161 protein-coding genes, 5 tRNA genes and 3 pseudogenes (2 of these 169 running past the window's edge) are annotated in these 230686 nt (G+C 53.6%); 81 read left to right on the forward strand and 88 right to left on the reverse strand.

Annotated elements, in window-relative coordinates; genetic code table 11:
* A protein-coding gene (locus tag HMPREF1121_RS02025) for an Ig-like domain-containing domain (RefSeq protein WP_232223717.1) crosses the window boundary here: on the forward strand, positions 1-379 show its end. 1670 nt of this gene lie to the left of the window's left edge; 379 of the gene's 2049 nt are visible here — the last part of the coding sequence; its start codon lies off the left edge, out of view; it ends in the stop codon at positions 377-379.
* Between the two features lie 99 nt (positions 380-478).
* Here HMPREF1121_RS02025 and HMPREF1121_RS02030 read toward each other — a convergent pair whose 3' ends face one another.
* Positions 479-1501 carry an AbiH family protein gene (locus HMPREF1121_RS02030; protein ID WP_044114435.1) on the reverse strand — a complete coding sequence of 341 codons (1023 nt, stop codon included), beginning with the start codon at positions 1499-1501 and terminating at the stop codon, positions 479-481.
* Positions 1502-1874: 373 nt separating this feature from the next.
* On the opposite strand from HMPREF1121_RS02030, the gene msrB reads away from it, so the two are divergent.
* A complete protein-coding gene (gene msrB / locus HMPREF1121_RS02035) occupies positions 1875-2957 on the forward strand; it encodes a peptide-methionine (R)-S-oxide reductase MsrB (protein WP_044114436.1) in 1083 nt (360 codons plus the stop codon).
* Positions 2958-3214: 257 nt separating this feature from the next.
* Here the strand turns inward: msrB and HMPREF1121_RS02040 are convergent, their stop codons facing one another.
* From HMPREF1121_RS02040 to HMPREF1121_RS02085, 9 genes are all read right to left on the reverse strand, one after another.
* Positions 3215-3700, reverse strand: a complete 486-nt coding sequence (locus HMPREF1121_RS02040) for an HU family DNA-binding protein (RefSeq protein ID WP_044114437.1) — start codon at positions 3698-3700, stop codon at positions 3215-3217.
* Between the two features lie 324 nt (positions 3701-4024).
* Entirely contained in the window at positions 4025-4384 is a 360-nt protein-coding gene (locus tag HMPREF1121_RS02045; protein ID WP_044114438.1) for a hypothetical protein, read from the reverse strand.
* Between the two features lie 198 nt (positions 4385-4582).
* On the reverse strand, positions 4583-6019 hold the full coding sequence (gene mnmE, locus HMPREF1121_RS02050) for a tRNA uridine-5-carboxymethylaminomethyl(34) synthesis GTPase MnmE (protein ID WP_044114439.1): 1437 nt from the start codon (positions 6017-6019) through the stop codon (positions 4583-4585).
* A 39-nt stretch (positions 6020-6058) separates the two neighbouring features.
* A complete protein-coding gene (udk, locus tag HMPREF1121_RS02055; RefSeq protein WP_044114739.1) occupies positions 6059-6709 on the reverse strand; it encodes a uridine kinase in 651 nt (216 codons plus the stop codon).
* 29 nt (positions 6710-6738) lie between these two features.
* The gene (locus HMPREF1121_RS02060) at positions 6739-8142 is read right to left on the reverse strand and encodes a serine hydrolase domain-containing protein (RefSeq protein ID WP_044114440.1); all 1404 of its coding nucleotides are present in this window, start codon (positions 8140-8142) and stop codon (positions 6739-6741) included.
* 11 nt (positions 8143-8153) lie between these two features.
* Complete coding sequence (locus HMPREF1121_RS02065) at positions 8154-9485, reverse strand: glycoside hydrolase family 3 protein (RefSeq protein WP_052353550.1); 1332 nt, start codon at positions 9483-9485, stop codon at positions 8154-8156.
* Positions 9486-9506: 21 nt separating this feature from the next.
* Positions 9507-9926 (reverse strand): GtrA family protein, encoded by a 420-nt coding sequence (locus HMPREF1121_RS02070; protein WP_044114441.1) that lies wholly within the window; start codon positions 9924-9926, stop codon positions 9507-9509.
* A gap of 14 nt (positions 9927-9940) precedes the next feature.
* Positions 9941-10624, reverse strand: coding sequence for a CDP-alcohol phosphatidyltransferase family protein (locus HMPREF1121_RS02075; protein WP_044114442.1), 684 nt, complete (start codon positions 10622-10624; stop codon positions 9941-9943).
* A 392-nt stretch (positions 10625-11016) separates the two neighbouring features.
* A tRNA-Val gene (locus HMPREF1121_RS02085) sits at positions 11017-11091 on the reverse strand.
* A gap of 454 nt (positions 11092-11545) precedes the next feature.
* Here HMPREF1121_RS02085 and HMPREF1121_RS02090 point away from each other — a divergent pair.
* Positions 11546-11821, forward strand: a complete 276-nt coding sequence (locus HMPREF1121_RS02090) for a hypothetical protein (protein WP_044114443.1) — start codon at positions 11546-11548, stop codon at positions 11819-11821.
* Between the two features lie 103 nt (positions 11822-11924).
* On the opposite strand, the gene HMPREF1121_RS02095 is transcribed toward HMPREF1121_RS02090, so the two are convergent.
* A complete protein-coding gene (locus tag HMPREF1121_RS02095; protein WP_009432877.1) occupies positions 11925-13871 on the reverse strand; it encodes a DNA topoisomerase IV subunit B in 1947 nt (648 codons plus the stop codon).
* A gap of 907 nt (positions 13872-14778) precedes the next feature.
* Here HMPREF1121_RS02095 and HMPREF1121_RS02100 point away from each other — a divergent pair.
* Positions 14779-14851 (forward strand) — tRNA-Lys (locus HMPREF1121_RS02100).
* A 105-nt stretch (positions 14852-14956) separates the two neighbouring features.
* Here HMPREF1121_RS02100 and HMPREF1121_RS02105 read toward each other — a convergent pair.
* The 13 genes from HMPREF1121_RS02105 to pflB all read right to left on the reverse strand — a co-directional run bounded on the left by HMPREF1121_RS02105 (position 14957) and on the right by pflB (position 35070).
* Entirely contained in the window at positions 14957-15472 is a 516-nt protein-coding gene (locus HMPREF1121_RS02105) for a pyridoxamine 5'-phosphate oxidase family protein (RefSeq protein ID WP_044114742.1), read from the reverse strand.
* An 84-nt stretch (positions 15473-15556) separates the two neighbouring features.
* Positions 15557-21253: a DUF4011 domain-containing protein gene (locus tag HMPREF1121_RS02110; RefSeq protein ID WP_044114444.1), complete on the reverse strand. Its 5697-nt coding sequence runs from the start codon at positions 21251-21253 to the stop codon at positions 15557-15559.
* Positions 21254-21780: 527 nt separating this feature from the next.
* Positions 21781-23502, reverse strand: a complete 1722-nt coding sequence (gene lpdA / locus HMPREF1121_RS02115; protein ID WP_044114445.1) for a dihydrolipoyl dehydrogenase — start codon at positions 23500-23502, stop codon at positions 21781-21783.
* Positions 23503-23541: 39 nt separating this feature from the next.
* Positions 23542-24660 (reverse strand): dihydrolipoamide acetyltransferase, encoded by a 1119-nt coding sequence (locus HMPREF1121_RS02120; RefSeq protein WP_044114446.1) that lies wholly within the window; start codon positions 24658-24660, stop codon positions 23542-23544.
* Between the two features lie 84 nt (positions 24661-24744).
* Positions 24745-25749 (reverse strand): alpha-ketoacid dehydrogenase subunit beta, encoded by a 1005-nt coding sequence (locus HMPREF1121_RS02125; protein WP_044114447.1) that lies wholly within the window; start codon positions 25747-25749, stop codon positions 24745-24747.
* 42 nt (positions 25750-25791) lie between these two features.
* The gene (locus tag HMPREF1121_RS02130; protein ID WP_044114448.1) at positions 25792-26760 is read right to left on the reverse strand and encodes a thiamine pyrophosphate-dependent dehydrogenase E1 component subunit alpha; all 969 of its coding nucleotides are present in this window, start codon (positions 26758-26760) and stop codon (positions 25792-25794) included.
* A 1052-nt stretch (positions 26761-27812) separates the two neighbouring features.
* The gene (locus HMPREF1121_RS02135; RefSeq protein ID WP_044114449.1) at positions 27813-28217 is read right to left on the reverse strand and encodes a DUF5606 family protein; all 405 of its coding nucleotides are present in this window, start codon (positions 28215-28217) and stop codon (positions 27813-27815) included.
* An 87-nt stretch (positions 28218-28304) separates the two neighbouring features.
* On the reverse strand, positions 28305-28949 hold the full coding sequence (gene coaE, locus HMPREF1121_RS02140) for a dephospho-CoA kinase (RefSeq protein ID WP_052353551.1): 645 nt from the start codon (positions 28947-28949) through the stop codon (positions 28305-28307).
* Positions 28927-29949 carry a CdaR family protein gene (locus HMPREF1121_RS02145; protein ID WP_044114450.1) on the reverse strand — a complete coding sequence of 341 codons (1023 nt, stop codon included), beginning with the start codon at positions 29947-29949 and terminating at the stop codon, positions 28927-28929. Before HMPREF1121_RS02145 ends, coaE begins: the two co-directional genes overlap by 23 nt.
* A gap of 106 nt (positions 29950-30055) precedes the next feature.
* The gene (yajC, locus tag HMPREF1121_RS02150; protein ID WP_044114451.1) at positions 30056-30370 is read right to left on the reverse strand and encodes a preprotein translocase subunit YajC; all 315 of its coding nucleotides are present in this window, start codon (positions 30368-30370) and stop codon (positions 30056-30058) included.
* Positions 30371-30425: 55 nt separating this feature from the next.
* A complete protein-coding gene (gene nusB / locus HMPREF1121_RS02155) occupies positions 30426-31478 on the reverse strand; it encodes a transcription antitermination factor NusB (protein WP_044114452.1) in 1053 nt (350 codons plus the stop codon).
* 545 nt (positions 31479-32023) lie between these two features.
* Complete coding sequence (gene pflA, locus HMPREF1121_RS02160; protein WP_044114453.1) at positions 32024-32752, reverse strand: pyruvate formate-lyase-activating protein; 729 nt, start codon at positions 32750-32752, stop codon at positions 32024-32026.
* A gap of 83 nt (positions 32753-32835) precedes the next feature.
* Positions 32836-35070, reverse strand: a complete 2235-nt coding sequence (gene pflB, locus HMPREF1121_RS02165) for a formate C-acetyltransferase (RefSeq protein WP_044114454.1) — start codon at positions 35068-35070, stop codon at positions 32836-32838.
* Between the two features lie 996 nt (positions 35071-36066).
* On the opposite strand from pflB, the gene feoB reads away from it, so the two are divergent.
* Genes feoB through HMPREF1121_RS02185 form a run of 4 tightly spaced genes read left to right on the forward strand, consistent with a single transcriptional unit; the run spans position 36067 to position 42081 of the window.
* A complete protein-coding gene (feoB, locus tag HMPREF1121_RS02170) occupies positions 36067-38601 on the forward strand; it encodes a ferrous iron transport protein B (protein WP_044114455.1) in 2535 nt (844 codons plus the stop codon).
* 11 nt (positions 38602-38612) lie between these two features.
* The gene (locus HMPREF1121_RS02175) at positions 38613-38756 is read left to right on the forward strand and encodes a FeoB-associated Cys-rich membrane protein (protein WP_044114456.1); all 144 of its coding nucleotides are present in this window, start codon (positions 38613-38615) and stop codon (positions 38754-38756) included.
* A 41-nt stretch (positions 38757-38797) separates the two neighbouring features.
* Positions 38798-39772, forward strand: a complete 975-nt coding sequence (locus HMPREF1121_RS02180) for a calcium/sodium antiporter (RefSeq protein ID WP_009433114.1) — start codon at positions 38798-38800, stop codon at positions 39770-39772.
* Between the two features lie 29 nt (positions 39773-39801).
* Positions 39802-42081, forward strand: a complete 2280-nt coding sequence (locus tag HMPREF1121_RS02185; RefSeq protein WP_044114457.1) for a RelA/SpoT family protein — start codon at positions 39802-39804, stop codon at positions 42079-42081.
* A 110-nt stretch (positions 42082-42191) separates the two neighbouring features.
* Here the strand turns inward: HMPREF1121_RS02185 and HMPREF1121_RS02190 are convergent, their stop codons facing one another.
* Positions 42192-43115, reverse strand: coding sequence for a magnesium transporter CorA family protein (locus HMPREF1121_RS02190; RefSeq protein WP_009433227.1), 924 nt, complete (start codon positions 43113-43115; stop codon positions 42192-42194).
* A 1362-nt stretch (positions 43116-44477) separates the two neighbouring features.
* On the opposite strand from HMPREF1121_RS02190, the gene HMPREF1121_RS02195 reads away from it, so the two are divergent.
* From HMPREF1121_RS02195 to HMPREF1121_RS02290, 20 genes are all read left to right on the forward strand, one after another.
* Positions 44478-45377: a DUF4919 domain-containing protein gene (locus HMPREF1121_RS02195; RefSeq protein WP_044114458.1), complete on the forward strand. Its 900-nt coding sequence runs from the start codon at positions 44478-44480 to the stop codon at positions 45375-45377.
* A 24-nt stretch (positions 45378-45401) separates the two neighbouring features.
* A complete protein-coding gene (gene recJ / locus HMPREF1121_RS02200; protein WP_044114459.1) occupies positions 45402-47171 on the forward strand; it encodes a single-stranded-DNA-specific exonuclease RecJ in 1770 nt (589 codons plus the stop codon).
* Positions 47172-47189: 18 nt separating this feature from the next.
* Positions 47190-49274 carry a RecQ family ATP-dependent DNA helicase gene (locus HMPREF1121_RS02205; RefSeq protein ID WP_052353552.1) on the forward strand — a complete coding sequence of 695 codons (2085 nt, stop codon included), beginning with the start codon at positions 47190-47192 and terminating at the stop codon, positions 49272-49274.
* 47 nt (positions 49275-49321) lie between these two features.
* The gene (locus tag HMPREF1121_RS02210; RefSeq protein WP_044114460.1) at positions 49322-49975 is read left to right on the forward strand and encodes an MBL fold metallo-hydrolase; all 654 of its coding nucleotides are present in this window, start codon (positions 49322-49324) and stop codon (positions 49973-49975) included.
* Positions 49976-50144: 169 nt separating this feature from the next.
* Positions 50145-51359, forward strand: coding sequence for a C1 family peptidase (locus HMPREF1121_RS02215; protein ID WP_044114461.1), 1215 nt, complete (start codon positions 50145-50147; stop codon positions 51357-51359).
* Between the two features lie 420 nt (positions 51360-51779).
* Positions 51780-52673: a sirohydrochlorin cobaltochelatase gene (locus HMPREF1121_RS02220; protein ID WP_044114462.1), complete on the forward strand. Its 894-nt coding sequence runs from the start codon at positions 51780-51782 to the stop codon at positions 52671-52673.
* A 62-nt stretch (positions 52674-52735) separates the two neighbouring features.
* Positions 52736-53776 (forward strand): energy-coupling factor ABC transporter permease, encoded by a 1041-nt coding sequence (locus HMPREF1121_RS02225; RefSeq protein WP_084151907.1) that lies wholly within the window; start codon positions 52736-52738, stop codon positions 53774-53776.
* A complete protein-coding gene (locus tag HMPREF1121_RS08610; protein ID WP_052353553.1) occupies positions 53776-55851 on the forward strand; it encodes an ATP-binding cassette domain-containing protein in 2076 nt (691 codons plus the stop codon). The genes HMPREF1121_RS02225 and HMPREF1121_RS08610 overlap by 1 nt, the downstream gene beginning before the upstream one ends.
* Positions 55835-57106 carry a glutamyl-tRNA reductase gene (hemA, locus tag HMPREF1121_RS02235; RefSeq protein ID WP_044114463.1) on the forward strand — a complete coding sequence of 424 codons (1272 nt, stop codon included), beginning with the start codon at positions 55835-55837 and terminating at the stop codon, positions 57104-57106. Before HMPREF1121_RS08610 ends, hemA begins: the two co-directional genes overlap by 17 nt.
* On the forward strand, positions 57096-57992 hold the full coding sequence (hemC, locus tag HMPREF1121_RS02240; RefSeq protein ID WP_044114464.1) for a hydroxymethylbilane synthase: 897 nt from the start codon (positions 57096-57098) through the stop codon (positions 57990-57992). Before hemA ends, hemC begins: the two co-directional genes overlap by 11 nt.
* Positions 57989-59494, forward strand: a complete 1506-nt coding sequence (cobA, locus tag HMPREF1121_RS02245) for a uroporphyrinogen-III C-methyltransferase (RefSeq protein ID WP_044114465.1) — start codon at positions 57989-57991, stop codon at positions 59492-59494. Before hemC ends, cobA begins: the two co-directional genes overlap by 4 nt.
* Before the next feature lie 753 nt (positions 59495-60247).
* Entirely contained in the window at positions 60248-61540 is a 1293-nt protein-coding gene (locus tag HMPREF1121_RS02250; RefSeq protein WP_044114466.1) for an adenylosuccinate synthase, read from the forward strand.
* A gap of 10 nt (positions 61541-61550) precedes the next feature.
* On the forward strand, positions 61551-62858 hold the full coding sequence (locus HMPREF1121_RS02255) for a bifunctional folylpolyglutamate synthase/dihydrofolate synthase (protein ID WP_044114467.1): 1308 nt from the start codon (positions 61551-61553) through the stop codon (positions 62856-62858).
* A 17-nt stretch (positions 62859-62875) separates the two neighbouring features.
* Positions 62876-64285: an MFS transporter gene (locus HMPREF1121_RS02260; protein WP_044114468.1), complete on the forward strand. Its 1410-nt coding sequence runs from the start codon at positions 62876-62878 to the stop codon at positions 64283-64285.
* Positions 64286-64711: 426 nt separating this feature from the next.
* On the forward strand, positions 64712-65839 hold the full coding sequence (locus HMPREF1121_RS02265) for a GNAT family N-acetyltransferase (protein WP_009432990.1): 1128 nt from the start codon (positions 64712-64714) through the stop codon (positions 65837-65839).
* A gap of 5 nt (positions 65840-65844) precedes the next feature.
* A complete protein-coding gene (panD, locus tag HMPREF1121_RS02270; RefSeq protein WP_009432887.1) occupies positions 65845-66195 on the forward strand; it encodes an aspartate 1-decarboxylase in 351 nt (116 codons plus the stop codon).
* Between the two features lie 2 nt (positions 66196-66197).
* Positions 66198-67547, forward strand: coding sequence for a signal recognition particle protein (ffh, locus tag HMPREF1121_RS02275; protein WP_044114469.1), 1350 nt, complete (start codon positions 66198-66200; stop codon positions 67545-67547).
* Positions 67548-67696: 149 nt separating this feature from the next.
* Positions 67697-70006: a GH92 family glycosyl hydrolase gene (locus HMPREF1121_RS02280; RefSeq protein ID WP_084151909.1), complete on the forward strand. Its 2310-nt coding sequence runs from the start codon at positions 67697-67699 to the stop codon at positions 70004-70006.
* Between the two features lie 181 nt (positions 70007-70187).
* Positions 70188-70481: an HU family DNA-binding protein gene (locus tag HMPREF1121_RS02285; protein ID WP_009433000.1), complete on the forward strand. Its 294-nt coding sequence runs from the start codon at positions 70188-70190 to the stop codon at positions 70479-70481.
* A 97-nt stretch (positions 70482-70578) separates the two neighbouring features.
* Positions 70579-70872: a GNAT family N-acetyltransferase gene (locus HMPREF1121_RS02290; protein WP_044114470.1), complete on the forward strand. Its 294-nt coding sequence runs from the start codon at positions 70579-70581 to the stop codon at positions 70870-70872.
* Between the two features lie 314 nt (positions 70873-71186).
* Here HMPREF1121_RS02290 and HMPREF1121_RS02295 read toward each other — a convergent pair whose 3' ends face one another.
* From HMPREF1121_RS02295 to HMPREF1121_RS02350, 12 genes are all read right to left on the reverse strand, one after another.
* Positions 71187-71858 carry a YceI family protein gene (locus HMPREF1121_RS02295; protein ID WP_232223719.1) on the reverse strand — a complete coding sequence of 224 codons (672 nt, stop codon included), beginning with the start codon at positions 71856-71858 and terminating at the stop codon, positions 71187-71189.
* Positions 71859-72065: 207 nt separating this feature from the next.
* Complete coding sequence (locus HMPREF1121_RS02300; protein WP_044114472.1) at positions 72066-73220, reverse strand: sodium ion-translocating decarboxylase subunit beta; 1155 nt, start codon at positions 73218-73220, stop codon at positions 72066-72068.
* 4 nt (positions 73221-73224) lie between these two features.
* Positions 73225-73710: an acyl-CoA carboxylase biotin carboxyl carrier protein subunit gene (locus tag HMPREF1121_RS02305; protein ID WP_044114473.1), complete on the reverse strand. Its 486-nt coding sequence runs from the start codon at positions 73708-73710 to the stop codon at positions 73225-73227.
* A gap of 30 nt (positions 73711-73740) precedes the next feature.
* The gene (locus HMPREF1121_RS02310; protein WP_009433217.1) at positions 73741-73923 is read right to left on the reverse strand and encodes a hypothetical protein; all 183 of its coding nucleotides are present in this window, start codon (positions 73921-73923) and stop codon (positions 73741-73743) included.
* A 22-nt stretch (positions 73924-73945) separates the two neighbouring features.
* Positions 73946-74443, reverse strand: coding sequence for an OadG family protein (locus HMPREF1121_RS02315; protein ID WP_232223720.1), 498 nt, complete (start codon positions 74441-74443; stop codon positions 73946-73948).
* A gap of 43 nt (positions 74444-74486) precedes the next feature.
* Complete coding sequence (locus tag HMPREF1121_RS02320; protein WP_009433026.1) at positions 74487-76040, reverse strand: acyl-CoA carboxylase subunit beta; 1554 nt, start codon at positions 76038-76040, stop codon at positions 74487-74489.
* Positions 76041-76165: 125 nt separating this feature from the next.
* Positions 76166-76579, reverse strand: coding sequence for a methylmalonyl-CoA epimerase (mce, locus tag HMPREF1121_RS02325; RefSeq protein ID WP_009433153.1), 414 nt, complete (start codon positions 76577-76579; stop codon positions 76166-76168).
* A gap of 1013 nt (positions 76580-77592) precedes the next feature.
* Entirely contained in the window at positions 77593-79692 is a 2100-nt protein-coding gene (locus tag HMPREF1121_RS02330) for a S9 family peptidase (RefSeq protein ID WP_156946031.1), read from the reverse strand.
* A 45-nt stretch (positions 79693-79737) separates the two neighbouring features.
* Positions 79738-80400 carry a WbqC family protein gene (locus HMPREF1121_RS02335; RefSeq protein WP_009432974.1) on the reverse strand — a complete coding sequence of 221 codons (663 nt, stop codon included), beginning with the start codon at positions 80398-80400 and terminating at the stop codon, positions 79738-79740.
* Entirely contained in the window at positions 80397-81065 is a 669-nt protein-coding gene (gene lepB, locus HMPREF1121_RS02340) for a signal peptidase I (protein ID WP_044114475.1), read from the reverse strand. The genes HMPREF1121_RS02335 and lepB overlap by 4 nt, the downstream gene beginning before the upstream one ends.
* Complete coding sequence (locus tag HMPREF1121_RS02345; RefSeq protein WP_044114476.1) at positions 81055-82515, reverse strand: S26 family signal peptidase; 1461 nt, start codon at positions 82513-82515, stop codon at positions 81055-81057. The genes lepB and HMPREF1121_RS02345 overlap by 11 nt, the downstream gene beginning before the upstream one ends.
* 53 nt (positions 82516-82568) lie before the next feature.
* A complete protein-coding gene (locus HMPREF1121_RS02350) occupies positions 82569-83288 on the reverse strand; it encodes a 4-hydroxy-tetrahydrodipicolinate reductase (RefSeq protein WP_044114753.1) in 720 nt (239 codons plus the stop codon).
* A gap of 1083 nt (positions 83289-84371) precedes the next feature.
* On the opposite strand from HMPREF1121_RS02350, the gene leuS reads away from it, so the two are divergent.
* The 6 genes from leuS to HMPREF1121_RS02385 all read left to right on the forward strand — a co-directional run bounded on the left by leuS (position 84372) and on the right by HMPREF1121_RS02385 (position 92135).
* Positions 84372-87155, forward strand: a complete 2784-nt coding sequence (gene leuS, locus HMPREF1121_RS02360; protein ID WP_044114478.1) for a leucine--tRNA ligase — start codon at positions 84372-84374, stop codon at positions 87153-87155.
* A 45-nt stretch (positions 87156-87200) separates the two neighbouring features.
* On the forward strand, positions 87201-88199 hold the full coding sequence (locus HMPREF1121_RS02365; RefSeq protein ID WP_052353554.1) for a YitT family protein: 999 nt from the start codon (positions 87201-87203) through the stop codon (positions 88197-88199).
* A 159-nt stretch (positions 88200-88358) separates the two neighbouring features.
* Positions 88359-89546, forward strand: coding sequence for a nicotinate phosphoribosyltransferase (gene pncB / locus HMPREF1121_RS02370; RefSeq protein WP_044114479.1), 1188 nt, complete (start codon positions 88359-88361; stop codon positions 89544-89546).
* Between the two features lie 5 nt (positions 89547-89551).
* The gene (locus tag HMPREF1121_RS02375; protein WP_044114480.1) at positions 89552-90163 is read left to right on the forward strand and encodes a nicotinate-nicotinamide nucleotide adenylyltransferase; all 612 of its coding nucleotides are present in this window, start codon (positions 89552-89554) and stop codon (positions 90161-90163) included.
* A gap of 11 nt (positions 90164-90174) precedes the next feature.
* Positions 90175-91239, forward strand: coding sequence for an agmatine deiminase family protein (locus HMPREF1121_RS02380; protein WP_044114481.1), 1065 nt, complete (start codon positions 90175-90177; stop codon positions 91237-91239).
* A 5-nt stretch (positions 91240-91244) separates the two neighbouring features.
* Positions 91245-92135: a carbon-nitrogen hydrolase gene (locus HMPREF1121_RS02385; protein ID WP_044114482.1), complete on the forward strand. Its 891-nt coding sequence runs from the start codon at positions 91245-91247 to the stop codon at positions 92133-92135.
* 289 nt (positions 92136-92424) lie between these two features.
* Here HMPREF1121_RS02385 and HMPREF1121_RS02390 read toward each other — a convergent pair whose 3' ends face one another.
* The 8 genes from HMPREF1121_RS02390 to HMPREF1121_RS02425 form a co-directional block, all read right to left on the reverse strand.
* Positions 92425-94026 (reverse strand): sialidase family protein, encoded by a 1602-nt coding sequence (locus tag HMPREF1121_RS02390; protein ID WP_052353555.1) that lies wholly within the window; start codon positions 94024-94026, stop codon positions 92425-92427.
* Positions 94027-94032: 6 nt separating this feature from the next.
* A complete protein-coding gene (locus HMPREF1121_RS02395) occupies positions 94033-96765 on the reverse strand; it encodes a dipeptidyl-peptidase 3 family protein (protein ID WP_044114483.1) in 2733 nt (910 codons plus the stop codon).
* 326 nt (positions 96766-97091) lie between these two features.
* Complete coding sequence (locus HMPREF1121_RS02400) at positions 97092-97613, reverse strand: NAD(P)H-dependent oxidoreductase (RefSeq protein WP_044114484.1); 522 nt, start codon at positions 97611-97613, stop codon at positions 97092-97094.
* A 170-nt stretch (positions 97614-97783) separates the two neighbouring features.
* Positions 97784-99181 (reverse strand): asparagine--tRNA ligase, encoded by a 1398-nt coding sequence (asnS, locus tag HMPREF1121_RS02405; RefSeq protein WP_044114485.1) that lies wholly within the window; start codon positions 99179-99181, stop codon positions 97784-97786.
* A 50-nt stretch (positions 99182-99231) separates the two neighbouring features.
* A complete protein-coding gene (locus tag HMPREF1121_RS08715; protein WP_232223722.1) occupies positions 99232-100452 on the reverse strand; it encodes a pseudouridine synthase in 1221 nt (406 codons plus the stop codon).
* Positions 100453-100747: 295 nt separating this feature from the next.
* The gene (locus tag HMPREF1121_RS02415; RefSeq protein WP_009433021.1) at positions 100748-101746 is read right to left on the reverse strand and encodes a glycoside hydrolase family 130 protein; all 999 of its coding nucleotides are present in this window, start codon (positions 101744-101746) and stop codon (positions 100748-100750) included.
* Between the two features lie 35 nt (positions 101747-101781).
* Entirely contained in the window at positions 101782-103086 is a 1305-nt protein-coding gene (locus HMPREF1121_RS02420; protein WP_044114486.1) for an MFS transporter, read from the reverse strand.
* Between the two features lie 856 nt (positions 103087-103942).
* The gene (locus HMPREF1121_RS02425) at positions 103943-105382 is read right to left on the reverse strand and encodes an ATP-dependent DNA helicase (protein WP_044114487.1); all 1440 of its coding nucleotides are present in this window, start codon (positions 105380-105382) and stop codon (positions 103943-103945) included.
* A gap of 116 nt (positions 105383-105498) precedes the next feature.
* Here HMPREF1121_RS02425 and HMPREF1121_RS02430 point away from each other — a divergent pair, with 116 nt between their 5' ends.
* Genes HMPREF1121_RS02430 through HMPREF1121_RS02445 form a run of 4 tightly spaced genes read left to right on the forward strand, consistent with a single transcriptional unit; the run spans position 105499 to position 108462 of the window.
* Positions 105499-106137, forward strand: a complete 639-nt coding sequence (locus HMPREF1121_RS02430) for a hypothetical protein (protein ID WP_044114488.1) — start codon at positions 105499-105501, stop codon at positions 106135-106137.
* Positions 106137-107018, forward strand: a complete 882-nt coding sequence (locus HMPREF1121_RS02435; protein ID WP_044114489.1) for a DUF3822 family protein — start codon at positions 106137-106139, stop codon at positions 107016-107018. Before HMPREF1121_RS02430 ends, HMPREF1121_RS02435 begins: the two co-directional genes overlap by 1 nt.
* 6 nt (positions 107019-107024) lie before the next feature.
* Complete coding sequence (gene rsmD / locus HMPREF1121_RS02440) at positions 107025-107603, forward strand: 16S rRNA (guanine(966)-N(2))-methyltransferase RsmD (protein WP_044114490.1); 579 nt, start codon at positions 107025-107027, stop codon at positions 107601-107603.
* Between the two features lie 7 nt (positions 107604-107610).
* A complete protein-coding gene (locus HMPREF1121_RS02445; RefSeq protein WP_052353556.1) occupies positions 107611-108462 on the forward strand; it encodes a DNA-processing protein DprA in 852 nt (283 codons plus the stop codon).
* 339 nt (positions 108463-108801) lie between these two features.
* Here HMPREF1121_RS02445 and pgk read toward each other — a convergent pair whose 3' ends face one another.
* On the reverse strand, positions 108802-110058 hold the full coding sequence (pgk, locus tag HMPREF1121_RS02450; protein ID WP_044114491.1) for a phosphoglycerate kinase: 1257 nt from the start codon (positions 110056-110058) through the stop codon (positions 108802-108804).
* Positions 110059-110172: 114 nt separating this feature from the next.
* Between pgk and HMPREF1121_RS02455 the strand changes: the two genes are divergently transcribed.
* The 3 genes from HMPREF1121_RS02455 (at position 110173) to HMPREF1121_RS02465 (ending at position 113636) form a co-directional block, all read left to right on the forward strand.
* Positions 110173-111129, forward strand: coding sequence for an HU domain-containing protein (locus HMPREF1121_RS02455; protein ID WP_044114492.1), 957 nt, complete (start codon positions 110173-110175; stop codon positions 111127-111129).
* Between the two features lie 43 nt (positions 111130-111172).
* A complete protein-coding gene (queG, locus tag HMPREF1121_RS02460; protein WP_044114493.1) occupies positions 111173-112198 on the forward strand; it encodes a tRNA epoxyqueuosine(34) reductase QueG in 1026 nt (341 codons plus the stop codon).
* A gap of 670 nt (positions 112199-112868) precedes the next feature.
* Positions 112869-113636 carry a DUF5020 family protein gene (locus HMPREF1121_RS02465; RefSeq protein ID WP_044114494.1) on the forward strand — a complete coding sequence of 256 codons (768 nt, stop codon included), beginning with the start codon at positions 112869-112871 and terminating at the stop codon, positions 113634-113636.
* A gap of 71 nt (positions 113637-113707) precedes the next feature.
* On the opposite strand, the gene dprA is transcribed toward HMPREF1121_RS02465, so the two are convergent.
* From dprA to HMPREF1121_RS02490, 5 genes are all read right to left on the reverse strand, one after another.
* On the reverse strand, positions 113708-114862 hold the full coding sequence (dprA, locus tag HMPREF1121_RS02470) for a DNA-processing protein DprA (protein WP_044114495.1): 1155 nt from the start codon (positions 114860-114862) through the stop codon (positions 113708-113710).
* Between the two features lie 108 nt (positions 114863-114970).
* On the reverse strand, positions 114971-117379 hold the full coding sequence (locus tag HMPREF1121_RS02475) for a family 20 glycosylhydrolase (RefSeq protein WP_044114496.1): 2409 nt from the start codon (positions 117377-117379) through the stop codon (positions 114971-114973).
* A gap of 196 nt (positions 117380-117575) precedes the next feature.
* Complete coding sequence (gene glyA / locus HMPREF1121_RS02480) at positions 117576-118853, reverse strand: serine hydroxymethyltransferase (protein WP_044114497.1); 1278 nt, start codon at positions 118851-118853, stop codon at positions 117576-117578.
* A 513-nt stretch (positions 118854-119366) separates the two neighbouring features.
* Positions 119367-122252 (reverse strand): aminomethyl-transferring glycine dehydrogenase, encoded by a 2886-nt coding sequence (gene gcvP, locus HMPREF1121_RS02485; protein ID WP_044114498.1) that lies wholly within the window; start codon positions 122250-122252, stop codon positions 119367-119369.
* Between the two features lie 293 nt (positions 122253-122545).
* A tRNA-Asp gene (locus HMPREF1121_RS02490) sits at positions 122546-122619 on the reverse strand.
* Between the two features lie 936 nt (positions 122620-123555).
* On the opposite strand from HMPREF1121_RS02490, the gene HMPREF1121_RS02495 reads away from it, so the two are divergent.
* The 11 genes from HMPREF1121_RS02495 (at position 123556) to dnaG (ending at position 140950) form a co-directional block, all read left to right on the forward strand.
* Positions 123556-126237: a calcium-translocating P-type ATPase, PMCA-type gene (locus HMPREF1121_RS02495; RefSeq protein WP_044114499.1), complete on the forward strand. Its 2682-nt coding sequence runs from the start codon at positions 123556-123558 to the stop codon at positions 126235-126237.
* 26 nt (positions 126238-126263) lie between these two features.
* On the forward strand, positions 126264-127157 hold the full coding sequence (locus tag HMPREF1121_RS02500; RefSeq protein ID WP_052353557.1) for a metal ABC transporter solute-binding protein, Zn/Mn family: 894 nt from the start codon (positions 126264-126266) through the stop codon (positions 127155-127157).
* Between the two features lie 8 nt (positions 127158-127165).
* On the forward strand, positions 127166-127801 hold the full coding sequence (locus HMPREF1121_RS02505; RefSeq protein WP_044114759.1) for a metal ABC transporter ATP-binding protein: 636 nt from the start codon (positions 127166-127168) through the stop codon (positions 127799-127801).
* Positions 127802-127805: 4 nt separating this feature from the next.
* Complete coding sequence (locus tag HMPREF1121_RS08615) at positions 127806-129074, forward strand: phosphatase PAP2 family protein (protein WP_052353558.1); 1269 nt, start codon at positions 127806-127808, stop codon at positions 129072-129074.
* Between the two features lie 40 nt (positions 129075-129114).
* Positions 129115-130506 carry a sodium:proton antiporter NhaD gene (nhaD, locus tag HMPREF1121_RS02515; RefSeq protein WP_044114500.1) on the forward strand — a complete coding sequence of 464 codons (1392 nt, stop codon included), beginning with the start codon at positions 129115-129117 and terminating at the stop codon, positions 130504-130506.
* A 217-nt stretch (positions 130507-130723) separates the two neighbouring features.
* The gene (locus HMPREF1121_RS02520) at positions 130724-131056 is read left to right on the forward strand and encodes a hypothetical protein (RefSeq protein ID WP_009433017.1); all 333 of its coding nucleotides are present in this window, start codon (positions 130724-130726) and stop codon (positions 131054-131056) included.
* A 674-nt stretch (positions 131057-131730) separates the two neighbouring features.
* Positions 131731-133023, forward strand: a complete 1293-nt coding sequence (gene metK / locus HMPREF1121_RS02525) for a methionine adenosyltransferase (RefSeq protein WP_044114501.1) — start codon at positions 131731-131733, stop codon at positions 133021-133023.
* 282 nt (positions 133024-133305) lie between these two features.
* Complete coding sequence (gene carA / locus HMPREF1121_RS02530; protein WP_044114502.1) at positions 133306-134379, forward strand: glutamine-hydrolyzing carbamoyl-phosphate synthase small subunit; 1074 nt, start codon at positions 133306-133308, stop codon at positions 134377-134379.
* 25 nt (positions 134380-134404) lie between these two features.
* Positions 134405-137644 (forward strand): carbamoyl-phosphate synthase (glutamine-hydrolyzing) large subunit, encoded by a 3240-nt coding sequence (carB, locus tag HMPREF1121_RS02535; RefSeq protein WP_044114503.1) that lies wholly within the window; start codon positions 134405-134407, stop codon positions 137642-137644.
* A 427-nt stretch (positions 137645-138071) separates the two neighbouring features.
* Positions 138072-138806 carry a 3-deoxy-manno-octulosonate cytidylyltransferase gene (kdsB, locus tag HMPREF1121_RS02540; RefSeq protein ID WP_044114504.1) on the forward strand — a complete coding sequence of 245 codons (735 nt, stop codon included), beginning with the start codon at positions 138072-138074 and terminating at the stop codon, positions 138804-138806.
* Positions 138807-138832: 26 nt separating this feature from the next.
* Positions 138833-140950, forward strand: a complete 2118-nt coding sequence (gene dnaG / locus HMPREF1121_RS02545; RefSeq protein WP_044114505.1) for a DNA primase — start codon at positions 138833-138835, stop codon at positions 140948-140950.
* Between the two features lie 80 nt (positions 140951-141030).
* Here dnaG and priA read toward each other — a convergent pair whose 3' ends face one another.
* From priA to HMPREF1121_RS02585, 8 genes are all read right to left on the reverse strand, one after another.
* A complete protein-coding gene (priA, locus tag HMPREF1121_RS02550) occupies positions 141031-143532 on the reverse strand; it encodes a replication restart helicase PriA (protein ID WP_044114506.1) in 2502 nt (833 codons plus the stop codon).
* Positions 143529-144569 carry an aminotransferase class I/II-fold pyridoxal phosphate-dependent enzyme gene (locus HMPREF1121_RS02555; RefSeq protein WP_044114507.1) on the reverse strand — a complete coding sequence of 347 codons (1041 nt, stop codon included), beginning with the start codon at positions 144567-144569 and terminating at the stop codon, positions 143529-143531. The genes priA and HMPREF1121_RS02555 overlap by 4 nt, the downstream gene beginning before the upstream one ends.
* Positions 144566-146065: a cobyric acid synthase gene (locus HMPREF1121_RS02560; RefSeq protein WP_044114508.1), complete on the reverse strand. Its 1500-nt coding sequence runs from the start codon at positions 146063-146065 to the stop codon at positions 144566-144568. The genes HMPREF1121_RS02555 and HMPREF1121_RS02560 overlap by 4 nt, the downstream gene beginning before the upstream one ends.
* Entirely contained in the window at positions 146065-146655 is a 591-nt protein-coding gene (locus tag HMPREF1121_RS02565) for a cob(I)yrinic acid a,c-diamide adenosyltransferase (RefSeq protein ID WP_044114509.1), read from the reverse strand. Before HMPREF1121_RS02565 ends, HMPREF1121_RS02560 begins: the two co-directional genes overlap by 1 nt.
* A 625-nt stretch (positions 146656-147280) precedes the next feature.
* Positions 147281-148426: a BT_3987 domain-containing protein gene (locus HMPREF1121_RS02570; RefSeq protein WP_044114510.1), complete on the reverse strand. Its 1146-nt coding sequence runs from the start codon at positions 148424-148426 to the stop codon at positions 147281-147283.
* 26 nt (positions 148427-148452) lie between these two features.
* The gene (locus HMPREF1121_RS02575; RefSeq protein ID WP_044114511.1) at positions 148453-149586 is read right to left on the reverse strand and encodes a glycoside hydrolase family 18; all 1134 of its coding nucleotides are present in this window, start codon (positions 149584-149586) and stop codon (positions 148453-148455) included.
* An 18-nt stretch (positions 149587-149604) separates the two neighbouring features.
* Positions 149605-151257 carry a RagB/SusD family nutrient uptake outer membrane protein gene (locus HMPREF1121_RS02580; protein ID WP_044114512.1) on the reverse strand — a complete coding sequence of 551 codons (1653 nt, stop codon included), beginning with the start codon at positions 151255-151257 and terminating at the stop codon, positions 149605-149607.
* Positions 151258-151294: 37 nt separating this feature from the next.
* Entirely contained in the window at positions 151295-154324 is a 3030-nt protein-coding gene (locus tag HMPREF1121_RS02585) for a SusC/RagA family TonB-linked outer membrane protein (RefSeq protein WP_044114513.1), read from the reverse strand.
* 984 nt (positions 154325-155308) lie between these two features.
* Here HMPREF1121_RS02585 and HMPREF1121_RS02590 point away from each other — a divergent pair.
* The 3 genes from HMPREF1121_RS02590 to HMPREF1121_RS02600 are packed head-to-tail and all read left to right on the forward strand — an operon-like array spanning position 155309 to position 157310.
* Positions 155309-156163 carry an ABC transporter ATP-binding protein gene (locus HMPREF1121_RS02590; protein ID WP_044114514.1) on the forward strand — a complete coding sequence of 285 codons (855 nt, stop codon included), beginning with the start codon at positions 155309-155311 and terminating at the stop codon, positions 156161-156163.
* 8 nt (positions 156164-156171) lie between these two features.
* Positions 156172-156960 (forward strand): hypothetical protein, encoded by a 789-nt coding sequence (locus tag HMPREF1121_RS02595; protein ID WP_044114515.1) that lies wholly within the window; start codon positions 156172-156174, stop codon positions 156958-156960.
* A 5-nt stretch (positions 156961-156965) separates the two neighbouring features.
* Positions 156966-157310, forward strand: a complete 345-nt coding sequence (locus tag HMPREF1121_RS02600) for a GntR family transcriptional regulator (protein WP_009432973.1) — start codon at positions 156966-156968, stop codon at positions 157308-157310.
* Between the two features lie 230 nt (positions 157311-157540).
* Here the strand turns inward: HMPREF1121_RS02600 and HMPREF1121_RS02605 are convergent, their stop codons facing one another.
* The 6 genes from HMPREF1121_RS02605 to lysS all read right to left on the reverse strand — a co-directional run bounded on the left by HMPREF1121_RS02605 (position 157541) and on the right by lysS (position 164150).
* Positions 157541-158746, reverse strand: a complete 1206-nt coding sequence (locus HMPREF1121_RS02605) for a glycosyltransferase family 87 protein (RefSeq protein ID WP_044114516.1) — start codon at positions 158744-158746, stop codon at positions 157541-157543.
* On the reverse strand, positions 158739-159689 hold the full coding sequence (locus tag HMPREF1121_RS02610) for a glycosyltransferase family 2 protein (protein ID WP_198019156.1): 951 nt from the start codon (positions 159687-159689) through the stop codon (positions 158739-158741). Before HMPREF1121_RS02610 ends, HMPREF1121_RS02605 begins: the two co-directional genes overlap by 8 nt.
* Before the next feature lie 56 nt (positions 159690-159745).
* The gene (locus tag HMPREF1121_RS02615) at positions 159746-160492 is read right to left on the reverse strand and encodes an SIMPL domain-containing protein (protein WP_052353559.1); all 747 of its coding nucleotides are present in this window, start codon (positions 160490-160492) and stop codon (positions 159746-159748) included.
* Positions 160493-160504: 12 nt separating this feature from the next.
* Complete coding sequence (locus HMPREF1121_RS02620; protein WP_044114518.1) at positions 160505-161305, reverse strand: polysaccharide deacetylase family protein; 801 nt, start codon at positions 161303-161305, stop codon at positions 160505-160507.
* A gap of 17 nt (positions 161306-161322) precedes the next feature.
* The gene (locus HMPREF1121_RS02625; RefSeq protein WP_009433078.1) at positions 161323-162345 is read right to left on the reverse strand and encodes an NAD(P)H-dependent glycerol-3-phosphate dehydrogenase; all 1023 of its coding nucleotides are present in this window, start codon (positions 162343-162345) and stop codon (positions 161323-161325) included.
* Positions 162346-162413: 68 nt separating this feature from the next.
* Positions 162414-164150: a lysine--tRNA ligase gene (gene lysS / locus HMPREF1121_RS02630; RefSeq protein WP_044114519.1), complete on the reverse strand. Its 1737-nt coding sequence runs from the start codon at positions 164148-164150 to the stop codon at positions 162414-162416.
* A 267-nt stretch (positions 164151-164417) separates the two neighbouring features.
* On the opposite strand from lysS, the gene HMPREF1121_RS02640 reads away from it, so the two are divergent.
* The 3 genes from HMPREF1121_RS02640 to HMPREF1121_RS02650 all read left to right on the forward strand — a co-directional run bounded on the left by HMPREF1121_RS02640 (position 164418) and on the right by HMPREF1121_RS02650 (position 167144).
* Positions 164418-165005 (forward strand): NAD(P)H-dependent oxidoreductase, encoded by a 588-nt coding sequence (locus HMPREF1121_RS02640; protein WP_044114521.1) that lies wholly within the window; start codon positions 164418-164420, stop codon positions 165003-165005.
* A gap of 723 nt (positions 165006-165728) precedes the next feature.
* The gene (locus HMPREF1121_RS02645; protein ID WP_009432916.1) at positions 165729-165932 is read left to right on the forward strand and encodes a winged helix-turn-helix domain-containing protein; all 204 of its coding nucleotides are present in this window, start codon (positions 165729-165731) and stop codon (positions 165930-165932) included.
* A 99-nt stretch (positions 165933-166031) separates the two neighbouring features.
* Positions 166032-167144, forward strand: coding sequence for an acyltransferase (locus HMPREF1121_RS02650; RefSeq protein ID WP_044114522.1), 1113 nt, complete (start codon positions 166032-166034; stop codon positions 167142-167144).
* On the opposite strand, the gene xseA is transcribed toward HMPREF1121_RS02650, so the two are convergent.
* From xseA to ruvX, 10 genes are all read right to left on the reverse strand, one after another.
* Positions 167141-168532, reverse strand: a complete 1392-nt coding sequence (gene xseA, locus HMPREF1121_RS02655; RefSeq protein WP_044114523.1) for an exodeoxyribonuclease VII large subunit — start codon at positions 168530-168532, stop codon at positions 167141-167143. The genes HMPREF1121_RS02650 and xseA overlap by 4 nt on opposite strands.
* Positions 168533-168541: 9 nt before the next feature.
* Entirely contained in the window at positions 168542-169012 is a 471-nt protein-coding gene (locus HMPREF1121_RS02660; RefSeq protein WP_009433161.1) for an Lrp/AsnC family transcriptional regulator, read from the reverse strand.
* Between the two features lie 99 nt (positions 169013-169111).
* Positions 169112-169864: a DNA repair protein RecO gene (locus HMPREF1121_RS02665; protein WP_009433039.1), complete on the reverse strand. Its 753-nt coding sequence runs from the start codon at positions 169862-169864 to the stop codon at positions 169112-169114.
* 125 nt (positions 169865-169989) lie between these two features.
* Positions 169990-170844, reverse strand: coding sequence for a Cbp1 family collagen-binding glycoprotein adhesin (locus HMPREF1121_RS02670; RefSeq protein WP_009433110.1), 855 nt, complete (start codon positions 170842-170844; stop codon positions 169990-169992).
* A 13-nt stretch (positions 170845-170857) separates the two neighbouring features.
* Positions 170858-171625 carry a 16S rRNA (cytidine(1402)-2'-O)-methyltransferase gene (gene rsmI / locus HMPREF1121_RS02675; RefSeq protein ID WP_044114524.1) on the reverse strand — a complete coding sequence of 256 codons (768 nt, stop codon included), beginning with the start codon at positions 171623-171625 and terminating at the stop codon, positions 170858-170860.
* A gap of 8 nt (positions 171626-171633) precedes the next feature.
* Positions 171634-172755 carry a glycosyltransferase family 4 protein gene (locus HMPREF1121_RS02680; protein ID WP_044114525.1) on the reverse strand — a complete coding sequence of 374 codons (1122 nt, stop codon included), beginning with the start codon at positions 172753-172755 and terminating at the stop codon, positions 171634-171636.
* Positions 172756-172763: 8 nt separating this feature from the next.
* The gene (locus HMPREF1121_RS02685; protein WP_044114526.1) at positions 172764-173897 is read right to left on the reverse strand and encodes a glycosyltransferase family 4 protein; all 1134 of its coding nucleotides are present in this window, start codon (positions 173895-173897) and stop codon (positions 172764-172766) included.
* 55 nt (positions 173898-173952) lie between these two features.
* A complete protein-coding gene (locus tag HMPREF1121_RS02690) occupies positions 173953-176028 on the reverse strand; it encodes a tetratricopeptide repeat protein (RefSeq protein ID WP_044114527.1) in 2076 nt (691 codons plus the stop codon).
* Between the two features lie 62 nt (positions 176029-176090).
* Positions 176091-176657 (reverse strand): peptide deformylase, encoded by a 567-nt coding sequence (def, locus tag HMPREF1121_RS02695; protein WP_044114528.1) that lies wholly within the window; start codon positions 176655-176657, stop codon positions 176091-176093.
* 21 nt (positions 176658-176678) lie between these two features.
* The gene (gene ruvX, locus HMPREF1121_RS02700) at positions 176679-177125 is read right to left on the reverse strand and encodes a Holliday junction resolvase RuvX (protein ID WP_044114529.1); all 447 of its coding nucleotides are present in this window, start codon (positions 177123-177125) and stop codon (positions 176679-176681) included.
* 1082 nt (positions 177126-178207) lie between these two features.
* Here ruvX and HMPREF1121_RS02705 point away from each other — a divergent pair.
* The 13 genes and pseudogenes from HMPREF1121_RS02705 (at position 178208) to HMPREF1121_RS08785 (ending at position 187367) form a co-directional block, all read left to right on the forward strand.
* On the forward strand, positions 178208-178834 hold the full coding sequence (locus tag HMPREF1121_RS02705) for an SIS domain-containing protein (protein WP_044114530.1): 627 nt from the start codon (positions 178208-178210) through the stop codon (positions 178832-178834).
* A 190-nt stretch (positions 178835-179024) separates the two neighbouring features.
* On the forward strand, positions 179025-180845 hold the full coding sequence (locus tag HMPREF1121_RS02710) for a DEAD/DEAH box helicase (protein WP_044114531.1): 1821 nt from the start codon (positions 179025-179027) through the stop codon (positions 180843-180845).
* Between the two features lie 94 nt (positions 180846-180939).
* On the forward strand, positions 180940-181527 hold the full coding sequence (locus HMPREF1121_RS02715) for an outer membrane beta-barrel protein (protein WP_044114532.1): 588 nt from the start codon (positions 180940-180942) through the stop codon (positions 181525-181527).
* A gap of 140 nt (positions 181528-181667) precedes the next feature.
* The gene (locus tag HMPREF1121_RS02720; protein WP_009433099.1) at positions 181668-181889 is read left to right on the forward strand and encodes a hypothetical protein; all 222 of its coding nucleotides are present in this window, start codon (positions 181668-181670) and stop codon (positions 181887-181889) included.
* A gap of 45 nt (positions 181890-181934) precedes the next feature.
* Complete coding sequence (locus HMPREF1121_RS02725) at positions 181935-182633, forward strand: YjjG family noncanonical pyrimidine nucleotidase (RefSeq protein WP_052353560.1); 699 nt, start codon at positions 181935-181937, stop codon at positions 182631-182633.
* 266 nt (positions 182634-182899) lie between these two features.
* Positions 182900-182973: transfer RNA gene (locus tag HMPREF1121_RS02730), tRNA-Arg, on the forward strand.
* Positions 182974-183080: 107 nt separating this feature from the next.
* Positions 183081-183165 (forward strand) — tRNA-Ser (locus HMPREF1121_RS02735).
* Positions 183166-183458: 293 nt separating this feature from the next.
* Positions 183459-183770 carry a DUF3853 family protein gene (locus tag HMPREF1121_RS02740; protein ID WP_009432097.1) on the forward strand — a complete coding sequence of 104 codons (312 nt, stop codon included), beginning with the start codon at positions 183459-183461 and terminating at the stop codon, positions 183768-183770.
* Positions 183771-183805: 35 nt separating this feature from the next.
* A pseudogene (locus HMPREF1121_RS02745) lies at positions 183806-184482 on the forward strand (AAA family ATPase); the annotation flags it as partial.
* 73 nt (positions 184483-184555) lie between these two features.
* Positions 184556-184738 (forward strand): annotated as a pseudogene (locus tag HMPREF1121_RS08915) (transposase family protein); the annotation flags it as partial.
* Positions 184739-184797: 59 nt separating this feature from the next.
* Positions 184798-185697 (forward strand): annotated as a pseudogene (locus HMPREF1121_RS02750) (ISAs1 family transposase); the annotation flags it as partial.
* A 348-nt stretch (positions 185698-186045) separates the two neighbouring features.
* Entirely contained in the window at positions 186046-187200 is a 1155-nt protein-coding gene (locus tag HMPREF1121_RS02755) for a hypothetical protein (RefSeq protein WP_044114533.1), read from the forward strand.
* 20 nt (positions 187201-187220) lie between these two features.
* Positions 187221-187367 carry a hypothetical protein gene (locus HMPREF1121_RS08785; RefSeq protein WP_156946033.1) on the forward strand — a complete coding sequence of 49 codons (147 nt, stop codon included), beginning with the start codon at positions 187221-187223 and terminating at the stop codon, positions 187365-187367.
* Positions 187368-187875: 508 nt separating this feature from the next.
* Here HMPREF1121_RS08785 and HMPREF1121_RS08790 read toward each other — a convergent pair.
* The 12 genes from HMPREF1121_RS08790 to HMPREF1121_RS02820 all read right to left on the reverse strand — a co-directional run bounded on the left by HMPREF1121_RS08790 (position 187876) and on the right by HMPREF1121_RS02820 (position 210679).
* On the reverse strand, positions 187876-188037 hold the full coding sequence (locus tag HMPREF1121_RS08790) for a hypothetical protein (RefSeq protein WP_156946034.1): 162 nt from the start codon (positions 188035-188037) through the stop codon (positions 187876-187878).
* Between the two features lie 1610 nt (positions 188038-189647).
* The gene (locus tag HMPREF1121_RS02765) at positions 189648-190673 is read right to left on the reverse strand and encodes a PQQ-binding-like beta-propeller repeat protein (RefSeq protein ID WP_044114534.1); all 1026 of its coding nucleotides are present in this window, start codon (positions 190671-190673) and stop codon (positions 189648-189650) included.
* A gap of 57 nt (positions 190674-190730) precedes the next feature.
* On the reverse strand, positions 190731-191882 hold the full coding sequence (locus tag HMPREF1121_RS02770; protein ID WP_044114535.1) for a PQQ enzyme repeat protein: 1152 nt from the start codon (positions 191880-191882) through the stop codon (positions 190731-190733).
* A 548-nt stretch (positions 191883-192430) separates the two neighbouring features.
* Positions 192431-193510: a hypothetical protein gene (locus tag HMPREF1121_RS02780; RefSeq protein ID WP_044114537.1), complete on the reverse strand. Its 1080-nt coding sequence runs from the start codon at positions 193508-193510 to the stop codon at positions 192431-192433.
* A 392-nt stretch (positions 193511-193902) separates the two neighbouring features.
* Complete coding sequence (locus tag HMPREF1121_RS02785; protein ID WP_044114538.1) at positions 193903-195201, reverse strand: site-specific integrase; 1299 nt, start codon at positions 195199-195201, stop codon at positions 193903-193905.
* 302 nt (positions 195202-195503) lie between these two features.
* Complete coding sequence (locus HMPREF1121_RS02790) at positions 195504-197816, reverse strand: outer membrane beta-barrel protein (RefSeq protein WP_232223723.1); 2313 nt, start codon at positions 197814-197816, stop codon at positions 195504-195506.
* 12 nt (positions 197817-197828) lie between these two features.
* Positions 197829-198509 carry a hypothetical protein gene (locus HMPREF1121_RS02795; protein WP_044114539.1) on the reverse strand — a complete coding sequence of 227 codons (681 nt, stop codon included), beginning with the start codon at positions 198507-198509 and terminating at the stop codon, positions 197829-197831.
* Positions 198510-198702: 193 nt separating this feature from the next.
* A complete protein-coding gene (locus tag HMPREF1121_RS02800; protein ID WP_052353563.1) occupies positions 198703-200997 on the reverse strand; it encodes a TonB dependent receptor in 2295 nt (764 codons plus the stop codon).
* Positions 200998-201663: 666 nt separating this feature from the next.
* A complete protein-coding gene (locus tag HMPREF1121_RS02805; protein ID WP_052353564.1) occupies positions 201664-202257 on the reverse strand; it encodes a hypothetical protein in 594 nt (197 codons plus the stop codon).
* Positions 202258-202455: 198 nt separating this feature from the next.
* A complete protein-coding gene (locus HMPREF1121_RS02810) occupies positions 202456-205173 on the reverse strand; it encodes an AAA domain-containing protein (protein WP_044114540.1) in 2718 nt (905 codons plus the stop codon).
* A 446-nt stretch (positions 205174-205619) separates the two neighbouring features.
* Positions 205620-208028, reverse strand: a complete 2409-nt coding sequence (locus HMPREF1121_RS02815; protein ID WP_232223724.1) for a TonB-dependent receptor — start codon at positions 208026-208028, stop codon at positions 205620-205622.
* 245 nt (positions 208029-208273) lie between these two features.
* Positions 208274-210679: a TonB-dependent receptor gene (locus HMPREF1121_RS02820; RefSeq protein WP_044114542.1), complete on the reverse strand. Its 2406-nt coding sequence runs from the start codon at positions 210677-210679 to the stop codon at positions 208274-208276.
* A 775-nt stretch (positions 210680-211454) separates the two neighbouring features.
* Between HMPREF1121_RS02820 and HMPREF1121_RS02830 the strand changes: the two genes are divergently transcribed.
* From HMPREF1121_RS02830 to HMPREF1121_RS02875, 9 genes are all read left to right on the forward strand, one after another.
* Positions 211455-212762 carry a lipoprotein N-acyltransferase Lnb domain-containing protein gene (locus tag HMPREF1121_RS02830; RefSeq protein WP_044114544.1) on the forward strand — a complete coding sequence of 436 codons (1308 nt, stop codon included), beginning with the start codon at positions 211455-211457 and terminating at the stop codon, positions 212760-212762.
* Entirely contained in the window at positions 212734-214314 is a 1581-nt protein-coding gene (locus HMPREF1121_RS02835) for an alkaline phosphatase family protein (protein ID WP_044114545.1), read from the forward strand. The genes HMPREF1121_RS02830 and HMPREF1121_RS02835 overlap by 29 nt, the downstream gene beginning before the upstream one ends.
* A 137-nt stretch (positions 214315-214451) precedes the next feature.
* Positions 214452-217754, forward strand: coding sequence for a preprotein translocase subunit SecA (gene secA / locus HMPREF1121_RS02840; RefSeq protein ID WP_044114546.1), 3303 nt, complete (start codon positions 214452-214454; stop codon positions 217752-217754).
* 649 nt (positions 217755-218403) lie between these two features.
* Complete coding sequence (lpdA, locus tag HMPREF1121_RS02845; protein ID WP_044114547.1) at positions 218404-219762, forward strand: dihydrolipoyl dehydrogenase; 1359 nt, start codon at positions 218404-218406, stop codon at positions 219760-219762.
* 53 nt (positions 219763-219815) lie between these two features.
* Complete coding sequence (locus tag HMPREF1121_RS02850; RefSeq protein ID WP_044114548.1) at positions 219816-221117, forward strand: dihydrolipoamide acetyltransferase family protein; 1302 nt, start codon at positions 219816-219818, stop codon at positions 221115-221117.
* 2 nt (positions 221118-221119) lie between these two features.
* Positions 221120-223165, forward strand: coding sequence for an alpha-ketoacid dehydrogenase subunit alpha/beta (locus HMPREF1121_RS02855; protein WP_044114549.1), 2046 nt, complete (start codon positions 221120-221122; stop codon positions 223163-223165).
* Positions 223166-223184: 19 nt separating this feature from the next.
* On the forward strand, positions 223185-223694 hold the full coding sequence (locus HMPREF1121_RS02860; RefSeq protein WP_044114550.1) for a flavodoxin: 510 nt from the start codon (positions 223185-223187) through the stop codon (positions 223692-223694).
* Between the two features lie 756 nt (positions 223695-224450).
* Complete coding sequence (locus tag HMPREF1121_RS02870; protein WP_044114552.1) at positions 224451-227024, forward strand: glycosyltransferase family protein; 2574 nt, start codon at positions 224451-224453, stop codon at positions 227022-227024.
* A 28-nt stretch (positions 227025-227052) separates the two neighbouring features.
* Positions 227053-228756, forward strand: a complete 1704-nt coding sequence (locus tag HMPREF1121_RS02875; RefSeq protein WP_044114553.1) for a tetratricopeptide repeat protein — start codon at positions 227053-227055, stop codon at positions 228754-228756.
* 123 nt (positions 228757-228879) lie between these two features.
* On the opposite strand, the gene fmt is transcribed toward HMPREF1121_RS02875, so the two are convergent.
* Positions 228880-229836 (reverse strand): methionyl-tRNA formyltransferase, encoded by a 957-nt coding sequence (fmt, locus tag HMPREF1121_RS02880; protein WP_044114554.1) that lies wholly within the window; start codon positions 229834-229836, stop codon positions 228880-228882.
* A 438-nt stretch (positions 229837-230274) separates the two neighbouring features.
* Between fmt and HMPREF1121_RS02885 the strand changes: the two genes are divergently transcribed.
* Positions 230275-230686 carry the 5' portion of a 50S ribosomal protein L25/general stress protein Ctc gene (locus HMPREF1121_RS02885; protein ID WP_044114555.1) on the forward strand. It continues 164 nt past the right edge of the window, so only the first 412 of its 576 coding nucleotides appear in the window; the start codon lies at positions 230275-230277; its stop codon lies beyond the right edge, outside the window.

The following is a 230686-nucleotide window of genomic DNA, read 5'->3' on the forward strand; positions in this document are numbered from 1 at the left end:
ACTCTCTAAGCAAGCTCCTCAAGCCACTAAGGCCGATAGCCTCCCCGAAGCAAAGACTCCCACAGAGTCCTGTCAAGTCTCCTTCCATGACCTGAAGCCTGGGGAGTACTTCGTCCGACTCATCGTCGATACGGACGACAACGCCGCCTTCACACCTGGAGACTACCCTGATCGTGCCCCCGAGGAGGTCTATTACTACCCGCAGGCGATCTCCATCAAGAAAGGCTTCACCTCCGAAGAGCGCTGGGACATCCACACGCAGTCTCCTCTGGGTAGCAAGCCCGAAGCCCTGCGCAAGGTCAAGCCCGACGAGGCGAAGAAGAAGCGCGAGGATAAGAACATCGAGTACTACAAGCGCTGGGGACGCAAGCGTCGCTAACCCCTCGCCTCTCCACCCAAAGCAGAAGCGGTACAACTCCCATCGGGAGCTGTACCGCTTCTGCTATTATACCGTTATACCGTGGTAGGCTACTCGCGTCTATCGCTTAGGGAACATATCCGAGTTGATCGCCACGAAGATCCGATCATCATACTCCTTTTGATTGCCTTCCAGTCCGAGCGCATCGATAAGGTGCTGGCGAGCTCGTCTCTCCTTCCGCCGATCAAACTTCAATGTAGAATCGGTGGACGGATCGTAATGGAAGTAGAGCAAGATGACCTCTGAATTATCGAGGAAACGCTTCTTGATGGCCGTCCACCACATCTGATCCGTGGGACCGAGGGACAAGCCAAAGAGGCAAATCACATCAGCCCCCGCAATGAGACTAAGACACTCCTCATCCACAAGCGTTCCCCGACCTTCATTGGCTTGTGGCTTCAGCAGGAGGTCCATAACATCGTCACACTGCCTACACTGATCACACACGATTTGCTCGCCATGATCTACACCAAGCAGAATTCCACCCTCACCTAATAATCCGTGCACATGCTTCACCCCTTGGTATATCACGGGGTGACCTTCATGCCCTTCCGCATAGGTGTACTCTCCGACCAGCAAAGCATCCTGGCAGAGGCACTCAAATGATGAGGTATAGTTGAAGGAGATGACGTCAATATACCATGCCTGAGCAATAGTCAGAGCACGAAGCTCTTTCTCTTCTCTCAGCTTGAAGTAGCGATAGGGGTAGGTCAGGTCTTCACGGAACTTCTCGACCTCCTCGGGAGTAGGTTCAAAACTATTGCACTGTGCCAGATAGGCCTCTAAGGAGCGATTCATATCCTCGTAGAAGTCACAGAACCCATCAGCATCATCACCAAAGGCCGTAGTAAACTCACCAAGAGCTATCTCTAAATCCTTCCACTGCTCTTCGCCGCGCCCCTCTCGCTCCGCCATCTCAGCAAAGAAGCGCTCCTTATACTTTTGGATAGCCTCTTCTTGCTGGCTGCGACCGGAGCCAAGCTGTGGGGTTTGCCCCTTATAGTACTCTAAAAAGTCTGCATAGCGAGTAGGTAGCCCAAGTCTTAGGTCAAAGCCATTACCTATAAGGTAGAGGACATTCATAGCTATTCTATCTGTAGAGGGTCAGCGTGATGAAGTATACTGTGGTAGGCACCATCCTGAGTGGGATTGCGCGCATAAAGGTACGAAGATTGTGCGCACGCATAGCGAAACGAGAGTGAACCAATAGTGGTAGATGGTATGAACCTATATTGGTCACTGAGCGAACCTATATTGGTCGACGCGTGAACCTATATTGGTCGCTAACGGAAGCTATATTGGTCGGAGCACGAACCAATATAGGTTCGCACCCCTACCCGATATTGACTCAAACTATACCCCGATATTGGATGGCTTATAACTATCGTCAGGCCTACGCTGTTAGTAAGTCAGTAAACTACCATCAACCTCTACACAGTCTAAAAGAACAGGCATTATGAAACGGAACAGTCTCCGGACACTGACCCTTCTGCTACTACTGGCAGCTGGAGCCTTAGGACTTCGAGCTATGCGCATGCAGACACACCCTTCACCCAACACTCCATCCACTTCACCTATGAAAGAGATCTATTTGGCCGGCGGTTGCTTCTGGGGCACCGAGCACTTCTTCAAGCAAGTACGTGGCGTCATCTCCACAGAGGTCGGCTACGCCAATGGCCATACCTCCCGCCCCAGCTACGAGGAAGTGTGTAGCCACACGACAGGCTTTGCCGAAGCCGTACACATCACCTACGCTCCCGATCAGGTAAGTCTCAGCAAGCTCCTTGAGCTCTACTTCCTGACGATTGATCCGACGTCGCTCAATAAGCAAGGTGGCGACGTGGGCGATCAGTACCGCACGGGCATCTATTACACCGACACCGCAGACCTACCGACGATCAAGAAGGCGATCGAGATGCTACAGCGTGAGCATGCACAGCCCATCGTCATCGAGGTAGAGCCCCTCCGCAACTTCTACGATGCAGAGACTTACCATCAGGACTATTTGGACAAGAACCCTTCCGGCTACTGCCATATCCGCCCCGAACTCTTCCAGATCGCTCGCGAGGCCAATGCCTATGTCAAGCCTTCGGACGAAGAGCTGCGCCGTCGGCTCACCCCCACTCAGTACGCTGTCACACAGCATGCCGCCACGGAGCATCCCTTTGACAACGACTATTGGGACGAGAAGCGCGAAGGCATCTATGTCGATATCACGACGGGCGAACCGCTCTTCATCTCCACGGATAAGTTCGACTCGGGCTGCGGATGGCCCAGCTTCTCCCGCCCCATTGACTCCACCCTCGTCAGCGAGCATCAGGATGACTCCCACGGCATGAAGCGTATCGAGGTGCGCAGTAAGACGGGTAAGGCTCATCTCGGCCATGTCTTCGAAGACGGCCCGCAGGAGCTGGGTGGCCTACGCTACTGCATCAATAGCGCGGCCCTCCGCTTCATCCCCCGCGAAGAGATGAAGCAAGCCGGCTACGCCAAGTACCTCCCCCTCCTCGAGAAGAAGCAGAGCAAGAAGGGGAAGTAAGGTAAGCTACCACAACTCTACATACAACGATCCCATCGGAGAAGGCTCATTCATCTCCGATGGGATCGCTGTATCTACGGTTATTTATCTCTAAGCACAGCAAACACTACATATCCGATCGGGGAAAGGTGCTTGCACAGTGCCGCACAAAAAAATATCAAGTGAAGGAGAGCGCATGGCCTCCTTCACTTGATAGAGCACGGAGATGTGGGATCGGGTACTAAGGGGATAAGATGACTCCTATCACTTCGCAGGCATCAGATCCCTACATGCCCGTCTCCGGAATGATTGTCCGACGAGCCACCACCTGTTTTAGGAGTCGCTTTCTTCGCTTTCTTCACGCGGGGAGTGACCCGCTCGAAGCTAACATCATCCAGACGGAAGTACTCGGAATTGGGGCGCAGGAGTACGCGAGCTTCGGTGATGTGCTGGCTCGCATTGAATTCCTGCCCCTTGGGCACGACCTTACTCTTGAAGCTGGGCTTCAGCTTGCCCAGACGCCCGAACTCGACCATATCGCCGTTAGCGACGAGCTTTCTCGCCATATCGGCAGCCAGATTGAGCACGGAGGCAACCTCCATGTAGTTGAAAGTGGTTTGATCAGCGACCATTTCGCAGAAGTGGTCGAAGGAGACGCTACGTCGGTCTGTGGGCGACGCTACTTGTACGATCTGCCCTTTGAGCTTGCCGATGCTCATTTTTCTTTCGCGTAGCACATAGGCTAAAGGCTTGTTTTTTCCCATGGGATTCAAATAGTATTAAGCTGTTAGTAATAATGTGTTTATGTGTCTCACTTGGTACACATTGCGAAGTTAACCATTTCTCTTCAAAATATTCCTATATAGCACACGTTACAAAGCTATATAATCATCGAGCCAATACTATATAGTAATCACCCAAAAGCTATATAGTAATCAGATGAAAGCTATATAGTAATCGAGTCAATCCTATATAGTAATCAAGTGAAAGCTATATAGGAATACAACGAAAGCTATATAGCAATCGGGGTGATCCTATATAGGAATCAGCCCAAAGCTATATAGCTTTCGCTTGTTTGATAGATTCGATTAAGAGACAGTTAGCCCTATACTTCTAAATGCCTCCCATGCCTTGTCTATGCATTCATCAATCTTTTCCTTCGTCGGATTGCATAGAAGACAAATGCATTCTTCAATCTTTTCAATGAACTCTTGATTATGTAGGTGCTTTCCCTTGATGTACTCTAGAGCGTTATCTATATGTGCAGCCACTTCACCGACGCTTACACCTAGCTCGAACTGATCAACGCTCTCAGAGGGTTCACCCCATGAGACCCTTTCTAAACGGCGGTAAATATCGGCGTCTGCACCTGCTACACCAAAACGATCACATTTAAACACAGCTCTTATTAAGGACTCATAATATAGAGCCTTCATATTCTCAGACATACTTCTACGTATTAGAGTTAAACATGCAACAAATATAATGCGATTATATTATATATCCTATCTAATACCCCAAGTATTCACTACATGATTCTAAGTAGTGGAATTATGTGACAGAGAACAGCCAATATTCTCGTGTCCTCTAGATAGATAGCGAGAAGTGAGCCCCTGCGAATCTGGTGTAGTAAGATCCATCAAGAGTTACTTCCCGATGCAGAAATGGGCGAAGATATTGTGAAGGACGGAGTCACTTGTGATGTCGGCTCCGGTGACTTCGCCTATGGCCGTGATAGCACCACGCAGGTCGGGCGTCAGCAGGTCTGTGGGAAGGCCATCCGTCAGCCCCGTACGCACGGTACTTAGGCTATGGAGTGCCGTCGTGAGGAGTGCATGGTGGCGGGCATTACTCACCACAAGGTCGGTAGACTGGAGCTCGGGAAGCGCCAAGGCCTTGATCAGTGCCGCACGAAGTTCATCCAAGCCGTCCCCTCGTTGGGCCGATATGGGCAGGATCGAAGGCGCTTCACCCGAAGGCAAATACTCGGTAAGTAGCGACGAAAGATCCGTTAGTACGGCTTGCGTGGCCTGAGGATCGATGGCATCGATCTTGTTGAGCAAGACGAGGAAGGGCTTATCCTCCAGGCGAGGAAGGAGCTGGAGGAGTGCCGCACGATAGTCTGCATCAGCTATGCGCAAGGCATCTACGAGGAGCAGGACAAGGCTCGCCTTATCGATCTTATCGTAGCTGCGGTCAATACCCAGCGCCTCGATCGTGTCATCCGTCGAGCGCAAGCCTGCCGTATCGATGAAGCGGAAGAGGACACCATCGATATTCAGCACGTCCTCGATCGTATCACGGGTCGTACCATGAATATCACTGACGATAGCGCGCTCTTCGCCTAAAAGAGTATTGAGCAGGGTGCTCTTCCCTACGTTCGTCGCGCCAGCGATAGCCACTGGGATACCACGCTTGATCGCATTACCAAGACGGAAGCTCTCGGTCAGACGCTCGATCTTCGCCGTCAGTTCGTCGAGGAGCTGCAGAAGCTGCGTACGGTCAGCGAAGGTCACATCCTCCTCACTGAAGTCCAGCTCCAGCTCCATAAGGCTGGTCAGCTGTAGAAGTCGCTCACGTAGCTGGGCGAACTCTGCGCTATAGCCGCCACGCATCTGAGTGAGCGCCATGCGGTGCTGCGCCTCCGATTCGGACGCGATGAGGTCAGCGACGGCTTCAGCACGACTTAGATCCATCTTGCCATGGAGGTAAGCCCGACGCGTGAACTCGCCTGGGGCTGCCATACGGCAGCCTTGATCGGTAAGAGCTTCGAGAAGTGCCTGCTGGATAAATACCGAGCCGTGGCACGAGATCTCTACGACATCTTCACCCGTATAGGAGCGTGGGGCACGGAAGCAAGTGACCAGACCTTCGTCGATCGTCTTGCCCTCGTGAGAGAAGCGACCAAAGTAAGCCATTCGATCCTTTGCACGCTCAAGCGTACGGACTTCACGACAAGAGAAGATCTGATCAACGATGCCGACGGCTTCGGAGCCTGACACGCGGATAATAGCGACACCACCCATACCAGGCGCAGTAGCCACAGCACAGATCGTATCACTGCCGATAAGCGATGATATCATGAGATAGTAGGAAGGTAAAGGGTGTTCGGAGAGAAGTGCTTATTCCTCAAGCTGACCACGCTTCAGGATCGAATGGATATTCTCTACGAGCAGCGAGAGAGCGACGGAGTTCATCCCCCCTTCGGGAATGATGATATCGGCATAGCGCTTAGAGGGCTCGACGAAGTCACGATGCATGGGCTTCACCGTAGAGAAGTACTGCTTGAGCACCGAGTTCATATCACGCCCACGCTCCTGGACATCACGCACGAGGCGGCGAGCCAATCGCACGTCATCATCCGTATCAACGAAGACCTTGACGTCCATCAGTTCGCGCAGCTCCTTGTTCTCAAGGATCAAGATACCATCAAGGATCAAGACCTTCGCGGGCTGGACACATACCGTCTGAGGCAAGCGGTTGTGGTCGGTGAAGGAGTAGACGGGGCGCTGGATACTCTGCCCCTGCTTGAGCTGGCGGATATGCTCGATCATCATATCCGTGTCGAAGGAGTGCGGGTGGTCATAGTTGAGCTTGGAGCGCTCCTCGAGACTGAGATCATCGTGCGCCTTGTAGTAGAAGTCGTGGCAGAGCGTCGTGACGTGCTCATCGACAAAGGCCTCCTGGAGCTTGCGTACCAGGGTTGACTTACCTGAGGCAGAGCCACCAGCGACACCGATGATCGTGGTGGATGTAGTATTTACTTGGCTCATAGCTGTAGCGAGATGATAAGGGATCAAGTTTATCTGGGCGTGGTGGCTCCGACAGCCTCGTAGACCAAGTCCTGGAGACGCTGACGGAGACGCTCACGTATGAGGGTCGTATTCTGACGTGTTGGGTAGGTGCGGTTGGAGAGGAAGATAAAGATGAGGTCATACTTGGGGTCTACCCAGAAGCATGTCCCTGTAAAGCCCTGGTGTCCGTAGGTCGCTGATGAGGCATAGATCCCCGTAGGGCCACCCGAAGAGCGGGGCTTATCAAAGCCAAGAGCTCTGATGCCCGATGCACTCGTCGTCTCAGTGAAGAGACGAACGGTAGAGCTGGGAATGACCTGCTTCTTACCCCATGCTCCATGCTGGAGTAGGAGTTGGCAGACCTTAGCGAGTTCTTCAGCCGCCCCGAAGAGTCCTGCATTACCCGATACACCACCGAGACAGGCAGCAGCTTCATCATCGACCGTACCACGGAGGATCTCTCCACGCAGGAAGGTATCATGCTGGGCGGGTGCAATCTGTTGGATCTTTACGCCACGCTCCAAGGGATTGAAGTAGAGACGTGCTTGGATAGGGCGATAGATATGCTTCGTGACGAACTCATCTAAGGGTTCACCAGAGACACGCTCGATGACTTGCTGGAGGAGGATGAAGTTCAGATCACTATAGCGGTAGCTCTTATCTGATGAGACCCGAGCCGAGAGGAGACGCTCCATCATCCGTGTCTTGAAGGATGGCGATAGATACTTCTTTGAGCCAAAGCGCAGGGTATGCTCTTCGGTTGCCTTATCAGAGATGTATTTATCGAGGAAGCGGAAGTTCGGATTACCCCAAGCCTTCCCTACGAGAGGCACACCACCAGCAAAGGACTTATAGCGGATGAGCGAGCCTTCATAGCTCGTATCATCAATAAGGTCGGTGTAGAAGTTGATCCCTGCTGGTAGCCCAGACTGATGGAGCAGGAGCTGGCGAATAGTGACCATCCCAAGCAGCGTCTCCTTAGTCTCGGGGAGGTAACTCAGCAGTGGCGAATTGAGATTGATCTTCTTCTCCCCGACGAGGATCATCAGAGCAGGTGTCGTAGCGGCAGCCTTCGTGATAGAAGCCAAGTCATAGATACTCTGTGGCGTAGCAGGCTCCCCCTGTCGCCCCTTGAGACTCGTAAGCGAACCATAGGCTTTGTTCACAAGCACCTCACCTTGGTAGAAGGCGAAGATCTGGCACCCTGGATAAGCTCCCATACGAAGGCCAGCCTCAGCTAAGCTATCGATACGAGCTAAGGCTTTGGAGGATACTGATTCGGGAGCAAGGATATGCTCCGTAGTGGCTGGTAGGCTATCTACCTGCAGACTATCGGGCAACTGAGGCGTCTGCCCATAGAGAGCACTCAGTGGAAGAAGCGAGAGGAGGGCAACGAGAGGACGAGAGCGCATAGACGTATGGTTTAGCGACGAGTCTTCGAGGTAGGCTGAATAGCCTTGGTCTTTGCCGTAGGATCTTCTCCTTCACCAGCAGATACATTAGCTTGCCAGAGGCGGCTACGAAGTGCAGCTTCTTCGGGAGTCCATATCTGCTTCTTGACCTCAGCCGCAGAAGCTTCTGGCGACTTCTTCTTGATGATCAGAGCATACTTGAAGGCCAAGATACGACGGCACTTCTCTTCTACTTCGGATTCGCTCACCTCGCCCGATCGGAGTGCTTGGATGATTGCATTACGAGCCTCCAAAGGCTGTGAAGGGCCAAGGAGGATATCATTACCGGCTTTCAGGGCTTCGACTGCTACTGAGTTCACGCCATTAGCCTGAGCACCGCGCATCTCCAGAGCATCCGTGATGACAAGTCCCTTGAAGCCCATATCGTGGCGTAGAAGATCTGTCGTGATCTTACGACTAAGCGAGGCAGCGCGTCCCGTGGCATCATAGGCCGGTACACGCAGGTGAGCTGTCATCACGCCCCCCAGTCCCGCATCACGATAGGCACGGAAGGGATAGAGCTCAACACGCTGCATACGCTCGCGTGAAGCTGATACGGTAGGAAGTGTCTTGTGGGAGTCTTCGGAGGTGTCACCATGCCCAGGGAAGTGCTTAGCGACAGAGAGGACACCACCCTCTTCGAGCCCCTGACCATAGGCGACAGCACAGCGAGCGACGAGCTCAGGGCTATCGCCAAAGCTACGCGTACCGATGACGGGATTCTTAGGATTGATATTCACATCCACTACAGGAGCGAAATTGATGTGGATCCCCATCAGCTGGCACTGACGAGCGACCTCAGCACCATAGGCTTTGATGAGCTCCATATCTCCCTTGATACCCAGCCCCTTACTACGAGGATAGCGTGGTGCGTCCTTGAGACGCATATAGAGTCCCCACTCACCATCGAGAGCGATAAGCATAGGCACAGCACTAGCCTCTTGCAGGCTCTGTGTCAAGTCTCGCTGATCAGCAAGGAAACCCTTTTGGAAGAGGATACCACCCCACTTCTCCTGCTTCATACGCTTCAGCAAAGCAGACTTGTCCTCTGGACGTGGGTAGATAATCGGCATAATCAACTGCCCCACACGTCCTTCTAAGTCGAGACTCTTATAGACGCTATCGACCCAGCGCTGCTGTGCTGTAGGATCGATACCACGGAAGACGAGGAGTCCTTCTTGTTGCAGCTCTGTCTTCTTGGGAGTCTTACTCTCCTGCGGTGCCGAGAAGGCATCAAAGCTAAGAGTACAGCACAGGGCAAGACCCAGTAAATATTTGGAAGATTGGAATGTGATTGCAGCCATTGAGGGATATAAATAAAGCGCTTAGGGCTTCTGCTTACGGAAGACCCAAAAGCGCTGTAGCGTATAATTGAAGAGTACGGAGACAAAGAGGTCACTGATGAGCTTCCCTATCTTATAGTCGATCCCAGCATAGTGCTCAAGAGCGTACGTGCCAAGATACTTTAGGAGGATACTACCTGCTACAATCGTAGCGAACTTGAGGATCTGACCACCAAGACCACTATCATAAGCTACGCCCTTATCTCGGAAGGTCCAGTAGCGATTAAGCGAGAAGTTAACGACCGCCCCTACTACCCCACCACAAGCGAGTGCCCAGAAGAGCTCCCATCCGAAGACCTCGACGCCAAGGATCATCAGACCATAGTCCACAACAGAGCCAGCTCCAGCGGATATCTGGGCTTGGGTAAAGTTCAGGACAAGACGTCGGAGGCGCTGGAGCAAGGGGAAGAATGACCTTAGTTGGAAGCCTGCTGCTGCTCGCGACGAAGGGCGATGTCGCGCTCATCTGCTGCAGCGAGGAGCTTACGAAAGTCTGAAATAAAGGAGAAGAGGAGGATAATCGAGATCATGAGACCGAACCACTGCATGCTCCCAGGGAAGAAGAATTCCGAACAGAAGAGCAAAGCTAAGATGATACGGACCTCCGTCGGACCGAGAATGCCCGAGTCAATCGAATACTTATCGGTGACCTTATAGCGGAGCTGTGAGATGATCATCTCTGCACCGTAGAGGACGACAAAGATGAACCCAACGACCTTCCATTCTGGCTGTACATAGGCATAATAGCCCAAGCCGATAGCTACGATACCGATCCAGTCAACTACGATATCCAAGCAGAAGCCAAACCACTTACGGGGCTTCTTACGGTAGTAAGCAAGACGGCCATCAAGTGAGTCGCCGAACCAGTTGACGAAGAAAGCGATGGGAGTGAATAGCAGGAGCCAAGAGCCCCAGACCGTGGCTAAGCACATGAGCAGTGCTACAAGTAGATTGCCGCAAAGTCCCAGCGAGGTAAGCATATTAGACGTCACCCAGCGAGGCATACGCTCTACGAGATAGGCGATGAGAGCAAGCTCCTGATCATGAAGGATATTCGTTCGCTTACGATCTTGGCTTATCGCCTTTTTAGTTTCAGACATAACTCTGTATTATTCTATTGACTGGGTCCTCTTGGCTCAGCCTATCTACCGTTGTCAAATGAGGGGTGGGACTTCCATCCTAAAGTTTGGAGGTCTACCACCCGAGTACCGACAGCAAGTCGGTGTCCCTACCACAAAGTTAACCTATATTTTCATATAGTACTCCGGCTTGGCATATGGTCTTGCTTATCATTTTACACACCAAGTCGAAAGCACAGCTCAAGCACATTCTGCCCACCTCTGAATCGAGGTGGAGAATAAGCTTATCCCCCAGGCATATACAAAAAAAGAGGAGCTATCGCTCCTCTCTCTGTTGTCTCATAAGGACTCGAACCTTAACAAACAGGACCAGAATCTGTTGTGCTACCATTACACCATGAGACAATACTCGGTGAACCTTGGCGGACTCGAACCGCCGACCCCTACCCTGTCAAGGTAGTGCTCTAAACCAACTGAGCTAAAGATTCATATCGTTTTTGACACTGCAAAGGTAGGCAAATATTCCGAACTACCAAACATTCGGCGAAAAAAATCTCTCCACACTCCTGTTTTTCATTGTGCGATTATATCAAGGTGCCATTTCCGTCGGGCAACATCATTCCCTTTTTGAGAGTCACTGAAAAGACTGTAGCTAAGGATGTAGGGAGAGTAAATCGTCTTAGCTAATCTCATCTATGAATCGCTATCAAATAAGAGTAGCGGGAGAGAAGCGACAAGGTACTTTGAAGAGGGGCCTTCTGAGCGAAGAATTAGCTTCGTGCTAATCGTTGCCGACTCAATATGCCCCTGAGATCTTGATAAAGACCACGACAAGCGCTGGCAGTAGAGTCCAATTACATTTTATTACCTTTGCTCACGAGGAGTCGGTCTCGAGACCACTCCAATAGTCTTTATTTACTATCTCTAAACTGTAAAGCGAATATGAAGAAGTTCATCCTCGCCGCAGCGTGCCTCTTAGCGCTCGGTGCAAATATCTCGGCTCAGAACCCCGAAAAGAAGGAACCCGTAAAAAAGGAATGTTCCAAGAACGATGCTAAGTCCTGCGATAAGAAGGACGCCAAGACTTGCGATAAGAAAGATGGCAAGGCTTGCGACCAGAAGGCAGACAAGTCCGCTCAGGAAGCAGGCAAGAAGGACTGCTGCAAGAAGGACGCCAAGGATAAGCAGCAGGATTGCTGCAAGAAGCAGAAGAAGTAATCCCTCCTCTAACCTATAGCAAAGGCCCCGCTACTCAATGATTGAGTAGCGGGGCCTTTCCTTTTTATACAGCCGTATTACTAACGGCATCTATAGTGCGTGATCATTCATCGACGACGAGATTATCGATGATGAAGTTCTGACGCTCGGGGGTATTCTTACCCATATAGAACATAAGGAGGTTGCTTAGATTGTCCTCCTTGCGGATACGGATAGGATCCAGCTTGATATTCTCCTCGCTGATCCAATCCTTGAACTGCTCTGGAGAGATCTCTCCAAGCCCCTTGAATCGCGTGACCAGTGCTCGCTTGCCCAGCTTCTTCAGTGCAGCCTGCTTCTGAGCCTCATTGTAGCAGTAGATGTTTGTCACAAGTTCTTCGGCAGGTGCCTCCTCTGCAGTCTTCTTGGTACGGCCCTTCTTCTTAGCAGGAGTGCTTGTCATAAAGTTGTCTGACTTCTTGTGCTCCTTGGGCAAGAAGACGCGGAAGAGCGGAGTCTCGAGGATGAAGACATGCCCACGACGCACCAGCTCGGGGAAGAACTGCAGGAAGAAAGTAATCAGCAGTAGACGGATATGCATCCCGTCGTCATCAGCATCGGTCGCGATGATGATACGATTGTAGCGTAGCCCGTCGAGACCATCCTCGATATTGAGAGCAGCCTGAAGGAGGTTGAACTCTTCATTCTCATACACCACCTTCTTACTCTGGCCATAGCAGTTGAGGGGCTTACCTCGGAGGCTGAAGACGGCTTGATACTTGGGGTCACGACACGTGGTGATGGAGCCACTCGCCGAGTTACCCTCCGTGATGAAGAGGCTGGTACGCTCAGGCTCCTTCGCCTTAGGGTCATTGAAGTGGATCGTACAGTCGCGAAGCTTCTTGTTGTGCAGGCTGGCCTTCTTAGCCCGCTCGCGTGCAAGCTTTGCTACACCACTGAGAGACTTACGCTCACGCTCACTTTCCTGGATCTTCTGCAGCATGATGGCAGCATCCTCGGGGTGGATATGGAGGTAGTTATCCAGCTCCTTACCAAGGAAGTCATTGAGGAACTTCTGAATACTTCGCCCATCAGGCTCCATATCCTTTGACCCAAGCTTGGTCTTAGTCTGGCTCTCGAAGACGGGCTCCTCGATCTTAATGCTGATGGCAGCTGCCATCCCATAGCGGATGTCGCGGTAGTCGAAGTTCTTCCCAAAGAAGTCCTTGATGACACGAGCTACGGCCTCCTTGAAGGCCGAGAGGTGCGTACCTCCCTGTGTAGTATTCTGTCCGTTGACAAAGCTATAGAAGTCCTCCCCTACCTGCGAGGTATGGGTCAGGACGATCTCGACGTCGTCCTCCTTGAGATGGATGATAGGATACAGAGGCTCCTCGGTGATGTTCTCCTCGAGGAGGTCTGCTAAGCCACGCTTCGAGAGATAGCGCTTGCCATTATAGATGAGAGCAAGACCTGCATTGAGGAAGGAGTAGTTCTTCACCATCGTCTCGACGAACTCATCCTTGTACTCGTAGTCGCGGAAGAGGTCAGCATCGGGACGGAAGACGACTCGCGTCCCCGACGGCTCATCGGAGGGAACGGCCTCGGTCTCCTCTAAAAGCTTGGCGTGGGAGTAGCGAACAGTCTTCGTCAGACCTTCACGCCAGACGGTGATCTCACAGTGAATGGAGAGAGCATTAACAGCTTTGATACCGACACCATTAAGCCCGACAGACTTCTTGAAGGCCTTAGAATCAATCTTCCCCCCAGTGTTCATCTTGCTCGTGGCATCGATGAGCTTACCGAGAGGGATACCACGCCCGTAGTCACGCACCGTCACCTGACCCTCACGGATAGTGATCTCAACCTTCTTACCAGCCCCCATGACATACTCGTCGATCGAGTTGTCAAGGACTTCCTTCAGCAGGACGTAGATACCATCATCGGAATGGGAGCCATCTCCAAGCTTCCCGATATACATCCCCGGGCGGCGACGAATATGCTCGTCCCACTCCAAGGTCTTGATATCACTGTCGTTGTAGTCTACTGTCGTCTGTTCTAAAAGAGTCATGTGGTTGTAACGTCCGTCGTTGTTTTGCAGGTCAAAGATAGCAAAAAGCCCGCAGGAAACCGCCTGTGAGCCTATATAATGCCCTCTAATATAGCTCTATGTCAATATACTCTCCACGGCCTACCCCATAGCTTACCCATTCAAGGTAACTGCGCTACGTATAGCCTTGGAAGGCTGGTGCTACTTCGCAGACCTACCGCACGCTCTATCCGATCCTGACGGACGATATCCAGGCGAATCCCGAGCAACTCAAGCAGAACACAGGTACTAATCCTGAGTAGGACGCACTTCGCACCATCCGGATCTATCACCCCACTAGGGCGATCCATATAGAAGGCTTCCCTTGAGCTCCCACTGTGGAGCTCGAGGGCAAGCGGTTCTATATCATCTTCTTGTATGCCGATGTGTGGTTGCCTATGGAAGGGAGTGGTATGAACCTATATTGGTCATCGGGCTGACCTATATAGGTTGCTCTTCCGACCAATATAGGTCACGACGCGAACCTATATAGGTTGACTCAGTGACCAATATAGGTCGGTAGCACCTCCCCTCTCTCGTATATGCCATACAGGGTAAGACTGCCCTCTCTTAGTGAAGCGAGATCCAAACGACTACTGGTCTGTATGCGAAACAACTATTCGTTTGGGGGTCAAACTATTATTGGTTCACTATCCAAACTACTATTGGTTCGAGCGCGGAGCACTACTGGTTTGAGCGCGAACGACTATTGCTCTACACTTCCCAGCTCTATTGCTTCGCTCCTTGGTCTTGAGAAAGTACGGCTTTCACCTTGATGCGGGAGCACCGTCTACCCACTGCATGAATATTGGAAGTATCGCCGATATTGCTTATCTTTGCAACGCTTTAGAGTGCCTCCTGCGATATGGACACACTAAAAGCTTAGGTAGAATCAGTAGCTCAGTCGGTAGAGCACATCCCTTTTAAGGATGGGGTCCTGGGTTCGAACCCCAGCTGATTCACAGTGGGGATGTCGCAAGGCATCCCCACACTCTTTTATAAAGCATGCGCCCCACAAGACCACTACTGAGGTCTTGCGGGGCGCATGCTTCATCGGGGAGGGAGTATCAGTCTCCGGCATGTAAGGTTCCATTCTGTGGGACGTACTTGCGCTTGCCACTATACTCCGTAATGTCGATACGAATGATCTCCGTCCGATGGAAGGACTTCTCCACATATACCTTTCCCAGCTCCATATCATTAGGCGATAGCTTCTTCAAGAGAAGATGAAGCGCAAGCCGGCGCTCCTCTTCGCTGAGATCAATATGTGCAGTCCCTCGGAGGATGACGCTCTCATACTCGGTAGTAAACTTACTCGGAAGGAGATTCACGCGCCCGACAATACAGAGGGAAACCTCAGGATGACCAGCACGTATAGCACGGAGCTTCTTTCCCTCGGGGGCGCAGTGGATATAGATGCAGTCTCCACCATCCCAGATATGATTGATGGGGAAGCCATAGGGCTTACCCTCTTCATCGATCATCGAGAGGACACAGTACTCGCTCTCACGGAGTAGCTCTAGAGCACGCTCTTCATTAAGCAGGCGATCACGACGCCGCACATCAGCATTATTATACTTCATCATCAGATATATCACTGGGCACAGATTGTAAAGACGACTGGAGAGTGGAGGTACCCTACTCTACCCTCTCAGATTTGCGAAAAACTATCTCGACAGTATCAGCTTTCCTTCATTCTCCAAGAGCAAACCACTCTGCTGTAATTGCTCAAGAGCGTAGGAGAAGGCAGCATCAACATTAGCTCCACGGCGAGAGAATCCCATGCGCTTTGCAGCAATAAGGGTCGCTGCATCAGGGGCGATCGACACATTCTGCTTCACCACTTCAAGGAGGACCTCCATCAGTTCGACCGAAGGGATCTCTTCTATCGAACGCTTTGCGATCGCAGTATTGGGGCGGTACCCCTTCCACTGCTCACCATCTTTCTGTGTAAGCCAAAGAGTCCGACCATCACGGTCAGAGACAGTGAAGAACATGGGCAGGAGGGCATCCACGATCCCCGTAATCGTCGAGCTAACTCGCGCAAAAGACTTGAAGGCCGCCACACGCTTCAAGAGGAGCAAATAGGTAATAGGCTGCTCTCGGGCTACGACCTCACGGACGAAGTACTCCAGCGAAGTGCTAGTATAGCTATCGGTAGCGGGGTACTCCAGCGCCTCAGAAGAGCTTATCGGCTCAGCGATCAGATCTGCCTCAGTGATAGCGAAGGGAGAAGATACTGCTGTAGACTGCTGCTTCAGAGGGCGCTCTGGGAGCGACTTCAGTCGGGCAAGGATGCGCTCTATGACGAGGTCAGGCTGGCGGAACCAGTCCGGACTCCATACACGCATCACCTCCCAGTCGAGGCTCCCGAGTACGCTCGGCTGCACGACCTCACGATCTCGAGTCGTCTGAGTACGTCGGTAGGCTTCTCCATCGATCAAGATCCCTAAGCGATAGCAATCTGGTGCACTGGGCAAGGCTACAGCAAGGTTGACCTTGAAGTTCGAGCGTCCCAGTTGAGTCATCGCAGGATAGCCAGCCTTCTGTAAGCGATTAGCTATCTGCTCGGCGATGATGCGGTCGGCAGAGTCCATATCAGGCTGAGGGCGACGTACGAGCGTCTGTCGCTCAGCATACTCGAGGAAGTGCTTCAAGCCCTCTACGCCCTTAGCCTTCGTGCGGCGCAGATCAATCTGATCACTGGTCATCGTCGAGAAGACCAGCATTTCACAGCGAGCGCGACTGACGGCTACATTGAGGCGACGCTCACCCCCTGCCTTATTCAACGGGCCAAAGTTCATACTGACCTGCCCCGTAGCATCTGCACCATAGCCGATAGAGAAGAGGATGACATCACGCTCATCACCCTGCACATTCTCAAGGTTCTTGATGAAGATAGGCTCATAGAGCTGGTCGGCAAACTCTTGTAGCGAGGTATCACGAGCCATACGCTCGGTCAGCGTATCTTCAATAAGATTCTGCTGTGCGGCACTGAAAGCCACTATACCCATACTCTCCCCTCTCAAGCTATCATCACGCAGACGACGGCATACCTCATGGACGATCGCCTCAGCTTCGGCCTTATTCTGTCGGGTCTTCCCCTTGTCATAGGTCCCCTTGATGTGAATGAATCGCACCTTCGTCGCTTGGTCATCTACTGAAGGGAAGGTAATGAGCTCCCCATCATAGTACTCATGGTTACTGAAGGCGATAAGGCTCTCGTGGCGAGAGCGGTAGTGCCAATTCAGCTGTAGCGAAGGTAGACTGAGAGCCTGGCAGTCCTGCAGGATGCTCTCCAAGTCATCGATACTCTCCTCTTCTTCCTCGACGGAGTTCGTACTGAAGAAGCTCGTTGGAGGCATCTGCTTGGGGTCTCCTACCACGATGAGGGCATTCCCTCGAGCTATAGCTCCTACAGCTTCACTGGTCGGCATCTGAGAGGCTTCATCAAAGACCACTAAGTCGAACTTCTCCGCCCCTAAGTCTATGTACTGTGCCACCGACATAGGGCTCATCAGCATACAAGGGCAGAGGCGCGGTAGAAGGTTAGGAATATCATCCAGCAGCTGGCGAATTGAAGTACCTCGCCCTCCATTGGCTATATTACGATTGAGGCGCCCGATCTCCGAGCTATTATCTATGTCCTCGTAGACATGGGGAAGCTGATTGGACAAGCGAGCATAGAGCATCTTCTTCGACAGCTCTTGGAACTCTGCAGTCAACTCCTTGTAGCGCTGCACCTGCTGATCAAAAAGCTCACCCTCAAACGTGCAGAGAAGCTCGCTCCGAGCTATCTTCTGCTCGGCTAAGGCACGATAGAGCCCCTTGAAGAAGGCTTGCATAAGCTGCGCTGCATCTACTCGCTTCGCCTCCACCTCGCGAATCACGATGTCAAGGCCCTGCGAGGAAAGTTCGCTACGCAGCTGTATCCAGCTATACCACTTCCCGACCAGCCCCTGATGAGTCTGCCAGCGAGAGAAGCACGAAGAAAGCGCCACAGAGAAGGAGCTATCGGAAGGGAACTTATACGATACCCAGGGCTCTGCCACCTTTATATACTGCGACCACTCACCGGAGAGAGCATCGAGCCCTCGGAGCTGATGCTTTAGCTCTTCAGTGAAAGCAGGCTTAATGGACTCTCGGATAGTGGAGACTGAGAGCTGTAGCCCCTCAGCAAAAGCCTCTACAGCCTTCACCAAACGAGGGAGGTAATCCAAGAGGCTTCCCAGCTCCGTAGTAGAAAGGCTACGTCCCAAAAGCTGGTGTATCCCTCCACTCTCTCCCGCACAGTGCTTAACTTCCTTCTGATACTCAAGCACACGCTCCAGATACCCTGCTACTGTCTGAGCTTGCAGCTTCTCACTGTAGAAGCGTATCTTCTTGAGGTAGCTACGGGAGGCAAAGAAGCGAGGTAAGAACCAAGAGTCTTCAATAGCCTTCCACTCTTGTAGGAGGCTCAGTGCATCTATCTCTAAGAACTCCTCACGGCAGTCAGCCGTGAGCATAGCACGGAGTTCATCACGATGCTTCAGATGCTCCCAGATCGAGCGCAGCTGGGCTCTCTGATGCTCATCAAAAGCAATAGCGGTGACAGATGAGTGCATCAGTGGAGAGGCTGAGATCTCTGAGAGGAGGTCTATACCAAGACGTAGACTTCGCTCACTATCCTCCAGATCTGCGCCAAAGATCTCCGTAAGGAGAATACGCGCACGCTGTATGCGTCCTGCGAGAGTCACACCTTCGTCAAGGAGACGTGCTAAGGTCTGCGGCTCTTGGATGCAGGCTAGTGTGGGCCATAATCCGACCAGAGGATGCTCCGAGGGCTGCCCTGCGACATTGAGTACTGCGGGGAGCTTGCTACCAAGCAGCTCTTCGCAGTGTGTGATAAATTCCCCATCAAGATGTGCCAGCTGCTCATTCAATGCGACCTCAAGAGGCTCTACCTCATACGACTCATAGCGCGATATACATTCGTAGAGGGAGAGCTTGGCTCCCTCGCGATCCTTATGAAGACTCTCCATATACTGGATCAGCAGCGTACGACGCTCGTAGAGCTTCTGAGCTATGGAGTCATATTCCTCTGGCTCTCGGATCTTCGCCGTATGCAGAGCTTTATCCAGCTGCTCCAAGACATGCTTCTTCGTCACCTTGTTGGAGTGAAGCTCGAGGCAGAAGGGATCAAGGCCGATCTTCTCAAGTCGGCTCTGCACCACGCTGAGAGCAGCCATCTTCTCTGCGACGAAGAGCACTCGCCGCCCCTGGTACAGCGCATTGGCGATGAGGTTCGTGATCGTCTGTGACTTCCCCGTACCCGGAGGACCATAGAGTATGAAAGAGGAGCCACGCCCTGCCTCCAAGACAGCAGATAGCTGTGACGAGTCTACGGGGACAGGTAGAGCAATGCTCCCAGGAGTCAGATGTTTATCCTCCTCTGCCAAGTTCGTCTGCAGAGACTGAGGTTGCCACTGGAGCGAACCACTGACGAGGCTGGCGACGACAGGATGCGAGAGAAGCTCCTCACGGTGATTATGAATATCGTGCCACATCAGGTACTTATTGAAGGAGAACGTCCCAAGGACACACTCCTCCTCGACATCCCACTTACTCTGCTCTCGGAGAGCGTCTCGGACTTGCGCAAAGATGAGGGGTACATCGACACCATGCTCATCACGAGGAAGGGGATCAATCCCCTTGATGCGTATGCCGTAGGTCTGGCGGATATATTCGATGAGGGTGATATTGAGTGAGATCTCCTCATCTCGCTTGCGGATATAGTAGCGCCCACGCTTATAGACAAGATCTACGGGTAGGAGAAGAAGCGGAGCATAGCGTGCTCGAGGGCTATTCTTCTTCTCATACCAGCGAAGGAGTCCAATAGCAAGATAGAGCGGATTAGCCCCCGTCTCTTCCCTCGTCGTACTAGCATGACGATAGATATTCTTGAGGATCAGCTGTGTCTCATCCTCAGCGTAGTAGGTATGTAAGAGCTTCTGCCTCGTGATATCATTTAGAATCAGTGGCTCCAGAGAGCTAATCATACTGGAGCGAAGTAAGCGCTCCTCTCTATCTACTCGTACGACTCCCTCAGGAATAGGATGGATGCAGTACTCCGTATTCTCCTGCAAGTAGTCCTCTATCGAAGCGACATCGAAGGAGATGAACTGTATGGCACGGCTACGAACAGAGAGATTGAGGAAATTGTTGCGCAGGGAGAAGTCCAAGAGCTTCCGCTCCCAGATATCAAGCTTATTGACCTCCGTCTTATCGTCATAGGCACGATCCAAATCATATCGAGTGCGATGGGTAGCCTCGATGGCACAAGCCGTATGCTTAGGAGCTTCCTCGGGAGCCAACTTCCACGTACCACCCTCACTGAGGCGAGTTGGTAGCGAGATAATACCCTCCAAACGGCAGCGAGCTATGTCAATGAACATCTGAAACTCATTATCCCTCTTGAGATGCTGCCGAGCGATCTCCTGTGCATGCTCAAAGGAAGCATAGTCCTTAGTAAGATCCGTACACTCAAGTACAAGCATCTCGGAGATCCCGTCAGAGCATGCCTTCTCCAAGAAAGATGCATCATCACAGATGCTCTGACGGTAGCACACTTCGCTGAGCCACACACCGAGGAAGGCATGCCCACGCATGATCACGACCCCACTATTGATCCCAACCGCCTCCAGTACAGAGGCCATCAAGAGGGTCAGCTCAATACAGTTCCCCTGATGACTCTCAAGAACCTGATCTGCTAGCGTGATGCGCTGCCCGATAGCCTCATAGCTGGCAGGCACTGCGCGGTAGATAATCCCTTCTTGATGGAGCGCAGCAAAGATGGCGCTAACTTGCTCAACGACCGTATTGGGATCTCCATCTTGATACTCGACAAAGGCACTTGCCCCTGTCATCTGCTTGAGGAGAGCTGATGCCTTGACGACCATCCGCCCTACAGCAGGCTGATTGGGCACCACAAAAGAGGCCAGACACTGTGGAAGGATCTGCGTCCCCAGCCATTGATCAAATGCCATCAACTCCAGGTCATACTCCCGCGAAAGCAAGACTTCTTCCCCGCTATAGATCTGTACAGTGAAGGAGGAGATGACACGCTCTGAGAGCTCAAGCAAAGCATCAGCCTTGGGGAGAACAGCGACATCAGAGATACGTACCGTGCTCCCACGATCAATACGACTATATATAGCAGAGCGCTGCTCTTGGACAAAGCGCCCCCCAATAGAGACACTGATATCCAGCAGGTCTTCCTCACCGACATTCGCGAGCTCTATACTGCTGCAGACTGGGATATGGTTGTGTAGGAGTGCGTAATTGACATTCTTGATATAGTCAATATGTAGCTCTATCATCATCGTAGGGGTCGTTAGTCAGGTAGATATGGGAAGGCAAAAGATAATGCCTCTCACCGCTATAGCACTCAAAGGTAACTATATTTCAGAAGGTAGCTACATAGAGAAATCTCCACCTTTCCTCCAAGAAGAAGCCTTCCCTCAGAAGTGCAGTAGCTGAGAGAAATACCTCAGCAGAAAGCACTCTTATGAAGTCGGGAAAGTAACCAGTACTGATCCGAGAGGTGACCAGTACTGCTCCACTCGCTGACCAGTACTGGTCGATATACCCAACCAGTACTGCTCACTTCAGCGACCAGTACTGGTCGCAAAAGAAACTAGCTGAGGGAGGGTCATCGCACGGTCTCACATCTCCTATTTATCCATCAGATAATCAGCCAGCTATCTCTATAGCTCACTTCATAGTATCGCCTGAGAAAGATGCTTTTCCCTACCCTCGATAAAAAAGAAGCCTCCCCACCGCTTCGTGCAAAAGCAGTGGGGAGGCTTATCTTATCAGAGCATAGAGCTACAAAGAGCTCTACGAGAAGTTACTTCTTCTTAGCGGGAAGGTGAATAGCAAGACCCAGGGCGTCAGCGATAGCTTCATAGAGAGCTTCGGAGTAGGTGGGGTGCCCGTAGATCGTAGCGATGACTTCCTCTGCGGTAGCTTCCATCTCCATGATCAGTGAAGCCTGGCTGATCATTTCAGCAGCCATAGCACCGATGATGTGGATACCGAGGATCTCACCGTACTTGTTGTCAAGGATAACCTTGACGAAGCCTTCCGTTTCACCAGAAGCAAGTGCACGGCCGTTAGCTGCGAAGGCAAACTTACCGATGCGGACATCACCGTACTTCTCACGTGCCTGGTCTTCGGTCAGACCGACCATAGCGACCTCGGGGCGCGTATAGACTACTGAGGGAGCGGAGAGCATCTTGAGTTCACGTTCGTTGCCCTGCAGAGCGTTCTCAGCAGCGACCTCACCCATGCGGAATGCCGTGTGAGCAAGCATCTTCAGACCGTTGACATCACCAGGAGCATAGATACCCTTGACGCTGGTCTCCATGAACTTGTCGACCTTGATGCGACCGCGCTCGATCTCGAATTCGATCTCACCAACACCTTCGAGGTCGGGTACACGACCGATAGAGAGCAGAGCCTTTTCAGCTTCGATAGCCGTACCATCCTTGAGGATAGCAGCGAGCTTGCCCGAGCGGTCTTCGATCTTTTCGATAGCAGCACCGGTCAGGATCTTGATACCGCGCTTTTCGAGTTCGCTACGGAGCGTCTTAGAGACTTCCTTATCAAGAGCAGGGATGATGTAGTCAGCCATCTCGATGATCGTCACCTTCGTACCGAGGGATACGAGGGCTTCAGCCATTTCGACACCGATGACACCACCGCCGATGACGACGAGGCTTTCGGGACGTTCTTCGAGGCTGAGGATATCGTCACTGGTCAGGACTGCAGGATGATCGAGACCTGGGATAGGAAGACGACCTACCTTAGAGCCACCAGCGAGGATGATCTTATCAGCCTTGATGATGTCCTTACCATCGACGACGACGTCCTTGTCACGGTTGATCTTACCGACACCACGGAAGACTTCGACACCGTTGCTCTTGAGGAGTGAGTAGACACCGCCCGTGAGCTTCTTCACTACGCTGTTCTTGTAAGAGACGAGCTTCTTCATATCGACAGAGAAGCTGGTGTCAGCGAAGTTGATACCACGAGCTGCAGCCTGTGCTACACCGTCGAGGATCTCAGCATTGCGGAGGAACGTCTTGGTAGGGATACAGCCCTTGTTGAGGCAGGTACCACCAAACTCAGCCTTCTCAACGATAGCGACCTTAGCACCGAGCTGTGCAGCACGGATAGCAGCTACGTAGCCAGCAGGGCCACCACCGATGACGCAGAGGTGGTAGGAGCCTTCGAGGTGTACCAGAGGAAGAGCAGCACCTTCGTGCTTAGGACCTTCCTGCTTTTCAGGTACGATCTCATCCTTCGTGCGGACGGTCTCAAGGCTTTCGCCAGCTTCACCGATGTAACCGATGACTTCGGCGATGGGTACCGTCTCACCAGCCTGGTGAGTGATCTTGAGGAGCACACCCGAAGCTTCAGCTTCGAGCTCCATGCTCGTCTTGTCGGTCATGATTTCGAGGAGGACTTCACCAGCCTGTACGGGGTCTCCCTCGTTCTTGCGCCAGCTGACGATCTCACCTTCGGTCATATCTAAGCCCGTCTTGGGCATGATGATCTCTGTTGCCATATCTATTTAGGATCTTCTTTTGTGGTTCGAGTGGTTGATTTAAACGAGGAGAGGGAGTGGAGACTCCAGGGTAGCCTTCAGCTCCTGCATGAACTTAGCTGCACCAAGACCGTTGATGACACGGTGGTCGCTGGTCAAGCTCATCTTCATGATGGGGCGGATGACGACCTCACCGTTGCGTACGACGGGCATTTCCTTCGTCCCTGCGATGGAGAGGATAGCGGAGTTAGGCTGGTTGATGATCGAGGTGAAGGACTCGACACCATACATACCCAGGTTGGAGATGGTGAAGGTGCTACCTTCCTGATCCTGCGGCGTAAGCTTCTTGCCAACAGCACGCTCGGTAATGTCCTTGAGACGGAGCATCAGGTCTACGAGGCCAAGCTTCTCTGCCCCATGAACGACAGGCACCAGAAGGCCTTCATCCATACCGACTGCCATAGCGAGGTTCACATAGTTGTGAAGCTCGATCTGTGAGCCATCAGCAGAGAGTGAAGCATTGATATAGGGGTGATTCATCAGCGTGCGCACGACAGCGATGGAGATGATATCCGTGACAGTGAGCTTCTTGCCCGTCTTCTCCTTGATAGGCTCGAGGAGCTGCTTGCGGAGCTTCGTAGCTTCGTACATATCGACCTCATAGTTCAGGACGAAGGTAGGAGCTGAGAAGTAGCTATCTGCCATACGCTTAGCGATGACGCGACGCATCATGTTCATCGGTACGATCTCGACTTCACCTGGAGCGGCGGCGATTGCAGAGGCAGCAGGTGCAGGAGCTTGAGCTGAAGCAGCGGGACTGGCTGCCGATGCTGCAGCTGGAGCGGCGGCAGGAGCAGCAGGCTTATCCTGCGTGAAGGGATCGATGATCCCCTCGAGGTTGGGGTAATAGCGATCTCCAAGGACAGCAGCTACATCAGATCGCGTGATCTTCCCACGGAAGCCCGTCCCCTTAATCGTAGAGGTATCGATGCCAAAGGCATCAGCGATCTTCTTAGCCAGAGGAGTGATACCACCTGCCTTCTCGTAGCTGAATTCAGCTACGTCCTCAGCGTGGATACGCCCCTTGTAGCCAGAGCCTGCGATCGCATTCAGGTCGACTCCCATGCGGTGAGCCAATGAGCGAGCTGCAGGTGTGGCTCTTAGTTTATCATTTCCCATATTCAGATTATTCTTATGACGTATAGCCCTCACCTATGATTGGGGTAGAGGGCTATACGCGGATAGTATCTTCGTGTGCGACGATTAGCGCTTGTCGTAGAGGCGCTCGATATACTTCAGGATGCGATCAACATCGGGGAGCATAGCGACCTCAAGAGAGTGGTTGTAAGGCGTAGGGATATCCTCAGCGGCCAGACGCAGGATGCGGCTATCGAGATAGTCGAAGGCGCCGCTCTCAGCGATAGAAGCTGCGATCTCACCGAGGAAACCACCCGTCTTGTGAGCATCGTTTACGAGGAGTACACGACCCGTCTTGCGGACGGACTCGATGATCGTCTCACGATCCAGCGGAGCCAGCGTCATGAGGTCAACCACTTCGACCTCGATACCCTTTTCAGCAGCCTTGTCAGCAGCCTTGAGGACGCGCTCCAGCATACGACCGTAGGTAACCACGGTGACATCCTTACCGACGCGCTTGATATCAGCCTTGCCAATAGGCAGGACAAAGTCAGGAGAGGTGGGTACCTCACCCTTCATATTGTACTGAGCCTTGTACTCAAGAAAGATCACAGGGTTGTTGTCACGGATAGCAGCCTTCAGCAGCCCCTTGACATCTGCAGGGGTACCTGGAGCTACGACCTTGAGACCTGGGATGTGGCAGAACCATGATTCGAGACTCTGAGAGTGCTGAGCAGCAGAGCCCAGACCCGAGCCAGCAGCGCAGCGGAAGACAACGGGCACAGAACCCTTACCACCGTACATATAGCGGGTCTTAGCAGCCTGGTTTACGATGTTGTCCATCATGTACACGATGAAGTCCATGAAGGTCACGTCGACGATAGGACGCATCCCCGTCAGAGCAGCACCGACAGCACAACCCGAGATAGCGTTCTCGGAGATAGGCGTGTCACGTACACGCTCACTGCCGAATTCCTCCAGCATACCTACTGAGGTACCGAAGTCACCACCATAGACGCCGACATCTTCACCCATAAGGAAGACGTTCTCATCGCGACGCATCTCTTCGCTCATCGCTTCGATGATGGCGTCACGCACGGACATCACCTTTGTTTCTTGTCCTTCTATCATAATAGTTTATTCTTTTTCTTAGGGTTAGTGAAGAGCAGTGGCCTATTCGGTGAAGATATCTTCGAAGGCCGACTCAGGAGAGGGCTCGGGACCCTTGCGACCGTACTCTACGGCAGCGTCAATGGCCTTGTGGCTTGCAGCTTCGATAGCATCGAGCTCCTCAGCCTTAGCAAGCTTCTTATCAAGCAGGTAGTTACGGAACTTGAGGATTGGATCCTTCTTCTTCCACTCGTCTACCTCTTCCTTCGTACGATACTTACCAGGGTCAGAGGTCGAGTGACCGTACCAGCGGTAGGAGATAGCTTCGACGAGGACAGGCCCCTTGCCAGCGCGTACATCCTTGATCACCTTGTCCATCGTCTCACGTACAGCTAAGAGGTCATTACCATCTTCGATGAAGACGCCAGGGACACCATAGGCAGCAGCACGCTCATAGACGTGCTTCGTACGCATCACAGAGCTAATAGGCGTAGAGATGCCATAGCCGTTATTGATGCAATAGAAGATTACAGGGAGATTCCAGATGGCAGCCATGTTCAGCGTTTCATGGAAAGATCCTTCGTTGGTAGCGCCGTCACCGAAGCAACATACGACGATCTTGCCCGTGTTCTTCATCTTCTGAGTGAGGGCTGCACCGATAGCGATACCCATACCGCCACCGACGATCCCATTGGCGCCGAGGTTACCAGCATCGACATCAGCGATGTGCATCGAGCCGCCCTTACCCTTACAGACACCGTTTGCCTTACCCATGATCTCAGCCATCATACCATTCAGGTCAATGCCCATAGCGATACTCTGACCGTGGCCACGGTGATTGGAGGTAATGAGGTCGCCCTTCTCCAGACCAGCGATAGCACCGACGTTAGCGGCTTCTTCGCCCACAGAGAAGTGCGTCATACCAGGGACTTCCCCACGACGCACCAGCTGGTTGACCTTGTTGTCGAAGTTGCGGATGTCCTCCATCTTGCGGTACATCTCCAGCAGTTCTTCTTTCTTGAGTTTAGCCATAACTGTATTCTATTTAGATACTTATTTGATCTTCTATTTTTGCAGCGCCTCGGCAGCACTTCCATCTTAGCATTCAGGAGGAGCACTACTACAGGCTTATGCGCCGTGATTCAGGAGCATCTCCATGCTCCAATAAGGGAAAATAATCCGCATTAACCCTCCGTATTGTCATATTGACTATACAAAGATATGCATTACGCACAAATCCCATCACACCGCAGCCCCTTCAGACGAGTTTTCACTGCTTCTCAGACCCAATTTCAAGAGAATTTGTATCTTATTTTGAGCCTAAAATGAGGCTTTTAGTAAGTCAACCAAGAATCCGAAAAGTGACTTCCAGTTAGAAAACAGCAAGAGAATCAGATGGTTCACTCATTAGACACTCATTTTAATAAGCTTGAGCTATTCCTTCATTTACCCTGTCAATAGCTGCTACTTTAAATAGAGACTGTTGCCGCGAGTCCTATCCTCTATTTAGAGTGCTAAGGCATCGCACACCCAGCTCCCCGATATGCCTCTCCGAAGTGATACACAAGCCCTTCGCCTTATCGCGAGTATTCCTCTTATCCAGCGGAGGAAAAAGTGTCCTTATCGTGAAGGAAAAAGCACCATCACGTAGTGGTTTTCCTCTGTCTATGCACGTAGTCTTAAAGACCAGGTACGTAAATCTAAATATCCATGTACGTAGATATTAGAGCCACGTACGTAGTCCAAACTTATCTGCCACTCGTCCATAACTTTTATCCCTATGCGGAGCAACAACCTGGTATAGGTCACTTCACAAAGCTATACGGAATCGATCCAAAGCTATATAGCTTTCTTCCCCATCCTATATAGCTCTACCCACGTACTCAAATAGGTGATTTAGCGAGAATCTCACTCCTCTGAGAGGCAAAATGAAGAGATTCCCCTAACCTATTTATCTATCTTATATCTATCTTAGATATATCAAGTAGAGCATGATGCCGCTAAGGCTGGATATAAAAAACCACCGCACACAGCTGGGATAGCTGCGTGCGGTGGCACAATGATTCTTTCAGATAGCCGAGAGCTTACTCTGCTTCGTCATGGTCTGCAAAGTCCGTGATACCAGCCTCGATGAGGATATTGTACCAAGTGTAAAGCTTCTTGATGTCCGAGGTGTAGACACGCTCGCGGTCAAAGTTAGTAATCACTTCACCGAACGAGTTGCGTAGCGCATCGCTATCCTTGAGGAGTTCTTCAGACACTGCTACACCAGCCTGCTTCTCATGGAGACGCGTGAGGACTTCCGAGAGAGCAATATCTTCGCCGTCAGTGAACATAGAGATATCACCAAGCGATACCACACGGTCCTTGGGCAGAACGGGGATACGCTTCTGAGTCTGGAGCGACTCAACGATGAGCGTATTCTTGCTGGAGGAGAGGAGACGATAGAGTCCAGGCTTGCCTGAGATAGAGAGAATAGTCTTCAACATATAGGATCTTATTTGAGCGGAAGGCTGGCTGCCTCCCTTGATGGGTGCAAAAATAGGGATATTTGAGTGAATAGCCACTGAGAAAGCTCAGTCGAGGAGCTTATCAAAGAGACTATCAAGTTGGGGGGTGAGAGGATGAGCCTCATCATTATATATCAGGAAGTCTGCACGCTGAGCTAATTTCTCCTGAGGCATCTGATGCTGCATGCGAGCACGAACGGCCTCCTCACTTGCGCCATCGCGCATCATAGCTCGCTGCAAACGAAGCGTATCATCAGCAAGGATAGCCAAGACACCATCGGTATAGGCATCGAGACCAGCATCCAGAAGCAAGGCGCTCTCTAAGGCACACAGGCGTTTCCCTTCTGCGCTGAGCCCTTTACGCCAAGCGACAAAATCGCGGCGCACAGCAGGATGCACGAGGGCATTGACTTGCTCCAGAAGAGAGCGATCTGCGAAGATCAGCGATGCCAGCGCCTTCCGATCCAGTAATCCCGAAGGAGTATAGATAGGTGCACCGAAAAGGGCAATCATCGCTTCTCGGAGCTCTCCATCAGTATCGTAGAGGGCCTTAGCACGGCTATCAGTATCATAGACGGGGATGCCACGCTCCTCGAGTAGACGAGCCACGTAGCTTTTTCCGCTACCTATCCCCCCTGTGATCCCCAGCGTGTAGATACCATGAGAGGTACGAGCTGAATGCAGAGGACTACTTGCGCTCTTCGATGACATACTGCACACGGTCAGGGGTCAAGCGATAGTGCTTGAGCCAATCAGGCTTCTGCACAAGGGTGATGGGGAGCTGACGAGGAGTCTCCCCAGAAGCATTGCCAGCCGTCACGAGATCGGGATAAGCTACAGCGATCTTCAGCTCCTCCGGCTTGATATCCTTATAGCGAGAGCGAGGCAGTGTGAGCTGGATCGTAGCTACTCGAGGTAAGGGTAGCAGGACAAATCCCTCTGGAGCACCCGTCACCTCGACGGGAAGTGTGAAGGTCTGCTCCGTAAGCTGCTCCACGGGGACATGGACCTGCACTACATTGGTCGAGGCATATACCCCATCGGGGAGGAGGAGGCGCACCTTCGTCGTCGTTGTCGCCTTCAGTACGTGCTCCTCAAAGGGAGCTGTAAGAATCGTAGTCAACGTATCTAAGGCCTTCCCCGAAGCAAATACGGTGATCTCCGTTGGAGTAAGCTCAATATCACCGATAGCATAGCCCGTAGCGACCTGCGGCAAACTTCCCAACGTGATCGGAAGCACCTTACGATGACGACGGTAAGCCGTCGCATTAACTGAAGCGGGCGAGATGGAGATGACACGAGCTGACGTAGCGAGTCGGCTCCGCACTTCTCCCGAGAGGGCAGAAGCCGAAAGCGAGAAGCCCGCGATAACCTGATGATCACGCTGCAGGCGAAGGCGGATAGGAGCCAGTCCACGAGTTGTATACTCCAAGAGATGCCCCCCTTCATCCTCTAAGCTGACCTCAATGTACTCAGGTAGCTTCGTCTGCATACCCACCTCAGGCGGGATGGAATCATACACCACGGGGATATGCAGCGTATAGGTAAAGCGACGCTGAAGGCTCTGCACGAACCAGAAGGTAGCAGAGAGCAAGACAAAGACGAGGAAGATAAAGAGCTCCCTACTCCTACGACGCTTGGGCGGGGAGGAGTTCAGCTTTCGGGCTGATAATGGGACTCTCGGAGGGGAGTTCTTCAGATCTAATCGCATAGCTCGTAGACATTGATCCGCACGATCACACGGCGGATATGAAGAGAGGCTGCCCGCACATTTGTAGCAGGCAGCCTCTTATATTTATGAGACCGTAGGCTGTAGGCTACTTGGCAGCTGCCTCAGGATCCCCTGCAGGGAAGACAGAGCCCTTATCGACACGGACACGTACTCCGTCAGCGATCTCGACGACGAACTCGGTCTGCTTGATATCCTTGATCACCCCATAGAGGCCACCAGAGGTCACGATACGATCGTTAGTGCCGAGTGCATCGCGCTTCTTCTGCAACTCCTTCTGACGCTTCTGCTGAGGACGAATCATGAAGAGCCAGAAGATCACGAAGATTGCGACCATCATGATGATAGTAGAGTAGCCACCGCCAGCATTCTGTCCTGCGGCCTGGAGGAGAATCATTTCCATTCGTTATGTGTATTAAGTATTGGGTGAATATTGTACGTTACTATGGAGGGCTATACTACTTGAGTATCTTCCCTTCCTCCTTCAACTTTCGTGCCAAGGCATCGAGGACACCATTGACGAAGGAAGCACTATGGTTCGTCGAGTAGTGCTTTGCCAGCTCGACATACTCATTGATCGTGATCTGAGTAGGGATAAGAGGGAAATAGAGGAACTCCGTCACGGCAAGATTCAGCAGAAGCGCATCAACATCAGCCAGACGCTCACTACTCCATCCTGCACTCAGCACGGGCTCAATGATCTTCATTTGATCATCGTACTTCAGCAGAGTCTGACGGAAGAGCAGACGAGCAAAGCGCTCATCATCCTCGTCCTTGAAGGCCGGACGGATATCATCGTCGATGGCCGTATCCTCTTCGCTCTTGCGCAGAGTCTTCTCGACAAAGTCCTTCACGACTTCTACTGGACCATTCTCCAAGCGTGCACTCTGATAAGCACCCGCCTCGCGAGCCTCATTGAGGGCAGCCTGTAGCGCTTCATCTTCTGTAGCGGGACGATCTTCGACCTCAGCCTTCTCGACTTCTCTCAAGTCATCCTGCCAGTAGATCGAATGCTGCTCCAGCCATTCGGCGAGCATCTCATCTGTCGTGATGATCTGTGTAAAGACATCGACCCAGAAAGCACGATCCTCTTCAAAGCCTACCTCAGTAGCCTTGAGATAATTTGTATAGATATCCGAAGCTTCGATGCGACGGAGGAGGTGGCGCAGGAGTGCTTCATCTTCCTCCCAGCGGAGGCTGAAACCCTCATACCACGTGCTCAGCTTCTCTGACGCCGCAAGCTTAGCAGCCAAGCGATTCTCCAGAAGGTGCAGATTGGGGCTACGCTCTGCCTTAGTCGCAAGATGCTTATTCTTACGGATCTCAAGCACCTCACGGTAGAACTCCGTGAAGGAAGGGATAAGCTGCAGGAGGAAGAGGTAAAGGTCGTACGTACGATGGAGACTGAGCAAGAGATCCTGCTCAGCAGCGGTCAGCTTCAGCTCGCCACGATGTAGGTGAGCATAAGCCACCTGAAGTACACGGGTGCGTATTAGTACTCTATTGATCATAATTTCAAGTCGCTTACTCCTCTTCTGTGGCCTTACTCATATGCCCAGAGGACTCAGGGAAGTAGGACAAAGAACGCACAGATACTCAAGAAGTAGTACACAAAGATACGAGGATTTCGCCAAATAGCCACTCCATACCTGCACAACGGCTCATACCCCCACCTCCAAAGGCAAAGCCTTACAGGAAGGAATATAGTGCAGCCTTTCCATGCTGTAGCCCTCATCTAAGGGATCACTTCCATTGCGTCTACTCCATGTGGGAAGCTACACTTACTACGGAAGCAATCCATACCCACAGACGAGGGTGGTACCAACCTATATTGGTCGCTTGGTGAACCTATATTGGTCACGGCGCTGACCTATATAGGTTGTCCTGACGACCTATATAGGTTCACCCAGCGACCAATATAGCTTGATAAAGTACCTCTAAGAGGTCGCCTTTGAGATGATCGTTTTCTCCCAATACCTAAACAGCAAATAGGGAGGATGAACCTCTATCGGCTCATCCTCCCTATCCTATACTAATAACAACACCTATGGGCCTACTACTGAGCCCAGACTACTGGGAAATACTGCTCAAGGATCTCCCGAGCAGCATCGACCTCCTCTGGTGTAGGCTCATGGATATGCTCTAATGGGTACTCCCGTCCCAGCGTCTCATACTTATGCTTACCATAGGTATGGTAGGGCAAAAGCTCCAGACGCTCGATGTTCTCATAGCTACCGAAGCGCTCTCCAAGAGCATGGAGCGCCTCGGGCTGATCGCTATAGCCTGGCACAAGCACATAGCGCATGCGCACGGGCTTCCCCATCTGTCGGAGCTGCTCTGCCGTAGCAAATGTATTCGCATTGGACTGAGTCGTCAGGCGACGATGCCCTTCGGGTAAGACGTGCTTGCAGTCAAGCAAGACCATATCGACGATCGAGAGGAGCTCATCCACATAAGCATTGCGGATGCTACCCTGAGTATCGAGGCAGATATGTATCCCCTCTTCCTTGAGTTGGCGACAGAGAGGGATGAGCGCCTGCGCCTGCACGGTGGGTTCTCCTCCGCTGAAGGTAATCCCTCCACGCTTCCCGAAGAAAGGGCGCTCACTAATAGCCCGTCGTAGGACCTCAGCCTCCTCAATGAGCTTCCCCCCCTTCCCAATAGGTATGGTATCGGGATTGGCACAATAGAGGCACTGGAAGTTGCATCCCTGGAGGAATACCACTAAGCGAAGTCCTGGACCATCGAAGGTCCCCATGGATTCAAAGGAGTGGATACGTAGCATAGCGAGCTATAAAAAGAGCGGGCGAAGGGTCGACACTGATCCTTCGCCCACTACACTAATAGGTATTCGGAGAACTCCCCGCCTTAGCGCATGCGCTTGTGGAAGGAGCGCGAGATGACCTCGAGCTGGTGCTCACGGCTGAGCTTGACGAAGTTCACGGCATAGCCAGAGACACGGATCGTCAGCTGAGGATAGTTCTCAGGGTGTACCATTGCATCCTCGAGCATCTCACGATTCAGGACATTCACATTGAGGTGGTGTGCACCCTTGGTGAAGTAGCCGTCCATCATCGAGATGAGATTCTCATTCTGCTCGCTCTTGCTGGAGCCGAGAGAGTGAGGGATGATGCTGAAGGTGTTACTAATACCGTCGGCAGCATCGGTGTAGTCGAGCTTAGCCACTGAGCTGAGCGAAGCGATAGCACCGTGGTTGTCACGACCGTGCATGGGATTAGCACCTGGAGCGAAGGCAACACCCTTACCACGACCGTCAGGCGTAGCACCCGTCTTCTTACCGTACATCACGTTAGAGGTGATCGTCAGGACAGAGAGCGTAGGCTCAGCGTTCTTGTACACGGGCAGTTCCTTGAGGAGACCAGAGAAGATGTGGGTGATATCGTAAGCGATCGTATCAGCGCGGTCGTCGTCGTTACCGTAGCAGGGGAACTCACCTTCGATCTTGAAGTCTTCGGTCAGGCCCTGTTCATTACGGATAGGCGTCACCTTAGCATAGCGGATAGCCGAGAGTGAGTCTGCTGCGATCGAGAGACCAGCGACACCATAAGCGAGGTTGATCTTAGGATCGGTATCGATGAATGCCATCTGTGCAGCCTCGTAGTAATACTTGTCGTGCATGTAGTGGATGATATTCATCGAGTCGTTGTAGACGCGAGCGATGACCTTGAGGACCTTGAGGTAGTTATCCCAAACCTGGTTGAAGTCGAGGACGTCACCCTTAAGCTCGGGGATCCCTTCGACCATGAGCGTACCAGAGATTTCGCAGCGACCACCATTGACAGCCAGGAGCAGAGCCTTAGCGAGGTTGGTACGTGCACCGAAGAACTGGATCTGCTTACCGATCTCCTGATAAGATACACAGCAAGCGATACCGTAGTCATCAGAGTGGCGGGTAGAGCGCATCAGGTCGTCATTCTCGTACTGGATAGAAGACGTATCGATAGATACCTGAGCAGCGAACTCCTTAAAGCCTTCGGGGAGCGAGGGACTCCAGAGGACCGTGAGGTTAGGCTCGGGGCTTGGACCGAGGTTGTAGAGAGTCTGGAGGAAGCGGAAGCTCGTCTTCGTGACCTTGTGACGGCCATCGAAGAGGCGACCACCGATAGACTCAGTTACCCACGTGGGGTCACCAGCGAAGATCTCGTTGTATGAGTCCATACGCAGGTGGCGAACCATACGGAGCTTGATGACAAACTGGTCAATCAGCTCCTGAGCGAGCTCTTCGGTCAGCGTGCCGTGGTCGAGGTCATACTGGAGGTAGATGTCGAGGAAGCTTGATACGTTTCCGAGAGACATCGCAGCACCATCCTGATCCTTGATCGCAGCGAGGTAAGCGAAGTAGACCCACTGTACAGCTTCAGCAGCTGTGTAGGCGGGACGACGGACGTCGAAGCCATAGCCAGCGGCCATCTCTACGATCTTCTTCAGAGCACGGATCTGCTCAGCGACTTCTTCGCGCAGACGGATCGTGTGCTCGGTCATAGGACCATGGATGCCAGCGAGGTCTTCCTTCTTCCAAGCGATGAGACGATCAGCCCCATAGAGAGCCAGACGACGATAGTCACCGATGATACGGCCACGAGCATAGTTGTCAGGCAGCCCCGTGAGGAAGCTGTTGCTACGGAAGGAGCGGATCTCGTCGGTATATACATCGAAGACACCATCATTGTGGGTCTTGCGGTAGTGGGTGAAGATATCGGTAACGCGAGGGTCAACTTCGAGACCATTCTCATGGACTGCCTTCTCGACGACCTTGTACCCACCGAAGGGCTTCATGGCACGACGAAGGACCTGGTCAGTCTGCAGACCGACGATAACTTCGTTATCCTTATCAATATAGCCTGGAGCATACGCCGTAATACCAGAAATCGTGCTGGTATCGATTGAGCGTACGCCATGTGGGTTTTCGCGCTCTTCCTTAAGAGCCTGGAGGCAGTGCTCCCAAACGCGCTTGGTCTTCTCCGTAGGACCAGAGAGGAAGGAGGAGTCACCATCATAAGGGGTGACATTCTGAGAAACGAAGTCGCGGACGTTGAGTTCGACTTCCCACACGCCAGACTTAAATTGGGGCTGTTCTTGCATAACGCTAAAGAGGTTAGTTAAATGTAGTCTATATTACTATGGTGCAGGCTAAAGAGAGTGATAGTGCATCGCCTTAGACCACTCATCTCATCGCTTTCGGCACAAAGATATAATAAACATTCGAATTGCAAACTACTAAGCGCAATATACACACTTAGCACACTCTCGGCGCACCTGTGCAACCTTTAGCATTCTCCACCAAGAGACACAAGCATCTCCTACATATATGATATAAGGTATAGGGAACTTCCCATCACTACATACCACTCCTGAAAGAAACAACTCCAAGGAATTCGCTCACCTTAGCCCAAGCACCAGGCTGATGATATCAAACCGATACATATAGTTTCAGAGATGCGGTATATACAGTGACTTTCAGAGGCCATGAAATGAACTACTACTGGCCGGACGAGCGAGCAGTACTGGTTCACATCACCCACCGATAGAGCAATCCCTGCAACCCCTATATTAGGTCGCTGCTCTGCGTATGGATAAAAGTTGTGGACGAGTGGCAGATAAGTTTGGGCTACGTACGTGGCTCTAATATCTACGTACATGGATATTTAGATTTACGTACCTGGTCTTTAAGACTACGTGCAGAGACAGAGGAAAACCACTATGTGAAGGCGCTTTTTTTCTTCACGGAAATGACACTTTCCCCTCCGCTGGATAAGAGGAATACGCGCGATAAGGAGAAAGGCTTGTGTATCACTTCGGAGGGCATATCGGGGAACTACGTACGATGCCTTAGCAGAATAAATAGATGGCAGGACTCGCGGCCACAGTCTCATATATATAGAATATCACTCACGCCCCAAGCCCCATCAGTCCCCCTCATGCTCTGCCCAACGAAGGTATAACGGCGAACACTCTCCGAAGAGAAAGAGCGATCTATGATCGAGGTGAAGCTGAGGGGGAACAGAGAGCAAAGCTAAGACCTTTTCTTCAGCAGGTCCTTCGCGAGGTGAGTACGGCTTTTTGCATAACTTTGTAGACATGAACTTAGCTCAACTACAGACCGGCCAGAAGGCCGTCATCGTGCGGGTCGGTGGATCTGGTGCTTTCCGCAAGCGCATCCTTGAGATGGGTTTCGTGCAAGGCAAGGAGATTATGGCCGTGCACAATGCGCCCCTCCGAGATCCTATATACTACAAGATCCTGGACTATAATGTCTCGCTCCGACACCGCGATGCTGAGCGCATCGAGGTACGGCTTCTTGAGCCCTTCGAGGAGCAGACAGATATCATCGAGGCTCCGCAAGAGCTACTTCCCGACCCTGAGCTACACAGCCTCCAACGCATGGAGCTGGGACATATCAAAACCCGCGAGCTCCCCACCCTTCGCATTGCCCTACTCGGCAACCCTAACTGTGGGAAGACTTCCCTCTTCAACCAAGCCAGTGGGGCCCACGAGCACGTAGGGAACTACAGTGGCGTAACCATTGAGGCCAAGAGTGGGTACATATATTATGGAGGCTACCGTATCGAGCTCATTGACCTACCAGGCTCCTACTCCCTCTCCCCTTATAGTCCCGAAGAGGTCTACATCCGTAACTATCTTACGGGTAAGGAGCGCCCCGATCTGGTGCTCAACGTCGTAGACACCTGCAATATCGAGCGCAACCTTTACCTGACGCTCCAGATCAAGGAGCTCGGGCTACCCGTCGTCGTCGCACTGAATATGTTCGACGAGTTCATGCAGCGCAAGGAGTACTTCGACTACCCTCGCCTCTCGCGCCTTCTCGGTATCCCGATGATCCCGACGATCTGTCGCACAGGGCTGGGGCTGGAAGCTCTATTTGATGAGATCATTAGCTTGGCAAAGGGACTGAAGGAAGGTGATGAGCAGCTGGTCGACATAGAGACTGGTAAGCTCCGACCTCTACGCATCCCCTATGGCTCACTCCTCGAGCCTCTCATCAGCGAGCAGGAGAAGAAGATCAGAGAGCATACCGATATCACTGATCCTATCGTCGCACGCTCCACTGCCGTCAAGCTCCTTGAGCGCGACAGCGAGGTCGAGAAGCAACTCCTCTCACGCTACCCTCGTGGGGGCTTCCTCCTATCCGCTCGAGACTTTGCCCTGCGTAAGCTCCATGAGCAGACAGAGGAAGAGGCTGAATCACTGATCACAGATGCCCGCTATGGCTTCATCTCGGGCGCACTCAAGGAGACCTACTTCCCTAAGCATACCGGCAAGCGAACACTCACCGACCACATTGATGACATCGTCACCAGCCGTCTGTGGGGCTTTCCACTCTTCCTTTTATTGATGGGGCTGATGTTCTTCTTCACCTTCACCCTCGGGCAGTACCCGATGGACCTGATTGATGCCGGGGTAAATGCCCTCGGTGAATGGGTCGGTGGAGTAATGAGTGAAGGTCCGCTGCGCGATCTCATCGTCGATGGTATCATCGCTGGGGTCGGGGGCGTAATCGTCTTCCTCCCACAGATCGTCATCCTCTACCTCTTCATTTCGCTCCTTGAGGATAGTGGGTACATGGCCCGTGCTGCCTTCATCATGGACAAGCTCATGCACCGTATGGGCCTACATGGCAAGTCCTTCATCCCGCTGATCATGGGCTTTGGCTGTAATGTACCAGCCGTGATGAGTACCCGTATGATCGAGAGTCGCAAGAGCAGACTGATCACGATGCTCGTCCTCCCATTCATGAGTTGCTCGGCACGCCTACCAGTCTATCTGCTCTTAGCTGGCGCCTTCTTCCCCATCCCTTGGCAGGCTACCTTGGTACTCTTCTCGCTCTACCTCATCGGTGTACTGATGGCAGTCATATCAGCCCGACTACTAAAGAGCGCTGTCTTCAAGGGAGAGGACATCCCCTTCGTCATGGAGCTTCCTCCCTACCGTCGCCCGACAGTGCGCTCGGTAGCCATCCACGTGTGGATGCGCTCCAAGCAGTACCTTCAGAAGATGGGTACGGTGATCTTGGCAGCCTCCATCATCGTGTGGTTCATGAGCTACTATCCTCGTCAGAATGAGCTACGCGAGCAGAAGGACCAGCAGGTCGAAGCACTCACCCAGTCTACCCTCCCCGAGGAGATCAAGCAGTCTCGCATTGATTCACTTGAGCATAGCTTCGCCACCTACCACCAGGAGCAGTCTATCATCGGGCGTATCGGGCACCTCAGTGAACCCGTGATCCGCCCCTTAGGCTTCGACTGGAAGATGGGTGTAAGCATCGTATCAGGTCTCATGGCTAAGGAGGTCGTCGTCAGCACAATGGGTGTCATCTATACGGGTAATGGAGCGGATGGCGACGAAGCTCTCTCTCAGCTCTCCACGCGCATGAAGCAGGAGGTCCGTGCTGATGGCTCGCCCTCCTTCACCCCCATTATTGCCTATACCTTCATGCTCTTTGTCCTACTTTACTTCCCTTGTGTCGCGACGCTCATCGCAATCGGCCGTGAGGCTGGTCACTGGAAGTGGGGAGTCTTCTCCGCGCTCTACTCCTGCGGGATAGCGTGGCTCATCTGCTTCATCGTCTACCAGACCGCTCACCTATTAGGCTAAGCAATATCCCTATGGCTCAAGAAATAGCTGTACTCATCATCCTTGCTATCGTAGTCTTCTTCATCGGACGCGCACTCTACCGTATGCTTCGCCCGAAGAAGGAAGACGACAAGAACAATGGTGGCTGCTCGGGTTGCTCGGGCTGCTGCCACTAACTCCCCTATCTTCACGTCCACACCACTCTATCTCTGTATATATGCTTGTAGATATCCTACTCTTCCTACTTGGGATTGTCCTGATTATAGTCGGGGCTAACTACCTCACCGAAGGAGCTTCGACCTTGGCACGTCGTATGGGGCTCTCGCCTCTGGTCGTGGGGCTCACGATCGTCGCCTTCGGCACCTCTGCACCTGAGCTCATCGTCAGCCTCATGTCCGCACTTAAGGGCAATGCCGATATCGCTATGGGGAACGTCGTTGGCTCCAACATCTTCAACCTCCTCGCTATCGGTGGGGTGACAGCAGTAGTAGCTCCGATCACCATCACCCAGAGTACCATCCGACGTGAGATACCTCTGATGCTCCTCTCCTTCTTGGTGCTCTTCTTCCTCTCCTACGATACGATCTTTGCGGGTACGGGAGCGACGGAGAACATCCTCTCACGAGGAGAAGGGCTTACCCTGCTGGGCTTCTTCCTCATCTTCCTTACCTACACCTTCGCCATCGCCAAGGATAGCCCCAATGACCCCCACGCAGACAACACGCCCCTCAAGCCTTACCCCATCTGGCTCCTCATCGTCTTCATCGTCGGTGGGCTCGCTGCACTGGTCTATGGTGGTGACCTCTTCGTCACCTCAGCCTCAAGCATTGCACGCACCTTCGGTATGAGTGAGAGCTTCATCGGCTTGACTATCGTAGCTGCTGGTACATCACTCCCAGAACTGGCTACGTCCGTAGCAGCTGCCCTCAAGAAGCAGCCCGAGATAGCCGTAGGAAATATCGTCGGGTCAAATATCTTCAACGTCTTCCTTATCCTCGGTGTCAGCTCCAGCATCACCCCGATCCGCATAGGTGGCGTCACACCTCTGGACTTCCTCGTCATGATAGCTGCAGGCATCATGCTCTACATCTTCGCAGTCCTCTTCGGTCAGCGGGTAGTCAAGCGTGGCGAAGGTGCGATCCTCGCCCTTGGCTTCATCGCCTACACTGTCTACTTGATCATGCAGCTCTAATCCCCTAATCTTCTGGTATACCTCTACCCATGGCACAGATTAGCCTCAGCTTTTCCCCCGAGGAAGAAGCCCTCATCGACCAAGAGTACCAAGCACTCATCGCGGACTATATAGCGTCGCCTCACCGACAGAAGACTGAGATCATCGACCAGGCCTTTCGCCTGGCTCGTCATGCACACGGATTGGTACGCCGACGTAGTGGTGAGCCCTACATCCTGCATCCCATCGCAGTGGCTCGTATCGTATGCAAGGAGATCGGCCTCGGGTCTACCTCGATCTGCTGCGCCCTCTTGCACGATGTCGTAGAGGATACCGAGTACACCGTAGAGGATATCCGCCGTGGCTTCGGTGATAAGATCGCACAGATCGTCGAAGGCCTTACGAAGATCTCCACCGAGCAGGTACCGCAGAACATCGACAGCCTGCAGGCGCAGAATATCCGAAAGCTCCTACTGACCATCGGTGATGATGCCCGTGTGATCCTCATCAAGATCGCCGACCGCCTACACAACATGCGCACGCTCGGCTCGATGAAGCCCGACAAGCAGCTTAAGATCGCAGGTGAGACCTCCTTCTTCTACGCACCGCTGGCCGACCGCCTCGGGCTCTTCTCCATCAAAACCGAACTGGAGGACCTCAGCTTCCGCTACGAGCACCCCGATGCCTATGCAGAGATCAAGCGCAAGGTGGAGGAGAGTGAAGCTGGTCGTGAGGATCTCTTCCATCGCTTCGCTGCACCACTGAAGGCACGCTTTGACTCTATGGGCCTCAGCTACGAGATGAAGACGCGTGTCAAGGGATGCTTCTCTATCTGGCGTAAGATGCAGATTAAGGGCATCCCCTTCGAGGAAGTCTATGACCTCTTTGCCGTGCGTATCATCTTTGATAGTCAAGATGGGTACCCAGAGAAGAACCGTTGCTGGGACATCTACACGGCTATTACAGAGATCTACCGCAATCGCCCTGACCGCCTGCGCGACTGGCTATCTACTCCTAAGGGGAACGGTTACCAAGCCCTGCACCTCACTGTGCTGGGGCCTGATGCTCAGTGGGTCGAAGTACAGATCCGTAGTCGTCGGATGGATGAGATCGCCGAGCAGGGGCTCGCTGCCCACTGGCGCTACAAGAGAGACGTAGTCGAAGAAGACCACGAGCTGGAGATCTGGCTGGATACCATCCGCGAAGTCCTCAATCACCCCGACTCGAAGGGAATGGAGTTCCTCGACACGGTACATCTCAGTCTCTACGCCCACGACATCACCGTCTTCACCCCCAAGGGGCGCCCCATCACCCTACCACGTGATGCCTCTGTCCTGGACTTCGCCTATGCTGTCCACACCGATCTTGGAGACACCTGTATCGGGGCGAAGGTCAATCATAAGGTGCTCCCTCTCTCCTACCGCCTCTCCAATGGAGATCAAGTCGAGATCTTGACGAGTAAGATGGTACAGCCCGAGCCTGGATGGCTCAACTTCGTGGCGACCGCTTATGCGAAGGTCAAGATCGAGACAGCACTTCGTAGACGCCAACGCGAAGCCATCGCACAGGGTGAAGCCCTCCTCACAGAGTGCCTCAAGAGCCAGGGAGAGCAGCTTACCTCCTCGCTCCTCAACCGCCTCACCCACCTCTACCGCTACGACAAGCCTGATACCTTCCTCCGACACATCGGTGATGGGACCTTCGAGTTCCCCGAAGACTTTGATCGAGTCGTCCAAGGGAAGACACCAAAGAGTGGCGGTAATCGTGTCACGCGTGTCTTCTCTTCGCTCTTCTCCAGCAAGGAACGCGAAGGTCAGACCCTTAGCGGTACGATCGTACAACGCCCTACAATTGATAAGTCTCATCCCTATGAGCTCATCGAGCAAGACGGCTTACTCAACTATAAGATAGCGCCCTGCTGCCATCCCATCCCTGGCGATGACGCCCTCGGTATCATCAGCGACGAGAGTGAAGTCATCGTACATAAATGCTCCTGCCCCGAGGCGACACGATACAAGACCGTACAGGGCGACCGCCTACTCTCGGTACACTGGAGCACACATCACACTCCACTCTTCGAGACGACACTCGTCATCCGTGGGATCGACTCCAAAGGACTGCTCAACGCTATATCGCAGATCTTCTTAGAAGACTTCAAGGTCAGCATCACAGCCATCGACTTGAAGGCACACGATGGAGTGTTCCAGGGGACGATCTCTGTGAAGGTATTAGACACGCGCCAGGTCGAAGCTATCTGCCAGATCCTACGCCGCAACCCTGCCATCCACGAGGTCTACCGCCTCTCAGAGCTGGATGCAGGGCGTAGCTAATCACCGCCTAGCACTCTCCCTCATACAAAGACAGCCGCCCCCTCGCACGATGAGATGCGGGGGGGCGGCTGTCTTTATTTTGAATTGTATCTACGTGTCTACGTGGACTCCTAGAACCACTTAATCTTACGGAAGAGATAGAAGGCTAAGCCTGAGATCGCCACTGACACGCCGAAGATCGCGAGGAATGCCCAGTACCATTCGCCAAGGTAGACGTTGACGTTCATCCCGAAGAAGCTCGAGATCATCGTCGGCACCGTCAGCACAATGGAGATACTCGTCATACGCTTCATGATCGTATTCACATTGTTGGAGATAATATTGGCCGAGGCATCCATCATACTCGTGACAATATCGGTGTAGATATTGATCGTATTGTAAGCCTGACGAAGCTCAATGCTCACGTCTTCGAAGAGATCTGGATCGACACTCGAAGCACGTGAGGTCGTACGCAGACGCCCAAGCATAGCTTCATTACCTCGTATAGAGGTACTGAAGTAAACGAGTGATCGCTGCAGACGCATGATGCGGAGGAGGTCCTCATTACGAATGCTAAGCTCCAGCTCTTTCTCTGCACGATTGATCTCGAGATACATCAGCTTCAGGTACTTCAGGAACCATACCGCTGACGAGTAAATCATACGTGTGACGAACTCGGTCTGGTTGGCAATACCGATATTCTTTCGTCGGATATGATTGATGAAGTCGGGTAAGAGCTGCGTACGTCTGTAGCAAACAGAGACTGTAGCACGATGCCCCGTGATGATCCCCAGAGGGACGGTCTGATAAGGCATACCCGGTCCGCCTCCATCCATCGGAATGCGGAGAATGGTCAGGAGCCAATCATCCTCGCGCTCTGCACGTGGACGCTCATCAATATCAGCGATGTCGGATAGGAATTCTCTTGGTATGCCCAGCTCCTTCGTCAGGAACATGAAGTCATCTTCATCGGGGCACTCGACGTGCACCCAGCAGTGGGGGGCGAACTCTTCCAGCTCGGGTACACCCGGCTCGAAGGTGAGGTAGCTCTTCATTATATCGCTTAGCTGTATGTGGTGGGACTATTGGGCTCCGAGCACTTCAGTACTTACGGAGTGGATCCTGTCGGCTCACCTCATACAGCTTCCACCTCAGAGGCGGGGAAGTCCGTAGGGCAAGACGACGGAGCGAGAGGCGCTTACACAGCGCTCATTCGGCGGGAGGGAATCGTCCATCTGTCTTATTTTCCTTAGCGGTTATATTAACTATAAAGCTCTCTATAGGGGCTATTCACAGCACCTTCACTAAAAAACTTCGTGCAAAGGTAAGAAAAAGCGCCCAGCTGAAGCGCCTGCCTAGCGAGAAAGTGAAGGAAATACACCAAAGGATAAGTAGCTGATGCTCAATATAGCTCCACAATCCATCCCCACACTTAAGTGCTATCAAAAAGATAATCGCTTAGTAATCAGGAGACCATTGCGCAAGGCCATCTCTTCACAGCTTGCACTTTCCTCCTTCAAACTTCTCAGCCTAAAGACTCCGATTTTCAAGGGGAGAAGGTATGAGTAATGAAGAGGCGACCTTGCACAATAGTCTCATATAGGTATATGGGTGTGTGGGTAGAGCTATATGGATAGCGAAGAAAGCTATATAGCTTTGGACTGATTCGTATATAGCTTTGTAAAGTAACCTCTATTAGGTTGTTGCTCTGGGTAGGAACATAAAGTTGTGGACGAGTGGCAGATAAGTTTAGACTACGTACGTGGCTCTAATATCTACGTACGTGGATATTTGGATTTACGTGCCTGGTCTTTAAGGCTACGTACATAGATGCGGAAAAAGCACTACGTGATGGCGCTTTTTCTTTGCGACAAAGACACTTTACCCTCCGCTGGATAAGAAGAATACTCGCAATAAAGCGAAGAGTTCTCTGATGTGAGCGGTACTGGTTCATTGATCCCTCCTTATACGGATCCCAATGAATAGCCATTACAGGACCGCACCTTGGCACCCACAATAATCTAATTTACAAACAGATAACAAGACCCCCCATACGATCATCATAGGACTTCTGACATTCCACTCTTGTTGTGCTCCCCATCAAGACTGTAGCAGGAGTACCCTATGCTTAAACCTCTGCACAAGGAAGTAGTCATTAAGTATGAGTTAGCCCCTGAAATGTGGCTTTTTGTATGCCTTTTCTTAGTAAAGAAGAGCGGATGGGCATAGGTAATCCGAGCCGTTTCCGCTATCTTTGTCTAAGTGACGGGGACCCCCTCCCCTATACTGAGGCACAGATTGACCTCGTTCCTTCTAAGCGACACTCAGTGATCACCCTCCGAGCTTGCCGTGGGGCAGTAGCGAAGAGCTTCTCTCCTACCTCAATGAGCATCGGAGACGACTAACAAGAAACAACTATGCGACCTATCCATTCGAAGATAACCCTCCTGCTGGCTGCCCTCAGCCTCTCCCTATCCGTCCCATCAATAGGGGAAGCACGTAGCCGCAAGAAGCCTACGACCTCTACGAGTAAGAAGCCCTCCTCCAAGTCATCCAAGAGTAAGAGCTCGGCGAAGAGCAGTCACAGCTCCTCACGTCGTGGCCGCCACTCCTATAATATACGTTCGCGCGCACGTGGCCGCTACTATGCAGCCCAAGCTCCCAGTGAGGAGCAACTTGAGAAGATGCGTCAGGACAGCATTCGCCTGCGTACGGGGGGGACAGCACCTGTACAGAAGGTAAGCGAAAAGGGCACACAGTCCAATGAGCTCTTGACGACACGCTTCCGTCGCGCAGACTCTACGCTCAGTCGCGCAGATATCAGAGAGCTGTACTTCTCAGTAGATGGACGTGAAGACACAGCTCCCTTCCTCAGCAAGATAGAGGCTGAGGCCGATCGCCTTATCGAGGGGAAGAACTTCACTGAGGCACTCAAGACCGTCCAACAAGGGCTGTGGCGTACCCCCACGCATATTGGGCTCATCAAGCGCGCCTGCGACCTCTCGCTTCACCTCAAGAGTTCACGATTCAATACCTACATGTACCAGCTCGTCGAGCTTCTCAGCATGATCGCCCACACGGGTGATGGCTCGAGCTTTGATAAGGCCATTCAGGTGCGCTCGCTCGACGATGCTCTTCTCTTTGAGCAGCATTGGAATGAGACACCTCGCGAGGAAATCCTCGCCAGCCGTGAGCAAACGAACAAAGGCAAGGACTATGTCGTTGTAGAGATACAAGGCTCTGGGAAGGGTAAGACACAGCAACATTACTATCTGATCCAGCCTACCCTGACGCCCAGCGCCACCACAAAGAAGTAGTAGCACTAGCAAGGAGATATAAGCATGTCCCAAAGCTGGGAGATAAGACAATATACCACGGATGAGGAGAACCAAGCTTGTGAATTAGCCACACGCTTGGGACTCTTCCCTGCTATGGGGCGCCTCCTTGTAGCAAGGGGTATACGCACTTATGAGGAGGCACAGAGCTTCTTCTCTCCACGTCTTGAGGAGCTACATGATCCCTTCGCTATGGAGGATATGCTGATCGCTGTCGAGCGGCTGAATAGAGCTATTGAGCAGCGGGAGCATATCTTGATCTACGGAGACTATGACGTCGATGGCACTACAGCCGTAGCACTACTCTATCGCTATCTGCGAGCACAATGCTTGCCCGAGGAATACCTCCACTACTATATCCCAGATCGCTATGACGATGGCTATGGCATCACCCTGCAGGGCATAGATTATGCACGGCAGTTAGGTGTCAGCCTCATCATATCGGTAGATACGGGGATCAAGGCGTTTGAGGAAATCACCTATGCTCGAGAGCATGGGATGGACTTCATCGTCTGCGACCACCACACGCCCGATGATAGCCTTCCCCCAGCTACTGCCATCCTCAACCCCAAGCGTCGTGACAACCACTACCCCTTCACCGAGCTCTCGGGCTGTGGGGTAGCTTTCAAGCTTGTACAAGGGCTTGCCTCTCATCGTAACATGCCTTTCGAAACGCTTCTCCCCCTGCTGGAGCTTCTCGTCCTAAGTATCGCTCAGGACCGAGTTTCCATACTTGGGGAGAACCGTATCTTCATATCTCACGGCCTGCAGCTGATCAATAGCCACCCCTCGGTAGCTATCACCTATCTCATGCGCTTAGGGAAGATCCAGCCTGGTCGCGTCGACATGGCGAGCATCTACTACGAGCTCGGACCACGTATCAATGCCGCAGGGCGTATGGCACACGGCGCTGAGTCTGTCAAGCTCCTCATTGCCGAGGATGCGGCTACAGCAGAGGTACAGAGCCAGATACTCGACGAATACAATCGCCAGCGTCAGGAGCTCGATCAGCAGGTCACACGTGAGGCCATTGCCCTCGTCGAGAGTGACCCACAGCTCCAGAAGCAGCGACTCATCATCCTCTACCGTCCAGAGTGGAACAAGGGAGTCATGGGCATCGTAGCAGCACGACTGGCTGACCGCTTCCACCGCCCTGTGCTCATCCTCTCCCATAGTACAGGCGACTTCCTCGCCGGATCAGGACGCTCTGCTAGAGGCTTCGACTTATACCAAGCCATCCAAGCTTGCAGTGACTGCTTGGAGAACTTCGGTGGACACATCTTTGCTGCAGGACTGACGATCCGTGAGGACCGCCTCCCTGAGTTTATGCGACGCATACAGGAGTATGCTGATGGTGTGGAGCAAACCACCTCGCAACCATTCACTCCTACCCTCCAAATCGATGCAGAACTCAAGCCCTCCGAGGTGTCACGCACGCTCCTCCGTCAGGTAGAGATGCTCTATCCCTTCGGCACGGACAACGAGCGTCCCATCTTCATGACTCGTAGTATGCGGGATGCCGGTGGCACACGTGCTGTAGGCAAGGCACTTCAGCATCTGAGCCTACGTATGACCGACAGCTATCAGCGCATCCGTCCCCTCCATGGCTTCGCTCTGGGGCTGGCTCGCTATGCTCCCGAGATCACACGGCACAACGCCTTTGCCCTGTGCTTTGAGCTCGAGGAAAACAACTTCTATCCGCAAAGCTTCCTACAGCTACGTGTCAAGGATCTCTGCCTCGAAAGCGAGCTATCAGAGCGACTCACCGACCGATAGATCACGCTGGACGCCACCATGAGACCGACCTCTACCGAAGACTTTGAGGAGCTCTTAGGTCCAGATCCAAGTGCTGATGATCCGATCATTGAGCATCATGAACTCTGGCCTGAAGACCTATTCGATGAAGATCCCCTCTCCATCCCCCTCGTCACACCTGGGCATGATCCTCGACCAGGAGTAGCCGACAACGACCTCTCCCCCGAAGAAGTGCTGGAGCGCTACTGGGGCTACTCTACCTTCCGACCTCTACAAAGAGAGATCGTACAAGCAGCACTGGACGGACGAGACACCTTAGGACTTATGCCGACTGGAGGAGGAAAGAGCATCACCTTCCAAGTACCAGGGCTCATGCTCCCAGGGCTGACACTTGTCATCACGCCCCTCATCTCTCTGATGAAGGATCAGGTAGACCACCTACGAGCTCGGGGGATACGTGCTACAGCGATCCACTCGGGCATGTCGCAAGAGAAGGTACAGACGGCTCTGGATAATTGCCTCTTCGGAAAGTACAAGTTCCTCTATGTCTCTCCTGAGCGTGTAGGTAGTGAGCGCTTCCAAGCATGGCTCCATGCCCTGACCGTCTCACTCATTGTCATCGACGAATGTCACTGCGTGTGTCAGTGGGGGTATGACTTCCGCCCCTCCTACCTTGAGCTACCGAAGCTCCGTGAGCAGCTTCCCGAGGTACCCATCTTGGCTCTTACAGCGACAGCAACGAGCGAGGTCGTCGAGGATATCAAGCGTGTCCTTCACTTCCGCCCAGGCTATGCCTTCTATCAGAAGAGCTTCCTTCGCCCCAACATCTCCTATTCGATACGTCGCAGCGATGACAAGCCCGCGATGATGCGCTTCATACTCTCCCGAGTAGAAGGAGCTGCCATCATCTACTGCCGCAATAAGCAGCTCTGTCAGACGGTCTCTGAAGCACTCCTCGCCGAAGGAATCAGTGCAACCTACTATCATGCAGGGCTAACCTATACCGAGCGTGAGATGCGCCAAGGGCGATGGATGCGGGGAGAGGTGCGTGTCATGGTCGCAACGAATGCCTTCGGTATGGGTATCGATAAGCCCGATGTACGCCTGGTCATCCATCTCACCATGCCCTCTTCCCTCGAGGAATACTATCAGGAGGCAGGGCGTGCAGGGCGCGATGGTGAGCACTCCTACGCAGTGGCTATCGTCGGTAGTCAGGACTCCAGGATGCTACATCGTCGCTTGCAGGATACCTTCCCCGAGAAGGAATACATCCGCGAGGTATATGATCAGATCTGCAACTTCCTCGCTATCGGAGAAGGAGAGGGGCTGGATCACACGTATGACTTTGACATCGAGCTCTTCATACGACGCTTCCATATGCGTCCCGTGCAGACCCGTCACGCTATCGAGATCATGCAGCTGTCGAAGTGGCTGGAGTACCACGATGATGACAGCCGCTCAATGCTCCGCTTCCTCATCCCGAGCAAGGAGCTTTACCAACCCCATATCGGTCCCGACCGCCTCATTCGCACGATACTACGTAGCTATACGGGACTCTTCTCTGACTACGTGTGCATCAATGAGCGCGACCTATCTACCCTCTCGGGCTACAGCGAAGATGAGGTCTACACCTTCCTTGTGGCACTATCTCGCCAAGGCGTCCTGCACTACATTCCGAAAAAGGATATCCCTCGCCTACACTTCCTCATCCGACGTGAAGACAGCCAATATCTCCGTATACCCTATGCAGCCTATCAGGAGCGTCACGACAAGATGAGTGACCGCATCGGGGCTGTACGTACCTATATAGAAGAGGAAGAGACCTGCCGCTCTCGTATGCTTCTCGCTTACTTTGGAGAGACTGAGAGTACCCCCTGTGGAGCATGTGATGTTTGTCTTCGCAAGCATCCTTCGGGACTACATCAATACATCATCGATGCCGTAGGCGAGGAGCTTGAGCGCTCCTTCCTCGGTACCACCGTAGAGAGCTATCCCATCGAGAAAATCATCGCAGCCCTCCCCTACCATCCTCTGGACACCATGGCTGCTATACGCTATTGGGCAGGAGAGCTCAGCGAAGGGCTGGAGATCGATGGCTCTCATCTACGACGCCAAATGCCTTAGAGGCTGATGGCACTATCCCCCACTAAGACTATCATCATTATCAACCTATGCTTAAGATTCACCAGTTTACCTTCGGGCCTGTACAAGAGAATACCTACGTCCTCTACGATGAAGAGAGCCGTGAGGCTGCCATCGTTGACCCAGGCTGCATGCGCCACTCTGAGGAAGAGAAGCTACGTGACTTTATCACGGAGCAAGGACTTATACCGGCCCTTATGCTCTGCACCCATCAGCACTTCGATCATGTATGGGGAGCCGCATACGTCCTCAAGGAGTGGCCTCATATCACAGCCTATGCCAACGCTATTGACTTCGAGAAGCTCCCCCTCCCCTCTGAGCAACTCAAGGGCTATGCTATTCCCCTACCACTGGAGGATGTTCCAGCAGAGCGCTATACGATGGTTGGGCAAGATGATCTCATTCGCCTCGGCAGTGAAGAGCTTCGAGTTCTCTTTGTCCCTGGACATGCCCCCGGTCACCTCGCTTACTATGCACCTGAGTCTGGTATTCTACTCTCTGGGGACACCCTACTCCAGGGGACAATTGGTCGCACGGACTTCTGGTATGGGAGCTATGATCAGCTTGTTGAGTCAATCCGTACCCAGTATCTTCCACTACCCGATGAAACAATTGTCTTCAGCGGGCACGGACCAGAGACCACTATTGGATACGAGCGTCGCAAGAATCCTTTCCTCCAGTAGTTTCGCCCTTACCCCTAAAGGCAATCTACTCCCGAGCCACATCTTTGCAGCTGTCTGACTACGAGCCGACGAAGCGAATTATTGTGTATCTTTGGATACCCTTGTGGCAAATACCCATAGGGAATAGGCACTTGATGTAACTCGTAACTATTACATATACCCATCAAAGATGAAGAAACTTATCGCTATCATGGCCATCGCAGGGATGACTTCTTCCCTGGCACTGGCACAAGCACCCACTCAGTCTAAGGACGCTGGACAGCCTAACGTCTTCACGACCGTCAAGGACGCACGCATCACCTCAATCAAGAATCAGGCAAACTCAGGTACTTGCTGGGCTTACTCAGGTCAGAGCTTCCTGGAAGATGAGCTGATCCGCATCGGTAAGGGTGAGTATGACCTCTCTGAGATGTTCGTAGTCAGCCACTCCTACCGCGACAAGGGACGTAAGTATGTCCGTCTACACGGCAAGCTGAACTTCGCACAGGGCGGTTCTTTCTACGATGTACTCTATGTACTCAAGGAGTATGGTGCTGTTCCCCAGTCAGTCCTCCCTGGTCTTAACTACGGGACGACTAAGAACCAGCACGGCGAAATGGAAGCTGCACTCAAGGGCTTCCTTGACGCTATCGTCAGCAATCCTAATGGTAAGCTCTCTCCAGCATGGTACCCCGCCTTTGAGTCTATCATCGACCAGTACCTCGGCAAGCTTCCCGAAAGCTTCACGTTCAATGGCAAGAAGTACACGCCTAAGAGCTACGCTCAGGAAATGGGCCTGAATGCTGACGACTACGTCTCACTGACCTCCTTCACCCATCACCCCTTCTACAGCAAGTTCGCCCTCGAAATCGAAGACAACTGGCGTTGGGCTGAGTCCTATAACCTCCCCATCGATGAATTCATGCGCACCATGGAGTATGCCATCGATAAGGGCTACACGATCGCTTGGGGCTCTGACGTGAGTGAAAAGGGCTTCACCCGTGACGGTATTGCTGTCCTCCCCGATGTGGAAGAAATCGAAACGAAGGGTTCTGACCAGGCTCGCTGGATCGGCCTTAACTCCTCAGATAAGCAGCGCCTGCTGAATCAGCTCATCCACACGGCTGATGTACCCGAAATCGAACCTACCCAGGAGTATCGTCAGAAGGGCTTCGACAACTACGAGCTCACCGACGACCATGGTATGGTGATCTACGGTATCGCAAAGAACCAGATTGGCCGCAAGTTCTTCATGGTAAAGAACTCATGGGGTGAAGCTGGTGCCTACAAGGGACACTGGTACGCTTCTTACAACTTCGTAAAGGGTAAGACGATGAACATCGTACTTCATCGCTCAGCTATCCCTGAAGACATCGCCAAGAAGCTAGGCATCAAGACTAAGTAAGAGTTTCTGATCTCAAATATTTAATAGGTCCTCAGGATATCCTGAGGGCCTATTTTTATCCATTTGTCAGCAGCAAACAGATATTCCTCCCTTGTATGAAAGTTCTCTCATCGTAGGAATACTCTATCCAAAAGCGACATACGAATATAAAGTAAATAAACATCAAGAAATATTTGGAGGACCCAAATTATTTAACGTATATCTGCAGTGTGTTTTTCATGGTATTAGATTTAAGGTTAACGAAGGGTGTTGGCTGTCGGGAGACAGTCAACACTCGTTTTATAGCCCCTGCTCATCTGATCGTATAGCAGACCGATCTCCTCCTTTTCGTCCTTTAGAATCTGTTAGATAAAGAGTAACTTTGTGCAATCCTCATTAGGTGAAGTATCGCCATGAGGCCAATGTACAGGAGTAATCACTATGCAACAGAGCAACCAAAACCCACTGATCGCCCGTGTCTGCGCAGAGAAGCGACATGAGCGAGCCCTGCTATTAGTCACTTTTGGGAGTACCTATGAAGGGCCACACAAAACCTTTGCAACATTGCGCAATGCCTTTGCTGAGAGTTTCCCCGATAGAGATATCTATATGGCCTTCACCTCCAAGTTCTGCATCCGCAAATGGCTTAAGAAGACAGGCGAAGAATACTATACCACAGATAAGTGGCTCGAAGCCATTGGTGAAGCTGGCTATAAGGCTGTAAGTATCCAGTCTCTACACGTCATTCCTGGTCTGGAGTACTCTTTCATTGATGACCGCTACATTCCACAGTTCCATCGTCTCTTTCCTCAGATACCGACTACAGTCGGTGTACCCCTACTTTGGAGTCAAGCTGATATTGAGCGTGTAGGAGATTGTATCTATTCACTCTTCCGCGAGTGCTTGGAGCGAGGGGAAGCTCTCATACTCATGGGACATGGCAACAATACAGATAAGCATCCCGAAGCCAATGGTCGCTATCGTCGACTACATGACTACCTACAGGGGCGCTGCTCGCGCATACTCATCGGGACGGTAGACTTTGAAGACATGCTCTTTGAGGACGTCGCTGAGCGATTAGCTGAGGTATGTCCAGTGGGCACGACGCTTAACCTCCTCCCCCTCATGTCTGTAGCGGGTGATCATGCTCTCAATGATATGGCGGGTGACGAAGAAGAGGATACCCCTTTGGAAGAGCAAAGCTGGAAGATCCGCTTCAAGGCGCTTGGCTACAAGATCGAAGAAGAAAATTGTCACCTTCACGGGCTGGCAGACTATGCCTCCCTCCGTCAGGTATGGCTTGATCATCTGATGGCAGCAGAGCGCGAGCAGTAATTGTGACCGGCCCTGCATATTCATATATACCTGCATATTCATATATATCGACAACCTCAACTATGAATAAGCGTATCTATCTACTGCTCCTCACGCTCGCTTTGGGACTAGAGCCACTTGGGGCTATGCACATCATGGAAGGATTCATTCCTCTGAAGTGGTGCATCCTTTGGTATCTCATAGCTCTCCCCTTTGTGGTCTTCAGCTATCGCTTTGTAGCCCGTCAGATCAAGGCTTCTCCTCGCATGAAGAGTTCTTTCGCCTTGGCAGCTGCTTATACTTTCATTCTCTCTGCTCTAAAGATGCCCTCCGTCGCGGGGAGTAGCTCCCACCTTACTGGGACCACATTGGGTACGCTTACGATTGGTCCTATGGCAATGCCTTTAGTCGGAGCTATCGTGCTTCTCTTCCAAGCTCTGCTATTGGCTCATGGGGGGATCAGTACACTGGGGGCAAATATTTTCTCGCTATCTATTGCAGGCCCTTTTGTTGCCTACGCACTCTTTCGCCTTCTAACCTCTGCTCGCTTACCAAAGAGTCTGGTCATCTTCATCGCAACCTTCTGCGGATCGATGGCAACCTATATCGTCACCTCTTTTCAGCTTGCTGTTGTCTATCCCGATACCGTCACAGGTATTATGGGAGCTGCATGGAAATTCCTCGGGATCTTCGCTATCACACAGGTGCCACTCTCTATTATTGAAGGTATCTTGACAGTCATTGTACTCCGCCTCCTTGAAAAGAGCCAAGCAAAAACGGCTACCAGCGTGAAAGCATCCAGCACGAAGTCCTCTACAGAGAGTAGCCTACGCCCACAATTCATTTGGCTCTCAATTCTCGCTGTAGTCAGCCTTGCATTACCCATCTTAGCAGGCCTTTTTGACATAGGAGCAGGTACGGATGACCAAGCCGGAGAAATGATTGGGCGACTAACCCCGGGCTTCAATCCAACTCCATTCCTTGAGAGCTTCGAGCCATCAGAGTTTGCAGAGCCTCTTCTCTTCGCACTGCAGGTAGCTATTGGTATTGCTCTATTCGCCTGGGGATACTACCAGCTCATTTATAAGAGACATCAATCCAAGCAGAAGGAACAAGAAGCCTAATGTCCCACACGAAGCACTGCTCTCGACGTCCTACGCTCCGTGAGGAGCAGGGGTACTTATTCTTGTGTCTACTTCTCCTTGGGGTAGCACTTGTGCTGCAGCATACAGCTTATCTCCTTATGCTTGCAGCAGCTATCATTGGCTTGACTTTTGCTCGAAGCACGGGAAAAAGATGGCTCTTGACACGCAGACTCCTCATCCTCTCATTCTTCATTCTCCTCTCAATTCTACCGATTGCCTTAGGCCGTGGAGAAGGGAGCTCTCTATGGATAGACTTCGGAGGCTGGGGCATAACGAAGGGGGGAAGTGTACAGGCTCTCAAAACGGGGCTTCACTGCTTAGCCTCCGCCTCCTCGATGATGCTCCTCCTTCAGCTTCTTCCTCTCCATCGACTCTACACAGTGCTACGCAGCCTTGGTACTCCCAAGCTCTTCATTGAGCTCATTGAGCTCACCTACCGCTATATCTTCGTCCTAGAGGAAACGGCAGGGCAGATTCGTCTGGCACAGATGAGCCGTCTGGGTTACCAAGGGAGCTTGAGCGAGAAGTTCCAGCACTTCGGCATGCTCCTCTCGCGTACTTTTATATTAAGCCAAGTCGAATCAGACAAACTTTACCTTGGGCTCCAATCTCGAGGATATGAAGATGAAGGTCTAAGAAGTAGCTCACACAACAGCACTGAGAGTATGAATCACTTTCCTCTACTGCAAGTCAAAGAGCTATCCTTCCACTATGAAGATGGATATGAGGCTCTCCAGGGTGTCACCTGCACCATACAGCGAGGAGAGCGCATAGCTCTCATCGGGCATAACGGCGCAGGGAAGTCTACCCTCTTCCTTCTACTCTCAGGACTCCAACCTTCATGGGATGGAGAAGTCTATCTACATGGCCAATTAATTCATCCACAAGAGCGAGTCGCGCTAAGGCAACAAGTAGCACTCGTACTCCAAAACTCCAATTATCAGCTCTTCACTCCCTCTGTCGAGGATGAGATCGCCTTCGGGCTTAAGAATATGGGTCTGCGTGAGGGAGCCCTCCATAAGCGACTTGAGGAACTCTTGACTCGCTACAACCTTGCCGAGCTCCGCCACAAGCCTCCCCATGAACTGAGCGAAGGTCAAAAGAAGTGGGTAGCTCTGGTAGCTGTCCTCGCTACCGATCCTGAAGTTCTAATCCTTGACGAACCTACGGCGGCACTTGACGCGTTGTACACGGAGCGTGTGTTGGACTTACTGGAGCAGCTACATCTTGCAGGGAAGACCATCATCATCTCCACCCACGATATGGAACTGGCCAGCCGCTTCGCCGATCGAGTATTACTGATGGAGGCAGGCAAACTGATTTGTGATCGTAAGGCTCCTGATCTTTGGTCCGATAGTATCCTGCTAAAGGATAAGCACCTTCCACAACCCTGGGCATGGCGAACTCGTACGCATCAGCAGGCGCCTCCCCGCCCAATCCGTACGGAGCTACCGCAGTATCACCTCCCGCTCTTCCTATCATCGGAGACTCTCCCCATACTCCTCGTGGGAGGAGGAAAGGGTATTTGGCGCAAAGCCCAAGGACTCATTGAGCGTCGCATCCCATTCAAAGTCATGGCACCAGCTCTCTGTGATGAGCTCACAGAAGCAGCACGACGAGGTGACTTTGAGTGGATTCCTCGTGCTTACACTGGAATCTCCGATGTAGGTGAGGCACGTATCGTCATCTTAGGAATAGGAGACGCTGGTGAAGAGCTTCGCTTTGCGAAAGAACTTGAGGCTACAGGCTACCTCTTCTCCCTGCTCAGCGATGCAACACGAGGGAACTTACAGTTTGGTGCTACCGCACACAAGGAAGGGATTACCCTATCAGTGCACAGCGACTACCGCCTCCCCGAGATCACACAGCAGCTCAAGACGGCATGGAGTGAAACACTTCCCGATGGCTTCGAAGGACGGTTACAAGCCCTCTCCCAATATCGTCAAGCACTGCAAGAGGCTACCGATGAGGCTGAGCGTGCTCGTCTACGCCAGGCCTACGACAAACTAAAAGAATCACTACTACAGGATACGATCCATGATCGGACTCATTAGTATCAACCATAAGACCGCCTCCCTATCGAGACGTGAGCAGTTCGCCCTCGGAGAGGAAGAAGCAGTCCAACTTATCTCACAGTGGCAAGGGGAGCAAGGTCTACTTGGTGGCTTTGTTCTCTCTACTTGCAACCGCCTGGAGATCTATTATGAAGCACCCAACCAAGTAACACAGGAGCTTGAGTCTACACTCATCCGCAGTCTCTATCGCTTCAAGCGCATACGCCACTCTGGGGACGAATCAATCTTCACAACTCTACATCACACAGAGGCCATACGCCACCTCTTTCGTTTGGCTTGTGGGCTGGAGTCGATGGTCCTTGGAGAAACCCAAATCCTCGGACAGCTGAAGGAAGCCTATCGTCGTGCTACGACTCACGAGCAGAGTACAGCCGTGATCTCTCGTCTCTGTCATCGAGCCTTTGAGACTGCTAAAAAAGTGCGCAGTGAGTACCTACTCTCGGCGACACCGATCTCTGCAGGGATAGCAGCCGTCGACTACCTCCGACAGCGCATCACGAACTTCTCTGAGCAGCCCGTACTCATCCTCGGAGCGGGACAGATGGCTGAAGTCATTGCCCACCGCCTACAGGAGCTCCAGCATCCTATGGTGAGCATCTACAATCGTACCCGTGAGCGAGCCATGGCCTTTGCAGAGAAGCATCAGATCTCCTCGGTGTACTCGGATGATTATCTTCCTCAGGCGCTCACAACCTCTCCTATCACCTTCGTGGCCACCTCTTCTCTTACTCCGATTATCACGGAGGAGCTCCTTGCACATATACCACAAGGGGAGCGCTACTTCTTTGACATGGCCGTACCACGCAATGTCGATCCTTCGCTGGACGAAGTACCCCACCTCCATCTCTATACGATCGATGATCTGAGAAGTCAGCAGTATCTCTCGGGCGAAGAGATTCACCAGCACGAGGAGATACGTAGCTACATCCAGTCGATGGTACAGGACTTCCTCCAGTGGTGCGATGCGGCAGAGGTGAGACAAACGATCGGTCTCATCCAGCAGGTATCCCATCAGCTTCTCGACAAGGAGCTCTCTGCCCTTCCCCACGACTTAAGCGAAGAGGAGCGTAAGCTCATCTCGCACTGGGACGAACATCTGCGCACCACTTACACGACTGCGATCGTCTCCGCACTGCGAGAGCTGAGCGAGACGACAGGGCTTAAGACCTACTCCAAGACACTCCTCCAGCTCTTCACCCATATACAAGGTAAGCTCCCATCACATGACTCCTAAGACCTTCATCCTCGGGACGCGAGGAAGCCAGCTCGCGCTGCGCCAGAGCGAGATGGTACGCGATGCCCTCCTCCAGCACTTTCCTACCCTTCAGATCGAGCTCAAGATCATCAAGACAAAGGGGGACAAGCTCCAGCATCTCTCCCTGGATGCCTCGGGAGACAAGGGGCTCTTCACGGGGGCGCTTGAGGAAGCACTGCGAGCTGGAGAGATAGACTTCGCCGTGCACAGCCTAAAGGATCTTCCCGTTGATCCCGCTCCTGGCACCCGCATAGCAGCTTATCTGCCCCGTGCCGTCACACACGACACGCTCATAGGTCCGATGCCTCTCGAGGCTTTGCCCGAAGGTGCTCTCATCGGGACATCAAGCCGGCGCCGTGCCTACCAGATAGCTCTCCACTATCCTCATCTGCGTACCGAGCCCATCCGAGGGAATGTAGAGACTCGCATAGGCAAGGTCGACGCTGGACTCTTCGATGCTACCCTCCTCGCAGAAGCTGGTCTCACTCGTCTGGATATGAAGGACGTCACCCGCTATCCTATCAGTGAAGAGATCATCGTACCTGCTCCTGGGCAGGCAGCTATTGCCGTCCAGACGCGAGACGAAGATGGTGAGCTACAGACCCTACTTCAGCAGATCCATGATGCGAAGACCGAGCGAGAGGTTACCATTGAGCGAAGCCTCCTCAAGCGCTTAGGTGGCGGCTGTGCCCTCCCCTTGGGCTGCGTCTGCCATATTGAGGGCGAGACGGCAGAGCTTCGTGTCTTCTACGCGAACGCTTCGGGGACAGAGCACTATCTGGCTACGCACCGCTCCCCACTCTCAGATATTGACACCCTTCTCTCGCAGCTCATCGAGCGCCTTCAGCATATCACCACAGCATGAGTACCGTATATCTTGTCGGAGCAGGTCCTGGTGACCCCAAGCTTCTTACCCGTCGTGCCTACGAACTGATCACCTCAGCGGAGATCGTCGTCTATGACGCTCTCGTCTCTCCCCGCATTATCGAGCTCATCCCCCCGACTACTCGCCTCTACAATGTAGGGAAGCGCTATGGCGCACACTCTATGAAGCAGGCCGAGATCAATGCGCTGCTCGTCGAGCTGGCCTCTGAAGGGGCGAGCAAGATCGTACGTCTCAAGGGCGGCGATCCCTTTGTCTTTGCCCACGGGGGTGAAGAGATGAACGTACTCCGCGAAGCTGGTATCCGCTATGAGATTGTGCCAGGGATCACGGCAGGGCTTGCAGCTCCTGCCTACTTCGATATTCCCGTGACGCACCGAGCAGTCAGTCGTTCGTTCACTTGCCTTACTGCCCACTCGGAGTCAGGAGAGCTCCCTACCTTCGATTGGCAAGCTCTTGCCAAGCTCGGCGGTACACTGATCTTCTACATGGGTGTTCGCCAAATCGCTTCGATTAGCCAAGCTCTCATCGAGGCGGGATGCTCTGCAGCGACCCCAGCAGCTTTGGTTAGCCGAGGGACGACCCCACAGCAGGCACTCTTAGCACGCACCCTCGGGGAGTTCACTGACCCCGAAGAAGACTTCACGGCCTATACGCCCGCCCTCTTCGTCATAGGGGAGGTGATTCGTCTGAGTGAAGGTCGCACGTCACGCCCCTTGGCTGGGAAGAAGGTCATCGTCACGCGAGCACGTCATCAAGCCTCCTCACTGCAGGAAGCCCTCGAAAGTGAAGGCGCCGAGGCACTCCTTCTCCCGACCATCGAACTATCATCCAACGAAGCCATCAACGCAGAAGTCGCCACGCACCTCGGTCAGCTGGCGCGCTACGGCTGGATCTTCTTCACCTCGCCCAATGCCGTGGAGTTCTTCTTCGCAGCACTGCACCGAGCTGGACTTGATACCCGTGCGCTCTCGCCCTGCCGTATTGCATCGCTGGGACCGATGACCACGGCAGCGCTCGAAGCTCAAGGTATCAAGCCCGACTTCATGCCCAGCGAGTACCACGCTAAGGCCTTCGCCCACGAATTTGTGGAGCAAGTCTCTGCCCCCCACGATAAGCCCCTCCTTCTACCAGCTTCGGCACTGGCGCATGACGACCTTGCTCATCTCCTGCAGGAAGCTGGCTACCGCTGTGAGCGCCTTCCGCTCTACACCAATAGCCCAATTCATTACGAAGCGGAGGAGCTTCGGGCGACGCTGGCATCAGCTGACTACCTGACGGCTTGCAGCTCATCGGCGATCCATCACCTTGTAGAGCTACTGGAGCAATATCAGCTGACCGACCTGCTACGTACGCTTCCCATCGCAGTCCTTGGAGAGCAAACGGCAGGCGCCGTACGAAGCTACGGCCTTGAGCCCCAGCTCATCGCACCGCAGGCGACCATCCCATCGCTCGTCGGAGCTCTCATAGAGCGCCTCGGCTAAGGCATTCTATTATCCATCACCAAGTAGTAGCGGGGTGTAGGGCATCAGGTCCTGCACCCCGCTTTCGTATGGTGTAGAGTACCTGTCTGCTGGAAGCTGGAGCAAACATATAGAGACTGTTCCCGAGAGTCCAGTCCTCTATTTAGAGTGCTAAGGCATCGTGCGCCCAGCTCCCCAATAATGCACCTCACCGAAGAGATACACAAGCCCTCCGCCTTATCGCAAGTATTCCTCTTATCCAGCAGAGGGAAAAGTGCCCTTCTCGCGAAGGAAAAAGCGCCTTCACGTAGTGGGATTTCTCTATCTATGTACGTAGTCTTAAAGACCACGCATGTAAGTCCAAATATCCACGTACGTAGATATTAGAGCCACGTACGTAGCCCAAACTTATCTGCCACTCGTCCACAACTTTTATCCCTACGCGGAGCAACAACCTAATATAGGGAGGAGAGAAGAAGGTATATACTACTTGCTCCAAGGGTATATACCTTTTCATTCCACCTCAATAAAGCCGAGGACGAGAGGTCGGGAAGCCACCGCAAGCCCCTCAGGAGATTTGCGCCGCCAGTAGCGGACAATATTGTCTTAAAACGGGGGGAAAAGAGTATATTTGTACGTGAGCAAGCCAAGGATTTCGCCCTCGATGACGCGACGAGCTACCACTGAGATGCCGATCCGTTAAGTACCGCTCATACGCTGGGCATAGAGCCACAGTGTAAGCTGACAACAAACAATACAGCAAATACACATACAATGGAACAAGTCGATGTGCTCCTCGGGCTGCAGTGGGGCGATGAAGGCAAAGGGAAGATCGTCGATGTACTGACGCCCTCCTATGATATTATTGCACGCTTCCAAGGCGGTCCCAACGCGGGGCATACGCTGGAATTCGAAGGAGAAAAGTACATCCTTCGCTCCATCCCCTCAGGTATATTCCAGGGCGACAAGATCAACGTCATCGGTAATGGTGTGGTCCTTGACCCCATCCTCTTTACTGAAGAAGCTCGCGCACTCTCCCGTAGCGGCCACGATCTGCGTAAGCGCCTCGTCATCTCTCGCAAGGCACACCTGATTCTCCCCACGCACCGCATGATCGATGCTGCACAAGAGGCAGCCAAGGGCGGTGCCAAGATCGGGACGACAGGGAAGGGCATTGGTCCTACCTATACCGACAAGGTCAGCCGCACTGGGCTGCGCGTCGGGGACATTCACTCCGACTTCCTCCGCAAGTACCAAGAAGCGAAGGAGCGTCACCTGACCCTTCTCCGCGCTTATCAGCACCCCACGGAGGGCCTCGAAGCTCTCGAAGCTCAGTGGATGGATGCGATTAAGTACCTCGAAGAGTTCACCTTCATCGATAGCGAAGAGTATATCAACGATGCACTTCGCTCCTCGCGTCGCATCTTAGCAGAGGGTGCACAGGGCTCGCTCTTAGATATCGACTTCGGCTCCTATCCCTTCGTCACCTCGAGCAACACAGTCTGTGCAGGCTGCTGCACGGGTCTCGGTGTCGCTCCACGACAGATCGGCGAGGTCTACGGGATCTTCAAGGCTTACTGCACCCGTGTCGGCTCGGGTCCCTTCCCCACGGAGCTCTTCGACGAAACGGGTGAGCAGCTCTGCTCGCTGGGTCATGAGTTCGGCTCCGTGACAGGTCGCCGCCGCCGCTGTGGTTGGCTCGACCTCGTAGCTCTGCGCTATACGGTGATGCTCAATGGTGTCAGCCGCCTGATCATGATGAAGAGCGACGTCCTCGATAGCTTCGCCACGATCCGCGTCTGCACGGACTACGAGATCGATGGTAAGAAGACGCGCAACTTCCCCTATGAGCTTACCGACGCAGTACGCCCTGTCTACACCGAGCTCAAAGGGTGGCAGTGCGACACGACTAAGCTCACCTCTGCAGCGGAGTTCCCTCAGGAGCTCAAGGACTACATTGCCTTCGTAGAGCGTGAGATCGGTGTACCCATCACGATCATCTCCGTTGGGCCAGATAGAGATCAGACGATTACCCTCCATCCTGAGCTCCTGCCCCAGACACACTGAATAGACTTCGATGACCTATCAAGAAGCTATTGAGTATCTCTATGCAGCTACGCCCGTCTTCCAGCAGGTAGGCACCACGGCATACAAGCCAGGCTTAGAGACGACACATACCCTGGACACACACTACGGCCATCCCCACCGCTGCTACCGCACGATACACGTCGGTGGCACGAATGGTAAGGGGTCGACCTCCCACACGATAGCAGCCGTCTTACAGGCCGCTGGCTATCGTGTGGGGCTCTTCACATCCCCCCACCTCTTAGACTTCCGTGAGCGCATCCGTGTGAATGGGGAGATGGTGAGCGAAGACTTCGTTTGTCGCTTCGTAGAGGACGCTAAGCCCCTCATCGAAGAGCGTTCGCCTTCCTTCTTCGAGATTACGACGCTCATGGCTTTCGACTACTTCCGTCAGGCACAGGTAGACTTCGCTGTCATCGAGGTTGGGCTGGGAGGACGACTTGACTGCACCAACATCATCTCGCCCATCGCCTCAGTCATCACCAGCATCAGCAAGGATCATACCCAGCTACTCGGAGATACGCTCGAGGCTATAGCTCGGGAGAAGGCGGGTATCATCAAGCCTCATACACCTGTCATCATCGGGCGAGGTGAATCCCCCAAGGTGCGCGAGGTCTTTGTGAAGAAGGCTGCCGAAGAGGAGGCTCCCATCATCTTCGCCGAAGAAGCCGTACACATCAAGGCACAGACGCCCGAGTTCCCAGGCCAGAGCTTTACACTCGAGGGTGAGGAAGCCCACCCCTACTACTTCGGCTTGGGTGGACTCGTACAGCGGGATAACTTCCGAGCGATCTATACGACGATACAAGAGCTACGTAGTCAGGGAATCGCCATCTCCGAAGAAGCATTCCGTGACGGGCTACGCCATGTCATTTCGCTCACTGGGCTGCGCGGACGCTGGGAAGTACTATCTCAGCACCCCACCCTCATCTGCGACACTGCACACAATGAAGATGGCGTCCGCTATATCGTAGAGCAACTCCGTAGCCTACAGCGTCCCCTACACATCATCTTCGGCATGGTCAATGACAAGGATATCCGCGGAGTACTACAACGTCTACCGAAAGAAGCGCGTTATTACTTCACCGCAGCCTCCGTGCCACGTGCTCTCGCACCAGAGGACTTACAAGCTCTAGCTGAGCAGTATGGACTACAAGGCAGCACTTATCCGAACGTCCACGAGGCACTCATCGCTGCTCGCAAGGCGGCAAACCCAGATACAGATGTCCTCTTCGTCGGGGGGAGCAACTTCCTCATCTCCGACCTCTTGGCGGACCTCTCTAACACAGATATCAACTAACTAATAATTCTATCAATATGGAACAAGCAAAGCTGTCACTGCGTGACAAGCCAGCCGCCCGCTGGGGTGCGCTGGCACTCCTCTCGCTGACGATGTTCTTCGCCTACATGTTCGTAGACGTACTCTCTCCAGTGAAAACACTCGTCGAGACCGAGCTCGGCTGGGACTCTACTGTCTTCGGACTCTATGGTGGGAGTGAATTCTTCCTCAACGTCTTCGTCGGCTTCCTCATCCTCGCAGGTATCATCCTCGACAAAATGGGGGTACGCTTCACGGCGCTACTATCGGGTAGTCTTATGGTCATTGGGGCCCTTATCAAGGTCTATGCCCTGAGTGCGACCTTCCGCAATGGTGGTCCTGGCTACGATGCTATCAATAGCTTCAGCAGCTTCATCCATGGTATCACGGGATGGAATCTCCCTCCCACAGCTCTCTGTGCCTGCCTCGGATTCATGCTCTTCGGCTGTGGTACCGAGATGGCTGGCGTGACGGTATCACGAGCTATCGTCAAGTGGTTCAAGGGTAAGGAAATGGCACTGGCTATGGGCATTGAGATGGCACTGGCTCGCTTCGGTGTCTTCGCTATCTTCCGCCTCTCTCCTTGGCTCGCTAAGGAGTTTGAGTCAGTACAAGCACCTGTCATATTCTGTGCTCTACTTCTTTGTATCGGGCTAATGCTGTATGTCGTCTACTACTTCATGGACAAGGCACTGGATAAGGACCTTGAAGGCGAAGAAGAAGAGGCAGAAGAGCCCTTCAAGTTCTCCGACCTCGGCAAGGTCTTCGGAAGTGGTGTCTTCTGGGTCGTCGCTATCCTCTGTGTACTCTACTATTCAGCGATCTTCCCCTTCCAGAAGTTTGCGACCGAGATGCTTCACTACAAGGTCGGCTTTGAAACGACAGAGGCTGCTGCTTACTTCAGCTACTTCCCCATTGGTGCGATGATCGTCACGCCTATCCTTGGCTTCTACCTTGACCGCAAGGGTAAGGGGGCTACGATGCTTATCCTCGGATCAATTCTCATGATCATCTGCCACCTGATCTTTGCTCTCTATCCCTTCGTGCCTGGTAGCACCAATAGCACCATCGTTGCAATGAGTGCGATTGTCCTCCTTGGGATCTCCTTCTCACTCGTACCTGCTACGCTGTGGCCCTCTGTACCCAAACTCATTGACAATAAGGTATTGGGCTCTGCCTATTCGGCTATCTTCTGGATCCAGAACGTTGGTCTGATGTCTGTGCCTATCATCATCGGTAGCATCCTTGACTCAGTCAATAAAGGTGTGCCCGAAGGTCAGCCGAAGGACTATACGCTTGCTATGCTTGTCTTCGCCAGCTTCGGTGTCATCGCCCTGCTGATGAGCCTCTTCCTCAAGGCTGTTGACAGCAAGAAGCACTATGGTCTCGAGCTGCCCAACGTGAAGTAGTAATAGACTCCTTCATCTTAATGCATCGCGAGGTGCCGCTCCCTTGGCAGGGGCGGCACCTCGCTTCTTTTAAATCAGCTACTTAGCAAAGCAGCAGCACTGAGCAATATAGTATCGTAAGATAAATCTATATTGGTCGCTGGGTGAACCTATATTGGTCAGCGCTGTGACCTATATTGGTCCGATTCACAACCTATATAGGTCAACTCAGCGACCAATATAGGTCCACCCACCGACCTTCCCCTCCATCATAACAGTACCCCCTCCGTCTTGCTAGCATCATATCATCTTGCTTAGCCTTCCTGCTATAGCTCCTCAAAAGCTCCACTTTGACACAGGAGTACCTCCGTGGGCATCTTAGCTTTTTACCGTATCTTTGTGCACATTGTGTAAGCCTCACCGAGGCACAAGAGACAACGATAATATATGGCAGTCGAAATAAGACAGATCACGGAGAAAGCCGACCTGAGGAAGTTCGTCAAGTTCAACCTCAAGCTCTACAAGGGCAATCCGTATCACGTACCTGGGCTCATCGAGGACGAACTCCTCACGCTAGACCCAGCACGCAACCCCGCCTTTAAGTTCTGCGAAGCCGCATACTTCCTTGCCTATCGCGATGGGCGTATCGTCGGGCGTATCGCAGGGATCATCAATCACCGCGCCAACGAGACGTGGAACCAAAACAACGTACGCTTCGGCTTCGTCGACTTCATCAATGACAATGAAGTCGTCGATGCGCTCTTCAAGGCTGTTGCTGACTGGGGCAAGGCCCGTGGCAAGGATATGCTCCAGGGGCCCATGGGCTTCTCTGACCTTGACCACGAAGGGATGCTCATCGAGGGCTTCGACCAGCTCGGTACGATGGCTACGATCTACAACTATGCATACTACCCCAAGCACATGCAGCGCATGGGCTTTGTCAAGGATCAGGACTGGCAGGAGTATAAGATCATGATCCCCGAGGAGATCCCCGAGAAGCACAAGCGTATCGCCGAGATCGTCCGCAAGAAGTACGGGCTCAAGACTCTGAAGTTCAAGAATCAGCAGGAGATCCTCCCCTATGCACACCGCATCTTCGACACGCTGAACCAAGCCTACTCAGTCCTCTACGGGGTATCTGAGCTGTCACGTGAGCAGATCGACTACTATGTGCGTATGTACATCCCTATGCTACGCTACGACTTCGTGACCGTCATCGTCCGCGAGGAAGATGATAAGGTCATTGGCTTCGGCATCACGCTGCCCAACCTTAGCCGTGCGCTACAGAAAGCTAAGGGAAGCCTCTTCCCCTTCGGATGGGCACACCTACTACGTGCACTGAAGATGAAGAACCCCATCGTAGACCTCTACCTCATCGGGGTCATCCCAGAGTATCAGAACAAGGGCGTCAATGCACTTCTCTTCGACGACCTCATCCCTGTCTTCCAGAAGAACGGCGTACGCTATGCCGAGAGCAATCCAGAGCTCGAGACCAACGCTGCTGTACAGATGCAGTGGAACTACTTCGAGCGTAAGCACCACAAGACCCGTCGTGCCTGGATCAAAGAAATATAAGAGATATGCTTGTTGAATTACTGAAGTCCAAGATTCACCGCGTCACAGTCACCGAAGCGAACCTCTCCTACATCGGGAGTATCACTATCGATACCGACCTCATCGAGGCCGCTAATATCCTCCCAGGAGAGAAGGTACAGATCGTCAATAATAACAATGGGGCTCGCCTCGAGACCTACGTCATCGCTGGAGAGCGAGGATCAGGTGTCATCTGCCTCAACGGAGCTGCAGCCCGTCTGGTGCAGCCTGGCGATACCGTGATCATCATGGCCTATGCTTGGATGACCTACGAAGAAGCACAGGGCTTCAAGCCCGCAGTTATCTTCCCCGATACCGCAACTAATAGACTCGTATAGATATGTTCGAAAACCTGAGTGAGCGCCTCGAGCGGTCATTTAAGATCCTCAAGGGCGAAGGTAAGATCACCGAACTCAATGTAGCTGAGACGCTCAAGGATGTGCGCCGAGCACTCCTCGAAGCGGACGTCAACTATAACGTAGCTAAGAAATTCACCGAAGACGTCAAGGAGAAGGCCTTAGGTCAGGATGTCCTCACCGCTGTCCGCCCAGGCGAGCTGATGGTGAAGATCGTCCACGATGAGCTGGCTAACCTAATGGGAGGCAAGGCTGCAGAGCTGAACCTCACGGGCATGCCCGCCATCATCCTCATGTCGGGTCTTCAGGGCTCGGGGAAGACAACCTTCTCTGGGAAGCTGGCTAACCTCCTCAAGACCAAGCAAGGCAAGAAGCCCATGCTCGTAGCTGGTGACGTCTATCGTCCCGCTGCTATCGAGCAGCTTCGCGTGCTGGCAGGTCAGCTCGATGTCCCCGTATTCTTTGACCTCGAGAGCAAGGATCCCGTGAGCATCGCTCGCCGTGGTGTCGCTGAAGCTATGGGTCAGGGCTGCGATGTCGTGATCATCGACACCGCTGGTCGTCTGGCTGTCGATGAAGAGATGATGCGTGAGATCGAAGAGATCAAGCGTGCTATCCGCCCCTCGGAGACGCTCTTCGTCGTCGACTCGATGACAGGGCAGGACGCTGTGAATACAGCTAAGACCTTCAACGAGCGTCTCGACTTCGATGGCGTCGTCCTCACTAAGCTTGACGGGGATACCCGCGGTGGTGCTGCCCTCTCCATCCGTACCGTCGTTGATAAGCCGATCAAGTTCGTCGGGATGGGCGAGAAGATGGATGCACTGGATGTCTTCCACCCCGATCGTATGGCCGACCGTATCCTCGGCATGGGTGATATCGTCTCACTTGTCGAGCGTGCCCAGCAGCTCTACGACGAGCGCGAAGCTAAGCGCCTCGAGGAGCGTATCGCTAAGGATCAGTTTGACTTCAATGACTTCCTCGCCCAGATCCAGCAGATCAAGAAGATGGGTAACATCAAGGATCTTGCAGCGATGATCCCAGGTGTCGGGAAGGCACTGAAGGATATCGATATCAAGGACGATGCCTTCAAGAGCATCGAAGCTATCATCTACTCGATGACGCCCGAGGAGCGAGCTAAGCCTCATATCCTCGATGGTCATCGCCGTAAGCGCATCGCTCTTGGGAGTGGGACGAGCGTACAAGATGTCAATAAGCTCCTCACGCAGTTCACCCAGACCCGCAAGATGATGAAGACTCTACAGGGCTTCAAGGGCGGTAAGATGCCCAAGATGCCCAAGATGCCATTCATGGGTGGTGGCAAGCTCCGCTAATCCCTCCCCATACACTGCCTCATAAAGAAGAGGCCTATATGAGATCATCCCTTGGATAATCATCATCCTCGCTTCACTACGATAGCGTCCATGATCCTTATCCAAGGGATGAACTCTTTCTCCCCTACTCTACTTATTATACGTACGATATGAAGCTAACAAAGCTACCATTGGTCGCTGCTCTATCGCTCCTCATGCTCTCAAGCAATGCATGGGCGCAGAGCACCAAGCGACTCATCGATGAAATCAATCCCTTCATCGGGACCTCTAACTTCGGTACGACTAACCCTGGAGCCGTCGTACCCAATGGCTTGATGAGTATCACGCCATTCAATGTATCGGGCTCCCCCGAGCTGAATAAGTTCGATAAGGACAAGCGCTGGTGGAGTACACCCTACACCGCTGACAACAAGTTCTTCTCGGGCTTCAGCCATGTCAATCTGAGCGGTGTCGGCTGCCCTGAGCTGGGGAGTATCATCGTATCGGCTTCTGCCGGCGATCTCGATGTAGACTACACACACTACGGCTCGGCCATGAGCCAAGAGAAGGCACATCCTGGCTACTACAGCGTACAGCTCGATAAGCACAAGATCAAGGCTGAGGTGACGGCTACTCAGCGTACAGCCGTCTCTGCCTTCACCTTTGAGCGCGGTGGTAAGAGCAATATCCTCGTAAATCTCGGTCTGGGGCTGACGAATGAGAGTGGTGCGACCGTGCGCTTCCTCAATGACTCGACCATCGTAGGGAGCAAGCTCATGGGGACCTTCTGCTATGCTCCCCAAGCTGTCTTCAATCAGTACTTCGCTATCCGCATCAGCCGCCGTGCACCAGCCTCGGGCTACTGGAAGAAGCAGCCTCCTATGGAAGGCGTAGAAGCTGAATGGGACAAGGATCAAGGCAAGTACAAGATCTATCCTACCTACCGGAAGGAGATCAGTGGGAATGATATCGGGGTATGGTTCTCCTACGACACCAAGCCTGGTGAGACGATTTATGTCCAGACGGGCGTATCCTTCGTCAGCGAAGAGAATGCCCTGCTGAACCTCACTACCGAGCAACCTAAGCTGGACTTCGCTGCCGTTCGTCGCGCTGCAGAAGATAGCTGGGAGAAGGCACTACGTGTCGTCGAGGTAGAAGGTGGTACGACGGACCAGCGTAAGATCTTCTACACGGCACTCTATCATCTCTTGATCCACCCCAACATCCTGCAGGACGTCAACGGTCAGTATCCTATGATGGGATCACTCCAGACGGCTACGACGAAGCACGACAGATATACCGTCTATTCGCTGTGGGATACCTACCGCAATGTCCATCCGCTCCTCTCGATCCTCTATCCACGCAAGCAGCTGGCTATGGTAGAGACGATGCTGGATATGTATAAGGAAGGTGGCTGGCTCCCCAAGTGGGAACTCTACGGGCAGGAGACTTTCACCATGGAAGGAGACCCTTCGATCATCGTCATCAATGACACGTGGCAGCGTGGTATCCGTGACTTCGACACGAAGCTCGCTTACGAAGCTATGCTCAAGGGCGCTACGACGCCAGGTAAGGATAATAAGCTCCGCCCTGACTTCGATGACTACGCTTCACGAGGCTACGTCCCCTTGAGAGAGCAGTTCGACAACTCGGTCTCTCACGCGCTCGAGTACTACATCGCAGACTGGAATCTCAGCCAGTTTGCCTCTGCTATGGGTAAGAAGAAGGATGCACAGCTCTTTGCTCGCCGAGCTTCTGGCTACAAGCACTACTACGACAAGGAGACGGGGCTACTTCGTCCGATCCTCCCCGATGGGAAGTTCCTCACCCCCTTCCACCCCACCCTCGGCCGCGACTTCGAGCCTAACCCAGGCTTCCACGAAGGGAACTCTTGGAACTATAGCTTCTACGTCCCCCACGATATCCGTGGTCTTGCGAAGCTTATGGGAGGTGAACGCAAGTTCGTCGACAAGCTGCAGAGCGTCTTCGACAAGGAGAACTACGACCCAGCTAATGAGCCCGACATCGCTTATCCTTACCTCTTCACCTACTTCCCCAAGGAAGCATGGCGCACGCAGCGTATCACAAGCAAGCTCCTCGGGAAGTATTATCGCAACGAACCCAGCGGTATCCCAGGCAATGATGATACGGGTGCGATGAGCGCATGGGCTATCTTCACGATGCTTGGCTTCTATCCCGACTGCCCTGGATCGATGAGCTACGGACTTACTACGCCTACTTTTGACAAGGTCACCATACACCTTGACACGAAGTACTACAAGAATCCTACGCTGGTCATCGAGACGCGTCCTGTAGACGAACATACCAACCGTCAGCGCATCTATTTCGACGAGTTCCAGATAGGTAACAAGCTCTATAAGAATACCTACCGCATCAATCACGACGAGCTGATGAATGCTGGCAAGATCACCTTCTTCACGAAGCTTGTAGGTGGTATGCCAGAGATTACGGTGGATTAATCAGAGTGAGGGTATCAATTTTTTTTGCAGGAAAGGCCGTAGAGCCTTTGTATAAGCAAAAAAATCTGTACATTTGGAACAGAATCAAGAGGGAGTTACGGCACACAATCCCACCTGGATACCTCCAGAAGCTCCCCCTCCTCGCAGCAATTAACTTTGTACAACCCATACAACAGAACTTATGAACAAGACAGAATTTATCGCACGTGTGGCTGAAGTAGCTGAGCTGACTAAGGTAGATGCTCGCAAGGCCGTCGAAGCTTTCGCTTCTATTGTAGCTGCAGAACTCAAGAAGGGTGAGAAGATCACGCTCCTCGGCTTCGGTACCTTCTCTGTAAATGAAAAGCCTGCTCGTCAGGGTATCAATCCTCAGACGAAGAAGAAGATCCAGATCCCTGCTCGCAAGGCTGTGAAGTTCAAGGCTGGTGCAGCTCTCGACCTCAACGTAGCTCCTGCTAAGAAGGGTAAGAAGTAAGCAGCACGACACGTGTTTCATTAATGGCGCGGGGCCACTCCATCGACTTGGTGGGGTGGCCTTGCTCTTTTCATTCCCCCACCCTCACAGCTATCCGATGATCCAGCTTACTACAAGCGGCGAAGAGAGCCGCCTCACACTCCACGAAGGCAGCGAAGAGCTTGGCCACATTTCCTTTCGTGTGCTTCCCGAGACTTCCATTGCTGTGGCCGAACACACGCGTGTTTCGCCCGAGCATCAAGGCAAAGGCATCGCCGCAAAATTAGCCGAAAGCTTCTTCGAGCACTGCCAAAGCGAAGGCCTTCTTGTTCGTCCCGTCTGCTCCTATATAGTGGCTTATATGGAGCGTCACCCTGAGCTCGAGGTACTTCGTGCTCCAGAGGAAGCCTAGCCTCCAAGTACCTGCGATAAGAAGTATCTCTACTTCTTAGCAGGAGTTATATTACTTCTGACTGAATGTTATATTACTTTCAGCCGAATGTTATATTACTTTTCATCAGAAGTAATATAACATCTGAACAAAGGGTATATACCCTACGATCGAAAGGTATATTCCTTCTTACGACAAGCTATTGAGCTTCGTCTGTGCGCTACAGAAGGTCGCCTTCAACAGTAGCCGATGCGTTGCCCTAAAAACAGTCCCGGCCCTGCGGTAAATGCTACCGCAGGGCCGGGACTTATTCCGTCGAAGAGACGGGAAAATGCTTACTTCGTGCGAAGGAGGAAGCTCAGCTCGATATCATCGTTGATGAAGTTGTCGCCGAGACCCGTGAAGAAGCTCTTCGAGCCGTACTTGACATTCCAGTCTGCACGATTGATGTTGAAGGGCTTGCTCGCGATGGAGTAGGTACCGTGCTCCTGATCATAGACGACAGAGGCGACGGGGATGGTGATGTTCTTAGAGACATCCTTCAGCGTGAGATTCCCCTTGAGCTCCGTGAGGTCTGCGATGCGGACACCTTCGGCGGGGATACTCGTCAGCTCAAACTTTACTTCGGGGTACTTAGCAGCATCGAAGAAGTCTTCGCTCAGAAGGTGAGCCTTGAGCTTATCACCGCCTTCCTCGGGCTTGAGATCCTCTACAGTGAGGCTGTCAAGGCGAAGAGCGACGTAGCCACCACGAAGGATACCTTCGCGAAGATCAAGCTGCCCCGAGCTAACAGGGAGCTTGCCGTGGTGCGAACCCGTCAGCTTGAAGCCCTTCCACTGAACTTCAGAGGCGGCGAAATCAATCTGTACGCCCTGTGTGCTATCATAGCAGAGGAAGGCCACAGAGTCAGAAGCCGCTACACTGCTCTGCCCATTCGAGCCCGAGCAGGAGGCAATAAAGGAGCCCGCAGCAAGAAGTCCTGCCAGAGCCCAAGTCATTTTCTTCATATATAATCGGATCAATAATTATAGATTGTTATCAAGTAAACCACGAAGTAATAAAAATTGTTCACGCCGCCTATTTAGAAAGCTCTGCGAAGTCAAGGCAGATCCCAAGCAAAGAGCCTCCACATAAAAGAGCTTCGCGCCCCACATCCCCCGAAGGAGATCTGGAGCGCGAAGGCCTATAGCAGTGTGTAGTATGTCGGTGATCCCTTAGCCAAGGAAGCTCAGGAGGATACCAGCTGCGACAGCTGACCCGATAACCCCGGCGACGTTAGGCCCCATGGCGTGCATGAGGAGGTAGTTCGTGGGGTCGTATTCCAGACCAAGCGTCTGAGAGATACGTGCGGAGTCAGGCACAGCAGAGACACCAGCATTCCCGATGAGAGGATTGATCTTGTTCTCTGGCTTGAGGAAGACGTTGAAAAACTTGACGAAGAGGACACCGCTCACCGTAGCTACGACGAAGGAGAATGCCCCAAGTCCGAAGATCAATACCGAGCTACCCGTGAGGAATTCCGTGGCCTGGGTCGAAGCACCTACCGTGACACCGAGGAGGATCGTGATCGTATCGATCAGCGGTCCCTTAGCAGTGTCAGCAAGACGCTTCGTGACTCCACTCTCGCGAAGGAGATTACCAAAGAAGAGCATCCCTAAGAGGGGCAGTGCAGGCGGTACGAGCATCGTCGTCAAGAGAAGCCCAGCGATAGGAAAGATGATCTTCTCCGTCTGAGAGACCTGACGAGGGCGCTTCATACGCATTACACGCTCCTTCTTCGTCGTCAGAAGACGCATGAAGGGAGGCTGGATCACGGGCACCAGAGCCATGTAGGAGTAAGCCGACACAGCGATAGCACCGAGGAGATGAGGAGCCAAGCGGTTCGAGAGGAAGATAGCCGTCGGGCCATCTGCTCCACCGATGATACCAATAGCCCCTGCTTCAGTTGGCGTAAAGCCCAGCTGCAGAGCCGTCATGTAAGCTGCAAAGATACCGAACTGTGCAGCCGCTCCGACGAGCATGAGCTTGGGGTTAGAGATAAGAGCCGTGAAGTCTGTCATCGCACCGATCCCGAGGAAGATCAAGGGCGGATACCACCCCTGTAGCACCCCTTGGTGAAGGATGTTCAGTACAGAGCCTTTCTCGTAGATACCGACCTGCAGCCCATTGAGCATAGGTATGTTCCCGATGAGCATACCGAAGCCAATAGGGATGAGCAGCATTGGCTCAAACTCATATCTGATAGCTAAGAAGATGAAGAGCAGACCGACCAGGATCATGATCAGGTGCCCAGGAGTGGCATTAGCTACCCCAGTGAAGGAGTAGAAGGTCTCCAGATTCTCAGCTAAGAAGCCCCAGAAGGAGGACATAAGACTATCCGATGATTACGATATCAGAGCCTTCGAGGATGTTATCCCCCTTAGAGACCTTGATGGCAGTGATGACACCATCGCACTCAGCGTTGATGTTGTTCTCCATCTTCATTGCCTCGAGGATAGCCACCGTCTGACCAGCCTTTACCTGATCGCCTACAGCGACCTTGATGTCGAGGATGACACCGGGCAGAGGAGACTGGACAGCCGTACCCTTACCTGCGGGAGCTGCGGGTTCGGCAGCAGGAGCAGCGGGTGCGATAGGCTGAGGAGCGGGTGCAGGAGCGGCGGGTGCTGCGGCAGGAGCAGGTGCGGGAGTCGCAGCAGGCTTAGCTGCTGGACGTGGAGCAGGTGCGGTGTAGCCTTCGGTGAGGATATCTACCTGGTAGGAGACACCATTTACTTCTACGGCAGCCTTGTCGCCTTCGAGATCGATGATAGCGACACTGTACTCGTTGCCATTGATCTTATACTTGTACTCTTTCATTGTGGATAGGGAGTTGAATGTGATTGCTTATTATAGTTGCGTGAGGATAGGAAGCTGGCGCATCGTCAGAGCCTTGGAGGCCCAGGGAGATGGAGCCGTACGCTTATAGGTGAGCACCAGAGACTCTTGGTCGTGGAGGTGCTTACCCAGCTCTTCGTGCAGCGCATACGAGATAGCGACGAAGACTTCCTTGAGATTGGGTTCCTGCGACATATTTCTTGTGAGGATAGCTTGTTTATCGTTTGAGGGCCGGAGTCTGCTGGACATGCGCGTTCCACATCGTGGGACGGTGGCGTATCGTCAGGACGTAGCTTTCGTGATCGTGCTGCGTCTCGAGCTCAGAGCGAAGAGCCATCGCAATAACGGCGGCGACTTCATCAGGCTTCCCCGCGGCACTCTGGAGAGCCAGTGAGATGGCTACCAGAGCTTCTGCGGAGGGTTTACCTGTAGAGCTCGCTGCGGGCGCCTTCTGAGTATCGGGCTTCTCGACCTTCGGAGCATTTCTCCTCTGGAAGAATATCCCGATGCATCGGAAGATAAGCACCAGCATCAGCAGCGCGAGGAAGACGACGAGCACAGCCGTGAAGGTCATGATACCTCCAGCAGGGTCGCGCTCGGCGAGTCTTTGGACTTTCTCGGAGAGCTGAGGATGGTCTTGAGCCCATGCCACCATCGGTGCTGCCGCAAGCGACAGCCCGAGGGTTAGCTGGTATAGTTTGCGAGCGAGATTCATAGCGTGTAGCTTGATGGACTATGAATGGCCAAGACAAGCCTGCTTAGAGAGGCAGGTTGTCGTGCTTCTTCGCAGGATTGATCTGCTTCTTGGTGCGGAGCTGCTCAAGAGCGCGGATGATACGGAAGCGCGTGTTGCGAGGCTCGATGACGTCATCCATATAGCCGTAAGAAGCGGCATTGTATGGGTTGGCGAAGGCCTTGCGGTATTCTTCTTCCTTCTCAGCAGCAGCCTGTGCAGGATCTTCTGCAGCAGCTACCTCCTTAGCGAAGATTACTTCGACAGCACCCGTGGGACCCATAACAGCGATTTCTGCTGAAGGCCATGCAAGGTTGATGTCGGAGCGCAGGTGCTTAGAGCTCATCACGATGTAAGCACCACCATAAGCCTTACGCAGCGTGACGGTGATCTTGGGCACCGTAGCTTCACCATAAGCGTAGAGGAGCTTAGCACCATGGACGATAACCCCGTTGTATTCCTGACCCGTACCTGGGAGGAAGCCTGGGACGTCTACGAGGGTAACAAGAGGGATGTTGAAGGCGTCACAGAAGCGGACGAAGCGAGCAGCCTTACGAGAAGCATTGCTGTCAAGGGCACCTGCCATGACCATAGGCTGGTTAGCGACGATACCGACGCTCTGACCGTTGAAGCGAGCGAAGCCGATGATGATGTTCTTAGCCCAGTCACGGTGTACTTCGAGGAACTCACCATTGTCGACGATCGTACCGATGACATCGTACATGTTGTAGCCCTTGTTAGGCTGGTCGGGAATGATCGTGTTGAGGACATCGTCGACGCGGTCTACTACGTCCGTGGGCTCTACGCAAGGAGCATCCTCCATGTTGTTCTGGGGGATGAAGGAGAGCAGGTGACGGATCAGGCGGATACCTTCCTCTTCATTATCTACAGCGAAGTGAGCGACACCACTCTTGGAGGCATGTACGCTGGCACCACCGAGCTGCTCCTGGGTAACGTCTTCACCTGTGACAGTCTTAACGACCTTGGGACCAGTGAGGAACATGTAGCTCGTACCCTTGCTCATGATGTTGAAGTCAGTAAGAGCAGGCGAGTAAACCGCACCACCGGCGCAAGGACCGAAGATAGCAGAGATCTGGGGGATCACACCCGAAGCCAGGATGTTGTTCTGGAAGATGTCACCATAGCCACTGAGAGCGTTGATACCTTCCTGAATACGGGCACCACCCGAGTCGTTAAGGCCGATGACAGGAGCACCCATCTTCATAGCGAGCTCCATGACCTTACAGATCTTCGAAGCCAGCATTTCGGAGAGTGCACCACCAAAGACGGTGAAGTCCTGTGCGAAGACATAGACCAGACGACCGTCGATCGTACCGGAACCGGTGACGACACCGTCACCGAGGAACTTCGTCTTGTCGATACCGAAGTTCGTCGAGCGGTGCAGGACGAAGGTGTCGATTTCGTCGAAGCTACCTTCGTCAAGAAGGAGGGCGATACGCTCGCGAGCGGTGAACTTACCCTTCTGGTGCTGGCTGTCGATACGCTTCTGACCGCCACCGATGTGGGCCTTAGCGCGGAGCTCAATAAGCTCCTTGATTTTCTCTAATTGGACACTCATATTGATTGCTGTTAGTAGATACTGTCGTTATTATAGGAGAGAGATTAATTAGAATGGGATAATAGAGGAGATCACGTAAGCGGACTTCCGCTCTGGACTCTTCTATTATCCCATTCTTCGGTCAATTACTTGACGTCTCTGTGGTCACACAGCTCGGTGAGGACACCGATCGTGCTCTTGGGGTGGAGGAAGCCGATGTTCAGACCTTCAGCCCCCTTACGAGACTGCTTGTCGATCAGCTGGACACCCTTATCAGCGAGCTCTTGCAGCGCTTCGTCAGCGTTAGGCACAGCGAAAGCGATGTGGTGGATACCTTCCCCACGCTTCTCGATGAACTTTGCGATGGTGCTTTCGGGAGAGGTAGCTTCGAGCAGTTCGATCTTCGTCTGACCGACCTTGAAGAAGGCCGTCTTAACCTTCTGGTCTGCTACTTCTTCGATGTTGTAGCACTTCAGACCGAGGATGCCTTCATAATAAGGCAGAGATGCTTCGATACTCTTTACGGCGATGCCAAGATGCTCGATGTGTGAGAGGTTCATAGCTTTTCTATCTTGCTTTGAGTTGATATGATTAGGGCAGGAGGACGGTCCTCTACCCCGTAACTTCTGTACTGCAAATGTAACAATAATCGCCTTCATACCCTAACTCTACGGCAACCTCTTAAATATTCGCAGATTAGGCCCATTAAATAAGGCGGATCATCCACCTACAAGCCCCTCCTTTAGTCCCATATCAGCCTACCCGAATCTCACCAAACCACCGAGCATCAAGGTACTCTTGCGACGCTCTATCAATCAACTGATTAGTCACCCCATCAAACGAAGTAGTACTGGTTGATATTACCCCTTCAAGACCATTGCACAAGGCCATCTCTTCACAGCTTGCACTTTCCTCCTTCGAACTTCTCAGCCTAAAGCCTCCGATTTCCGAGGAAGAAGGTACGAGTAATGAAGATGTAGGCTTGAGCAATGGTCTCAATAGGTATATGGATGCGTGGGGTAGAGCTATATAGCTTTGTGAAGTGACCTCCATTAGGTTATTGCTCTGCGTAGGGATAAAAGTTGCGGACGAGTGGCAGATAAGTTTAGACTACGTACGTGGCTCTAATATCTACGTACGTGGATATTTGGACTGATGTACCTGGTCTTTAAGACTACGTGCAGAGATAGAGAAAAACCACTACGTGAAGGCACTTTTTCTTCGCAAGAACAGCTCTTTTTCCTCCGCTGGATAAGAGGAATACGCGCGATAATGCGAAGGGCTTGCGTACCACTTCGGAGAAGCATATCGGGGAGCTGGGCGTGCGATGCCTTAGCTGAATAAATAGAGGGCAGGACTCTATGCAATAGCCTCCCTTCGCGAAAATCTGGTACATAGGCCTCTTGGCAGGGGAGCTAAAAGCGCCCAGCAGTGAGTCGTAAGAGTATCCGATTAGGGAGGCACATTACGACCCACTGCTGGGAACATTGGGAGGGAGGGAGGCGAGGATAACTATATTGTACATCCCCCACCCTATATATATTACGGTATAGCTCTATCCGAAGATGAAGGATTACTTCATACCGAGCGTCAATAAGAGGAAGGCGTACTCAAAGGCGGTATCTCGGATACCATCATAGCGTCCCGTAGCTCCACCATGCCCCGAATCCATATTCATCTTCAAGAGAAGGAGGTGATCATCCGTCTTGAGACGACGGAGCTTCGCTACATACTTCGTGGGCTCATGAAAGAGTACCTGCGAGTCATTGAGCCCACCTGTGACCAAGAGATGCGGATAGCTCTGTGCCGAGATGTTGTCATAGGGCGAATAGCTGAGCATATAGTCGAAGTACTCAGGGTCATTGGGATTCCCCCACTCTTCGTACTCTCCTGTAGTGAGCGGGAGGGACTCATCAAGCATCGTCGTCGCTACATCAACGAATGGTACAGCTGCTATCATCGCATGGAAGAGGTCGGGGCGACTATTTGCCACAGCACCTATCAGCAGACCGCCGGCACTCCCTCCTTCAGCCATCAAGCGCTCAGGAGAGGTATAGCCCTCAGCGATGAGGGTCTCTGCACAAGCGATAAAGTCGGTGAAGGTATTCTTCTTCTTGAGGAACTTCCCGTCTTCATACCACTGCTCCCCAAGGTCACTTCCCCCACGCACCAGAGCTTGGGCATAGACGAATCCTCGGTCAACAAGGCTCAAGACCGAGACGCTGAAGTGTGCATCGAGCGTCACTCCATAGCTCCCATAGCCATAGAGCAAGGCGGGGGCTGAGCCGTCACGCTGGAGTCCCTTGCGATAGAGCAGCGTCATCGGCACACGCACACCATCGGGAGCTGTAGCCCAAAGGCGCTCTACGGTATAGTCCTCGGGGCTAAAGCCTCCACCGACCTCCTGCTGCTTGAGGAGACGACTCTCCCGCTGCTCCATATCATATTCGTAGAGTGAAGCGGGACGATTTGGGGATGAGTAGCTATAGCGTATCGTCGTAGCTTCGTAGGTGGAATTCCCCTTGAGGCTGATGGTATAGACAGGTTCGGGGAAGTGAATTGACCCACACGGCTCCCCTACGATAGAGAGGATACGAATCTGAGTGAGACCATCTTGACGCTCCTCAAGTGCCACATGGGAGGCATAGACACCGATACTATCGAGGCGTACCTCCGTACGGTGAGGGACGAAGAGCTTCCAAGCGCTACGGTCCTGCACCTTATCCTTATCGGTGACGTAGACCATCCCATTGAGAGAAGCCTTATCCTTATAGTAGATGAAGAACTTCTCACGGTGACTGAGTATGGAGTAGCGCACATCTTGCTCACGGGGAAGGAAGAGCTTTGGCTCACGATCCGATCCGTCCGAGGTGAGGTAGTATTCCTCGGTCGTCGTACTGCTCCCTGCCGTCAAGAAGATGTACTCGCGGGTCTTCGTCTCACTCACACTGCAGGAGAAGCGGACGTCCTGCTCTTCGTAGATGAGTGTAGGCTCAGCATCCGTAAGGCGCTGGGCGAAAGCCTTCGTCGAGCGAAGGGTCTCATCAATCAAGGTATAGTAGATCGTCTCGCTGTCCTCAGCCCAAGCCAGCGACGAAACTCCCGAGAGCATAAAGGCAAGGTCTTCGCCACGCTCGAGGTCGCGTATATGGAGGTCAAACTCCGCATACGATCCCGTCGTATTAGCAAAGTAGGCAGCAAGCTTATTATCGGGACTCACCGCATAGCCCGCGAAGATGTACGCATCATATCCTTCGGCAAGGGTATTGACATCGAAGAGCAGTTCCCCACCCTCGATCGCCGTAGGGCACTGCCCATAGCGCTCTACAAAGTCAGCCTCAGAGACGCGGTAATACGAAGGGTATTGCTTCCCCTTCTCAGTGCGAGCATAGTAATAGTAGCCACGGCGTAGCGTCGGATAACTCTGATCATCCTCCTTGATTCGCCCTACGATCTCCTTAAATATCTGCTCCTCTGTCTCATGCATTGAGGCCATGACCTCAGTGGTATAGGCATTCTCTGCACGGAGATACTCAAGCACACGCGGATCTTCTTTATCCCGCATGTAGTAGAAGGGGTCAATACGTTCGCGCCCCAAATGAGTCAAGCATTCGTCTTGAACTTCAGCACGTGGAGGGGTAAGTGTAGGCAAGGATGATTGAGTAAAATCCATCTGTTGGATAGCAATAAGTGATAGGAAATTGGGTAAATAAAAGAGCTAAGCCTGCAGGCTATCCCGCAGGACAAGTAGAGCTTCGGGACCCATCTCAAAGAGAAGATCCAAGATACTTAGGTCTTCTATAAAGCCCATGCGCTCCAGATGAAGCTGATAATATGGGCGTAGCTGAACTCCAGGCAATGGAGCAGCCTGCTTCGGACTCAGCGTATAGCGAAGATCGCAACACTCGGACGTAGCCTCAGGCGACTGAGGGGGCAGGAAGTCCATAGTCGTACTCCAGTCAAGGTCAAGCTGTAGCTGAGCGAGGAGCATCTGCAGTAGCTCCGCGTTGAAGTCCCACAGATAAGTATAGCGCCGCTCATAGAAGGGCATCAGCTCATCTGCATAGAACTCGAAGAACGGACTTGCCCCATAAGCCGTGCGCAGTGCCTGCGCATGCAGGTGCCGCCACTCCCCATGATCCGAGATACGCACCTCGCGTATCGGAGTCTTCGTCCCGGCGGGAAGCTCGACTGGTATCGTGAGGGACTGCACGCCATTCGGCCCCAGGATACGGCAACGATTACGATAGCTCTGCTTGATGTAGTGCTCGCACCCCTCGAGTGCAATAGTACCAGCTGCGTGCTCATAGAGCTTCACAAAATAGCTAACAGGTGGCGCGTAGGCCGTAGCGAGGAGTAGCGTGGGTAGGCTCTCCATCATAGGGCAAAGAGGATAACGCCCTCGATAGCATCCGCAGGGAGGATACCCAGATGGCGGGAGTCAGGCGCAACGCTCGTATCGTCGGTGAGTACCCAGTAGTAATCCCGACGGAAGGTGTGATAAGGGTTGGAGGCGAGTGCAGTGAGCCAATCCTTAGGAGCCAGTCCGTGCAGAGCGATCTCGCCACGCGCAGCAGCAAAGAGTCGCTGCTCCTCGACGAGGGCGGCACGATAGGCAACAAGATTGGTGGAGGTCAGGGGGTAGACGCCACCTTCACGGGGTAAGCGTAGTGCATACTGCTCCCGAGCATCTCGTGGATGACGGTAGTCAGACACCGCAACACCATTCACAAAGAGCTGACCAGAGCGCACCTCAAGGCTATCTCCTGGCAGGGCGACTACACGGGCCACCATCAGACTCTGAGCTGAGGTAGAGGTGTCCGCTCTCTCCGTATGAAAGAGGATGAGTGAGCCTCGATCGGGGCTCTGCGTGCAACGAGCCAATGCCCATGCTCCAAGGCGTAAGGCGGGCGCCTGGGCGGTCGTCATCACACGAAAGGGGGTAAAGAAGAATATACGGAGCACTACCACCAGGGCAATAAGCCCCAGCGGTAGTGCTCCGTAGCGTACGAAGGATGAGCTGACGATCTGATCCTTACTTATCATGAATCAGACGCATCATCCGTGACCAGCGGATACCTCCATTCGTCAGCGGACGCTCACTATTGAGCGAGAGCCAGAGGAAGGCGGGCTTACCTACGATATGGTCTTCGGGAACGAAGCCCCAGTAGCGGCTGTCGGCCGACATATCGCGGTTGTCTCCGAGCATAAAGTAGTAGTCCTGCTGGAAGGTATAGGTCGTACTGGGCTTCCCGTCAATGAGTACCGTCCCGTCGGGCTGCACCTCGAGGCGATGCCCTTCGTAGTTGCGGATACAGCGATGGTAGAGCGCTACAGCTGTGGGGTTAAGGACGATCTTCAGCCCACGACGAGGAATGAGGAGCGGGCCATAGTTATCCTTCGTCCAAGGCGTCTTGAAGTCCACAGGATATACACCCGTCGAGTTCTGAGGCTGGGCTACGTCAACAGCGATAGCGCGGACATAAGGTTCAGCCTTGAGACGAGTCTTCATCTCCTCCGTCAGGGGGAGGTAGTAGATAGCACCATAATGCCCCTCCGCATCGGTGGGCTGGAAGGAAAGTCCCGCATAGCGCAGGTAGCCGTCAATAGTCCCCGTCTCAGAGGAAGGCTGATAGGTACGCTGGTCGTAGATCAGCTGCACATCACGGTCGTTGATCTCGAGATCATCTAAGATCTCCTGAGGCAGAGCACTACCATCCGTCTGGAGGAAGTAGTTGTACTGCATCTTCTCGGGGTTGGCAATAGCCTTACCATCGATATAGACCTGCTTATTACGGATCTCGAAGCGCTCTCCAGGGAGACCGATACAGCGCTTGACATAGTGGTCACGACGATCCACGGGGCGGTAGACGATCTCACCGAACTGAGCTCGATCACTCCACACGGCATCGCGACCATAAGTAGCACACAGCGTGTAGTAATCAGGGTTAGGCATATTGAGCGCCACCGTATCCCCTGCGGGGAAGTTAAAGACGACGAGGTCATTACGCTCAACCTTCCCGAAGCCCTTGAGGCGACGATAAGGGAGCGAAGGCTCATCGAGATAGGACTTATGCCCGAGAATGGTATTGTGCGCTAAGGGGAAGGCCACGGGCGTCATCGGCACACGAGGGCCATAGCTCAGCTTATTGACGAAGAGATAATCACCGATGAGGAGCGTCTTCTCCAGTGAAGAGGAGGGGATGGCAAAGTTCTGGAAGAAGTAGGTGAAGATGATCGACACGGTGAAGACCACGAAGATGATATCCTCGACCAGACCGCCAAGGAGTCGCACAGTGGGATTGGGGTGCTCACGCAGATAACGCCAATTGATCCATCGCGTAAAGTAGAAGTCGATGAGGAGAGGCAGGAGAATCAGCCACCACCAGCTTGCCCAGCAGGCAAAGGCGATGAGAAAAAGGATCAGAATCCCGCCCTTGATATGGCGCCATATGCGCTGTCCTGGAGTCAGGCCAGCTATCGGATGCGATTTCATTCGGTGCTCTTATATATAATTATGGTGTATAAGTATCAGGTAAGAGTGGGTGCTTAGCGAAGCTGAAGGAGGTCATCCATCGTCAGCCAACCGCGATGCGTGTAGGCGTATTCAGCTGCCAACACCGCTCCAAGAGCAAAGCCCTGACGCCCAAATGCCTCATGAGTCAGGACGATGCGATCAACCTCTGAGGTATAGGTCACCGTATGTATCCCTGGGACTTCGCCCTCACGATGTGCGATGATAGGTAGGATACCTGGCTCGGGCTTATCCGTCAGCTCCCATCCATGGAGCTCGGGACGTCCTGCGAGGATGGTCTCAGCCAGCGTGATCGCCGTGCCACTGGGGGCATCAAGCTTATGGATATGGTGCGTCTCATCGAGACTTAGGCGATAGCCAGGAGCAGCCTGCATGAGCTCAGCTACACGGCGATTGATCTGAAGGAAGAGCTGGACGCCGATGCTGTAGTTGGAGGACCAAAAGAGCGTCCCCTCACCCGCCTCACAGCGCTCACGCAGCTCGGGCAGCTTATCCGCCCACCCCGTCGTACCAGAGACTACGGGTACTCCGCGGTCGATAGCTCGGCGACAGTTGTCATAAGCCATCGCAGGAGCTGTGAACTCGATAGCGACATCAGCCGCAGCGAAGCGGGGATCATCGAAGAGGTGCTCCTCGTCGCGGTCAATAGTCAGCACGATCTCATGCCCTCGTGCACGGGCTATTTCTTCTATGACGTGACCCATCTTGCCGTAGCCGATGAGTACGATCTTCAGTGCTTGCATTTGTTAGTCTCCTTGCTCGATCTTTTCTTTAGGGGTATTATTCATAACGGCACGTCGTGGAATATCCGAATCCTCTCTTTCGCGAATACAGGAAGAGGTTATCACTATCATGGCCAAAATCAGAACCACTGATCCAAAGCTTAGTCTTTCTCTCATTACTGTTTACTTATTAAGTTAGAACACTTCAATTAATAAAAGCGTGCAGTAACGACTTTCACTACGGCACAATTCTTCACGCAAAGTTACAGAAAAGGGGGCATTAGCTCGCCAGCTTGGACTTTCTCTTTAAGATCATAGAAGTTCCTTATGACTAATAGCACATTGATGGTGGTAGGTTGTCTTACCCTAATAGGAGGCTTATTTCACCGATTACGCGGGGGGACCGTATGAACCCATATGAGTTGCTGGGTGAACCTATATGAATACGTGGGTAGAGCTATATAGGATGGCGAAGAAAGCTATATAGCTTTGGACTGATTCCGTATAGCTTTGCGAAGTGACCTATCTGTAGGTTGTTGCTCTACGTAGGGAGAAAAGTTGCGGACGAGTGGCTGATAAGCTTGATCTACGTACGTGGATCTAATATCTACGTAGGTGGATATTTGGATTTACGTGCCTGGTCTTTAAGACTACGTGCGTAGACAGAGAAAAACCACTACGTGAAGGCGCATTTTTCTTTGCAAGAAGGACACTTTTCTCTCCGCTGGATAAGAGGAATACGCGCGATACAGAGAAGGGCTTGTGCAGCACTTCGTAGAGGCATATCGGGGAGTTGGGCGTGCGATACCATAGCACAACAAATAGCGGGCGGGACTCTCTGCAACAGGCTCACAGTCATTTCATCCCCTCTTCTATTCCAACGATCCGATGGAGCTTTGTGCCCCCGTATCACGATATGATAGGAGGCACCCCAACCATAGGTATATACCATTCGCAAGGCATCCTTCACTCGTGTGAGAAAACCTTCGGTAAGAAAAGGGTGTGCGGGCATTAAAAGCGGGAATGCAGTCGCAACATTTTGAAGCAAATAACGTACCTTTGCGTGTTCATTAAAGACAAGTCAACTACCTATAGATGGAATATAACTTTAGAGCTATCGAAGCACGCTGGCAAGCGTACTGGCGAGCAGAAGACGTATATCGTGTCACGGAAGATCCCAGCCGCCCCCCTTATTACGTCCTGGACATGTTCCCCTACCCCTCGGGAGCAGGCCTGCATGTCGGTCACCCATTAGGCTATATCGCCTCGGACATCTTCGCCCGCTACAAGCGACTTCGTGGCTTCAACGTACTCCATCCCATGGGTTACGATGCCTTCGGGCTTCCCGCTGAGCAGTACGCTATTCAGACGGGTCAGCACCCAGAGGTAACGACTACGGAGAATATCCGTCGCTACCGTGAGCAGCTGGATCAGATTGGCTTCAGCTTTGACTGGTCACGCGAAGTACGGACCTCCGATCCCGAGTACTATAAGTGGACGCAGTGGGTCTTCATCAAGCTCTTCCACTCCTATTATAATAATGCTACAGGCAAGGCTGCTCCTATCTCCGAGCTCATCGCCCACTTCGAGGTCGAAGGGACTAAGGGGATCAATGTAGCCGAAAGCGAAGCGCTCTCCTTCACCGCCGAAGAATGGCGTAGCTGGGATAAAAAGAAGCAGATGCAGACCCTGATGAACTATCGTCTGGCATATCTCGGTGAGACGATGGTCAACTGGTGTGCTGCTCTCGGCACCGTACTGGCCAACGACGAAGTCCACGATGGAGTGAGCGAACGCGGAGGCCACCCCGTAGAGCAGAAGAAGATGCAGCAGTGGTGTCTGCGCGTCTCGGCCTATGCGGGTCGCCTACTCGACAGCCTCAACGACCTCGAGTGGAGTGAATCCCTCAAGGAGTCACAACGCAACTGGATCGGCAAGAGTGAAGGTGCCGAAGTACGCTTCCCTCTCAAGGGTGGCGATGGAGCAGAGCTCACCGTCTTTACTACGCGTGTCGACACCATCTATGGGGTTACCTTCATGGTCTTAGCTCCCGAGAGTGACTATGTACCTATGGTCACCACTGCCGAGCAGCAGGCTGCCGTAGACGAATACCTCGCAGCTACCCGACGCCGCACCGAGCGTGACCGTCTCTCTGACCGTCGCGTCTCTGGGGTCTTCTCTGGCTCCTATGCGACTAATCCGCTGACAGGCGAAGCGATCCCCATCTGGATCAGTGACTACGTCTTAGCTGGCTATGGGACGGGAGCCGTCATGGCCGTACCCGCTCACGACAGCCGAGACTTTGCCTTCGCTCGTCACTTCGGCCTGCCTATCATTCAGGTTGTCGTCCCCGAAGGCGAAGAAGCTACCGATCCTGCGACTTGGGAGGAATCCAAGGATAGCAAGAGCGGTGTACTCATCAACTCAGGTATCATCTCTGGTCTCTCCGTCACGGATGCCATCGCCAAGATGAAGGCACACGTCAAGAGCGAAGGGCTGGGACAGGTCAAGACGAACTATCGTCTGCGTGATGCTATCTTCAGCCGCCAGCGCTACTGGGGCGAGCCCTTCCCCATCTATTATGATGCCGAGGGGACAGCCCATACCATCAGCGAAGATGAACTGCCCCTCTGCCTCCCCGAGGTAGATAAGTTCCTCCCCACCTCCGATGGTCAGCCCCCTCTTGGTCGTGCTAAGGGTTGGCACACCGCCGAAGGCTTCCCCTACGAGCTAAGCACAATGCCAGGCTTCGCTGGTAGCTCGGCCTATTACCTCCGCTACATGGATCCGCACAATGACAAGGCACTTGTCGGTCGTGACAAGAATGCCTACTGGCGCCATGTAGACCTCTACGTCGGAGGTGCAGAGCATGCTACCGGTCACCTCATCTATAGCCGCTTCTGGAATAAGTTCGTCTATGACCTCGGCCTCGTCGTCGAAGACGAGCCCTTCCGTAAGCTGGTCAATCAGGGGATGATCCAGGGGCGCTCCAACTTCGTCTACCGCGTCAAGGACACGAATACCTTCGTCTCCCTCGGCCTCAAGGATCAGTACGACACGACCCCCATCCACGTGGATGTGAATATCGTCTACAACGACCAGCTCGATCTCGAAGCCTTCCGTGCTTGGCGCCCCGAGTACGCTACGGCTGACTTCATCCTCGAGGATGGCAAGTACATCTGCGGATGGGCCGTCGAGAAGATGAGCAAGTCGATGTACAATGTCGTCAACCCCGATATGATCGTCGAGCGCTATGGTGCCGACACGCTCCGTCTGTACGAGATGTTCCTTGGTCCTCTTGAGCAGAGTAAACCCTGGGACACCAATGGTATCGACGGCGTACACCGCTTCCTCCGCAAGCTGTGGGGGCTGTACTACTCTGCCGACGGCCTACGTGTCACTGACACACCCGCTACCAAGGAAGAACTCAAAAGCCTGCACAAGCTGATCCGCAAGGTGACGCAGGACGTTGAGCAGTTCTCCTTCAACACCTCCGTAGCTGCCTTCATGATCTGTATCAACGAGCTGCAGGGTCTGAAGACCGCTTCTCGCGAAGTACTCCAGCCTCTCCTCATCCTCCTCGCCCCCTTCGCTCCTCACATCGCCGAAGAGCTCTGGCATGCCATCGGCGAAGAGACGACCATCGTCGCTGCCCAGTGGCCCGAGTACGATGAGAAGCTCCTCGTCGAGGATAGCTTCAAGTACCCCGTGAGCTTCAATGGGAAGACACGCTTCACCATCGAGCTGCCACGTGAAGCGTCTCAGGATGAGATCCGCGAGGCCGTACTTTCGGCTGACGAAGCACAGAAGTGGCTCGAGGGCAAGACTCCTAAGAAGGTCATCATCGTCCCCGGCCGCATCATCAACATCGTATTATAGTAATCGCAATAGCTTAACCTCTACCAACCTCACTAACAAGTAGCAATGGCACAGAATCTCAATCTGCTGACGTTCCTCGGCCAGAAGTTCAAGGATCTCGTCCATGAACTCTCCCATCAAGCGGTCTCCAAGTACTTCTGGAAAGACCTTCTGATCGTGCTGATGGGGGTAGTCCTCTACACCGTAGGCTTCAGCTTCCTCATCTACCCGCAGCGTGTCACCACGGGGGGGCTCATGGGGATCTGTAACATCATCACGATCATCACAGGGATCAAGGTCGACATCCCGTACAATATCATCAACATCAGCCTCCTTGTCGTCGCCTTCCTCTTCCTGGACAAGAACTTCTTCATCAAGACCCTCATCGGGATCGGTCTCCTTGCTGTACTCGTGCCCATAGCTACGCGTACCGCTATCCCAGACCCACGTGTCGAAGAGCTGTGGCATCTGATGGTCCTCAAGGATCAGCCTCTGCTGGCTCTCATCCTCGGGTCCATGATGTGTGGTCTCGGGCTGGGGCTCATCTTCTCTGTGAATGGTAGCTCTGGGGGAACGGATGTCATCGTCGCACTCATCAGCAAGTACCGCAATATGTCCTTCGGGCGCATCTTCGTCGCAGTGGACGGTACGGTGGTACTCTTCTCTTACTTTGCCAACGTCTATCTGGCAGACATCAAGATCGACCCGCTGGTGGCCTTTGATAAGCTCGTCATGTCCTTCATCGAGGTCGTACTCTTGGCGATGACGATGGACTGGTACACGAGCGGCAACCGCCAGTCGGTGCAGTTCATGATCTTCAGCTCGAAGTATCAAGAGATCAATGATGCGATCACCTCTCGTCTGCGTCGTGGCTGTACCCTGCTCGAAGCTACGGGGGGCTACACGGGCCAGCCACAGAAGGTCCTCCTCGTCGTAGTACGCAAGCAGCAGTCTGTAGCTATCTCGCGCATCATCGAAGAGATTGACCCCAAGGCCTTCGTCTCCAATGGAGCTGTAAAGGGCGTCTATGGCGAAGGCTTCGAAAGCCTCAAGAAGATCAAGTAAGCCCGATCTCCCTATACCTTATAATATAAGCCCCACCCCATCAAGGCACAGAGCCGTAGGGGTGGGGCTTCATGTATCTGCCTATATCAGATAAGGTAGTGACACTATATATCCTTATCTTTGCGGGCATAACATAGTCACAAATAATACTACCACATCATGGCTATCATCCAAAGCGTATTAGATACAGACCTCTATAAGTTCACCACGAGCTATGCCTACTCCAAGCTCTACCCTCGAGCCTATGGGCAGTTCCGCTTCATCGACCGTGGAAAGACGACCTATCCTCAGGGCTTTGCCGAAGAGCTAAAGAAGGAAATCAAAGAGATGTCCAAGCTTGCCCTGACTAAGGACGAGGCGAGCTTCCTATATCGCGAACTCCCCTACCTCCCCCCGACGTACATTGACTTTGTACGAGGCTTCCGCTTTGATCCTGAAGAGGTAAAGGTGGAGCAGGATGCCGAGGGGCACCTGTCTATCATCGCCGAAGGGTTGCTCTATCGCGTCACGCTTTGGGAGACGCCTATCCTTGCCCTCGTGAGCGAGCTCTACTATAAGATGCTCAGTGCTCAGCCCGACATGGAATACACCGAGCGCACGATCATCAGCAAGGCTCGCAAGCTCGCTGAGCACGGCATCACCTTCTCGATGTTCGGCATGCGTCGCCGCTTCAGTGCTGCTATCGAAGACCGCGTGACGGAGCTTCTCAAGGAGCACGCTGCTGGCTACCTCTTCGGCACGAGCAACGTCTACTATGCTTATAAGCATGGCCTGCGTGTATCGGGGACGCATCCCCACGAGTGGATTCAGTTCCATGGCGCTATGTTCGGCTACAAGATGGCTAACTACATGGCTATGGAAGACTGGATCAATGTCTACGACGGAGACCTCGGTACAGTACTTACAGATACCTATACGACGGATGTCTTCATGCGAAACTTCAGTAAGAAGCACGCCATGCTCTTCACCAGCCTGCGCCACGACAGCGGGGATCCCCTCCAGTTCACGGAGAAAGTCATCGCTCGCTACCGTGAGCTGCGCGTAGACCCCACCATCAAGTACATCATCTTCTCTGATGGTCTCGATCCTGAGCGCGCTATCGAGATCGCCAACTATTGTAAGGGGCGTATCGGTGCCAGCTTCGGTATCGGCACGAACTTCTCCAATGACGTCGGCAATGGTGTCCGTCCTATGAACATCGTCATGAAGCTCTGGAAGTGCAAGATGACTGAGAAGGAGCGCTGGAATCCCTGCGTCAAGCTCAGCGACGTCGATGGCAAGCACACGGGTGAGCCAGAGGAGATCGAGCTCGCTCAGCGTACTCTCGGGCTGCCCGTACAGATATAGTACCTGTGGTTAGCTCACGGAGACGCGTCTGCCTCTACTTTGGCTCGTTCAATCCACTGCATCGTGCCCACCTACATCTGGCACAGTTTGCGCTGGATAGCCTGCCGTGCGATGAAGTATGGCTCGTGCTAAGCCCGCTCAATCCACTCAAGGACCGTGCATCACAGCTCCCCTTCGCTTGGCGAGCAGACTATATACGCCGTGCCATACACGGTGAGCCACGCCTACGACTGATCACGCTGGAGGAGCTACTGCCGCTACCCCACTATACGGTGCGGAGCATAAGAGCGCTACGCCTCCTCTATCCCGAATATGACTTCTCGCTCCTTATCGGGAGTGACAATCTCCGCCTCATAGACCGCTGGTATGACTACCAGCGGCTCTTGAGGATTATCCCCCTGCACGTCTATCCTCGCCCAGGCTATCCGCTGGAGGACATTGACCCTGCAGCCCTTCTCGAAGCGATGCTACATCTCCACCCCGAAGCTCCACAAATGGACTTGGCTGCGACCGAGCTACGTGAAGCTGCACTGAGTGGAGAAGACCGCAGCGCTGAGACAGCTGTCCCCGAGCTCTGGGAAGAGCTCCGAGCACAGCTTCTTTCCCTACAATCCTAATAAGTATCCCTATGACCCCACGCCTAACTTTCCTCCCCGAGTGGGTGGAGCAAGACCTCGTCCTGATCTCTTGGCCCAATGAGACGATGGACTGGGCTTCGCGCTTGCCCCAGATAGAAGCTTGCTACAAGCAGATGGCTGAGAGCATCCTCGCCTACGAAGACCTCCTCATCCTCGCCAAGGATCCCGAGCATGTGCGCAGCCTCCTCTCTGACCGCGAGCACAAGCACGAGCTCTTCATCATGGAGATGGACTGCAATGATACCTGGTGCCGCGACTATGCTCCCCTCTCGCTCCTGCTTACGGACGAAGAGGGCAACGAGCGCCCCATGATCGTGGACTTCACCTTCAACGGCTGGGGAATGAAGTTCGCAGCCGACAAGGACAACTTGATTACGCGTGCCCTCTACCTCTCGCGTGCCTTCGTCCACGAGACGGCATATACCAATGCCCTTAGCCTTGTCTTCGAAGGCGGCGGTATCGAAAGTGATGGCGCTGGGACGCTACTCTCTACCGAGAGCGTAATCGTCGAGCCCAACCGCAATGCGGGCGTCGATGACGAAGCCCTCCGTCAGTACCTCATTGAGATCCTGGGGGGCGAGCGTCTCCTTACGCTCACCAACGGCCATATCGAGGGCGACGATACCGACGGGCATATCGACACGCTCGCTCGCTTCCTCACTCCGACGACCATTGCCTATGTCAGCTGCGAAGATCCTAAGGATAGCCACTACCACGAGCTGGAGCGCATGAAGAAGGAGCTCGAAGCACTGCGTACGAAGGACGGTGCTCCCTACGAGCTTATCCCTCTGCCCCTGCCTCCCGCACTGCATGATGAGGAAGGGGAGCGCATGCCCGCCACGTATGCCAACTTCCTCTTCGTCAATGGTGCGCTCCTCGTGCCCATCTATGACGTCGAGACCGATGCCGTAGCACTCGAGCGCCTGAAGGCTGCTGTACCCGACCGCGAGATCGTCGCCGTGCCCAGTCGTGCCCTCATCTACCAGCATGGTAGCCTACACTGCGCCACGATGCAGTTCCCCCGTGGCTTCATCAACAAGAATAAGTGGAGATAAGACCTATGTCCGAAAAGAGAATACTTCGCGTCGGCCTCATTCAGCAGGCCAACACTGCCGACCACTCCGACAACAAGCGCCGTCTGAAGGAAGCCATCCGCTCGGCAGCAGCCCAAGGCGCAGAGCTGGTCGTACTGCAAGAGCTTCACAACGGCCTTTACTTCTGCCAGACGGAGGACGTCAACGTCTTCGACCAAGCCGAGCCCATCCCTGGGCCAAGCACAGAGGAGTTCGGCGCGCTGGCTGCCGAGCTGGGGATCGTCTTAGTCCTCTCGCTCTTTGAGCGTCGTGCCGCAGGCCTGTACCACAATACCTCCGTGGTCTTGGAGCGCGACGGCTCCATCGCTGGGAAGTATCGCAAGATGCACATCCCCGATGATCCCGCCTACTACGAGAAGTTCTACTTCACCCCTGGGGATCTGGGTTTCGAGCCCATAGAGACCTCTGTCGGTACGCTCGGCGTACTCGTCTGCTGGGATCAGTGGTATCCCGAAGCTGCCCGCCTCATGGCACTCTCGGGGGCTGAGATGCTCATCTACCCCACGGCTATTGGCTACGAAAGTAGCGACGTCGTCGAAGAGCAGAGCCGTCAGAGCGATGCCTGGCAGCTCGTCCAGCGCGGTCACGCCGTAGCCAATGGCCTCCCCGTGATCACGGTGAACCGTGTAGGCCATGAAGAAGACCCATCGGGTCAGACCAAGGGTATCCGCTTCTGGGGTCGTAGCTTCGTCGCTGGCCCGCAGGGGGAATTGCTCTGCGAGCTGGGGCAGGAAGAAGCGATCCAGATCGTCGAAGTCAATCTCACCCGAAGCGAATCGGTACGCCGCTGGTGGCCCTTCCTGCGCGACCGACGCATCGATTACTTCGAAGACCTCACGAAGCGCTACCGCAAGTAGTCGCCCTATCCCCTAAAAGCCAAAGCGCCCCGCCCGCAGACAGACCTGCAGGCGGGGCGCTTTACTATGCAAATACCGAGGAAATATCACGCCATATATACGGGTATTCCACGGCGTATATACGAAAATTTCACTGCGCATATACGGAAGTTTTACGCCCCATATACGAGCGCTTCCTCGGGTACTTTGAGAGAAAGGGCTGACTTCGCCAGTGCGAAATCAGCCCTTTAATTCTAAGCCTACTTCCGAGAGCGGAAAGGCTTATGAGCGTGCCTCTGCTTGGGGAGTACTACTTCTTGCGAGGCGCATTACCCTTGCGGATCCAGTCAAGGCTCACACGCGTGAAGTAGATATCGAAGCCGGGGTTATCATCCTCTTCGCTGATGATCCCGATCGTCCCGTCGGGGAAGATCATCAGTTCGCTATAGACCGACTCGCCACGGCAGATCTCACGCGAATAAGGCCAGGTCTTACCCTCGTCTTCGCTAAGGAAGATCTTCAGGTGGTCACGCGTGGCGCTGGCGGGAAGGGTGTGCAGAAGGAGGTTCGCATTCTTCTTGCTACCGACGGGTGCGTAGCGGGCGAAGCCACCATTACAAGCATTACCCATCAGTTCATTCCATTGCTTGGGCTCAGACCACGTCTTGCCACCGTCGCCGGAGTGCACGTAGGTACGCGCATTCAGGCCACCAGCACGATTGCGGCAGGAGACCAGCAGCGAGCCGTCGGAGAGCTCGACGATCTTCGACTCGTCGCCATTGACACGAGCGGTCTCGGAGATCTGCCACGTCTTCCCCTGGTCGTCAGAGTAAGCCAAGACGTTATCAGCGCATCCCCCCCAAGCCTCCTCCGTACGGATAGCCGCGACGAAGATGATGCGTCCCGTGGAGGTAATGATCCCGTTGCCCGAAGCGAAGAAGCCACCGTACTCGAAGCGATCACGGTAGATAGACTTCGTGATATTGGTAACAGGTTCCCATGTGCGGCCACCATCTGTGCTCTTAGTGAAGTACATCTGGATAGGATGCGTGGCATGCGAAGGATAATGCCAAAGGCCAGCGCCACCGACCATCACCATATAGATCGTACGTCCGTCGGTAGCCATAGCTGCATCGCCGTAGCCATGCTCCGACGTACCACGAGCCACCGTAATAGGTGCGCTCCAGGTCTTACCATCATCTATCGAGCGCTTGATCTCCACGTCAATATCACCTGGCAGGTCATTGACATTCTTCTTGCGACGGTCAATGCTTGCCACGAGGGTACCATCCGAGAGACGGACGACACCGGGGATACGGTAGTGCAGTGAGCCTCCTTCGCCTGGCGCCCAGACCAAGCTACGCTGCAGGACGATACCATGGCGGTGCTCCTTAGCATCGGGGAGCATAGAGAGCTCATAGCTCGACGTCTTCAGCGCACTAAGGCGAGAGACGACTTCCCCACCCTCCTGTGCCGAAGGGGCTACATCACAAACGACCCAGAAGGCATCATCGCTCGAGATCGTCGTACGTGGAGAGAGGTCGAGCTTGACGCGAGAAGCACGCTTGACGGGCGCAGAGGCTACGAGCTGCCCGGGCGTGCGATGGTCAAAGCGATCCTTGTTCTTCGTGCGATAGAGCTTCAGCTGACGGACATCCTTAATACGGGAGGTACCGCTGAGATCAATCGTCACGGACTCCAGCGTAGAGCCGACAGCCACGGGGAGCGTAAAGGTGAAGAGCGCTTGGTCGAAGCCACGTCCGATGAGGCTGGCATTCGTCCCATGCTCTTGATAGCGCGCCGAGCTATCCGGACTGACACTCGCGAGGGCGACCGTGCTACTCGCTACTGCGGGAAGGGAAGTCCCCGAGGCAACGAGCAGGCAAGCCGAGGCTAAGAGGAAGGTCTTCATAAAGCGTTATGAGGGGTTAGTGATAAATTCTTCGAACTCAAACGTCAGGTCGTCAGCGAACTCGCGCTGCACGGGAGCTTCTCCCTCGGCCCAAGCCTTGAGGAGCGGCGAGGCAAGGACTTCGCTACGTAGCGCCTCATCCGAGCGTCCCCAGCGCTTGAGCATAAGCAGAGCCGTGCGCTGAAGAGGCGTGGGGAAAGGTACTTCGCTATCGGAGAGGATCTCTAAGACTTCCGAGAGCAAGCGCTTGCGGTGCGCTTCATGCTCGATGTGGAAGCCCTGCGAGAGCCAGCGTGCTAAGATCGTAAAGGCCACGGGGAGTAAATCTTCCCAGCGCTGTGAATGCTCTGTGAAGATCCAGTCAAGCGCCCAATAGGGAGCCTCGGGTATGCGGTCAAAGAAGTGCTTTGCCAGATAGTCACGCAGCTCAGGGTTAGAGAAAGACGAGAGAGCTAGCTGCGTAGCCACTTCGTACGTCACGGCCTCCTCGGGATAGATAAGCTGCCCGATGATCTTCAGCTCACGCACATCTCGGCTGAGGATATAGCGAGCCAGATCGGCAGACTTCGGCTGCTTCTCCGCCAAGCGAAGGATATAGTCCAGCGTAAGACCAAAGTTGATGCCGTAGTAAAGCCCCTTCGAGCGCATGGACGAAGCGACCTGCCCATCCATAGCATGGCGTAGACTTCCGCGCAGGACCTTAGCGGCCTCCAGTGTAGCATCGGAGGGCTCGGGGTGACGAACCTGCTCGGCTGTCGTTGGGTCTTCGGGGAGCGTAGCATACTCACGGCTGTAGCGAAGCATCTGCTCGGCGTAGCCTTCGGTATAGGTCGTACGAACATCGGTGATACCACCTTCGGCATCGTAGACCAGCTCAAGGCGGGGATTGACAAAGCCCTTGTAGGGTGCGATATTAAGCGTAGCATAGCGACGCAGCACCTCAGCGTGAAGCTCGGGATCTACATCGATAGCGTAGCGCTCTACTAAGGCGCGACCCGCAGGCTGATCTCCCTCACTCTTGATACGCTGTACCTCGGCCAAGAGTTCGGCGACGATGGGGCGAAGAGCGGCATAGTCGTGGATGACGAGCTCAAGGCCGCGAAGCTCAGCAGCGCCCGAAGCTGTGGCACGCTCCAGTACGTAGCGAGCGATGAGAGCACGATTGCGCATGTGGGCTTCCTCGAGGACGTGCGCTGGACGAATACGTACAAGCTGCGTGATAAGCCCATTGAGCAGGTAGCGATAGTAGCAAGCCTTGTACGCCTCTGTATCGGGAAGGAGTCCCAACTCTACGAGACGCTCATCTGCCATATAGTATAGGGCGAAGAGGTCGGCACGTGCCTCCTCCAGCGTCGAATGGTAAGCGCCGAGAGCATCGGGCGAGACGCCGTCCAGGAGCTTACCCGAGCCGTGGCCCAAGCATTCGTGCAGGTCGGTATGTAGATGCTCCGTCACCCCTTCATACTTCTCAAGAAGGGCACGGGTAGCAGGATCGGGGACGAAGGCAGCATCCATCCCACTGTGACGAGCTGCTAAGCGATAGGCTTCGTGGATATTGTCGATGGTGACGGACTTCGAGCCGTAGGTCGCACGTATCCAGTCAGCGTTAGGCAGGTTGATACCGATGGGCGTAGCGGGATAAGAGTCGCCGGCAAGCATAGCTACCGAGACGACCGTAGCGGATACACCACGGGGATTCTCCTTCTTGAAGCGGGCATCGATGGGAGCATGCGCTTCGAACCACGCTGCTTCACTGCAGATCTTCGCCGTGCGCTCGCTCGCCTTCTCGTCACGGATATGCACGAGCGATTCCCACATCCCCTTCATCCCGAGGGGGTCAGTATAGACTTCGGTGAAGCCATTGATGAAGTCCACGACAGGCTCCGTATCGCCGACCCAATGGATAGAATAGCGGTTGTACTCCTCCAGCTCACCCTTCTTGTAGTATTCGATGAGCGAAAGAATGGTCTTGCGCTGGGCTTCGCTCTCAGCATAAGCCACAGCGGCCTTGAGGTGGGCGATGATCTGGCTCAAGGCCTCGCCGTAGAGTCCGTCCTGCTTATAGACCTCTTCGTAGAGCTGGCCGTCTTCGGTCTTTGCTAAGCGGCTATTCAGTCCGAGAGAAGGAGGCTCTTGGCGCTCCTCTTCGGTGAGGTAGTCATAAGCTGCACGGTAGAAGGCTTCGGCCTCGGCTTGCGTGACGTCGGGAGCATAGAAGTTCGCCGAAGAAGCTTGCACCAGGTCGCCTTCGCCACTCTGTACCGTGCGGCGTGGCTCACGCTCGGGGTCGAAGACCACTGCGAGGAGCTCGTCAAGCTCTCTCCCACGGAAGCGGAGGAGCTGTCCTTTGCTTCGCTGTAGCTCTTCGATGCAGCTTCGGAGATAGGATTCGGAGAAATGCGGCTCGAACTTCTCCGAGCCATAGTGGTGATGGATGCCCGAGGAGAACCACAGGCGGAAGAGATATTCCTCCACGCCACGGAAGTCCACGCTCGTACGATCGCCTTCGTAGCCGAGGTAGATGCCCTCGAAGAGCGTACGCAAGCGCAGGCCATAGCGCCCATTTTGGTCGAAGGTAATATCGCGGCCAGCAAGGGCAGCTTCACTTAAATGGTAAACAAAAAGCTTGCGCTCCAGTGGCAAGGCTTCGAAGCCTGGGATCTCATAGCGGAGGATCTCCACGTCGGCAAAGCGAGTCACAGAGGCCCCATGGGCACTCGTATAAGTATCTGTTTGCATCAATTCTAAGCGGATAAAGGTGTCCCCACGTCTGGGGCTTGCCTAAGCAAAGATACCGAATAAGAGGCCATTTCCCGAATTTCCCCACGTAGGCAGGGGAAAAAGGCTTCGCTCCCCTTCCCTCATAAGGAGCTTTTAGACGAAAGGTATATACCTTACGACGGCGAGGTATATTCCTCACGACAGCGAGGTATATTCCTCGCAAAGCGCCCAGACTTTACTCACTCCGCAAGTGGCCTTACACAAAGCGCCGCTCCCCCACTGAGGGGCTTCGTCAGTGAGGGAGCGGCTGGAGGCTTTCCTCGAAGGGAAGGAAGGCTGAGACCTTAGAGCGAGCGAACGAATTCCACGACACGCTCAGCGTGCGCCTTCGCCTCGGCAGGCACGTTCGGATTCGTCAGAGCCAGCTGCCCATAAAGAGGGAAGGCACCCTGATAGTCCATACCGCAGAAGCCAGCCGAAGCCTTGAGCGCCGCAGGCAGGACTTCGCCCAACTCCCCTGCGAAGGTCGCTGCGCCAGAGCCGGTCGTATAGGAGTGAATGAACTTCTTCCCACGGAGCTTGTCGCCCGTGCTACCATAAGCGAAACCATACTGGAAGACTTCATCCATATAGTGCTTGAGGCCTGCCGGCATATTGAACCAGAAGATGGGATGGTGGAAGATGATGACGTCCGCCTCAGCCAGGCGCTGCTGCTCAAGGGCGATGTCGATCGGAGCACAGTTGGGGTAGATCTCTTCGAGATTACGAACCTCGAAGTCAGGCTGTACCTTGAAGACGTCAAGGATAACCTTCCCAGCGTGGCTGGTATCGTGATAAGAGTGCGAATAGATAACGAGGACTTTCATTGGGGTAAATATTTGGATGCGCTATGACGGCAGCGCATAGAGATAATACGTAGGGACGGACTTTAGTTCATAGCACGGCACCCGACCAAATAGCAGTCAGGCCGACTCCCAAGGGAATCGGCCCGACTTGATTCTGTATGTGACGCGAAGGAGCAGGTACTCCGTCGCGATTAGAACTCAGCGTTGCGTGGCGTACGAGGGAAGGGAATGACGTCGCGGATGTTAGCCATGCCCGTGACGAAGAGCAGCAGGCGCTCAAAGCCCAGGCCGAAGCCCGAGTGAGGAGCCGTACCGTAGCGACGCGAGTCAAGGTACCACCAGAGGTCCTTCTCGGGAACACCTACCTCCTGTGCACGCTGTACGAGCTTGTCGTAGTCAGCTTCACGCTCGGAGCCACCGATGATCTCCCCGATCTTGGGGAAGAGGACGTCCATACCGCGGACGGTCTTGCCGTCGTCGTTGAGTTTCATGTAGAAGCTCTTGATTTCCTTAGGATAGTCGGTGACGATGACGGGGCACTGGAAGTGCTCTTCTACGAGATAGCGCTCATGTTCGCTCGCCAGGTCGGCCCCCCAATAGACGGGGAACTCGAACTTACGACCAGCCTTGACCGCTGCCTCGAGGATCTCGATCCCCTCAGTATAGGTCATACGCTTGAAGGGCTTATCCAGTACGAAGCGCAGACGATCAATGAGCTCCTTGTCGAAGTGCTCAGCGAGGAACGTCAGGTCATCCATACAATGATCAAGCGCCCACTGCACGCAGTACTTGATGAACTCCTCTGCCAGATCCATATTCTCCTGGATCTCGAGGAAAGCTACTTCGGGCTCGATCATCCAGAACTCTGCGAGGTGACGAGGCGTATTGGAGTTCTCCGCACGGAACGTTGGCCCGAAGGTGTAGATACCACCAAGTGCCAGCGCAGCCATCTCACCCTCGAGCTGCCCCGATACAGTGAGCGACGTGTGACGAGCGAAGAAGTCTTCCTTATAGTCGATCTGACCGTCTTCGGTACGTGGGAGGTTGTCCAAGTCGAGTGTCGTGACCTGGAACATCTGCCCAGCACCTTCGGCATCACTCGCCGTGATCAGCGGCGTGTGCACATAGAAGAAGCCACGCTCGTGGAAGAACGTATGGATAGCGATCGACATGTGGTGACGCATGCGATAGATCGCCCCAAAGGTATTCGTACGAGGACGCAGGTGAGCGATCTCACGGAGGAACTCCAGCGAGTGCCCCTTCTTCTGCAGGGGATAGGTAGCAGGATCTGCCGTCCCGAGGACTTCGAGTTCGTTTGCTTGTATTTCTACGCTCTGCCCCTGACCTTGAGAGGCGACAAGTTCGCCGACCACGCTGAGGCTTGCCCCCGTGGTGATCTTAGCGAGAAGATCAGCGTCGAAGCGTGTGAGGTCGACGACGATCTGGATATTATGGATCGTCGAGCCGTCATTCAGTGCGATGAAGCTAATAGCCTTATTGCCACGGCGGGTGCGGACCCAGCCCTTGACGTTCACTTGCTGTCCAACGAGTGAGCCCTGAAGAAGCTCGATGATTCTGGTACGTTTCATAGATGTATGATTGAGTGGTGTGTGCGAGGTGAGATGTCAACAAGTAGCTATTACTCGAAGGAGCCCATACGCAGGTTGTTGACCTCCTGCTCGGTGAGGTAGCGCCAGCGACCTCGGGGCAGGTTCTTCTTTGTCAGGCCAGCGAAGTAGACGCGGTCCAGCTTGACGACGTGGTAGCCCAGGTGCTCGAAGATACGACGGACGATACGGTTACGACCCGAATGGATCTCAATACCTACCTGGCTCAAGTCCTCTTCGCTGACGTAGCTGAGTGCGTCAGCATGGATCTCACCATCCTCAAGCTCGATACCCTCAGCGATGCGCTGCATATCCTCCACAGAGACGGGCTTATCCAGCCATGCGTGATAGATCTTCTTCTTCATGAAGGAGGGGTGCGTGAGCTTACTGGAGAGATCACCGTCATTCGTGATGAGGATGACGCCCGTAGTATTGCGGTCAAGACGACCGACAGGATAGATACGCTCTTCGCAAGCGCCCTTGACGAGATCCATCACCGTACGACGGCATTCGGGGTCGTCGCTCGTGGTGACACAGTTCTTAGGCTTATTGAGGAGGATATAGACCTTACTCTGGGTCGAGACACGCATGCCCTTATACATGACTTCGTCGAGACGGGTAACACGTGAGCCCAGCTCTGTGACAACGACGCCATTTACCGTGATCTCACCTGCGGCGATGAGGGCATCCGCCTCACGGCGTGAGCAGACCCCAGCGTTAGCGAGGAACTTATTGAGACGCAGATCCTGTGATGGATCAACGATCTCCTCGTACTTTACGGGTACGGGGAGCTGTGGCTGCTTCTTTTTCTTCTTTGCCTTAGGTGCTGCAGATGGACCGCCCTTCTTGGGGCCCTTGCCTGCATACTTCCCCTTATGAGGCTGACCCTCACCGGGGTGACCTGGGGCTGCAGAGCGATGGGGGCGCTCGGAGCGGTTGTAGTTGTAGCTATAGCGGCCATCGGCACGCTCAGCCTGATAGCGCTCTTCGTAGCGAGAGCGCTCTACCGAGGAGGAGTAAGAGCCGTCGTAGTTGGAGTGCTCTGCACGCGAGGGGCGAGCAGCAGGACGTCCAGTGTGCATCTGCTGCTCCTCTTCGGAGACGATGAAGACGCGTCTGCGTCGTGTGGGGGTCCCTGAGTTAGGGGTGGATGAGATGTGCTGTCCATCGGTAGAGGCCGCAGGTACGCGTCGCGCGGGTAGCTGGGCGCTGGGTAGTCTCCTCGGAGCTACTGTGGTTTGGTCGAGGAGCAAGCTCCTTTTCGTCTGCCATGTGGGGTCTTGTTTTGTATACTTATACTTGTCTGAGGGTGTTGAGGACAGCCTCTCGGCTCTCCACTGGTCTGTCGTCCAGATAAGCCCATCAGCCACTCACCCTCTTGGTGCAGGGCCGTCATAGGGTCTGTGGGCTCCAAATATCTGTGGCAAAGATAATAAGATTATATGATATATAGAGCCCGTGAGAGCGCTATAAATAAAGGCGAAGAGGCGCATAGGAGTGATGTACCTATGCGCCTCATCTTATTGGATGAGTCTATGCTCGGAGAGCTTAGATGATCGAGTGCTTCTTCGTGAACTCGACGATCTCGTCGATATAGCCGAAGGCAAGACCCGTGACCGTATCTGCACAGCCGTAGTAGATGGCGATACGACCCGTCTCAGCATCGTGTAGAGCGGCACAGGGGAACGTCACGTTGGGGACATCACCCATGCACTCATACTGCTCACGAGGAGAGATGAGGTAAGGGCCAGAGCGGAACTTCACCTTCCAAGGCTCATCGAGATCAAGCAGCGCAGAGCCAAAGGCATAGACGAAGCCATTGCACGAGGCCAATACGCCGTGGTAGATCAAGAGCCAGCCTTCGCTCGTCTCGATGGGGATAGGACCTGCACCGATCTTCGTGCACTGCCATGCGCTATCCTCGAAGGGAGCAGGAGACATGACGTGGCGGTGACGGCCCCAGTACTCGAGGTCGGGAGATTCGCTGTAGAATATATCCCCGAAAGGCGTGTGACCATTGTCGCTGGGGCGGCTAAGCATAGCGAAGTTGCCATTCAGCTTACGGGGGAAGAGGACACCATTACGGTTGAAGGGCAGGAAGGCATTCTCCAACTGATGGAAGGTCTTGAAGTCGAAGGTATAGGCGACACCGATCGTAGGACCGTGGTAACCATTACACCAAGTGACATAGTAGCGGTCCTCGATGAAGACGACGCGAGGGTCGTAGCCATAGACCCACTCACCGATCTCCTTGTCTTCGCATTCGAAGGTCAGAGGCTCGGGATTGATATTCCAGTTGATCGCGTCATCGCTGAAGCCGACGTGCAGACGCATACGGCGGTTCGTATCGTCGCAGCGGAATACCCCTGCATAGCCTTCGCCGAAGCGAACAACAGCACTATTGAAGATGCTATTGGAGGTAGGCAGCAGGTCGCGTGGGATGATGGGGTTGGCACTGTAGCGCCAGACGACATCCTTACAGCCTTCGGGACGATCTTCCCAAGGCATGTTGGGTAGGGCTTGCCCTACGATCTTAAGTTCACTCATTGTACGTACTATATAATATTGGAGTAGTTGAGAATCTATTTTGAGTCGGACTTCTTAGCCTCTACTGCGTGAGCGAAGGGCAGGCGGATCGCCATGATGATAGCTGGCAGCGTGACTAAGAGGACGATGATGAAGAAGGTCTGGTAGCCGAAGGCCGTCGCAAGCTTACCGCTGAGCATCCCAGGCACCATGACACTGAGGTTCATCAAGCTATTAGCAAAAGCATAGTGGGCCATCTGGTACTTCCCTGGAGCGATCTGCTGCATCATGAAGAGCGTGATCCCGACGAACCCGAAGCCGTAGCTGAAGTATTCGAAGACGATACCCGTACCGATCCACCAGAGGTTGGAGGGCTGGAAGATAGCCAAGAGCAGGTAGACAGCGAAGGGGATATTGAAGATACAGACCAGCGAGAAGAGCGTCTTCTTCAGACCAAAGTGCGAGATATAGTAGCCCGAGAGGATCGAGCCGAGGATGAAGGCAATCGTACCTGCCGTGCCATAGATCAGACCATAGTTCTCATTGGAGAGCGCGATCCCGCCCTTAGCGATCTCATCCTTGAGGAAGATCGGAGCGATCTTCATCGCAAGCCCTTCGCCCAAGCGATAGAGGAAGATGAAGACCAGATAAAGATAGATATGCTTCTTCTCAAAGAATGAGATAAAGACCTGCACCAGCTCCTTCCAGCTCTCGTCTGCTGAGCGGCGTACGCGGGTAGCTTCGCGGGGAAGGCTACGCATATGATATAGCGCGAGGGCAAGCATCAGCACAGCACAGATCCCCATGATGACCATCCAAGCCTTCTCCAGCCCCATACTCTTAGAGAGGTAGCCAGCCAGATAGACAAGCCCGCCATTAGTCAAGATCTTAGCGAGGTTATAGAAGGCTCCCTGCCAACCAGCGAACTGTCCCTGCTCTGCTGGGCTCAACTCTTGCATATACACCCCGTCCCCAGCGATATCGTGCATGGAGCCACTGATAGCCAGCACCCCCATCAAGGCGATAGAGATAGAGAAGAAGCTCGGCAGGGGTAGCGAGAAGCAAACCAAGCCGAACATCAGGGCTGAGATCGCTTCGGTGATATAGATATACTGGCGCTTCGTCCCGAAGAGCTCCATGACGAGGGAGAAGAGGGGCTTCAGTGACCAAGGTAGGACTAAGAGCGAGGTCCAGAAAGTCACAGCCTCCTTGTCAATACCGAGGTCAGTGAACATGAGGACGGAGACAAGCGAGAGAGCAACGTATGGTAGCCCCATACCGAAGTAGACGCTGGGTACCCAAGCAATGGGGTTACGTCGCTTCGCGCGGGACACCTCTGCAGTAAGGGTTTGTTCTTCCATATAATAATGATGTGTAAGCGTGCTATTGTTCCAATTTCGAAGTGCCCAAAGATAGCAAAAAAGCGCCTACACCCAGTGGATCTCTGCAGGCTTTGAAGGCAAGCCAAAGAGATGCATTAGATAACCCTATCTGATGTGCAGGCAGTCGTACCTTTTTCCGTTGCGATGAAAGTAGTTTACCCACGAGCGAAGCACAAGGCCATCTCTTCACAGCTTGCACTCTCCTCCTTCGGACTTCTCAGTCTAAAGACTCGATTTCCGAGGGAAGAAGGTACGAGTAATGAAGAGGCGGGCTTGCACAATGGTCCCAATAGGTATATGGGTGCGTGGAGTAGAGCTATATAGCTTTGGACTGATTCCTATATAGCTTTGCTTGGATTCCTATATAGCTTTCGGTGCGAAGCTATATAGCTTTGTGACGTGACCTCTATTAGGTCGTTGCTCCGCGTAGGGATAAAAGTTGTGGACGAGTGGTAGAAAAGTTTGGCCTACGTACGTGGCTCTAATATCTACGTACGTGGATATTTGGACTTACGTGCCTGGTCTTTAAGACTACGTGTGTGGACAGAGGAAGACCACTACGTGAAGGCACTTTTCTCTTCCCGAGAAGGACACGTTTTCCTCCGCTGGATAACGAGGAATGCGCGCGATAAGGTGAAGGGCTTATGTATCTCTTCGGAGAGGCATATCGATGTGAGCTGGGCGTTCGATGCCTTAGCACCCGAAATAGAGGACTGTACTCGCAGCGACAGGCTCTACGGGCTCATTTTTCAGCCTTACACAGCTCCCGAAAGCGTACCATACTCAGGCAAGCTCCATCTTGGTATTAAGAATGAGAGAAGAGAAGAATGGGAATTTAGTCTACGAGACCTGCGGGATATTCCAAAAGGTAAACCCGCTTCGTAGCGCGTGTGATCGCCGTATAGATCCAGCGAACTAAATTGCGATCTTCGGGGAGGTAGCCGACGAAGCTTAGGTCAACAAAGACGCAAGCCCACTGCCCCCCTTGTGCCTTATGCGCCGTGACGGCATAGCCATACTTCACCTCCAGTGCCCCCCAGAAGGGATCACGACGTATAGCCTTGCGACGATCTGTGACCGAAGGAATATCAGCATAGTCTGCCGCGATCAGCTCGAAGAGTCGCTGACGCTCAGCCTGAGTGCGCTGAGGAGTGGGATCTTCGAGCGAAGTAAGCAGGAGGCGCACCTCCAGCGAGTCATCTCGATCAGGGAGGTAAATGGTAGCATCGGCGAAGTGCAGGCCATACTCGTAGTAGTGGCGACCGATACGCTGCACCTCGATGATCTCCCCGTTGGCAATGAAGTCAGATCGGTCGGGGCGCTTGGTGTAGTGGTAGTTGTTGCGAGCGACGATAAGCCGTTCACCTCGCACCACAGGCTCTTCCTCATAGAAGAGGACGGAGCTACGGATAGCATGGTTGCACTCCAAGGCGAGCTTATTTGATGGGCAGATCACCAAGCATTCTTCCTCCCCATACTTGCGGTAAGCCTCATCCAGCGTCTCAATGAACGTACCGCCTTCGACGGGGAAGATTCCTCGCCATCCCTCTGTCTCCAGATGAATCGGCAGGATCTCCTCAGGGTCTTCATCTGCATATTCGTCCAGAAGCTCACGGAGTTGGGTGGCATTATGTAGGATCCCCCCACGCTTCTGACGCACGACTTCACGCAGCTCCATCCCGTAGACATGGAGCCCATAGCGAGAGGTAAGGACCTCAGCATTGAGCGCATCGCTGAGAGGAGTACCCACAGGTGGAAGCTGAGCCGTATCACCGACAAAGATGAGCTTAGCCTCATCCGCAGACCAGACATAGGACAGGAGGTCATCAAGAAGATTGCCCGAGCCAAAGGGCGTCATCTCACCCGTATCCCCTGAGATCATCGATGCCTCATCGACGATGAAGAGGGTCGGAGTCGCCCCGCTTACTCGCCCCAGCTGGAAGCTACCTCCCTCCTCTTGCATCTGGGTAGAGGCACGATAGATCGTGCGGTGAATCGTCGAGGCAGGGCGACCCGTAGAGGCGGACAAGACCTTTGCAGCTCGGCCTGTCGAAGCCATGAGCTCCACACGCAAACCCGCTCGCTGAGCCAGATCAGCTATCGTACGCAGAAGGAACGTCTTCCCCGTACCGGCATAGCCCGTGAGGAGGAAGAGTGCATAGGGCGAGGACTCTTCTATATATTCGTAGAGGGTACCCAGTGCTTCCCGCTGGTCACTGGTATAGCCATCCAGCGGAAGAGAGCTGAGGGCACTAAGGAACGCTGTATACGGCATGTAATAATAATTTCTATCTTTGTCCGTGTGAAGTTACGAATTATAGGCATAGGAACGGCCTTAGTAGCTCCGCGCAATGAGACTCGTCTAACTCAAACTACTACATAGATCCAACAATGAAGAAAGTTATCCTCGCATTAGTAGCCTTGACCGTAGTGGCACTTGCCTACATCACGATCCAGAGCGTGCTGGCACCAGTAAACTTCGACAAGAAGCAGGCTAAGATTGAGGTAGAGCTCCAGAAGCAGCTCAAGAAGATCGCAAGCCTTGAAGAAGCCTACAAGAGCGTCTACGACAAGTACGCCAACAAGGAAGAGCTGATCGACTTCGTACAGAATGGTCGTGTATTCTACATCCGTGCAGAGGGCGACTACACCAGCGCCATGCGTGACCAGGGCCTCACCGAAGAAGATGCAGCTCGTCGCGGGCTCATCCGTCGTGACACCGTCTGGGTCGCAGCTAAGGATACCCTGCTCAATGACGGCACGGATCTGGCTAAGCTCTTCATCATCCCCAACAACCCCGACTCTTCTATCCAGGTCGTAGCCAGCTCTATCGAGCAGGAAGTTGGTGAAGCTAAGATCCAGATGCCCGTCTTCCAGGCATCGGCTTCTTATGAAAGCTACCTGAACCCTCTGAAGAACGAACGTCGCGTACGTGAGAAGGTCGAAGCTGCAAAGGCTAAGACGAACGCCTTCCCCGGTCTTCGTGTCGGCTCTCTGACCGAAGCTAAGACGAACGGTAACTGGGAGTAATGACTCCGATCCCACAGATCACAGCAGCTGAGGCTGCTCACTACAGCTTGTCCATCCGAACTACTTCGGGTGGACTTGCTTTTTGTATCACCTCCGAGGGGACGGAGGGTGCCGATGCTCCCCGCTGCATCCATAGCGGGAGACTCGAAGCTTCGGCTTCGGCACGCTCCGTCTACGAGGTACTGCAGGAGCTGTACTTCACGTATGAGTTCCTCAGCTATCCCTACCGCTGCATCAGGTTCTTCTACGAGCCTGAGCAGGCCGTACTTGTACCTACGTCTCTTCTCCAAAAGGGAAGGGATGAGCTTTGGCTCCCCCACTCCGAGGACTCTGTAGGGTCGCGTCAGGGAGAGGTCTTGAGCGCTCTCCGCTATACGCTCCCTGACGATGCGAAGACCTTCGTCCTCAGCTGGCAGCGCGAAGCCTATCAGTTCCTTCGCCGCACGCTCCTGCTTGTCAAGCCCGAGCCACACTTCGCTCCCATAGTAGAGGAAGAGCGGTCTAAGAGCAGAGCGGCCCAAGGACGTGAGCTCCTTCTCCTCCTTCGCCCCAATGCAATGGACCTCTTCATCATCGCAGGCGGAGAAGTAGAGGCATATAATAGCGCTCCCATCATCTCGGGGCACAGTCAGGAGATCGTAGCAGGTGAAGTCGTCTTCTATACCTTTGCCTTTTGGCGTCACTTCGCTCTCGAGGGGAATACTGACCGCCTCGCGATCGCCTTCAGTGAGGAGGAGAAAGCCCCTGCACTCGCACAGCTCCAAGGAGCAGCCCGCGAGGCGGGCGAACTGCTTCGTCCCTACATCTCACAGATCACCATCCAAGGCTACCGCAGCCTCCCTCACGCTGGGAGCGAGGTAGCCACATCCCCACAAGCTTAAGAGACCATGCGCATCATCGGAGGTAAGTACAAGCGCCGCCGCTTCGACGTACCCAAGAGCTTCAATGCTCGCCCCACGACAGACTTCGCCAAGGAGAACCTCTTCAACGTCCTTCAGTACTACATCGACTTTGAGGACGCCACGGCTCTTGACCTCTTCAGCGGGACGGGCAGCATATCGGCAGAGCTCATCTCCCGAGGCTGTAGCCGTGTGATCGCGCTTGAGCAGCGACGAGAGCACGCACTCTTCATTCGCTCCATCGCTCGCGAGCTAAAGGAGGAAGGGCGCCTGCAGGTCTTGCAGTCCGATGTCTTTCGCTATCTCCAGGCCTCGAAGGGCGGAAGGCCGCAGTTCGACTTCATCTTCGCCGACCCGCCTTACAAGCTGAAGGAGATCGCCACGCTGCCGCAGATGATCCTTAGCTCGGGACTCCTCAAGAGCGACGGTGTCGTCGTCGTGGAGCATCCTGGCACGTATGACTTCTCCGAGCTCCCCCACTTCGCAGAGCACCGCGAATATGGCTCGGTCAACTTCTCCATCTTCACCCTCGCCGAAGACGAGGAGGAAGGCGAAGCCGAAGAATAGCCCAGCTATGCTCAACGAGGGAGGAGCCTCCAGCGAAGCCCAGCTCTTGGAGCTCTTGGCGCTACGTGCAGCGGGCCTTCCGCCACGCAAGCTCCTTCGCCTCTTCCTCTCGGATGAAGCTAAGCCTACCGAACTTCCCTTAGATCTACCTAAAGACATCGATTGCTATCGCGAGATGATCGAGCGAGCCCTTCCTCAGGCCGAGGAGGAGCTCGCTCGCTGTCGTCAAGCGGGCATCACGCTACTCCCCTACTTCGCCAGCGACTACCCGACGGCACTTCACGCCTTGGGCGGAGCACGCCCCGTGCTGCTCTATGCCGAGGGTGATCTTTCTTTACTTCAAAGCCCCGCCTCCATCCTCGGCATCGTCGGTACACGCCAGCCAAGTCCCGAAGGGCTCGCCGCTGCCCACCGCATCGCCTACGAAGAGGCGGAGAAGGGGCGAATCATCCTAAGCGGGCTGGCCTATGGGTGCGACGCCGCAGCCCATCACGGGGCACTCGAGGCAACAGGGCGGACCATCGCCGTCATCGCCACGGGCCTTGACCGCACACACCCCGAGGCACATCAAGCACTCCAAGATAGGATCATCGCCTCGGGTGGACTTGTGCTCTCCGAATATCCGCTGGCTACGCCCGTCGATACGTACCGCCTCGTCGCTCGTGACCGACTGCAAGCCGCCCTCAGCGCCGAGCTTCTCGTCATCGAATGCGGTGTCCAAAGCGGTACAATGCACACCGTGCGCTTCTCCGAAAGGTATCACCGTCCGATCTTCGCGCTCCCTCCCCACACCGACCGCCTACCCTCGCTGGAGGGGAATCGGCAGCTCCTCCAATCAGGGCGCGCTAAGCCCTGGTAAGAGCGCCCTTTATACGGAGGGAAACTTCCGTATATGCGCAGAGAAATTTCCGTATATACGAAAATAAATTTCTGTATATGCGAAAATAAATTTCTATATATGCGAAAAAATATTTCTGCATATACGGAAATTTCCCTCCGCATATACCCAAGGAAATCGCCGTATATACGCGCATCCGTCTCCTTCCTTTCTGATCCACAATGAAGCCCCTTTGCCCTCGCTCCGATAGGCATAATCAGAGAGCTTGGACAGGTAAAACGAGCGCTCCCCGCATCCAGCTGAGACAGCCGAATGCGGGGAGCATCTTATGAAAAGAGGTAGCCGAAGCTACGTCTTCGCTTAGCCTTCGATAGCCGCGATACCGGGGAGCTTCTTGCCCTCGATAGCTTCGAGGAGAGCACCACCACCCGTGGAAACGTAGGAGACCTTGTCAGCGTAACCGAACTTGTTTACGCAAGCGACACTGTCACCACCACCGACGAGCGAGAAGGCACCGTTAGCCGTAGCTTCAGCGATAGCAGCAGCTACAGCACGTGAGCCATCAGCGAAGTTGTCCATTTCGAAGACACCCGTAGGACCGTTCCAAAGGATGGTCTTCGAGCCAAGGATGACTTCGCGATAAGCCTTGATGCTGTCGGGGCCGATGTCCATACCGATCCATCCAGCGGGGATATTGTCGTTCTGAGCGAAGGCCGTCTTAGCATCGTTGCTGAAGGCATCAGCGATCTTCGAGTCCGTAGAGAGGACGAGGTTCACACCGTTAGCCTTAGCCTTAGCGACGATCTCGCGAGCCAGATCCAGCTTATCATCTTCGCAGAGTGAAGCACCGATGTTGCCACCAGCAGCCTTAGCGAAGGTGTAGGTCATAGCACCCGTGAGGATGAGGTTGTCTACCTTGCCGAGGAGGTTCTCGATGATGTCGATCTTAGAAGAGACCTTAGAGCCACCCATGATAGCGGTGAAGGGACGCTGGATATCCTGCATGACCTTGTTCACAGCATCTACTTCCTTACCCATGAGGTAACCGAAGAGCTTGTGATCAGCATCGAAGTAAGCAGCGATGAGCGCCGTAGAAGCGTGAGCACGGTGAGCCGTACCGAAGGCGTCGTTGACATAGACATCAGCAAGAGCAGCGAGCTTCTTGGTGAATTCCTTCTGGCTTTCCTTGATCGCCTTCTTAGCAGCAGCCTTCTCTTCGTCAGAAGCATCTTCGGCCAGGCCGCGGGGCTTGCCTTCTTCTTCAGCGTAGAAGCGGAGGTTCTCGAGAAGGATAGCTTCGCCGGGCTTGAGGTTAGCAGCGAGCTCACGAGCTTCTTCGCCTACGCAGTCGGGAGCGAACTTGACATCGACGCCAAGGCACTCAGATACGTGAGCGAGGATGTGGCGGAGGGAGAACTTATCCTCGACCTTCTTAGGACGGCCAAGGTGAGAGCCGATGATGACCGAGCCACCGTCAGCGAGGATCTTCTTGAGGGTAGGGAGAGCAGCGCGGATACGCGTGTCGTCGGTGATGTTGAAGTCTGCGTCGAGGGGCACGTTGAAGTCCACACGGACGAAAGCCTTCTTACCAGCGAAGTTGAACTGATCAATCGTCATAGAGTAATTGAGCTAATAATACATTACTTGAATTGCCCACAAATGTACGTAATTATGAGCACTTACGGCTATTATCGTTATCTTTGTGACGCTATATTATAATGCACTAAGAGTATGAATAGTCGCCTCGCCGAGCAGATATCCTATCTCCTACTACGCCACGAGTACGTCGTCGTACCCCAGTTGGGTGGATTCATCAGAGAGAAGCTCCCCGCCAGCTATGACCGCAGTAAGCATCTGGCCTACCCTCCCTCTGCCGAGCTCCACTTCAACTCCGAGATGACCCACAGCGATGGGCTTCTCGAGGAGCGCTATGCCCTTCTCCTGGGGCTATCGCTTCGTCGTGCTCGCCTCGTACTCGAGGAGGAGGTAAGTCAGCTGCGTCACCAGCTTATCCAGCAGGGTACGTATCATCTCTCAGGCATCGGGGAGCTTCAGCTCTCCCGCGAAGGACACCTCAGCTTCACACCCGATAGCGCCGCCCTCGCTACAAGTGCCAGCGCTTACGGCTATGCGCCCCTGTCTCTTCCTGCACTGCCTCAGGCGACCAGCGGCAGACAAGCTCTCTCGGGCGAGCAGGACAGCCGCTATATCTCCCTACGCCTCCCTAAGCGTGCACTGGGCTATGCAGCTGCTGTCGTCATCGCCATCCTGGCACTCCTCCCCTGGGGGAACAAGGTCGAGACGGAGCAGCACTATCAAGCTGGCTTCACCCCTTCGGTCGAAGTAGCACGCCAGCTCTTCGGTGAAGAGAAGAAGGTCTCAGACGCTTCTTCTGAAGCTTCTGCAACGGGTGAACAGGGCAACCTCCGCTGGTCTACCGAGCAGGACGGCCGCTACTATATCATCATCGCTACCGAGCGCACCGAGGAGCGCATCCAGACCTACGTAGAGCAGGCTCGCACTACCCTCCCCGACGCCTCGCTCACAGCACTTCGCTCCCCCCGTGGCCGCACGATTCGTCTTGCTCTTACCTCCTTCGACACCTCCGCAGAGGCCTATGCTTACCTCAATGAGCTGGTGAAGGAGCATCCTGCCCACCGCTCAGCGTGGGTCTTCCACAACAACTAGGACTTAGCTGCTCCCAAGAAAACAGCAGCGTCTCCCTATACAAGTGGAGTCCACCTCCCCACACGACATCGTCACACAGATTAAAGCCGAGGCCCTTCGCCTCGGCTTCTCTGCATGTGGCATCGCCCAAGCTGGCGCTGTCCCCGAAGCTATTCTGCAGGAATACGACTCATGGATCGAGACGGGCTACCATGGCGACATGGATTACTTAGCTCGCAATCGCGAGCTAAGAAGTGACCCACGTGTGCTTCTCCCTGGGACGAAGACACTCATCATGGTAGCGATGAACTATTACCCTGAGACGAAGCAAGCCCCCGAAGCCCCACAGTTCGCCTACTATGCCTACGGGCGAGACTACCATAAGGTCGTCAAGAAAAGGCTTGATCAGCTCTTAGCCTTCATGCGCTCCGAGCTACAGCTCCCCGTCACGGGGCGCGCCTTCTCCGATTCCGCACCGATCATGGAGCGCTATTGGGCCGAGCAAGCTGGGCTTGGCTGGCGCGGGAAGAATAGTCTACTCATCATCCCACGTGCAGGAAGCTACTTCGTCTTGGGTGAGCTCCTCATTGACATAGAGCTACCGGCGGACAGCCCGATGCGCAATCTCTGCGGGCGCTGTGAGCGCTGCCAAACGTCTTGCCCGACAGAAGCTTTCCTCGAACCTGGGCGTATCGATGCACGCCGGTGCATCAGCTACCTCACCATCGAGCAGAAGGGTGAGATCCCCCCCGAGCTCCGCGAACGCATGGGGCGTCGGGTCTACGGATGTGATGCCTGCCAGCAGTGCTGCCCATGGAATCGCTATGCTCGACCCACGACCATCGCCGACTACACTCCACGCGAAGCCCTGCTCTCCCTCTCCTCCGAGGAACTCGAAGCCATGAGCGAAGAAGAGTACTTAGCTCTCTTTGCTGGCACAGCTGTCAAGCGAGCAGGTCTTGCGGGCCTACAACGAACGATGCGTGATCTGCGAGACAACTTCACCTTGCCCATAGACACCGCATCTACTTCAAGCGCAGTCCGTCGCTTCATTCGCCCTACCACAGACGACACTACCTCCGAGGGCTAAGCCACACTCGACCAGATAGGATCAGCTCTCTAACCAACGAAAGAAGGGCTACCCAGAGTAGTATAAGTATAAGAATAAGACTATACTGATCAATAAAGCGACCTATATTGGTCAGCGAGTCAACCTACTATTAGGTCGTTGCTCCGCGTAGGGATAAAAGTTGTGGACGAGTAGCAAATAAGTTTGGACTACGTACGTAGCTCTAATATCTACGTGCGTGGATATTTGGATTTACGTGCCTGGTCTTTAAGACTACATGCATAGATAGAAGAATACCACTACGGGAAGGCGCTTTTTTCTTCACGGGAATGACACTTTTTCCTCTGCGAAATCAGAGGAATACTCCCGATAAAGCGAAGGGCTTGTGTATCACTTCGGAGAGGCATTATCAGGGAGCTGAGCACACGATGCCTTAGCACAATTAGATGCCTTAGCACAATTATTAGTAGGGGGAAGGACTCTGAGGCAACAGTCTCATATTGGTTGAGCCAGTGACCAATATAGATTCACGGCCATCATCAATGAAAGGATGCCTAAAACTTTTCTTATAAGGGGATATATCCCTGGATGAATTATCACCCACCTTCTTCTAATCCATTCAGTTCTTGTACCTTTGCAGACGAATGCACGAGATGACCACCATCCTTAGCTTAACACACTTAATCCGTAGATGAAACAAAGCCTTCGCCTCGGCCTTCGGGCTCTCGTCCTCACGAGTCTTTCCCTCCTCTCTGTACCCGTCATGGGGCAGAATATCCAGCTGCACTATGACCTGGGTCGCTACCTCTACCCCAAGGTACAGGCTGACCGTCCGCGCATGACGATGACCGTAGAGCAGCAGAGCCTTGACCGCTTCGGCGATACGTTCTACTTCGTCGATATGTCCTTCCTCCAGCAGGGAGCAGTGAGTGCCAACTGGAAGTTCATGCGCAACCTACGCTTTTGGCAGGGTCCACTCTCTTGGCACGTGCGCTATGACGGCGGCCTGCGCTTCATCAATACCAATGCTCCCGAACCTGTGGGCTCACGTGCGATCTCGCTCAATGATGCCTTCATGACGGGGGTGACCTACACCTACCTCAGCCCCGAGCGTCGCACGATGCTCAGCCTCACCCCACTCTACAAGTATATACGTGGGATTGCCCAGCCACACAACTATGAGCTCTGCGGAGTATGGAAGTTCGCTCCTGGCAATGGCCTCATCACCGCCACGGGCTTCTTCAGCTGGTGGCATCAGAAGGATCCCCGCATCGGTTGGGGCACGGACTTCAAGTTTATGTCGCAGCCACAGGTGTGGTGCAACCTCAACAAGATCCCAGGTGTCGCACCAGACTTCAACCTCAGCATAGGTAGTGAAGTGCGCATATCGAAGAATGTCGATGCCCCTCAGTGGCTCGTAGCACCGACACTCGCCCTCAAATGGAGCTTCGGTAAATAGCCCCGAACGTATCAATAAGCGAAGCCCTTAGGACTGATCAGTCCTAAGGGCTTCTTCTTATTTCATCGCCTTCAGCACAAGCTGTAGCAACCTCCCGCTCGGGCTTGTACCCAACCATCCAGCTCGAGATCAAAGAGCTCACTTCGGACGGTCATCAAGTCCATACCCGATAGGCGGGATAGCTCATCGACAGAAAGCACACCCTGCTCTATCAAGATAGCGAGCAAAGGATGAGGTGGATACTCCCTCGCGGGAGAAGGGAGAGCTGGCTTTTCTACAAGAGGGGTAGAGAAGGGATGTGCTTCTGCTCCTTCATCCAAAGCCCCCCACCCCAGCTCCTTCATCATCGAGGACGCTCCAAGATAGAGATGGGCACGCTGCTCCTCGATGAGCTTATGACATCCAATACTCTCAGGATCGGTCAAGCGACCAGGACAGGCGAAGACTTCACGCCCCGATTCGAGAGCATAGTTTGCCGTCGAGAGCGACCCACTATGTTCGCCCGCCTCGATGACGATAGTTGCGGCACTTAGCCCGGCGATGATACGGTTACGCGCAACGAAAGCCTGACGATAGGGCTTTACCCCTGGCGGATATTCGCTTACCCAAGCACCTCCATCCCGCAAGATCTGCTCGGCGATCCGCCAGTGCGCGCTGGGATAGAGCGTATCCAACCCATGGGCGAGCACAGCCACCGTTGGAAGACTCAGATTTAGCGCAGCCTCATGAGCCTGTATATCGACTCCGTAGGCCAGCCCACTGACAATCGTAGATGCAGGGCAAGTAGCCGACAGCTCTCTCACCACCTGCTGGGTAAGTACACGGCCATAGTCGGAGATACTTCGCGTACCGACGACACTCACATGCTTACGCTCCGCCCAAGCTACATACTCCCCGCGCACATACAACACCATGGGTGGAACGGCAATCTCACGAAGAGGCGCTGGATAGTCCTCGCTAAGAAAGAAGATGGGGCGAATACCTTCCTTCTGGCAGCGCTCCTCAATACGCAGGGCTTCTTCAACCAAGGTGGGCGAAGCCAGCTGCTGCGCTATACGCTGAGGCAGGCGGGGAAGGATACGAGCACGAAGCTCCGCATCAGTGAAGAGAGCCGTAGCAGAACCAAGGGCTTCGATGAGCTCAATAGCAGAGCGAGGGCCGACGTACTTAGTGAGGGAGAGTGCAATGGTATAGGTCCGCTCGGTCGGAGTAAGGGTGGATGGCATGGATGATAAGGTAAGAGGTAGGAAAAAGGCTGAGCCCCCACCCTTCTCCAGCGGAAGGAGAGAGGCGAGGGCTCAGTCGAAAGTATTAGAAGAGGTGTGTGAAGCGGCTTAGTGCGCCAGCATATCTTCGGTGATGTTGGTGAACTTGTTGTCCTTGATATTGCGGTAGGCAACAGCAGCACCATCCCAATACGTGGGGAAGCCTCCACGGACAGCACCGATGAAGATCAGGCGGATCTTGTGCCAACCAGCCTTCAGAGCCACGCTCTTATCGCGACGGCTGGACTTAGCTACTTCACCGCTATTGTCGATGAGGAGCTTGCCATCGATGTACATCTGGTCGAGGTCCGTAGAGAAGACATAGACACCATCCTTGGGGATCTTCACGTAACCATCACCAATGACGGCCTTGGGCTTGATCTCTGCCATGTGGTTCTTGACGACATCGGGACGAAGGTCCTGAGGACGCTTGGCGATACCCTTCGTCCAGTTCGTCACACCGATAAGATCAGTAGCCTGGTAGTAGTCTCCAATAGAGGTCTTCGTAGCCAGACCTGGCTTGAGGTTAGCAACGGTAGCTGCAGGAGCAAGGGTCTGCTTCTCAAAGGTGATCTCACGTACGGGGCTTGTCTTACCAGAAGGAAGGATAGAAGCTACACGGATGACTTCGCTCTTGGTGACCTTGAGAGGCATGGTGTAGCTCTCAGAGGACAGCCTAGGCGTGCTACCATCACGCGTATAGACGATACGGATAGGACGAGTCGTCTTGAGAGACAGCTCTGCGCTATCAGTGAAGGCAATGAAGTTGAGCGAAGAGACAGTCTTCTCGTAGCTTTCCTTTGGATCTACGTTAGGCAGAGGCTGCTCTGGCTGAGGGATATGGTAGTTCGCACCATGCATATCAAGGCGGACATACGCATTGTCAAGACGGCGATTGAAGTCCTTGAAGTCACGGCTTGCGATGGGTGACCATACGGCTTCAGCCAAAGCGATCTCACGAGGGAAGGCACGGTACTGCATGATCTCTGGGGTATAGAGATACTCAGCCCAGAGGTTGGTCTGTGCACCCTTGATGTGATGACGCTTATCTGGAGCGATAGCTTCGGGGATAGGATTATAGTTGTAGACCTTCTCAAGAGGAGCATAGCAGCAGATAGCTACAGGCTCGATCTTGGGGTCACCCTGATAGTGGTCAATATAGAGGCCACCGCTACCAGGGGTCATGATCACGTCGTGGCCCATATTGGCAGACTGGATACCACCATCTTCACCACGCCAGCTCATGACGGTAGCCGTAGGAGCAAGGCCTCCTTCGAGGATCTCATCCCAGCCGATAAGCTTCTTCCCATGCTTAGCGAGCATCTTCTCAGCACGGCGGATGACGTAGCTCTGGAGCTCGTGCTCATCCTTCAGACCTTCAGCCTTGATGCGCTTTTGGCAGTTGGGACATTCCTTCCAGCGATCCTTAGGACATTCGTCCCCACCAACGTGGAAGTATTCTCCAGGGAAGAGGGGTACGACTTCGTCGAGTACATTTTGGATGAACTCAAAGGTCGACTCCTTACCAGCACAATAGACATCATCTTCGATACCCCAAATATTACGTACGATATACTTCCGACGGTTGGGGAAGCAGGTAAGCTCAGGGTAAGAGGCGATAGCACCCATACCGTGACCTGGCATCTCAATCTCAGGGATGATCGTCACAAAGCGATCCTGGGCATAGCGGACGATCTCACGGACCTGATCCTGCGTATAGAAGCCACCGTAGCGACTGCCATCTCCTTCTATACGCCAAGCACCGACCTCGGTCAGGCGGGGATACTTCTTTATCTCAATACGCCAGCCCTGGTCTTCTGTGAGGTGCCAGTGGAGCTTATTGATCTTAAACATAGAGATGATATCGATGTGCTTCTTCATCTCGTCTACCGTGAGGAAGTGGCGGCATACATCGACCATCACACCACGATACTCGAAAGCAGGCTCATCAGAAATACGAACGGCAGGGATCGTCCAAGCAGTCGTGGGAAGAGTGCCGACCTTGCCTGCAGACTCGACCTCCGCAGGGAGTAGCTGCATCAAGCTCTGGAAGCCCCAGAAAAGAGCCTTCGCCGAACGACCAACGATCTCGACACCGCGAGAAGAAGAGTTCAGCGTATAGCCCTCATCGCCAAGGGCGAGCTTAGGATCAATGCGAACAAAGATAGCCTGCTGAGTGGCCTTAGCACCGGGCACTACACGCAGAGAGAAGCCCGTAGAGCGGTTAATCTTTTCGGTGAAGAAGCGAGCGATCGTCACAGCGGAGTCACCAGAAGCAATGACAGACGTAGTCGCTGTCAGGCGGAAAGCAGGGAGCTTGAGCTCCTGAAGTTGCTTAGGACGAGGAATAATGTTGATCCCCTTGTCATACGAAGGCACGGGAGTAGACACTCGAGAGGGAGCGCTGGCAGCCCACGCAGCAGTTCCTCCTACACAGAGAGCCAGCGCACAGGCCATGCTTGTAAATAACTTCTTCATTGAGTCTATTTGAATGATATGATCAGCACTACTGATAAAGCCCAAGAGACGGCTCATCGAACGCTGTAATACAAATATATGGAAAAACGAGTAGCCCGAGGCTTGCTCTGGAGTAGCATACACTACTCTAGGCAATAGCCTCGGGTCACTTGTTAACTCAGGGTTGCACCAAATCGGCTAACCTGATCGGTAAGATCTACCAAGCGAAGATAGGATAGTTAGCCATCATTTCGTTGACTTCCTTGCGGACAGCAGCGATGACAGCTTCATCTTCGGGCGCAGAGAGGACACGGTCAATGAGGGAGACGATGTACTCCATCTTATCTTCCTTGACACCACGAGTGGTGATAGCAGGCGTACCGACACGGATACCCGAGGTCTGGAAAGCCGAGCGGCTATCGAAGGGAACCATATTCTTATTCACCGTGATGTCAGCTGCTACAAGAGCCTTTTCAGCCACCTTACCGGTCAGTTCGGGGAACTTACCACGCAGGTCGATGAGCATGCAGTGGTTGTCCGTGCCGCCAGATACGACACCGTAGCCACGGCGTACGAAGGCTTCAGCCATAGCCTGAGCATTTTTCTTGACCTGACGACCGTATTCCTTGAATGAGGGCTGGAGAGCTTCGTAGAAGGCTACTGCCTTAGCTGCGATGACGTGCTCCAGAGGACCACCCTGTACACCTGGGAAGACTGCAGAGTCGAGGAGTGCGGACATCTTCTTGATCTCACCCTTAGGCGTAGTCTTGCCCCAAGGATTATCGAAGTCCTTACCCATAAGGATGATACCACCACGAGGACCGCGCAGCGTCTTGTGCGTCGTGGAGGTGACGATATGAGCGAACTTGACAGGGTTGTCGAGGAGACCTGCAGCGATGAGCCCAGCGGGGTGAGCCATATCGACGAGGAAGATAGCCCCGATCTTATCTGCGATCTCACGGATACGCTTGTAGTCCCATTCGCGAGAGTAAGCCGAGCCCCCTGCGATGATGAGCTTAGGCTTGTGCTCGAGAGCACGCTGCTCCATCTGATCGTAGTCTACGCGACCCGTTTCTTCGCTGACATTGTAGTCGATAGCATGGTAGAGAAGGCCTGAGCTATTGACAGCAGAGCCGTGGGAGAGGTGACCACCATGGGCGAGGTTCAGCCCCATGAAGGTATCGCCAGGGTTGAGACAGGCGAGGAGAACGGCCATATTTGCCTGAGCACCTGAGTGAGGCTGTACGTTTGCCCATTCAGCACCGAAGAGCTGCTTGATGCGGTCGATAGCGAGCTGCTCAGACTTGTCTACTACTTCGCAACCACCATAGTAGCGCTTACCAGGATAGCCTTCTGCATACTTGTTGGTCATGCAGCTACCCATAGCCTTCATGACTTCTTCACTGACAAAGTTCTCAGAGGCAATGAGCTCAATACCCTTGAGTTGTCGTTGACGTTCCTCTTCAATCAGAGTGAAGATAGCGGAGTCGTTCATAGTTTCTTACGTGTTATTGTTTGGATGGATATAGTTGAGTGATGTACTCTTGTGCTTCGTGCTATTGTACTTACTGAGTGTATTCGTATCTCTACAAGACAAAGATAAGAATTGTATCTATATATCAAAGCTTTCCCAAAGAGTTCTTTTGGGACGCTCCGAAGAAGCTCTTCAAAGGGCCTCAAGAGTCATCAAAAAGAGGGAGACAATCTACTGAATCATAGCATATAGCACCGCAATAGGGCTACTCTCATCCCTTAGCTCTCTCCCCCACTCTATACCACACTATAGGTGCTAACATAGAGACTGAATATCTAAAATATTTTGAGAAGGGGAAATACTACCAAGGATAGAGGCAGTGACCTCCTCTATATAAAAGTAGCAAGCATGAGAGATAGTAGTCGACCAATGTATAATTCGCAAGCTTACACCTTAAGTTCTTTGCAAAAAGAAGCCCCTCCCTTCGTCCCGATAGGACAAAGGGAGGGGCATTACTTACTTAGACCTTAGTGCCTATTCCTCTATCGTAGGAGCGATACAAGCACAGAAGGCGGGGATCAGATTGCGGTCGCCGAAGCCATTGTCTACGCGAGCGACATTGATCCAGAACTTATTCTCACGCAGGTAAGGCAGCGGATAAGCAGCCTTCTCACGGGGGTAGCTGTGTGACCAAGAGTCAGAGACTACCTCGTACTCAGGGTGAGGAGCATTCTTCAGCACGTTGTCTTCGGCGTCAGCACGACCGTCCTTGATCTCCTGCATTTCACCCCAGATGCACTGCATCACATCAAGGAAGCGATCCAGCTCAGCCTTACTTTCACTTTCGGTGGGCTCGATCATGAGCGTGCCATGTACAGGGAAGGAAAGCGTAGGAGCATGGTAGCCGAAGTCCATGAGACGCTTAGCGATATCGCTCTCGTCGACACCATAGGTTTCCTTGAGCTTGCGGCAGTCGAGGATCAGCTCGTGACCGACGCGGCCCGTTGCCCCCGTGTAGACGATGCCATAGGTATCCTTGAGACGGACAGCCATGTAGTTGGCATTGAGGATTGCCGTGCGAGTAGCACGCTCAAGCCCCTTCGTACCCAGCAGGCGGATGTAAGCATAGGAGACGACATCGATACCGGCACTACCGAGAGGAGCAGCAGAGACGACGTTCCCTTCGATGGGCTCGTAGTCGACGCCATAGCCATGCGTAGGCTGGTAAGGAGCGAGAGCCTCGGTCATACAGATAGGACCACTACCAGGACCACCACCACCGTGAGGGATAGCGAAGGTCTTATGCAGGTTGAGGTGACAGACGTCTGCACCGATGAAGCCAGGGTTAGTAAGACCTACCTGAGCATTCATATTCGCACCATCCATGTAGACGAGGGCTCCACAATCATGGATACGCTTACAGAGGTCGATGATATTCGTCTCGAAGATCCCGTGCGTACTGGGATAAGTGATCATCATCGCAGCGAGGTCATCCTTATGCTCCTCGGTCTTCTTCATGAAGTCTTCCCAGTCGACATTACCATGCGCATCGCACGCTACGATGACGCACTGGTAGCCACACTGGGAAGCCGAAGCAGGGTTCGTACCGTGAGCAGAAGCAGGCAGAAGGATCTTACTGCGGTGACCACCTCCGTGAGCTTCGTGATAAGAACGGATCGTACGAAGACCGGCATATTCACCAGCAGCACCCGAATTAGGCTGGAGCGATACGACGGGCAGCCCCGTGATCGTAGCTAAGAGTCCCTTGAGGTTCTCCAGCAGCTCGAGTGAGCCCTGTACCTGCTCAGCAGGAGCATAGGGATGGATATTGCAGAAGGCTGGGTTGCTGAGAGGAATGACTTCCGTGGCAGCATTGAGCTTCATCGTGCATGAGCCGAGAGAGATCATCGAGTGCGTCAGGGAGATATCCTTACGCTCAAGACGCTTGATATAGCGCATCATCTCGGTCTCCGTATGGTACTTGTTGAAGACTTCGTAGGAGAGGAAGGGCGAGGTACGTACGAACTTGCGATCAATGTGGATCGTGTGTTCGCCGACTTCGTCATTGAAGTTGCTCTCCTTGCCAAGGGCAGAAGCGAAGATGTAGCAGAGGACGCTGAGATCTTCGGGCAGTGTCGTTTCGTCAATGCTCAGCAGAGCGACCGTACCGCAGGGAGCATAGAAGAGGTTCACACGACACTCCTCTGCGATCTCACGGAGCTTAGCTGCAAAGCCTGCTTCCTCGGGGAGGATGACGCAGAGTGTATCGAAGAAGTTCTCATGCAGGAGGCGATAGCCGAGATCCTGAAGCTTCTTTGCGAGGAAGCCCGTATAAGAATGGACACGGCGTGCAATATTCTTCAGGCCTTCGGGACCATGGTAGACGGCATAGAAGCCACTCATCGAAGCCAGCAGAGCCTGAGCGGTACAGATATTACTCGTAGCACGCTCGCGCTTGATATGCTGCTCGCGAGTCTGCAGGGCGAGGCGATAGGACTCCTTGCCCAGGCGGTCCTTACTCAGACCGATGATACGCCCTGGTAGCGTACGCTTGTACTCCATGCGACAAGCGATGTATCCAGCAGAGGGACCACCGAAGTACATGGGCACACCGAAGCGCTGAGCTGAGCCGAAGACGACGTCAGCACCCCATTCTCCTGGAGGCGTCAGCAGGACAAGCCCGAGGAGGTCAGCAGCGACCCCCACCTTGATATCTGCATCGTGAGCCTTGGCCACAAACTCAGAGTAGTCATTGACACCACCGAGTGAGCCTGGGTACTGTACGATTGCTCCGAAGAACTCGTCACCGAAGTCGAACTCGTTCCACTTGCCGAGGACTACCTCGATCCCCTGTGGGATACAGCGCGTGAGGATGACATCACGAGTGGAAGCAAAGACGTCCTTATCAACGAAGATCCTGCGCGCACCGAGCTTCACCTTAGCCTTAGAGCGCTCGTTGAAGAGAAGGAAGGCGGTTTCAGCCCCAGCCGTTGCTTCGTCAAGGAGGGAGCAGTTACTCAAGGGGAGTGCCGTCAGGTCTGTGATGACCGACTGGAAGTTGAAGAGCGCTTCAAGGCGACCCTGAGAGATCTCTGCTTGATAGGGAGTATAGGATGTGTACCAGACGGGATTCTCCAGTACATTACGCTGGACGACGGGGGGGAGTACGGTATCGTACCAGCCTTGGCCGATGTAGGAGGTATAGACTTCGTTCTTAGATGCAAGGTCTGCGATATGCTCAGCAAACTCCCGCTCAGTCATAGGCTCGGGGAGATCCAGAGGCTTGTCCAATCGGATGTTGGAGGGTAGAGTCTGGTTGATGAGCTCATCTAAGGTCTTCACCCCGATGGTACGAAGCATCTCATCGGCGTCGTGCTGCCCTACGCCTATGTGGCGGATGGAAAAGTCATTGGTGTTCATTGGCGAACGTTAGCTTAAGTATTGTTATAGTAGTCGTACGCTGATCTATCTACAGCGTACCAAAGGTAGGTATTTTGCAGGCTCGTTGTACCTCAATGACTTACAAAAATATCTTACAAAGTTTACCGCCTTAGTGTTAGCTTGTTATCCCAACAAACACCACCATCCCACACATCCCTTAGTGTGAATAGGAGGCTACTATATACTTGGAGTAGATGGCATCTAAGGTTATCAAGATGTGATAGGGATCTATACAAAAAGAGAGCACGGCTTTCGCTATGCTCTCTTCTTTGCGGTATGGACGGGACTCGAACCCGCGACCCCCTGCGTGACAGGCAGGTATTCTAACCAGCTGAACTACCACACCGTGCTTGCTGATTTGCGTTGCAAAGATAGTATAAGTTTTCCAAGCCTCCAAATAATTCCCATTTTCACCAGCCGATCCCATGAAGAGACCATTGTGCAAGGCTATCTCTTCACCGCTTACACTTTCCTAACTTCGGTCTTCTCAGCCTAAAGGCTCCGATTTTCGAGGCAAGAAGGTACAAGCAATGAAGAAGTAGGCTTGCGCAATGGCTCCGTATATAGGTATATGGGGGTGTGGGTAGAGCTATATAGGATGGCGAAGAAAGCCATATAGCTTTGCTTGGATTCCTATATAGCTTTGGACTGATCCCTATATAGCTTTGTGACGTGACCTCTATTAGGTTGTTGCTCCGCGTAGGGAGAAAAGTTGTGGACGAATGGTAGATAAGTTTGAGCTACGTACGTGGATCTAATATCTACGTACGTGGATATTTGGATTTATGTGCCTGGTCTTTAAGACTACGTGCGTAGACAGAGGAAGACCACTGCGTGAAGGCGCTTTTTTCTTCACGAGAAGGACACTTTTCCCTCCGCTGGATAAGAGGAATACGTGCGATAAGGCGAAGGGCTTGTGTATCTCTTCGGAGAGGCATATCGGAGAGCTGGGCGTGCGATACCTTAGCACTCTAAATACTCTAAATAGAGGACAGGACTCTCGACCACAGTCTCATGAGGGGGAAGACCTTTGTCTTGCCAGACACCCTATCCCTATCTGTCACTACATCCCCCTCTCCAAGCCTCCTAAGAATAAACCTTTGCAGGAGAATAAAATCAACCAGTACTGGTATATCTGAGGAGTATAAGAAAGCCTCTGAATCCATCTAAGAAGTGATAGGATGATTATGTGGTGGTCTTCCGCTAATTTTGCAGGCGAAGGAGATGGCAGGAGAGGTCCCTACTTCGATCTCTCACCCCTACCCCTATACATTAATATATAATGGACAAGATCCCTACTCCGCATATAGGACTAACCTCCGAGCAGGCACAAAAGAGCCGGCTACAACACGGCAGCAATGAGCTGACACCCCGCCCACGCACCTCACACTGGAAGCTTTTCCTCGAGAAATTCGAGGATCCCATCATCATTATCCTGCTCATCGCCATGGTCCTCTCCCTCCTCTCGGCCTGCTATGAGTATTTTGTCACCAAGACTGATCCCACAGGAGCTGGATTCTTTGAGCCTGTCGGAGTCTTCTTAGCGATACTACTTTCCACAGGCATAGCTTTCTATTTCGAGCTAAAGAGCGAGAAGGAGTTCGAGCTCCTGAGCCAGGTAGGCGACGAGGTGCGCTACAAGGTCATGCGCGATGGTGAGATCATACAGATCCCGAAGCGCGAGATCGTCGTCGGCGACCTGCTCTATCTGGAGACGGGGGAGGAGATCCCTGCCGATGCCAAGCTCCTTGAGGCTGTCACACTCTCGGTAGATGAGTCAACCCTCACGGGTGAGCCGATGGCGATCAAGAGCATACGCCCTGAAGATCAAGACAGCGAAGCCACTTACCCTACCGATTATATATGTCGTGGCACGACCATCCTCGAGGGACATGCCGTCTGTCGCGTACAGGTCGTCGGAGATGCGACCGAACAAGGGAAGATCTTCGAGGGCATTCAGATAGATGCCTCCGTAGAGACACCACTGAATCGGCAGCTTGATCACCTCAGCAGTCTCATAGCCCGTATCAGCTATATCCTCGCAGCGCTTGTCCTCGTAGGCAGCACCCTGATCTATGCTCTCAATGGGGGCTTTGCAGCTCCATGGGATGCTACACTCTCCTACTTCCTCGGCAAAATCATGCTCGCCGTGACAGTCATTGTCGTCGCTGTCCCCGAGGGGTTACCAATGAGTGTGAGTCTCTCTCTGGCCTATAGCATGCGTAGCATGATGCGTAGCAACAACCTCGTTCGCCGTATGCACGCGTGCGAGACGATGGGTGCTATCACCGTCATCTGCACCGACAAGACGGGGACGCTCACGGAGAATCGAATGCGCATCGAGAGCTTCTTCAGCGAAGCCTCGACTGAGGTACAAAGCCTTCTCCCCGAAGCCATAGCAGCCAACACAACCGCCTTCCTCAATACACACGACCGACAGCACCCCGAGGTCATGGGCAATCCTACCGAAGGAGCCCTCCTTCTTTGGATACGAGGACAAGCGTACGACTACCTCACCCTTCGTGACTCCGCCCCTATCATCCGACAGCTCCCCTTCTCGACAGAGCGCAAGTACATGGCAACTTTAGTCCAGTCTGCAATGCTCGAAGGGAAGGCCGTACTCTATGTCAAGGGGGCACCAGAGATTCTGCTCAGCCTATGTAATCTTCCTACGGAGGTACATACCCACTACGAAGCCGAACTACAGCTGTATCAGTCACGCGCTATGCGAACACTCGCTCTTGCCTACCGCATAGTCGAGAGTCCGACAGAGCAAGAGAAGCCTCTTGACGAGCTGATCCAAGAAGGACTACAGCTACAAGGCATCTTCGGCATCATGGATCCCGTGCGCAGCGAAGTGCCCGAGGCTATCCAGCAGTGCCGAGAGGCTAGTATCGGCGTGAAGATAATCACAGGGGATACCTCTGGCACGGCTAAAGAGATCGCCCGACAGATCGGTCTCTGGGGAGAAAGCTCTACCGACGATGAGATCATCACAGGAGCAGAATTTGAAGCTCTCACAGACGACGAAGCCAAGGCACGACTTACCCATATTAAGATCATGGCACGCGCACGTCCTATGGACAAGGAGCGCCTCGTACGCCTACTCCAAGAGCTGGGCGAAGTCGTAGTCGTCACCGGAGATGGGACCAACGATGCCCCAGCCCTCAATAGAGCACATGTCGGGCTGTCGATGGGGGACGGTACGGCGGTAGCTAAGGAAGCCAGCGATATCACCATCCTCGACAGCTCGTTTGCCAGCATCGCGCAGGCCGTACTATGGGGGCGCTCACTCTACCTGAATATCCAGCGCTTCATCCTATTCCAGATGACGATCAATGTCGTGGCATGCCTCACCGTCCTTATAGGTGCCTTCCTCGGCAAGGAGTCTCCCCTCACCGTGACACAGATGCTCTGGGTGAACCTCATTATGGACACCTTTGCGTCGCTGGCGCTGGCCTCCCTGCCCCCCAGCCCTCATCTCATGAAGGAGCGTCCACGCAAGACCTCTGCGGGGATCATCACACCACAGCTCGCACGACAGATATTCGGAGTCGGTGGCCTATTCCTCCTTCTGCTCTTTGCGCTACATTATATATTGGAGCACTTGGACCTCACGACGAGACAGTGGGTCGAAGGGAAGGAGCAACTTACGGCACTCGACCTATCCGTATTCTTCACCACCTTTGTCTTTCTTCAGCTGTGGAATATGTTCAACGCAAAAGCATTCCACTCGGGGCGCAGTGCATTCGCTGGCATGGATCGGGCACGCTACTTCCTGCTGATCACGGCTGTCATCCTCGTAGGGCAGTTCTTAATTACTACCTTTGCATACGATTTCTTCCAGATAGCTCCTCTTCCACTCAGCTACTGGATTGCACTCCTCATAGCCACTAGCCCAGTACTCTGGATCGGTGAGTTGGGGCGTCTCATCGCTCGCCTCACTGGACGGCTTCGTGCATAAGTAAGCAGATTGCAGTTCCTACTCCGATGATATGTAGTTCACTCCACCGCCCCCTGTGTACCCTTCTCTTGGGGATAGGGCTTCTCGCTTCCTCTTGTCAGCAGGGCGAGCAGCGGTCTACCCGACTCCAGATAGCCACGACGATAGCACCAGCAGCTCAGGTCATCACGGAGATCGCTGATAGCTTGGTCGCGGTGACGACACTACTCCCCCAGGGGAATAATCCAGAGAATTACGAGCCTACACCACAGGCCATCCAAGCACTCGCCTCCAGCGCGGCCTACTTCTATATGGGTGATCTGGGCTTTGAGCGTCGCTGGGTGGAGCGTATCCATACGATGCAGCCAGCCCTGCAGCTCGTACGTCTCGATCAGGACTTGGTAGGGCCTGCACATCACCATAGCGATAGCTCCACTCATCTTCACGACCCACACTACTGGACAAGTGTACGTGGGCTTCAGTCCATGGGTAAGAGCATATACAGCTCTCTTTGCCGTATTGACACGACGCACCGAGTGCAATATGATGCGGGTTACCAGCGCTTCACCCAGCGCTTGGAGCACGTCGAGCAGACGATAAAAGAGCAACTCTCCCATATCCCCTCGCGTGCCTTCGTCATCTACCATCCATCCCTCTCTGAGTTCGCAGAGGAGCATGGTCTCAAGCAACTCGTCATCGAGCAAGATGGCAAGGAGCCTACGCCTCAGCATATACAAGCACTCATCGAAGAAGCTAAGAAACTGAGGGTACGCGTGGTCTTCATCCAGCAGGAGTTTGACTCCAAGCTCATCGAGAGCATTGCGAAAGAGCTCGGCGCCCGTATGGTCGTCATCAACCCGCTGGGAGGGGACTGGGAGGAGCAACTTCTACTCATCACTCGTGCACTGAGCGATACCACCTCATCTATCCCGACACGATGACCTTCCCTATGCAACCACTCTTAGAGCTACATAATGCGACCCTCGGCTATCCCGACAAGGTCGTACTTGAGCACCTCAACTGGAGCGTACGTCGTGGTGAGCGATGGGCCATCACGGGACCGAATGGCAGCGGTAAGACGACCCTCATGCGTACTCTGCTGGGGCTCATCCCGCTACAAGCTGGGCGGCTCCTCCGCTACGACCATGAGGGCCATACTACCGACCAGCTGGTCGCCAGCTACCTTCCCCAGATCAATCAGATTGATCGCCACTTCCCCATCCACGTCCACGAGGTTATTGACTCTGGCCTCCCAAAAGGCACCATGGGGCGCGGTGTGCGTAGAGAGCAGGTAGAGAAGCTCGCAGAAGCCATCGGGCTCACGCACCTCCTCCAGCAACCCATCGGCAAGCTCAGCGGTGGTCAGCTCCAGCGAGCTCTGCTCGGTCGTGCGCTGGCATCTAATCCCGAGCTTCTGATCCTCGACGAGCCACTCAGTTTCCTTGACAAGTCTTATAAGGAAAGCTTCGAGTCGCTACTGGAGCAAGTCGTACGCCCCGAGACGACGATGCTTATGGTCACTCACGACCTCCACCAAGCCAAGTCTGAGTACTGGCAGACCCTTACCCTCGGACGCTTCGAATAGACTTATGAATAAAAAAGCCTATCTACTCGCTCTACTATCCCTCCTCACGGCTCTCCCCTCTGAAGCGCAGAGTGTAGCCGATACGCTCAGCTACACGGCGACAACCGCATATCGTCCCGACACGCTGAGCAATGTGCAGAAAACGAATCAACTCCTCCTACAGGGGGCGCTCAGTGCAGCTCCACTCGTAGGTATAGGAGTGGTGCAGAATATTCACAACGAGCAGATACGCACGATACGCTACGGGCACTATCCTCACTTCCGTCACCACTACGATGACTACCTCCAGTTCGCCCCATTAGCAGCCCAACTTGGCCTGCGCATTGCGGGTGTAGAGGGTATAAGTAAATCACCTTGGCAGGTGCTCACTGCTGATGTCGCTGCTACGGCTACGATGCTCGCTGTCACCTCGGCTATTAAGTACACCGCCCGTGTAAGACGCCCTGACGGATCGTCTCGAAACTCCTTCCCCTCAGGGCATACCGCTATGGCCTTTACCTCAGCGACGCTACTGAGCTTGGAGTATGGCGAGCGCTATCCATGGCTTCCTCCCGTAAGCTACGGACTCGCCTCTATCACGGGGCTGGGGCGAATCCTCAATAACCGCCACTGGATCGGTGATGTCGTCACGGGGGCTGGACTTGGCATCCTCTCAGGGCACATCGGCTACTGGATAAGCGACCGCCTCTTTGGCAGCACAGGACGTCAACTGAAGTACTACAATGAGGAGCCTACTCCTCACCTCCGTCTCTATGCCCCCATTACGCTAAGCGCTACCCCTTCGCAGGGCGAAGGTACATGGAGCCTCCAGGGGCGACATGCTGCGCTGGGCGTCGAGTACACTCCCCCGAAGTGGCCTCTATACCTAAAGGGGAATGTGGGTCTATCCACCTTCCGCGCTCAGGAGGGAGGCGATGGTCTGGGACGCAGTGCTCAAGACCGCTACCTATCCCTACGCTTAGGCCTCGGGCGTGACCTACGCCTATGGCGAGGCTTTCATATCTCGGCATCCGCCTCGGCTGCACTTCGCAAGCACGTAGGGCGGGCTACTACATTCCCAGCCCATGAGCCTGCGCTGTATATGCCAGCGAGCTCGGTGGGCATGGGTATCGAACTGGCGCCTCGCTGGCGCTTCACGAAGGAGCTTGGTCTGCGCCTACCCCTCGGGCTGGACTACTACCCTTCGTCCTATCACCTGACTACCCCTCAGCGGACCTACGGACTTAGTCCCGTCTCGTTCTATGGGGGCACGGCGCTGGAGGTCTACCTCTGATCCCTCCTCGCCCTTTACTCACTTACAATCCTATTATTCTATGAGTTGGTATTACCTCATGCCCGTGATCTTCATCTTAGGGATCATCGGCATTGCTCTCGAAGAGCAAATCAAGATCAACAAGACCGCTACGGCTTTGCTCACAGCCGTCGTGCTTTGGGCCATCCTACTCATCGACACCGATATTGCCTCAGTGACAGAGGGCTTTCATAAGTTCCTCTCCTCCTGCGCTCTCTCGCCAGCCGAAGAGAGAGGCCTATCCGACTACCTCTCCCTCAAGCTCACAGAGCACCTCGGTGACGTCTCGAGTACGCTCTTCTTCGTCCTCAGCTCGATGGTCCTTGTGAATACGATCGATACCTACGGGGGCTTCAAGTCCGTGGCTAAGATCGTCGCTACGACGAATAAGCGTGCGCTGCTGTGGCGTGTAGCTATTGCCTCGTTCTTCTTCTCGGCATTCCTGGACAACCTCGCTGCTGCGATCGTCATCATCGCTATCCTGCGTCGTCTTGTCCCCGACACCACGGACCGAATGAAGTATGCCTGTATCAGCATCATCGCCTGTAATGCAGGGGGCTCTTGGTCGCCTATCGGTGACGTGACGACCCTCTTGCTGTGGAACAACAGTCGCATCACGCCATACTACCAGATCTTCCACCTCGTCATCCCCGCCTTCGTGAACATGGTGGTCCCTACTCTTCTGGCGCACTATTTCCTCTTCAAGAAGAATGCTCAGCTACGTGCCCTACCAGATGTCCCCGAAGACTCACTGGATGATATCCTCCCTCAGCATGCGCGTATCATCGTCCTCGTCCTGGGGATCGTCTCGCTGATGCTCGTACCTATCTGGCAGACCTTCTTCGATGTACCCGCCTTCATGGGGGTTATCTTTGGTCTGGTCATCGTGTGGATCTACACTGAACTGATGTTCTTCCGCTTCAAGAAGCGCCTTGAGAATGCAACTGAGCTCCGTGTCACGACCCTCCTCAATCATGCTGACCTCACTACGATCTTCTACTTCCTCGGCATCCTGATGTCCGTAGCGGCACTGATCGAAGGCGGACAACTCGCCGCAGCCTCCACTCGCGTCACAGCCCTCATTCCCAATACGGGTCTGCTCGCTGCTATCATCGGGGTACTCTCCTCCATGCTGGACAACGTTGCCCTTGTGGCCGCTGTCCTGGGTATGTATCCGCTGGAGACATCGGGGGCGATCACACCCTTCGTCGTCAATGGCTCCTTCTGGGTCTTCCTCGCCTACTGTGCCGTCACAGGTGGTAGCCTGCTGATCATCGGTTCGGCGACAGGCGTGACAGTGATGGGGCTCGAAGGAATCAGCTTCGGCTACTACTTCAAGCGCTTCAGTCTGCTTGCTCTTGCTGGTTATATCTCTGGGGCTGTAGTCTACCAGCTCATCTCGCTCATCTTTTAGCTTCAATTTGCGCCCAAAAGCATACCATACACAGGGAGCGGGTGACCTTCTTCTCCAAGGGAAGAAGGTCACCCGCTCCCTCATTGTTTTTCATAGTATCATTATACATAGCATCAATGGCTCCATTTACCAATAGGATAACACGGCTAAGCAATTTCACTACCTTTGTCCTTAGATAATTTCTAATCACTCATTACATAATTCATTACCAAGAATAATGAAGAAGTTCATCCTCGCTGCAGCGTGTATCTTCGCGCTCGGCACCAGCCTCTCCGCCCAAAGCCCCACCAAGACGGACTCAGTAAAGAAGGAAGCTACAGCCAAATGCTGCTCAGGCAAGAGCAAGCAGTGTGACTGCAAAGCAGGTGCAGCCTGCTCGACACCCGAAGGAGCTAAGGTATGCGAAGCACACCACGCTGCAGTACAAGACTCGACAAAGTCCTGCTGCAAAGCTGAAGGCAAGCACTCGAAGGACAGCAAAAAATCTTGCTGTAAGCGCCAAGATATGACGAAGCAAGACTCCACGAAGTCTTGCTGTAAGAAGAAGTAAATCACTTCCACAGATCTATCTCTTCTAAGAAGAGGACGGCGCCCTGCCCGCACATCTGTGCGAGCAGGGCGTTTCCTTTTGGAATCGGGCAAGAGCTTGTCATCAGCCCTCTCCTATAGGCTATTCTGAAGCACATCCCTGAAGGGGTCGTATCAACCTATATTGGTCGATGGGCTGACCAATATAGGTCAGCCTGCGAAGCTATATAGGTCACAGCGTCGACCTATATAGGTCGGAGCAGCAAGCAATATAGGTTCACACCACTACAAGTACAAGGGGAAGAATATCAGATAGGAACGACATTCCGCTTCTTAGGGGACTATCTCACCAAAGCACCTACTTTTTCGTGGTAGAAACAGGCACGATATACCCCTCGCATTTTGATACGGAGCCGCTACACTCTTTACACTACGGAGGTGAAATAACAAGAAAAAGGTTAACTTTGCAGGCGAAAATAGTGCCCCATCGGTGGGACGTGGATAGATTTGAGATGCTTGCAACCACGAGAAAAAAATGCTAAACCCGTCGTCCAGATAGAGCCAATACCTTAGCTCCCATCCCTTACGACAGACTTAGCGCTTCGACCTTGGTTGCCTCCCTAAAACAACTGAGGTCTTTTTGCATCCACCTAAGGGTACGAGACATATTTAACCAACCCATTCAACCAATATAAGATGAGTTATCTCTTCACCTCTGAGTCCGTCTCAGAAGGACATCCCGACAAAGTAGCCGACCAGATCTCGGATGCCATCCTTGACCACTTCATGGCGCTTGACCCGCACTCCAAGGTAGCGTGCGAGACGCTCGTCACGACGGGACAAGTCGTGCTGGCAGGCGAAGTCAAGAGCGACGCCTATGTAGAGCTGCAGGACATCGCGCGTGACGTCATCCGCGAGATCGGCTACAACAAGAGCGCTTACTGCTTCGATGCCGATAGCTGCGGCGTACTCTCAGCCATCCATGGGCAGAGTGCCGACATCAACCGCGGGGTTGAGCGCACCGCCCCCGAGGAGCAGGGTGCAGGTGACCAGGGTATCATGTTCGGCTATGCTTGCCGTGAGACTCCCTCTCTGATGCCTCTTACCCTCGATCTCTCCCATGCCCTCCTGGAGGAACTCGCTCGCATTCGCAAGGAAGAGCTTCACCTCATGCCCTACCTCCGCCCCGACGCTAAGAGCCAGGTGACGGTAGAGTACTCTGAGGAAGGTAAGCCCCTGCGTATCGACACGATCGTCATCAGCACCCAGCACGACGACTTCATCCAGCCTGCTGATGCGACTGCCGAAGCGCAGGCTATCGCTGATGCTGAGATGCAGGCACGTATCACGGAGGATATCCGTCGCGTACTCCTGCCTCGTGTCTTAGCGCGCTACCCCGAGGATGTACAGCGTGCCTTCGACAGTGAGACGAAGCTCTTAGTCAACCCCACGGGTAAGTTCGTCATCGGCGGGCCCCATGGAGATACCGGACTCACGGGGCGTAAGATCATCGTCGACACCTACGGTGGTAAGGCCGCCCATGGTGGTGGTGCCTTCTCGGGCAAGGACCCCTCTAAGGTAGACCGCTCTGCAGCCTATGCTGCTCGCCACATCGCGAAGAACCTCGTCGCTGCTGGCGTCGCTGACGAAGTCCTCGTACAGCTCGCCTACGCCATCGGGGTCGCTGAGCCAATCAGCATCTTCGTCAACACCAATGGGACAAGCCACATCTCCCTCAGCGATGCAGAGATCGCCAAGCTTGTAGACGAGGTCTTCGATCTCCGCCCCTATGCTATCGAGCAGCGTCTCAAGCTCCGTGCTCCTATCTATCGTGAGACAGCCAGCTACGGACACTTCGGCCGCGAGCCTCGCAAGGTCACAAAGTACTTCTCAACGAATAGCCGTGGCAATGTCGCCCACGAAGTCGAGCTCTTCACCTGGGAGAAGCTGGACTACGTAGACACGCTCCGCCAGCGCTTCGGACTCTAATCCCCCTATCGACACCACCTCGCCCCTCTCGCTACCACTTCGATCGTGGAGCAAGGAGCGAGGCGGTTCCGCTTTTTTAGCTATCTTTGCGTGCAAAGCAGAGCTAAAGAGGCCCTGCGTAGCATCACTAATCACGTCAATGATACTGAGGTCTTCGCTCCCCACGAGCGACACAAGATATAAGAAAGCCGTATGTCAAGCTCTGCTTGGTAGACGGCTTTTCTCTTTATAAAAGCCTCGAGCAATCCCTTCTACACTACATTCTCACAAAGTATCCATCCTATGCAAGACTACAAGAGAGCTACCCTAATCCTCGATGACGGCAGTCGCTTCGAGGGGTATTCCTTCGGCTACGAAGCCCCCGTAGCAGGCGAGGTTGTCTTCAACACCGCCATGACGGGCTACACCGAGAGCTTTACGGACCCCAGCTACCGAGGCCAGATCCTCGTGATGACCTATCCTCTCGTGGGCAACTACGGCGTCCCCTCTCCCAAGCACGATGAAAACGGTATAGCCTTCTTCCGCGAGAGCGATGAGATACATCCCTTGGGGATCATCGTCTCTGACTACTCCGAGGAGTACAGCCACTGGAACTCCGAGGGCTCGCTCGGTAACTGGCTACGCCGTGAGAAGGTCTTCGGTCTCACGGGCATTGATACGCGTGAGCTCGCTAAGACCCTTCGCGAAAAGGGCTCGATGAAGGGGAAGATCCTCCTCGAGGGCGGTGAAGATATCCCCTTTGATGACCCCAACGCACGTAATCTTGTAGCTGAAGCTTCACCCAAAGAAGTCACGATCTATGGTAACGGACCTAAGAAGGTCGTGCTCGTAGACTGCGGTGCGAAGAACAATATTGTCCGCAACCTCATCCGTCCAGAGATCACGCTCTACCGCGTACCCTGGGACTATGATTTCAATCAGATTGATTTCGACGGGCTCTTCCTCTCGAATGGCCCTGGCGACCCCAATAAGTGTAGTGTCACCGTCGAGCACATCCGCAAGGCCTTCACTAAGGAGAAGCCTATCTGCGGGATCTGCATGGGCAATCAGCTCCTCGCCGCAGCTGCAGGAGCAAAGATCAGCAAGATGAAGTACGGACACCGTAGCCACAACCAGCCTGTACGCGAGGTAGGTACGAGCCGCTGCTTCATCACCAGCCAAAATCACGGCTATGCCGTAGATGCCTCCACGCTCGGCGAGGGCTGGCGTGAGAAGTATGTCAACCTCAATGACGGCACGAACGAAGGGATCTGCCACGAGCGCCTGCCCTTCTTCTCTGCTCAGTTCCACCCCGAGGCCTGCAGTGGCCCGACCGATACGCTCTTCATCTTCGAGGAGTTCCTCAACCTGCTTTAATTACCCCTCCCAATAGCACGAGACAATGATCGACAAGAATAAGATACAGAAGGTACTGCTCCTCGGATCGGGAGCCCTGAAGATCGGTGAAGCTGGTGAGTTTGACTACTCCGGCTCACAGGCACTCAAGGCCATGCGCGAAGAGGGGATACGCACCGTACTCGTCAACCCCAACATCGCCACGGTACAGACCTCCGAAGGCATTGCTGACGAGATCTACTTCCTCCCCGTCACCCCCTTCTTCATCGAGAAGGTCATCGAGAAGGAGCGCCCTCAGGGCATTCTCCTTGCCTTCGGGGGACAGACAGCGCTCAACTGCGGTGTAGCGCTTCATCAGAGCGGCGTCCTCGAGAAGTACAATGTCGAGGTACTGGGTACTCCCGTCGAAGCCATCATGAATACCGAAGACCGTGACCTCTTCGCTCGCAAGCTCGATGAGATCAGCGTCAAGACGATCCAGAGCCATGCCGTAGAGACGACCGAAGATGCACGCCGTGCGGCCCAAGAACTGGGCTATCCCGTCATCATCCGTGCCGCCTACGCTCTCGGTGGCTTGGGTAGCGGCTTCTGCGACAACGAAGCTGAGCTTGACGAGCTATGTAGTAAGGCCTTCGCCTTCTCCCCTCAGGTCCTCGTAGAGAAGAGCCTCAAGGGCTGGAAGGAAGTCGAGTACGAAGTCGTCCGTGACTGCTACGACAACTGTATCACCGTCTGTAATATGGAGAACTTCGACCCGCTCGGTATCCATACAGGTGAGAGTATCGTCGTCGCTCCCTCGCAGACGCTGACAAATAATGAATACCACAAGCTCCGCGAGATCGCTATCCGCATCGTGCGCCACATCGGCATCGTCGGGGAATGTAATGTGCAGTACGCCCTCGATCCCGAGAGCGAAGACTATCGTGTCATCGAGGTCAATGCACGCCTATCACGCTCCTCGGCCTTGGCCTCTAAGGCTACGGGCTATCCGCTGGCCTTCGTCGCTGCTAAGCTTGGCTTAGGCTACGGGCTCTTTGAGCTGAAGAACTCCGTGACGCGCACTACCCCCGCCTTCTTCGAGCCTGCACTGGACTATGTCGTGTGCAAGATCCCTCGCTGGGACTTAGGGAAGTTCCACGGCGTATCTCGCGAGCTCGGCAGTAGCATGAAGTCCGTCGGGGAAGTCATGGCTATCGGTCGTACCTTCGAGGAAGCGATGCAGAAGGGCCTGCGTATGATCGGCCAAGGTATGCACGGCTTCGTAGGCAACAACACGAAGGAGATCCCCACTGACGAGCTGGATAAAGCTCTCAAGGCACCCACCGACACGCGTGTCTTCGCCATCAGTCAGGCACTGCACGCAGGATATACCATCGAGCAAATCCATGCGCTGACGAAGATCGACTGCTGGTTCCTCGACAAGCTCCAGAGTATCGTCCGCACCTCCCAGCGCCTCGGCGAAGTAGCCGCTATCGATAAGCTCCCTTACGAGCTCCTGCTTCGCGCCAAGCGTCAGGGCTTCTCCGACTTCCAGATCGCACGCTTCGTCCTCGCAGATAAGGGTGTGAAGGCTGGGGACAAGGAAGCCCTTGCCGTGCGCTCCCAGCGCAAGCAGCTGGGCATCGTCCCCGTCGTCAAGCAGATCGATACGCTTGCAGCCGAATATCCCGCAGAGACGAACTACCTCTACCTCACCTATAGCGGCACGCACAGCGATATCAACTATGAGGGAGACGGACGCTCCGTCGTCGTCCTAGGCTCAGGTGCTTACCGCATCGGGAGCTCGGTAGAATTCGACTGGTGTGGCGTCAATGCACTGCAGACGATCCGCGAACAAGGCTACCGCTCGGTGATGATCAACTATAATCCCGAGACCGTCAGCACGGACTACGATATCACCGACCGTCTGTACTTCGATGAGCTGACCTTCGAGCGCGTGCTTGACATCCTTGATCTGGAGACGCCACGCGGTGTCATCCTCTCTACAGGCGGACAGATCCCCAATAACCTCGCTCTCAAGCTCCACTCGCAGCGCATCCCCATCCTCGGGACGCAGGCTGAGGACATCGATAATGCAGAGGACCGTCACAAGTTCTCCGCCATGCTCGACGAGCTCGGCATCGACCAGCCCCGCTGGCAGGAGCTGACGAGCCTCTCGGATATCGACCAGTTCATCTCCGAGGTTGGCTTCCCCGTGCTAGTGCGTCCCAGCTACGTCCTCTCGGGAGCAGCGATGAATGTCTGCTCCAACCAAGAAGAGCTCTACCGCTTCCTCGAGCTGGCTGCTGATGTCTCTAAGGAGCACCCCGTCGTGGTAAGCCAGTTCATCGAGCATGCTAAGGAAGTCGAGATCGACGCCGTAGCCCAGCGCGGCGAGATCGTCGCCTACGCCATCAGCGAGCATATCGAGTTCGCAGGGGTGCATTCAGGCGACGCTACGATTCAGTTCCCAGGTCAGAAGCTCTACGTCGAGACGGTACGCCGCATCAAGCGCATCAGCCGCCAGATCGCCGAAGCGCTGCACATCTCGGGGCCGTTCAATATCCAGTTCCTCGCTAAGGGCAACGAGATCAAGGTCATCGAATGTAACCTCCGCGCCTCACGCAGCTTCCCCTTCGTGAGCAAGGTGCTGAAGATTAACTTCATCGAGCTGGCCACGCGCATCATGCTCGGGCAGCGAGTCGAGAAGCCCAATAAGAGCGCCTTCGACCTCGACTATGTAGGGATCAAGGCGTCGCAGTTCTCCTTCGCTCGCCTACAGAAGGCCGACCCTGTACTCGGTGTCGACATGATGAGTACGGGTGAAGTCGGTTGCCTCGGTGACGACACCAACGAGGCCGTACTGAAGTCAATGCTCTCCGTCGGCTACCGCATCCCCCAGCGCTCCGTCCTCCTCTCCACGGGTGGCTACAAGCAGAAGGTCGACATGCTTGATGCAGCACAGCTCCTGCACAACAAGGGCTATGCGCTCTACGCTACACAGGGCACGCACGACATGCTGGCTGAGAACGGCATCCCCTCCACGCTGGTCTTCTGGCCTACCGATGAAGGGAAGCAGCCCCAAGCCCTCGACCTCCTGCATGAGCGCAAGATCGACATGGTGGTGAACATCAATAAGAACCTCACCGCTGGCGAGCTCACCAACGGATACCGTCTGCGTCGCGCGGCCATTGACCTCAACATCCCGCTGCTGACCAACGCTCGTCTGGCTTCGGCCTTCATCACCGCCTTCTGCACGCTCCCCATCGAGGATCTGCAGATCAAGAGCTGGGCCGAGTACAAGTAAGAGCAAGGCTCTCCCTAATAACCCATCCCCCTGGAGGCTCCTCAGAGCGCTTCAGGGGGATGGTCTTTCAGACTGGGGAGAGGGAGTCAAAAAAGGCGCAGTCATACCCGCAGAGAAGACGCTGAATATACGGCGATAAATTCTCGTATATGCGGAAATATTTTTTCGTGTATACGGAAATTTATTTCTGCATATACAGAAATTTCCCTGCGTATATGCGAAAGTTTCTTTGCGCATATAGAGCGAAGCTATGGGCGCTCCTATTTGCCTTCTCTCACGCGATAAAACGACGGGCATGCGCTCGCTTCGTACTCGCCTCGGTACGACATCAGCCCGCACTACGAGATGCTCCACGAATGATAGTATCTTTGTACAGTGAGTCCGCAGAGGCTTCACCGACTACAAGACAATCAAGCAACTTCAAGCTATGCGCATCCTGACCATCATCCCCGCCCGCTACGCCTCGACCCGATTCCCTGGTAAGCCCCTCGTAGATATCGGGGGCAAGCCTATGATCATCCGTGTCGTAGAGCGCGCCCTCGCAGTGTGCCCCGATGTCATCGTCGCCACCGACGATGAGCGGATCTTCTCCACGGTCACCGAGCGGGGCTATCGCGCCGTGAAGACTTCGCCTGAGCACCAGTCGGGCACCGAGCGCTGCCTCGAGGCCTATCAACTCCTCGAAGAGCCCGCAGATGTCTTGATCAATCTACAGGGAGATGAGCCCTTCATCGCCGACGAGCAGATCCGCCTTCTTATCTCGGCCTTCGACGACCCCTCGGTAGATCTGGCGACCTTAGCCCAGCCCTTCCCCTCCACGGCGACCAACGAAGAGCTGGCCAACCCAAACGCCGTCAAGCTCGTGCGTAGTACCTCCACGGGCTACGCACTCTACTTCAGTCGCTCAGTCATCCCCTATCTCCGCTCAGTCGAAGGGCCTTGGGCGAAGGAACATACCTTCCTCAAGCACATCGGGCTCTACGCCTTCCGCACCCACGTCCTCCCGACGATACAGAGCCTTCCCGCCTCCCCACTGGAGGAGAGCGAGCGTCTCGAGCAGCTCCGTTGGCTCGAGGCTGGCCTGCGTATCCGCGTCATGCTCTCTGACCAAGAGTCCATCGGTATCGATACGCCCGAAGACCTCAAGCGCCTTCCACTCTAATCCCTCCCCATAGCCTCCTCCCGACCGTGATCGATCAGCAGACCCGACAGCGCATCCTCGACTCCGCACAGATCCTCGATGTCGTCAGCGACTTCATCAGCCTACGCCGCCAAGGTGTGAGCTACGTCGGGCTATGCCCTTTCCATAGCGATAGGAATCCCTCCTTCTACGTCAATCCTGCTAAGAATATCTGCAAGTGCTTCTCCTGTGGCGAAGGCGGTACGCCGCTGAACTTCATCATGAAGCACGAGCAGCTCTCCTATTCGGATGCGCTCAAGTACCTGGCAAAGAAGTATAATATCGAGGTCATCGAGCGCGAGGAGAGCGAAGAAGAGAAGCAGCGCAATAGCGAGCGTGAGAGTCTCTTCATCATCAATGACTACGCAGCGAAGTACTTCCAGACGCAGCTTACCGAGACCGAGGAAGGGCGTACAGTGGGGCTTGCCTACTTCCGCGAGCGTGGTATCCGCCCTGAGACCATCGAGCGCTTCGGCCTCGGCTACGCCCACGAGTCGAAGACTGCCTTCACGGAGCAAGCCATCAAATCGGGCTATCCACTGAAGCGCCTCGCCGAAGTCGGGCTCTCCATCGAATACGAAGACCACCCCGGCAAGGCTATCGACCGCTTCCGTGGGCGCGTCATCTTCCCTGTGCGCAACCTCAGTGGGCGCTATGTTGCCTTCGGTGGACGCGTGATGAGTAAGACGGCTAAGACAGCCAAGTACGTCAACTCCCCCGAGAGCCTCATCTACTCAAAGAGCCGTGAGCTCTACGGCCTCTATTGGGCAAAGAGCGCGATCTCCAAGCTCGGCAAGTGCTATCTCGTCGAAGGCTACACCGACGTCCTATCCATGTATCAGGCGGGGATTGAGAACGTCGTCTCCTCTTCGGGGACAGCCCTCACGATCGATCAGATACGCCTTATTCGTCGCTTCACCACGACCATCACCGTGCTCTACGACGGTGATGCCGCGGGGATCAAGGCTGCCCTACGTGGTATTGACCTCCTGCTGGAGGAAGGCTTCCGCATCAAGGTCGTGCTCCTGCCCGATGGCGAAGACCCCGACTCCTTCGCACGTAGCCACAGCAATACCGAGCTACAAGCCTATTTGGATGAGCACGAGACGGACTTCATCCACTTCAAGATCGACCTCTATCACGAGGAGATGGAGCGGGATCCTCTGCGCCGAGCTGAGCTGATATCCGACATCATGCGCAGCATCGCACTCATCCCTGACACCATCCAGCGTGCCGTACTGATACAAAGCTCTTCGACAGCTCTGAGGATGAGCGAAGAGCTCTTACAGTCCGAGGTCAATAAGCTCCGACGTCAAGGCGTGACAGCTCAGGGCTTCACCTCTCCGCAGCGTACAGCGCCAGTCGCTCCCCCGACTCCATCTGCACCAGTTCCTCCGCCCTTCACGGAGCCGATACCTTCCGAGCCAGCTCCGTCATCCGACGAATATCTCAGCCCGCTGGTCGTCGAGGAAAGCATCAAGCCCTTTGAGCGTGAACTCATGCAGCTGCTCCTACTCTACAGCGATCGTGAGATCATCATCCCCAAGGGCTTAGGTACTCCAGAGTTCGAAGACGAGATTTATCCCGAGCAAGACGCTACTTTTATCCTCAGCTACTTCATCGAGCGCGAGCTCATCATGGTCGGCGCAGACCAAGAGTATTCCCCACTCTTTGCCCGCTTCATGACTGAGCTTCGCAGTGAGTGCCTTGAGAAGCAGATCTCCCCTGCGACTTACTTTGCCAACCATCCAGAGGCGCCCCTCCGAGAGATCACGACAGCCCTCCTTGCAGAGAGTGATCTCTTGGAGTATCGTCCTGACCAAGATCTCCACATCGGTGGTGCTGGTAGCTCCTTCTCCTCCCGCATCCTCAGCGAAGAGGAAGAGCGCGAAGAAGAAGCCCGCAAAGAAGCTCGCTACTTGGGTTCACTTGCCCTACGCGCCTGCAACAGCTATAAGATGGCGCTCTTAGTGCGATTCATTGACGGGCTACATCAGGAGATCAAGCAAGCCCAGCGAGCAGGAGACAGCACAAAGATCCTCGAATGCATGACCGAGATCACGCGCCTCAATGTCCAAAAGCGTCGCCTCTCCGATCTCCTCGGTGAGCGTACAATCATTGGATAACTACCCCACATCGAAGCAACAAGGGCGAAGGCTTATCGTAAGCCTTCGCCCTTATTATATAGGAGCGTTTCGCGAGGAAGTTAGAGGGGATCTACATCGAAGAAGATCTGCAAGCGCTTGCTCTCGGGCATGGAGAGCCGTAGCTGCTGTAGTGCTGAAGCAAAGGCTGCGCGCTCCTCTCGGTAGGACTGCTGGAAAGGACGACGTATGACGATCTGCCTCTGGTAGTAGCCTTCCAAGCGAGCCAAATCGGGAATCTGTGGATCCGTTACGCGCTCATTAGGGAGCAGTCCCTTGAGATACTGCGAGAGGACTAAGGCTGCAGAGGCCAGTAAGCGCTCATCCTTTCCTCTTAGCCAAAGGTACGTTAGGCGAGTGAATGGCGGGAAGTTCGTTGCTTCACGCTCTGCGAGTACCTCGTTGATGAAGGTATCGTAGTCACCTACTTGCAGTACCTTGATGAAGGCTTGCTCGGTACTACTCGTTTGGGTCAAGTAGCGAGGACAGTCTTCCCGAGGAGCACGGGAGCGAAGTCTGAGCTGATGGAGTAGCTGATAGGCACGCTCCTCCGAGCGAAAGTCTGGTACACCCAAGACGGCATCCAGCTGTACAACGGCAATTAAGCCAATCCCCTCCCATATCGGCTGGTTGCGTATAAGCTGGGTACCCAAGAGGATTTCAGCACTTCCCGACTCGATCTGCTCGAGTAGCTCCATACGCTTCTTCTGCGATGAAAAGGTATCGCTGTCGATACGCAGCACTTCATAGGCGGGAAGCTTCTCCTTGAGTTCCTCTTCCACACGCTCAATACCATAGCCTACTTGACGAAGCGCAGGACGAAGCCCAGACTTTGTCGTGACTTCAATGGCTCCACAGCTCGGGCAAGCCTCGGGTAGTGCTGCGGTGTATCCACAGTAATGGCAGAGAAGGGCTGCACGAGTGCGATGATAAGTAAGACTCACATCACAGTTCGGGCACAGCAGGTGGGTTTGGCAGGCATCACACGTCACATAGGGAGAGTAGCCTCGACGATTCTGCAGGAGGAGCACTTTCTTTCCTCGAGCTATCGTGGTGCGAATCTCTTCGAGAAGGTAGGGCGTCAGCGTATGTCCCCACTCGACCTCACGTAGCTGCCGTAGGCGCTTAAGATCAATGAGCTCTATGGTGGGTAATACCTGCTGGGATTGCGAACTAGTCTCCGCTGGGAAAGACTCGGGACGTAGCAGCTGGTACTTTCCACGCAGGGCATGGAAGAGTACTTCTGCCGAGGGAGTAAGGGAAGTAAGGAGCACTTGAGCCCCTGATTGGTGCGCTCGCCAGAGAGCGACGTCGCGAGCATGATAGCGTGGAGCTACGAGCTGTTGCTTATAAAGATACTCCTGCTCCTCGTCAATGATAACTAGAGATAAGCGAGGAAGCGGTACATATATAGCCGAACGTGTCCCCACGACAAGGGCTGGACTGTCGAGCTTAGAGAGACGAAGGTACGTCTCCACTCGCACTGCCTCACCGATGAGACTATGATAGGGATAGTAATTGGCTCCTGCGATCTCGGCAAGTCGCTGCATAAAGCCAGCTGCTGACGGGACCGAATGCACCGAAGACGTTAGATAGAGCACCTGCCCACCACGAGCAAGCGTCGCTGTGATCTGCCCCAAGATATAGCGTTCTTTATCCTCTGCCGTATGCCCATAATAGAGTGTCACGGGATGGATCAATGGCTCTACATCAGCAATAGAGGATTCTCTGCTTGAAGGCTCCACTGCTCGCAGTCGGCTTACAGGCTCTAAGACCTGCTCCAAGATACCTTTCTCAATGAGAGCACGTAGTTGTGCTTCGCTCTTTGGCACGGCTTCGAGCAAGACGGAGCGGTGTAAGGCGCCTGAATGATCTTGTCCTGTCTCTTGAAGCGCCTCAAGGAAGGCCATCAATAGCTCTGCTTGCCGTGGCGCACGGTTAAGTCCATCGAAGAGAGTAGAGAGAGCTCCCTCATCTTCTTGATATTCGGGGGCAAGGCGAAGATAGCGGGCGAGCTTCGGACGATAGCGTGGCTGGAGCGCCTCCTCAGTATATACCGCTCCCAACTCTATGAGATGGAGGAGCGGACGAGTAAGTCTTCGGCCGACAAGTCGCTCCAGTTGCTCCGTCGTCATCGCCCCCTTCTCGGCAAGTGTGTCTAAGATCAGTAGCTCCGCAGGAGGAAGTGCGTCTTCCGCCTCAAAGCCTTCCACAAGCGAAAGCATCGTCTTGCTCTCGGGAAGTAGCCCTGAGGGGAGCGCATCTCGAAGGATGGAGCCCAGCGGACAGGCATAATAGTATGCCATCCATTCCCATTGCTTCAGCGTAGCTTCGGGGATGATCGGAGTGGCATCAAGGATTTGCTCGACCTCCTTACAAGCGGTTACCTCCGCCTCCTTATCCATAGAGAAGACCACCCCCGTATAGTATCGCTTGCCACCAAAAGGCACAACGACACGACAACCCACGCTGAATCCAGGTGCTTCACTAATAAGCACCTCGGGAACTGCATAGCTAAATAGCCCGTCTAAGGCTAAGGGGATGATGACCTCTACTCGGATCATAAAGTAAGCTTAAGTGAAGAGGAGAGCTCGGTGAGTGTAGCGATGAGAAGATCATTTTCCTCGGGGCGCTGTGCTGCAATACGTATCGTGGGGGAAGAGTAGCCAAAGTTCGTCGCATCACGAACCAAAAGCCCGTAGCGCTGCGCTAAGATCTCTTTCAGCTCGGCTCCACTTCCTATCGCTGGATGAGTACAACGCACAAGGAAGAAGTGCGTATCTGTCGGCTGAGGATCGAAGTATGGGAGCGACTTGATAGCATTCCATATACGCTCACTCTCTACAAAAAGCTGACGTCGGTCCAGTAGGTGCGGGAAGTCATTACGGACGATCCATTCTCCTGCTGAGATGGCGAGCGATCCAACCGACCACGGTGCAGCATATTCGCTTAGTCGGTCAATGACCTCACTGTACGCCATCACGTATCCCAAGCGCAATCCCGGCATAGCATATCGCTTGGTCAGAGAAGCGACAAAGATGACGTTGGGGAAACGCTGTATGGTTTCTTGGGGATCAGGAAGAGTAGCCTCCGTGAAGTAGCTGTAGGAGCTATCGATGACGAAGTAGATCTGCGGGTAGCGACTCCAAAGTGACTCTAAGAAGTCCTGCGAATAGACCTGCCCCGTAGGGTTATTCGGCGAGCAAAGCCAATAGACTCCCGCAGGGGCATCTTGACCGGGCTCGAAAGTCTTCAGCTCACGCTGCTCACGCGCAAAGAGTCTTCCCGCATCTCTATATTCACTGAAGGTCGGATCTGGGCTATAATAATGTACGAGCTCTCGATAAGCCTGTGCGATGAGGTAGATCCCTTCGGTCGCACCACTTATCACGAGCACCTCGCCATCAGCTAAGCCGTGATGCTTCGCAAGGGATTTCCCAAGCGAAGCTGCCGTAGGCTCGGGGTACGAACCAATACGATCAATCTCGCCTCTGAGGTATTCCCGCAGCGAAGTGGGGTCCGTGAGGCTCGTTACATTTGAGCTGAAGTTCGCACGTATCCGCTCGTAGCGGTGGAGGTCATCGCCGTGTCCGTCTCTCATCGCTCAAGTAGCTGATAGATTCGCTCTAGATCGACGTGCTTGCGGAGATGTTCGGCGAGCTTGTCGTACTGAGTTTCCTTGAAGGTGGCATAGTCTTGCCCCGCAGCTTGCTCATGAAGGCGCTCAGCGAAGGGCTGAAGCAGTCGCTCGATAAAGATCTCATTGTCGAGAATGCCATGCAGGTAGGTACCCATGCAATGATCTCCGACGCAGTAGCCCTCAAGACGGCCATCAGACATCTTGACTAAGGGCGAGGCGTCGAAGCCATCTACGACACGGCTTCTCCCCATATGGATCTCGTAGCCACTGCAGGGGACGTCGCTACCGATAAGAGTGAAGGTCGCTTGTGTAGTGACCTTCTCGGTAGCCATCTCCGTTGCGATCGGGAGCAAGCCTAAGCCTGGCAGACGAGTCAAGTCACCCTCTACCCCATCTGGGTCGTAAACCTCTTGGCCTAAGATCTGATACCCGCCACAAATACCGAGGATCGTCTTCCCTGCACGGTGAGCACGGATGATAGCTTGAGCTACTCCGTTGCGGCGCAGCTCATAGAGGTCCGAGAGCGTACTCTTACTCCCAGGCACAATGATGATATCTGCCTGCTGCAGCTCCTCTACATTGTTCGTATAGAAGAGATGAACGCGCTCATCTTGCTCGAGGCGCGCGAAGTCGGTGTAGTTGGATATGTAGCGAAGCAATACGACTGCCACGTTGACCTTCCCCTGCTGAGCGGAGAAAGCACGCTTGGAGAGCGCGACGGAGTCCTCTTCTTCGATGTGCACGTCATTTATGTACGGGACGACTCCAAGTACAGGCACGCCGCAAAGTGACTCCAGCAGCTGGCGCCCTTCGTCGAAGAGACGCAGGTCACCGCGGAACTTATTGATGATGACTCCTACGATCAGCTCCCGCCACTCAGGCTTCTGCAGCATGATCGAGCCATAGACTGAGGCGAAGACTCCTCCACGATCGATGTCGGCGACAAGGATTACCCGAGCGCCAGCATACGCAGCCATCGGCATATTCACAATGTCCGAGTCCTGGAGGTTCAGCTCGGAGATACTCCCTGCACCTTCAAGCACGATGGGGTTGTAGCGAGAAGCCAAGCGATCAAAGGCAGCATGCACTTCGCCACGAAGCTCACCGCGCCCCACGGTACGGAAGTATTGGTACGCATCTTTATTGCCGATGGGTCGCCCATGCAGGATGACCTGGGACGTCTTATCTGAGCTGGGCTTGAGAAGCACAGGATTCATGTCCGTATGACAAGGGATGCCTGCGGCCTCTGCTTGCACAGCTTGCGCACGGCCCAGCTCTAATCCCTCGGGCGTAACGAAGGAGTTTAGAGCCATGTTCTGCGCTTTGAACGGTGCAGGGCTGTAGCCATCTTGCTTGAAGATGCGACAAAATCCCGCCGTGAGGATGCTCTTCCCCACGTCACTTCCTGTGCCGACGAGCATCAGCGGTGCCAGTCGTTTGCTCTCGATCTTATCCATTACTCAGCGGGGGCTGGCTGCTTTTTCTTGCGCTTGTAGCTGAAGGCCTGCCAGCGATCTTCTGGCCAGCCCTGCTGATGCATCTCCCATTTGGCCGAGACGAAGAGCCAGTCGCTCATTCGATTGACCCAAGGGATCAGCCCCTCGGGAAGTGGATCCAGTCGCTCCAAGGTCCATAAGCGGCGCTCGGCACGTCGTGCGACGGTGCGCGCCAGCTGCATTTCGGCCGAGAGGATCGTGCCGCCCGGGAGGATGAAGAAGCCATTCTCTGGGATCTCAGCCATCAGGCGTGCCGTCTCAGCTTCCAACTCCTCGACCCACTGCAGGTCGAAGTGATTGGGATTCTCTTCGCGGCGCTCGCTACGTGTAGCGATAAGGCTCATGGCTTGCATGATGCGCATCTGCACTTCGCCGAAGAAGCGGTGACGGGGATCTTCCGTAGGGATGTGGGCTCTTATCAATCCAAGGTGGGCATTGAGTTCGTCCATCGCACCATTAGCTTCGATACGTGGATCATCTTTGGGGACTCGCTCGCCACCGAATATTCCGGTGGTTCCCTTGTCTCCGGTTTTGGTCATTATTCTTGCCATTACTTGTCGTGTAAGCTTGAGGTTGGGCGGATATCGCCCCGACAAAAATAGCGCAATTCCACCGTATAGCACGTGTGCGAAGACATTCACCAAGCGAGTGAAAGAAGCGCTACTCACGCCCGCTCCTCAAAGCACCTTGTGAGCAAAGCAAAAGCAATTCATTCGCCCTTCAATTAGCCCGTCTCTACCCTCTTCAATGACCCGCTGGGAAAAACTCCTCTACTTTCTCTCAGAAATACCTCTACTTTTCAATGAAAATACCTCTACTTTTCTGGAGAAATACCTCTACTTTCTGGAAGAAGTAGAGTAACATTCGAAGAGAAGTAATATAACTTCCATCAGAAAGTAATATAACTTCTGACCGAAAGTAATATAACATTTGACTGAAAGTAATATAACATTTGACTGAAAGTAATATAACATTCAGTGGGAAGTAATATAACATTTGCGAGGAGGCTATATACCCTTGGAAAGCATATACCTTATCTCACTCAGAGAAGCAGATTGGAGAGGCTTCGCTTTCCCCTACTCTTCTTCCCCCTTTCTCCTTCCGCCAAAAAGAATCCGCCCCTCAAAGGACGGACCTTCGAGGGGCGGATCATAAGGGAAGTATTACCGAAGAGGCTTACTCCGTGACGGGGAAGCGGAAGGGCTTACCTGCATTGTCGACGAAGGTTGCACCCTGGAGGCTGGGGAAGTGATGTGCACCGGCAGACCAGTCCCAGATCTGAGTCTCATCCTCCGTGATCGTACCGGTAGCAGGATCATACTTCTTCCCGTTCATAGGATAGTATGCTACGAGGTTCGTATCCTTAGGATCAGCCATCTTCCAGACGTTAGCAGCGATCTGAGCTGGGGTACGTGCGACCTTGTAGAATCGCAGTTCGCGCATCAGACCACGCGTGGTGCTGAGCCAGAATCCACCAAGCTTGTAGTCGCCATCACGTACAGGCTGCGAAAGCACCTGACGGCCGTTGCAGTAGACTGAGACGTTCGCCCCGTCATAGACGAAGGAGAACATGTACCACTTGTTGTCTTCGAGAGGCATGATATCCTTCGAGAGCGAGAGGTCAGTACCACCCGTGCGGAAGAACGAACCATCCTTGCCGACGACAGGGTAGATTTCGCTCTTGTCATCCGACCCACCGACGAACTTCGTACCAGCAAGTGCACCATTGATATTGCTGCGCTTGACCATGACTTCCATCGTCCACTGGGGCACAAGGATATCTTCTGCGAAGTAAGCAGCGATCTCATTACCGGTGTTGATGCTGAGAGCCTTCGTCTCGGTAGCTTGGTCGACGACGATGATCGCTTCACTTTGACCGCCGATAGCGTGAGGATTGCTCCCCTGCAGCTGGATGGGCAGAGCGAAGACTTCGCCACTTGAGAAGGTAACAGCCTTCAGCTTGACGGGGATCGAAGCCGAAGTCTGACCTGCGGGAATAGTCACCGAAGCAGGAAGCTCATACATCGTCGACGGAAGGAGCTTGTAGCTCGTACCGTTCTTAGCGTTGTAAGCGTCGAGCTGTGCCTGTGAGCCGACGGAGAAGTTCACCGTGACGGTAGACGAAGCAGGCTTGACCAGGCTGACACGAGGACCATTTGCATCCTGCGATGCACCACTAAGGAGGAAGATCTGCGTCTGCTCCTGACCGTGGATATAGATCCCCTGCTCGCTCTGATGATCCTTTGCAGGATCGTTGTAAAGCTCATTCTGACAGCTACCAAGAAGGCTTGCTGCGAGGAGCGCATATACTATTCTTTTCATCAAACTCTTGTTTTCTCTGTTAGCCATTATTGGAAGTCTGCCTTCTGGGTGTCGCTGACGCGATTACCGGCATTGAGAGCCTGGCGAAGGAAGCGATAGCTGCCACCCTCCGTATCAAGCTCCATGTGATAAGTACCGATACCAGCGATACGCTTACCATTAGGCATGAGCATCGTAGCATAGTCCATGATCTGACGACCGGCATCAAGCTTCTGAATCTCAGGGTTAGAGCTGGTATAACGAGGGAAACCACCCGTCTTAGAATACTTCTGGAACTCTAAGGTCAGGAAGCTCTTACCTTCCCAGTTGTCGAGATAATCATCCTCACCATAGCCGTAAGTACCACCATTCTCAAGCTTTTGGAGTGCACGAGCTGTCGTAGACTCATCATAAGCCTGATAAATATAGTAAGACACCATCTTGGAGGTTGCTCGATCCATATAATAAGGCTCACCATCCATAACAACAATACGCCCCTTCGGATTCAGACGATCATAAAGCGTCTTAATGAAGGTATACATATTGACATTCCCTGTCTCAGAAATCCAAGCAGTAGTTGTAGCCATATTTCCTGAGTGACCATACCCTGGCTCATAGTCAAGGTCAAATCCATCAAGATCATACTTCTCGATCGTATCACAGATAGCATTAGCATAAGCCTTGACACCTTCGAGGAAATCACCGCCACCCTTCTCTGTCACCCAGTAGTCAGTTGCATTCTTTCCTTGAGGAGTAAGCTGATCACCGAGGTTCTGAATGATCCAGCAGAGGAGAACCTTCCCCCCCTTAACCTCACGGAAAAGCTTGAGGTCGGTCTTCTGTGCCTCTGTAAGGTTACCATGCGTACCCCAAAGAGATACGATATCGACGCTATCGGGAAGCATACGGAGGTACTTCTGTGGATCCGTACCCTTAGCCGTCCAGCCACCGAACCAGCCGAAGCCACGTACGTGAGGCGTCTGCTTCCAAGCACGGAGCTCGCTGTAATACTTCTGCTGCTCGGCAGTGAGCTGATCGGCACTCGTCAACTCAATGAAGGGAATGGCTCGCTTGAGGTCCTTCTGATTGTCGAAGGTCAAGCGCTCATCATCAGTCCACTTGCTACAAGCGACAGAGGCGAGGGCCATAGCTGCGACAAGCGCATATTTAAGCATCTTCATAGATGATTCGTTTTAGAGTTACTGATTAGGACGATTGTCACGCACCCACCACAGCGGAGTCTTACCGAGGTCTACACCACCGAGGAGAGAGGGAATGACTTTGAGGTTGGGGTTGCTATCGTAAGCCGATGCAGGGAAGGAGAAGCGCTCAGGAGCACGCATGCTGGCATCTCCACCGATACGCGAAGGAGCCCCGGTATCAGCTGGCTTCATAATGAAGGGATAGCCCGTACGACGATATTCCGTCCATGCTTCATAAGCATTGGGGAAGAGCGCAAGGTACTTCTGCGTGATGATCTTCTGAAGCTGTACTTCCTGCAGGTTACGAGTAGCATCTACATCATTCCAGTTGGGAGAGACATTACCAGAGGAGATATTATCGCTATATCTGCTCGAAAGGTAAGGGTTGTAAGCTACAGTAGTTGCAGCGGGCAATACCCCCGTCTGAGCCAGATAAGCCGTAGCATCTCCTGCGCCAGCTTCGGCGAAGGACTGACGGACACCCTGTTCATAGTAAGACTGTGCCGTCCCTGTAGAGATCAGACCGTAAAGAGCGGCCTCAGCCTTGAGGAAGAACGTCTCCGAAGCACGGAACCAGTAGAGAGGCGTTTCCGTAGAGAAGTTAGGCTTCGAAGCGTACTGAGCAGTATTAGCACCTTCCCTCTTCGACTCGTTGTTGGTCGGAGGGAGGAAGTAGTAGCCTGGTATATTGCGGTAAGTACCCTTCGTGAAGTACTTCTCAAGACGTGGGTCATTGTAGCCCTGGAGGTAAGACCAGATGGTAGCACCCATACGCGTCTCGTTGTACTGATCTACAGAGATGAGTGCTGGGTGTGCCAGAGGCTGCTTATCGGAGTTACCGATCTTAGCCTCGTCAGCCGTGGTCTCAATGACGCCACCATTGGAAGCATCCAAAGCCTTAGCAATGTATTCCTTAGCCAGTGCTGCATCCTTGAAGTGGACACGGACAGCCATACGCAGCATCAGGGAGTTAGCAAGCTTAACCCACTTGCTGGCATCACCATTATAGACGAGGTCATTACGGGAGAGGACGGACTCACGAGCTTCGCGCAGGACTGCTGCACTCTTCTCCAGATCTGCAAGCATCCCCTTATAGACCTCCTGCTGAGAGTCAGGAGTAGGCGTGATGTCACCGCTACCAGCCTTCGTATATACGATAGGACCAAAGGCATCGGTAGCACGCAGCCAGCCGACAACCTTCACGATATTGGCCATCGCCAGGACCTGCTGAGCCTGCAGGTTATCCTTAGCACGGCTTGCCTGGATATGGATGGGGAGCCAAGACTTCGCTACATCCCCGTAGAGGAGACCGTAGAGGATGCTCATACGCCCATTGGTGAACGTCCAGGTACCTTCCGTGTTAAAGTTCCAGTTGTTATTATTCCCGTAGTAGCCTACATAGTTACCCGTAGAGATAAGCTCGAGGACCTGCATGCTATTCCCAGGCCCCGTTTCGCCAGCGACGCCGATAGGCATGACCGAGCGCTGAAGGCTCATCATAGCCAGGCCATAGGCAAGACCACCCTGGTTGAGCTCCTCATCGGTGACACCGACACGGCTGGTATTGATATCTTCCTGATTGCAGGAGGCGAAGACCAGCGCTGAGGCCATCGCCAAAGCGGGAAGGACTAATTTCTTGAAGTTCTTCATTTCGTTTCTTCTTTATCTGATAAGATAAGTACTCGACTTAGATGCCGACCTTGATGCTGGCACCGATAGTGCGCTGGCTGGGGAGCATGAAGTAGTCATAGCCCTGACCAAACGTACCCGTAGACCCCGTGAGTTCAGGATCGTAAGGAGCCTTGTTGTAGATCATCCAAAGGTTCGTAGCGTAGACAGAGAGAGCTACATTCTTAAAGGTCTTGCCAAGGAAGTTCTTAGGCAGGCTGTAAGAGAGGCTCAGCTCCTGCAGACGAACGTTCGTAGCCGAGTAGACGTAGTAGGAGTCGAGGTTGTAGACAGCATCGTAGAACTGCTGTGGAGCGATGGTAAGACCTTCGCCGATGTTGATACCACCAGCATCGCGTGCATCAGCAGAAGCCTGAGAAACCCCAAACTTGTCGAGAGCAGCCTGCGTCTTTGAGATGACGATACCACCAAGACGAGCCGTGAAGAGCATATTCAGATCGAAGCCCTTATAAGAGAAACCATGCTTCCAGCCGAGGTTCCACTTAGCATTGACCGAACCGAGCTTATAAGGAGTCGTTGGCTCCGTGACCAGAGACTGACCTGGGGTATAGTCTACATAGCCATTAGCATCACGCTTGATACGCTCACTAGCGTAGACGTCACCGAGCTCACCACCTTCACGCAGACGGAAGCGGCCCTTGACGATATCCTTCAGGTCAAAGACCTCGTGTGTGATAGGATTCGTGACACCAGAAGCCAGCTTGAGGATCTTATTGCGGTTAGCCGTAGCAGTAACATTCGAGCTGTACTCAAAGCCACCAAACTTCTTATTGAAGCCAAGCGTCATTTCGATACCACGGTTACGGACATTACCAGCCTGTACATAGAGCTTCTTATAGCCCGTACCTGGATCAAGGTCGGTCTCAAGGAGCTGATTGAGCGTATTTGACTGATAGACCGTAGCGCCAAACGTCAGAGCACCACCGAACCAGCGAGAGTCGACACCGAGCTCAATAGAGCGCGTGCGCTCAGCCTTCAGGTCAGGCAGAGGATAGTAGTCGAAGGGCTCTACCTTACCGCTACTCATCGAGTGCGTGATAGTACCTGGAGTCAGACCTGTGAAGGGGATAGGAGAACCCACCTCCGTATAAGAGGTACGTACCTTCAGATAAGAGAGCGTAGGACGGAGCTTAGCACGCAGGTCCTCAGAGAGGAGGTCGGTGACAACAGCAGAGAGACCGATCGAGGGATAGAAGATCCAAGGGTCTACGCTACCTACAAGCTGCGAAGGCTTATCCGTACGACCCGTAAGCGTCAGGTAGAGCGCGTTGCGCCAAGCTAGTTCAGCAGAAGCGAAGACTGCGAAGTTGCTCTTACGCGTAGAGGACTGTGAGCCACCGCTCTGGAGCTGATTCGTATTAGGGAAGATGAACTTATTAGGGATGAGGAAGAGGTGTCCACCAAAGCCCTGACCCTTATTGTCATACTCTTCATACGACGTACCGAGGGTAGCCGTCAGATTGATATCCTGAGCAATAGGGGAATTGTAGTTCGCCATAAAGTCCACATACTTCTGCTTGAAGTAGCTGACATCAGAGGAGAAATAACCGAGAGGCTTAGAGAAGACGCTGGAGGTGGAAGCATAGAGCTTCGTCTCACGCTCAGTGAAGGTGTTATCCAGACGAGCACGCCCCGTGAAGTTGATCTTCTTGTTCAGCTCATACTTCAGTGAGCCGAAGAGCATGTAGCGGTCATTGACCTCGGGGTGCAGATTGCGGTATGCCACCCAGTAAGGGTTCTGCACGTCCATACCCATGCTACCGGGCTTCCACTGCTGTACATTGTACCCCAGCTCTGCATCGTAGCGTTCGAAGTACTTCTCCTGGTCGAAGTTCTCACCACGAGGATAGAGATAAGCACCTACGATAGGATTGAAGTATGCCCCGTAGGAGATCATGTTGTTCGCATAGTCACGGATGTAGTTAGCCGAGACGTCCAGCGTCAGCTTATCATTGAGGAACTTCGACGTATTACGAATCGAAGCATTGTAGCGATGGTACTTATTGTTAGGTACAAGCCCCTTAGCATTGATAGCAGAAGCAGAGAAGTAGGTCTGGTTCTTATCCGTACCAACCGAGAAGTTGAACGAGTTATTGAACGTCACGCCGCGGTTGTAGAAGTCGCGTACCTTATAGGTGGAAGGGGTAGCAAGCTTATCACCCCAAGAGGTGTACTGACCAGCCTGATTGCCATAGGTATTCTGGAACTTAGGCAGGATGAAGGGCGAAGCCGTCTCTACAGAAGAAGAGAAGTTCACACGCAGCTGACCTGCAGCACCCTTCTTCGTATTGATGAGGATAACCCCATTAGCAGCACTTGCACCATAGAGAGCAGCAGCCGAAGGACCCGTCAGGACGCTGATCGACTCGATATCATCAGGGTTGATATTCGAGATACCTTCACCCGAAGCACGACCTGCACCGAAGCCAGAGCCGTCACCACCACGGTCAGCGCTGTTACCGACAGGTACCCCATCGATCACGTAGAGCACATTATTATCCCCAGAGATCGACTTGTTACCACGCATAACCACACGCGTGCTACCACCGACACCCGAGGCACTGCGCTGGATGTTCACACCAGCGACCTTACCGTTGAGGCTATTCATAAAGTTGGCATCCTTCACCGTCGTCAGAGCATCGTTCTTGATCTCCTGGACATTATAGCTCAGGGCCTTCTGCGAGCGCTTGATACCGAGAGCGGTGACGACGACACCTTGGAGTTGGTTGTCTTCACCGGAGAGCTCGATCTTCAGCTCTGTCTGGTTACCGACAGGGACCTCCTTCTTCGCGTAGCCGATGGACGACACGACGAGGACGGCACCTGACTTCACGTTCTTCAAGGTAAACTTCCCGTTGATGTCCGTGGAAGCACCTTGACCTTGTACGCCCTTGACCAGGACGGAAGCCCCGATCACAGGCTCATGATTCGTGGCATCGAGCACGACACCACTGATGCTCTTACCCTGCGCCATCGCGGTAGCGACCGTAAGGAAGAGGATCATGAGGATAGATAGTACTTTCTTCATATTTAAAACTAAAAAATAAGCGGAGGATGGTCTTAGCCTCTGTACTTTCTCTTTAGGATTAGAGAGAAAAGGCTGCGTAGCTCCCCTGTGCAGCTCCCTGTGGGGCAAGCGGCAGCAGTGAGCAAACGACTGATTGAGGGAAAGACGGTACGGGGATCAATACATAAGCCGTATCAATAGCCCCGTCTTGAAGTAGATAAGGTATAGCAACGGAGGAAAGCCCCCAACCATCCAGGTTGAGAGCAGCACAAAGCTCCGAGGAGCGATTAGTCTGTTGCACGAAGGCGCGAGCAGTAATCATATTCCGTTGTAAGTGCGAGCAAAAGTAATAATTAAATTCTTTCGAAAGTTGCAAGAAGATAAATACTTACTTCCTAAAATATTTAAGTATATGACGGCACCTATAACTCGCTGTTATCGTGCCAGATACATCCACAAGACAGCGCTACGCAACTTGACTGTTAGAAGCACCATTCTACAACAAATACGATGCAATCGTTCGAGGAAAGCAAAAGACAGATCAAAAAGTAGATCTTCGACGCACCTATTACTGGGATCAGAAGTATCCTGCGCTCTTGATCAGTCTACTACAGGAAGACATTTGGGATAGCTGCATCTCAACGGGGAAATAGCCCACCACAAATTAGACTATATACCAGCTAATTAGAAGAGAGCTATAAGGGAGAAAAATGAACCAGTACTGGTCACTCATCGGAGCAGTACTGGTCCGTAATATCTACCAGTACTGGTCGGAGCTCCGACCAATACTGGTCAACTCAGCGACCAGTACTGGTTGAAAAACCTACCCTATAAGAGGATTCCAACAAGCTCCCCTACCCGATTCTCCTTTACTCGGAGACACGGGGTATATATACGAGAGGGAAGTAAGAAGAAATATCAGATAGGTGATACACCTTATGAAAAGTTTGCTACCTTTGCAGTGTGACAGCTAAGCAATACACTTAACATAAATATTACTGTCCTATGATCACAACTAAGCAACTTTCCTTCGGCTACAAGTCAGGGCGCCCAGTCTTCAGTGGCCTCGACCTGAGCCTACCTCAGGGTAGCGTCGTAGGGCTCCTCGGTAAAAACGGCGAGGGCAAGACGACTCTCCTGAAGAACATCTATGGTCAGCTCTTCTCCAAGCAAGGAGAGATCAACGTCCTTGGCTTCACGCCACGCGAACGTAAGGTAGCCTTCCTCCAGCAGGTCTACCTCCTACCCGAAGAGATCCAAGTACCTCATGTCACCATCCGACGCTACTTCGATCTCTACGCTCCCTTCTACCCCAACTACGATGAAGCTATTGCCCGCGAACTCATCGAGACCTTCTCGCTCGACTGGAAGATGAACCTGGGCAAGGTCTCACAGGGGCAGAAGAAGAAGGCACTGATTGCCTTCGCCCTATCACTCCGTGTGCCCCTACTGCTCCTTGATGAGCCGACCAACGGACTGGATATTCCTTCTAAGGGAGAATTCCGCCGCGCCGTAGCTCGTCACCTCAGCGAAGAGCAGACGGTCATCATCAGCACGCACCAAGTACGAGATCTTGAGCAGCTCATCGACCGCATCGTCATCCTCGAGCGTGGTAGCATCTACTGCAACGAATCTATCGCTGATCTCTCCGAGCGTCTTTACTTCGGCCTCGTCAGTCCCGACGAAGAAGCTCGCGCACTCTATACTGAGCCTTCGCTAGGTGGTACCGTCGGCATCCTACCACTTCAAGGCGAGGCCGTAACGGATACCTTCAGCATGGAGCTCTTCTTCAATGCTGTCGTCAGCCGAGGCGCAGAACTCATGCGTCACCTTCACACTCCATCAGACACCTCTAAATAAGCGCTACGATGAATACCTCCACGCTACATCGCTCCTCATTTGGGCGCATCTACCTTCTCACTGTAGAAGGCTTCTTCAGCACCCTGCGCCCACTGCTCATCTTCCATGCTATCATGGCGGTGGCATTCTTCGGCTTCCCGTTCCTGACCCTTTTCCTCACGAAGGGATTTGATATCCAAGAGGCCTTCGTCGAACTGGCTGACGTCTATGGTAGAGGCGGAGTCATCGGTCCCTACCTTATAGGGACGATCATCTATATCTTGATCTGGATCAATAAGTGCGTACATAAGCCTTCGCCTGGTGCTTATACCCAGATCCCCGCTTCGGCTGGAGAGAAGATGATAAGTATTGCCCTACTCAGCTTGGGCTATTACCTCATCTCGCTTCTCTCTACGCTGATTATCTCTGGCATCTTTGGGCTCTTCATCCCTGGTGGATTCCTCGACGTTTTAGACTGGGCACTCCCGATACAGTTCTTTTATGGTAAGCTCTATCTAAAAGAATTAGCAGCTATTCTCTCTATGGGACTACACCTGCCACTACTGGTGACGCTCTGCATGATCCACTTCCGCAAGGCGATCTTCGGGCTGTGTGCTGCGGCGTTCGTAGAGTTCAGTGGCTTCCTCATCTTCCTCACCTTCGTCCTCAACTTCGAAGAGGAGATATACCATTACTCGATAGAGCACCCCCTCACTGACGGTGATTATGCTTGGATCGTCCTGATCTTCTTCGGGCTCATCGACCTCTTCCTCACCTGGGCCATCTACCATCGCCTCAAGACCATCCAAATCAAGTAATCGCTATGGCATTCTCCAATGTGGGCTTTGCCCATATCATCGACTACATCAACGAAGGTGTACTGACGGGGCGATTCACCGAAGGCGAGCGTATCCCCTCAGTGCGCGATATGGCAGAACTGATGCAGGTCGCCCCCAATACCGTCGTTCACGCCTATGATAAGTTGGCTCTCCGTGGTCTGGTATATCCCATGCGCGGCCTTGGCTACTATATCAGCGAAGGGGCGGTAGAAACCATCCGTGCTGAGAAGCGTAGAGTCTTCCACGAAGAGTCTATCCCTCGCTTCCGTCGTGATGCAGAGCTTCTCGGCATCACCAGCGAAGAGCTCCGCAAGGCACTCGATCTCTAAGCCTCCTACTCCACTACTTTCAGCGTGCCCCGCATGCCTATCCCATCGGGATTAGGTATGCGGGGCACGGCGCGTTATAGAGGTGAGGAACAAAGGGTATATACCTTTCGTTTGGAAGTTATATTACTTCTGTCCCAATGTTATATTACTTTCGAGTGAATGTTATATTACTTTTCGACAAAAGTTATATTACTTTTCTCCGAAGCCTATTGGAGCCACTGACGAAGGCACTATAGAGCCGTCTTAGAAGGGGCGTAGTCGCGCGTCAGAAGTTCGTAGCTCAGGCGCAGCCAAATGAGCGTGGGAGGAAGTGCCTTCAAGGCATAAGGCAAGACATACGCCTCACGCAGACTGCGGGGGAAGAGGTCCGAAGGCGACAGACTACTTAGCACAAAGGCGAAGACCAGAAGGGCTACGTCCCAGCCTGAGCGCTTCCACGGACTCGTCGTGTACCACAGCGCGATCCCAGCAAAAGGTATAATGTAGGTGCTTGACTCGCTGCCCGTGCTGAAAAGCACTACGAAGAGAAGCACCGAGCTAAGTATCGCATAGCGGAATGCCAAGTGGCGGTACTGCCCGAAGCGAAGGTAAGGCAAGCCAAAGAGCGCCAGCCCAGGGAGGATGACCAAGAGGTCGGAGTAGGAAGCCGAGCCCGAGGCCTTGCGGATCATCCCCAGAAGCGAGATGTTCTGCATCAGGGAGAAGGTGTTCTCACCGTTCTTCGCCGCAAGTCGTTCGTACCACTCGACGTATTGCCCTACGACATACTCGGGGCTACTGATCAGCATCGGCGCGACAAAGCACACGACCGACCAGCCGATGAGAGCCAGGATGAAGCGGGGCTTGCGCTTGACGAAGAAGAAGAATGCCAAGCCGACGACGCCATAGAGCTTGACGAACGTCCCCAAGACAATGAGGAAGGCGGCCGTGACTTCTCGCCCCTTCTCGATAGCTGCGAAGGAGCCGATGATGATGGCAGCGATGGCGATATTGAACTGCTGCATCTGCAGCGCCGTAAGTAGCTCATGCGCGCAGAACCAGTAGAGGAAGATCTGTCGCCCTTCTTCGAGTGGTAGGCGACGCACTGCATAGTACATGCCGAGCGCGAGCACCACGAGCCAGCCGAGAAGACCAATAGCATCGGGCACCACCGCAAAGGGAGCGATGACGAGACTGAAGACCGGGCCGTAGTGATTGTGGTCATTGTACTCCGTCGGGTAGAAGTCATACAGCGACAGCTTCTGGATGGTGTGCCAGAAGACTCCACGGAAGATGAGGAAATTATTATGGCGGTGCGGTGCGATCTTCGTCAGCCCCGCGACCACAGCCAAGAGCGTCCACAGGCCAAAGAGCGTGCGGGGATTCGAGAAGAACGGCTTGTGGAAGAAGGCCTGCAGCTTGGCGCACAGGCGAAGTAAGGGTTGGTCCTTAGTCATGATGCTTGAGGTGCTGAGCGATATGATAGCGTGGGCGCTGCTTGATCTCGATATAGATCTTCCCGATATACTGCCCGATGACGCCGAGCGACAGCAGGACGATGCTCCCGATGAACCACAAGGAGAGCATCAGCGAAGCCCAGCCCGGTACGGACAAGTGCTCGATGTAAGAGACCAGTACATACACCGCCATGCAAATACTGATAAGCAGGCACAGCAGTCCCATACCGATGATCCAGCTGATAGGGCGTGTCGTGAAGGAAGTGATGCCATCTACCGCCAGCAGGAGCATCTTGCGCAGCGTGTACTTCGATTCCCCAGCGACGCGCTCACTGATGACGTCGTCGACTGTCGTAGAAGCATAGCCCAGCTGAGGGATGATCCCACGCAGATAGAGATTGCGCTCAGGGTAGCAAGCCAAAGCATCCAGCGCACGACGACTCATCAGACGGAAGTCCGCATGATTGTAGATCGCACGAATGCCCATAGCACTCTGCAGGCGATAGAATACCAGTGCCGAGGTGCGCTTCAGGAGAGGATCTGCCGTACGTGAGACCTTCACCCCATAGACGATATCATAGCCCTCCAGATAGCGATCGATCATTTCCTCGAGCGCGCCTAAGTCATCCTGCAGATCGGCATCAATGGTGACGACGGCATCAGCGAAGTCCCGTGCCGTCATCATCCCAGCCATGATCGCAGACTGATGTCCCACATTGCCCGCCAGACAAAGTCCATCGATAAAGTGATTCTCTCGGTGAAGCTCTTCTATCAGCTCCCAGGTGCGGTCACGACTGCCATCATTGACGTAGAGGACGTGACTTGTGGGAAGGATCTTACCTGCTGCGATGAGGCGCTCAAGGAGACTCGTGAGTTCGCGAGCGGAATAAGCAAGGATCGCCTCCTCGTTGTAGCACGGGGAGACGATCACTAAGCGGGGAATGGGGATAGAGATCATGTGATGATCAGAGGGATGAATGCTTTGGGGACAGACAAACTTCACTTAATGTTGTAGGTAGAGCTGACCGTGATGCTGGCAGTCTTCTCCTTAGAAGAAGTATTGAAGGAGCCACCCCAGCTGTAATCTTCGTCGCTATTCTGACCGACGATCTGGAAGACACCCATGTTGGACTTCGTCAGGCCACCGAGACTGCTCTTACTGCCCTCAGCGATGACGGAGGCACGATTGCGAGCATCTTCAGAAGCTTCCTTGAGCATCTCGACCTTGAGGTCATTGAGCTTCGTGTAGTAATAGCGAGGATTGCCCGACTCGATCTCAATACCATTATTGATCAGCTCAGAGATCTGGCGAGAGACTGCTTCGATAGCCTCGATGTTGCGCGAGGTGATCGTCACCGTCTGCGTCAGGGAGTAGCCCTTGAAGCGATAGAAGGTACGCCCAGAGCTCTCGTCATAGGAGCTTTCATTCTCACGAGAGATACTGACGCTGCTATAAGCAATAGCTTCGCTGGGGATACTCTTACTCTGGAGGTAAGAGGCTACGGCCTGCTGCTTCCCCTTAAGCTCGGAGTAAGCACTCTGCAGATCTGTCGACTCAGAGGTGAAGCTGGCGGACCAGACAATAAGGTCAGAGGTGAAGTTACGCTCAGCCTTCCCCGTGACGGAGATCGTCTTGGGCGAATTGCTACGGAAGCCCTTCAGACCGCCAGCGAGTACAAAGACGGAGACAAGCAATGCGACAGCTCCGATAAGCGTGAGCGTAAGAGCGGACTTATTAATGTTCATTGAGAAAAGAAATTAGATAGTTATTGTAGAATCAGTGAACTCAGAATAGGTGATGAACTCAGCTCCCTCCTGCTTGAAGTAACTGATCCAGCGATCCAGTCGATCGACCATCGCACGGCCAGAGTTATTGCGCACGATGAAGGGGAGGTTCAGCTCGGGGTGCTCATTCAGCTCGTAGAACTCCCACGGATGGAAGTAGGTCACCAGATAGCCATCATGACGGAGCGTACGACGACAGAGCCAACGATAGAGTCCGAAGGGAAGGTTGTGACACGAGAGCCAGAAGAGCGGGAAGCGAATAAGAGGCGTCACCGAAGCTGGGATCTGCAGTACACCCTCCTTCATAAAGTGCGTACGTGGTGCACTCAGATGCATGTAGCGCCCAGGGATGAAGGTCGGGTTGAGAGAGGTGTTGTAGCTATAGCCTGCCTTATAGATCTCCACCTCGGGGACGGGCATCATACGAGCCTGACGATAGCCTCGCACAGGGACTCCTGCAAGAGCCTCGAGAGCATCCTTAGACTTCTTCAGGTCGGCAGGCTCAAAGGTCCAGTGGTAGTAACCATGCGATGCAAGCTCATGCCCCTCAGAGAGGATACGCTGGATGATCTCGGGAGCGTGCTGAGCGAAGTTCGCCGTACAGAAAAGGGTCGCACGTACCTCATGCTTCTTCAGTACATCGAGGAGGGCATGTGATCCTGCGACAGAGATACGTACCTGCTCCTCCATAGGGAGCTCGACACCATGCTCACGTGGCACGTCGAACTCCTCTATATCGAAGCTCAATAAGATACGATGGGGGCGTGTAGCCATTGGGGAGGTAAGGGGGACTACTTGAAGAGAGTAGACAGACGCTCGATGCTTTGCTCGACGGGAGCACCCTCATAGAGGATATTGTAGACGGCGCTACAGATAGGCATCGTCACTTGGTAGCGCTGGTTGATCTCATGTATACACTTAGCGCCGTAGTACCCTTCGGCGATCATGTTCATCTCCATCTGAGCGGCACGGACGCTGTAGCCCTTACCGATCATATTACCAAAGGTACGATTGCGGCTATAGCTGGAGTAGGCCGTGACGAGGAGGTCACCGAGGTAGACGGACTCTGTCACGTCACGACTGACGAGGTGCACGGTACTGACGAAGTTGCTCATCTCCGCGATAGCATTCGATATCAGCACGGACTGGAAGTTATCTCCCTTATTCATCCCATGGCAGATACCAGCGGCGATAGCATAGATATTCTTCAGCACCGCTGCGTATTCGATACCGACGACGTCACGGCTGACAGCGCAGTGGACGTAGTCGTTGCTGAAGATCTCTTCGCTCAGCACCTTGGCCTTAGCCATATCGAAGCAGCCGACCGTCAGGTAGGACATGCGGTCCTTGGCGATCTCTTCGGCGTGACAAGGGCCTGCGATAACCCCGATCTGACCAGGACGCAGCTCCTTATACTCCTGTAGATAGTCCGAGATGAGGACGTTCTCCTCGGGCACCATCCCCTTGATCGCATTGATGACGAGCTTATTGCGGATGACCGAGTTACGCACACGCTTGAGGTAATAGCGTATGTAGGGGGAAGGGGTAGCCAGGATGACGGTATCACAGGCTCGGAAGAAGTCATTGACATCCGAGTCAGTGAAGAAGGTGATACGATCCGTATCGAAGGTAACCGACGTCAGGTAACCAGGATTGTGGCGCAGGCGCTTGAAGTCCTTGACGTGTGTCGAAGTGCGCAGCAGCCAGTTAAGTTTGGGTTGCCGTGAGAGGACGATCTTCGCCAAGGCTGTAGCCCAGCTACCGCCACCGAGGATACCTACTCTACCGGGGAAGCTGGAAGTCTGTTCGGGCATGATACGTGTACTTACTTAGCCGACTCCCCGATGAAGGGGAGTGGCTCGTGAGAGAGTGCGGGGTGCGCTTACTGAGCTCCCCCGATGGTGGTCCAAGCTGTGACGATTTCGAGCGTCAGAGGCTCCAGATCCAGCTGATACTTCTTCTTGATATCCTGGAGCTGCTGCAGCAGACGACCGGGCTTCTCTTCGGCGCGTACCGACTCCAGTGTCAGATAGCCAGCCTTGTGCAGGACGGGTACCCATGCTTCGGGGATACCAGCAGCTACGAAGACCTCCTTCTTATCGCGAGGAGCTACCTTCTCGGGACGCATCTGAGGGAAGAAGAGTACTTCCTGAATGCTTTCCTGACCAGTCAGGAGCATCACAAGGCGGTCCATACCGATACCCATACCACTCGTCGGGGGCATACCATACTCGAGGGCACGAAGGAAGTCGGCATCGATGAACATCGCTTCATCGTCCCCCTTCTCTGAGAGACGGAGCTGCTCCTCGAAGCGCTCACGCTGATCGATGGGGTCATTGAGCTCGGAGTAGGCATTGGCCAGCTCCTTACCATTGACCATCAGCTCGAAGCGCTCGGTGAGGCGGGGATTAGAGCGGTGCTCCTTCGTCAGGGGCGACATTTCCTTGGGATAGTCGGTGATGAAGGTAGGCTGGATATAGCTGCCTTCGCACTTCTCGCCGAAGATCTCATCGATCATCTTACCGACCCCCATGGATTCGTCGACCTCAACACCGAGCTTCTTGCAGGTAGCGCGAAGCTCGTCCTCGCCCATCTGACTGATATCGATACCCGTATGCTCCTGGATGGCATCAAGCATAGTGATACGCTTGAAGGGAGCCTTGAAGTCAATTTCGCGATCCCCTACTCTGACCTTTGTCGTGCCTAAGACCTCGAGGCAGATGAACTCCAGCATACGCTCGGTGAACTCCATCATCCAGTTGTAGTCCTTGTAGGAGACGTAGATCTCCATAGCGGTGAACTCGGGGTTGTGCGTGCGGTCCATACCTTCGTTGCGGAAGTTACGGCTGAACTCATACACACCCTCGAAGCCTCCGACGATGAGGCGCTTCAGATAAAGCTCGTTGGCGATACGCAGATAGAGCGGGATATCCAGCGCGTTGTGATGCGTGATGAAGGGGCGCGCAGCAGCACCGCCAGGGATAGGCTGCAGTACGGGCGTATCGACCTCGATGTAGCCACGCTCGTTGAAGAACTGGCGCATCGCATTGAAGATCTTCGTACGCTTGAGGAAGATATCCTTGACATGGCTATTGACAACGAGGTCAACATAGCGCTGGCGGAAGCGGAGCTCAGGATCAGTGAAGCTGTCGAAGGTCTGACCATCCTTCTCCTTGACCACGGGCAGGGGACGCAGTGCCTTCGAGAGGAAGGTCAGCGAAGAGGCATGTACCGAGATCTCCCCCATCTGTGTGCGAAAGACTTCACCCTCGACACCGATGAAGTCGCCGATATCCATGAGCTTCTTCACTACATTATTGTATAGAGTCTTGTCTTCGCCTGGGCAGATCTCATCACGCGTGATGTAGATCTGGATACGGCCAGTAGAGTCCTGGAGCTCGAGGAAGGAAGCCTTACCCATGATACGACGGCCCATGACACGGCCAGCGACACGTACCTCACGACGAGGTGCATCATCCTGGAAGGTATCGAGGATCTCACGGGCATACCCCGTGACGACATATTCGTCTGCTGGATAAGGGTTGATACCGAGGGCGCGAAGCTCCTCAAGACTACGGCGACGGAAGATCTCCTGTTCGCTCAGCTCTAAGATATTCATTCTGCTATATGCTGATTCTGATATTTACTTCTTTACTAATCTACGCAAAGATAAGGCATTTCTACGACAGGACTAGACTGTTACACCCAAGGTTCTCGCCTATTGTAGCTAGTCCTATCACCACCTCCCACTGTAGAGAAGATAGCAGAATGGTAATCCAAGCCTTCTCAACATTCTTTCACAGGCCGAGGTTGATAGATAAAAGCATAGTCATCGACTTGAGAGTCGTGCCCTACTGCCTACAACTCAATAAGTATCATATGTAGAATGGAAATACTCGATATCCTTCGCTCCCGCTACACGACCAAGACCTACGACAGCACCTTCCATCTCAGCGACAAGCAGCTGGAGGACATCAAGGAGATGCTCCGCCTCTGTCCCAGCTCCATAAATAGCCAGCCCTGGGCCTTCGAGCTCATCGGCGATCGTGAGACAAAGAGCCTGCTTGCCCAGCACTCATACTCCAACAAAGAGCGTATCGAGCAAGCCAGTCATCTCCTCATCATCTATAACTATCGTGACGTAGCGACCTTCGAAGCAGAGCGTATCGCCACGCTCAGCGAAGGGGCGCAGGAGTTCTATCACAATAAGATCGCTTCTCAGGGCGAGGCCTCCGTCCTGGGCTGGATGCGTAGTCAAGCCTATATCGCTCTCGGGATCGCCTTGACGGGGCTTGCGAGCATGGAGCTGGACAGCACTCCCATGGAGGGCATCGACCTCGAGGCCTACGACCAGATACTCCATCACGACAAGTATAGCCCCGTCCTCGCTATCGCGATCGGTAAGCGTAGCGACGACGATATCAATCAGCCTACGATTACCCCCAAGCAGCGCCGCGGTGAGGTCTTCCTCTAGCCTCCGACAGACAGAAGCAATAGCCCCCATATAGGTCAGCCCGCCGACCTATATGAGACTGTTGCCGCGAGTCCTGTCCTCTATTTAGAGTGCTAAAGCATCGCACGCTCAGCTCTTAGATATACCACTCCGAAGAGATACGCAAGCCCTTCGCCTTATCGTACGTATTCCCCTTATCCAGCGGTGGAAAAAGTGCCATTCTCGTGAAGGAAAAAGCACCTTCACGTAGTGGTTTTCCGCATCTATGTACGTAGTCTTAAAGACCAGGTACGTCAGTCCAAATATCCAAGTACGTAGATATTAGAGCCACGTACGTAGATCAAGCTTATCAGCCACTCGTCCATAACTTTTATCCCTACGCGGAGTAACAACCTAATAGAGGTCACTTCACAAAGCTATATAGGAATCAAGAGAAAGCTATATAGCTTTCTTCACCATCCTATATAGCTCTACACACGTACTCATATAGGTCAGCCTGTCGACCAATATAGGTTCACATCTTCCCTCCTATATCACTTTGCATTATCACGCGCTATCTACCAATAAGCGCCCCCATACAGCACGGTACAGGGAGCCTATGTACCCGGGCTATCCACTTCAGCGGTCTACACTCGTGTAGGCCGTTTGCTTTATCAGAAAAGAGTTGGTAATTTTACCGCAAAGCCAGTGCTATTACAGAGCTGGTGGCACTATGGGTCTAACAATTAATCTATTCGAACGCATATGATCGAACGTATCGGCACCAATGCTGGCCTCGTATGGAATGCCCTTAACAGCCTGGGCAAGATGGACATTAAGGCTCTTCGTAAAGCAACCAAGCTCCGCTCTGACAAGGAGCTCTTTGCAGCCATCGGTTGGCTCGCGAAGGAAGGGAAGCTCCTCTTTGATGAATCCGGTGAAGAATTGCTCGTTGAGCTCACCTACTAATGCTAGATGGGGAGCACCACTCCCCTACTCATACCCTCAAGCTATCCCTTCGCCCCGACGGAGGGATAGCTTTCTTTCATCCCTATAGCTCTTATCCCCGTGGGTACCCCAACCTCTGACACAGCTCGAGCCTCCAACTTCGAGCTACTCCGCATCTTGGCTATGCTGCTCATCCTTGTGCTGCATGCCAACTTCCTCGCTTTCCGCTTCCCAACCAATGAAGCGATCCATGCGCAGCCACTCACATCTCTGGGCCAAGTATGGAGCGAAGCACTTGCCATCGTCGGAGTCAATGTCTTCGTACTCATCTCGGGATACTTCGGGATCAAGGCGCGCGTCAAGGGGATCGTGAGCCTGCTCTTCCAAGCCTTCTTCTATACCGTCGGAGTGTACAGCACCCTCGTACTCCTCGGACTTGAGCCATTCAGCCTATCGGAATTCGTGGGGAGCCTCATGCCCCTAAATCGAAAGGCAGAGTGGTTCCTCCCGACTTACCTGAGCCTCATGATCTTCTCCCCACTCCTCAATGCTCTCACTCAGCGAACGAGCGAAGAGGAGCTAAGACGCTACCTCGCCCTCTTCTTCTTAGTGGAGTTCGTCTTAGGCTTCATAAATGATCAGCTGGAGGTCAAGGATGGCTATTCACTCTTCGCCTTCGCTGGCATCTACCTCATCGGACGCTATCTACACCTCTACCCCAAGCGCCTTGAGCGCTGGAACGGACGGAGCTTCCTCCTTGGCTACTTGGGACTAACCTTTGTGCAATCTCTCGCACTCTTCCTCTTTGCCTATGGGACGGGACAGTCAATCGTAGCAAGCCCACTTGCCTATAAGTTCATGAGCTACGTCTCCCCGATCAACATCCTCGCTGCCGTACTGCTCTTCCTCGCCTTCTCTCGGATCAAGCTACAGAGTGCCGCAGTAAACTGGATAGGCTCATCGACTCTCGCCGTCTACCTCATCCACTGCAATGCACGGCTCATCGGGCGATATACGGGATTTGTGCGGGAGCTGAGCGAGCAGTACCCGACGGGACTTTTCATCGTATCAGTGGTGGGATTTATGTTGCTGGTCTTTGTGGGGAGCATCCTCATTGATAAGCTCCGCCTGCTGCTGTGGCGCTGGGTCATCTCGCCACTCTATGATAGGATCGCCCGCCTATGGGTACGTGCTGGGCTACCTATCTTTCAGTTCCCCGAGCTGAGGAACTAAGGCTTTTCCTTCTTCGTCACAGCCTCCACTTCGCCATCAGCAAAGCGCACCGAGATCTCTGCTCCCGCAGGGATCTGGCTACTACGTGTGACGATACGCCCGCCAAAAGAGACCAGGCTAAAGCCTCGACGCAGGATCTGATCGGGATGTGCCAAGCGAATCGCTTGCTCCTGACGTAGGAGATCAGCCTCCATACGCTCTCTCAAGCGCGACACATGTAGTGGCAGGGGAGAGAGTCGCTCACGAAGCGCCTGACGATACTGACGCAAAGCATAGGATGCAGCTGTCGGGAGGCGACGGAGTGCCAGCTCAAGACGATGCTCAGACTGCTGGAGATAATGACGAGCTGAGAGAGCGATCTGTGAGTGCTGTGTGAGAAGCTTACGCTCAGCCTGCTCCAAGCGACCACGTACCAAGAGCGGCAGGCGTGAGACCTGCGTATGGAGCCAATTACTTCGCCCCATGGATAGGGCTTGTAGCAAAGAGGGAAGTCGGCGCAGCTGCTCCCGCAGCTCCGCCAGTTCACTTGCCAGGCCCTCGACTAAGAAGGCAGCTACTGCCGTCGGGGTCTTCAGCGTAGTATGGGCAATCAAGTCAAGCACCGAGACATCACGCTCGTGCCCGATGCCTGCAATGATAGGTAAGGGGAATTGTGCGGCAGCCTCACACAAGGTATAGTCATCGAAAGCTCTTAGCTCACTCACGGCGCCTCCACCACGGATAATTACCACGGCATCAAAGTGCTCCTCCACCTCGGCGATACGCCCCAGTGCAGCGAGTATAGATGCAGTCGTATCATTCCCCTGCATCTGCGCCGCGAAGAGCGCCGTATAGAGCACTACTCCATAGGGATTCTCATGGAGCTGACGCATGAAGTCCCCATAGCCTGCTGCCGTGGGAGACGAGATGATAGCGATACGCTGCAGGGGGAAGGGAAGATCAAGCTCTTTATTCATCGTGAAGAGCCCATTGCGCTTGAGACGCTGTATAGTCTCCAAGCGCAGACGAGCGATCTCACCGAGAGAATAATTGGGGTCAATATCGATGATATTCAAGCTCAGTCCATACTGCGGATGGAAAGCAATCCCGACAAGAGCCAAGATACTCATCCCCGAAGAGAGCTTTCCCACACCGCTTCTCTCGAAGCGCTGCTCGATCAGCGTATAGGCCGATGACCAAATAGTAGCACGCACCTTCGCCACGACATCCCCTTCCTCACCCTTCTCCAAGAGCTCCAAGTAGCCATGGCCTTGGCCACCAGCACGACGCAGATCACTCACCTCTGCCCGCACCCAATAGCGGTCGGGGAAGGAGTGCTCTAAACAGCGTCTGACCGAACCCAAGAGCTCGGTCAGACTAAATGAACGGACAGTCGTGGCTTGCTGCACGGAGACCGCCTATTGGGGGATATGATCTGGGATATGGATGCTACGCTCAAAGCTTACATCCAGCGAGATCAAGGTCTCGGTAGCGACGACCCCTGGGATGCTCTGAATAATCCCATTGAGGATGCGCATGAGGTCATTATTATCAATCGCATAGAGCTTGATGAGCATCGTATAGGGTCCCGTAGTGAAGTGACACTCGACGATCTCAGGGATCTCACGCATTCGCTCGGCGACCTCTTTGTAGAGAGAGCCTCGCTCCAGTCGCACCCCAACGTAGGTACACGTGTTGTAGCCTATCTTCTTGGGGTTCACATGATACTTTAGTGAGGTCAGGACCCCATTCTCAATCATACGGGTAAGACGCTGATTGACGGAGGAGCGCGAGCTATTCTCTCCTTCAGCTACGTCACGCAAGGGGACGCGAGCATTCGTAGTCAGTCGTCTAAGGATCTTCAGATCCAGCTCATTCAGTTTCTTCATACAAGGGTGGGTCGGTGCGCCACTAATTGCACACTTTATGATACAAATGTAGTAAATATCCCATGATTAGTTGCCATATCGTGCTCTGATCTTGGCAATTTACCTAGTTTCTCTCTCTGCAGACTGCCCAAGTTGGCGCAGAATAGGGAGGCACTTGAGCTGAGGGAAAGAGTGTAAGTGTAGGCGGTAATAGTCAAGGAGGTAATCGAGAATCACCCCGCGCTGCTGCCGGCTATAGGCAAAGCCGTGCATTGTGTAATAGCTCATGCGAAGGAAAAGCGGCAGATGCTGTGTCTCCTCTGGTGACAAGCAATAAGCCTCTCGATGTGGCAGGTAGCACTGCTCTTGCAGGCTGAAGCAATATCCACATCCTCGAGCCTCATCATCGGGAAGATCTGGAGCGATACCGAAGTAAGGGAGGAGTGTCAGTAGGAAGCAGAGGTGGAAATTCGCAACACCGCGACTAAGCCCTTCCCATAGGACAAGCGATGAGGAGATATAGTCATAGAGCTCCTCATCGGGTGTCTGCGTCGTCGACAAGATACGATAGAGGAACTCACTCAGGAAAATCGCCTGAGCTCCCTTAGCAGGATCCGTATGGACTGCGTGTCGAGGATGCAAGCTATGCACCTCCTGAATACGTGCCAAATCACGCTGAGGACTAAGCGACAGCGTGATCTCCACTTCTGCCAAAGGGCGCAAGTGCTCCCGCACAGCGTTCTTTCGGCTGGAGGTCTCGGGGACAAGCGTACCAACGTAGCCTATCTCCCGACTATAGAGGTGTACGATGCTATAGCGGTCACTATAGCGAGTACGATGGAGCACAAGAGCAGGCGTAGTCGTATAACCCATCAGCAGTCTACTTAGGAAATACCAATAAAGAAGAAGACGAGCCTACAGCTATGCCCCACGATGTGGGCAGTGCTATAGACTCGTCTTCGTGAGTGAGATTAGATGCTCATGCCTCAGGGACTAGCTTAGTCTACTTGGACAACGAGGATCTTTGAGTTACTCCAGAAGGCCTGAGCATTCTTGATGTAGAGGACAAGCTGCTTATCAGAGCCTGGAACGAGCTCATAAGAAGAAGCAGGATGCACTGTCAAGAGGCGAGCCTTACGGCTGAAGAGGGGGATCTGCGAGAGCTCGCGGAGGTCCGTCTTCGTGAAGTAGCTCATGTTAGCGTTCTCCGTGACGACGCGACCGCTCTTGATGAGGTTCATCTCCTTGAGGTCAGAGCTGGTGCCGACGCAGTAGCGGACGGTGTTCAGTTCCTTCTCCTGAGCAGCCAGAGCTTCGGCCTGCTGTGCCGTAGCGACATTCAGACGATCAACGTCCCCATTACGCTGGGTAAGCATAGAGTCCAGTACGCCGATAGCGAGGTTCTTACGCTCGAGCTCTTCGGAGAGAGCGAGGACACGCTGCTTCTGGTTTTCGAGCTCCTTACGCAGAGCAGCGATCGTGCCGTGCAGACGCTTGTTTTCCTTACCACTTGACTCCAGCTTCTTAGTCAGCTGGTCAAGAGCTTCACTGCTGGCACGGAGCTTATCGTTGATCAGGAGCATGTTATCCTTGATACGATCACGCTCAGAGCGCTGGAGGTCGCCACTACGAGGATTGACATTGATCATCCCTTCGACGGAGGAGATCTCCTGGAAGTTCGTCAGGACACTGGCTACGAGGGAGTCTGTTTCATGGAGTTCGGCCTCATAGTTCTGGTTGATCAGGGCGAGTGAATCATACTGCTGCTTGAGCGTCTGATATTCGCCAGAGTTCTTCCCGCAGGAAGCGAGAGTAAGCAGCATCGCTGCACCCAAGACAAGTCTCTTTGTCATACGTTTATTCGATTTACTTATTCCACTTCTTCGATCGCTTCATCTTGCGTCGATCCTCTTCGTCGGACGAGCTGTGGATGGGATCTATTATATTTTGTTTCTTATCACTTACAGTGCTTTTACCCACTATGAGAACGAACTCTCCTCGGGGCTCATGCTCCGTGAAGTGCTGGATGACCTCCGCGAGGCTTCCACGAACCACTTCCTCATAGAGTTTAGAGATCTCTCGGACTGCAGCGACCTTTGTCTCTGCTCCCATGTGTTCGGAGAGTTGCTCTAATGTCTTAACGATTCTATGTGGAGATTCGTACAGTATGGTTGTATAGTCTGAAGATGCTATGGTCTGCAGTTTCGTCTGCCTACCCTTCTTCACAGGGAGGAACCCCTCAAAAACGAAGCGATCAGAAGGTAGGCCCGAGACGACCAAAGCAGGGACGAAGGCGGTTGCGCCAGGAAGGCATTCCACCTCGATCCCTCGCTCAATACAAGCATGCACCAAGAGATACCCCGGATCCGAAATAGCTGGTGTACCAGCATCTGTGATCAAAGCCACCTCACCCTCTTGCTCAATACGTTCACACAGGCGTTCGAGAGCCTGATGCTCATTGTACTTATGGTAGCTCTGCATCGGACACTTAATCTCATAGTGCTGTAGGAGTAGCCCTGAGGTACGAGTGTCTTCGGCCAATATGAGCGAGACTCTCTTTAGTACATTGAGAGCCCGCAGGGTGATATCCTCAAGGTTTCCGATCGGAGTCGGTACGAGTATGAGCTTAGGCATCGTGGAGGCTAATGCTTTTTCTTCTTAGTGATGAGCTCGGTGAATAGCTTCGTCCAGCGCTGCATGACGGACTCTTCCGAGAAGCGTACGGAGAGTTCTTTCGCTCTTTTCCCCATCTTCTTGCGCAACTCATCACCTTGAATCAGACGGATGATCCCCTCCGCCAGCTTATGATAATCCTCAAGCTCCTCTACAAGGATACCAGTTTCGCCATTGATAATGATATCACGGGGCCCACAAGGGCAAGCGTAAGAGACGTTCGGCACACCACAAGCATTCGCTTCTGCAAGAGCCATTGAAAAGCCCTCATGGCGAGAACTCACAACCGAGATAGATGAGTCCATATACTCCTTCTGCATATCAGAAGACTCTAAGCGGTCAATACTATCTCTCAGCTGGAGCTTATCAATGATAGGATCAAGCTTCTCCAGTCCCTGGCCACAGATCTTCAAGCGCCAGTCGGGACAAGCTGCATGTACGATTGCCCAAGCCTCAACTAAGTTTTCAAAATTCTTCTGTACACCATGGCGTCCAGAGGAAATCACCTTCTTTACATCAAGAGTGGCACTCTCAACTGGAGCGAATGTATTCCCATTAGGTATGCAGATCGTATTGGGGACGTCCCAGTTCGGTATATCCTCCTGGGTCAAGACTACGAACTGATCAAAGCGTCGAACCAGCTTAATATCGAGCCAATTCTGGAGTTTACCTAAGAGCCCCTTTCTGGAGAAGGTCCAAGTATAGCGGGCACCATGTGCCTCCAAGACCTTAGCACTTCCATCCTTGATAAAGGGTAAGAAGAAGATCTCCTTACCATACATAGAGACCACTATATCAGGACGAATCTCCATCAGAGTTCGCTTCATCCGGACATAATGACGAATGAGGAAGCCAGGCAACTTCATCGCCTTCTGTAGTATGCCAAGCTGGTCTGCTCCAATGTACCCAATGGCATAGTCCACCGTCTTTACCCTCGGATCCATCTCATAGTAAGATGGATTCCCGTCTTGATCCGCAGTTAAAATATACACGTCATGCCCGTGCTTAACCCAGTAGTTCATCTTATTTATCAGCACGCGAGTCTGGCCTCCAGCGTACCAAGTATTATTTAAAACGTAGGCAATTTTCATAAGAGGGGTTACTTTACGAGTTCATTAAATAGCGATAGCCACTGGGGCATGATAACATCAAGGTCATAGCGGTGCGAGGCTACTTCTGCTGCTTGTCCCATATGACGACGGAGCTCTTCATCACGCATTAGCGTTCGAAGACGCTCTGCAAAAGTCTCCTGATCATAGAGGGGAACCAAGAAACCATCCTTACCATCAGTGATTATATCGCAAGGCCCACTAGGGCACATATAGGAGACCGCGGGCAGACCAACTGACTGAGCTTCGAGGAGGACCATAGGGAGTCCTTCATAATGTGAGGTCATCAGATAGACCGAGGAGGAGGCATAAGCCGTCTCCATATCGCTCACAGCTCCCTCAAAGGAGACTTGAGTGGCAATCCCCAACTCTTTTGCCTGACGCTTCAAGCCATCAAGCATCCAGCCACTACCATATAGATGCAGTTGCCATTCGGGGAAGTCAGGTGCGACACGTGACCAGATCTGAAGGAGCTCAGGAAAATTCTTCTGATACTCCATACGCCCCACAGCGATGAGATGCTTAGCTGACACATCGGCTCGCTTTTGGGGAGAGAAAGGAAGGGCATTGGGAATAACACTCAGGTTAGAAAAGCCCTTCCAAAGAGGCTTTTCTTCATGAGTAAGGATAACGAAGCGATCATAGCGAGCAGCGACGCGCTCCTGCTGGGCTACACGAAGCCGCCCAATGAAGCGCCTCAACTTACTCCCCGCAGGATGCATAAGCACTGCTGTAGCCTTGGCTGAATGTAACTCAAGGATCTTTCGACTACCATCCTTCAGGTCGGGGAGGAAGTTAGCTTCCTGACGCCAGACAGAGACGGTGATATCAGCATGCAATCGCTTGAGCTCAGCCTCCAAGCGAGCCTTATGCTGGGAGCGTAACTGATACGTCTTCCAGTAGCGCTTCCAAGGGGAGAGTTCATCAAACTGATCGTAATTCAGCCCTAGATCAACTCGCTCTACACGCTCATCAATAGGGAAAAAGTCAGGACGACCAGCCTGATCCGTAGTGATGATACAAGCTTCATAGCCATGGTTCACAAGGTAGTTCACCTTATTGGCGATGACTCGCTCGATCCCTCCGGACTTAAACATCGCAGAGATACAGTAGACGATCTTCATTGGCTTATATTTCTGATATGTTAATGCACAAAGTTAGCTCTTTCCTCGTACTACCCTATTTATTCATTCGCTTGATGAGGCTGTAGGCCTTGTAGAGCCCCAACTCACCAGCACGACTTAGGTCGCGAGTACCTTCCTTGACCTTCCCTTCGGAATAGTAGAGAAGGCCGCGATTGAAGTAGCTTTCAGCAAAGAGCGGGTTGAGCTCAATCGCCTTGGTATAGTCTTGCTTTGCTCGCTCTACATCCCCCGTCTTAGCATATAGGTTCGCCCGATTATAGTAGGCAAAGGCGAATGTCGGAGCCTGAGTGATGACCTGATTAAGGTCAGTCAAGGGGGAGTATTCGACGACTCTCGTTGGGGTAGGTGCGGGGAGGGGGAGCTCTGCTGGTGCCGTAGCCTTAGCCCCCGTAGCAGCAGCTCTTACTTGAGGTGCAGAAGGAGTAGACTGCTCGACAGGGCGTCCACGCTCAGCCTCACTCCGACGAAGTGACGCGATGGAGCGAGCATAGTAGGCTAAAGTAAATGATGGGTCACTCTCTATAGCTTCGGTAAGAGCTGATATCGCAGCACCGAGATCCTGCAGGAGGAGATGGTCAATACCCTTAAGGAAGGAGAGCTGCGCAGTCTTCTCGGCCTGAGCATTCAGCTGGCTGAGATGCTTCTGCACCTCATCCACCTCTGCCATACTCAGACTACTCCCCTGCTCACGGAGCACAAGACGGAGTGCACGCTTATCCTGATGCAGACGCTGTGTATTGAGGCGATCCAAGAGCGGAGCAAAGTAGACCTGGCCCTGGTTCCCATCCTTATCTATCTCAGTGAAGTATGAGAGAGTCAGATCACGACGAGGCGTCATCTGCGTCTCCTGATCCTGGATACGGCCTCGGATCTGGCTGGTATATCTGGGCTTGTCCTTGACGGGCTCTGGAGCTGTCTCGACGAGCATATTGTACTTCTCGATCGCTTTATCCTCTCGGCTACGCGTCTCCTTGCCATCCTTAGCGGGACGAGAAGCGGAGGCGGCACGATTGCGATAGCTCTTGCTATTCTGCAGGTCAAAGAGATGAAGTTCGTCGCGTGTAGCTCCCTTGACATCACCCATCTTACGGCGGACCTCCGCACGCGCCATGAAGCCTTCAGCAAAGATAGGATAGCGCTTGAGGACGATATTGAGATCCTCTAAGGAAGAGCGAAGATTCCCTAAGCGAAGATGTAGGAGTGCACGGTTGTAGCGCGCGATGTAGTGGTCTGGCTCAAGCTGTAGGAGCTTATCCCAGTCCTGAATAGCCAAGCTATACTCCCCTACCTGCGTACGCAGTAGCGCACGATTGTTGAGAGCAGCACGGTCATTCGGCTCGAGGCGTAGTCCCTCAGAGTAGTCACTCATGGCACCTCGCAGGTCATTGAGGTGATAGCGCATGATCGCTCTATTGACATAGAGGTTGGCATCACCTGCATCCTGAGCTAACACGCGATCAAGCGCACGAATACTCGTCTTATAATCCTTGCGCTCGGCTGCTATCTGGGCACGGAGGAGGTGAGCTGGTAGGTAGGTCGAGTCCTTCGCCAGCAGGTAGTCCACCTGCCGTGTAGCGCTAACTGTATCCTTTCGCTCCAGGGCTGACTGTGCTAAGATGCGATAAGCATCCTTGTTCTTCGGATCGATCTCCAGCAGACGCTGGGCAGCACTATCTGCCGCCGCATACCGCTTATCCTGCAGTAGGGCTATGGACAAGTTGTACTGAAGTCCCACATCTCGCGGGGAGAGCTCGAGTCCTCGACGGAAGTCCTCGACTGCTGGAGTATACTCCTTCTGCGAGAAGCGAGCGATCCCACGTAGAAGGTAGGCACGAGGAAAGATCGGGTTACGCTCAAGAGCCAGCGAAGCATCAGCCTCAGCACCGGCATAGTCATCAAGGTTGATCTTCGCCACAGCCCTATAGAAGTAGGGCTCAGCCATCCAGGGGCGCAAGCCGATGATCTGGTTGAAATACCCCATCGAGACGATATAGTCATTGAAGTAGATCGCATTGCGTCCGATCGAAAGCGCCTGCTCGACATCGATCTGTGCACGGAGCGTAGAGGCAGATAGGAGGAGGGCAAGGGCCGCAAGTGTGTACTTCTTCATATATCGGCTATCTCGTAGTGTGGGAGTGAAGGCTGAGGCACGAGGAGCCCACAGCCCAAGGATTACTTACGCTTCTGTGGAGCGGTGACGACACGATAGTGTGCCGACACCTTGCCCTTCTGCATATTAGCAAGCTTGCCCTTGATGAGCTGCTTGCGGATGGTCGCGATCTTATCAATGAAGAGGACGCCCTCGATGTGGTCATACTCGTGCTGGATCACACGAGCGGCAAAGCCCGTGTACGTCTCACGATGGGGCAGGAAGTGTGCATCCAGATACTCGATAGTGATCGTCGCTGGGCGCGTGACCTTCTCATTGATACCAGGGATGCTGAGGCAACCCTCATTCTCGGCGAGGGTCTCTTCACTACTCTCGACGATGCGAGCATTGATGAAGGTCTGCTTGAGCCCCTTGCACTCGGGGAAGGTCTCTGCCATAGGATCGGCATCGATGACGAAGAGGCGGATAGCACGACCGATCTGAGGGGCGGCTAAGCCAATGCCATCAGAGAAATACATGGTCTCCCACATATCTTCAATGAGGGTGCTCAGGCCTTCGTAGTCGGCGGTAATATCTTGCCCGACCTCACGCAGGACGGGGTGTCCATATATATATATAGGTAGCTTCATCGTAGGGATGATTAGGTGATACTATTTGAATGGTAGGTGAATTGCCCCGAGACCATCACGGCTCTCAAGGTAGCTTTGCAGGATAATGACAGCGCTGACCTCGTCGACGAGCCCTTTATCCTGCTCACGGCGCTTCTTGCCAATCCCCGCTTCACGTATAGCACGCTGTGCCAGAGTCGAGGTGAAGCGCTCATCTTGATACTCAATAGGGACAGAGGGCAAGGCCTTACGGAGCTTCTCTACAAAGGGGCGGATATACTTCATCGAGGCAGACTCCTCATTATTCATCTGTCGGGGATAGCCGATGATGATACGCTCCACAGACTCACGCTGTACGTAGTCTGTGACGAAGGCGAGGAGCTGATGCGTCGGGTGTGTCCCGAGCCCCCCCGGGGTGATCTGGAGAGGATCAGTGACTGCGACACCGCAGCGCTTCTGTCCGTAGTCGATAGCGAGTATTCGTCCCATAGTTTGGGTCAAAGATACGGAAAACTACCTGCTCTCTGCCTCTCGCGCTCGCCACCACCCTAAAGCAAACTGGCTCCCTATCCTCGTGTTGGATAGGGAGCCAGGGAAGTATATCAGCCTACGCAAGATCACTGGATAGGCTTCTTAGAGAAGGGGCGGATATAAGCCTTCAGCTTACTTTGGTCTGCGGCGGAGTAAGCTTCACCCTTTGCATTAGCGACAGAGTCAGCGCCCTACGGACCACGATTACTGGAGATACTCTCACCATAGAAGTAGAGCCAACTTGGTGTAGAACCTGCACCATGGATCCAATAGAAGAGAGAGTTACTTGAGCCAGTTGATCGCTATCATCCTGGCTACAAGAAGCGAGGAGAGTGCCGAAGAGACCAGCAAATAAGAGAACTTTTTTCAAGACACAATCAGGGATAAATTTGATTCTAATTCACACATAGTATAGTACTGAGTTGTGGGAGTGGAGACTGGTACTCAATTCATACCCAGCGCCACTTACAGTCCCATGCGGACATAGAGTGGTAGCAGTTTTTCAAGCCCAAAGACTCAAAGCACAAAAAACCAATTTGTGTGCAAAGACACTATGATCCAGAAACATACTCCAATAGACAGCAACTATTAAATTATAGACACAGCACGTTAAATACCATTAAAGCAAGCAGCATTCTTGTGAAGGAAAAAGCTGCTTTCCGTAGTGGTGCTTCCTCATCCATGCACGTAGTCGTAAAGACCAGGTACGAAAATCTTAAAGTCCACATACGTGGATCTAAGGACCACGTACGTAGACGAAGCTTATCAGCCATTCGTCCGCTACTTCTACTCGTACTCGTAGGAAGGCTTTCCATGACTGTCTCCAGCTTTTCCTTCGCAGGAACGAACCACCACTAAGTAGTACTGCAGTGCAACATTCATTCATAAAACACTGTAGGATAGCCTCTTCTTACAGAAAATTGCATCGGTCTAACACCGAACGATAGGAATACCCATTATCCGAAAGCCGTAGAGGACAGCTCCTCTCTCAGGGGAAAGACGTATCTTTGTGGAAGAGAAAAAGTTTTGCCACGAGCGACATGTCTAAGCAATATACTATCCCTGAGATCCTCAGCGCTGAGATCGAAGCGCTGCGTACCATTCCACAAGACAATGACTACGAAGCAGCTATCCGCCTGATCCTGGAGCACGTGCATCAGGGTGGTGGTCGCCTCATCACCTCAGGTATGGGGAAGGCTGGACAGATCGCTCACAACATCGCGACGACCTTCAGCTCTACGGGGACGCCCGCTTACTTCCTCCATCCGAGCGAAGCACAGCATGGTGACCTCGGGATGGTCTGCGAGAGCGATGTGATGCTCTTGATCAGCAACTCAGGCAAGACACGCGAGGTACTGGAGCTTGTCGCCCTCACACGGCGCATGTATCCCCGCCTACCCTTCATCCTCATCACGGGTAATAGCGAGAGTCCACTCTCTCAGCTCGTCGATGTCACCCTCTCCACGGGCAACCCTGCAGAGGTATGCCCTCTGGGGCTGACGCCTACGACGAGTACGACCGTGATGACGGTGCTCGGTGACCTCTTGGTAGTGAGTGTAATGCAGCGCATCGGCTTCACCTACCACGACTACTCACTACGCCACCATGGTGGCTACCTCGGGGACAAGAGCCGCGAGCTCGTCTCTCCCGAGACAGAGAAGAAGTAGTCTCCACCGCAGGGCGCCCACGCACAGCTCGGGAGAGCTGGACGCATTCCGATGGGCCTCCCGCACTCTATTTTATGATTTATGTATGCACTCATCGAGGTCAGGCTGATGGACTTCACCATAGAGCATACGTCCACGATCCCTCTACCCCTCACGGGGCGGACGGATGCTTACTTATCAGTTACATTAGATGACATTCGAAGAATTAGGGGTAAGTGCCCCTATCTGCCAAGCCGTTCGTGAGCTTGGCTATGAACAGCCCATGCCGGTGCAAGAGGCTGTGATCCCTTACCTCTTAGGGGCCCCCATTGACCTCATCGCCCTGGCCCAGACGGGGACGGGGAAGACGGCAGCCTTTGGCCTACCCCTCCTGCAGAACGTAGAGCGAAGCCTTCAGGCTCAGCCCAACGATGGTGTAGCTACACCACGTGCCCTCGTCCTCTGCCCTACCCGCGAGCTCTGTCTGCAGATCGCTGACGACCTCACGGCTTATAGCAAGCACCTCCCCTCGGTACGCATCCTGCCCGTCTATGGGGGCTCGTCCATTGAGGCACAGATACGCACACTTCGCCGTGGGGTAGAGGTCATCGTAGCTACCCCAGGGCGACTCATTGACCTGATGGAGCGAGGTGCAGCTAGCCTAGATGCCATCGAGACCGTAGTCCTCGACGAAGCGGACGAGATGCTCACCATGGGCTTCTCCGAGAGCCTGCAGACGATCCTAGCGCAAGTGCCTCAGGAGCGCCACCTCCTGCTCTTCTCCGCTACGATGCCCCGAGAGATCAGCTCCATCGCTGCCTCCTACATGCACGAGCCTAAGGAGATCATCGTCGGGACGAAGAACGAAGGCAACAAGAATATCCGTCACTATTACTACGTCGTCTCCGCTCGGCACAAGTATCTTGCCCTGAAGCGCATCGCCGACTACTACCCCGATATCTATGGGATCATCTTCTGCCGTACGCGTAAGGAGACGCAGGAGATCGCCGACCAGCTCATCCGTGATGGCTACAATGCTGATGCCCTCCATGGCGAGCTCTCGCAGGCACAGCGTGACTATGTGATGCAGAAGTTCCGCATCCGCAATCTACAGCTCCTCGTCGCTACCGACGTGGCAGCTCGCGGGCTGGACGTGAACGACCTCACGCACGTCATCCACTACGGCCTACCTGATGACATCGAGAGCTATACCCACCGCAGTGGCCGTACGGCACGTGCAGGGAAGATGGGTATCTCCATCGCTATCTGTCACAGCCGTGAGCGTGGTCGCCTGCGTGACATCGAGCGCATCTCGCATGCCACCATCGAGCGTAAGCACCTCCCCACAGGTCAAGCGATCTGCGAGAAGCAGCTCTTCCATCTAGCAGACCGCATCGAGCGTGTCGAGCTTACCGAGGATACGACGCTCGACACCGTGCTTCCCGAGCTAGTCCGCAAGCTCGACTGGATCGACCGCGAGGAACTTGTGCGCCGACTGATGCTCCTCGAGCATCGTCGCCTGCTCGACTACTACGAGAGCGAAGAGGCGATCGAGGAGGCCGATGACAAGGGCCGCCTCTCGGGCGAAGGTAAGGAAGGCAAGAAGCGTGACAAGCGCAATGCCGTAGCCGAGGAAGGGATGAAGCGCCTCTTCATCAACTTCGGTAAGCTCGACCGCATGTTCCCCAACAAGCTCATTGAGCTGATCAACAAGTGCGTCCCTGGGCGCGTGAAGATCGGTAAGATCGACCTACTCCCACGCTTTGCCTTCTTCGAAGTTGAGGAAGCTGATGCTCAGGAGGTCATTCGCTCAATGAGCAGCTACGAGGTCGATGGCCGCCGTATCGCAGTCGACTATGCCGATGCCATGGGCAGTGGCGACGGCAAGAACGAACGCCGCAGTCGTCGCAATCAAGACTTTACTCCCGAGCGCAAGTCCTACCGCAAGGGGAGTAAGAGTAGCGAGGGGGCCTTCGACAAATACAAGGGAGGTAAGAGCTCAAAGGGAGGCAAGAAGAAGAACCGCTGGTAAGCGTGTATATCATCTATAGTCCCTCCCTCCGTTATAGATACATCATGGTAGATAGGCTTTCTACCGCTGTATATTTAGTACACACGAACGAATTATGAAGAAGATGATCATCGCAGCCGTTGCGCTGCTTGCCAGCACCTTCGCAGTGCAAGCTCAGGGAGTCCATCCCCGTCTCGAAGTCGCAGGGAACTTCTCCACGAATATCGCTAAAGACGCCAATGGCTACTCTGTCAAGGACTACAAGACTCGTCCAGGCTTCCGCGTCGCTGGGGCTGTCGAAGTTGGTCTCCTTGGCCCGCTCTATATCGCTCCTGGTGTCGCCTTCCAGCAGAACGGGAGTAAGCTGGGCGACCAGACGACGACGCTGAACTATCTGAGCGTACCCGTCAACCTCGGTCTACGCCTAGGCCTCGGGGGCTTAGCTGTATCGCTCGAAGGGGGCCCATCGTTCTCCTACGGTATCTCCTCCAGCTCTACCGCTAAGGATGTCCTCCTCGACTTCCAGAATGGTGGCCTCAAGCGCTTCGAGACGGGCATCAATGCTTCAGTAGCAGTACACCTCAGTAGCCTGTACTTCCGACTGGGGTCGGACATTGGTCTGACGAACATCTACAAGCAGAAGGCCAGTGAAGCAAGCCTCAAGAACGCTTCCTTCTATTTCGGTGTCGGTCTGCGCTTCTAAGAAGCACGCCATCCTCTCTTAGAGATTGCAGACCCTCCCGCCCCGATAAAGGAGGCGGGAGGGTCTGCACTCTTATCTCCTACTACTATTATTAATATGTAGGAGTGAACCGCATGAGTTGCATCCGGTTTATATAATATATGAATACAAGCTCCTCCCGCCCCAAGAAGGGCGATCGCATTGACTTCATCCTCCAGCTGTGGTTCTTCGTACTGGCCATCGGCTCTATCGTTGCTTTCTTTGCCTGTCGTAGTACCTATCCCCTACTCTTTCAGAGCCTCGGGATGGCAGCTATCGTCATACGCGTCATCTACTACGTGAAGCTCCTCCTGCTCTCACGGCGTGACGACAAGCGAAAGTAAGTACCTCCACGAAGCCCCCAGCCTATATTATATACCTTTACTCACATGCATAAGACTGCTATGGAGCGCCCTTACAAGGCGCTCTTCATCGATATTGACAATACGCTTCTGACCTTCCGTCCCTCAGCTGAGAGAGCTTTTCGGAAGACCTTCGAAGCTATGGGCATTACCTACGAGCCGAGCTACTACGAAGTCTATTATTGGATCGGCGATGTACTCTGGACGCAGCAGCAGCGCCAACAGATAACCGTACAGGAGATCCACGACACAATCTTCCATCGTCTCTTAGCAGCACTCGCCATCGACGCGGATGCGGATGCCTTCGGGAAGTTCTTCCATCAGCAGCTCCACGAAGAAGCCATCCTGGAGCCAGAAGCCGCTGAAGCACTCAGCTATCTCAGCGAGCGCTACAAGCTCTATGTCGCCTCCAATGGTATCCTCGAGATGCAGCGTTCTCGTCTGCAGGTCGCAGGGATCCTGCACTACTTCTCCGACCTCTTCGTCTCAGATGACATCGGGGCAGAGAAGCCTGCCGAGGCCTTCTTTGAGGAAGCCATGCGACGAAGCGGCGTAGCCCCCAATGAAGTGCTCTTCATCGGAGACAGCCTCCAGGCTGATATGATGGGCGCCCTTCGCAGTGGTATCGACCGCTGCTGGTACAATAGCCACGCCGCCCCAGTACCTGAGAGCCTCCCCTTGAACTACGTCATCCAGCACCTGAGCGAAGTGAAGACCTTCCTCTAAGAGCATCGTCTCATCGCCATAGCGCAAAGAAAGAAGTCAAAGCCTATGGCAAGCTCACCTCCCTCATTCGGCCTTTTGCCTATCCTCTAAAGCGACTTCCCCCGACGGATCCGTAGATCCGTCGGGGGAAGTTGCTTTATTACGCTACGAAATCATCCGTCTCACAGCTCACAAAGGAGTCTAAAGAATTCGTATCTTTGCGCTGGCTACGCCACTAAGAGAGCAGAATTACGAGCCTTCTTGATGGTGGCGTTGACTGAAAAAATGGCTCAGTAGCTTAGTTGAATAGAGCGTCAGATTCCGGTTCTGAAGGTCGAGGGTTTGAGTCCCTCCTGGGTCACATCCGCAGAGCTCCTTGAGTTCGTTTCTGCGAACCGAGAAGAATGCGTATCTTTGCAGCGATCTTAGGAGGATGGAGCGAGTCTCCTCTTCTCGTGATCGACCATAGGAGAGATGGCAGAGTGGTCGAATGTGGCGGTCTCGAAATCCGTTGTACCGCAAGGTACCGGGGGTTCGAATCCCTCTCTCTCCGCAATAAAGGGTGTAAATCAGCAGGTTATGCGACTTACACCCTTTCTACACCCAGAAATATCGATAGCCTATAAGACGATAAACGAGCCCTTGGAGCTTCTTGATGGAGCCCAAAGGGCTCGGCTTATTTTCCCACATTCTCCTAATACATCCTCCCCCTTCCTGGGCTATTCGGGCGTGCTCATTTCGCCTATACATTTGCAGTGTCAGAGCTATTCAAGACCATGCTTGAAGACTCTCGAAGACTCATAAAGACACATTCAATTGGATTGACACCGCAACGTATAAGCAACTATGACACTACACGAACTCCTCGAGAAGCCCGTATGGCAGATGACGGGTGAAGAACTACTCTTCCTCACCCAACAGAAAGTAATGCAACCAGAGGGAGCAGAATCCGAGATGTCTTCCGCCAAAGAAGAAAGACACTTCGTTTATGGACTATCTGGGCTTGCCCGACTTTTTGGGTGTAGCCTCCCCACGGCCAATCGCATCAAGCAGAGTGGAAAGATCGATCGGGCTATCACGCAAGTCGGACGAAAGATCATCGTTGATGCAGACCTCGCCCTTGAGCTAGCAGGACGCAAATCAGGAGGACGCAGATGAATGCTTTCACCCAGTCCTGCGATCCATCACCCGATATGGAGGAGGTATGGAGACGCTCGCTCATCCGAGTAACAGACGAATTCACCCTCCCTCCCGTAGTGCTCCGTGTGGATGATGCAATCATTGGTACGCTCGGCAACTTCAGCGTCTCTACAGGAAAAGCCAAGGCTAAGAAGACCTTCAACGTCTGTGCGCTGGTGGCGGCAGCCCTCATCAATGGCCAGGTGCTAGAATATCGAGCGAGCTTTCCTGAGACCAAGCGCAACATTCTCTACTTCGACACCGAACAAAGCCCCTATCATTGCCAGCTCGTCATGCAGCGCATCTTACACTTGGCTGGACTTCCTCTTGACCGTGAACCCCAGCATTTACACTTCAGCCACTTGAGAGCCATCGCTGAGCCCGAGATCCGTAGGGCCATCATTCGATTCGCTACGCCATCTACCACACCCCTGATGTAGGGCTCGTCATCATTGATGGCATCCGTGATCTTATGCATGACATTAACCGCTCCACTGAAGCTACCAAGCTCGTCGGAGACCTAATGCAATGGACAGGCGAGCAGAACATCCATATCCAGACGGTCCTTCATCTCAACAAGGGAGACGACAATGCACGTGGGCACATTGGCACTGAGCTAAACAACAAAGCCGAAAGCGTGCTACTTATTGCCAGAGATAATGCTGACGCTGATAGAAGCATTGTATCCCCGAGGGCTGACGCATAATGTTGCTCGGCGGGCAAACTTGCGTAGCTTGTTCCATCAACACTCACTTTTTTAAGCTATGGAATCCTCTAGCCTCATTAGCAGCCTCAGTCTAATCGACGACCACCGTAGCGATAAGAACAAGCGCTACCCGTTACCTCTCCTTCTTCTCATCGCCTTCTGTGCCAGCATCTCCAAGCATGACTCTTACACCAAGCATGACTACGCCCAAGCACACGAGGCCAGTCTCGGGGAGCTCTACAAGCTGCTCTTCGGGGAGGAGCTCGAGAGCATGTCCCCCCCCCCCACACACATGACACGCTCAATCGAGCCCTGCAAGTCATCCCCCATCAGGGCTTCAAGCGAGCCTATCAGGACTGGAGCGCTGCCCTACTTCGGTGGAACGAAGAGACGCGGCAGATCTGCATCGATGGCAAGACTATGCGTGGCGTCAAGAAGCCCAGCCTTGACACTGGGTCGCACATCGTATCGGCCTATGCCCCTCATCTTCAGCTTGACCTCTCGGTAGGCACCGTGCCCGTCAAGCGCAACGGGCTGGACTCCATCCGTCAGCTTTTGGATGAACTATATGTTGCTGATGCTCTCATTTCCATCGATCCTTTGGGCTGCCAGCGGCAGGTCGCAGAGCAAGGCCTTGAGGTCGGAAGCCACTACCAGCTTCAGGTAAATAGCAATCAACCTACTCTACTCCAAGAGCTCGAAGATAGCTTACCGAGAACAAACAAGGGCTTCACATTCAACAAGAAGGAAGACCTAGGGCATGGGCGCATTGAGACGCGGCAGATGAAGAGCCTTCTCCTAAACCCCGAAATGCTAGAGGACTCCTACGCCTTTAAGGACTGGGCTGGGATCAAAAGCATCCACCAGCTTAGCCGTAAGCGCTACGACAAGCGTTCGGGCAAGGAGACGATAAAGATCTCCTATTGCATTAGTTCGGTGGAAGATAGCAAGCGTGTCTTCCGAGCCATTCGTGATCACTGGAAGATAGAGAACCTGCTGCATTACATGCTGGACGCGTACCTCAGCGAGGACGGTTGGAGCAGGCCTGCAGGCGAAGGGGCCAAGAATATGGAGCTACTGGCCAAGATCGACCTCTTCATCCTGCAGTGCCTCAAGACGAAGCTCGGTAAGTCCATCCCGCACGTACAGATGCTGCTGGCCAAGCTCAACCCGCTACAGCTACTCAACCTAGAGCTCTAGTAAGGAAATACACGATTATGCGCCTGTCCGCACTAAAGAGCTAACATGAAGTGTGAATAATTATTTTTTTGTACCTTTGCAGTGCGATTGAAGAGGTTGGTCGCACTACAAAAGAAAAAATCGAGGATGGCCCATTATCTGCCCTCGCACTCTTTTCATTTTTGCTTTACTAGCACAAACGACACCTCTTCATCTTGGTAGCTATGCTCTCTGACCCATAGTGATCCCTGACGGATCAGCGAGAGAAGCAACTACCCTCTATGGAGTAATCCTAGGAGTCTTGTGCCAAGCTGTATAGTACAAGTACTCTGAAAACGCAATTATACAGCGATTATTAAACAACATTCTATGAAGAAAAGTATTTTGATGCTTGCTTCGCTGGCCCTGCTCAGTGCTTGTAATAAGGAAAGCAATGAGCCAGTCGTAAAGCAGGAACAGAAGGCTAAGAATGGCCTAAGCATCTCGATGAGCGGACAGGTCGACCTCCCAGAAAATCTGGCACGTGGTCTAGAGTTCCAGCCCTTTACGGGCCAGAATGGGAACACTTCGTATACCCCATTCTTTAATGACACGAACATCCCCGCTCTCGTCTGCTTCTACAACGACGAACCAGATGACAACTCTGAGGATGCCCCTTATGTGATGCGTCAGATTGTACTGGGTATAAACAATACGAAAGGCCCTGATGGTCGTATGGTTAGCTCCTTCTACTTCAAGGAAGATCAGATCGACCCAAACCAGAGACTCTTCCAGGATCACCTCAAACCTCATGCACGCCGAGACAAAGCCAAGGTCTACACCGATCCAGAAACCCTAAGAATGACACTCGTCGTAGGATTTGAGGTGTGGGGTGGCAACGTAAGCGCTTGGGATAACCAACCTATGTATACCTCCCGTACTAGATATACACTCCCTACCGACCTCGATCTAACGAAGCCCATCGACTACTGGGTCGCTCAGGGAGCTAAGACAGGCATTACCCGTCCTATCTTCATAGCGTCCGAAGTGAAGCCTACTGGCGTGGTTGACGGCAAGATTGTCTTCTCTAACGTGAAGTTAAGAATGCTCGGCACGATCATCAAGGCCCGAATCCGCAATAACGACAGTGATCCCCATGTAGTCAAAGGGATGAAGATTGACAAAGTCGGCCGTGGTGACCTTGTGTTTGAGCACCCCACTCGTGTACCAATCCCGGACACGAGAAAGAAGAAACTGGTCCCTCCTACGATCGCAACAGATGCAGGGAGCTCATACCATACAGATCGCTTCATCAGCCTCTTCTTCAAAACTCCCAAGCCTCTTGGTCCATTTGAAGAGAAAGAGTGGCTCATATATCTACCACTGTACAAGACTGAATCAGGCGGTAGACTCGAGGGTCCTGTATTCTCCGTAATGTATGACGGTAAGCCTGGATCTGTAGAAACTGGGATTACACAGAGGCTCAAGCCTCTGAAGCAAGATGGACTCATCGTCTCCAACACATTCAATATCAAACGTGGCTAAGCACACAGATGAATATGAACATGCAACAACAGAAAGAGCGCTATCAGCGTCCCGAAGTTACTTTTCTTGAGCTCGAAGGAACTCAGGATATCCTAGTAAACTTCTCCATCAGTGGAAATGTCGAAGACATCGAGGATGCAGGTGAATGGAATGACAATACTATCTAAGTCATCCACTACAGCCAAGAGCCCCACGTAGCTCAGCTACGATAAGCCCAAGCGACTCAGAGTTCACTCCGAAGACAGCTGTCAGGAGTGATGCTCTGAGTCGCTTCTTTTATACCCTCATACCATCCTGTCCCTTCCCTTCTCAGTTCATGCCATACACCCACACTGCACGACAGAGTACCCTTCTCTCAACTATGCAGTGCCGAGTACCCTCACTACCATCAAGTACAATAGGAGAATGCTCCTCTCCTTACTACAGACGGACAGACTCATTACCTGACACGAAGAAGCCCCCTAAAGTTAAAGCAGGAGCTCTAGCCCACACTTATCTTCTCCCCACCAAGGATAGCTAAGGTGCACAAATAGAGACTTAGAGGAGCACAATGGCATGAACGAGTAGTCTTATCGGATGATCACAGTTTCGAGTCTAGGCTCTTGAGCAGCAATGCCACTATGCCAAGCTGTGATTAGCTTGTCACTCCTTCCGTTTGGCTTAGCTACGTCAGTCTTATCCGTAGACCGCCTCGCTGGACTCTACCCAGTGCTTCCAGACCTTCTGCAAGGTAGCTGCCTGAGGAGTGGCTGTCGAAGCTGAGGGGATGAGAAGCTGAGGGGATGATGGGCTTGTCTCCCACCTTGATCTGCTGACTAGCCCAAGGTTTGGGTTCATATATCTTCGAGATCGGCACATTATACTTTCGTGATGCTCTAGATAGCCTCTCCACGCTACACTTCGTGATCACGTATACGTCGATTTCCCTACGCACTTACTCCGATATAAACTAGAAGAAAAAGGGCCATCGAGAGGAATGCTGACGCTGATAGAAGCATCGTATCCCCCGCGATCATTCGTTCAAAGGCTTTTCAGCCATTCGCCTTCAGATTATCAGAAGACGAAGGCATCTGCTTACCGAAGCTGGACAGCGATTATACCGTCCTACACCCACAAGTTGTCGCTTACCAAGAAATCACCTATGAGGAGCACAGCAAAGCCTTACGAGAGGTGTTCGGTCAGTATACCGAATTAGGATATGGCGATCTACTTGCTCGGCTTAGCTCTGCCTACTCTGCTACGACTGGTCATCCATACCGCCAGACGAAGCTCAAAGAGCTCCTTCGCTTCCTCCTCCGCAAAGGAATGGTCATCAAAGAGGGGCGAGGACGCTATCGCTGCAGCTCAGACCGGCGCCACTAAGTCCTTCGATTGGCCGGTCGGTCGCAGGCTATATATACCTGACCATCCGACCAATCATAAATAGAGAATGGTCGGACGGAAGGGGTGCCTATAGTAAACGTCCGACCGACCAAAGAAGAACCGCCAAAGAAAAAACAGCATGCATCTGCACGACATCAAGCAAATCCCCATCGTAGCGTACTTAGCTCGGCTAGCACCGTCTTTTTCTTTGGGAGGAACAACTACCCTAAGGTCACAAGCTCCCTCAATAGAGCTCATCGCCGTACGAGCAGTGAAACACCCCAAGCTCTTGCTGTATCTCGCAAATCGAGAGCTACATCAGCTTGCTCTCTTGACTAGAACTTCACCTAGAAGAGTAAGCAAATAGAGTCCTTCTTCATTCGCTCTCCCTGCTTCCGAAACTCATACTCTCGCTTCATCCCTACGTTATGATTGAGAGCCTTCTTGATAAGGACGAGGCTGCTGGATCGGGCTACGAGACATCTTCCTAATTAACGGCGGAACAAAAGCTATATAGCTTTCGGGGCATTCCTATATAGGATTGAGTTGATTACTATATAGCTTTCGTCTCATTACTATATAGCTTTCAAGTGATTCCTATATAGGATTACTTCGATTACTATATAGCTTTTACCCTATTACTATATAGCTTTCGGAATAATGCCAATTCACTACAAGGCTTATGATGAGAAAGGTTGACCTAGCAAGTAAGGACTTCATCAACAAATCCCGTTCCTCAGCACCTCGATCATCCGAGGCCAATGTCGAGATCTAGATTAATTAATTTCTCGAGATCTCGATGTCTCAAGTTTAAGTTTACTCGAGCACTAAAGAAATAGAGTGATCAGTAGAGACGATGAAGCGTCCCTTCTTGATACTGGCAAGGTGTGTCTTTGTCCCACAAATTGCTATTTGTAGCACAAAGATCCTTACCCCAACAGGGGGATCAATTAGAGCAGTACTCCCAGCAAATAATCACCCTTGAGCAGCAAGCCATCAGCCTAACGCTAAACTACCGGAAGCGATGATTGCAGATAGATACTACCCCTGGAGCAATAGCATTGATGGCAATAGCATAGTCAAAGTCACTCGTCCTCGTCTAGGTCCAAGACATGTATATCACTATGGTCGAGTTCAGTCTGAATCTCGACATAGAGCTGTCCATCGTGTACGCCTATGCTCTGTATGTGGTTGAAATCACCTGGCGTAAAATCAACTTTTACCTCATCCAGCATTTCATGAGTGCGTAAGTCAATAGCTCCGACATAGGCATTATGCTTTTCTGCGCCATAGAACAAGTAGTCCTTGTAGATAGTCGTAACAAATACATTAGCATTATAGCCTGGATACCTACGAGTATAGACCTCGCCAGTATGAACATCTAGCTCTGCGTATAAGTCTCTATCATCATTGCCGTCCTCCCAATAATGAACATAGAACTGTACCAGCTTATCCCCTCCATACTTTTTGTACTCTCGTGAGGCATCATTCTCCCACAATATCTTCCCTGATGGCACCTCTACGCACAGCACCCGATTCGTTCCCTTAGTCCCTAGCTCCCAAAACCAGACAATAATCACCTTATCCTCGTAGGGATAAACCTGCTTTATATAAGCATCAGGATGGTCTAATTCCCAAAGCACAGCTCCAGTAGTGAGCTCGATGAGCAGACAACCACCTTCCTTCGGTCCTCCTAAGGTGCCCCATAGGAGAGCATAGTTTCCAAACTGTTCGATAAGTCTATAGGGATATGATCTAGTCCATAACACCTCCCCATTTTGAATGTATCTATAGATGTATTCCCCTTTCTCTTTATCTCGCTTATTCATGACATAGAAATGGGGGAGTTTGCCTATCTTCGGATATCCTACAGCTTTGTCTACTTGTAGCTGTAGCTTAATCCCATTCGAAGTCATCTCGTAGATGTCTCCACTAGGAATCATAGCCGCAAATACCCCTCCTCGCAAACCATCCCGAAGAAAAAGCTCCTTCTTCGAAATTTCAACCCCATTCAGTTCTGTGCTTTCTCCGCGAAACCACATAATGCCTAGAGGACTATTCCGTATGTATCCAGCTCCTCTTATAATCTCTCGTACTTCTTTTATCTTCATAATCTAGTTTATTATAAACACCTATAGTGGTTCGCGTGTCGACCCATATAGGCCGCTCTACCTCCCCACGGAGGGAGTGGTGACACATACGGCGGAGGCGGTCGCTTCGCTCTGCGGGCGCACCTGCGCCTTTAGCCGCCATTCCTTTCGGTAGATATGCAGGGTGCTCTCCTCATCCTTTATGTAGAGCCTATTCCCTGCCATCTGTAATGGGAACTGCGCAAGCAGTTGATTACCCGTAGACATCTTCTCTTCCAATGAAATGATATCTCCTATCCAGCTGAACCGGCGAGCCTTCAAGTCGAAGATCCCAGCACAACGGTAGCCATCCGCCTCCCTGTGTCGCTGTGCGATGAACGTAAGGCAATCCCCGTATAGTCGTGCTGCATCAAGATACTCAAACGCCTCTCGTCCAGAAGAATCTACTTCTGAGAACTCATAGCTCTCGATAAACTCAGCTGTAGTAGCATTGAGGATATGTATCCCCCAATTGCTGATCGTTATGATAGCTTTATCCGCCTCGCGAAAGAAAAAGTAAGCGAAGCCTCTGACATATGTGTAGGCTGGATTTGCTTTGTCGGAGGCCGCCGAGGAGAACTGATGTATAGGCTTACCCGTCTCCAGATCCAAAGCTATAAGTCTTGAGAGACGAGTACATATCCAAAGCATCCCATGCGTGAGCCCAAGCACCTTATCAAGATTATCAGGTTCACCGCTACGAGGACGCAGGGGTAAGTCAAAGGTCCAAAGCACCTCGCCAGAGTAGTTCAAACGGCTAAGCTTACACTCGAGGATCTTATAACCGATGATCTCCTCACCCACTTTATACAAGCGGTAAGGGACATTTTGCGCTAAGAGAGGTTGCCCGTCTGAGATCGAAAGGATATTCTCACTCGCCTCAAAGGTCTTGGGGTCACGGACTTGGTACCTAATGTAAGGTCCTACATTTCTATCAAAGAAATACACCTCCCTCTGAAATGTCTTGAGTAAGGTATGCCCCGAATAGATCTCTATGATTCCATAGCGATTATACCACACATAGACGTATTCGCCTACAGAAATGATTTTACTTGCGGTTTCCTCTTTCTCAAGCAAGACACCATCAATACAGAGGTAGCCCCGCCCATTCTCCTCATAGGAATAGTCTCCCGTGATGGGGTTAACGCCCTTCACATTCTTGATTTGGGCAATCTCTTTGTAGGCTATCATTGTCGTCTGAATAAGCTATTTCCTTGGGGGGATATGGGGGAGTTCGCTGTCAAAGTTAGCCCTTTCGACGGTAGTACGGCGGGGGAGCTATCGGAGGGGAGGATGCGGGCTTGCGGATGGGGATGGTATGAACCTATATTGGTCGGCGGGCTGACCTATATAGGTCGTCATAGCGACCTATATAGCTTCATCGTCGGACCTATACTGGTCGCCCCGCTGACCTATATAGGTCGCTACTACCTCCCCGCGGTGGGAGCGGTGGCACAAGCGGCGGAGGCGGTGAGGACAGGCGTAAAGCTGTGCCCCTCGAAACAGCTGTGTAAGACACGTTAATCAGCCCGCTGGTAGATGCGTACCTCATCGTGGGAGTGGGCGATCATTCGGTCGCCGACGATGTGGACTGACTGGATATCCCAACCTTCTCTCATCAGCTACGATGTCATATACACGGACAACGATCCCAAGTAAGAGTGAGCGATGAAGACTACCAATCTTGCATTGATATATATCTACTTATATTAGAAACGGGGCAAAATCGTCTACACCATCTACTCTCTCTGGAAGATATGTAGGGTATCTTTCACATCTTTAATGTACAGCTTATCGCCTGATATATAGAGCGGTTGGGGTGTGACTAAGTGATTACGAGTTGCCTTTCTTTCCTCAAAGGGAATTATCTCCTCTGTCCAAAGTAGCTTGCGAGCTTTCAAATCAAAGATGCCCACTCGGCCTATGCCGTACCAATCAGTTTTCATCTCCGCTAGAAAGGTAAAGTAATCACCCTGAAGATTGGGAGCGTAGATATAATCAAACCTACCAATGCCATCGGGATCGGCCTCTAAGAACACATAACCTTCTGTAAGGCCACCTGTAGTCGCGTTGATAACCTGAACCCCCAAGTAACTGATACAAACAATAGATCTATCAGCCTCCCGAAAGAAACAATCTCCAAGTCCTGCACCTTGAGTGTATTCTACTTTGTCCTGATTTGCAGGATTGCCGGAAAACTGATATACCACCTTCCCTGTAGCTACATCAAGAGCAACTAAACGGCCAAACTGAGTGGAGAACCACAGCAAATCATTAACAACCCCCAGTATTTTGACGATGTGATCTACTTCCCCTGGCGTGTAGATATTATCCTCACCAAGATCTACAAAGGGGAAAGACCATAGGGCCTCAGTCTTATTATCAATGCGCCTAATCTCTTTCTTGCGAAAATTATCGTATGCTATTATCACATCGTCTTCGACATACAACATATATGGAATGGAGTCAGATAAAACAGGATGTTCATCAATAGGGAACGCATAATTGTAGTACGTTTGGAAAGTTGCCAAGTCCAATAAATGCGTGCCTATATACTGAGTTTGTTCGTTTAAGAGATTAGTATTTCCTCCTATTTCTTTCACAAGTACATGCCCCCTGTATAATTCAAATCTTCCCGAAGCATACCAAACATACATATGCGTCCCTCTAAGAGAGAGAGCACAAGGTGCCTCCCCTTTCTCTAGAATCACCCCGTCAAGGACTAGGTAACTCCTTCCTTTTTTTTCATAACTATAGTCTCCATTGTGAGGACAAAATCCTACTACATTTTCTATTCTAGTTTGTTTGATATAGTTCATATCGACAAAATCAGTTAGTTGTTAGTATGGTATTTCTAAATATCAGGAATGCTGAAGCGTTAGAAAGTCCCTGTGCTCAACAAATACGTTCTAAGTCAGTAAAAGTACCGATTCCCATGTGTATCCAGACATTTCTATTTGCATTTGCATTAAATATACTTTCTGCATCTTTTGCTATGGGTCATTCGAGTTGGGCAATTATCTGCTCACGCGTAATGCCTCTGCCTCCCTGCTGGATAATATAGAGCTGGTCAAAGTTAGCCCTTTCAGCGGGGAGTATGGCGGGGCGCAGAGGTGCGGTAGAATGCGAGCTTGCGGTGGGTGGGATGCAAACCACTACTCGTTCGAGGTGCAAACACCGAGAGCTAGGCTTGGATGCAGTCTGATCCAGCTCATAATTGATTAAACTTACTCATGGCATTCGCCTTGATGTCGTCCGCAATGTCGATGTAGGGCTTCATCGCCTTGTAGTCACTGTGCCCCGTCCATTTCATCACGACCTGAGGTGGGATGCCGAGGACAAGCGCATTACAGATAAAGGTACGACGACCAGCATGCGTACCAAGCAGAGCATATTTAGGCGTCACCTCATCAATGCGCTCGTTCCCTTTGTAGTAGGTCTGGCGGATAGGTTCGTTGATACCAGCAAGTTCGGCAAGCTCCTTGAGGTACTCATTCATCTTCTGGTTAGTGATCACGGGCAGTGCCTTGTCGTGCTCAAATACCACATCCTGATACTTCTCCAAGATAGCCTTACTGTGCTTGTTGAGCTCGATGACCAGACTGTCAGAAGTCTTGATCGTAGTGACTTCGATATGATCTTCCTTGATGTCGCTTCTTCTGAGATTGTAGACATCTGAGTATCGCAGTCCGGTAAAGCACTGGAAGAGGAAGACATCACGCACACGATCAAGCGACTGCTTCGCTGGAGGGATCTCGAACTCTCGAAGCCTTGTCAACTCCTCCCAAGTCAAGAAGATAATCTTCTTCTGGGTATCCTTGAGCTTAGGTCTGAAGGTATCGTAAGCATTGTTCCTATGCATTCCTTGGCTGAAGCTCCAACGTAGAAACCATTTCAAGAAGCTGAGCTGCTTCCCGATCGTGCTATTGCGCATCTCGCGTACTTCTCGGAGGTAGCGCACATACTCCGTCAGACCAGCCTCGTTGAAGAAGGAGAAGCTAAGGTCAGCTCGGAAGGCTCTGAGGTGATTCTTCACCGCAGCAAACTTCTCGTAGGTGGCATGCGTCCAGTCATTCTGTCGACCACAGACTCGTATGAACTCATCAAAGGCCTTATAGAAGTCGTTTGAAGGATCGGGCTTATCGGAGGTCGGTTCCACCTGTACATCGTCAGACCTATGGCGGGCATTGAAAGCGTTCTTAACATCAGCAGGGCTTGGCATGACCTCTGCCACTTCAAAGCGCTTGAATACCTCCTGTAGCTCGGTGTAGTAGCCCAAGAGTGCAGCGTTGATCTCTGAGGCTGATTGCTTAAGCTTGTTTGCGCATCCGTTCTTTACTCGTTGCTTGTCTGCATCCCATTTGGCGGCATCAATACGATAGCCCGTGGTGAATTCTATTCGCTGGGAAGCAAAATTCACTCGCATACGGATGGGGACGTTCTCTACGATCAGGACACCATCCTTCTTACGGCTCTCCAGAGCAAAGATGATATTGCGCTTGATATTCATAATTCTCGGGTGTATAGTTTACACACCCAAAGATACACCCAAATAAGGATATAGCAAGGGAGATCCTATGATACTACACTTTAAGGCATACACCCATATACATACTGATAAACAGCACTTTGACATCAAACAAGCATCTATGATAGTTCAAGAGAAAGAGCCTCTCTCTCCGCTGAAAAAGAAAGGGTGCAAATCACAAGCGATTTGCACCCTTTTTTTATACCTAAGGGAATGCAGGTAAGCCCCTACCCTTCTTCGCTGAGGAGGGTAAGGGCTTCGTCGGGGTGTGGATGGGAGGTGGGCTAAAAGCGCTGGCCTTCGCTGCTGGCCTTCTTATTGCGGTAGGCTGCCTTGACGGAATGGATGCGGTAGGAGACGTTCAAGCCGGCGCCCGAGAAGTCCTGCGCTTCGATCTCCTGCGCAAAGATGCCTGCCATCCTGCGCGTCCTGTACTGCTTGTTGTCAAGGAAGAGGTTCTGCAGGCTGAGGTCAAAGGTGAAGTTCCCTATCTCCTTGGATAGCATCAGGCTGTAGCTCCACTTAGCAGAGTACTCACTGAAGAGGCTATGACTTCTACTTGAGTAGCTGGCGTCAGCGTTCACACTCCAGCCCTTCCCCAGCTCTACATAATGGCTTGTCGAGAGCTGAAGCTCTGGGCGATCGAAGGTCAAGCCACTGTACTTGAGGAGCTGCTTTTGGAATTCCACCTCAATTGATGGAGAGTACGGACCGAATGAATCACTCCAATTCAGCCCCAGCGAGAGCGTCGAATAGCTGGGGATATTTATCGTACGCTTGAGCAGCACATCGGCCTTCGTCTCGTGGCGGGCTAGCGCTGTGGTCGCCGTATTCCGAATGTAGTTATAGCTGGCGCTGAAGGACAGCGTCTTGTACGTGCCGAGGAGCTGTAGGGCATCATTGGTCTCGTTGAGTAAGAAGGGACTACCCTGCTGGTAGACGTACTGATTCTCGAGGAGTGTGAAGTTATTCAAGGACGAGTACGCTGGGCGGTGGAGGCTCTTACGATAAGACAGTGTAGCTTGGAGGTCTTCGCCCGAATAAGACAGCGAGAAACTGGGGCTTAGGAAGTGAGGGGAGGGCTTCTGACGGGTGACACGCGTACCATTCTGCGTATAGGAAGAGGCTTCATACTCATATCGCAAGCCTGCATACCACGACAGCCCCAGCCACTGAGCCCTCACATCAACGAAGGTGCCCAGTAGCGTTTGGCCATTCTTCACCGTGGAGCTAATGACGTCAGTCACGATGCCTTGCTCCGTCTGCTGCAGCTCATTCTTATTGAAGCTCAAGGCCAGCTCAGCACCGTAGCCCAGCTTCACCCCCTTGACAGGTGTCTGGAAGGACAGCATCAGGGAGTTCATGCCATAGCGATCAGCCCCCTTGGTCTGCGCATGTGCCGAAGTACCTACCTCGTCGTATACGGAGGACTTCGTCGCACTCCCCAGAAGGATCTCATCGGTGACGTTCACACTCGTCGTCCCTATCTTCCCATTGTAATAGAGGCTAGAAGTGGATTTGTAGGGACGTGAATCTATTTGGGAGGTATAGGGAGTATTCAGGCGTACGATCCCGCTCTCCTTGTGGATCAGCCCCTCAGAAGCGTAATCGATCGTCACAGCAACCACCTTGAGGTTGGAGACAAAGCCGATGTTCGTCTCCTTAGCTGGGGATATATTCAGCCCTAAGCCGCCCATGAAGATGTCACTTCGATTCGTCATATCTGAGGAACTGAAGGTCTCCAATAGGTCTCCACTCCCATTCGGTATGCTGTAGTAATCGCTATTCCCACTCACCGTCGCTGCGCGGCTATAGCCCGCATTGAAGCTCCAATAAGCCCGAGCATTGCTGTGAGCGACGTTGACACCAGTATAGGTGCTGAGGCGATTCTGCAGGAGAGCGTATTGCGAAGCAGAGAAGCTAGTCATATTCTGCTTCTTGATCGTGTGGATCTTGATCACCGAATTCGTGGAGGCCTTGTACTGTGCGCCAGGGGTATTGATGACCTCGACACTTGCGATATCTTGGGAGCGGAGGTGCTGGAGGATGCTCGCATCCTGCACCCGCTGGCCATCCAGGTAGAGGGTCGCTTCACCACCCGTACCCAGCACAGAGAAGGATCCGCCTGATCCCTGCACGAAGGGGATGCGGTTCAGTAGGTTGTCGATTGAGCCGCTATTCCTAAGTGAAGGCACCGCCGCGACGTTGGCGACGAACGCACCATCCTTCAGCTTGAAGGCTTTGCGCTTCGCCCGAACCGTCACATCCTGCAGCTGGTTAGTCTGTACCTCTAAGATGATCTCCGCACCTTCCCGAGGGTAGCGGCTGATAGGTCGCAGTAGATCCTCATAGCCGATGCACGTCGCTCGTATCCACTGCGGAACTTTCCCTTGCTCCGTCGTGATCGAATAGCGCCCGAGCTCGTCGGTGACCCCACCAGCGATGAAGGAGGAGTCTTGCGCTAAGAGGACGATGTTCGCCAGGGGAATCGGTGCCTTGTCTTCGGACGAGATGACCCGCCCCGAGTATATGATCTGCGAGAGCAGCGTGATCTGAGCACAGAGGCAGCAGAGGACGATGGTGAATAGCTTCTTCATGGCTTAGTGGATTTACTTCACATACCTCCCAGTCGCTACGGCATGGCTCTTGGGATCGAACTCCCTCTGGATATAGTACGCTGTCGAAATCATAGCGGAGATGTCGGCGGGTCGCCAAGCAGAGGTGTCCCTGAAAGGAGCTTTGCGATCTCGTCCTTGTAGGACATAGATGATGGCGATATCTCCGAAAGAATCCTTGACGATCACGCGATTCCTCCGCTTGATCACATAGATCCTCCGTAGAAATCCACACACTCCATCCATCGTCGGTGCACTCTCCGTTGCGGCATCAAGACCTATGCGGACCCAGCGCCCTGAGTCGAAGTTAAGCTGATAGCTATACATATAGCCGACATAACGCTTACTATGAGTGCCCGTGCTCTTTACTAGGGTGAAGTCTGGCGAAGCAGCGATGATGGTGTCCTGATCTGAATGGCATTCCTTGAGAATGGAGGCGATATACGCTGCCCGCTCCTTCGGCAGCGCTCCCTTGTTCAGCGCAAGTTGCTCCTCCTTGAGGTTCAGCACCGAGGTAGATACCTTGAAGACGGGCTGATCAGCGATCTTGATCATGTTGGCGCTTGCATCGAGGGCGGTGTGTTGGGCAAAGTGGAGTTCCTGCTGGATACCGCATGAGGCGAGGGCGCTCACACAGAGGCAGGCGAATAGGCTATGAAGGACTCTCTTCTTCATAAGGGTATCGTGAGTTATGGTAAGACGTTTGTGGCGTAGACTCGATGTCTTCAGATTCAGTTGTCTACCACAAACTTAGTAAAAGATATGCACACAAGAAAGGTGCAAAGAAAGAGCCCCCTGACGCATGGCTATTTGCATGCGTCAGGAGGCTTGCTGACTATACTTGCGAGGGGAGGGATGGTATCGAGCCTTACAGTGTAGGCGTCTCTCTGGTGGGCGAATTAACGGTACGCGAGCTACTGCGCTTGATCTTATCTCCGCTGGAGAAGTGCCATGTCACGCTTAATTTGAGGCGTCTACGAGGAGATAAATCCGTACGCTCGAGCTCTGCAAAATCTGTTTTGATACGCATGACCGCTCTATTATGAATAAGGTTGAGCGTCCCAAGATTGATCTGTAGCCGATCATTCAGCAAGCTCATATAGACACCTGCATCTATATCATAGCGTAGCCCTACTTCATGGCTTAGATGCTTCTCTGCTGTCTGTCCAGTAGCCGATAGCGTTAGTCCCATTGTATTACTCAATCTAAACTGCTGGGTGGCACTCCACCCCAGCCAAGCGCTGGAGACGGTCTTACCTGGGCTCTTCTCTGTGTTGTGTCTCACAAAGACCCTATTATTTGTCTGCCAAAAGTCCGACACGCTGGCTGTATAGGAGAGCGAAGTATAGTGCTGTAGACTCGTGCCACTATTCTCGGGTCTCGTGTACACCACATCTGGCTGCATGGGGGCTTGATGAGCAAGCAGATGTATGATGTTCGCACCACTTTTCAGCCTATAAGTCAGTGTCCAATTGGGATTGATGTAGTAATTCGCCTCTACAGAATGAAAGGTTTCTTCCTTTAGGTTTTGGTTACCTATGCTATACAGCTTCTCGTTTTGATAGACAGCCACAGGGCTATAGTAGCCATAATTAGGCAGCGAATAGTCTCGGCGATAAGCTATAGATATACCCGACTGCTTCTGCGGGTTGAGCATGTACTGCAACTGGACATTGGGATACAGACCCGAATAACGGTTGTTCATAGACGCAAGCCGATTGAGATAATCGCTATACTTCATATCTGTTAGCTGATAGGTCAGCCCTACCTGCACGAATGCTCGCTGACCAATCATGCGACTGTACTCTACCCACGGGGCAAAGTCCCCTCCAGAGATCTGGAAGTCTTGTTGCTTTACTTGAGTGAGTATTGTGCTGGCGATACCCGACATTTCGTTTCTGTCTCTCAGACGGCTAAAGCGAATCCCCAAGTTGACACTACTTCCCTTGCTCGACTTCAGTTCTAAACGAGGCTCCACATAGAGGTAGGAGAGCCTCTGCCTCAATTCATTCTCGTCATGAGTATTGAGCTCATAGTCTATATGATCGCTATTGCTCTGATTGAGATACTCGACCTTGGTGGAGAAGGAAGAGTTTTTCCCGACATTCAGATTAGCTCGATAGAGCAAGCCCGCATTACCTTCGACGAAAGAGCTATTGGTCTTTTGTCTCAGACTCAGCAGCTGCCCGTTGTGGTTGGTTTGATTGATGCGGTCCTTAATCAGATATAGCCCTCCATAAACATGCAGGGATTGCGTCGGAGTAAGCTGATACTGTAGCCCCAAATTCTCTAGAAGAGCCAAGGACTCCTTATCCGAATGAAACTTTCGATCTACATGATGAGTGCCGTAGTTATCTTGACGCTTGTACCTTGTGCGATAATTCCCTGAACCCAGTTTAAGGTTGTTATATACAGATAGCTTACCAAACTGATATTGTAGCGTAGGAGTGAGGATGGCATCTACAAAACCCTCTTCGTCTGCCTGTGCCGTCAAGCCAATAGCCCCAAGAAGTCCCTCCTTCTGTCGAAGAGTTACACGCACGATACCTCCCTGGGCTTCTTGCCCAAAGGAAGCTCCAGCATTCGGTATCACCTCGATATGCTTCACCATATTGGTAGGGATGGAGCGTAATTGCTCGGCCGTAATCTTGCGATCTCCAAGATAGATGATGGTATGGTCTTTACCATTGACCAAGATATTTCCGCTAAGCACCTCGACTCCCTGTATATAGCGCAGAGTCTCCATAAGGCTCTTCCCTTTAGCAATGGGATTACCTTGGATGCGCACAGAGAGATCTCCCGAGGGAGAACGCTTGACATAGGAGCTAAGCACGACGACCTCTGACAGTTCGGTGGCGTCACCCTCCAATATGATATTACAGACCGGCTGAGCTGCTATTGTGCGAGCCTTGTAGCCAATACACTTGGCGGTGAGTATATGCTCAGACGCAGACAGCGCATCAAAAGCAAATAGCCCCTGGGCATCTGTCAGACAGCCTGCTACGAAGGTACTGTCCGCACGCTTACGAGCAATAACGTGGGCTAACTCGATAGGTTTCCCCTCGGCATCTACTACGGTGCCTTTGATAGCTTGGGCTAAGAGAATTTGTTCACTACAGAGGAGTACTACGAGGAGTAGGAAGCATTTAGTTAGAGCCTTCATGGTGTTCAATTTTCTTTTGCAGACGATCGGTTGTGTCGAGGGCTGTTTGTGGGGCAAGGCAGAGCGCCTGCTGAGCTCCGTATGAGGCGAGAGTGCTCACACAGAGACAGGCGACATAGACTATGAAGGGCTCGCTTCTTCATAACGGTACCGTGAGTTATGGTAAGACGTTTGTGGTGTAGACTTGATGTCTTCAGATTCAGTTGTCTACCACAAACTTAGTAAAACATATGCACACAAGAAAGGTGCAAAGAAAGAGCCCCCTGACGCACGGCTATTTGCATGTATCAGGGGGCTTGCTGACTATACTTGCGAGGGGAGGGATGCATACCACTACTTGTTCGTAGTGCAAACCAATAGTGGTTCACGAGTCAACCACTATTGGTCACTACTATGAACCTATAGTGGTTCGCGTATCGACCAATACTGGTCGCCCCACTGACCTATATTAGGGTTGTTGCTCCGCGTAGGGATAAAAGTTGTGGACGAGTAGCAGATAAGTTTGGGCTACGTACGTGGCTCTAATATCTACGTACGTGGATATTGGGATTTACGTGCCTGGTCTTTAAAACTACGTGCATAGATAGAAGAATACCACTACGGGAAGGTGCTTTTCCCTTCACGAGAAGGACACTTTTCCCTCCGCTCAATATGGATAGGACTGCCCTACCCTTCTTCGCTGAGGAGGGTAAGGACTTCGGTGAGGGTGTAGTGCTCGGCGGTAGCTTGGGGCTTTCGGTAGCGGCGAATCAAGCCTCGGAAGGGACGCCACAGCGAACTAAAGTCCCGCACACTGCACGTGCTGACTTCGCCCTCCTCGCTTACCAGCGTGCAGCGATTGCTCCCAGAGAGCGGGCTACCAGCCACACGTGTCACAAAGTGCTGGATCCCACGCTCGTCCGTGAGGAGCGCAGCATCACACAGCGTCCAGAGCTCGATGTACGCACCCAGTGTCGCCGCGGGGAAGGCGCCCAGATATGCCAAGCCATTCGGCTCGGCTATGGGAGTGAGGAACATTCGGCTATCCGAAAGGATGCGCTCACGATACCGCCACAAGAGGGAGAGGCTTTGGCGAAAGAGCTCAGTAGCCTCGGTGCGTGCCTCGGGCGTCAGCGGTGCGGGGAGAGATGTAGCGGGATAGAGACGCAGCAGGGTGCCATCCATCCGACGCAGCTGCCCCTCGGGGTGCTCAGTCGAATAGATAGTGCGGGAGCTGGATGTGAGCTCCTCTGTCGAAGTAGATGTAGCTTGGGTAGTCATACCTTTTATTTTTAGATGAGACGATACGTCCTCTCGTGTCAGGCAGGGAGTCTGCCTCTCGCACCTTGCCCCGTATGCGGATAGGTTGCGGACGGCTCGTAGCCGTTCTCTGGACACTTCTTAGAAAGACACTTCCCATCCTGGGAAGCACCACGAAGGTAGGCTTTTTTCTAATAACTACAGTGCCTTACTACAGGCCTACAATAAAGTAGCCAATCGCTCTCTCAGCATATCGACCGTCACCATATCTGTCGTAGAGATACGATAGGGAGGGAGATCATACTTGGAGAGAAGGCGGTCTTTAAGTGCATCTCGGGCCTGCTGCGTAGTACTTCCCTTATGGAAGCTCCAGCCATCGACCTCAATGACGAGTAGCGGACGCTTCGTCAGCGAATTATAGATGAGGAAGTCCACGTGCGAGAGAGGACTCTTGACAAAAGCTCGCTCCTCAGCATCCAGTAGCGACACATCAGCGATGAGTCTCTCAAGGGGATAGTGACAGAGCACGGAAAGCTCGCTACGCTCCACCCCATTGAGAGCCTTGAGTAGCGTATCATAGAAGAGCGTCTCAGATAGTTGGCCAGAGACCTGATGCTTGGACTGATAAGCCAAGCGCTCCGTAGTGTACTGCGTGTATAGCAGGTCAAAGACCGAGCGCAGCTTGCTCTCCTTCACCTCGAAGTTGTTGTACTGAATGTAGCTGATGAGCTGAGATAGGATGCTCCCCTCAGGCAGATCATTCCCTGTCGCCACAATACAGAGGTGAGTCTTGGCACGAGAGATAGCTACGTTGAGGAGGTTCGGATCGTCAGAGAACTCCGTCGGACTATTGTCCACCATGCTCATGATGATCGTGTCGCACTCTCGCCCCTGATACTTGTGCACCGTACTTGCGATATCCATGCCCAGCATCTGGTTGATAGCCTGCGCCTGATCTTTATAGGGGGTGATGATACCGATACTCCCCTGATCCTGAAACTCTGGTAGCACTTCCTGCGTGATGACGTCTATCTCACGCTGGTTGAAGTGTCCTCGGGCATGATTCCCCTTCACAGTGCGTAGGACTTGAAGCACCTTCTCCTCACCCTTATCCGTCGTCATGGAGATTAGCTCACCGTCATAGAAGCGCTGATTGCAGAACTCAATGATCTTGGGGTGGCAACGATAGTGCTCACGTAGCAGCGTCACGGGGGCATCCTTGAAGGTCTCTAAGCAAGACTTCAGGAAGCTATGCGTCACAGCATCATATCGGTCATCGACCTGGTAGGTCTCTCTTATCGCTTTGAGAGCAAGGGTCTCCTCTCGGCTTACTACATTAGGTAGCTGCTTGTCATCCCCTACGATCACAGCATTCATAGCACACGATAGGGTCAATGCTCCCGTCTTAATATCGATCTGCGAAGCCTCGTCCATGATGACATAGTCAAAGACGTAGTCCGAGTTGATATTATCATTCGACTTATATGTGCTACTTAGCACGATGGGATATTCTTTGAGGAAGGCCTCAGTCCCCCGCTTGATATTCTTTGAGGTGAATAGGATTCGAGCTCCTCCACTACTATATCGCTTCGCTATCTCACTCTTTAAGAGCTGACTCGAAGAGTTTGTAAGCTCCTGAATCCCCTGTTTTAGATTGATAGACTGAAGATGCTCCGTGACAGCGACCAGTTCCTTTTCCAGCTTGGATTGATAAGCATAGTAGTAAGCATCTTCCAGGCAAGCGATGACCTCCGCAAACTCTCTCTTGAGGAACGAGAAGGCCTGCGGTCCTAAAGTGAATGTACTCTTGAGGCGAAACCAAAAGCTGGGCCGCTCCGACCGCTCTGCGAGCTGCTGAAAGCGCGTAAGTAAGGCCATCAGCCCAGCAGGAGACTTATCCTTCAGCCAGCTGACATCTTGCCCGATAGCCTCATTAAGGAGATCATTATACTGACGCTCCGTCTGCAAGGCATTGAGCTCGGCCCGTAGCTGCGCCTGCTTCGTCTGATCTTCAAAGCCCTGAGACACCTTCCGTAGAGCCTCCTTGGCCACCTTCTTGACCGCCGAAGCATCCTCGAGCGCCCATCCCTCCATATCGGGGTAATAGGGTTGCTGTTGTTGGATGAAGGCCTCCTTATTCTCAGAGTTCCCCAGCTGTGCCACGAGGAAGCCCAAGCCTTCACGCTGGAGCTTCTCGGCGATATTCTCTACGGCAGAATTATTATTTGAGACCACCAATATAGTCTTGTCTGCGAGGAGTAAGTTCGCGATGATATTGAGGATCGTCTGCGTCTTCCCCGTACCTGGAGGCCCCTGCACGATACTCACCTGATGGCACAGAGCTGCCTCCACCGCTGCCTTTTGGCTGGCATTGCAACCAAAGGGATAGTAGACCTGCCGTGGCATAGAGCGCGTAGCCAGCTTCCTCTTATCACCAAGGTACTGAGCAAGGGGCACGTTATCTCGCTTCACATCCACCAGACGGTAGGACTTCGCTAAGATATTTGTCCCGTCGCTGGCGCATAGTCCCGTCTCAGCTGCGAGCTTCTTCAGATAGTCCCACGTAGAGCCCCCCGTCAGGTCTATCGGCGTGCGGGTAATATAGACCTCCCGACCATCAAGGCACTCTACATAGCCATTCGTATGGGTCACTCGATAGAAATTGTACGTGGAATAGGCGAAGCACAGGAGCTCTGCAATGTCGGAGATACGCTTGTTCCGGACGTAGAGCCCCCTATGCACGATGTTGATAGGCTTGGGATCTTTCAGATAAAGGAGGCGAGCTTTATTGTACTGGAAGACCCGGGGAGAGGTCTTGAAGCGCACCAACCATCCTCCATGCTCACTGACATCCATGGACTCGACCTGCTCGGTGATAAACATTCGTTTGTCCCCCTGCCGCTCCAAGTCTATGATCATACACTGCCTTGCATCCATATCTCTGAGTAAAAATCAACCAATTACTATAAGTCCCTTGCAGCTGTCTTCCACTGCGAAGAAGCCCCTTATGAGGCATCTAAATTACCAAGAATAGTAGATAGTTCTGTGGGAGCCGAGGGCGGCGATGCGGGGCATTCGTGAGGGGCGGGAGGACGTATACCTTGTGCGGGAAAAACGTATACGTTTTCACCGCCAAACGTATACGTTTTGCTCGCGATATTTATACGTCTTGATGAGAAGGGGTATACGTTCGGCCCGTGCAACCGATGAAGCAGGCACTTTGAGCGAAGGGGAAGGCAGAGCGAAGGCACAAGCTTTGGGCGAAGGAAGTAGCGGCCTACCTGCAGGCAAGGGATACAGCAAGCCCCCAGCAGGCGCCACGAGGACGGCTGCTGGGGGCTTTGCTTTAGCGGGAGTGACCCAAGAGCGGGAGCGGCAGGGCGCTACATACGCGAGCGAAGATCCTGGGCGCTCTTGCGCTCATCCTTACCCTCGATGGAGGCACCGAAGGAATAGGTCAAGCCCAGCGTGCAGTAGGGGCTATTCGACTCGTTCTTGACGCGCAGCTGGTAGTCGGGGGTATTGATATTGATGTAGAGCTCGGTCCAGATGAGGCTGTAGGCATCGGCAGCGATACGGAGCTTCCCATCGAGGAGCGTATAGGATAGGCCTGCATTAGCCGTGAATTTATGCGAGTATCTCATACCTCCGTCATCGTAGCGTGGGCTCGCGTAGTAGATGGAGCAGGTACCTTGGAGCGTCTTACTGCGGTTGAAGAAGAAGGTATTATTCATGCTGAAGCTATAGTTTAGACCAGAGCCTCCATAGGGAGAGGACACATTGGTATCAAGCTTCGTCTCATTATACCAAAGGCGCTGGGAGATGTAGGTCTGGAAGAAGCTGACTTTATTGAAGAAGTAGCTATTCTCCAGTCCAATGATCCAGGTCTTCTCGGCATTCTCATGCGTGTAGCTCGCGCGGTTCGTCGCAGGATCCAGGCGTATCACCTGCGTAATCCCGTCCCATAGGTAGCCCCCATTGAGCTCGAAGTTCAGCGCACCGAGGAAGGTATATCCGAGGGCAAGCCGTGCGCGCTTCGCAGCACGTAGGTCTTCCTTCCCTCGCATGATGGTGTACTGATTCTCGTAGTTAGCGAAGGGAGAGAGCTGACTGAAATGCGGACGGTTGAGACGGATGGTACTGCTGAGGCTGAAGGCATGGCGATCATTGGGATTGTAGCCTAAGAAGAGCGTGGGGAAGAGGTTGAGATAGCTCCTCAAGTTCTCCAGACGACGGCCGTTATTCTCCCCTGCCGTATGGGTGTACTCCATACGAAGCCCCGTGCGAAGACTCCAGGTCTCAGAGAGGGGATGCTTGAAGTCCGCATAGAGCGCATAGACCTGCTCATCGAAGCGGATCTTATCATGGTGCTCACCCATCGTGCTCGCTGCATCATAGTCACTACTATTGCTGGTGCGCGTCCAAGCTCCCTTTGCTCCGAAGCTCAGCCTCCCCTTACCGAGGGGCTCGACATAGTCCAGGCTGGCGATATAGGAGTCGATATGCTGATCGGTCAGCGCATTGAAGTGGAAGTCAGAGCCTGCGATAGGAGCACCCTGAGGGGTCAGGCCCGAGGAGGTAAAGCTACGATCCTCCCGATTGCGGTAGCCGACATAGTCCACATCCCACGATAGGCGACGCTTGGGCACCCCCTTGAAGGTCTTCTCCATGTGGGCATTCGCCGAGATGTACCTCCCATGATCGGTGTTCACCGCAAGCCCTGGGAGGGAGCGAAGGAGCTGGTACGAGTCATCGGGAGCGATGCTATAGTCGCGAGAGTCATTCTCACGATGCGCACTATCCTGCTGTGGCGTATAGGAGGCGCTGAAGCCGAGTGTGAGCTCTGGAGTGAAGGCGTAGTCCAGCGCTCCACGTACGTTGAAGTACTTATCCCGCCCCGTGTAGTAGGTATCACTGACGTAGTAGGTCTTCTGCTGAGGATAGGTGCGGTAGGTACGCAGGTCACCATCAAACAGCCCCGTACCGGCACCGAGGTCAAGGGAGGCTGTGACCTTGCCCTGATTATAGTTGAAGCTCGTACTGAGATCATAGCGAGGCCGCGACCTTTTGATCCCGAAGGATGGTGTGACACTTCCTCCGAAGAAGTCATTCTTAGCTTTCTTCAAGACGAGGTTCAAGACGCCCGCATCTCCTTCGGCTTCGTACTTAGCAGGTGGTGTGGTCAAGATCTGAATCTCCTGAAGGTCGGACTGTGGATAGGAGCGCAGGAGACTAAGGAGAGCGGTACCTGAGAGGCGTACGCGCTTATCGTTGACGAGGACGATGACTCCCCCCTTACCGATGAGACTAATGCCACTATTCGTGACATTCACCCCAGGTGTCTGCCGTAGGACATCCAGAGCCGAGCTGGCAGCGGGAGCGATCTGCGTAGCGTCGAAGACCATGCGGTCAGCCTTACGCAACATGATCGGGCGGCGCCCCGTGACTTGGACGGCGGAGAGCTGCTTCGTCTCCTCGGCGAGGAGGAGTTCGCCGAGATCAAGCGTACCAGCGATGGTGAGCGTCTGATGATAGGGTCGGTAGCCCAGCGCACGCACCTCGAGGAGGAAGGTGCCCTCGGGAGCCTCCAAGCGGAAAGCCCCATGCTCGTCACTGGTAGTCCCCACGACGAGGCTACTATCAGCGGGATGGCGCAGGAGGACGTTAGCAAAGTCCACGGGCATGCGGTCGGTCGTCTTCTTTAGGGAGCCCTGTACAGCGACGGTCGTCTGCGCGAGAAGGCTACCAGAAGATAGCGCAAAGGCGACTAAGAGCAAGTGAATGTGTTTCATTTCAAGGAGTGCGGTGCTAATGGAAGTGGTCCCTAAAGGTAGCAACTTTATAGAAAAAAAAATCAGCACCATAAACGCTTGTGAAACACCGCTATTATACGTCCTCTCCCCGCCTCCTGCAGTAGGCGAGCGGGCGACAGCGGAGCTGCGATAGACTACAGCAAGCCCCCAGCAGGCGCCACGAGGACGGCTGCTGGGGGCTTTGCTTTAGCGGGAGTGACCCAAGAGCGGGAGGCGGCGGGGCACTACATGCGGGAGCGGAGCTCTTGGGCACTCTTGCGCTCGGACTTGCCTTGGATAGGAGCACCGAAGGAGTAGGTCACGCCAAGGTTGAGGGTGAGTATATTATTCTCGTTGTCTGCGTGCATCTGGGAGTCAGGTGTCGTGATGTCCATACGGAGATTATTGCGGAGGAGATTGTACGCATCAAGAGCAAGGCGAAGCTTCCCTTGGAGGAGCGTGTAGGATAGGCCCGCTCCGCCGGAGATGATGTGTCCCATATGGAAGCCTCCATCGTAGCCAGGTGTCCGATAGTAGAAGGAACAGGTCCCTTGGAAGGTCTTACTGCGATTGAAGAAGAAGGTATTGTTGAGACTGACATGATAGCTCAAGCCTGCTCCTCCGTAGAGTGATGTGGACTCAGGGCCGATCTTCATATCGGAGTACCAGAGACGCTGGGAGATGTAGGTCTGGAAGAAGCTGACCTTATTGAAGAAGAAGCTATTCTCCAGGCCGAAGGTCCAGGTCTTCTCGGCATTGTCATGCATATAGCTCCCTTGGTTCGTCACGGGATCGAGGCGCACGACCTGCGTGATACCATCCCAGAGATAGCCGCCGTCGAGCTGGAAGTTCAGCGCCCCAAGGAAGGTGTAGCCGAGAGCAAGCTGGGCACGCTTGGCAGCACGCAGATCTTCTTTCCCTCGCATGACGCTGTACTGGTTCTCATAGCTAGCGAACGGCGAGAGTTGGCCGAAGTGGGGGCGATTGAGGCGGACAGTACCATTGAGGCTGAAGGCATGGCGGTCGTTGGGGTTGAATCCCAAGAAGAGCGTGGGGAAGACATTGAGGTAGCTCTTGAGGTGCTCCAGACGACGGCCGTTGTTTTCGCCTGCCGTGTGGGTGTACTCCATACGAAGACCCGTGCGGAGATTCCACTTGTCGGAGAGCGGATGCTTGAAGTCAGCATAGAGCGCATAGACATGTTCGTCGAAGGTGATCTTGTCGTGGCGCTCACCCATGGAGCTCTTGGCATCGTAGTCGCTTCGGTTGGTGGTGTGGGTCCACGTCCCCTTAGCCCCAAAGCTCAGCGTCCCCTTACCAAGAGGCTCGGTATAGTCTAGGCTCGTGATGTAGGAGTCCGTGTGCTGATCGGTCAGAGCATCGAAGTGGAAGTCCGACCCAGGGATGGGAGTACCATTAGGCATCAAGCCTCGGGAAGTAAAGTTGCGCCCCTCCTGACTCCGGTAGCCTACATAGTCGGCATCCCACGAGAGACGACGCTGGGGAGTGGACTTGAAGGTCTTCTCAAGGTGAACATTCGCCGTAGTATAGCGACTCTTGTCCGTCTCGTCGGCGACACCGGGAAGCAAGCGTAGGAGTTCATAAGCCTTACTGGAGAGGATGCGATAGTCTCGGCTATCATTCTCTCGTCGAGTATCATCCTTCTGTGGGCTGTAGGATATACTCGCCCCCATGGAGAGCTCAGGAGTGAAGGCATAGTCTAGCCCCGCACGGAGGTTGAAGTAAGGCCCCTGCCCCGAGTAGGCGGTCTCACTCGAATGGAAAGTGCCCTGCTTGGGATAGGTGCGGTAGGTACCTAGAGAGCCATCATAGCCTGCCGAGCCTCCTCCGAGCTGGAGAGAAGCGGTGACCTTGTCCTTCTTGTAGTTGAGGTTGGTATTGAGGCTATACAGGACCTTATCGTTACGAAGTGCGAAGCGAGAAGCGATACTTCCTCCTAAGAAATCATTCTTGGCCTTCTTGAGGATGATATTCAGCACACCAGCATTCCCCTCAGCTTCGTACTTAGCAGGCGGGGTGGTGAGTATCTGGATCTCCTGAAGGTCGGACTGTGGGTAGGAGCGTAGGAGCCCGATGAGCGCAGCCCCCGAGAGACGGACACGCTTGTCGTTGATGAGGACGATCACCCCGCCCTTACCGATTAGGCTGACACCATCGTCGGAGACATTCACCCCAGGGGTCTGGCGAAGGACATCCAGAGCCGAGCTGGCAGCAGGAGCGATCTGTGTAGCGTCGAAGACCATGCGGTCACTCTTGCGGAGCATGATGGGGCGACGGCCTGTGACTTGGACAGCGGAGAGCTCTTTGGTCTCTTCGGTGAGGAGGAGTTCGCCTAGGTCAAGAGTACCCGTGACCGTCAGGGTTTTATGGAAGGGCTTGTAGCCTAGTGCATGGATCTCTAGGAGGAAGGTCCCTTGAGGAGCCTCGAGGCGGAAGCCCCCATGTTCGTCACTCGTCGTCCCTACGACGAGAGTACTATCGGCGGGCTTTCTCAGGAGGACATTAGCAAAGTCCACAGGGGTACGGTCGGCGGTCTTCTTCAAGGTGCCCTGTATTGGGAAGGTCGTCTGCGCCAGAAGGCTACCTGAAGAGAGCGCAAGGACGACACAGAGCATGCGAGCGTGTTTCATAACAGCAAGAGTGCAACAGTAAAGTGATACACAAAGGTAGCAACTTTATAATAGAAGAAAAAAATCAGCACCATAAACGCCTATGAAACAACGCTATTATATAGTCCTCTCCCCACCTCCCGCAGTAGACGAATGAGCGACAGCGGAGCTACCTGAGCGAGGGAGATCCCATGGTGAGATCGTATAGGATAGCCCAGCTCCCCGATATACCTCTCCGAAGTGATACGCAAGCCCTTCGCCTTATCACGAGTATTCCTCTTATCCAGCGGAGGGAAAAGTCTCCTTCTCGTGAAAGAAAAAGCGCCATCACGCAGTGGTTTTTCTCTATCTATGTACGTAGTCTTAAAGACCAGGTACATCAATCTAAATATCCACGTACGTAGATATTAGAGCCACGTACATAGTCCAAACTTATCTACCACTCGTCCGCAACTTTTATCCCTACGTGGAGCAATAACTTAATAGAGGTCACTTCATAAAGCCATATAGCTTTCTTCACCATCCTATATAACTCTACCCACGTACTCATATAGGTCAGCCCGCCGACCAATATAGGTTCACACCACCCCTCCTACAAGGAGCATATCCCCCCATACGCTCCTCCCCCGAGAAATCACAGTGAAGACGAGGCGCTTACGAAGGGAGAAGGCCCCCGCCTGCTCTGTGGGGAAGGCCTAACCCAAGAGAGCATGCAGACTTTTAGTATCTTTGTCCTATCTGATCAGATTCGATGCAAGCTATAGGCCAGCTACACCATATATATAAGACCCTGGGTATGACCTACCGCCTCCTCCTCGTGGCGGTGGTGTATCTGTGTACCTATATGACGGGCGTCGCTGAGACGCCTCAGCCCCAGCATGACAAGACCTTCGGCCTCCCCCTCACTCTCTCACAGAGCGCTCAGATTAGCTATCTGGCAGCCCAGCCCAGCGCCGAAGACTCCTACACCCTCTACGGCCATGCAGGCCTACGCGTATGGGATGCAGAGCAGGGGATCGATGTGACCTTCAACTACGGTATCTTCAACTTTACCGACGACTTCTCCCTGCGCTTCACTCAGGGCAAGACCGACTACATCGTCCTGCCCATAGCGACCAGTGACTACATGAGCGAGTATCAGAGCCGTGGTGTCATCCGTGAGCTGGTACTCAATACCGACAGCGCGCAGCGTGCCCATCTCTGGCAACTCCTCATCGAGAACGCACAGCCCGAGAACCGCACGTACCGATACAATGCCTTCCGCAACAACTGCAGTACGCGCCCGCTGGATCTCTACTTCGCGACCTTGACGGACTTCGGCAAGCTCGACGAGCGCGGGAGTCAGCTGACCTTCGTGCTGGACAGCGTACCTGGCATCACGCCACTCCCCGACAAGACTTGGCGCGAGGCGATCAACGAGCTGGAGGCCTCCTCTCCCTGGCTGGTACTGGGGACAGATCTCGCGATGGGCCCCGAGCTGGATGAGAAGATGAGCATCCGCGACCGCTTCTTCATCCCCATGGAGGCCGCACGCCTGCTCCCTCACCTCGCTATGGGCATCGTCACCCCTGACCAAGAGATCTGGGGACGCCCCATCCAGCAGACGCTGGAGTATGGCGAGCCCCGCCCTATCGCACCCGCAGGCCTCAGCGTGACCCATCCCCTCGTCATCTTCTCCCTCATCCTCCTGCTCTCTATCGGGATCTTCATCTGGCGCTGGCTCAGAAAGCCCGTCGCTGGAGTCATCGAATTCAGCCTCTATCTCTCAGCAGGCCTCGGGGGGACGCTCCTCTGCTACCTCAGCTTCATCTCTGAGCACCCGATGGTATCGCCGAACTTCAATCTCCTCGCGCTGCATCCGCTCTACCTCATCATAGCACTCCTGATGCCCGCTGGACAGCGTACACGCCGTGTGCGCACCGTCCTGCATGCCGTCTGCCTCGTGCTACTCATCGCCTTCCCCATCGCAAGCCTCATCGCAGGACAGGTGATCAACCCGAGCGTCTATCTGATCGCTCTCAGCCTCGGCCTCCTTTCGTTGGGGCGTCTCCTTCACAAGCCTATATCTCATAAGTATGTCCAAGAGCCCACTGGAGCAGCGTAGCATGCGCTACCTACTGACCTCACTGCTGGCCCTTGTGGCACTCCAGCAGCCGCTACAGGCGGGGGACCTCCCTCGTGTGGTCGTCTATATCACCATCGAGGATCTCCGTGGTGACTACCTCGAGCAGCTACGCCCACTCTTCACCCAGGACGGCTTAGGCCGAATGCTCTCCGAGGGGAAGATCTACCCGCATGTCCGCTTCCCTCTGGCAGAGCTGGACCGCGCCTCGGCCACAGCTACCCTGCATACGGGGGCCTATCCTCAGACGCACGGCATCGAGCGCACGACGCTCTGGAGCAAGAAGGAGCATGCCTGGCGCTCGGTCTTCCATGACCCCAGCGTCACGGGAAGCTATACCCGCGACACCTATTCGCCCAAGGCACTCTTAGTCAATACCCTTGGCGACCGCATCAAGGAGGCCTCCTCGGGAGCAGGCTTGGTCTATGCCATCGCCTCGGACGCAGAGACCGCTATCGCCTCGGGCGGGTGGTTTGCCAACGGAGCCTTCTGGCTCGACAGCAAGATCGCCTCTTGGGCCAGCTCGAGCTACTACGAGGCGATGCCCAAGAGCCTCGAGGCCTACAACCGCTCCGCCGAAGGACCTAATAAGCGCCTCGTCGGTGGGCAGATGGCATGGAGTCCGCTCCGTAGCTATAGCTCACCCTCTCGCACCTGGTCTGACTGGGGTGGTCGCTTCACGCACCGCTATCAGGGACATCAGGCAGCGGACTTCAAGCGCAGCGCTCTGGCCAACGAAGAGGTCACGAGCCTTGCACTACGTCTACTCGACCAAGGGGGCTATGCCGAGAGTAAGTCGCCTGGTATGCTGGCTCTCTCCTACAGCCTTGACGTCGCACCACGCGAAGCTCAGGGTGAGCTGACCAGCGAAGAGGTCGACGCCTACGTACGACTTGACAAGAATATCCAAGCCCTCCTGCAGGAGCTCCGTCGTAAGTTCGGCGAAGGCAACTACCTGCTCGCCCTCTCGGGTACGGGCTATACCCACTATCGCCGTCCACGCCTTCGTGGTGCTGAGGCCCGCTACGGGCAGTTCAGCGCGAAGAAGGGTGCTGCGCTGCTCAACCTCTATCTCTCTGCCCTCTACGGTCAGGGGAGCTGGGTAGAGCGCCTCGCCGATGGACGCGTGTACCTCAATAGGAAGCTCGCTGAGACGAAGCGTATCGCACTCTCCGAGCTCCAGGATAAGACGGCCGCCTTCCTCGAGGAGATGGAGGGCATCGGCATGGCTGTCGCTGGCGAGCGTCTGGTCACCCAGTCCTCTCTGAGCGATGCCGCCCGAGCACTTCGCCGCTCGATCCACGTCCGCCATATGGCCGACGTCTACTGGACCCTCACGCCCGGATGGGAGGTCGAGGATCCTGCAGACAGCCCCAACCTATGGCTTCACTCCACAGCCATCAGCAGTCCCTGCATCCTCCTCGGAGCAGGCATCACGGCACGAGACTTCGACTACCCTATCGTCGAAGCCCCTGACGTAGCCAAGGCCATCGCCTACGTCCTCCGCATCCGCCCGCCGAACGCAGCTCGATAGCGCACCCCGAGTATAGGGTCTCCGATACCACATCGCCCTATACATTATTATATATGTAGGGAGTACCCTTCCCCGCTACCACAGCCCTAAGGAAGCCCTCCCCTCTCCATCATACAAGAAGAAATAAAACAAGATATATGGGATTCATAGACCTATTGTCGAAGCTATTCGGCAACAAATCACAGCGTGACCTCAAGGAGATCACGCCTTGGGTAGAGCGCGTCAAGGCCGTCTACCCCGAGATCGATGCACTGTCTGACGACGACCTGCGTGCCCGCACCGCCTCGCTCCGTCAGCGTATCAACGACTACGTAGCCAGCGAGCGTGCTGAGGTAGAAGCCCTCAAGGCCAGCGTCGAAGGCAAGGAGCTCGATGAGCGTGAAGCTATCTGGGCCAAGGTAGACAAGCTCGAGAAGGAGATCCTCGACAAGCTCGAGATCGTCCTCGACGAAGTCCACCCCGAGGCCTTCGCCATCGTCAAGAGCACGGGTCGTCGCTTCGCAGAGAACGCCGAGATCCGCGTCAAGGCTACGGACTTCGACCGCGACCTCAGCGTCAGCCACGACTTCGTCCGCATCGAGGATGATATGGCTATCTATCAGAACCACTGGCTCGCTGGTGGCAATGAGATCACCTGGGACATGGTGCACTACGACGTGCAGCTCTTCGGGGGTACCGTCCTGCACAAGGGTAAGATCGCCGAGATGGCTACGGGTGAAGGTAAGACCCTCGTCGCTACACTCCCCGTCTTCCTCAACGCCCTCACAGGTAATGGTGTCCACGTCGTCACGGTGAATGACTACCTCTCCAAGCGTGACTCGGAGTGGATGGGCCCACTATACATGTTCCACGGCCTCAGCGTAGACTGTATCGACAAGCACCGCCCCAATACCTCCGAGCGTCGTGCGGCATACAACGCTGACATCACCTTCGGGACGAACAATGAGTTCGGCTTCGACTACCTGCGCGACAACATGGCTACCAGTCCCGAAGACCTCGTGCAGCGCCGCCACAACTACGCTATCGTCGACGAAGTAGACTCCGTCCTCATCGACGATGCCCGTACGCCTCTCATCATCTCAGGTCCTGTGCCCAAGGGGGACGATCAGCTCTTCGAGCAGTTCCTCCCCAACGTAGAGACCGTCGTCGATGCGCAGCGCAAGCTCTGCCAGCAGCTCCTCATCGACGCGAAGAAGAAGATCTCTTCGTCAGACAAGAAGGAGCAGGAAGAAGGCTTCTTCCTCCTCTTCCGTACCTACAAGGGTATGCCTAAGAGCAAGCCCCTCATCAAGTACCTCAGCGAACCTGGTATCAAGGCCGGCATGCTCAAGGTCGAGGAAGAGTACATGGCCGACAACATGCGTCAGATGCACCTCGTCACCGACGAGCTCTACTTCGTCATCGACGAGAAGCACAATAGCATCGAGCTCTCCGACAAGGGTATCGACCTCCTGACGCGCGGTACGGATGACCCCACCTTCTTCATCCTCCCCGACATCGCCAGCCTCCTGGCTGACCTGTCGAACCAAGGTCTCACCACCGAGGAGCTCGCCGAGCGCAAGGAAGCCCTCCTTTCTGACTATGCGATCAAGAGCGAGCGCGTACACACCGTGAACCAGCTCCTCAAGGCCTATGCCCTCTTCGAGAAGGATGACCAGTATGTCGTCATGGACAACAAGGTCATGATCGTCGACGAGCAGACGGGTCGTATCATGGACGGCCGCCGCTATTCCGACGGCCTGCACCAGGCTATCGAAGCTAAGGAGCGCGTCCACGTCGAGGCTGCTACCCAGACCTTCGCCACCATCACGCTGCAGAACTACTTCCGTATGTACCACAAGCTCTCTGGTATGACGGGTACAGCAGAGACCGAGGCAGGCGAACTCTGGGATATCTACAAGCTCGACGTCGTCGTCATCCCCACGAACCGCCCCATCGCTCGTCAGGACCTCAACGACCGCATCTACAAGACGGCTCGTGAGAAGTATGCAGCAGTCATCGAGGAGATCGTCCGCCTCGTAGGCGAAGGCCGCCCCGTACTCGTCGGGACGACCTCAGTGGAGATCTCGCAGCTCCTAAGCAAGATGCTTGACCTGCGCAAGATCCCCCACAACGTCCTCAACGCTAAGCTCCACCAGAAGGAAGCTGAGATCGTAGCTCAGGCAGGTAAGCCTGGCGTCGTCACCATCGCCACCAACATGGCTGGTCGTGGTACCGACATCAAGCTAACGCCCGAGGTCAAGGCTGCCGGTGGTCTCGCGATCCTCGGTACTGAGCGTCACGAGTCTCGCCGTGTCGACCGCCAGCTCCGTGGTCGTGCGGGTCGTCAGGGTGACCCAGGTTCATCCGTCTTCTTCGTATCGCTCGAAGACCACCTGATGCGCCTCTTCGCCTCAGACCGCCTTGCCGCTATGATGGACAAGATGGGCTTCGAGGAAGGTGAAGTACTCGAGCACAGCATGCTCAACAAGGCTGTCGAGCGCGCCCAAAAGAAGGTCGAGGAAAACAACTTCGGTATCCGTAAGCGCCTCCTCGAGTACGATGACGTGATGAACTCCCAGCGTGAGGTCATCTACAAGCGCCGTCGCCACGCCCTCATGGGTGAGCGTATCGAGATGGACGTCATGAACACGCTCTACGATGCAGGACGCCTGCTCATCGACACGCACCAGCCTGCCGAAGACTTCGAGGGCTTCACGATGGACATCATGCGTACCTTCGCTATGGAGTCGCCCTTCGACGAGCAGACCTTCCGCCGCACCAAGGCTGATGACCTCGCCGACCAGCTCTACGAAGCTGTAGAATCGACCTTCATGGCTCGCGCTAAGCAGATCGCCGACATCGCTTATCCTACGCTTCATCAGGTCTTCACTGAGCAGGGTCACGTCTACGAGCGCATCATGATCCCTCTGACCGACGGACGTATGGCCTACAACGTCAGCTGCAACCTCCGCGAAGCTGATGAGAGTGAAGGTCGCACGATCATGCGTGAGTTCGAGAAGGCTATCGTCCTGCATATCATCGACGAAGCTTGGAAGGAACACCTGCGCGAGATGGATGAGCTGCGTAACTCTGTGCAGAACGCCAGCTACGAAAACAAGGATCCTCTCCTCGTCTACAAGCTCGAGTCCTACGAGCTTTTCCGTGCGATGATCGAAGACATGAACCGCAAGACGGCCTCCGTCCTCATGCGTGTCCGCCTCAACATCGCTCCTCCCGAGGAAGAAGCTCCCCGTCAGGTAGAGATCCGCGAAGCTGCCCCTGAGGTACAGCGCCCTGCGCCCCAGTACCACGAGCAGCGTCACGAAGTTGGCAGCCCCGAGGACCGCGAAGAGCAGCGCCGTACGCCTGCTCAGGCAGCCCACACGATCGGCCGCAACGACCCCTGCCCCTGCGGTAGCGGTAAGAAGTTCAAGCACTGCCACGGCAAGGGCTTCTAAGCACTAAGATCCCTACACCTTTCTATATAAGCTCACCCCCAACTCCCGACCAGGAGCTGGGGGTGAGCTTCTTTTTTGAGGTACTCCCCACTCATCTCAAGAGCCCATTGCGCAAGGCCATCTAGTCACAGCTTGCGCAATGGTCCCATATATTGGTAAATGAGTGCGTAGGTGGAGCCATATAGGATGGCGAAGAAAGCTATATAGCTTTGTGAAGTGACCTCTATTAGGTTGTTGCTCCGCGTAGGGATGAAAAGTTGTGGACGAGTGGTAGATAAATTTGGGCTACGTACGTGGATCTAATATCTACGTACGAGGATATTTGGATTTAGGTACCTGGTCCTTAAGACTACATACGTAGATGCGGAAAAACCACTACGTGAAGGCACTTTTTCTTCACGAGAAGGACACTTTTCCCTCCGCTGGATAAGAGGAATACGCGCGATAACGTGAAGGGCTTGTGTAGCACTTCGAAGAGGCCTATCGGTGAGCTGGGCGTGCGATGCCTTAGCACTCTAAATAGAGGGTAGGACTCGCGCAACAGTCTCCTCTAAGGGCTATACGTACCCTATAAGCAAGGCATTTTGATAGTGTACCACGAAAAAACGTATCTTTGGAATGCTTTGTACACACAAAAAGGACAATTAGAATGAAGAACTTCGATATAGCCATCATCGGTGGCGGTCCTGCTGGCTACAATGCCGCAGCGAATGCTTCAGCCAACGGCCTTCAAGTAGTACTCTTTGAACACACAGCCCTCGGAGGCGTCTGCCTCAATGAAGGGTGCATACCAACGAAGACCCTACTCCACTCGGCCAACCTTCTCGACGAAATGCGCGAAAGCGCTGCTTATGGTATCCATGTAGAGGGAGCTATCTCAGCCAACTATGCAGAGATCGTTGCCCGCAAGGATAAGATCGTCAAGACCCTTACCGGAGGTGTCTCCTACAAGCTCAAGGGTGCTGGTGTCACGGTCGTCTCCAAGACTGCTCGCCTCACGGGCGAAGAGGGAGACCGTATCTTAGTCGCTACGGACGACGAGACCTATGCCGTGAGCTACGTCCTCCTTGCTACTGGTAGTGAGACTGCCATCCCCCCCATCCCAGGCCTTAGCGAAGTCGGCTACTGGACGAGCCGCGAGGCCCTCAATGCTACGACACTCCCCAAAGACATCACGATCATCGGTGGTGGTGTCATCGGTATGGAGTTCGCTGGTATCTATACCTCCCTCGGTGTACCCGTACGTGTCATCGAGATGGCTCCCGAAATCCTCGGTGCTATGGACAGCGAGACCTCGGGCATGCTTCGCAAGGAGTACGCACGACGTGGTATTCAGTTCTACCTCGAGACGAAGGTCACAGCAGTATCTGCTGAGGGCGTAAGCATCGAGACGAAGGATGGGAAGACCGAAGTCCTCCCCACCTCGCAGATCCTTCTGAGCGTCGGCCGTCGTCCCGTGACGGATGGCTTAGGCCTTGAGACACTCTCTATCCAGATGAACCGCGCAGCCGTAGTAGTGAACGAGTACATGCAGACCTCCCACCCCCGCGTCTATGCCGCTGGTGATATCACAGGCTTCTCCATGCTCGCTCATACCGCTATCCGTGAGGGTGAGGTCGCTATCAACCATATCGTAGGTGGTAGTGATGACCGCATGCGCTACGACTCCGTGCCTGCTGTCGTCTACATGCACCCCGAGATCGCAGGTGTCGGGGCTACCGAAGAGAAGCTCCGTGCCGAAGGCCGCTACTACCGCGTGCTCAAGCTCCCCATGGCCTATGCAGGACGCTACGTCGTAGAGAACGAGCAAGCCCCTGGGCTGTGTAAGGTCCTTGTCGACGAGAATGACACCATCCTCGGCTGCCACATCTTAGGGAATCCCGCATCGGAGCTCATCCTCCTGGCTGGTATTGCCGTCACCGACCGCTCCAGCATCGAGGACTTCCGACGCCACATCTTCCCCCACCCCACGGCAGGGGAGATTCTCCACGAGGTCCTCTTCTCCTAAGAGCTACCTACCCACTCCACAGATTAATAGACACATCATATAAGCTAAATCTCATGGCGACATTCGATATCAAGATGCCCAAGATGGGCGAGAGCGTAACCGAGTGTACGATCACCGTCCTCAACGTGAAGGTAGGGGACTACATCGAGGAGGACACAGACCTCTTCGAGATCACTTCTGCCAAGACGGCCGCTACGATCCCCTCCCCCGTAGCTGGTACGATCGTCAAGATCAACTATGGCGAAGGCGACACCGTAGCTGTCGGTGAGCCCGTCATCATCGTCGATACCTCGGGTCAGGCAGTAGCTCCTGCCACCCCAGCACCCGCAGCAGAGAAGGAAGCACCTGCTCCTGCTGCTGCCCCCACCCCATCCATTCCCGTCACCGAAGTTCATCGTGGCACGGTAGAGCGCTGGTACTCACCAGTCGTCCTCGAGCGTGCTAAGGCCGCTAAGGTAAGTCAGGAAGAGCTGGACAAGATCCAGGGTACGGGCTTTGGTGGTCGCGTCAGCAAGGCCGACATCGTCCGCTACATCGAGCAGAAGAAGGGTGCACCCGCTCCTACTCCACGTGCAGAGCGTACCGCTGCTCCTGCTCCCGCATCCTCTGCTCGTCCTCAGGTCGCAGCTCCCGCTGTGCCCGTAGGTCCCGAAGACCGCGTGATCCCCATGGATCCTATCCGCCGTATCATCGCTGACCGCATGGTACAGTCGGTACAGGTAGCTCCTCACGTGACGAGCTTCCTCAAGGCCGATATCACGGATCTGGTGAAGTGGCGCGAAGCAGAGAAGGACAGTTTCAAGAAGCGCGAAGGCTACTCACTGACGTACATGTCTCCCGTCATCGAAGCAGTAGCCCGTGCGCTGAAGGACTTCCCCCGCATCAATGCAGCTGTCGATGGGTACAACATCATCGAGCGTAAGCACGTCAACGTCGGTATGGCCGTAGCCCTGCCTGATGGTAACCTCGTTGTGCCCGTCATCCGTGATGCCGACAAGCTGAGCCTGGCAGGTATCGCTGAGCAGGTAGCTCGCCTTGCAGACAAGAGCCGCAAGGGCCAGCTCACGCCAGACGAAATGTCCGGTGGCACGTTCACGATCTCGAACTACGGCTCTTCGGGCACGCTCTTCGGTACGCCGATCATCAACCAGCCAGAGTCCGCTATCCTCGGTATCGGGGCTATCGAAAAGGAACCCACGATCCTCGAGACACCTGCTGGTGACGTCATCGCCGTCCGCCATAAGATCTATCTCTCCTTCTCCTATGACCACCGTATCATCGATGGTATGCTCGGCGGCGCCTTCCTGCAGGCTGTAGCACGCTACCTCGAAGAATGGAAGACTAACAACGCATAACCATGAGCTCAGTAAAGAAGATATATGGGATCAAGACCACCGACAAGGAGACCCTTCGTCGCTGGTACTACCTCCTCTACCTCGGCCGCTGCCTTGATGAAAAGGCGCCCAGCTACCTGCTACAGTCTATCGGGTGGCAGTTCCACGCCTCCAACGCTGGCCACGATGGTATCCAGCTCGCTATCGGACAGATCTTCCAGCGAGGCAAGGACCATCTCTTCCTCTACTACCGTGACCTACTGGCAGCCCTATCAGCTGGTATGACGGTCGAGGAGATGATCCTCAATGGTATCTCCAAGGCTACCGACCCCACGAGTGGTGGCCGACACATGTCTGACCACTACGCTAAGGTCGAATGGGGTATCCACAACATCTCCTCCTGCGTCGCTGCACATGACTCTCAGGCTGTAGGTCTGGCACGTGCTCTCGACTACTATGGCGTAGACGGTGTGGCTATCGCTTCGCACGGGGAATCCTCCGCTTCCGAAGGCTACGTCTTCGAAGCCATCAACGGTGCAGCACGTGAGCGCCTCCCAGTCATCTTCGTCCTCCAGGGCAATGGCTATGGCATCTCCGTGCCTACGCACGAGCAGACGGCTAACCCACGCGTCGGGCAGAACTACGCTGGTATCCGCCATCTCAAGGTCCTCTTCTGTAATGGTAAGGACGTCTTTGACTCCATGAACACCATGGAGGCTGCACGTGAGTACGCAGTCAAGCACCGCACGCCTGTCGTCGTCACGGCAGACTGCGTACGTATCGGCGCACACTCCAACTCGGATAAGCACACGCTCTACCGCAGCGAAGAAGAGCTGCAGCGCGCTCAGGCAGCAGACCCGCTACCGAAGTTCCGCCGTATGCTCCTGCGCTACCATCGCTTCACCGAAGAAGAGCTACAGGCTATCGAAGCAGAAGCACGCGAAGAGCTGAAGGTCGCTAACCGCAATGCTCTCAAGGCACCAGATCCCACGGCTGATACGGTCATGGAGTACGTCATCGGCGAAGCTTACCCTGGCGACAAGTACGGCACGGGTATCCCCGATGGTTCGGGCGAGAAGCTCACACTGGTACAAGCTCTCAACAAGACCCTCAAGCAGGAGTTCCGTCACAATCCCGACACCTTCCTCTGGGGTCAGGACGTCGCTAACAAGGATAAGGGTGGCGTCTTCAACGTGACGAAGGGCATGCTTCAGGAGTTCGGCAATAAGCGTATCTTCAACGCTCCTATCGCCGAAGACTACATCGTAGGTACGGCGAACGGTATGAGCCGCTTCAGCGACAAGATCCGTATCGTCATCGAAGGGGCTGAGTTCTCCGACTACTTCTGGCCTGCTATGGAGCAGTTCGTGAACTCCACACACGACTTCTGGCGCAGTAACGGGCAGTACTCTCCCAATATCACCATCCGCCTCTCTACGGGTGGCTATATCCAAGGTGGTCTGTACCACTCGCAGAGTGTCGAAGGTGTCCTGACGACCTTCCCTGGTGCTCGCGTAGTTTATCCCTGCTTCTCGGACGACGCTGCTGGACTTCTCCGTACGGCGATGCGCTCACGTGGTGTCACAGTCTTCCTCGAGCCCAAGGCACAGTACAATAGTGCTGAGTCTGCCTCCGTCATCCCCGAAGACTTCGAAGTACCCTTCGGCAAGGCACGTATCCGCCGCGAAGGGACGGACGCTACGCTCATCACCTACGGGAATACGCTCCACTTCGCTCTCAATGTCGCTGAGCGCATCCAGAAAGACCTCGGCAAGAGTATTGAAGTCATCGACCTTCGCTCGCTCGTGCCCTGGGACGAAGAGACCGTCTATGCCTCTATCCGCAAGACGTCCAAGGCGCTCATCGTACACGAAGACCGCGTCTTCGGTGGCTTCGGTGCAGAGCTCGCGGCTTCGATCGCCAAGAAGGCCTTCCGTGATCTGGATGCCCCCATCTTCCGTGTCGGGGCACTCTCCACGCCCGTAGGCTTCCACAAGTGCTTTGAGCTGACGACCCTGCCCAGCGAAGACAAGATCTACGCCGCAGCTAAGGAGCTCATCGAATACTAACCCCAAAAGCAACGACAATATGAAGACTATAGGACTGCTCTACAGCAAGAGCACAGCCTACACCGCCGAGCTGGGAGAGCGTATCGCTGCAGCCTGGGGGAAAGGGATCGAATATGTAGACATCGACACGGCGCATCTGGCTGACGTCGAGAAGCACGCAGCTCTCATCCTCGGTACGCCTACCTACTTCAACGGCGAGCTACCTTCGGCTTGGGACGAATTCCTTCCCGAGATCGAGGACGCTGACTTCTCCGGCAAGCCCGTAGCTATCTACGGCCCCGGCAATCAGGTAGAGACCCCCGTCAGCTTTGCTGATGGCGTGGGTATCCTCGCCAGGTACTTCGAAGAGCTGGGTGCTGAAGTCGTCGGCCGCACGTCGCGCGAAGGCTACGAATACGAGCATTCACTCGCCGAGTGCGGTGATCAGTTCGTCGGCCTCATCGTCGATCCCACGAATCAGCCTGAGCTTACCGACGCCCGCCTCTCCGCTTGGATCAAGCAGGTCAAGAAGGAATTTGGCGTAAAGTAAGGCGCACGTAGAGGCCACGCCTCTATTTGCTATCCATCGCAAGTCCGCCCCCTCAGCGCGCCCACGACAGTGGTGCAGCGTCTGAGGGGGCGGACTTTTCTATTCGGTCCTATTGAGTTCTGCGAGCAAAGGAGCTTATTTCACGGCGAAAAGTAGCCGTGCCGAGGGAGCAAAAGGAACGTGATCCATCCTCACACCATCGCTGCTGCACGGACGGAACTACTGAAGGCGGCGAGAAAAGGTACTTGCCTTCGCGCGCTTTCTTCCTTGAGTTCACAGCAGACAATACGGTTAACTTCAAAAAATCGACCGTATGAATGCGCACATTTATACGTATCAACCTGCGAATTTATACGTATTAATCTTCGGATTTATACGTATTAATCGATGAAATAATACGTATTAATTCCCGCATTAATACGTATAAATTGCCACGAAGCTACTTAAGAATCGTCGGCATCTTCCTTATAAATGTGCACGAAGTTCAGGAAGAAACTTCGCCCACTCAAGCTGGTTTCCGCGGTTAGTTGAGGTGTTTCGGTTAAGATATCACCGCAGTCAAGGCACCTTCCACCCCTTGGGAGGCGCTGCGCGAGATCATCGTCCATGCCCATGTGCTGTGACTTTCGATGAAGAGCCGTTAGCATCCTCCGCTCGGAAGGCCTTTCTGCAAGGCATCTCTCACGGTGCATGGGGGCTTTTTAGTACCTTTGGGGCGAGATATGTTTGTTTGGTTCGTAATTAATTAGATCATACGTGGAAGCCAAAGTCCCCTCCTCTACCTCGCACTACCTCCGCTCTTCGGTCCCAGTGATCGGGGTCGTCATCTTCTTCCTATTCCTTGCGTTAGCTTACTTCGCGCCCGCTGTCTTTGAGGGTCGTGAGCTCTTCCAGCAAGACGTCGCTGGTGCCAGCGGCAATGCTTCGGATGTCTACAAGCACATGGAGGCTACGGGGGAAGGCTTCTCCTACTGGACCAACAGCCTCTTCGGGGGGATGCCGATGTATCAGATCGCACCCTCTTACCCCTCGGTAGGCGTCATCCGCACGATACAGGATGTCCTCACGCTGCAGTGGCCCTTCACGCTCCTACCAGGATATAGCTGGCTGCTCTTCGCCATGCTCGGTGGCTTCTATCTCTTCATGCGTGCCCTGCGTATGGAGCGCCTACCATCGGTGCTCGGGGCGATCATGTGGACCTTCTCCAGCTACTTCATCATCCTCATCACGGCAGGACATATATGGAAGCTGATGACCCTCTGCTTCATCCCGCCGACGATCGCAGGGATCATACATACCTATCGAGGACGCTACCTCCTCGGTGGTGCCATGACGGCTCTCTTCGCGGCGCTTCAGATCCTATCGAACCACGTGCAGATGAGCTATTACTTCGCCTTCCTCATTGTCTTCCTCCTCATCGGCTACTTCGTCGAAGCCCTGCGAGGAAAGGCTCTGCGTAGCTTCATCATCGCCACCTGCGTCACCCTCTTTGCTGGTGCTATCGCTATCGGCATCAACGGCTCGAATCTCTATCACACCTATGAATATGGGCAGGAGACGATCCGTGGTGGTAGCGAACTCACACCCGAAGCTACCGAAGGCAACCAACAGCAAGTACAGGCTACTGCTAAGGGCCTCGACAAGGAATACATCACCGCCTGGAGCTACGGCAAGGGCGAGACCTTCACGCTCCTTATCCCCAACCTCTATGGTGGAGCATCGGGTGCGCTCAGCGAAGGCTCAGCAAATATGGAGGATGTACCTGCCGAATTCCAGCAGATCATCGGAGGTATGAACCACTACTGGGGTGATCAGCCCTTCACGGCTGGTCCCGTCTATGTCGGTGCCTTCGTCTTCTTCCTCTTCCTCCTCGGTATCTTCATCGTACGTGGTCCGCTGAAGTGGGCACTCCTTGCTGGTACGGCACTCTCTATTGCGCTGGCGTGGGGTCACAATATGATGTGGCTCACCGACCTCTTCATCGACTACATGCCACTGTACAATAAGTTCCGTACGGTGTCATCGATCCTCGTCGTCGCTGAATTCACCATCCCCGCACTCGCCGTGCTGGCACTGGTCGAATTCGCACGCCACCCGAAGGAAGTCCTTCAGGACAAGCTCGCCGTATATGTGAGCCTTGCTCTGACGCTACTTCCCTGCCTCGTGCTGTGGCTCGTACCTCAGACCTTCCTTGGGCTGATGAGTGACGCTGAGCATGAGATGTTCCGTCAGGCGATGGGCAATAGCCAGCTCCCCGTCTCCTCGATCATGAGCAGTCTGAAGGAAGTCCGTGCCGGTATCGTCTCTGCCGACGCCCTCCGCTCTGGGCTCATCATCATCCTCTCCCTCTTCCCCTGCGTACTCTATGCCCAGGGGAAGATCAAGAAGTCCCTCCTCTTCGCCTCTATCGGCGTCATCACCCTCTGTGACCTCTGGCTCGTCGATAAGCGCTATCTGAATGATGATCTCTTCATCCCCAAGGAAAGCGTCGAAGCACAGGCTCGTCCTGTGACCGCCGTCGACAAGGCTATCGCCGAGGATAAGGATCCTCACTACCGTGTGATGAACCTCGCGGTCAATAGCTTCAACGATGCTACGACCAGCGCCAATCACCGCAGCGTAGGTGGCTACCACGCTGCTAAGCTCCGCCGCTATCAGGACCTCATCGAGCGTCAGCTCGCCAAGCAGAACATGGAGGTCTACAACATGCTCGACACGCGCTACTTCATCTTCGCTGACCAAGAGCATGGCCTGCAGTATCAGAAGAACCCTGAGGCCTTCGGCCCCGCATGGTTCGTCAATGATATCCGCTGGGCCACGACAGCTGACGAAGAGATGTCCGCACTGGATGATACGCCCCTGCGCACTACGGCTGTCGTCGACAAGCGCTTCGAGGGCGAACTCTCAAGCTACAAGGCTGCTCCTGCCACTGCTACTACAGATAGCCTCGCCACGGATAGCCTACAGCCCGCACCCGCTATCGGTCAGGTCGAGCTCCTCTCCTACGCTCCCAGCCAGGCAAAGTACCGCGTCACGACCGATGTACCTCGCCTCCTCGTCTTCTCTGAGATCTACTATCCTCACGGGTGGCACCTCACGCTGGACGGCAAGAGCGAGCTCCCTCTGGTACGTGCTAACTATACGCTTCGTGCCGCCTATATCCCTGCAGGGACACACGAGCTGACGATGACCTTCGATCCCGCTTCGATCCATCACACCGAGCTGGTCGCTAAGATCTGCACCGCACTGCTCGCCCTGCTCCTCCTCGCCTCCCTCGTCCAGGCCTTCCTCAAGCGCAAGGACAAGAAGGCCACGACTCCGCAACATTAACCCTTCATCATATTTATCCCAAGCAGCAATGATCAAGCAAGTGATCACAGGCGCCCTCGTATCGGCGACTGTCTTACTCACCGCAAGCAGCTGTAGCCAAAAGCTACGCCCTATGACGGCCGACCAAGTCAAGGCCGAACCTCAGCCCCTCGAAGTCGTCGGGGGCAAAGTACCTGTAGCCGTCCACCTCACCTTCCCCGCAAAGTGGTTCCCCAAGGATGCTACGCTGACCATCGTCCCTATCCTCCGCTATCAGGGTGGTGAGAAGTGGGGCAACGGTACCACCTTCCAAGGCGAAAAGGTCTACGGCAACGACCGTATCGTGTACCATGCGAATGGCTCCAACGCCACCGTCAACTTCGTCCTGCCCTACGTCCCCGCTATGGCAAAGAGCGAGCTCTACCTCAACTTCAAGGGGAAGCAGGGTAGCCGCACCGTCAAGCTCCCCGACCTCAAGGTCGCTGATGGCGTGATCGCTACCGAAGCTCTCGCTACGCTCGCAGGTGTGACGCCCGTCATCTCTCCCGACGGCTTCCAGCGCGTCATCAAGGAGGCGTATGATGCCAACATCATGTTCCTCATCCAGCAGTCCAACGTCCGTAGCTCCGAGCTGAACAAGGATGAGGTGCAGGAGTGGAAGTACACCGTACAGAACGCTAAGGAAACTCCCAACCAGGAGGTATCTGTCGAAGTCCAGGCCTACGCCTCCCCCGATGGTGGTAAGGAGCTGAACGAAAAGCTCAGTGCTTCGCGTGAGAAGAACACCACGGCACAGCTCAAGACAGCCTTCAAGAAGCAGAAGATGTCTGATGTCGCTATCGACGCTCACTACACCGCTCAGGACTGGGAAGGCTTCAAGAAGCTCGTCGAGCAGAGCGACTTCCAGGACAAGGAACTCGTACTTCGCGTACTGAGCATGTACCCCGACCCCGAGCAGCGTGAGCATGAGATCCGCAATATCTCGGCTGTCTTCAGCAAGCTCGCAGATGAGGTCCTCCCCAAGCTCCGTCGCTCACGCCTCGTCGCTAACGTCAAGATCATTGGCAAGAGCGATGCTGAGATCCAGAGCCTGCTGGAGAAGTTCCCCAGCGCACTTACTGTCGAAGAGCTCCTCTACTCGGCTACCCTCACCGATGACGTAGCTCAGAAGGAGAACATCTACAAGCTCGTCATGCAGAAGTACCCCAAGGACTACCGCTCATACAACAACGTCGGCTCACTCTGCCTGCAGCGTGGTGACTATGAGTCTGCCCTCGTATGGTTTGACCGTGCGCTCAAGCGTAAGGACAACCCCGAGACGAAGGTCAACCTCGGCCTGCTGGCTCTGAAGGATGGCGACCTCAACAAGGCCACTTCACTCATCGCCGAAGGTAGCTCTATGCCCGGCGTAGGTGACGCTCTTGGCTTCCTCTATCTACGTCAGGGTGACTACGCCAAGGCTGAGACGGCCTATGGTGATGTCACGACGAACAATGCTGCCGTAGCACAGATCCTCAACCGCAACTACAGCAAGGCTATCAAGACGCTCGAAGCTATCGCTAAGCCCGATGCTACGACCGACTACCTCCGCGCTATCGTAGCTGCTCGCATGGGAGACTCTGCCAAGGCTATCTCTTCGCTACAGAAGGCTCTGCAGAAGGATCCCAGCCTCACCTCACGGGTCGATGCTGACCTTGAGTTCGCTCCACTGCATGGCCTGAAGGACTTCACTCAGCTGACGCGCCTCTACTAAGCCTACTCGCTCACTTAATAAGCGACCACAAATATGCCAGCGGGCGGCTACCTCACGATGGAGGTGGCCGCCCGCTGGCGTATAAGGGGATAGCTCTCTCGGGAGCTAATTGATGAGAAAGGCTTACTTCAGATGGAGGCCATTGAGGAAGGCTGAGGCAGGCATCGCCTTCTTCCCTGCGGGCTGTAGGGTCTTGATAGCAAGACGACCCACAGAGGTCTGAATCTCCAGACTACGTCTGCCCGTGATGATGACAGAGCCGATGGGGTGCTCCTCCGTGGAGAGCTCTTCACCGCTGACAGCCGTCTCCAGGATCTTAAAGGGCTGAGCTTCTTCGCCAGCAAAGGAAAGGAGGCACCATGCTGCAGGGTAAGGAGAGAGGCCACGCACGAGATTATTTAGCTCTACCGCTGGGCGATCCCAGTGTAGCTGGGTATTCTCCTTCGTCAGCTTAGGTGCATGCGTGGGATTCGCCTCATAAAGGCTCTGGGGCTTGGCCTTAGGCTCTTCGTCTGCGAGGAAGAGGTCGACACTGCGCTGGAGCGTCTCTGCTCCGAGGAGCATCAGCTCATCGTGGATCTTCCCCACACAATCCTCTGGCCCGATCGGTAGGCTCGCTTGCAAGAGGATATCCCCAGTGTCGAGCTCATGGCGCAGGCGGAAGGTCGTGACCCCTGTCTCCGTCTCACCATTGATGATCGACCAATGTATGGGAGCTGCACCACGATACTTAGGCAGGAGAGAGCCGTGGAGGTTGATCGTCCCGAAGCGGGGGAGTGACCAGACGACCTCGGGGAGCATACGGAAGGCGACCACGATACCGAGATCGGGGCGTAGTTTCTTCAGGCGACCGACGAAGGCTTCATCCTTGAGTCGCTCAGGCTGGAGGACCTCGAGCCCTACTGATTCGGCGTAGATCTTGATGCTACTCTGCTTGAGCTTATGCCCACGACCAGCGGGCTTATCTGGCATCGTGACGACTGCCACGATATTGTATCCACCTTCGACGAGGCGCTGGAGGGACGGCAGGGCAAAGTCTGCCGTCGCCATATACACGATACGTAGATCTTCTTTCTTCATCTGTTTATAGGGGCTATGGTGGAGCAAAGCTACAAAGAATTGCCCTATCGGCTGGAGGGAGAGGCACTACGAGAGCGGGATATGAACCTATATTGGTCGTCGGGGCAACCTATATTGGTCAGCTTCGTGACCTATATTGGTCGGCTTCACGAGCTATATAGGTTCACCCGACGACCTATATAGGTTGGTAGCACCCTCCTTTAGATAGCTGCTCGGGACAGTAGCCTCTCTATGCTATGGTTAGAGGAAGCTGGGGCCTTAGAAGTACCAGCTATTCGCAGAGGATATATCGGGATGTCGATGAAAATCACTATCTTTGCGCCGTTCGACGATTGTCTCGAAGACGAGAAGCCCTCCTTCCTCCGCGGACAGAGAGGACTCGTGTGATGGGAAATTAGAAGACACTAATTTTGAGTAACACAATTTAAAACAAAGAGAATGAAGACTTTCCAACTCTCAGGCCAGCTCCGTAACGAGCTCGGTAAGAAGGCCACTAAGGGCCTCCGCGCTGGTGATCAGATCCCCGCAGTCCTCTACGGAGGCAACGAAGTACTCCACTTCACCGTAAGCCAGGATGGCGTACGTAACCTCGTCTACTCTCCAGACATCTTCGCTATCGACCTCGACATCGAAGGCCGTCAGGTCAAGGCTGTCCTCAAGGACCTCCAGTTCCACCCCGTCACTGATGCTATCCTGCACCTCGACTTCCTCCAGGTAGAAGCTAACAAGCCTATCGTCATGGAAGTTCCCGTCGTCCTGACTGGTCACGCTGAAGGTGTGAAGGCAGGGGGTAAGCTCAGCCTCGAAATGCGTAAGCTCAAGGTACGCGCTCCTTACACGGAGATCCCCG

Origin of the sequence: Porphyromonas sp. KLE 1280, from assembly GCF_000700805.1 — a bacterium.
Lineage (GTDB): Bacteria > Bacteroidota > Bacteroidia > Bacteroidales > Porphyromonadaceae > Porphyromonas > Porphyromonas pasteri.

What these genes read in the sequence shown, in the direction of transcription:
- HMPREF1121_RS02030 (WP_044114435.1), bottom strand. Translation starts at nt 1,501, where the DNA reads ATGAATGTCCTCTACCTTATAGGTAATGGCTTTGACCTAAGACTTGGG.
- msrB (WP_044114436.1), top strand. Translation starts at nt 1,875, where the DNA reads ATGAAACGGAACAGTCTCCGGACACTGACCCTTCTGCTACTACTGGCA.
- HMPREF1121_RS02040 (WP_044114437.1), bottom strand. Translation starts at nt 3,700, where the DNA reads ATGGGAAAAAACAAGCCTTTAGCCTATGTGCTACGCGAAAGAAAAATG.
- HMPREF1121_RS02045 (WP_044114438.1), bottom strand. Translation starts at nt 4,384, where the DNA reads ATGTCTGAGAATATGAAGGCTCTATATTATGAGTCCTTAATAAGAGCT.
- mnmE (WP_044114439.1), bottom strand. Translation starts at nt 6,019, where the DNA reads ATGATATCATCGCTTATCGGCAGTGATACGATCTGTGCTGTGGCTACT.
- udk (WP_044114739.1), bottom strand. Translation starts at nt 6,709, where the DNA reads ATGAGCCAAGTAAATACTACATCCACCACGATCATCGGTGTCGCTGGT.
- HMPREF1121_RS02060 (WP_044114440.1), bottom strand. Translation starts at nt 8,142, where the DNA reads ATGCGCTCTCGTCCTCTCGTTGCCCTCCTCTCGCTTCTTCCACTGAGT.
- HMPREF1121_RS02065 (WP_052353550.1), bottom strand. Translation starts at nt 9,485, where the DNA reads ATGGCTGCAATCACATTCCAATCTTCCAAATATTTACTGGGTCTTGCC.
- HMPREF1121_RS02075 (WP_044114442.1), bottom strand. Translation starts at nt 10,624, where the DNA reads ATGTCTGAAACTAAAAAGGCGATAAGCCAAGATCGTAAGCGAACGAAT.
- HMPREF1121_RS02090 (WP_044114443.1), top strand. Translation starts at nt 11,546, where the DNA reads ATGAAGAAGTTCATCCTCGCCGCAGCGTGCCTCTTAGCGCTCGGTGCA.
- HMPREF1121_RS02095 (WP_009432877.1), bottom strand. Translation starts at nt 13,871, where the DNA reads ATGACTCTTTTAGAACAGACGACAGTAGACTACAACGACAGTGATATC.
- HMPREF1121_RS02105 (WP_044114742.1), bottom strand. Translation starts at nt 15,472, where the DNA reads ATGAAGTATAATAATGCTGATGTGCGGCGTCGTGATCGCCTGCTTAAT.
- HMPREF1121_RS02110 (WP_044114444.1), bottom strand. Translation starts at nt 21,253, where the DNA reads ATGATGATAGAGCTACATATTGACTATATCAAGAATGTCAATTACGCA.
- lpdA (WP_044114445.1), bottom strand. Translation starts at nt 23,502, where the DNA reads ATGGCAACAGAGATCATCATGCCCAAGACGGGCTTAGATATGACCGAA.
- HMPREF1121_RS02120 (WP_044114446.1), bottom strand. Translation starts at nt 24,660, where the DNA reads ATGGGAAATGATAAACTAAGAGCCACACCTGCAGCTCGCTCATTGGCT.
- HMPREF1121_RS02125 (WP_044114447.1), bottom strand. Translation starts at nt 25,749, where the DNA reads ATGATAGAAGGACAAGAAACAAAGGTGATGTCCGTGCGTGACGCCATC.
- HMPREF1121_RS02130 (WP_044114448.1), bottom strand. Translation starts at nt 26,760, where the DNA reads ATGGCTAAACTCAAGAAAGAAGAACTGCTGGAGATGTACCGCAAGATG.
- HMPREF1121_RS02135 (WP_044114449.1), bottom strand. Translation starts at nt 28,217, where the DNA reads ATGTTGAAGACTATTCTCTCTATCTCAGGCAAGCCTGGACTCTATCGT.
- coaE (WP_052353551.1), bottom strand. Translation starts at nt 28,949, where the DNA reads ATGTCATCGAAGAGCGCAAGTAGTCCTCTGCATTCAGCTCGTACCTCT.
- HMPREF1121_RS02145 (WP_044114450.1), bottom strand. Translation starts at nt 29,949, where the DNA reads ATGCGATTAGATCTGAAGAACTCCCCTCCGAGAGTCCCATTATCAGCC.
- yajC (WP_044114451.1), bottom strand. Translation starts at nt 30,370, where the DNA reads ATGGAAATGATTCTCCTCCAGGCCGCAGGACAGAATGCTGGCGGTGGC.
- nusB (WP_044114452.1), bottom strand. Translation starts at nt 31,478, where the DNA reads ATGATCAATAGAGTACTAATACGCACCCGTGTACTTCAGGTGGCTTAT.
- pflA (WP_044114453.1), bottom strand. Translation starts at nt 32,752, where the DNA reads ATGCTACGTATCCACTCCTTTGAATCCATGGGGACCTTCGATGGTCCA.
- pflB (WP_044114454.1), bottom strand. Translation starts at nt 35,070, where the DNA reads ATGCAAGAACAGCCCCAATTTAAGTCTGGCGTGTGGGAAGTCGAACTC.
- feoB (WP_044114455.1), top strand. Translation starts at nt 36,067, where the DNA reads ATGAACTTAGCTCAACTACAGACCGGCCAGAAGGCCGTCATCGTGCGG.
- HMPREF1121_RS02175 (WP_044114456.1), top strand. Translation starts at nt 38,613, where the DNA reads ATGGCTCAAGAAATAGCTGTACTCATCATCCTTGCTATCGTAGTCTTC.
- HMPREF1121_RS02180 (WP_009433114.1), top strand. Translation starts at nt 38,798, where the DNA reads ATGCTTGTAGATATCCTACTCTTCCTACTTGGGATTGTCCTGATTATA.
- HMPREF1121_RS02185 (WP_044114457.1), top strand. Translation starts at nt 39,802, where the DNA reads ATGGCACAGATTAGCCTCAGCTTTTCCCCCGAGGAAGAAGCCCTCATC.
- HMPREF1121_RS02190 (WP_009433227.1), bottom strand. Translation starts at nt 43,115, where the DNA reads ATGAAGAGCTACCTCACCTTCGAGCCGGGTGTACCCGAGCTGGAAGAG.
- HMPREF1121_RS02195 (WP_044114458.1), top strand. Translation starts at nt 44,478, where the DNA reads ATGCGACCTATCCATTCGAAGATAACCCTCCTGCTGGCTGCCCTCAGC.
- recJ (WP_044114459.1), top strand. Translation starts at nt 45,402, where the DNA reads ATGTCCCAAAGCTGGGAGATAAGACAATATACCACGGATGAGGAGAAC.
- HMPREF1121_RS02205 (WP_052353552.1), top strand. Translation starts at nt 47,190, where the DNA reads ATGAGACCGACCTCTACCGAAGACTTTGAGGAGCTCTTAGGTCCAGAT.
- HMPREF1121_RS02210 (WP_044114460.1), top strand. Translation starts at nt 49,322, where the DNA reads ATGCTTAAGATTCACCAGTTTACCTTCGGGCCTGTACAAGAGAATACC.
- HMPREF1121_RS02215 (WP_044114461.1), top strand. Translation starts at nt 50,145, where the DNA reads ATGAAGAAACTTATCGCTATCATGGCCATCGCAGGGATGACTTCTTCC.
- HMPREF1121_RS02220 (WP_044114462.1), top strand. Translation starts at nt 51,780, where the DNA reads ATGCAACAGAGCAACCAAAACCCACTGATCGCCCGTGTCTGCGCAGAG.
- HMPREF1121_RS02225 (WP_084151907.1), top strand. Translation starts at nt 52,736, where the DNA reads ATGAATAAGCGTATCTATCTACTGCTCCTCACGCTCGCTTTGGGACTA.
- HMPREF1121_RS08610 (WP_052353553.1), top strand. Translation starts at nt 53,776, where the DNA reads ATGTCCCACACGAAGCACTGCTCTCGACGTCCTACGCTCCGTGAGGAG.
- hemA (WP_044114463.1), top strand. Translation starts at nt 55,835, where the DNA reads ATGATCGGACTCATTAGTATCAACCATAAGACCGCCTCCCTATCGAGA.
- hemC (WP_044114464.1), top strand. Translation starts at nt 57,096, where the DNA reads ATGACTCCTAAGACCTTCATCCTCGGGACGCGAGGAAGCCAGCTCGCG.
- cobA (WP_044114465.1), top strand. Translation starts at nt 57,989, where the DNA reads ATGAGTACCGTATATCTTGTCGGAGCAGGTCCTGGTGACCCCAAGCTT.
- HMPREF1121_RS02250 (WP_044114466.1), top strand. Translation starts at nt 60,248, where the DNA reads ATGGAACAAGTCGATGTGCTCCTCGGGCTGCAGTGGGGCGATGAAGGC.
- HMPREF1121_RS02255 (WP_044114467.1), top strand. Translation starts at nt 61,551, where the DNA reads ATGACCTATCAAGAAGCTATTGAGTATCTCTATGCAGCTACGCCCGTC.
- HMPREF1121_RS02260 (WP_044114468.1), top strand. Translation starts at nt 62,876, where the DNA reads ATGGAACAAGCAAAGCTGTCACTGCGTGACAAGCCAGCCGCCCGCTGG.
- HMPREF1121_RS02265 (WP_009432990.1), top strand. Translation starts at nt 64,712, where the DNA reads ATGGCAGTCGAAATAAGACAGATCACGGAGAAAGCCGACCTGAGGAAG.
- panD (WP_009432887.1), top strand. Translation starts at nt 65,845, where the DNA reads ATGCTTGTTGAATTACTGAAGTCCAAGATTCACCGCGTCACAGTCACC.
- ffh (WP_044114469.1), top strand. Translation starts at nt 66,198, where the DNA reads ATGTTCGAAAACCTGAGTGAGCGCCTCGAGCGGTCATTTAAGATCCTC.
- HMPREF1121_RS02280 (WP_084151909.1), top strand. Translation starts at nt 67,697, where the DNA reads ATGAAGCTAACAAAGCTACCATTGGTCGCTGCTCTATCGCTCCTCATG.
- HMPREF1121_RS02285 (WP_009433000.1), top strand. Translation starts at nt 70,188, where the DNA reads ATGAACAAGACAGAATTTATCGCACGTGTGGCTGAAGTAGCTGAGCTG.
- HMPREF1121_RS02290 (WP_044114470.1), top strand. Translation starts at nt 70,579, where the DNA reads ATGATCCAGCTTACTACAAGCGGCGAAGAGAGCCGCCTCACACTCCAC.
- HMPREF1121_RS02295 (WP_232223719.1), bottom strand. Translation starts at nt 71,858, where the DNA reads ATGAAGAAAATGACTTGGGCTCTGGCAGGACTTCTTGCTGCGGGCTCC.
- HMPREF1121_RS02300 (WP_044114472.1), bottom strand. Translation starts at nt 73,220, where the DNA reads ATGTCCTCCTTCTGGGGCTTCTTAGCTGAGAATCTGGAGACCTTCTAC.
- HMPREF1121_RS02305 (WP_044114473.1), bottom strand. Translation starts at nt 73,710, where the DNA reads ATGAAAGAGTACAAGTATAAGATCAATGGCAACGAGTACAGTGTCGCT.
- HMPREF1121_RS02310 (WP_009433217.1), bottom strand. Translation starts at nt 73,923, where the DNA reads ATGTCGCAGGAACCCAATCTCAAGGAAGTCTTCGTCGCTATCTCGTAT.
- HMPREF1121_RS02315 (WP_232223720.1), bottom strand. Translation starts at nt 74,443, where the DNA reads ATGAATCTCGCTCGCAAACTATACCAGCTAACCCTCGGGCTGTCGCTT.
- HMPREF1121_RS02320 (WP_009433026.1), bottom strand. Translation starts at nt 76,040, where the DNA reads ATGAGTGTCCAATTAGAGAAAATCAAGGAGCTTATTGAGCTCCGCGCT.
- mce (WP_009433153.1), bottom strand. Translation starts at nt 76,579, where the DNA reads ATGAACCTCTCACACATCGAGCATCTTGGCATCGCCGTAAAGAGTATC.
- HMPREF1121_RS02330 (WP_156946031.1), bottom strand. Translation starts at nt 79,692, where the DNA reads ATGGATTTTACTCAATCATCCTTGCCTACACTTACCCCTCCACGTGCT.
- HMPREF1121_RS02335 (WP_009432974.1), bottom strand. Translation starts at nt 80,400, where the DNA reads ATGATGGAGAGCCTACCCACGCTACTCCTCGCTACGGCCTACGCGCCA.
- lepB (WP_044114475.1), bottom strand. Translation starts at nt 81,065, where the DNA reads ATGATAAGTAAGGATCAGATCGTCAGCTCATCCTTCGTACGCTACGGA.
- HMPREF1121_RS02345 (WP_044114476.1), bottom strand. Translation starts at nt 82,515, where the DNA reads ATGAAATCGCATCCGATAGCTGGCCTGACTCCAGGACAGCGCATATGG.
- leuS (WP_044114478.1), top strand. Translation starts at nt 84,372, where the DNA reads ATGGAATATAACTTTAGAGCTATCGAAGCACGCTGGCAAGCGTACTGG.
- HMPREF1121_RS02365 (WP_052353554.1), top strand. Translation starts at nt 87,201, where the DNA reads ATGGCACAGAATCTCAATCTGCTGACGTTCCTCGGCCAGAAGTTCAAG.
- pncB (WP_044114479.1), top strand. Translation starts at nt 88,359, where the DNA reads ATGGCTATCATCCAAAGCGTATTAGATACAGACCTCTATAAGTTCACC.
- HMPREF1121_RS02380 (WP_044114481.1), top strand. Translation starts at nt 90,175, where the DNA reads ATGACCCCACGCCTAACTTTCCTCCCCGAGTGGGTGGAGCAAGACCTC.
- HMPREF1121_RS02385 (WP_044114482.1), top strand. Translation starts at nt 91,245, where the DNA reads ATGTCCGAAAAGAGAATACTTCGCGTCGGCCTCATTCAGCAGGCCAAC.
- HMPREF1121_RS02390 (WP_052353555.1), bottom strand. Translation starts at nt 94,026, where the DNA reads ATGAAGACCTTCCTCTTAGCCTCGGCTTGCCTGCTCGTTGCCTCGGGG.
- HMPREF1121_RS02395 (WP_044114483.1), bottom strand. Translation starts at nt 96,765, where the DNA reads ATGCAAACAGATACTTATACGAGTGCCCATGGGGCCTCTGTGACTCGC.
- HMPREF1121_RS02400 (WP_044114484.1), bottom strand. Translation starts at nt 97,613, where the DNA reads ATGAAAGTCCTCGTTATCTATTCGCACTCTTATCACGATACCAGCCAC.
- asnS (WP_044114485.1), bottom strand. Translation starts at nt 99,181, where the DNA reads ATGAAACGTACCAGAATCATCGAGCTTCTTCAGGGCTCACTCGTTGGA.
- HMPREF1121_RS02415 (WP_009433021.1), bottom strand. Translation starts at nt 101,746, where the DNA reads ATGAGTGAACTTAAGATCGTAGGGCAAGCCCTACCCAACATGCCTTGG.
- HMPREF1121_RS02420 (WP_044114486.1), bottom strand. Translation starts at nt 103,086, where the DNA reads ATGGAAGAACAAACCCTTACTGCAGAGGTGTCCCGCGCGAAGCGACGT.
- HMPREF1121_RS02425 (WP_044114487.1), bottom strand. Translation starts at nt 105,382, where the DNA reads ATGCCGTATACAGCGTTCCTTAGTGCCCTCAGCTCTCTTCCGCTGGAT.
- HMPREF1121_RS02430 (WP_044114488.1), top strand. Translation starts at nt 105,499, where the DNA reads ATGAAGAAAGTTATCCTCGCATTAGTAGCCTTGACCGTAGTGGCACTT.
- HMPREF1121_RS02435 (WP_044114489.1), top strand. Translation starts at nt 106,137, where the DNA reads ATGACTCCGATCCCACAGATCACAGCAGCTGAGGCTGCTCACTACAGC.
- rsmD (WP_044114490.1), top strand. Translation starts at nt 107,025, where the DNA reads ATGCGCATCATCGGAGGTAAGTACAAGCGCCGCCGCTTCGACGTACCC.
- HMPREF1121_RS02445 (WP_052353556.1), top strand. Translation starts at nt 107,611, where the DNA reads ATGCTCAACGAGGGAGGAGCCTCCAGCGAAGCCCAGCTCTTGGAGCTC.
- pgk (WP_044114491.1), bottom strand. Translation starts at nt 110,058, where the DNA reads ATGACGATTGATCAGTTCAACTTCGCTGGTAAGAAGGCTTTCGTCCGT.
- HMPREF1121_RS02455 (WP_044114492.1), top strand. Translation starts at nt 110,173, where the DNA reads ATGAATAGTCGCCTCGCCGAGCAGATATCCTATCTCCTACTACGCCAC.
- HMPREF1121_RS02465 (WP_044114494.1), top strand. Translation starts at nt 112,869, where the DNA reads ATGAAACAAAGCCTTCGCCTCGGCCTTCGGGCTCTCGTCCTCACGAGT.
- dprA (WP_044114495.1), bottom strand. Translation starts at nt 114,862, where the DNA reads ATGCCATCCACCCTTACTCCGACCGAGCGGACCTATACCATTGCACTC.
- HMPREF1121_RS02475 (WP_044114496.1), bottom strand. Translation starts at nt 117,379, where the DNA reads ATGAAGAAGTTATTTACAAGCATGGCCTGTGCGCTGGCTCTCTGTGTA.
- glyA (WP_044114497.1), bottom strand. Translation starts at nt 118,853, where the DNA reads ATGAACGACTCCGCTATCTTCACTCTGATTGAAGAGGAACGTCAACGA.
- gcvP (WP_044114498.1), bottom strand. Translation starts at nt 122,252, where the DNA reads ATGAACACCAATGACTTTTCCATCCGCCACATAGGCGTAGGGCAGCAC.
- HMPREF1121_RS02495 (WP_044114499.1), top strand. Translation starts at nt 123,556, where the DNA reads ATGGACAAGATCCCTACTCCGCATATAGGACTAACCTCCGAGCAGGCA.
- HMPREF1121_RS02500 (WP_052353557.1), top strand. Translation starts at nt 126,264, where the DNA reads ATGATATGTAGTTCACTCCACCGCCCCCTGTGTACCCTTCTCTTGGGG.
- HMPREF1121_RS02505 (WP_044114759.1), top strand. Translation starts at nt 127,166, where the DNA reads ATGCAACCACTCTTAGAGCTACATAATGCGACCCTCGGCTATCCCGAC.
- HMPREF1121_RS08615 (WP_052353558.1), top strand. Translation starts at nt 127,806, where the DNA reads ATGAATAAAAAAGCCTATCTACTCGCTCTACTATCCCTCCTCACGGCT.
- nhaD (WP_044114500.1), top strand. Translation starts at nt 129,115, where the DNA reads ATGAGTTGGTATTACCTCATGCCCGTGATCTTCATCTTAGGGATCATC.
- HMPREF1121_RS02520 (WP_009433017.1), top strand. Translation starts at nt 130,724, where the DNA reads ATGAAGAAGTTCATCCTCGCTGCAGCGTGTATCTTCGCGCTCGGCACC.
- metK (WP_044114501.1), top strand. Translation starts at nt 131,731, where the DNA reads ATGAGTTATCTCTTCACCTCTGAGTCCGTCTCAGAAGGACATCCCGAC.
- carA (WP_044114502.1), top strand. Translation starts at nt 133,306, where the DNA reads ATGCAAGACTACAAGAGAGCTACCCTAATCCTCGATGACGGCAGTCGC.
- carB (WP_044114503.1), top strand. Translation starts at nt 134,405, where the DNA reads ATGATCGACAAGAATAAGATACAGAAGGTACTGCTCCTCGGATCGGGA.
- kdsB (WP_044114504.1), top strand. Translation starts at nt 138,072, where the DNA reads ATGCGCATCCTGACCATCATCCCCGCCCGCTACGCCTCGACCCGATTC.
- priA (WP_044114506.1), bottom strand. Translation starts at nt 143,532, where the DNA reads ATGATCCGAGTAGAGGTCATCATCCCCTTAGCCTTAGACGGGCTATTT.
- HMPREF1121_RS02555 (WP_044114507.1), bottom strand. Translation starts at nt 144,569, where the DNA reads ATGAGAGACGGACACGGCGATGACCTCCACCGCTACGAGCGGATACGT.
- HMPREF1121_RS02560 (WP_044114508.1), bottom strand. Translation starts at nt 146,065, where the DNA reads ATGGATAAGATCGAGAGCAAACGACTGGCACCGCTGATGCTCGTCGGC.
- HMPREF1121_RS02565 (WP_044114509.1), bottom strand. Translation starts at nt 146,655, where the DNA reads ATGGCAAGAATAATGACCAAAACCGGAGACAAGGGAACCACCGGAATA.
- HMPREF1121_RS02570 (WP_044114510.1), bottom strand. Translation starts at nt 148,426, where the DNA reads ATGAAAAGAATAGTATATGCGCTCCTCGCAGCAAGCCTTCTTGGTAGC.
- HMPREF1121_RS02575 (WP_044114511.1), bottom strand. Translation starts at nt 149,586, where the DNA reads ATGAAGATGCTTAAATATGCGCTTGTCGCAGCTATGGCCCTCGCCTCT.
- HMPREF1121_RS02580 (WP_044114512.1), bottom strand. Translation starts at nt 151,257, where the DNA reads ATGAAGAACTTCAAGAAATTAGTCCTTCCCGCTTTGGCGATGGCCTCA.
- HMPREF1121_RS02585 (WP_044114513.1), bottom strand. Translation starts at nt 154,324, where the DNA reads ATGAAGAAAGTACTATCTATCCTCATGATCCTCTTCCTTACGGTCGCT.
- HMPREF1121_RS02590 (WP_044114514.1), top strand. Translation starts at nt 155,309, where the DNA reads ATGATCACAACTAAGCAACTTTCCTTCGGCTACAAGTCAGGGCGCCCA.
- HMPREF1121_RS02595 (WP_044114515.1), top strand. Translation starts at nt 156,172, where the DNA reads ATGAATACCTCCACGCTACATCGCTCCTCATTTGGGCGCATCTACCTT.
- HMPREF1121_RS02600 (WP_009432973.1), top strand. Translation starts at nt 156,966, where the DNA reads ATGGCATTCTCCAATGTGGGCTTTGCCCATATCATCGACTACATCAAC.
- HMPREF1121_RS02605 (WP_044114516.1), bottom strand. Translation starts at nt 158,746, where the DNA reads ATGACTAAGGACCAACCCTTACTTCGCCTGTGCGCCAAGCTGCAGGCC.
- HMPREF1121_RS02615 (WP_052353559.1), bottom strand. Translation starts at nt 160,492, where the DNA reads ATGAACATTAATAAGTCCGCTCTTACGCTCACGCTTATCGGAGCTGTC.
- HMPREF1121_RS02620 (WP_044114518.1), bottom strand. Translation starts at nt 161,305, where the DNA reads ATGGCTACACGCCCCCATCGTATCTTATTGAGCTTCGATATAGAGGAG.
- HMPREF1121_RS02625 (WP_009433078.1), bottom strand. Translation starts at nt 162,345, where the DNA reads ATGCCCGAACAGACTTCCAGCTTCCCCGGTAGAGTAGGTATCCTCGGT.
- lysS (WP_044114519.1), bottom strand. Translation starts at nt 164,150, where the DNA reads ATGAATATCTTAGAGCTGAGCGAACAGGAGATCTTCCGTCGCCGTAGT.
- HMPREF1121_RS02640 (WP_044114521.1), top strand. Translation starts at nt 164,418, where the DNA reads ATGGAAATACTCGATATCCTTCGCTCCCGCTACACGACCAAGACCTAC.
- HMPREF1121_RS02645 (WP_009432916.1), top strand. Translation starts at nt 165,729, where the DNA reads ATGATCGAACGTATCGGCACCAATGCTGGCCTCGTATGGAATGCCCTT.
- HMPREF1121_RS02660 (WP_009433161.1), bottom strand. Translation starts at nt 169,012, where the DNA reads ATGAAGAAACTGAATGAGCTGGATCTGAAGATCCTTAGACGACTGACT.
- HMPREF1121_RS02665 (WP_009433039.1), bottom strand. Translation starts at nt 169,864, where the DNA reads ATGGGTTATACGACTACGCCTGCTCTTGTGCTCCATCGTACTCGCTAT.
- HMPREF1121_RS02670 (WP_009433110.1), bottom strand. Translation starts at nt 170,844, where the DNA reads ATGACAAAGAGACTTGTCTTGGGTGCAGCGATGCTGCTTACTCTCGCT.
- rsmI (WP_044114524.1), bottom strand. Translation starts at nt 171,625, where the DNA reads ATGCCTAAGCTCATACTCGTACCGACTCCGATCGGAAACCTTGAGGAT.
- HMPREF1121_RS02680 (WP_044114525.1), bottom strand. Translation starts at nt 172,755, where the DNA reads ATGAAAATTGCCTACGTTTTAAATAATACTTGGTACGCTGGAGGCCAG.
- HMPREF1121_RS02685 (WP_044114526.1), bottom strand. Translation starts at nt 173,897, where the DNA reads ATGAAGATCGTCTACTGTATCTCTGCGATGTTTAAGTCCGGAGGGATC.
- HMPREF1121_RS02690 (WP_044114527.1), bottom strand. Translation starts at nt 176,028, where the DNA reads ATGAAGAAGTACACACTTGCGGCCCTTGCCCTCCTCCTATCTGCCTCT.
- def (WP_044114528.1), bottom strand. Translation starts at nt 176,657, where the DNA reads ATGAAGCTACCTATATATATATATGGACACCCCGTCCTGCGTGAGGTC.
- ruvX (WP_044114529.1), bottom strand. Translation starts at nt 177,125, where the DNA reads ATGGGACGAATACTCGCTATCGACTACGGACAGAAGCGCTGCGGTGTC.
- HMPREF1121_RS02705 (WP_044114530.1), top strand. Translation starts at nt 178,208, where the DNA reads ATGTCTAAGCAATATACTATCCCTGAGATCCTCAGCGCTGAGATCGAA.
- HMPREF1121_RS02710 (WP_044114531.1), top strand. Translation starts at nt 179,025, where the DNA reads ATGACATTCGAAGAATTAGGGGTAAGTGCCCCTATCTGCCAAGCCGTT.
- HMPREF1121_RS02715 (WP_044114532.1), top strand. Translation starts at nt 180,940, where the DNA reads ATGAAGAAGATGATCATCGCAGCCGTTGCGCTGCTTGCCAGCACCTTC.
- HMPREF1121_RS02720 (WP_009433099.1), top strand. Translation starts at nt 181,668, where the DNA reads ATGAATACAAGCTCCTCCCGCCCCAAGAAGGGCGATCGCATTGACTTC.
- HMPREF1121_RS02725 (WP_052353560.1), top strand. Translation starts at nt 181,935, where the DNA reads ATGCATAAGACTGCTATGGAGCGCCCTTACAAGGCGCTCTTCATCGAT.
- HMPREF1121_RS02740 (WP_009432097.1), top strand. Translation starts at nt 183,459, where the DNA reads ATGACACTACACGAACTCCTCGAGAAGCCCGTATGGCAGATGACGGGT.
- HMPREF1121_RS02755 (WP_044114533.1), top strand. Translation starts at nt 186,046, where the DNA reads ATGAAGAAAAGTATTTTGATGCTTGCTTCGCTGGCCCTGCTCAGTGCT.
- HMPREF1121_RS08785 (WP_156946033.1), top strand. Translation starts at nt 187,221, where the DNA reads ATGCAACAACAGAAAGAGCGCTATCAGCGTCCCGAAGTTACTTTTCTT.
- HMPREF1121_RS08790 (WP_156946034.1), bottom strand. Translation starts at nt 188,037, where the DNA reads ATGAACCCAAACCTTGGGCTAGTCAGCAGATCAAGGTGGGAGACAAGC.
- HMPREF1121_RS02765 (WP_044114534.1), bottom strand. Translation starts at nt 190,673, where the DNA reads ATGAAGATAAAAGAAGTACGAGAGATTATAAGAGGAGCTGGATACATA.
- HMPREF1121_RS02770 (WP_044114535.1), bottom strand. Translation starts at nt 191,882, where the DNA reads ATGATAGCCTACAAAGAGATTGCCCAAATCAAGAATGTGAAGGGCGTT.
- HMPREF1121_RS02780 (WP_044114537.1), bottom strand. Translation starts at nt 193,510, where the DNA reads ATGAACTATATCAAACAAACTAGAATAGAAAATGTAGTAGGATTTTGT.
- HMPREF1121_RS02785 (WP_044114538.1), bottom strand. Translation starts at nt 195,201, where the DNA reads ATGAATATCAAGCGCAATATCATCTTTGCTCTGGAGAGCCGTAAGAAG.
- HMPREF1121_RS02790 (WP_232223723.1), bottom strand. Translation starts at nt 197,816, where the DNA reads ATGAAGAAGCTATTCACCATCGTCCTCTGCTGCCTCTGTGCTCAGATC.
- HMPREF1121_RS02795 (WP_044114539.1), bottom strand. Translation starts at nt 198,509, where the DNA reads ATGAAGAAGAGAGTCCTTCATAGCCTATTCGCCTGCCTCTGTGTGAGC.
- HMPREF1121_RS02800 (WP_052353563.1), bottom strand. Translation starts at nt 200,997, where the DNA reads ATGAAGGCTCTAACTAAATGCTTCCTACTCCTCGTAGTACTCCTCTGT.
- HMPREF1121_RS02805 (WP_052353564.1), bottom strand. Translation starts at nt 202,257, where the DNA reads ATGACTACCCAAGCTACATCTACTTCGACAGAGGAGCTCACATCCAGC.
- HMPREF1121_RS02810 (WP_044114540.1), bottom strand. Translation starts at nt 205,173, where the DNA reads ATGGATGCAAGGCAGTGTATGATCATAGACTTGGAGCGGCAGGGGGAC.
- HMPREF1121_RS02815 (WP_232223724.1), bottom strand. Translation starts at nt 208,028, where the DNA reads ATGAAACACATTCACTTGCTCTTAGTCGCCTTTGCGCTATCTTCTGGT.
- HMPREF1121_RS02820 (WP_044114542.1), bottom strand. Translation starts at nt 210,679, where the DNA reads ATGAAACACGCTCGCATGCTCTGTGTCGTCCTTGCGCTCTCTTCAGGT.
- HMPREF1121_RS02830 (WP_044114544.1), top strand. Translation starts at nt 211,455, where the DNA reads ATGACCTACCGCCTCCTCCTCGTGGCGGTGGTGTATCTGTGTACCTAT.
- HMPREF1121_RS02835 (WP_044114545.1), top strand. Translation starts at nt 212,734, where the DNA reads ATGTCCAAGAGCCCACTGGAGCAGCGTAGCATGCGCTACCTACTGACC.
- secA (WP_044114546.1), top strand. Translation starts at nt 214,452, where the DNA reads ATGGGATTCATAGACCTATTGTCGAAGCTATTCGGCAACAAATCACAG.
- lpdA (WP_044114547.1), top strand. Translation starts at nt 218,404, where the DNA reads ATGAAGAACTTCGATATAGCCATCATCGGTGGCGGTCCTGCTGGCTAC.
- HMPREF1121_RS02850 (WP_044114548.1), top strand. Translation starts at nt 219,816, where the DNA reads ATGGCGACATTCGATATCAAGATGCCCAAGATGGGCGAGAGCGTAACC.
- HMPREF1121_RS02855 (WP_044114549.1), top strand. Translation starts at nt 221,120, where the DNA reads ATGAGCTCAGTAAAGAAGATATATGGGATCAAGACCACCGACAAGGAG.
- HMPREF1121_RS02860 (WP_044114550.1), top strand. Translation starts at nt 223,185, where the DNA reads ATGAAGACTATAGGACTGCTCTACAGCAAGAGCACAGCCTACACCGCC.
- HMPREF1121_RS02875 (WP_044114553.1), top strand. Translation starts at nt 227,053, where the DNA reads ATGATCAAGCAAGTGATCACAGGCGCCCTCGTATCGGCGACTGTCTTA.
- fmt (WP_044114554.1), bottom strand. Translation starts at nt 229,836, where the DNA reads ATGAAGAAAGAAGATCTACGTATCGTGTATATGGCGACGGCAGACTTT.